Source organism: Acinetobacter sp. S-1, from assembly GCF_059579785.1.
In genome coordinates this window covers 1,036,407-1,267,092 of record NZ_CM184207.1, presented here as the reverse complement: position 1 = coordinate 1,267,092, position 230,686 = coordinate 1,036,407, and the positions used below count along the sequence as shown (strand labels likewise).

Genomic DNA, 230,686 nt, shown 5'->3' with positions numbered 1-230,686 from the left:
TTGAGTACACCCGTATTACAGCACCAGTTAGTGGTCGAATTTCCCGTGCCGAAGTAACAGTCGGCAATGTAGTCTCAGCAGGTAACGGTGCACAAGTCTTAACAAGTTTAGTATCTGTCTCTCGCCTCTATGCATCTTTCGATGTTGATGAACGAACTTATCTGAAATATATCAGTAATCAGCGCAACTCAGCACAAGTTCCTGTTTATATGGGACTTGCCAATGAAACTGGTTTCTCTCGCGAAGGGACCATCAACTCAATTGACAATAACCTAGATGCAACCTCGGGTACGATTCGGGTTCGCGCGACTTTTGATAATCCAAACGGTGTTTTATTACCAGGCTTATATGCACGAATCCGTTTAGGCGGAGGTCAGCCTCGTTCAGCAATTCTGATTAGCCCAACCGCAGTTGGGGTCGATCAAGATAAACGCTTTGTCGTAGTAGTTGATGCTAAAAATCAGACGGCCTACCGTGAAGTAAAACTCGGTGCACAACAAGATGGCTTGCAAATCGTGAATAGCGGATTACAAGCGGGTGATCGTATTGTGGTGAACGGTTTACAGCGAATTCGTCCGGGTGACCCTGTGACCCCGCACCTCGTTCCGATGCCAAATGCACAAATCACTGCTAACGCTACTACTCCTCAACCTCAGCCAACAGATAAAACATCAACTCCGGCAAAAGGTTAATCACATATGAATATTTCTAAATTTTTTATTGATCGGCCGATCTTTGCTGGTGTGTTATCAGTACTGATTTTACTCGCCGGTCTGCTTTCGGTATTCCAGTTACCGATTTCTGAATATCCAGAAGTTGTTCCGCCATCTGTGGTGGTACGTGCTCAATATCCGGGTGCAAACCCGAAAGTAATTGCTGAAACTGTTGCCTCTCCGCTTGAAGAATCAATCAACGGTGTAGAAGACATGCTGTATATGCAATCTCAAGCAAACAGCGACGGTAATTTAACCATTACAGTGAACTTTAAGCTCGGTATTGATCCAGACAAAGCGCAACAACTGGTTCAAAACCGTGTGTCTCAGGCTATGCCTCGTTTACCTGAAGACGTACAGCGTTTAGGTGTTACTACCTTAAAAAGCTCACCGACTTTAACCATGGTAGTGCATCTGACCTCACCAGATAGTCGCTATGACATGACCTACTTACGTAACTACGCGGTACTCAACGTGAAAGACCGTTTGGCACGTTTACAAGGAGTTGGTGAAGTCGGATTATTTGGTTCTGGTGACTACGCGATGCGCGTATGGCTCGACCCGCAAAAAGTAGCACAGCGTAACCTCACCGCGACTGAAATTGTGAATGCAATTCGTGAACAAAATATTCAGGTTGCAGCGGGTACAATCGGTGCATCACCAAGTAATTCCCCTTTACAGCTTTCAGTCAATGCTCAAGGCCGTTTAACGACTGAGCAAGAATTCGCAGATATCATTTTAAAAACTGCACCAGATGGTGCGGTTACCCGATTGGGTGATGTTGCACGTGTTGAACTTGCAGCTTCACAATATGGCTTGCGTTCATTACTCGATAATAAACAAGCAGTCGCAATTCCAATTTTCCAAGCACCAGGTGCTAATGCTTTACAAGTTTCCGATCAAGTGCGCAGCACGATGAAGGAGCTTTCAAAAGATTTCCCATCTTCAATTAAATACGACATTGTTTATGACCCGACTCAATTCGTACGTGCCAGTATTAAAGCGGTAGTTCACACCTTACTTGAAGCAATTGCACTGGTTGTTGTGGTTGTTATTTTATTCTTACAAACATGGCGTGCCTCAATCATTCCATTGCTTGCTGTACCAGTTTCAATTATTGGTACATTTGCGCTCATGCTCGCTTTTGGTTACTCAATCAATGCGCTATCACTGTTCGGGATGGTACTTGCCATCGGGATTGTGGTCGATGACGCCATTGTCGTCGTCGAAAATGTCGAGAGGAATATTGAAGCTGGTTTAAGCCCAAGAGATGCAACTTATCGCGCCATGCGAGAAGTGAGTGGACCAATTATTGCGATTGCTTTAACGCTCGTTGCCGTGTTCGTACCACTTGCATTTATGACAGGCTTAACAGGGCAGTTTTATAAACAATTTGCCATGACGATTGCCATTTCAACGGTTATTTCGGCATTTAACTCACTGACGCTCTCGCCTGCTTTAGCAGCCATGCTACTGAAAGGACATGACGCTAAACCTGATGCATTAACACGCCTTATGAACCGTGTATTCGGACGTTTCTTTGCGCTGTTTAACCGTGTATTTACACGTGCGTCAGACAACTATGGTAAAGGCGTAAGTCGTGTTATCTCCCATAAAGCATCGGCAATGGGTGTATATGCTGCTCTTCTGGGCTTAACTGTTGGTATTTCTTATATTGTTCCGGGTGGCTTCGTACCCGCTCAAGACAAACAATATTTGATTAGCTTTGCTCAATTACCAAACGGCGCTTCATTAGATCGTACCGAAGCAGTCATTCGTAAAATGAGTGACACTGCTCTTAAACAGCCTGGTGTAGAAAGTGCAGTTGCCTTCCCTGGCCTATCAATTAACGGTTTTACTAATAGCTCAAGTGCCGGTATTGTCTTTGTAACCTTAAAACCATTCGATGAACGTAAGGCTAAAGACTTATCTGCAAATGCAATTGCTGGTGCACTCAACCAGAAATATTCAGCCATTCAAGATGCCTATATTGCAGTTTTCCCACCACCACCTGTGATGGGTTTAGGAACCATGGGTGGCTTTAAACTCCAACTCGAAGACCGAGGTGCCTTAGGCTATTCAGCCTTAAATGATGCTGCCCAAAACTTTATGAAAGCAGCACAATCAGCCCCTGAACTGGGTCCAATGTTCTCAAGTTATCAAATTAACGTACCTCAACTCAATGTAGATTTGGACCGCGTGAAAGCTAAACAGCAAGGTGTTGCCGTGACAGATGTTTTCAACACCATGCAGATTTATTTAGGTTCTCAATACGTTAACGACTTTAACCGCTTTGGACGTGTTTATCAGGTTCGTGCACAAGCCGATGCTCCTTTCCGTGCAAATCCTGAAGATATTTTGCAGCTTAAAACCCGAAACAGTGCGGGACAAATGGTGCCGTTATCTTCATTGGTAAATGTAACTCAAACCTATGGTCCTGAAATGGTCGTTCGTTATAACGGCTATACCTCAGCAGATATTAACGGTGGCCCTGCCCCAGGTTATTCATCTAGCCAGGCTGAAGCTGCGGTTGAACGTATTGCTGCACAAACTCTACCTCGTGGTATCAAGTTTGAATGGACAGATTTAACTTACCAAAAAATCTTGGCTGGTAATGCAGGACTCTGGGTATTCCCAATTAGCGTATTACTGGTGTTCTTGGTTTTAGCTGCTCAATATGAAAGTCTGACTTTGCCTTTAGCTGTAATTTTAATTGTACCGATGGGAATCTTGGCGGCTCTGACAGGTGTTTGGCTGACAGGTGGAGATAACAACATCTTTACCCAAATCGGTTTGATGGTACTGGTCGGGCTGGCTTGTAAAAATGCCATCTTAATTGTTGAGTTTGCACGAGAACTTGAAATGCAAGGTGCAACTGCCTTTAAAGCAGCTGTTGAAGCAAGTCGTCTACGTTTACGCCCAATTTTAATGACTTCTATTGCATTCATTATGGGTGTCGTACCACTGGTTACCTCAACAGGTGCAGGTTCTGAAATGCGTCATGCCATGGGTATAGCGGTGTTCTTCGGCATGATCGGTGTAACGTTGTTTGGTTTGTTCCTGACCCCTGCCTTTTATGTCCTGATTCGCACATTGAATAGCAAACATAAATTGCATTCGGCAGCAGTTCATGAAGCACCTTTATCTACCCCACATGATCATTAAGGAGGACATTTAATGGCTACAGCAAAACAAAGCTTATTATTGTCCTCACTCATGGGAAGCCTGCTGCTTGCAGGCTGCTCTTTGGCACCGGAATATCAACCTGCAAAGGTGATAGTTCCCGTCAAATTTAAAGAGTCTGACCCAAAACTTGAGGATAATAACTGGAAAATTGCCCAACCTGCTGATCAGCAAATTCGAGGTGAATGGTGGCGTGTTTTTAATGATGCTCAATTGAATGAGCTCGAACAACAAGCTATTTCTGGAAACCAGAGCCTTAAAGCGGCAGCGGCTAATATTCAGGCTTCACGTGCGTTACGTTCCGCAGCACAAGCTGAACGCTTGCCAAGTATTGGTGCTGGCTTTGGACCAACTCGTCAAAAACCCTCTCCTGCTTCATTGGGTTTAGATGACAATGCCCATACGTCTGCACAGACCTTATGGCGTGCTCAAGCCAATGTTTCATATGAGCTCGATTTATTTGGCCGTATTGCCAGTAGTGTCAATGCAGCAACAGCTGATGTACAGCAACAAGAAGCTCTATATCAATCGGCGCTTTTAGCTTTACAAGCAGATGTTGCCCAAGGCTACTTTCTCATTCGTCAGCTTGATGCTGAACAAGTAATTTATAATCGTACTATTAAATTGCTTGGCGAGACACGCGACTTAGTTCAAACACGTTTTCAAAATGGTTTAGTCAGTGAATTAGATGTTTCTCGCGCACAGACTGAACTGGCTACCGCCCAGACCAATGCATTAAATATTGCTCGTAACAGAGCCAATGCAGAACATGCACTTGCAGTATTGTTAGGCAAAACACCAGATGAGTTCAGCTTGGCAGTTCAACCTTTAACTGCAAACAGCATTCGTCTTCCAGCAGGTTTACCTTCGGCTTTACTGGAAAGACGACCTGACATTGCGGCTGCCGAGCGTGCTATGGCAGCAGATAATGCGCGTATTGGAATTGCACGTGCTGCTTTCTTCCCAAAACTGGACCTAACAGGTGCACTCGGTTATGAATCATCAAGTTTAGGTGAGTTGGGTAAATGGTCGAGCCGTACATTCTTACTTGGTCCAGTGGCAGGTACTATTTTATCTTTGCCATTATTTGACGGCGGGCAACGTAAGGCTGGAGTTGCTCAAGCACGAGCTGCCTATGAAGAAAGCATTGCGAATTATCGCCAAACTGTGTTGAATGCATTTCGCGAAGTTGAAAATGGTTTATCAGATCAAAGAATACTTGATCAGCAAATTCAAGCTCAAAATCAAGCACTCTCCTCTTCTCGTCATGCAAATCAATTGTCTCATTTACGTTATCGAGAAGGTGTGATTAGTTATCTTGATGTGATTGACTCAGATCGGACTATTTTGCAACAAGAGCAACTTTCTGCACAGCTTAACGGCACTAGAATGATGGCTAGTGTAAATTTAATCCGTGCATTAGGTGGTGGCTGGCATAATGCCGAGTCATCGGTAAAATCTAAAAGTTAATTCTTATCTAATTAACTTGATAAAAAAAGCGCCATACGGCGCTTTTTTTATATTTACAACTTATTGTGCGTATACAGGGAATTTTGCACAAACAGTTTCAACTTTCGCTTTTACGTCAGCAATAACTTTTTCGTCACCTTTGCTGTCAATCACGTCAGCGATCCAACCAGCAAGTTCACGAACTTCAGCTTCACCGAAACCACGAGTTGTTACCGCTGGAGTACCGATACGGATACCAGAAGTCACAAATGGAGAACGTGGGTCATTTGGAACTGAGTTTTTGTTCACAGTAATGTGAGCAGCACCTAACCAAGCATCTGCATCTTTACCAGTTACATCTTGCTTGATTAAAGATAACAAGAACAAGTGGTTGTCTGTACCGCCAGAAACAACATCATAACCACGAGCGATGAATACTTCAGCCATAGCTTGAGCATTTTTCACAACTTGTTGTTGGTAAGCTTTGAAGTCATCAGACATAGCTTCTTTGAAGCAGATTGCTTTAGCAGCAATCGCATGCATTAATGGACCACCTTGGTTACCAGGGAATACAGCTGATTGAAGTTTTTTCTCAATTTCTTCATTCGCTTTCGCAAGGATTAAACCAGAACGTGGACCACGAAGTGTTTTATGAGTCGTCGTTGTTGTTACGTCAGCAATTTGAACTGGGTTTGGATATACGCCAGCAGCAACAAGACCTGCAACGTGAGCCATATCAACAAAAAGGTAAGCGCCAACTTTGTCCGCGATGTCACGGAAACGTTGCCAATCTACAACACGGCTATAAGCAGAGAAACCAGCAACGATCATACGTGGCTTGTGCTCTAACGCTAAACGTTCAACTTCTTCGTAATCAATCTCGCCAGTTTCAGCGTTTAGACCGTATTGAACTGCATTATAAGTTTTACCAGAGAAGCTTACTTTTGCACCGTGAGTCAAGTGACCACCGTGAGCCAAGCTCATACCCAAAACTGTATCGCCCGGGTTAAGAAGCGCTAAATAAACAGCAGAGTTAGCTTGTGAACCAGCGTGTGGTTGAACGTTTGCGTAATCTGCACCAAAAAGTTCTTTAGCACGATCAATCGCCATTTGCTCGATGATATCCACATACTCGCAACCGCCATAATAGCGTTTGCCTGGATAACCTTCTGCATATTTGTTCGTAAGTTTTGATCCTTGTGCTTCCATCACAGCAGGAGAGCAATAGTTTTCAGATGCAATTAACTCGATATGTGCTTCTTGACGCTCACCTTCAGAAGCAATTGCTTGAGCTAATTCTGGATCAAATTCAGAAATGGAAATATTGGCAAACATTAGCGGGGGTCCTATAAATTAGGGCTTTTAAGCCGTGCTAAGATTGCGGCATATTGTAGCATGAACTTTATAATTAAACAGAATGAAGTTAGCTCAGTTTTAAATAAAAATGGCTCAAGTTTTATAAAAAATGAGCCATTGTTTATAAATCAAATAAAAAGCTCGTTTAAAGCTTATATTTTAAATGTCTTCATCGTTAATTTTAGCTTACAACAATATTAAAAAGTTTTTAAATATCAATAACTCTATTGAGCTGAGAGTAAAGTCTGAACATTTCCAACAATGTTGTCTACATTATTACTCATCACCGTGCCATGGTCCCAGTTACCCGTCACATAACTATTAATTTTAGTGCCTAAGGTAGTGGCATTAAATATCAATAGATCAGTTGCTAATTTAGGTACTGTAGGATCAGCTATCCCTTGATAAATGATGATTGGAGTAGTGACTTTTACTTGTAACGGCTGTGAATCTTTTTCCAAAAATGTCTTAACTAGCGGCACTGCCATAAAATTAGGTTGTGTACGTGTAAAGCCATCTAGTGTGCCATTATGGTCTTTAGCATAATTACTCATACCCTCATAAAAGGCTCCATACAATGGTCCTGAACAAAGGTTTTCTGCTTGTGCGGCAATACTTGAAATTTGTGAAGTAAATACTTGTGAATAATTAAAGGCAGGTTGTGTGTTGCGAATGCCAGCTGTAACCAAAGCTGTATATGTATCAAGCTGTGCATAGGTTGCAATTTTAATATCTATCGGTGCATTCGCAACTTGCGCCTCTCCATCTACTAAAATACCCCCTAGATTAGAAGCAGGTGCTACCGCTACTGTACCTTTATAGTCTAGTTGTGCACGACTCGCATATTGTGCAGCACCTAATGCAGCATGCCCACCCTGAGAATGTCCTACTGTTAACCATTTTTTTGAAGTTAATAAGTTACGCTGTAATAAATAATTGCGTGTTGCAACCACCGCATCTGTAATTGAAAAAGCCTCACTTTTAACATTTAAAAAAGGATGTATGCCTGGTGTACCTAAACCCTCATAGTCAGGTGCGACCACAACATAACCTGCGGCTAGTAATTTACTAATTAAATCTTTTGTACTTTCTGCTAAAGCTGCTTTACTTGGTGCGCAAGCATCTGCCACACCCGTAGTGCCATGGGCCCAAACCACAATTGGCCAACCGCCTACTGGCGGTGGAGTATTTGGTGTAAATACCAAACTGGTTGCCTGTACCTCTTGGCCACTTTGACCTAACATTTTATAAGTCAAAATACTACTTTCTGCGGCAACTGATCCTAAGTTGGTACTTGTGTAAGCCTCAACTTTAACAACTGGATTCTGAATATTATTGATTGGTGTCCCTGATGGATTAGTAGGAGCTGAGCCATCATCACTACTCCCTCCTCCACAAGCGACTAAAAATAAACTCGTGCTAAGAACGCTCGTCATTAATAGGTTCATTTTCATTGGTATATCTTCCCTTAAATTCCATTTTTGTTTTGCTTTAGTTTTTTAATCAACATTTCCTAATGTCTTAAAATATTTACGCCTAATCTTTATTTTCCGCAAGTTCTATTGGATGAAATTAATCTCTGAAAACTCTATTTTTAATATAAATTAACGTTCTCGCTACTCTCAGGCCTCACTTCATGTTTTAAAGTGGGTAGCCAACTGTTAACATTCTTGATTATTCGTGATTGATTAAAGGGCCAGTTATGCAAACCATTATTTTAGATACAGAAACACATACACTAAATGGTTTGCCAATTGAAATTGCGTATGCCCCTATTGAGATTAATGCAGGCAAGCTCACCTTAGATAAAAGCAAATTATTTGATCAACTTTATCAGGTTGGTACACCTATCTCTTACGCGGCTATGGCAGTACACCATATATTAGAGTCAGATTTAGAAAACCAGCCCCACTATAAAACTTTTAAATTGCCAGAGACTACAACTTATATTATTGGTCACAATATTGATTACGATATTGCCGCGATTGCTCGTTGTGGCGTGGATGTCTCTCATATCAAACCGATTTGTACTCTAGCTTTAGCGCGTAAAACTTGGCCTGAAGCAGAAGCGCATAATATTTCTGCACTCATCTATATGATTTCTCAAGGCAGCGGTAAAGCGCGAGAATTGCTCAAAGGCGCGCACCGAGCCGATGCGGATATTATTTTGACTGCTAATATTTTGATGCATATTGTCTATCATTTAAATATTCAAGACATTGAAGAGCTTTACCGAGTTTCTGAAGAAGCACGTATCCCTACGACTATTAATTTTGGTAAGCATAAAGGCACAGCTATTGCTGAACTCCCTAAAGACTATATTCAATGGTTATTACGCCAAGATGAACTTGACGTCTATTTACGTAAAGCGTTAGAAGGCGCATTTTAAAGTCTTAAATAGATGATATTCATCAATTCTTCATCATATTGTCATTTTTGAGTTTTATGGTTAACCCCATTTATATTTTATTAAAAACAGTACTGTTCAACCGAGAAAATTGGACAGTCTGATTTATTTTTTATTTGGGGAAAAATGATGGCTGGTTTTTATCGAACCAATTTAGGAAGAGTCGCGCTTCAACAACGCAACATTACTTTAAATGCAAAACAAAGACGTTTATTACTATTAATAGATCACGAAGATTTTCAAAATTTAAATAGCGAATTTAAAAAACGTATTGCATCTCCAGAGCTTATTCAACAGCTTATCGACTTAAAACTCATTGCTCCTTCTGGCGAAAATTATTCAGAATTAAATGAACAAATATCTTTCCCACAATTATCCGTAACTACAATAGAAGCTCATCAAAAAAATAATATAGATGATAGTAAAAGTAACGATATAGTTAGTGAAATTCAGGTTACTCAATCATCATCTTTTCAACTTTCACCTACTGAAATTACTCAGCCACCAATTCAAGTTCAACAGCTCTCTTTTGAAGAAATACAACAGTTGATGAAGCAAACCTTGAGTCAATATTGTGGGCTTATGGCAAAACCACTTATTCAGAAAATAGAGCAAATAAAAACGCTGCAAGAGCTTAAAATGTGCCAAATGCAATGGATTACCAGCTTACAGGAGTCGCGTATTCCGCCTAATGAGCTAGCACATACGCTCCATTCTATTAATTATTCAATTCAACTTATTCAACAACGCATCTAAAAAAGCAACAAGCTGCTGTTTAATTAAGCATTAAACTCACTTGTTACCTATTTCGTGCTTTACCTATTGGTGTTTTTTTCCTATGATGTGGCCCACACATGTGCGCTCGTAGCTCAGTTGGATAGAGTACAGGTTTCCGAAGCCTGGGGTCGTGGGTTCGATCCCCGCCGAGCGCACCAGTTTATATATAATAACTTCATAAATTTATCTCAATTTCATAAAATTCCGACTATTTTACTTGGTTTATTAATCATTATCGCTCAAAATACACCCCTCTTTCATAATGTGAGAATTTCATGACTGATGCTTTGGTTTTAAGAGATTTGTCCAAAACATATCGTAATGGTTTTCAGGCGTTAAAAGGTATTAACCTCACTGTGCCTGAAGGTGAATTTTATGCGTTGTTAGGCCCAAATGGTGCCGGCAAATCAACAACCATTGGTATTATCAGTTCCCTCACGAAAAAAACCGAAGGAACAGTTGAGATTTTTGGACACAATCTCGACACTCATCCATCCTTGGCAAAACAACAACTTGGCGTTGTCCCTCAAGAATTTAACTTTGGACAGTTTGAAAAAGCGTTCGATATTTTAGTCACCCAAGCTGGCTATTACGGCATTCATAAAAAGATTGCAGAAAAACGTGCCGAACATTATTTAGAAAAGCTAGGCCTCTGGGAAAAACGCAATATACAAGCACGTATGCTATCAGGTGGTATGAAGCGCCGACTCATGATTGCACGTGCCATGATGCATGAACCTAAACTTCTTATTTTAGATGAGCCTACTGCGGGTGTTGATATTGAATTACGCCGCTCTATGTGGGATTTTCTAACCGAAATGAACGAAAGCGGTACTTCTATTATTTTGACTACACATTATCTCGAAGAAGCAGAAATGTTGTGTCGTCAAATTGCTATCATTGACCGCGGTGTCATTAAAGAAGACACCAGCATGAAAAGTTTCTTAAACCAGCTGAGTGAAGAGTCTTTTATTTTTGATTTGGCAGAACCCATTGCCCCACTCCAGTTAAATATTATTGGTGTGAAGTTCAACTTAATTGATAGCAGCACTTTAGAAGTGACAATGGATAAAGCACATACATTAAATGACTTATTCCAACTTTTAGAATCACAAGGTATTCGTGTTCGTAGTATGCGTAACAAATCGAACCGTCTAGAAGAGCTATTCGTCAAAATGGTCGAGAAAAATCTTGAAGGAGAGGCAAAATGAATTTTAGCCAACTGCAAATTGCCCTCTGGACTCTAGTTCGTAAAGAAGTACGCCGATTTCTACGTATTTGGCCGCAAACCTTGTTACCACCTGCGATCACGATGAGTTTGTACTTTGTCATTTTTGGTAATTTGGTTGGTTCGCGCATTGGACAAATGGGCGGCGTGAGCTACATGCAGTTTATCGTACCCGGCCTCATCATGATGGCGGTTATTACCAACAGTTATGCTAACGTATCTTCAAGTTTCTTTAGTGTGAAATTCCAAAAGAGCATTGAAGAACTGATTATGAGTCCCGTACCACTACATATTATTTTGTGGGGCTATGTCATTGGTGGTATTTGCCGTGGTGTATTGGTCGGAGCAATTGTGACGACAATGAGTATGTTCTTTACAGACCTCTTTATACATAACTGGTTCGTAACTATATATACAGTCTTAATTACCTCGGTTCTTTTCTCATTAGGTGGTTTTATTAATGCAGTTTATGCAAAATCATTTGATGATATTTCTATTATTCCAACATTTGTCCTTACACCTTTAACCTATTTAGGTGGTGTATTCTATGCTATTAGTGCACTTGGCCCTTTTTGGCAAAAACTTTCTTTAATTAATCCTATTGTGTATATGGTTAACGCTTTCCGTTTCGGCATTTTAGGTCATAGTGACGTGAACGTTACGTTCTCTTTAATCATTGTGACATTATGCTGTGCTGTACTTTACGGAATTGCCTACTATTTACTTGCTCGTGGTTCAGGAATGCGTGAATGAGTGTCGAACAGTCTTTATTGGGTAAAGAAACTCAATATCCAACTAACTATCAACCTGATGTTTTATTTCCAATTGCTCGTGCTCAGTCTCGTGAAGCCTATTCGCATATTGAAGGTATTACACAAGGTAGAGATTGGTGGCATGTTTTTGAAATTTCATGGTTAAACGCTCATGCTATCCCGCAAGTTGCTATTGGCAGAATTACACTGCCAGCTTCTTCACCAAATTTGATTGAATCAAAGTCATTAAAGCTTTACTTCAATAGCCTTAACTTCACACAGTTTGACTCTAAACAATCATTTATTGAAACAGTTGAAAAAGACTTATCGGCTGCGGCCGGTGCAAAAGTTGAGTTAACCTTATTTCAAGTAGATGATTTAGAGATTTCTAAACCTCAAGGCATTTGTATTGATGACTTAGATCCAGAGCGTTTAGAGCAACATCCAGATGCGACTCTTTTAAAACGAGATGCGTCTGATGAAGAAGTCGAAATTGAACTATATTCTCATCTTTTAAGAAGTAACTGCCCAGTCACGGGACAACCAGATTGGGGTACAGTTTTTATCCGTTTTAAGGGCAAAAAACCTTGTTATCGTAGTGTTTTAGCTTATATTATCTCGTACCGTCAGCATAACGGCTTTCACGAACAATGTGTCGAGCAGATTTTTGCGGATATTTGGCAAAATTTGCAGCCTGAAAAGCTGATGGTTTATGCAACTTATACTCGTCGCGGCGGACTTGATATTAACCCTTGCCGAGTATCGGATCTTTCATGGATGCCAAAACCGATTCGATTGGCACGACAATAAAACGAATAATTTGAGGATACACCATGCCGTTTTTTGGTTTTACCCCTTCTGAAGGCTTATTGAACGATATACAAACTGGAATTGCGAACAAAAATTCTAGTGAGCCTTTATACCCACTTCGCGATAAGATTGCTTTACAACTTAATGAAGAGATTATTGATAATGTCTTAATTCAGTTAGTTCAGCACTTCCCTGCAAGTGAAAAGCGCGATACTGCCGAAAAACTAGCAGGCTATGTCAAATCAACAGTCGCTGTTCTTTTAAAACAATTGTTAAGCAAAGCGCCAAACGATGTTGTTAAACAGTCAGTAGAGTTCTCTGAAAAAAGCTTATTTAAAGATCCACAAGGTCAATATAAAGTAGGTGTAACTCTAGATCCTAGCTTAGTCACTAATCTTCAGCATAACTTCACTGAGCTTAAGGCGGGTAACGATATCAATAAAGCTGCATTGGCTGAACTGTATAAACAGTTTGGAGATGCTATGGTTAAACATTTTATGTCTGATTTTAATAAGACATTAGACCTTGGCATGATTAAGCGTAAAGCAGCTGATATTGGTGCGGCAGCTGTAACAAAAGCAGTTCATATTGCGATCGACAAACTCATCCCTAGCTTAAATCGCACTGAACTAAAAGCGATGGCTGAATATCACGAAAGTCTATTCTTTAACTAATAAAAAATAGCCTATCGGAAACCTAGCGAGAGCTAGGTTTTTTTATTGCAAAATATTGATATACATTGCCATTAATCAGGTTTATGTTAGCATGCGCCAAGCACTGATTGACCTAGTTAACGCCGCATGTCTCCTAGCCCACAATATAAGTTTTTACGCCAAGCTCCTCGAGATGGTCTTAGCACCGCTATGCAACCATCAAGGTGGCAACAACTCCACATTGACCCGTGGTTATGTCTATTTTTGCTGTTAAATGCGCTATTAGGTTTAACCGTACTATATAGTGCTTCAGCACAGGATGTAGGATTGGTCAGTAAACAAGCCATGAGTTTTGGTATTGGCTTTTTAGTGATGTTTGGTCTAGCCCAAATTCCGCCCAAGGTCTATCAAGCGTTTTCTCCCTACTTTTATTTGTTCGGCCTATTTTCGCTTGTGGCAGTTATGGTATTCGGTGAAGTCCGAATGGGTGCTCAGCGCTGGATTGATATTCCGGGTTTCGGAAGTGTCCAACCCAGTGAGTTCATGAAAATCGGCATGCCGATGATGATTGCATGGTTTCTAGCACGAAAACCTCTTCCTCCTAGTTTTTCACAAGTTGTTTTATCATTAATGTTAATTGGTATTCCCTTTTTACTGATTGCAGAACAACCTGATTTAGGGACATCACTTTTAGTATTAGCAAGCGGTATATTTGTCTTATTTTTAAGTGGACTATCGTGGCGAATGATTGGTGCAGCTGCCGCATGTGCAGCAATCGTAATTCCAATTGCGTGGGAATTTCTTTTACACGACTATCAACGCCAAAGGGTTTTAACTTTACTTGACCCAGAAGCAGATGCACTCGGTACGGGGTGGAATATTATTCAATCTAAAACTGCAATTGGTTCTGGTGGTTTTTCAGGTAAAGGCTTCCTTGAAGGCACCCAATCACATTTACACTTTTTACCCGAAGGACATACTGACTTTATTATTGCTGCATATTCCGAAGAATTTGGACTCATCGGTGTACTTATTTTAGTAGTCCTTTATTTTGCCATTATTTTTAGAACATTCCAGATCGGTTTACAAAGCTTCCATAACTATGGACGTTTAGTTGCTGGCGCCTTTGGTTTGTCTTTTTTTGTTTATGTATTTGTAAATGCGGGAATGGTCAGTGGTATTTTACCTGTAGTAGGTGTTCCTTTACCTTTTATGAGTTATGGCGGAACAGCTATTATTACTTTAATGGCCACCTTTGGTTTAGTCATGTCCATTCATACACATCGATAATCTGGAATTTTAAAACGATATGTTGTCTCAACACTTAAATAAAACTTTAAAAATGCTCGCTTTGTGTACTGGCTTAATCAGTACAAGTCATTTCGCTCAGGCCAACGATTTTGCAACACATCCTGATTATTTGAATTTTAAACAAAAAACGATGAATGCTTATGGCTTAAGTAGCGATCAAGTCGATGCAGCCATGAGTGGCGCAAAAAATTTACCAAACATTCTAAATATTATGACTCGTCCGGGTGAAAGTAAGCCTTGGTATGATTATCGCTCTATGTTCTTGGTTGAAGGCACAATTCAACGTGGTGTCCGTTTTAAAAATCAATATGCAGATGCGTTAAATCGCGCAGAACAACAATATGGCGTATCTCAAGCTGTCATTTTAGGTATTTTGGGCGTTGAAACAGGCTATGGCGCAAATAAAGGTTCTTTTATTACACGTGATGCTTTAGCTACCCTTGCTTTTGGCTACCCTCGCCGTGCTGAATATTTTGGTGATGAGCTAGCTGCTCTTATTGCATGGACTTATAAAGAAGGCTACCCAACAAATAGTATTGTAGGTTCCTATGCAGGTGCGATTGGCTATCCACAATTTATGCCAAGCAATATTAGTAAATATGGGGTGGATTATGACGGTAATGGACATATCGACTTAAGAAACTCAGCAGAAGATGCTATTGGATCAATTGCAAACTACTTAGCAAAACAAGGTTGGCAACGCGATCAACCGATCGGATTTATGGCACGTTACACTGGGTCAAATCCGGAAAGTATTATTGCTAAAGATTTAACACAACCTTTCCCATATGGTGCATTAAAGACACTCGGTATTTCTCCATTGAATCCTGTAGTTAAAATTGATGATCTCGATATGGTGAATGTTATTCAATTACAAGACTATAATGGTCCAATTTATTATTTAACTTACCCGAATTTTCAAGTGATTACGACTTATAATAAGAGCCGCATGTACGCTACAGCTGTATGGTTATTAGGCACCGAAGTAGCTAGCCGATAGGCTAGCTTTTTTATTCTTTATGTAAAAGTCAATAAATATTTTTGTTAAACAGATCACAATACATACATTTTTAATAAGTTGTTACATTATTGATTATTTTTTAACCTAAAACTGTAAGTTTTTGCCCTTTTTGTAAAGATTTCTCGTTAAAGACTAGACACTCTCCGTAACCGGTGAATATTATCCACCCCAATATAGCAATTGCAAAAGTGAATAATAAGGCATGTTCACTTTAAATTTCAGTCAATGGCTGAAAGAAAAAAGTACATGTTCTCAGGAGTTTATACAAATGCAGTTATCGCTGAAATACGTTCTTGCACTGACGGCTAGTTTAAGTATGGCCCCACTGCACGCTGAAATGGTGCAGTCATCATCATTAAACAGTGATGTAGATGGTCCTAATCTAGCAGCACGTGTATTGAGTAAAGATACTCAAAACTTTAATTCTCGTTTTTCTAACATTAACAGTCTTTCAATCACTGAACGTTCTGGCGATCAAATCCGTCGTCAAGCTATCGCAGCAAAAATTGAAATCCCTGAAGATGAGCCTTCAGTGATTGAAAAACTTAACACAGTAGCTTCAAACACTGTTCGTAAGTTTAGCCAAACTGGTATGGCGTCTTGGTATGGCCGCCAATTCCATGGTCGTAAAACTGCAAGTGGTGAAACATTCGACATGAATGCTTTAACTGCTGCTCACCGTAGCCTACCGTTGAACTGTTACATTCGAGTAACGAATAAAGACAATGGTAAAAGTGTGGTTGTAAAAGTAAATGACCGTGGTCCTTTCCATGGCAACCGTGTACTTGACCTATCATACGGTGCAGCTAAACGTCTTGGTATTACTAATGCTGGAACAGCTAAAGTAAATATTGAGCGTGTTGATGGCCCAACTTCATAAGTTATAGCCTCTCGAGTTCATGTAAAAAGCCGCAGTTTTTTCTGCGGCTTTTTTATATTTTAAGTTATCAAAATAATTCCTAACTTAAAGTTAAAAAATCCTCTTTTTTTGACCCTTATCCAGCTCTAAATTTGAATATTTTTTAAACAAAAAACTATGTTTATTTAATACCAGTTAATTTTACGTCTAATTTGCGTTTAGAGCGTCTTTTTTAAATTTGCGCTACCCTAGTACCATTTCTCCAAAATAAAGGCTATTTATGGCGTTTTTAGAGTAGATGAGTAGAGCTTTTTCATACAATTTTCCCATCAATCTCAAAATCACGCTTTTTTAGATGATTTCATCATCTAGCAACACAGAAAAAATATTATGAAAAATCGCCCCATTCTTGAGGTCGAATTGACCACCTTTTCAACCACAGTCACATTATTTTTTCGTTTGCCCTTTCTTAGGTATTTTTAATACAACGCTCCCTATAGTTGAATAGTGTTAGTTTCTTGTCGAGATCCTCAAGAACAGGCTAAAATATACTCACAAAAATAAATCGAAGTTAAAACAAGGAGTGTACTACTAATGAAATCCATTTCTGAATGGTTTGATGAATATAGCGAAAGTCATCAAAATCCAACCAATAAACAAATTCACTGGCTTTGCGTTCCCGCCATTTTATTTTCTATTATTGGAATCATTGCACATTTCAGTACATTGCTTACTGCTTTATTACTTGTGTTGACCTTAGTATTTTATGCACGTTTAGATCTTGTACTTGCTGTGGCAATGGCTGCTTTACTTGTTGTTATGGCATGGCTCATTTATACCCTACCTGTAGGAGTCGGGTTTTATATCGCTATTTTTGTGATTGCTTGGGTTGGACAATTTTATGGACATAAAGTGGAAGGCAAAAAGCCCTCGTTCTTTAAAGATTTACAATTCCTACTAATTGGACCAGTTTGGTGTATGGATGCTTATCTCTCAAAAATCTTACCAAAATGGAAAAGCAGACAAAAACAAGCTCTTGCTTAAAGATGAATTTAAAGCTGAATCCTTTCGATTCAGCTTTTGCATGTTAGTAATTTATTAGAAAATTTATAAAATAAAAAAATCCTAAACTTGCTATCACACTTAAAAGAACTTTTTTTAGGTACATAGCAATCACAATACAAAAAATTGCTGCATAAATATAAGGATTATTTATCACGCCTCTTAAATGATTACCATCGAAAAAAATAACTGGAATACAAATTGCAGTTAACAAACAAGGTGCAGAATAGTTAAGCATTTTATTCAGAATAAGCGGCAGTTTAATTTTTACGTGAGGTTCTAAAAAATAATAGCGATTAAAAAAGACGATTGCTGCCAAGCCTAAAATCATAAACCAAGACATATTATTGCTCCTTACCTATTTCTTCAGTTAAAACAGCAATCAACATTCCCATCAATCCTGAAAGTAAAATCGCACCCTCAATTTGATAAAATTTAAATAAAAACCCACTTAAACAAGTTGTTAGCACCCCAGCTATGACCGGAAATCCTTTACATAACGGCACAATCATAGCAATAAAAATAGCAACGATCGAAAAATCCAAATGGTAATTTAAAAGATCAGGTATCACTGTCGCCAGCAGTATTCCCACCAAACTAAAAGCAACCCAAAATAAATAAAAACATAGTCCAGCTCCCAACAGATATTCCGAACTTCTTTTTTCAAATGGAGCACTCACCGCAAACAATTCATCTGTTAATAAAAAGCCTAAACTCAATCGTTTAGGTAGAGACAAGATAGAAATGTCATTTCTTAAAGTTAATGCATAAATAAAATGCTGAGCCGTTAAAAAGAAAATAGTCAAATAAATTGTAAAAACAGAAGCACCTTCCATAGCCATGCTTAAACTAACCAACTGAGCAGCTCCAGCAAAGATGAGCCCAGACATTGCTAGTGCTTTATAGAAAGATAATCCTGCATGAATTGCCATAGATCCCGCTAAGATTGCCCACGGAATAACAGAAATTGACAAGGGCAAAATATCCATTGCACCACGTAAAAATAAATAGGATGGCTTATTGTTTGAAAACCCAACTGGCTGATTAAGCTGAATATTCATATATAAAATCCAATATAAGAAACATCTCTATACCATGCTTGATGAGTGCCGACTTATATTGGATAAAATTGCTTTAAAACTAATTTATTTATATGTTCAAACTCGCTACATATTGAGTGGGTGTGACGCCCATTGCTTTTTTAAAGTGACGGTTAAAATGGCTTTGGTCAGAAAAACCACATTGTTGTGCCACCATGGCAATTTGGTCCCCCTGTTTTAATAACTGTCTTGCTTTTTGTAAACGTGCTTGTACAAGCCAAGCGTGAGGTGGCAGACCTACATATTTTTTAAATTGCCTTAAGAAATGCCAAGCGCTCAAGCCGACCATGTCAGCCAAATCTTGTAAAGAAAAGTTTGTTTCAGGCATTTCTACGAGTAATTCTTTAACTCTTAATATTTTTGAATATGCTTCTGGTAACTCACAAAAAGTATGATTTGATTTACCATGTCTCTTCATAAGACAAGCTAAAGTTGTTAAATACATCGTTTCTTTGAGCAGGAAATTATCTTTTTGTTCTAATAAATCAAAAAGTAAGCAAAGCTGTTGAGCCAAACCTAGGTCGCGAATCACGGCTTGAGGAAACCATGGTGCTCCATGTGGATTTTCAAAAAAATCTTGGCTAACTTCTGCTAACATTTCAGGTGTTGGATAGATCGCTCGATAACGCCACCCTGACTCAACAGCCGATGAACCAGTATGAATCTCGTCAGCATTGACTAAAATAATATCGCCTTTAGGAGCTACATGTAGCTGTCCTGTCCTAAAAAAAGACTGTGCTCCCTCTTCAATCACACCAATACAGTACCCTTCATGAGTATGCTTTGAAAATTGTGTTTGGTGATAATGTGCTTTTAATAACTCTAAACCGCCCAACTCTCGCACATGCAGATAATCGGCTTGCTCCCGCTGCATAAATACGTCTCATCTATTCAATAAAAAAAACCATAGCATGTTTTAATAAACTGAATAGAACAAAATTGCTCTATGAAAATAATCTGATTAAACGTTCACGTGAGCTTTATTGATAGATCTGTCCGTCATGTTTAAGCCATCCACTTTCATGACGCCCTTGTGGATCGTGATGAGTCCAATGTAGTACACCACCTTTTGGGTTGTACTCATATTCGCCATAAAACTCAACGATGTCACCTTTATTTAGATTAGAAATTTTAGGTGCCAAATCGATATTATGTGCAACCAAAATTGAAAGACCATTTTTTAATACTAGAATGAATTTCTGGTGTCTTGACCCATCATTATCATCTCTTAAAATTGTTTTGACTCGACCTCTTCCCTGCACTTGAACATTACTTTGTCTCTGCTCATAAGCAGCTTTTACAGTGTCCACCCCATTATTTAAAAATGTAGTTTCATTACGCTGAGCTGCGGGTATAGTTGATGAGGGTGATTGACTTTGCTTATGCCCAGATAAATCTAGACCAAAATACGCAGCAATCAATAAAATAATCACACCAGCAATACTGAGATTTTTTTTATTTGTCATTGTATACCCTTATTTTAACTGAGATAAAAAAAGCCCCAATGGGGCTTTTTTTATTGTGATACGAATTACTTCGCAGCAGCTTGAGCAGCAGCAACTTCTTCAGCGAAGCTAAGTTCTGCTTTCTTCTCAATACCTTCACCAACTTCGAAACGTACGAATTCAGCAACAGTAGTACCAGTTGCTTTTAATACATCAGCAACTTTCTTGTCGTTGTCGATTACATACATTTGACGATCAAGAGCAACTTCGTTCAAGTATTTATCAACTGAACCAGTTACCATTTTCTCAACGATGTTAGCTGGCTTACCAGATTCTAACGCTTTCGCTTCAGCAATTTCTTTTTCTTTAGCGATAAGGTCAGCAGGAACAGCTTCAGCATTTACAGCTACTGGGTTGAATGCAGCAACGTGCATTGCAATACCTTTACCAGTATCAGCATCACCAGTATAAGAAACTACAACACCGATTTTTAAACCGTGTTTGTAGATAGCCAAGTTTTCGCCTTCAACGATTTTCGCGCGACGAACTTGGATGTTTTCACCGATTTTTTGAACAAGTGCAATACGAGCTTCTTCAACTGATTGACCGTCTGCTAATTTTAATTCAGCGATTTTAGCAGCATCAGTTTCACCAGCAGCTAAAGCAGCAGTAGCAACAGCTTTTGAGAAGTTAGAGAAGTTTTCGTCTTTAGCAACGAAGTCAGTTTGACAGTTAACTTCAACTAAAATTGCCTTGTTGCCTTCTTGAACGATTGTGATTGCACCGTCAGCAGCAATGTTACCAGCTTTTTTAGCAGCTTTAGCTTGACCAGATTTACGAAGGTTATCAATAGCAAGCTCGATGTCACCGTTCGCTTCTGTTAATGCTTTTTTGCATTCCATCATTGCAAGACCAGTACGGTCACGTAATTCTTTTACCATGCTTGCAGTAATTGCAGTCATGTTGATCTCCTAAAATCGGTAGAAAATAAATCTTTTCAACAAAAACGGCCCAAAGAAACTCTGGGCCGTTTGCACTCTCGACGCTTAATTTGCCACCATTACATGTCGCAAAAATGACAAGCCTGCGTCAAAACGCATTAAGCCTCAGAAGCGTCTTTCGCAGCGTCATCGCCTTTTGCTTGAGCGTTCGCTTGAGATTGAGCGTATTCTTTACCAGCAAGAATTGCGTCAGCCATAGCTGAAGCATATAGAGTTACTGCACGGATCGCATCATCGTTACCAGGAATAACGTAATCAACGTTGTCTGGGTTAGAGTTTGTATCAACGATACCGATAACAGGAATACCTAAGTTCTTAGCTTCTTTGATTGCAATCGCTTCGTGATCAACGTCGATTACAAATAATGCGTCAGGTAAACCACCCATGTTTTTAACGCCGCCTAAAGAGCGCTCAAGTTTTTCCATCTCACGAGCACGTTCTAAAGCTTCACGTTTAGTAAGCTTAGCAAAAGTACCATCTTGAGATTGAGTTTGAAGATCTTTTAAACGGTTGATAGATTGGCGAAGTGTTTTCCAGTTCGTCAACATACCACCTAACCAACGGTGATCTACATATGGTTGACCAGCGCGTTGAGCTTGTTCACGGATGATGTTAGAAGCAGCACGTTTTGTACCAACGAACAAAACTTTGTTCTTTTTGCTTGCTAATTGGTTAGCGAAGTTCAAAGCATCATTTAACGCAGGAACAGTGTGCTCAAGGTTGATGATGTGAATTTTGTTGCGCGCGCCAAAAATGTATTGACGCATTTTTGGGTTCCAGAAACGAGTTTGGTGACCAAAGTGCGCACCTGCTTGAAGAAGGTCGCGCATGCTTACGTTGTAATCTGCCATTTTCTTTACCTTAAAAGTTGGGTTAGGCCTCCATATATCCGCATTCTCCACCTTTTTACGGGCACCCAGAGTAATGTGACGATATATGTGCGGATTTTTTACTCCATCTATCAAAATTGTTCGTAAAAGATATTCACGAAAAGCATTTGATAAAATGGGCGGCTATTTATACCATAGACACTTGTAAATTACCAAAAGTTTTTAGAGATCATGAACAGTACTTATACAGCTCCACGTCGATTAATCAAAACTCCAGATGAAATTGAAAAAATGCGCATTGCAGGACGACTGGCGGCTGAAGTTCTAGAGATGATCAAGCCCCATATTAAGGCAGGTGTAAGTACACTTGAACTTGATACCATTTGTCGTAATCACATTGAAAATGTGCAACATGCTATTCCTGCATGTGTAGGCTATGGTGGAGCTCCTGGGCGCCCTGCTTTTCAACACTCTATTTGTACTTCGGTTAACCATGTTGTCTGTCATGGTATTCCCTCTGAAAATAAAATTTTAAAAAATGGTGACATCCTTAATATTGACGTTACTGTCATTAAAGATGGTTATCACGGCGATACCAACATGATGTATGTCGTTGGTGGTGAAACTTCTATTTTAGCCAACCGTCTATGCAAAGTTGCTCAAGAAGCGATGTATCGTGGGATGGCAACTGTTAGAGATGGTTCATATTTAGGTGATATCGGCCACGCAATCCAAAAGTATGTCGAATCAGAACGTTTTAGTGTAGTACGCGAATATTGTGGTCACGGTATTGGAACTGTTTTCCATGATGAACCTCAAGTACTCCATTATGGTCAAGCTGGTACAGGTATGCGTCTGGAAGCAGGTATGACTTTTACGATTGAACCTATGGTAAATGCTGGCGTATGGCAAACTAAATTGTTAGGTGATAAATGGACTGTCGTAACCAAAGACCATAAACTTTCAGCTCAGTATGAACATACTATTTTAGTTACCCAAACAGGCATTGAAGTCTTAACTGCTCGTCCTGAAGAAGACTTATCTCGCTTCAACCAATAATTTAAAAAACTTAAATAAAAGGCTACTCTGTGTAGCCTTTTATTATTTATTATGTATTTTTTATTAATAAATCTTTCTAAATATAAACAAATATTTCAAAAAAATTACAATTATTAATTTTTAATACACAATCTATTCAATAAAACAAGGTATGGTGGGCTCAATAAAAATCAGTAAACAAATGTCGGACATGGAGTCCTTTTATGATGAAAAAGTCATTATTTTGTATGACAGCTGCCTTTTTTGCTCTGCCAACATTCACTTATGCCGCTTCACCATATTTTAGTTTTAAAGATGGCGATGGCTTCAAACGTTTTTCTGTCTCTGCTGGTCCTTTATATGTCAAACCAACAGGAAAAGCTCAGCCTTTACATGTAAATACTGCAATCGCAGAAGGAACAAAAACAAGAGTAGGAGATGTAAAAGGTGATTCAGTATTAAATTCCATTGATGAATCACAACCAAATGCAACAGCTAAAAAGGCATTACTCAAAGGTGTATTAGATTTCGAGAGAAATACACTTCTTAACCTAGGGTTGCCTGGTATCGTATCTTATAAAGGTGATGACGGAGCTCAGTATCTAAGAGCAGATACCGCAGGCTCTGCAGTAATTAATGGCCTCTCCTCTTGGGATAATCCTGGTACTGGTCTTGAAGCTGATGATGTAACAACACTAGGTTTAATGACAAGTTATTTCTTTACAGATAATGTTTCATTAGAAGTGAAAGCCGGCATTCCACCTAAAGTCGATCTACAAGGTAAAGGTAAAATCTATGCCCCTCTTACGGGTACAGCCACTCCAGAAGATTTAGGTGTAATTGTCGGAGACCTACCGCTTAAAAATAATATTTTTATTACCGATCTTGAAGCCCATGGAAGTGCTGCATCAGCTCGTGCCTGGACACCAGCTTTTGAACTTCAGTACCATTTTGGCAAGACTGGCGTAAATAAATTTAGACCGTATGTTGGACTAGGTGTGATGTATGCCTATTTCAGTGAACTGGAAATGAATCCTGAAATTGAAAATGATTTAATCAATGCAGGTCATATGATTGTGAATATTAAAGAAGGTAAAGCTGGAGCTGCTCTTGATCGTAAAAAAAGTTCTGGTGATCCTAAAGTAGACCTTGAGGCATCTGATGCAATTGCACCCGTAGCAACTTTGGGTTTCACCTATGACTTCAATGACAAATGGTATGCGGTTGGTTCTGTCTCTTACGCTCACTTAAAAACAGATACGACTATTACAGTCAATGATGCCAAATATGGTGAATTAATTAATGCAAAAGCAGATATCGAAATTAATCCAATTTTAGGTTATGCCGGTATTGGTTATCGCTTCTAATTTTTGTGTCACCCAAAGCTATAAAGACTTATGCACGTTTTTATAGCTTTCTTTTTTCCAAATTTTGCTTCTTTTTAAATCAAAATGCTAAAAAAATGAGCACTTTTATAAAGCCGATAGAAAAAATTTACCGCCTTCCTCTCTTATGAGCATTTATTGATTTATTTGTGTTTTTTAATTAATTTTATTTTTAATAAACTAACTCAATAGAATTAGAAAGTAATTTTTCCTTTTTAGTAAAATTAATTTTTTGGCACAAGCTTTGCTTTATTCATAGCAAGATGAGTCAACGATGATTCAATGAATAAACCAAGACGGCCAACGATGTCCGCTCTGATCGGTCTGCAGATAGGCAATAAATTGCCATGCAAATTAAAATTTCGTTCAGTTCAGAGGGACGGCGTATGTCTTCAAATATCAATCTAGATGCAAAAAAAGCAACTGAAATAAAATTATTTAGCTTTTCTACTCCTGCAATGCGCGCTTTCCACATGACATGGCTCGCATTCTTTGTGTGCTTCTTCGCATGGTTTGCTTGCGCACCATTAATGCCAGTGATTAAAGGTGAGTTCGGCTTAACCAAAGATCAAATTGCCAATATCAATATTGCCGCCGTTGCAATTACGATTTTAGTACGACTCGCTGTCGGTCCACTTTGTGATAAATATGGCCCGAGGATTACCTATACAGCCCTTCTTTTACTTGGCAGTATTCCTGTATTTGGAGTTGCTGCTGCTAACAGTTATGAGTCTTTTTTATTCTTCCGCTTACTGATTGGTGCAATTGGCGCAAGCTTTGTTATTACGCAATATCATACAAGCGTTATGTTTGCACCTAACGTTGTAGGTACAGCAAATGCGGCAGCGGCTGGTTGGGGTAATGCTGGTGGCGGTGCAACCCAAGCTCTAATGCCTTTATTACTCGGTGCAATTGTCATGTTCGGTGTCGAGCAAACTATGGGTTGGCGCGTTGCATTAATCGTACCAGGCGTAATGATGGTCATTGTTGGTATTCTTTACTGGAAACTCACCCAAGACTGCCCTCAAGGAAACTTCAAAGAAGTCCGCGCACAAGGGATTGAAGTTGGCAGTGGTAAAAAAGGTGGCATGGCAATTTTGATGCAAGCTGCCCGTAACTACCGTGTCTGGATTTTATTTGTGGCTTACGGTGCATGTTTCGGGATTGAAATTTTTATCCATAACGTTGCAGCAATGTACTATGTTGATCATTTCAAAATGGATTTAAAAACTGCTGGTTTAACCGCGGGGATATTTGGTCTTCTTGCACTCTTTGCTCGTGCACTTGGCGGTATTATTTCCGATAAAGTCGCACTCAAAAAAGGTTTAGATGGCCGCACTAAAGTACTAGTGCTCATGATTTTAGGTGAAGGCTTATTCTTAATTCTTTTCTCTCAAATGAATGTGGTTGCTCTTGCAATTATTTCCATGACCATTTTTGCCTTGTTTACTCACATGGCTTGCGGCGCGACATATGCTCTCGTACCATTTATTGATCGTAATGCTTTAGGTGGTGTTGCAGGCATTATTGGCGCAGGTGGCAATGTGGGTGCTGTTGCAGCTGGTTTCTTATTAAAAGGTTTGCTAGATGTTCAAACTTGTCTATTTATTTTAGGTGGTTTGGTTATGGTCGCAGGCTGTAGCGTAATTCTAATTCGCTTCACGACTGAACATAAAGAAAAAGAACAAGTCCTTTTTGAACAAGCATTACTTGAACGTAATTCCGCAGCTTAATTTTTACAAGAAGCAGAGATCAAAATGATGTCTGCTTCTTTAATTTTCTTCTCATAAAATACGATTCTTCAGAACTTTTTAATTCTTCTTAAATATTCCCTCCAACTATATCGATATTTTTCGATATATCTTCTACAATAAATCATCATTATTATAATTTTCCATTAATCATGACTAAAACTGGCAACCAATTTTCTCAGTCCCTCATCTATATGCTGATTGGCAGTGCAATTATTCTGGCCCTTTCATTAGGTGTCCGTCATGGTTTCGGTCTCTACCTTGTACCCATGAGCCATGAATTTGGCTGGGGACAGCATGTTTTTAGTCTTGCGATAGCCATGCAGAACCTGATCTGGGGAGCTGTTCAGCCTTTTACTGGTGCAATTGCAGATAAATATGGCAGTAAAGTTGTGGTTGCTGTTGGTGGCTTACTTTATACCCTAGGCCTACTTTTAATGGCTTTTAGTTCGAGTGTACTCATTTTGAATTTAAGCTTAGGTCTTATTATTGGTTTAGCTTTGTCGGCCACCTCTTTTACTGTTTTACTGAGTGCAGTAGGCCGAGCTGCCCCTCTAGAAAAAAGAAGTATGGCAATGGGTATTGCCAGTGCAGCAGGCTCTTTTGGTCAGTTTATTATGTTACCTTCCACCCTTCTCTTGCTTAAAACGATAGGATGGTCGTCAGCTTTAATGGTGAGTGCACTATTAATTGCTCTTATTATTCCTCTTGCATGGATGTTAAAAGGGCCAAGTAATCAAACACCAAAAGCAATTGCTCAACCACAGCTCACATTTAAACAAGTACTGAATATTGCTAGAAAACATAAGCCATTCTGGTGGTTAGCTTTAGGCTTTTTAGTGTGTGGATTTCAGGTGGTCTTCTTAGGTGTTCATCTACCGGGCTATTTAATCGATCACGGCTTTGATGCAGCTACAGGTACTGTGTTTCTAGCACTAATAGGACTATTTAATATTGTGGGAACTTATGGGGCGGGTTGGCTGGGAGATCGATTCTCAAAACCTAAATTATTAATGGCACTTTACGGTAGCCGTGGCATCGCAATCATCGCCTTTTTATTATTACCTCTAAGCACTTATACGGTATATGCTTTTGGCATCATTATGGGACTTTTATGGCTCTCTACAGTTCCACTCACAAACGGCATTGTCGCGAATATGTTCGGTGTTAAATACCTTTCAATGTTAAGTGGTATTGTGTTTTTCACCCATCAAGTCGGTTCTTTCTTTGGCGGTTGGCTTGGCGGTGTTAACCATGACTTAACAGGTAATTACAATGCGATTTGGCTATGTTCAATAGCTTTGAGTATATTAGGGGTAATCGTACATTTCTTTGTAAATGAGGAGGCTGTCATTCATGACGCATAATGCCTTACTTTTGAAAACAATTATGACTTTGCTCGTGATTACCCTGCTAGCCTGTTCAATCATTTTATGGAAACAAACTCCTGATTTGTTTATATATTTCAATCAAGCATTTTGTGCCCACTAGAGATATAGACAGCCAGACGCATACTGCAAATTGTCATAAAAATATAAAAAACCTATGGTCTAATGAAAATAAAAAAGCCCGCACGTTTGCGGGCTTTTTTATGAAAAACTTATTTAAAATCAAAACAAACGATTCATACCATTAAGCGCAGCTACACGATATGCTTCTGCCATTGTTGGATAGTTAAACGTTGTTTCAACAAAATATTTCAGAGTATTGTTTGGGCTGTGCATAACTGCTTGCCCAATGTGGATAATTTCGGCAGCGTTATTACCAAAACAATGAATACCTAAAATTTCCATAGTGTCGCGGTGGAAAAGAATTTTTAACTCACCCACTGTATCACCGGTAATTTGCGCACGAGCCAAATGACGGAAAGAAGCTTGACCTACTTCATACGGAATTTTCTCTTCCGTTAGTTCCTGTTCATTTTTACCAATTGATGAGATTTCCGGAATAGTATAAATACCAGTCGGGATATCACGTACTGGCTTCGCATCTTCACCACTCATGTTTGCGCCAGCACAGCGCCCTTGGTCATAAGCAGCAGAAGCAAGTGATGGCCAACCAATCACGTCACCAGCAGCATAAATATTTTCAACTTCAGTTTGATATTGATCATTTACTGAAAGTTGACCACGGTTATTTGGTACTAACCCAACATTCTCAAGACCTAAGCCTTCTGTGTTACCTGAACGGCCGTTACACCAAAGAATCGCATCAGCTTTAATCTTTTTACCACTTTGTAAATGTAGTACAACATGGTCATCAAACGTTTCAAGATGATCCATTTGCTCATTGTGACGAATCAATACACCTTGTTCACGTAAGTGATAAGACAAAGCATCAGCAATTTCATCATCTAGATAACTTAATAGTTTTTGCTGAGTATTAATCAAGTCAACTTTATGATCTAAACCAATAAAGATTGAGGCATATTCACAGCCAATAACACCCGCGCCGTAAATAATGATTTTTTGAATTGAATAATCAAGATCAAGGATTTTGTCCGAATCGAATACGCGAGGATGATCAAAGTCTAAACCTTGCGGATGATAAGGACGACTACCTGTAGCAATCACGATTTGCTTACAGATAATTGTTTCTTTAATGCCTTCATGGCTAAAAACTAAAACTGTATTTTTATCTTGAATATATGCACGGCCGTGGAATACACCGATTTTATTGCGATCGTAAAAACGTGTATGCGTATCAACCTGTTGTTGAATTACTTTGTGTGCATTACGCAAAACCTGTTTCATGGTGAACTGTTTCCATTCACCTACTTTTTGAAACATTGGATCGCGCTGATAGCGGATAATACTAGAAACTGTTTGACGTAATGCTTTACTTGGAATGGTACCTACGTGTGCACAGTTACCACCCAGTTGATCACGCACATCTACAATTGCAACACGCTTACCCGCTTTTGCAAGCTTCATTGCCGCGCCTTCACCTGCAGGTCCAGAACCGAGAACTACCGCATCGTATTTAACGAAATTCCCACTAACGACCTCTTTTTTACGTGGCATTGAAAGCTCCTTCCTCACTTGAATGACCATATTTTATAATAAATTATGGCTAATATGCGGTGAATTTATGTATTTCTCAACCCTATATTTCTGAATAACCACATTTATTATATGAATAGTTATTTTCCGCTATTAACCGTAGAAGTTCGCTATAATACAATGTCAATGTCTCTATAAACGAGTGGAAAAGTTAAATATGTCAGAACACCGTAAACCTGAACAGGGTGTAAAACTTCGTGGCGCAGAAAAAGTCGCAAGAATTCCTGTAAAAGTTGTACCTACGGTTGAAGTGCCGCGTAAACCTGACTGGATTCGTGTCAAGATGACGGCACCAGAAGAAGTTCAGCGTATTAAAACCACTTTACGTGCTCAAAAACTCCATACCGTTTGTGAAGAAGCTGCTTGTCCAAACCTACCAGAATGTTTTGGTGGTGGTACAGCAACATTCATGATCATGGGTGATATTTGTACACGTCGTTGCCCTTTCTGTGATGTAGCACATGGCCGTCCAAATGCACTCGATGCAGATGAACCTCGTCATATGGCAGAGACAATTGCTAATCTTAAGCTCAAATATGCGGTAATTACTTCGGTTGACCGTGATGACTTACTTGACGGCGGTGCACAACACTTTGTGGACTGTATCAAAGAAGCTCGTGCACTAAGCCCAAATACATTGCTTGAGATTTTAGTACCAGATTTCCGCGGACGTATGGACATTGCTTTACGCATTATGACGGAATGTCCGCCAGACGTATTTAACCACAACATCGAGACTGTGCCACGTCTATATAAAGCAATGCGCCCAGGTTCAGACTATCAACATTCTTTAAACTTATTAAAAATGTTTAAAGAATATTGCCCTGATATCCCAACAAAATGCGGTTTGATGGTGGGTATCGGTGAAACTGAAGAAGAAGTTATTGCATTGCTTGATGACTTGCGTGCTCACGATGTTGACTATGTGACTATTGGTCAATACTTACAGCCTTCTAAGCAACACGCACCAATTGACCGCTTTGTTACACCAGAAGAGTTCGAACGTTATGCAGAGCATGGCCGTAAACTTGGCTTTAGAAATATTTGGTCTGCACCAATGGTTCGTTCAAGTTACTTTGCTGATCGTCAATACCACGGTGAACCAGTTCCAGAAGTTCGTCGCAAAGTAGATCCAGCTAAAAAAATCGCGGTTCAAGTTGTCGAAGCTTAAAAATTAAATATCTGTAAAAGCCCTCTACTTCAGAGGGCTTTTTATTTTAAGAAAATCAATAACATTTCTTGACAAATCAATAAAACAACCCATTACACTTTCACTTAAAAATATCTTATACCTAAAAGTACGATATATCCCTGCTCTAGCATATACATCAATTGCGACATAAAAAATTAAATTTAAACAGCATTAAAAATTAGCTAGTTAAGCCTTAAATCTCTCCTCGCTTTTTTGTAATTTCTAACTTGAGGGCTTATCTAGCAAGGAGCAAGTATGATTTTCCTACTCTTTGTTTTAAGCGTTGTCATTCAGCTTTTTGCAATATGGGCAATTTTCTTTTTTAATCTAAACAGAACCATTGGTAGTGTTATTACGATTGCTGTAGCCATACTTACTGCACTCCTATTAACGCCATGGGCTCTTCTTTTAGGTATTCCCCTTATTGCCCTTAGTATCATTATTTTATTTGCACCATTACGCTTTAATCTGATTACTCAACCTGCATATAAAACTTTAGCAAACTCAATGCCGAGTATCAGTACGACTGAACAAGAAGCTTTAGAGGCAGGTACCAGTTGGTGGGAAAAAGAATTATTTATGGGGGCACCCGATTGGTCACAATTTGAAAAGTACCCCTACCCAACCTTGTCAGCAGAAGAACAAAGTTTTATCGACAATGAAGTTGAGCTCCTTTGTAACATGCTAGATGAATGGGAAATTCATCATCACTTAAAAGATCTACCACCAGAAGTTTGGCAATTTATTAAAGATAAGGGTTTTTTAGGACTCATTATTCCAAAATCCTTTGGCGGCAAAGAATTTAGCTCATTTGCCCAAAGTCGTATTATGAGCAAAATTGCTTCCCGCTCACTCACCACAGCTGTGAGTTGTATGGTTCCAAACTCGTTAGGACCGGGTGAGCTACTCATGCACTACGGTACAGATGCACAAAAACAGCAGTATTTACCGGGCCTTGCTAAAGGTGAAGAAATCCCATGCTTTGGTTTAACCAGTCCAGAAGCAGGTTCAGATGCAGGCGCGATTCCAGATTCGGGTGTTGTTTGCTACGGTGAATATGAAGGTACTCAAGTTCTTGGGCTGCGCATGAATTTCTCTAAACGCTGGATTACGCTTGCGCCAATTGCCACCGTTGTTGGTCTAGCCTTTAAACTTTATGACCCAGAAGGCCTATTGGGAGATAAAAACAAAACAGAATACGGTATTACTTGTGCCTTAATTCCTGCAAGTCATGCGGGTGTAAAAATAGGAGCACGCCATTATCCTGGTTCACCATTTATGAATGGAACAGTAGAAGGAGAAGATGTTTTTATTCCTATTGACTGGATTATTGGTGGTCAAGAAAATGCCGGTAAAGGTTGGCGAATGCTCATGGAATGTTTAGGCGTGGGCCGTGGTATTTCCCTTCCAGCTCTAGCAACAGCCGCAGGTGAAATGAGCTATTTAACCGTTGGTGCTTTTGCGAAAATTCGCCAGCAATTTAATATTTCTGTCGGTAAATTTGAAGGCGTACAAGAAGCAACCAGCGAAATCGCCAGCGATGCCTATATGCTTGAAGCATTCCGTTATTTAGTGACATGTGGCCTAAACCAAGGTGGAACACCTGCCGTGATGACTGCTATGGCAAAATATTATGCAACTGAAACGATGCGTAAAGTTATCAATCACGGAATGGATATTGCTGGCGGACGTGCAATTCAACTTGGGCCACGTAATTTCCTTGCCCTTACCTATCAGGCAATTCCAATTGCTATTACGGTAGAAGGCGCAAATATTTTGACCCGTTCATTGATGATTTTTGGCCAAGGTTCAATGCGTTGTCATCCTTATCTATTTGAAGAGTTACAACTCCTTCAATCTGAAGATAAGAATAATTCAGTCAAAAAATTTGATGATTTGTTATTTAAACATTTAGCCTATACCTTTAACCGTGGTGCAAGATCATTTGCTTATGGTTGGGCAGGTGGCTCAAGCGATACGCCTCAGTCAGCAGATCAATTCACTGCAAGTTACTATAAAACGATTAATCGTTTTAGTGCCAACTTTGCACTTGTTTCGGATATGTCACTTGGTTTACTTGCAGGAGATCTAAAACGCAAAGAAATGTTATCAGGCCGCTTGGCAGATATTCACGCGCACCTGTTTATTTCTACTGCGATTTTAAAATTTTATGAAGCTGGACAAAAAACTGAAGCTGAACAACTTCACGCTAAATTAGCGCTACAAAAAGCTTTCTTGAATATTCAGGAAGCATTTTGGGGATTATTTGAAAACTTCCCAGCTAAACTTCCAGCAGCATTTGTAAAATGGATCTGTTTCCCTTTTGGTCGTGTCATTTCAAAACCAGATGATGAGTTAAAACAACAAGTCGCTGAACTTATGATGCAAGAGCACCCTTTCAGAGAACAGCTTAAGCATCACGTATTTTATTCAACCAAAGCCGATGATGTAACTGGTCGTTTAGAGCATGCTTTCCAAATTCTGCGAACGCTTGAACCGCTTTGGGATAAGTTTAAAAAAGCTGAATCTAAAGGCAAGTTTACGGGTCTTACTTTTGAAGAAAATATTGCACAAGCGATAAAAGAAGGCTTTATTTCTGAAAGCGAAGCTCAACAATTATTGCAATACAACGCAATTCGATTCGACAGCATGCTTACCGATGTTTTTGATGAAGATTTAAATAAAGATCTTCCTTTGTCGAACCCTCATCAAATTTAGTGACCGATGCCTCCACTAATTCACTATTGCAATCACACTTGATTCGCATTAATTAATAAACAGCCATAAAAGCGTCAATCGACGCTTTTATTTTTAGGAGAAATTAATGTCTAAGCAAGATTACGAAAATGGATTAAAAGTTCGCACAGAAGTGATGGGAGAAGCTTTTGTAAAGCGTGCCCAAGAAAATACCGTACCCTTTACCCAGCCTTTACAAGACTGGATTAATGAGCATGCATGGGGATCGACTTGGCAACGTGAAGGTGTGCTACCTCGTAAATATCGTTCATTAATTACTTTGGCAATGCTCACGGCACTTAAATCACCAACCGAACTCAAAGGCCATGTTCGTGGTGCACTAAACAATGGTTGTACAGTTGAAGAGATTCAAGAAACTTTATTGCACAGCCTGCCATATTGCGGCGCCCCTGCTACACAAGAAGCTTTTCGTGCTGCTTTAGAAGTAATTCAAGAATATCAACAAAAATAACTTCAATATGAGCCAGCACACTACTGGCTCTTTTTATCTAATTCAATTTGGATGAATGCATCTGAAACTTACAATCATCAATCACAATAGCCTGACGGCAAATCCCCTCTACTTGACGCTGCTTTTCAAAAACTGCCGCTGACATCGGTTCAAAACTATCAAAAAAGCAGATTTCATTTTGATCTATAGAATAAATGAGCGACTGATTTCCAACACCTGCTAAAGTATCGTAATAGACAATCACCATTTTTCCATTTTCAATTGCAGCTCGAATATCTTGATAGCTTAGTGCTGGTCCAGTTGGAATTTTTAATACCTTTGCTTCTTTATAGCTCATTCGTTCGCTTTGGCTAATGCTAGGATCCTCATCTGAATGAAATGACACCTCAAATCCTAGTTTCTTTAAAGCGACAGCTAAGGCAATAGTATAGGTGCCTCCTTCATCGTGTCGGCAAACATTAATCAGCTCAACCACATCAATTTGTACTCCATGATGCTGAAGCAACATCCAAACTGCAAAAACGCCACAGTTTGACTCTAGGCTTGCCAACGACTCGGGAATATTTAATGCCATAATTAGAATCTAAAGTGATAATTACGCAGATAATAAACAAAACTGGATTGGCACTAAAAGCTTTTCCAAGTACAATGTTTCGCTAGTCGAGGGATGCTGCGACAATTGATCGGCACTAAAGATCAATTTGCCAGGCTCGACGATCGGTTAAACACTCGTTTTAACCAACAACGGCATCCGCGAACAGAATGATCAATACTATTTTTTCCTAGGAGATCCTGATGAACGCGGTTAATGCTTCATTTACAGATTACAAAGTTGCTGATATTTCTCTTGCTGACTACGGCCGTAAAGAAATCAAACTTGCTGAAGCAGAAATGCCAGCTTTGATCGGCTTACGTAAACGCTATGCAGCTTCTAAACCACTTGCTGGCGCAAAAATTCTTGGTTGTATTCACATGACCATTCAAACAGCTGTTCTTATTGAAACGCTTGTTGAATTAGGTGCTGAAGTACGCTGGACATCATGTAACATTTTCTCTACTCAAGACCATGCTGCTGCTGCAATTGCTGCTCGCGGTATTCCAGTTTTTGCTTGGAAAGGTGAAACTGAAGAAGAATATGTATGGTGTTTAGAGCAACAGATTAATGTAAATGGCCAACCTTGGGATGCCAACATGATCTTGGACGATGGCGGTGATTTAACTGCTCTTGTTCATGAAAAATACCCTGCGCTTTTAGAACGTATTCACGGTATTACCGAAGAAACCACAACAGGTGTTCAACGTCTTATCGAAATGTGGAAAGACGGTTCTTTGAAAGTTCCTGCAATTAACGTAAATGACTCAGTTACTAAATCTAAAAACGACAACAAATATGGTTGCCGCCACTCATTAAACGACGCAATCAAACGTGCAACTGACATGCTTTTATCTGGCCGTCGCGCACTTGTAGTTGGTTATGGTGACGTAGGTAAAGGTTCTGCTCAATCTTTACGTCAAGAAGGCATGATCGTTCGTGTAACAGAAGTTGACCCAATTTGTGCAATGCAAGCATGTATGGACGGCTACGAAGTTGTATCTCCATACAAAAACGGCGTACAAACAGGCAAAAAAGAAGATATTAACCAAGATCTTCTTGGCAACACTGACCTCGTTGTAACCACTACTGGTAACTACCACGTGTGCGATGCAGCAATGTTAGACAGCTTAAAAGCTGGTGCAGTTGTATGTAACATCGGTCACTTCGACACAGAAATTGATACAGCTTATTTACGTGGTTACAAGTGGGTTGAAGTTAAGCCACAAGTTCACCAAGTTTATCGTTCAGAAGATGAAAATAACTACCTCATTCTTCTTTCTGAAGGTCGCCTTGTAAACCTAGGTAATGCAACTGGTCACCCATCACGTGTAATGGACGGTTCTTTTGCTAACCAAGTTTTAGGTCAAATTCACTTATTCCAAGAAAAATTTGCTGATCTTCCTGCAAATGAGAAAGCTGCAAAAATTCGTGTAGAAGTTCTTCCTAAGAAACTTGACGAAGAAGTTGCCGCTGCAATGGTTGCAGGTTTCGGTGGTGTACTTACCCAGTTAACTCAAGAGCAAGCTGATTATTTAGGCGTAGCTGTTGAGGGGCCATTCAAGTCTGACGCTTACAAATACTAAGAACTTAAGGGCAGACGGTGAACCGACTGCCCTTTTTTCTAAAATGTTTCGCTGTTTACAAGGATTTGACATGACTAAACGTACACCTATTTCTTTTGAGTTTTTCCCGCCAAAAACTGATGCTGGTGCTGAAAAACTTCGTATTGTTCACCAAGAATTACAACTTCTGAACCCTGAGTTTTTCTCAATTACTTATGGGGCTGGTGGTTCTACTCGCGAACGCACTCTGGCTGCTATTGATGATTTCAATGGTAAAGGTACACCAGTTGCACCTCACCTTTCTTGTATTGGTGATGATAAAGCTCGTATTGCTGAGTTACTGGATTTATATAAAGCTCAAGGCATTAACCGTATTGTTGCTTTACGCGGTGATTTACCTTCTGGTCAGGTTGGACTTGGGGAACTTCCTTACGCACAGGATTTAGTACGTTTTATTCGTGAGCACTCAGGTGACCATTTTCATATTGAAGTTGCAGCTTATCCAGAAATGCATCCTCAAGCTGAAAACCTTGATTCAGATATTCAACGTTTTATTGAAAAAGTACAAGCTGGTGCTAATGCAGGAATTACTCAATTCTTCTTTAATCCAGATTCCTACTTTTATTTTATAGAGCGTTTAGAGCAAGCTGGAATTAACATTCCGGTGGCTCCAGGAATCATGCCAATTACCAACGCAAGTAACTTAATTCGCTTTGCAGACGGTACGGGTGCTGAAATTCCTCGCTGGATCCGTAAGCAATTACAAGCCTATGGTGATGACAGTGAAAGTATTAAAGCTTTCGGTCATGAAGTTGTTGTTAAGTTGTGTGAACGCCTTATTGCAGGTGGTGCGCCAAGCTTACACTTCTATTCAATGAATCAAATCGAACCAACTCGTCAACTTGTTGTTGATCTTGGGTTAAATTAATTTTGTAAGGCGTACCCAATGAACCGTTTTTTTATCGAAACTGAACTTACAGTTGGCTCAACAATTCAACTGACAGAATCAGTATTCCATCATTGGGTGCGTGTTTTACGTGCACAACTACAAGAACAAGCGACTCTATTTAATGGACAAGGTGGGGAATATCTCGCGACTTTGACAGAAATTAATAAAAAAAATGCGTTTGTCACAATTGAGAATTTTAACCCTGCAAACCGTGATGCCCCTTTTAAAGCTGTTTTAGGTCAAGTCATGAGTAAAGGCGATCGAATGGATTATGCCATTCAGAAAGCCACTGAATTAGGTGTAAGCCAGATTCAATTGCTAACTAGTGAGCGTTGTGAAATGCGCTTAAAATACGATCGAGATCAAAAAAAATTAGATCACTGGCAAGCTGTTGCAATTGCAGCATGTGAACAATGTGGCCTCAATTTGGTTCCAGAAGTATTAGCGCCTATTTCTCTTCATGAATGGTTAAGTTCTTCTGAGCTTCCTCAATCTAAATTTGTTTTAGCACCAGAAAAAGAACAAAAAGATGTATTGGCGGGAATACAACCTGAACTTGCCTTATTGATTGGCCCAGAAGGTGGACTAAGTGAAAATGAAATTACCCAAGCCAATCAAGCTGGATTTATGAACTGGTGCATTGGTGACCGAGTTTTGCGTACAGAAACTGCCCCTGTTGTTGCCTTGTCTATTTTAAATTATCGATTTTTATCCACCTAAGTTCTCTGCACATTGATTAAATCATTATTTAAAGTTAACTTACTTTTATTGTATGAATAAAATTTCAAATTCTTTTTCACTGATAAATCAGATTCTTTCTGTATATATGTAAAAAAAATAGGATAGAAAAATCTTATGTCTGGGCTTCAGGAAGAATATCTACAGCATCAAACAAAAATTGAACAGCTGAAACTTTCAACTCAATATATCCGCTGGTATTTAATTAGCCTGATATTACTGTGCCTCATTTCATATGGTATTTTTTCTTACTATTTTTCATCTACAATAACAATATTTAGCTGGTCTATTGGTCTTACCGTCGTTGCTCTTGTCAGCTTATTATTTATTCCAAATATTTTGACTCACTATCGTACGATTGATTTTACAAAAAAAGCTGATCGTGTCTTACAAAGTATTTGTTTATTCTCAGGAATTTTAATTGGAATAAATGTCACAATTATTCATTTTTATCTACCTCCTGAATTAATTGCACTACCAGATGCTCATATTTTAATTGCTTTATTTATTACTTCGGCTCATATCATTGGCCTTACTTTTTTAACCCAACAACCCCGATATTTTTATCTCTTATTTATTCCTAGCACCTTCCCTCTACTAATTGCTCAATTCACACATAATCCAATTACTCAGCTACCTTTTTATTTCGCCTATAACCTCACCTTTGTCGCAACTGTGCTTTGTGCATATGCAACTCAACGCAATTACCAAAAGATCTCTCAATTATTATTAAAAAATAAACAGCTTGTTCAAATTTCAGACCAGCATACCCAATGGGCTGAAGAATTATGTGTACAACTCCAACAAGAAGTGAATAAGTCCAAAGATATTGAAGCCCAGCTTCAATTTAATAATCATTTACTTGAGCAAAAAGTACGTGAACGTACCTATGACCTCACCAAAATGAATGAGCAACTCGAAAGCCATCACTATAATTTAGCTTTTGCACATGAAACTGCGGGTATTCGACCTTGGGATTGGGATATTGAAAGTCAAAGATTGGAAATTACATTTTTCGATCAACAAAAACAAACTCAAACCGCCGTTATTCATCTCAATACTATATTAGATCGTATACACCCAAGCGATAAAAAACTTTTTGACGAACGTTTAAAACAACATTTGGAAGGCGTTACAGATCATTTTAATATCACCTTTCGAATTTTACGTCGAGATGGTTCTTGGAGATGGATTCATGATGTAGGCCGTGTCATCACCAGAGATCCAAAAACACAAAAAGCGCTTCGTATGGTGGGAATGACCCGCGATATACATCAAGAGAAAAAGGATCAAGAACATCTAAGACTATCTGCAATTGTGCTCGAGCAAGCTGCGGAAGGAATATTTATTTTAGATGAGCACCTAAACTATATTGATGTAAATCCCTACTATGAAAAATTAACCGGATTTTCCAAGTCAGAGCTTCTGAGTAAAGAACTATTTAGCATTACAATTAATCAAAAAGAATTACAACAACAGTTTCATACATCAATAACCCAACAGCTCTTGGAGACAGGAGAATATATGGGTCAGTTTGACGAAAAGTTTAGTTCTGGTAAAAGCGTATATTTATGGTTGCATATCAATGTGGTCAAAGATGAATTCAATCAAATTACCAATTATATTGGATTTGCACGTGACCTCACTGAGCAAAAGCGCCAAGAGCAACATCTATCTTACTTAAAAAACTACGATAGCCTCACCCACCTGCCTAATCGTCTTTACTACTACAATCAATTACATCAATATCTTGTAAACCCTTCATATAACATTAAAAATTTAGCATTAATACGGGTAAATATTGACCGCTTCCGAGCTTTCAATGAATTTTTAAATAATGATAGTGGTGATGAATTACTTAAACAGTTCGCACAAAGATTACGCTTAATCAATATCAATGCGATTTTAGTCGCCTATTTAAATAGTGATGATTTCGCAATCATTTATGAGATTTCGCCAATTCATCCAAATGTTGAGCAATATTGCCAAAATATTTTACAAGCACTCAATGCACCTTTTTACATTGATAATCACGAATATTTTATTACCGCATCTATCGGTGTTGCATGTTTTCCTGAACATGGCAGACAAATTGATCATCTCAACAATCATGCAGAGCAAGCTCTTTCCGAGGCAAAACGTTTAGGTGGTAATACAATTTGCTATTACTGCAATAAAACAAATCACTCATATAAAACTGCCGATTTAGAGCAAGAGCTACGTAAAGCCATTCAAAATGATGAATTTGTCATTTATTACCAGCCCAAAATTAATCTACACGATCAATCTATTATCGGTTTTGAAGCACTCATTCGTTGGCAGCATCCTGAAAAAGGATTAATCCTGCCAAATATGTTTATACCTTTTGCTGAGCGTAGTAGCCTGATCTCAGATATTGGGAAAGTTGTTTTAGATAAAGTTGGAAAGCAACTCCAAGAGTGGAAAAATGCTGGTTATATCAATATTCAAGTCTCTGTAAATATTGTCGCTCAACAAATACATCGAGGCTTATTACTCAACGACTTAGATGAGGTTTTGCAAAAATATAATATTCAAGGTTCAGATCTCGAACTTGAAATTACAGAGTCAGCCCTTCTAGACAATACTGCCAATGTAAAAACGCTATTACATGCGATAAAACAACGAGATATCTCCATTGCCTTAGATGACTTTGGTACGGGTTATTCATCTTTAGCCTATCTGACAGAGTACCCAATTGACGTATTAAAAATTGATCGTGCTTTTATTTCTAAAATTGGTGATCACAAACAAGAAGCAATAGTAAATGCAATGATCGCGATGGGTAAAAGTATGGGACTTAAACTGGTTGCTGAAGGTGTAGAAACAAAAGAACAAGTCACCTATCTACAAAAACAGCAATGTGATTTTTTACAAGGCTATTTCTTTAGTCGCCCTATTCCTGCCGAGCAGATTATTCCTTATCTACAAACAAATCCGCATATTTCTTAATTGTTCCAATCATCTATTTTACCTATGCTGCTTTTTCCAAAAATGAGCGTTTTTGACTGTGAGAAATAAAGAAGTAGTGTTATATTCTTTAGCATTTAGCTCACCACGGGGCTATTGGCAATTCGTCTACTATTCTCTTAATTGGTAAAAATTAAAGCATAGTTAAAGAAGCGAGTTGCCTCTCCCTAAATGAGCAATTTGACTAGTTTGCTTTTTTGTATCAAATAGAGACTCAGATGGACGATCAATCTTTAAAACAGGCCGCTTTAAATTACCATGAATATCCAAACCCAGGGAAAATCAGCGTCACCCCAAGTAAGCAACTTGTCAACCAACGAGATTTGGCTCTAGCCTACTCACCAGGAGTTGCTGCGCCATGTTTAGAGATTGAACGTGATCCATCTGCTGCTGCTAAATATACAGCTCGCGGAAACTTGGTTGCCGTAGTCAGTAACGGTACAGCTGTTCTTGGTTTAGGTAATATTGGACCATTAGCGTCTAAACCTGTAATGGAAGGTAAAGGCGTACTCTTCAAAAAGTTTGCTGGTGTTGACGTATTTGACATCGAAATTGCAGAAAACGATCCAGATAAAATTGTAGATATTGTTGCCTCTCTTGAGCCAACTTTCGGTGGTATCAACCTCGAAGATATTAAAGCGCCAGAATGTTTCTATATCGAAAAGAAACTTCGCGAACGCATGAAAATTCCTGTATTCCATGACGATCAACACGGTACAAGTATCATTGTAGGTTCAGCTTTGCTTAATGCATTGCAACTTGTAAATAAGAAAATTGATGAAATCAAAATTGTAGCTTCAGGCGCAGGCGCTGCTGCCCTTTCTTGTTTAGATTTACTTTGTGCTTTAGGCGTAAATAAAGAAAATATCATTGTTGCCGATTCTCGCGGTCTACTCACTACTTCACGTGAAGGCTTGGATGAATCAAAAAAACGTTATGTTCAAGACATTAAAGCAACTCAGTTACATGAAGTAATGACTGGTGCTGATATGTTCTTGGGTCTTTCTGCTGCTGGTATTCTCACCAAAGAAATGGTGAAACAGATGGCTGAGAACCCTATTATTTTTGCTTTGGCAAACCCAGATCCAGAAATTTTACCTGAACATGCACATGAAGTACGTCCTGATGTAATCATGGCAACTGGTCGTTCTGACTATCCAAACCAAGTAAACAACGCATTATGTTTCCCTTACATTTTCCGTGGTGCGCTTGACGTTGGTGCAACAACAATTAATGAAGACATGAAAATTGCATGTGTACATGCAATTGCACGTATGGCACACGTAGAAGCAGATGCAGCGACTTATGGCGAAAAATCTGCTTCATTTGGCCGTGACTATTTAATTCCACGCCCACTTGACCAACGCTTAATTTTAGAAATTGCTCCTGCTGTTGCTAAAGCTGCAATGGATTCAGGTGTTGCAACTCGTCCAATCGAAGATTTCTCTGCATACCGTCAAAAATTATCTGAGTTTGTTTATAACTCTGCATTCTTGATGAAACCGATTTTTGCTCAAGCAAAAACTGATCCTAAACGCATCGCATATGCTGAAGGTGAAGATGAGCGCGTATTACGTGCAGTGCAAATCGCAGTTGATGAAGATTTAGCTAAACCAATTTTAGTAGGTCGTACTGCTGTTATTGAAGCTAATATCAAAAAATTAGGCCTACGTTTACAACATGGCGTAAACATTGAAATTGTAGATCAAGAACAAAACCCAATGTATGAAGAGTTTTGGAAAGACTACTATCAAACAATGCAACGCAAAGGCATTACTGTTGAATATGCTCAACGTGAAGCTCGTCGCCGTTCAACATTAATTGCATCTCTACTGGTTAAATTCGGTAAAGCAGACGGTATGTTATGTGGTACTTACAGTAGCTATAACATTCACCTTGACTTTGTACGCAATGTCATCGGTCTAAAAGAAGGTATGAACAACTTCTTCACGCTAAATGCATTAATGCTTGAAGATCGTAACTTGTTTATTGCTGATACGTACGTAAATACAAACCCGACTGCTGAACAACTTGCTGAAATGACTATTTTAGCAGCTGAAGAAGTACGTCGTTTTGGTATTACTCCGCGTGTAGCTCTACTTTCTCATTCAAGTTTTGGTAGTGACCAGACTGACTCTAGTGCTCAAAAAATGCGTGAAGTTTATCGTATTTTATCTGAGCAAGCTCCTGAGCTTGAAGTTGAAGGTGAAATGCATGGTGATGCAGCATTAGACGAAAACATTCGTCAATTTGCATTCCCTGGCTCACGTTTCAAAGGTTCGGCAAACTTGCTCATTATGCCAAACCTAGATGCAGCAAATATTTCGTTTAACTTGTTGAAAGCGACTTCTGGTAACAACGTTACTATTGGTCCAATTTTACTTGGGGCAGCAAAACCTGTTCATATTTTAACGCCGACAGCAACGACTCGTCGTCTTATCAATATGACTGCTTTAACTGTTGCTGAAATCCAACAACAAGAAAAGTAATTTAGAAACTGCTTTTTACGAAAAGCATCTCTAATGACTTGAGAAAACCTCTATTCTGTAGCATGATTGCTTGAAGAATAGAGGTTTTTTCATGCAAGTGTATTTAGTAGGCGGTGCCGTCCGTGATTTTTTACTTGGGCATCCCTATCAAGAAAAAGATTATGTTGTTGTCGGTGCAACGCCGGAACACATGCTCGCCCAAGGTTTTCAACCTGTAGGCAAAGATTTTCCTGTGTTTCTTCATCCTGAAACGAAAGAAGAATATGCACTTGCACGTACTGAAAGAAAATCTGGTAAAGGCTACCACGGCTTTCAATTTTTTACCGATACCATAGTAAGCTTAGAAGAAGATTTAATTCGCCGTGATTTGACTATCAATGCCATAGCAATGGATCAAGATGGCAAACTATACGATCCATATGGCGGTCAAACAGATTTAGAAAATAAAACTTTGCGTCATGTTTCAGAAGCTTTTGCTGAAGATCCTTTACGTGTTTTACGTGTTGCACGCTTTGCGGCTCGCTATTCTTCATACGGTTTTCAGATTGCGCCAGAGACCATGCAGCTTATGCAAACCATGGCTGAGTCAGGTGAGCTTGATGCCTTAACACCAGAGCGTGTGTGGAAAGAGACTTCTCGCGCACTTTTAGAAGATCATGCAGATGTTTATTTTCAAACATTGCGTGACTGTGGGGCGTTGAAACATCTTTTCCCTGAAATTGATGCATTATTTGGTGTACCACAGCGCCCTGAATATCACCCGGAAGTGGACTGCGGCATACATACCTTAATGTCGCTACAGCAAGCTTGTAAATCAAACTATTCACTTGATGTTCGATTTGCTGTGTTAGTACATGATTTGGGTAAAGCATTAACTCCAGCCAATGAACTCCCTCGCCACATCATGCATGAAGAACGTGGAGTAAAACCTGTTACGGAGTTATGTGAACGTTTAAAAGTTCCAACTCAAACTCGACAGTTGGCATTATCGGTATGTAAAGAACATCTAAAATGTCATCAGATTATGTCGTTAAAACCAGGAACTGTATGGCGTCTATTACAGCGTCTAGATGTATTACGTCGTCCTGAGAGAGTGGAAGCATTTGTACAAGCATGTGAATGTGATGCTAAAGGAAGACTAGGTTTAGAAGACCGTCCGTATCCTCAAGCTCAGTACATGTTAGATGCGATGCAAATCGTTCGCTCTATTAAAGTTCAGGATTTACCTGAAAACATTAAAGGTGCTGAGATTGGTGAAATGCTCATTCAGTACCGCATTGATGCTTTAACTGAGTTCAAACATCAGCATCAAGCACTATCTCATACTTAATTAACACCAAGAAAAAAGCCTCATTACGAGGCTTTTTTATCTTTACTGTTTAGGCAGCGGTATAAATTGTGATTGAGTATTTTGGTTTTTTCTTTCCCCTACTGTCACCACAAAGTTTTGTTGCTTCCCATCTCGCTCGACCATTACATTAATTTCGCTGTTAGGCGCTTGTAATGCAACATAATTAATCAAATGAGATGCTGAAGTGATTTGTTGATTATTCACCTGAATAATTTTATCACCAATCTTAATACCTGCTGATGCAGCTGGACCATTTTTCAAGACATCTGCAACCACAACACCAATTTGCTGTTTAGGTGCTAATACATCTTCTTGTGTAGGCGGTACTAAACTAATCCCTAACCATCCACGGACTACACGGCCATCTTTCAAAATTGAGTTTAAAACTTGTTGGCAAACTTTAGCGGGAATTGCAAAACCAATTCCTAAAGAACCACCTGACTGAGAGAAAATAGCAGTATTTACCCCGATTAAATTCCCAGCCACATCAATTAATGCTCCCCCAGAGTTACCTGGATTAATTGCGGCATCTGTTTGAATAAAGTCTTCATAGGTATTAATGCCTAAATCAGAGCGTTCAGTCGCAGAAATAATACCTTGAGTTACCGTTTGGCCTACGCCAAATGGGTTACCAATTGCTAAGACCACGTCACCTACTTCATTACCACTCAGTTTAAATGGCAATACAGGTAATTTATCTAAATCGATTTTAATTACGGCTAAATCAGTATCAGGGTCTGTTCCAACAATCGTTGCTTCTGCACGACGGCCGTCATGTAATGCAACTACAATCTGATCAGCTTGAGCAATCACATGATTATTCGTCAAAATATAACCATCAGCTCGCACAATAACCCCAGAGCCTAAGCTATTTTCATTTTGCTGTTGTTGTTCAGGAACCTGATTTCCAAAAAATTCGCGGAATACCGGATCACTTAATAAAGGATGATTTTGTTTAACTTTCTGGGTCGTAAAAATATTAACAACTGCCGGCGCTGCAACTTTTACCGCAGCACTATAAGATACCACCCCGCCCGCTCGCGAAGTATCAACGAGTGGTTCAACTTTCTCAGCAGGCATTTGCACCCCATCAACTGCAACAGTTGGTTTCGGCTGATGGTATTTTTGCCATGCAATAAAACTGGCAATTACAATAATAAGTAACACCCAAGGTAACCATGTAAAGGTGCGGCGCACGTTCATATCCTCTACGCAAAGAAGTTTTTAATTAAATTAATATATTGAACAAAAAGAGTTTTCAGTTAAGCATTTTAAATTAAATATGTCGATATACATAAAAAAGTCAAAAAAGATTTGTCTAGCTTTAGTTACACAACAAAATATGTTTCTATAGCTTTAGCAATTATTTACTACTCAATTCAGGAAATATCATGGCAAATTTGCATGAAATTATTCAGTGGTGCGACCAAACCTTAAAAGTAGCAGAATTTAAAGATTACGCACCAAATGGCCTGCAAATTGAAGGTTCAACTGAAGTAAAACGTATCGTTTGTGCGGTTACTGCTTCCGAAGATGCGATTGATGCAGCAATTGCTCAAAATGCAGATTTATTACTCGTACATCATGGTTATTTTTGGAAGGGTGAACCGTATCCAATTACTGGAATGCGAGGCAACCGCATTAAAAAACTCATTCAAAATAATATTTCATTAGTCGCTTATCATCTACCTTTAGATGCACACCCAACTTTGGGCAACAATGTAGCGATTGCAGAAAAACTAAACTTGAAGAATTTAGAACCACTCGATTTAACCGAGAAACATCCGATTGGTAATATTGGTTATTTAGAGCAAGCAGTTTCTGTAGATGAGTTTAAAGCACAGCTTCAAAACAGTTTTGATTTTAAAGTGATTCATTTGCCAGCAGAAAAGCAAAGCATTCAAAAAGTAGGCTTCTGTACAGGCGGCGCTCAAGATTTTATTGCTAAAGCTGCTTTGCAAAATTGTGATGCTTATATTTCAGGTGAAGTCAGTGAACGAACTTTTTATGAAGCAAAAGAATTAGGGGTTCACTATTTCGCCTGTGGTCACCATGCTACTGAGCGTTATGGAGTTCAGCGTTTGGCACAAGCGATCTCAAAACAGTTTTCAATTGAAGCTGAATATTTTGAATTGAATAATCCGATTTAATTAAGTCTTTTTTTCAATCTGTGTTATGCGTATTAATTAGATCTTTATTGTGTATAGTTCTTTAAAACGATGCCCTATTGTGACCAGAATCATTTACAATAGAGCCACTTAATTGTATAACCCAGCAAATGCAAGGAATAGGAACATGACAACCATTACTTTACCTGCACTTCCATATGGCTATGATGATTTAGCGCCACATATTAGTAAAGAAACTTTAGAATACCATCACGATAAACACCACAATACCTATGTTGTTAACTTAAACAACTTAATCAAAGGAACTGACCTTGAAGGTAAAACTTTAGAAGAAATCATTAAAGCGACTGCTGGTGATGCATCTAAAGCTGGTATTTTCAACAATGCTGCTCAAGTTTGGAATCACACTTTCTACTGGAACAGCATGAAGCCAAATGGTGGTGGTAAGCCTACTGGCGCAATCGCTGCTAAAATTGACGAAGCTTTTGGTAGCTACGAAAAGTTTGCAGAAGAATTTACTGCTGCTGCAACAACTCAATTTGGTTCAGGTTGGGCTTGGTTAGTTGCTGATGAAGTAAATGGTAAATTATCTATTACTAAAACTTCTAATGCAGACACTCCACTTGCACATGGTCAAATTGCTGTTTTAACAATTGACGTATGGGAACATGCTTACTACATCGATTTCCGTAACTTACGTCCTAAATACATCGCAACTTTCTTAGAAAGCCTTGTGAACTGGGACTATGCAAATGCAAAACTTGCAGGTCAACCAGCTGGCGTAGAGAAATAATTTTATTTCTTTATAAAAAACCACCCTATTTTGGGTGGTTTTTTTATTTTTAATACAACAAAAGCATATTAATCAAGCAAACGATTCATTTTCTTTAATATTCTTATTGACGCTTTTAGATTTCATCCATAAAATGCGCATCAGATTCTCCAATAGCTCAGTCGGTAGAGCGACGGACTGTTAATCCGCAGGTCCCTGGTTCGAGCCCAGGTTGGAGAGCCATCTACTAATCTCCCATAGCTCAGTCGGTAGAGCGACGGACTGTTAATCCGCAGGTCCCTGGTTCGAGCCCAGGTGGGAGAGCCAAGATTCTAAAAGCCCGCATTTATTGCGGGTTTTTTCTTTTCTAATGATTTAATAATTTTTCATTATTTTGAATAAAATCAATGTTTCGAGTATTTTTAAACCAAACGACAAGATATTCTCTCTAATTCTGCTATTAAAGCTTGACCCAGCACCCTTTCCTGCCTAAAATCCTTTTCCAGATTCTCCCATAGCTCAGTCGGTAGAGCGACGGACTGTTAATCCGCAGGTCCCTGGTTCGAGCCCAGGTGGGAGAGCCAAGATTCTTAAAAACCCACTCATCATGAGTGGGTTTTTATTTGTATGATGCCTTCACATGTTCGAATCGAGTCACTTATTTTTTATTGTTTTAGGTTGCGTAAGCACCTGTATATTTCTTCTTGTTTGTTTACGCCCTTATTTATTTCCAAAACAAAAATTCTTTGCTCGCCCTGTCATTACAAACTTTGAAACTCAAATGTTTATACGCTTAAAACAAAGTTTTCCAAATTCTCATGTGTTAGCACAAGTGGCTTTTAGCGCTTTAATTACCAGTAATGACTATAAAATTCGTAGTCAGTTCAATCGTAAAGTTACTGACTTTGTCGTGCTCAACAACAAGATGGAAGTCATGGCCATTATTGAGCTAGATGACCCTACCCATCTTGAAAAAGTAGAAGAAGACCGTATTCGTGATCAAATGCTCACTGAAGCAGGCTACCTTGTAAAGCGTTACACAAATATTCCTACTGTACGCCAATTACAAAAGGATATTCATTAACAAGCTATTTTGTTTCAGAGTTTGCAGCTTCTTTCTCTGCTATTCTTTTTGCCATCTCTAAACGCTGCTGTTCATATTGTTTTTTATTCTTAGCATCACTTTTTGCAGCCAAGAAAAGTATTCCAATAATTAGTAAAGGAATAAGTAAACCTAACCCCATTAATAACCAAGGAACAGATTTTTTTTCAACAGGTTGCTGGCTCATAAGTTCTTCAAACTCAAGTAGTATCGATTTCAGAATACGTAACAATATAACAAAAAGAGCCACTATAAAGTGGCTCTTTTTTAAGCTAATTTCTAATTAAACAAATAAATCTTAGAATTTACCTGTGCAGTGTGGACTTTGGCTGGCATCTTTCTGTGCATCAGTCAGCACAATACCCGTACCCGCTGACATATTAGCTTGAATGAAATCTACAGCATTGGCATTTTGACATACGATTGCTTGTGTATGAGTTGCATTCGGTACAATTGTTAAGTTATAGCCCTTATCGTAAGCTGCTTGTGGGAAAAACTTCAAAGCATTCACTTTCATATTCGTGAATAAGCTTTGCGTTACCACAGGCAACACCGCTTGATCTTTTTCGCCTTGAATAATAAATACCGGTGTTTTAATAACTTTCTCGGCTGTAGCATTTGTCGCAGGCTGGGTCGCTGTCAAAAAGTTTTGAACAACTTGGTCTGCTTTGAATTTATTCAGATCAATACCATACTGTGCAATTTGATGCGTAGGGTCTGCCAAGTAAGCTAAAATACCCGCCTTAAACTTCGCTTGTAAACCATTTGCACTATCAGGTGTAGGGTAACTTAAACAAGCACCATCATCCCCTGTACGACCATAAGCCAATTCCGCAATGTCAGCTGCTCCCGATGTAAAAATTGCCTTCAAATCATAGTTTGGTTGTTGTGCTTTAATGCCCGCACTTGCTAAGGCTGCATATGCTAACAATTCAGCATAACCATCAGCAATTTGGTCAATCATCGCCTGACCTTCAGCTTCTGTAATCAATTTATTAGCTAGCGCATAACGAACTTGTAATAAGTTCTCATCCAATTTATTTACTTGCTTAGGTTTTCCAGTTGCATCAAGATTAAATTGTGGGTCAATATAAATTTGAATGATTGTTCCCAAACTTGATGCAGGTGCTCCGGCTACAGCACCTTTATAACTTACATCCGTATTAGCAAACTCAGCAGTACCCAATGATGCATGGCCACCTTGTGACTGACCAATCGACATCCAATCACCTTTTAACTGAGCACCGTAATGCTCTTTTACTGCTTTAACTGCAGCTAATGCTGATTTTGCTTCACTAGATAAGTTTAAGTATGGATGCACTCCTGGTGTACCTAGCCCCTCATAATCTGGTGCCACAATCACATAACCTGCTGCTAATAAGGACTCAGCAAGGATTTTAAATCGCGGATTAATAGCATTTTTGCTTGGCGCACAACCATCACCCACCCCAACAGTTCCATGTTCCCATACCACTACACGATAACCATCTTTCGGTTGTGTTGCTTTTGGAAACAATACCATTGCTGTAGCAGTTGCTGTTTTTCCTTGAACATTTGCCATGTTATAAGTCATTACTTTGATCGTTGAAGCATTATCAACTTTATCAATCGCGTAATTACTTTCTGAGACATAAGCTTTATTTGTGTCTATCCCTGTGTAGTCATCATCATCGTCATTACACGCTGTAAGAAATAGTGCTGAAATTGATAATGTTATAGCTAAAGCAATTTTTGACCGTTTCATAGAATATCCTTTTTATGTGTTATTTATTCCGCATATTTTTATGCACAAATATTAAGACATAAAAAAAGTGCTCTGCATAGAACACTTTTCAACCTCACGGTCATTTTTACTATATGAAATTTAAAAATATTCCTAGAAAAATGATTAATCCAACCCAGCGATTGTGACGAAATGCCCAAAAACATACTTGAGGGTTGCGGTCTTTGGTTTTAATTGTTTGATATACAAAATCGAATGCCACTACAATTAAAGCAATAATTGCCCATGGGAATAAAATATTTTCTAAATATAGTGCAGTACCAATCAAAACAAGGCTTGTTGCCTGTAAGAGTGCAATAATCTGGATGTCATATCGGCCAAAAAGAATAGCTGTAGATTTCACACCAATCTTTAAATCATATTCACGATCTGTAATTGCATATTGAGTGTCATAAGCCACAGTCCAAGCCAAATTACCAAAATAGAGCAACCAGCAAGTCAAATCTGGAGTTTTACCTACCGCGGTAAAAGCCATAGGAATTGACCATGAAAATGCTGCGCCTAAAAATACTTGGGGTAAATTGGTATAGCGTTTCATAAATGGATAAATAAACGCTAAAAATAATGCGCCAAATGACCAATAAAAAGTTTCTATAGGTAAAAAGAACAAAAGACATGCGCTTGCTAAAACAAGGCCCAAGAATACGTATACGGCTTCCCTTGCGCGAATCACTCCTGTTGCTAAAGGGCGCGTTTTTGTTCGCTCTACATGACCATCTACTTTACGATCAGCAAAGTCATTAATCGCACATCCAGCAGCGCGCATAAAAATGACGCCTAAAATCATGACAAATAAAATACCTAAATCAGGTATTCCTTTTGATGCAACCCAAAGTGCCCACATGGTTGGCCAAAACACCAGTTCAGTACCAATTGGCTTATCAAATCGACATAGATAATAATAAGCTTCTAAACGCTGACGCCATGTTGTGCCTGTTGCAGTCGTCATAGTAATTCCTTGTCGTGCTGCTGATTTAAAAAAGCTTCAAAAGCCGGTAAGAATGTTTCTTGGACAATAAATTTACATCCATGCCAAGTATAGCAACTTTGTCGCGTCCAACCTTCTGGCAAACGAATGACACGACGGTCACAAAGCGGAATTGTTCTTTGAAATAGAAAAAAGCCAATTGGTTTAGATCCAATGTGCTGAAATATACGCGCTCTTTTTTGTAAACTTTGAATTGGAAAAATACTTTTTGCTTTTACCCATGGCTCAACTTCACAGCCATATAAATAGGTTTCCCTCACCCATGAAGTGTGGGTATGAGGCATGTTCATCCATTGACTGTCTGCAAACGTTAAACGTTGAAAATGTTCTTTAAAAGGCTTTACGCTGAACTGTCCACCGCCAAGTTCAGTCAATTGTTGGGTCAGAGAACCAGACGCATACAACCATGTTTTCAATGCAGGATTTAAAACTTGTTCCTGTTTAAGTACTGGTTGTCGTTTACGCATAATCTGCTCACATGAAAACTCGCACCTAGTTTACCCCAATTTTTTGATAAAAAACGTAGAGAATTCAATCAACATTCCAAGCAATAAAAAAGCCTGCATAAGCAGGCTTTTTTAAGAAATACGTATTACAAGCTGTAGTACATATCAAATTCAACTGGGTGAGTAGTCGTGTTAAGACGACGTACATCTTCAGTTTTAAGTTCGATGTATGCATCAAGCATTTCTTTAGTGAACACGCCGCCTTTTAACAAGAATTCGTGATCTGCTTGAAGTGCTTCAAGAGCCATATCTAAGCTATGAGCAACTGTTGGGATTTTTGCTTCTTCTTCTGGAGGAAGATCATACAAGTTCTTATCAGCAGCTTCGCCCGGATGGATCTTGTTTTGAATACCGTCGATACCAGCCATTAACAATGCAGCGAAACCTAAGTACGGGTTCATCATTGGGTCTGGGAAACGAGCTTCGATACGCTTACCTTTAGGGCTAGAAACGTATGGAATACGGATAGAAGCAGAACGGTTACGTGCTGAGTAAGCAAGCATAATTGGTGCTTCGAAGTGAGGAACCAAACGCTTGTATGAGTTTGTAGATGGGTTTGTGATTGCATTCAATGCACGAGCGTGCTTGATGATACCACCGATGAAGTACAATGCCATTTCTGAAAGGCCTGCATATTCATCACCAGCAAACAAGTTCTTGCCATCTTTAGAGATAGACATGTGAACATGCATACCAGAACCGTTATCGCCTACCATTGGTTTAGGCATAAAGGTTGCTGTTTTTGCATATTGATGTGCAACGTTCCAAACAGCATATTTGAACTGTTGAACTTCATCAGCTTTACGTACAAGTGTATTGAAGCTCACACCAATTTCTAACTGGCAAGAAGCAACTTCGTGGTGATGTACTTCTACACGACCTGGGCCCATGATGTCTTCGATTTTTGCACACATTTCTGCACGCATATCTTGTGAAGAATCAACTGGAGGAACTGGGAAGTAACCGCCTTTAACACGTGGACGGTGACCAGAGTTACCAGACTCGTAGTCTTTACCAGTAGACCAAGCAGCTTCTTCAGCGATTAATGTATGACGAGCGCCAGACATATCGATGTCCCACTTCACTTCGTCAAATACAAAGAATTCTGGTTCTGGACCAAAGAATGCAGTATCACCGATACCTGTAGATTTTAAGTATTCTTCTGCACGGCGAGCAATCGAACGTGGGTCACGCTCATAACCTTGACCAGTTGAAGGTTCAATAACGTCACAAGTCACAACTACAGTTGGTTCAGCAAAGAACGGGTCGATAAAACCAGTTTCCGCATCTGGACGTAAAATCATGTCAGATGCTTCAATGCCTTTCCAACCAGCGATTGAAGAACCATCAAACATTTTACCGTCTTCAAAAGTATCTTCATCAATAGAATCAGCTGGGTAAGTTACGTGCTGCTCTTTACCCTTAGTATCAGTAAAGCGAAAATCGACCCATTTTGCGCCACTTTCTTGTATGAGTTGAAGGACCTTGTTCGCCATGCTCATTTTGCTCCAATGAAATTTTGTTGCACTTGTTAAGTGCGTGTTAGTTGCTGGTATTTATATAGCAATTCTCATACCAACTTTATAAGACTTACCTAAAACATTGAATTGCTTATAACTATCCATGATTTAGGCCCCTTGTCTTGAACCCATTATACTGTTTGCATAGTTAAATGCACCATATTCAGACATTTTCAAATTATGGCATACAAGAATAGCTCGCAATCGCCCTAATTTAGTGCAAAATTGTTGCGCTAATATGAATCACCGCATCAATATCTAACAGTAATTTGTGATCATAATACTTTCTTATATAGAAATCTGACTTTCTTACTGTAATGCTTAAAAATAATAATCTATTCCCGATAGAACTATTAATCTCTAAATTAGACGATGGTATCTACAGTATGCCCTTGCCAAAAAAGTTTGAACATAAATACGATTTCTAAGTAACTCTACACAATTTTTTTAAATAATATCAATTACCACTCTTCACTGCCCATCCATAGAAAGGTTGAGGTTTTAAAGTGTTAATTTAATTTTTCTTATCGTAGTTTTACGCTAGGGCTGGCCTGATCAGCTTTGGTGCGCCAAAAGGAATCTTTTCGACTGATAATTTCAACTTTATAATTTTTTACCATTTGTTATATACCTTTTTTATACATGACCAACTTGCTTTTCAATTTAAAAAAATCTAAAAAATAAAACATAACTTTTTTTTATAACTAAACAAACTAAAAGTTTGGCTTATTAAACTACAAATATGTTCAAAGGATTTGAAATGAAGCATGAACTCGAACAATGTGACACAGCTTTTTTCGGCCATCCAAAACCCTTAAAAACTTTATTTTTTACAGAGCTATGGGAACGCTTTTCTTACTATGGAATTCGTCCCTTACTCGTTCTTTATATGGTTGCGATGGTCAATGATGGCGGGTTAGGTCTTGATCGTCCTACTGCCGCCGCAATTGTTGGGTTATTTGCAGGCTCTATGTATTTAATGACCGTTTTAGGTGGTTGGATTGCCGACAACTGGTTAGGTCAAGCACGATCCGTCTGGTATGGCTCCCTCATTATTGCTTTAGGTCACTTATCAATTGCGCTTACCCCCATCTTTGATCAATTCTTTTTTTATTTCGGCTTAGTCCTTATTGTTCTTGGCTCAGGTTTATTTAAAACCTGTATTTCAGTGATTGTCGGAACATTATATAACGCTCAGGATAGTAGACGAGATGCTGGCTTCTCCATTTTTTATATGGGGATTAATATGGGGTCGTTTATTGCCCCGCTTATTACAGGTATATTGGCTCGCGATCATGGCTGGCATCTAGGTTTTGGGATTGGCGGCCTTGGAATGTTGATTGCATTACTCATCTTCCGTGCATTAGCCATTCCTCAACTACAATCATTCAACCAATTGCGTCAGCAAACTGACAATTGGAATAAACCTGTCGTAGAAAATAGAAATGCGCCAAAAATTGCTTTCTCATTTTTACTATCTGTTGCAGTCGTTATTGCTCTTACTTTCTTTGGCGTTATTCGTATCAATCCAGTCGCGGTAGCAACTTATTTAACAGTCGGAATCGGCGTTGGAATTATCGCTTATTTTATCTATTTATTATTTTTCATTGGTTTAGAAAAACATGAAAAATTTAAAATTATTATCTGCTTTGTCTTATTAGCAACATCAGCTCTTTTTTGGTCTGCCTTTGAGCAAAAACCAACTTCTTTTAACCTATTTGCGCAAGATTACACAGACCGTAATGTTTTCGGATTCGAGATTCCAGCAGTGTGGTTTCAATCAATTAACGCACTCTTTATTATTATTTTTGCCCCAATTGCAGCATGGCTTTGGGCTAAACTTGGTAAGTCAAATAAAGACCCAAGTTATATCAGTAAATTTATTATTGCACTTTTACTGGCAGCAGGTGGTTTCCTGTTGATGTCATTTGCAAGCCGTTTTGCTATTGCAGGTGGATTAGTTTCACCATTTTGGTTAGTCGGAACTTTATTTCTTCTTACCATAGGTGAACTTTGCTTAAGCCCGATTGGTCTATCTACCATGACTAAACTTGCACCTGATGTTATACGTGGTCAAATTATGGGTCTATGGTTTACAGGTTCAGCTTTGGGTAATCTTATCGCTGGTTTAATTGGCGGGCATGTATCGGCAGATGGCATTAATCATTTACCTACCTTATTTATGCGATGTGTTTTAGCGTTAGTGATTGGCGCAATCGTGTTATTTTTATTAAAGAAACCTATCAATAGATTAATGAACAAAAGTACCAGTAAAGTTCAACCTGAGTTGGAAACTATATGAGCGTTTTAACTGTTCCAGAAAAACTTGAGAAACTTCGTGAACTCATGCGCAATCAGCATGTTGATGCTTTGATTGTGATGAGTGCCGATCCGCATATGTCAGAATATTTGCCAGACTACTGGAAAGCAAGGCAGTGGTTAAGTGGTTTTAGTGGTTCGGTTGGTACGCTCGTCGTGACCCAAAACTTTGCAGGACTCTGGGCTGATGGCCGCTATTGGGTACAAGCCGAGCAACAACTTATTGGAACTGGCTTTGATCTTCAAAAATTAACAAGTGATGAATCTTCAACACATCTCGCTTGGATTGAAAAAAATCTACAACCAGAATCAGTCATTGTGGTAAATGGGCATACTTTATCAATTCAGCAATTTAAGGCACTTGAACATACTGCACGAGTTAATAATTATAAACTCGAAACCCAGCAAGATTTTGTCGGAGAGATTTGGTTAAACCGCCCAGAACTTCCATCAAAGAAAATTCATTTCATGCCTGAAAGGCTAAATGCCCTATCTCGTAAAGAAAAAATTCAGGCTATTCGTGAAACTTTACATAGCAAGAATATTGCGGCTCATTTCATTTCATCTTTAGACGATATTGCATGGATCTTAAATGCACGTGGGCAAGATGTAGAATACAATCCTGTTTTTCTTTCTCATTTATATATTAATGCAGAGCAAGCTATTCTTTTTATTGATGCTGAAAAAGTTAATGTAAGCATTCAACAAGCTTTAGCAGCCGATGGTATTGAAATTCGTAACTACGAAGATACCGCTAAGTTTTTATCGAATATCTCTGATACCTCTGTACTTTTAGATCCAGCCAAAGTCTCGATTTTTCATGAACAGGCTATCGCAAAAGATATTCAGGTTGTCTACGACATCACCCCAAGTACACTTTTTAAATCGCGTAAGCATGAAAGCGAAATTGCGCATATCCGTCACGCAATGGTTAAAGATGGAGTCGCGCTTTGCCACTTTTTTCACTGGTTAGAGAGAGCCCTTCATCATGGTGAAAGCATTTCAGAACTCACTATTGATGAGAAGATTACAGCTTTCCGTGCTGAGCAAAACGGATTTATAGGCCCAAGTTTTTCAACGATTGCTGGCTTTAATGCTAATGGTGCTTTACCTCATTATCGAGCAACTGAAGAACACTACTCATTCATTGAAGGCGATGGCCTATTACTCATTGACTCTGGCGGGCAGTATGTTGATGGAACAACGGATATTACTCGTGTTGTTCCTGTAGGCACGCCAACAGGGCAACAAAAACGTGACTATACTCTGGTTTTAAAATGTCACATTGCTTTGGCAAAAACGATTTATCCAGAAGGTTTAGCTGCACCGCTACTCGATTCAATTTGTCGCCATACTTTATGGCAATATGGTTTAGATTATCGCCATGGCACAGGTCACGGTGTAGGCTTTGCACTTAACGTCCATGAAGGTCCGCAAGTTCTTTCTTATTACGCGCCTATTCATGCCTATAGTAAGTTGCGTGAAGGAATGATTCTCTCTAATGAACCGGGCTTATACCATGAAGGACAATACGGCATTCGTATTGAAAATCTGGTTGCAAACAGACTTCACTCAGGGTTTGAGAAAACCTACGGCGATTTCTTAGAGTTTGAAACGCTAACCCTTTGCCCGATTCATTTAGATTGTATCATCGTTGACATGCTAACGAATGAAGAGAAAGACTGGTTAAATGGTTACCATCAAACTGTTCAAGAAAGACTGGCCGAACATTTATCTGGCGATGTTTTAGATTGGCTGATCTATAACACACGTAAGATTTAATCTTCTTGTATGACCAAGGCAGAATAGTTTTTTTATTTTTAAGAAAAGCTTATTCTGCCTTAATTGTACTTATATATCATTTCAAAAGACTCACTTCTTAAAGCCGTTTTTCTGCAAATTTCTAACGAATGAAATAGTTAAACTGGTTACTTCTTTTTTTGCTATATTAGCCCATTAGAAAGCGGCTTCTTATTTTAAAACCTAAAAAGCCTTTTCTGAAAACGGGTATCAATATGGGTAACTATTTTAGTCACTTATTAAATATATTTTAATTATCATGAGGTTAAGTTCATCATGCTTCTAATGATCGACAATTACGACTCTTTTACCTACAACATCGTCCAGTATTTTGGCGAGTTGAATCAGGAAGTAAAAGTAGTTCGCAATGATCAAGTCACATTAGAGGATATTGAACGATGGCAACCAAAATATCTAGTTATTGGTCCTGGCCCTTGCTCTCCAAGCGAAGCAGGTATTTCAATTCCTGCAATTAACAACTTTGCCGGAAAAATTCCTCTACTTGGCGTGTGTTTAGGGCATCAAAGTATTGGGCAGGCTTTTGGCGGGAAAATTGTAAGAGCCAAAACGGTGATGCACGGACGTTTATCTGATATGTACCATAGCAATAAAGGTATTTTCAGTAATCTTCCTAGCCCATTCTCGGCAACTCGTTATCACTCATTGGTGATTGATCAGCAAACACTGCCTGATTGCCTTGAAGTAACGTGCTGGACCAATGAAGCAGATGGCTCAATGGAAGAAATCATGGGTGTTAAACATAAGACACTTCCTGTTGAAGGCGTGCAATTCCATCCTGAATCAATCTTGAGTCAACATGGCCATCAAATCTTTAAAAACTTTTTAGATATTTATGCATAAGTGATCCCTATGAATATTCAACAAGCACTTAACCATATAACAAAAAATATTCACCTGACTCAGCCGCAAATGGAAGACATTATGCGTAGTATCATGCAAGGTGAGGCAACCGAAGCACAAATTGGTGCTTTGATGATGGGCCTTCGCATGAAAGGTGAAAGTATTGACGAAATTACTGCTGCTGCGCGTGTCATGCGTGAATTTGCCATCAAAATTGATGTCAGTGATATCAAATATTTAGTTGATATTGTCGGCACGGGTGGTGATGGGCAAAACTTATTTAACGTCTCTACAGCTTCAAGCTTTGTAATTGCGGCGGCAGGTGCAACCATTGCAAAACATGGCAACCGAGGCGTTTCAAGCAAATCAGGTTCATCTGACTTGCTTGAGCAAGCAGGTATTCATCTTGATTTAGACATGCAACAAACCGAACGCTGCATCCGTGAGATGGGTGTAGGGTTTTTATTTGCTCCAAACCACCATAAAGCAATGAAATATGCTGTTGGACCACGTCGAGAGCTTGGTATTCGCAGCATCTTTAATTTACTTGGCCCGCTTACGAATCCGGCTGGTGTAAAACGCTTTGTGATTGGCGTATTTTCAGATGAACTTTGTCGTCCAATTGCCGAAGTGATGAAGCAGCTTGGTGCTGAACACGTGATGGTTGTTCATTCAAAAGATGGTCTTGATGAAATCAGTCTTGCCGCTCCCACTGCTATTGCCGAACTCAAAGATGGCGAAATTACTGAGTGGACGCTTAATCCTGAAGATGTCGGAATTGAGTCGCAAACTTTAAGTGGTTTGGTTGTCGCTGATGCAACAGCAAGTCTAAAGTTAATTAAAGATGCTTTAAGCAAAAATAAATCTGATATTGGTGAAAAAGCAGCAAACATGATTGCGCTTAATGCAGGTGCAGGCATCTATGTGGCGGGCATTACCAAAACTTATGCTCAGGCTGTTACATTCGCTCAAGATATTATCTATGGCGGACAGGCTTTAGAAAAAATGAGTGTTTTGGCTGAATTTACCAAAACATTAAAGCAATCTCAGGCAGATTAAGGATTTCTCATGATTAATATTCAAAATACCATTTTAGGTAAAATTGTTGACCGTAAACATGAGGAACTTGCTGCGCGTTTAAAACAACGTAATTTGCAAGATGTTGAAGAACTAGCAAAAGCTGCGACTCCAGTTCGAGGCTTTGCAAATGCTTTAAAACATAAACGCCCGGGTGTAATTGCTGAAATTAAAAAAGCGTCTCCATCAAAAGGAATCATTCGCGCAGACTTTAATCCTGCCGAAATTGCCCAGCAATATGAACAAGCTGGAGCAGCATGTCTATCGGTACTGACCGATGTTGATTTCTTTCAGGGAGCAGATGAAAATATTGCGATTGCTCGCAATCATTGTGCCCTCCCTGCTTTACGTAAAGACTTTTTGGTAGCCCCATACAATGTAGTTGAAGCACGTGCTTTGCATGCTGACTGTATTTTATTAATTGTTGCATGTTTGTCTGACCAGCAACTCGAAGAAATGTCTAAAACTGCGTTTGAACATCAACTCGATGTATTAGTTGAAGTTCATGACGAAGAAGAAATGGAACGCGCTTTAAAGCTTTCTGAGCAATGTTTATTAGGTGTGAATAACCGTAATTTAAAAACGTTTGATGTGGATTTAAATACATCCATTCGATTGAAAAAATTACTTCCGGCCTCACGTTTATTAATTACTGAAAGCGGTATTGCGACACCAGATGATGTGCATATGATGCAAGAGCATGATATTCACAGCTTCTTGGTCGGCGAAAGTTTTATGAAACAACCACGTCCAGATCAAGCTTTTACTGCCCTTTTTGGACAACCTCAAACGGTTTAATGAAGATATATGAGTAATAAAGATTCATCGCTTTCTAAAGAGCAACAAAAGTTATTGAAGCAATTTAAAAAGCAAATCTCCAATCCTCATTCAAGCAAAATCGCAAGTCAGCCTGAGACCAAACAACCTCAGGCTGAGTCTGAAGAATTGGAAAATGCAAATCTGTTTCAAAGCGCTGTAGCAGGTGTTAAACCCATCAATAATAGTAATATTGCTGATGTAAGAGTTCCTCGTGCCAGAAAAGTTGATGCTCAAACATTAGCTAAACGTGCGGCTGCCGAAGGTGGTCGTGACACTGAGCATGCCGAACTATCTGATACTCAAGCTGCTTTAAATCCGGTCGCAAGCCAAGCAACGCTAAGCTATCGCATTGCGACTCTGCAACATAAGGTGTTTGAAGATTTAAAAGCAGGCAAGATGCGTTGGTTTGAAGCTGTAGATTTACACGGCTGTACCATTGAACAAGCACGTGACGCAGTTTTACAGATTATCCAGATGGCAAAAGATGAAAATCAAAATGTCATCAAAATTGTGCATGGTAAAGGCCCAGAAGCGGTCTTAAAAACCTATGTCAATGGATGGTTACGCCAACATCGTGATGTTTTGGCCTTTGTAAGTGCCCCTGAAAACCAAGGTGGCACAGGTGCCGTTCTCGTACTGCTTAAACGTGCAGAAAAAAATCCAAAATTCGAACAAAAAAAATGATCCTTTGGGATCATTTTTTTACATCAAACACCTGCAATAATTGAGCAACTACTGCAATGGCAATCATTGCAGGTTGTTTCGATGAAATCCCTTCTATCCCGATCGGACAAACCAAACGTTGTAATGTTTCCTGAGTATAACCTCGCACCTGCATACGTTTTTCAAAAATGGCCCTTTTACTCTTTGAACCAATCATCCCAACATAAGCAAATGGTTTTGCCGTAGGTTTCAAGGCTGTAAAACACAGTTGCAAATCTAATTGATGGTCATGAGTTAATATTAAAATTGCACCTGAACGGTCAAAATGCTCGATCTCGGCTTCAAGCGTATCAGTCGTTAAACATTGCACCTGTTGCAGTAAATCTGGTGGAAAAATATCATCACGTGGATCAATCCATTTCACCCGAACACCAATAGGCAATAAACAACGGACAATTGCTTCACCCACATGCCCCGCACCACAAATCAGAACTTGCATAGCATATGGTTGAATCTGCTGGCCAAATTGCCATTGCTCACTGCTGCCAGAATCAAACTCGAAACTTGGTTGTTGTTCCATCTCTATAGCCTGCCAAGTGGATGCATATTGATGTGAGACGGTACGCGATATATGCTTTCCAGCTTGCCATGCTTGGAAACTTCCAGACAAATCCGACGCAATTTCAGCAGGTAATATTTTTTCAAACAATAACCACATTACTCCGCCACAACACTGCCCAAGCCGAGCACTGAGGTTAAAACGTTCAATACGCCTCACACAAGTTTGCAGTTCGCTTAACATTGCTTTAGCAATATCAATCGCCTGAAACTCTAAATGCCCACCACCAATCGTATCTGACTGCTGCCATTGCTTTTGCAAATTAAACCGCAACAACATGGTTGCACCAACTTCTCGTGGTGTTGAACCATCAGCGCGGACCACTGTGACCAATACCATAGGTAGAGCATCGACTTGCCACGCTACAAAATCAGTCCACCATTGTAAATGTTGCATAATCTTCTACATTTTAGCCTGTGGGCGAGCAGCCAAAGCTTGTCCCCGTCCAATCGCAATTGCACGTAAAATTTCTTCGGCAGTTGCTGGAGCGTTGAGCACCAGCGGAGCATTTTCTGGAATAGCCGCCTGTACTGCCTGACGAATTGCAGAGAAAACAGATAATGCCAACATAAATGGGGGTTCACCTACCGCTTTGGAGCGATAGATGGTATCTGCCTGATTTTGGTTATCAAACAGTTTGACATTAAAAATATGCGGAATATCCACACTGGTCGGGATTTTATAAGTTGAAGGCGCATGGGTAAACAAACGGCCTGCGTGTGGCCCACGCGGCTGCCAATACAGCTCTTCTGTCGTAAGCCATCCCATCCCTTGAACAAAACCACCTTCAATTTGCCCAATATCAATTGCAGGGTTAATCGACCGTCCTACATCATGCAAAATGTCAGCACGTAATACTTTCATTTCCCCTGTTAAGGTATCTATTGCGACCTCACTGACTGCTGCACCATAGGCATAATAGAAAAATGGACGCCCCAAATGGTTGACCTGATCATAGTGAATTTCTGGCGTTTTATAAAAACCGCTGTCCCATAGCTGTACACGTGCCATATATGCCCGTTGAACCAAATCTGGAAATGTCCATGAGTGACCATTCGCTGTTGAAACCATACTATCTTCAAACTGGACTTGTTCAGCTTCACTTTGACTTATTTCGGCTGCAAGTTTAGCCAGACGCTCACGAATTTTAATACAGGCATTTTGAACAGCTTTACCGTTTAAATCTGCGCCACTCGATGCTGCAGTTGCCGAAGTATTTGGTACACGAGAAGTATCGGTTGCAATTAAACGAACACTATCGATTGGTAAACCCAACTCATGTGCAGCAATCTGCCGTACTTTGGTATATAACCCCTGTCCCATTTCTGTACCACCGTGCGTAATCGCGACAGTGCCATCCATATACACATAGACTAGTGCACCTGCCTGATTGTAATGCACGGCGTTAAACGAAATACCGAACATTAATGGGGTTAACGCAATACCACGCTTAATGATGTCATTGCTCTGATTAAAGGCATGAATGCTGTGTTTGCGTTTCGCGTAATCGCTACTTTGCAATAATTCGACCACCAGTCGAGGAGCAACATTAACACGGACTTCTGCCCCATAGTGCATACGGTCACGTCCAGCACCGGGCTGCTCGGCAAAGAAATTGCGCTGACGAATTTCAACTGGGTCACAACCTAAATAACGAGCAATGTCATCAATAATATTTTCAATGACAAACATGCCTTGCGGTCCACCAAAACCACGATATGCGGTGTTAGAAACAGTGTTGGTTTTACAACGTAAGTTACGTAGCTCAACTGCATTTAAATAATAGGCGTTGCCAATATGGCAAATTGCTCGTTCATTTACTGGCCCAGAAAGATCAGCCGAAAACCCACAGTTTGAAGCCAGTTGTACCTTTAAGCCTTGCAAAAGGCCAGTGTCATCAAAAGCTACAGACCACTCATAAGCAAAACCGTGACGTTTACCTGTAGCACTCATGTCATCATCACGATCTAAGCGTAATTTACATGGACGGCCTGTTTTTTGTGCTGCCAAAGAGGCGATACATGCCCACTGTGCTGACTGCGACTCTTTACCGCCAAAACCACCACCCATACGGCGACTTTCTACACTCACCTGATGCATATTCATGCCTAATGCATGACAAATAAGCAGCTGCATTTCGGTTGGATGTTGCGTTGAGCAATAGACTTTTAAGCTCTGACTTTCTTGTGGAATCGCATAGGAAATTTGCCCTTCAAGATAAAAATGCTCTTGCCCACCCAGCTCAATAGCACCTGAAAGTTGATGTGCTGCGTTTTGAAATGCCTGCTCAACTTCACCATGGCTAAATTCAACAGGCGGTAACACCCACGATTCTTTTTTAATTGCATCTTGAATCGTTAAAATTGGAGTTTCGGGCACATACTCAATTTTTGCCAAGCGAACTGCCTTACGAGCTTGCTGATAACTCTCGGCCACAACCACAAATAAAGCTTGTCCATAAAATTCGACCTGCTCCTCTGCAAAAATTGGGTCATCTCTAACAATTGGCCCCCAATTATTTTCAACCTCAATATCTTTTGCCGAAAAAACTGCATAAACACCTTCAGCCTGACGTACGGCATCCAAATCAAACTTACTGATTTTGCCTTTGGCACAATTTGAAAATCCCACTGCCAAATGCATGGTATTTTCAAGCTCGGGTAAATCATCTATATAAGTTGCTTGCCCAGTCACATGTAAATGTGCACTTTCATGTGGTATCGAGTCGCCTGCTTTAGCGGATTTTTTAGGAACTCTTAAGTCAATGGTTTGGTTCATATTAGATCTCCACCATAGCAATCAGGTCATTCACACGAGTGAGTGTTTGAGACAGAATTTTTTCTACATAAAAGCGCTGTAAACAGTTTTTTGCGACTTGTAAACGATATACCGAGCTAGCACGTCCATCATCTAAGGGTTGATAGTCTTGCGACAATGCCTGCTGCGCCTGAACCATCAATTCTGCTGTAATTTTCTGGCCTTCCAATATGGCTTCTGCATATTTTGCACGTTTGGGAATAGCTGCCATGCCACCAAAAGCAACTCTTACATTGTGAGCGACATAATGATTATCTAACTCACAAGAAATGGCTGCACATACCGCAGAAATATCCTGCTCAAAACGTTTGGCAATTTTATAGCTGGCAAATTTAAAACGTGTCTGCCCTTCACGAAGCGGAATAACAATTGCCTCAACAAACTCACCAAGCTGTAATGCTGTTTTTTGATAGTCTAAATAAAAGTCTTCCAAGGTAATTTCACGGGTCTCTTCACCGACGCGCAAAATCAATCGTGTACCTAGCGTAATTAATGCCGGCATTGAGTCACCAATAGGCGAACCATTGGCAATATTTCCACCTAAAGTTCCTGCATTTTTAATCGGCATGGAAGCAAAACGGCGCTGCAATTCTTGAAAGTCGGGATAAAAATCTGAAATTTTAATGAGTGCATCACTCAAACTTACATTTGCCCCAATCGTTAAAGCATTATCTGTGACTACAATTTTTTTGAGTTCTTCAACCTGGCCAATATAAAGCATATCGCTCAAATCACGGCCCTGCTTTGTTACCCACAAACCGACATCTGTGCTACCCGCAACAATACGCGCTTGCGGCAACTGCAAGCGTAATACGGCAAAATCCTGCAAAGTCTTTGGTGCAAAGAATTGTTGACCATGATCATTTAAATATAATGCAGGCAATGCTTTGATTTCTTTTAATACATCAATTACTTTTTGACGTTCTAATACAACACGTGGATAGTCATAAGCTTTTTGTGCTGCATCTAAAATAGGGCGATAGCCTGTACAGCGACATAAGTTTCCAGAAAGATAATCACTGATTTTATCTTTGCTTGGAGACTGTTGTTCATTTTCATACATTGACCATAACGACATGATAAAACCGGGTGTACAAAAACCGCATTGTGAACCATGCATATCAACCATCGCCTGTTGTACCGGATGAAGTGTGCCATCTTGTACAGGCAATAAGCTATGAAGATCTTCTACTGTAAATAGGGCCTTACCATCTAAAGTCGGTAAAAACTGAATACACGCATTCACACTGCGTAATTGTAGGTTGTCATTGACCAGTTCACCAATCACTACTGTACATGCACCACAATCGCCCTCAGCACATCCCTCTTTTGTACCAGTCTGCCTAGTCTTATCAGTTTGGGTATATTCTCGCAAAAATTGTAAAACCGTCATTGTAGGTACTACATTTTCTACTTGCTGCTGACCACCACGAAAAAAGAAGGTGATTGGACGTTCTAACATGTTTTATCCTTGTGCTTTATAATAATGCTTCTGTGCAAATATGATGCCATTACGCGATCATTTAGAACTTACCAATATTAAGCGCACATTTCATGTCCAAACACTTGACTATTAACGATAAAAAACATGAAATTTATTCATCTTTTATTAAGCTTGCGCAAAACCAAAATAAATATAGTGCGAGGATTTATGAACATCAGGTCATGTTTCTGATACAATGCCGAGCTTGTCTAATAGAGTAAATTTATACGTCTTATGTCAATGCAGCAATCGTACGCAAATATCCTGACTGCCGTCGGTGAAGATCTTGATCGTCCCGGCCTTAAAGATACGCCTGTGCGTGCGGCTAAAGCTTTTTCATATTTAACTTCTGGCTATAGTAAAACTTTAGAAGAAGTCACCAATAATGCTGTTTTCCCATCAGATAACCATGAAATGGTATTGGTGAAGAATATTGAATTCTATTCGCTTTGCGAACATCATCTCCTCCCATTCTACGGTCGTGTTCATGTTGCCTATTTACCGGAAGGCAAAGTTCTTGGCTTATCTAAATTTGCACGAATTACCGAGATGTTTGCTCGCCGTTTGCAAATTCAGGAAAATCTGACTCAACAAATCGCAGAAGCTGTCGCAGAAGTGACTGGTGCTCGCGGTGTTGCTGTAGTCATCGATTCAGCACATATGTGTATGATGATGCGTGGTGTAGGTAAACAAGAGTCTACAACCCGTACAGTTTCATTTGTTGGCGATTTTAAAACCGATAAAGAAGCACGCCGTGAATTTTTAAGTGCAGTACCAGAAAGCTATTAATCCAGTTTTACTGCCAAAATAAAAGCCCGACGAAGTTGGGCTTTTTTTATATCTATTTAAAGCACTTAACCAATAAAACATAACAATTAAATTTGGTGATTTTTGTTATAAAAGTACGCATCTTTATTTTTAAACGATTTAGAGTTAATCATGCGATTTAAAAAAATTTCTTGTCTACTTTTATCTCCGCTTTTTATTTTTAGTACCTCAATTTATGCGGGCAATACACCAAAAGACCGAGAAATTAAAAAACTGGTAGATCAAAACTTTAAACCTTTATTAGATAAATATGATGTGCCAGGTATGGCCGTGGGCGTTATTCAGAATAATAAAAAATATGAAACGTATTATGGTCTTCAATCTGTTCAAGATAAAAAATCCGTAAGTAGCAGTACCATTTTTGAACTAGGTTCTGTCAGTAAATTATTTACCGCGACAGCAGGTGGATATGCAAAAAATAAAGGAAAAATCTCTTTTGACGATACGCCTGGTAAATATTGGAAAGAACTAAAAAACACACCGATTGACCAAGTTAACTTACTTCAACTCGCAACGTATACAAGTGGTAACCTTGCCTTGCAGTTCCCAGATGAAGTACAAACAGACCAACAAGTTTTAACTTTTTTCAAAGAATGGAAACCTAAAAACCCAATCGGTGAATACAGACAATATTCAAATCCAAGTATTGGCCTATTTGGAAAAGTTGTTGCTTTGTCTATGAATAAACCTTTCGACCAAATCTTAGAAAAAACAATTTTTCCGGGCCTTGGCTTAAAACATAGCTATGTAATTGTACCGAAGACCCAGATGCAAAACTATGCTTTTGGCTATAATCAAGAAAATCAGCCAATTCGTGTTAACCCTGGTCCGTTAGATGCACCTGCGTACGGCGTCAAATCGACACTACCCGATATGCTTAAGTTTATTAATGCCAACCTCAACCCACAGAAATATCCGAAAGATATTCAACGTGCAATTAATGAAACACATCAGGGTTTCTATCAAGTCGGCACCATGTATCAGGCACTTGGTTGGGAAGAATTTTCTTATCCAGCGCCTTTACAAACTTTATTAGACAGTAATTCAGAACAAATTGTGATGAAGCCTAATAAAGTGACTGCCATTTCAAAAGAACCTTCAGTTAAGATGTTCCACAAAACTGGTTCAACCAATGGTTTCGGAACTTATGTCGTGTTTATTCCTAAAGAAAATATTGGCTTAGTCATGTTGACCAATAAACGTATTCCAAATGAAGAACGCATTAAGGCAGCGTATGCGGTGTTAAATGCAATAAAAAAATAATCACCTTAGCTAAACACAAAAAAAGAGAAATGAATAATCTCATTTCTCTTTTTTATGCACTTATTCTTTAAAAGAACCAAATATATCCTAGACTTGATTTCATCCAGTCTTGATGGTTTTGTTGTTCATAATCCCAATTTAATCGAACGGCATTATTGTGATTAATCACATATTGCCACTGCGTATTTACTCTCAAGTTCCATTGGTTTTGATCTTCCCAATAGGGCAATTCGATTTGCACGACAGAGTTGAAACGCTCAAACCATTGGTTCATACAACCTAAAGTTGGGCCCACGCCTACACGCCACCCTTTATCTAGATTTGAACCTGTTTGTGCATAGGTTTGTACTTGTCCATAGCAAATATGTTTGCGCTCATAATCTGCAAGACTGTAACCGACCTGAGCATTAAAGCTTGCTACACCGTGTTGTTTGTCTTCACTAAAGCTTCCATCATGAATGGCTTCCTGACGCCAACCTAAATTAAATCCCCAACTCAGCGGTGTTTTAAAAGGTTGAATCGGGTTATAAGAGTTCACTTCTAACAGATCAAGACGTTCTAGTTTTAAATGGTCATCTCGCCACTGTGCATTACCATTTAAAAATAGTAGTTGAGTACCTGCACGATATCCGCCTTGAGGATCTATTAAGTCATGGTAGGCTTGCCGATGACCAAGTTCGATAAACTTATCACCTTGCACCTCACCAGCTTTCACGGAAAAGTTACGCGCGTTATGGCCTTGAGTCGGTTCCTTTGTTGGTCTTTTTGGTTCTTGACGCTGTTTGTCTAAATCAATCTGACTTCTGAGTGCTAAAAGCTGACGTAACTGCGGCTGAGCAACACTTTCTTCTATTTTTCGGCTAATAAATTGGAGGTATAAATCATCGTAAGCCATCTCTAAAATCTTAGCCTGATCTTGCTCACTAAATGATTTTAAAATCTGAGAAGACTGCTGTGTCGGCATCATCGTAATTTGATGAGCCACCTTCGCCAGTGAAGCACCATGCTGATGAGCTTGGGCTAGTAACTGAGTTTCTAATGCAGGTCGATATACAGGAGCTTTGGTAAGTCCCTGCTGCTGCATCGATCTAATGGTTTCCATTGGAATGGATGCATAGGTGAATTTTTCTTGCAAGTTAGACTCAGGTTTTACTAAATCCACTAATCCCAACAATCGATAGGCACAGTTATCACTCACAAAATAATAAGGAAAGCTCACATGTTGCATTTCCCAAATATGGCTTACTAAAAACCGAGTTTCTTCAGGTGATAGATTTAACTCATATTCCCACAAATCGCGGCTTTCAAAATCACCATACTCTTTTACCTTACGATAATAAGGCATCAATGAATATTCGCCTGGATACTGCCCCGTTAAACCTTTCCATGCATATGACCAGTTGTCGTTGCCTGTCACAGTTGCTGCATAGTTTACGGCGTAAGAGACAAGATTTAACTGCTGTTGATCTTTTGGGTCCAAACGCAATAGTGTATGACCAAACATTGAGCTAGGATTGCCCATAAAATCGGTCGCATAAATTAAGGTCGCTTTATGAGGCTTAATCTGCCCAATCCAGTTTTCAAATTCGGTACACTTTACTTGAGGCAATTCATTTTCTTGAATGCCGACTTTTTGCATGAGCCATTGACTACGTGCCGGAAACTTACAACGAATCGACTGATTATCTTGAGCAGGCATAAATAATGCTGAAATGTCAGCTTTCAGTTCTTCTTTTAAGTTATTTTTTCCATTTTCTGATAAGAAATAGCCAGAATAAGTAACCTCACTTTTCTGATTTTTATTGGCATACATCAGCCTTTGCCATGTAATGTCTTGATCTAGATTTTGTTGTTCTGCAATTGACCAATATTTTTGAATAGATGGATTTATATCTGCTGAATAAGCAATATTCACTGCCAATGAGGCAAAAACTAAAACAACTGACTTCATTAAGCTCATCAATTTTTATCATTAAATATAAGAAAAACCCTGCCATACGACAGGGTTTTCAGTTTCAAACTTATACGTAAGCTTTTAAAACGTCGTCTTTAGCCATTACAGTTTGTAATGATGCTAAAACTTGAAGCGTATTTTGATTATTTGCAGAATAGATTTCACCAAAGTTTGCTTTTGAAACTTTAAAGAAACGATCTTTGTCTTGAGGTTTGATTTGCATTAACTCAGCAAGTACGTTCAGGCTTTCACCTTGGCCTACTGCCATATCACGTGCTAAAGCTTCAGCATTTTCATTTGTGAATGTAACCACTTGCGCAGTTACTGTTCCGCCTTGACGGCAGCCTAAAGTACCAAAAGTAATCCCTAGTAATTGGTTAGTAAAAATACCATTTGTTGTTGCAGCAAGAATTTTAGGCACCACTCCTTTTTGGCCAGCCCATACTTGCGTACCCACACCACAACCTACATCGTTATCAGCCATAGCAACACTTGAACCAGCTGCTAACAAAGCAGCTAAAGCTAATTTTTTTAACATAGATGTATATCTCCAAAATCATTATTGATTGTTTCTTATGTATTGTTATGTGTAATTCTTATTACACGATATTAAAGATAGCGAGAAGGCTGTGATTTAGCAATTAAAAAATAAATAATATGATGAAAAGTGCTAACGAAAAAATTTACCTTAGATTCCAGTTACCTTGATTATCTCGATGACCTAATATTTTAAGCACGAGAACCAAACTTAAAAGTAATAATAAATACCATGACCCCAGTTTACCCCAACCTACCATATGCCAAGCATCTACCTGACTTGGGTAGAGCCAGATTTTATAAAAAGTACTAATATTTTCAGCAATCCAGATTAGAAAAGCGAGGGTCAACAATACAGGTAACATCGGGATTTTAAATTTATATTCATTTAGCTGAAAATAAAGTTTGGTCTTCCAAAAAATAAAAATACTGATCGCAAATAAAATATAGCGAATATCAGGTACAAAAAATTTACTCATAAAGTTTATATATGAGAAAAATGCGAGTAAAAACATCGTTCCAAAACTTGGAAGTTTTTCGAAAGAAACCTGAAATAATCGGAGTGATCGCGCAAAAAAACTACCTACAGCCGAATACATAAAGCCTGCAAATAAAGGCACAGTTAAAATTTTAAATATAGCAGGCTGAGGATATTGCCATGATGCGATCGCAGGATGCGTTAAAAATATTTCCATGACCATCGCCATGACATGAAATAAAGCAATAACTTTGGCTTCTGCCCATGATTCAAGTTTTAAATATAAAAGACAGATCTGAATCAGCACTGCATAGATGAGTAAATAATCATAACGATAAAAACCCATATATTCATGGCTTCCCATCGGTGCTGTTAAAGCAAAAGCAATTAAAAGTAGAATACCAAACAAGGCTGCCGAAACAGCCTTGCTGATAAAATGAATTGGTAAAGTGAGATGGCGCACAAAAAACTATCCTAGATATTTAGCACTATACTCATGTACTGTATCTACAAAGATTTTTGGTTGCGCAGGGTCTACCCACTGGGTAATACCGTGGCCTAAGTTAGCAACGTAACCTGTTTTTTCACCGTTTGCATAAGCATCGTCTAACATTGCTTTTACAGCTTTTTCAATTGAAGCAGCCGAGCCATATAAAACAGCAGGGTCAAGATTACCTTGTAGCGCTACACGTCCCGACACAATATTACGAGCTGTATTAAGTGGAGTAGTCCAATCTAAACCTAATGCATCTGCACCAGTCGTAATCATTGGCTCTAACCATTGACCGCCACCTTTAGTGAAAATAATAACAGGAATACGGCGACCATCTTTCTCACGTTGCAAACCAGCAATGATTTTATTCATGTAGTTTAAAGAGAATTCGACGTATTCACGGTGTGCCAATGCCCCGCCCCAGCTATCAAAAATCTGGATCGCCTGAGCACCTGCATCAATTTGAGCATTTAAATAATCAATAACTGAATCTGCTAAATGATCAAGTAAGGCATGCAAAACTTCTGGCTGCGCATACATCATTTGCTTGGTGAAACGGAACTCTTTACTTGAACCACCTTCAACCATATAAGTTGCAAGCGTCCAAGGACTACCAGAAAAACCAATCAGTGGAACTTGTCCACCTAAAGCTGAGCGAATTGTACTTACCGCATTCATTACATAATCGAGGTCTGATTTTGCATTTAACTTGGGTAAATTCGCCACATCTTGTTCAGTACGTACCGTTTTTTGAAACTTAGGACCTTCTCCTGTTTCAAAATAAAGCCCTAAACCTAATGCGTCAGGAATTGTTAAAATATCTGAAAATAAAATCGCTGCGTCTAAGTCGTAACGGCGTAAAGGCTGCAAAGTCACTTCACAAGCAAATTCTGTATTTTTACATAGAGATAGAAAGTCGCCTGCTTTTGAACGTGTTTCACGATATTCAGGCAAATAACGTCCCGCTTGACGCATCATCCATACCGGTGTGGTATCTACAGGTTCGCGTAACAAAGCTCGTAGGAAACGATCATTTTTCAAAGTCGTCATTACCAATCTCTATATTCTTTATGTGGCAGCATCATATCAAAAACATAAAGATTTTTATAATTTCAATTTCACACAAAAAACTCGTCAATCTACTAAAAAATGCATATTTACACAAAAGTCTACTGCAAGCAGCAAGGTTTTCTGCAATACTTGCAACATGTTACATCGGGTCTATTGATATTCTTTTAACCACTAAACTGCCAATCTTGGGCTCATAGAGATGAGTTATTGGTAGTTTTATGCACTTTTAGATTAGATCATGCCCCTATTGCTTATATGAAAATTCTTAAGGTTGAATTACATGTTTGTTCGCTCATTACTCGCTATGAGTTTAAGTTGTATTATTGCTAATGTTGCTTTTGCTGCTTCAACAACTGAGCAACCCCTGAACCCTAAAAAGGTATCAGCTCCTGTAGAAGATCCGATTGATCCTTTAGCAGTAGATGCAGCTTCAACTGTAAAAGCTCAAGCTTCGACACAAATTACCGCTCAAGAACAAAGTGACTTAAATCGAGCGTCAACAACATTACAAAATTTGCAAAAAACTGAAGACCAAAATGCTGATTCAGGTATTGCCGCTTCAGCACCGGTAGCCGTAGCTAAAACGACCACAACAACTGCAAAGACTTCAGCTCCAGCAGTTTCTTGGACATTAGATAGCTTAAATTCGGCTGAATGGTATGAAAATATTGGTAAAGGCCAGTTTCCAGTTTACGCTCGTGCTCACGTCATGCTAAATAATGCACATGCATCACCAGGTGCAATTGACGGTATGAGTGGCAAAAACACTTTAAAAGCAATCTCTTCATTCCAGCAAATGAATGGTTTATCACCTACTGGTGAACTGACTAAAGAAACTTGGGATGCACTAGTTGCTAAGCAAACAAAACCTTCATTTATTGAATACACCATTACTGATGCCGATTTAAAAGGCCCATATGCACAATCAATTCCTTCTGATTATGCTTTACAGGCTAAAATGAAAGGTTTGTATTACACTCGTGTTAGCGAAATGTTGGGCGAAAAGTTTCATATCGATGAAGCTTTCTTAAAAACAATCAATCCAACAGCAACATTCAAAAAAGCGGGTGAAAAAATCATTGTTCCAAACGTACGCAATGATTTACCAGAAGACATTCATTTGATTATTGCGCATAAAGGTGCAAAACAATTGTATCTCTTCAATAGCCGTAACCAAATGATTGCGTCATTTCCTGCAACAATTGGCAGTACTGATACGCCTTCTCCGACCGGTACTTACAAGGTAGTTGGTGTGGCTCGTAATCCTTGGTATAGCTACTCACCATCAAACTTTATTCAAGGTAAAAACTTGAAACCTCTTTCTTTACCACCTGGTCCAAATGCACCTGTAGGTAATATCTGGATTGGTTTAAGTAAAAAATCTTTTGGTATTCACGGGACACCAAACCCGTCTTTAATTTCTAAAACAGCTTCTCACGGTTGTATCCGTTTAACGAACTGGGATGCTAACGATTTAGGTAATAAAGTACGTTCAGGCGTAACTGTTAAATTCTTAGAATAATCCTCTTAAATAAAAAAGCCTGCTTTATGCAGGCTTTTTTATTAAATTTTTAATATATCTCAGTGGAATATTTAGTTATTGTTTTGACTATAAACATAACACCAGCCTAGGTTTACTAATTACACAGCAATTTTTGTATTTAGAATATTCAACATGGTTTGCATTTTAGCTTCTGTTTCTAACCATTCAGCTTCAGCATCTGACCCTTCGACAATCCCCGCACCAGCATATAAGCGCATTTTATTTTCACTGAGTAGACCACAGCGAATCGTCACTACCCATTCTCCATTACCCTCGGCATCCATCCAACCTACTAAACCAGTGTAATAATGTCGGTCATAACCTTCATGATCTAAAATAAACTGCTTAGCAACATTGGTTGGTGAGCCACAAACCGCTGGTGTTGGATGTAATTCTAATGCAAGGTTTAATGCATTCGGTGCCTGTTGTTTGAGCATACCTTGGAATTCTGATGATAAATGCAACATTGTTGATGTTTCTAAAATATCTGGAAATTCAGAAACCTTAAGCTCTACACAATGAGTGGCTAAATTTCTAATAATATTTTCAACCACAATTCGATGTTCATGTTGGTCTTTCTCAGAATGATTTAATTCTTGTTGGCTGACGAAATTTTTTTCAGAAATCGGTGATTTGGGTCTAGAACCGGCCAAAGGATTACTGGTTACTATACGACCTTGTTTTGATAAAAGCAGTTCTGGGCTTGCGCCTAGAATATAATTATTATGTTCTACTGGAATCACAAAATTATAAGCATTTGGATTTTGTTTTAATAAAGCAGCCAATAAGTTTTCTGGCTCTTGATGACGGTTGAACTCATATTCAACAGCCTGAGAAAGAACAACTTTTTCTACTTTCTTTTTCTCAAAAGCATCTAATGCTAACTGTACTGTACCTTCAAATTTTTGGCGTTGAATGAGTAATGATTTATTAATTATCTCAATGTTATTACGATTTTTTAATGAGTTAATCGTAGAAGATGCTTGTGTTATTTTTTTATGATCAGCATAAAAATTTAAGCTACTTTTCTTTGTAATATCAAAAGGTATAGCACCAATTAAAACTGGATTTTGATGGCCTTGCTTTTTAATTTCTTCAAAACATTTTGCAATCTCATCATTAAATTGTGCGGTATTTGCTGCAGGTGTATTCAGCGTTTTAACGAATTCGTTCACTTCGAGATAATAATTTTTCGTAGAGAAACATGAAAATTTCTTTTGACCGATATGATCTAAATTTTGCTCTACTGATATTTGAGTCTGCATCATCTGTATATCACCTCTCACATTGATTTTTTTCAAGCAAATTCTGTAGTACTTCTTTTTAAATATAGGAGTATAAAAATACTGAAACACACATTAATGCAAATGATTATTATTATCAATAATAAAATTAGTTTTCAATGCAAGAAATTGTAATTATCTCGTTATTTGTATAAAAAAATTGAACTTTAATCTCTAGATTTATCTCGATTGAACTTTCTTGACTAAGGTAAAAATAAAGAAACTCACCATCTAGTTGTTTAAAATTTATATTTTTAAAATCAATAATTTGCTTATATTTTAAATAAATTACTTTAATGATACTTTCTTTAGCAGAGAATATTACCAAATATAAATATGCTTGTTTTTTTTGCAGCTTTTCAATTTCTGCTTGTTCGTTTTTATTTAGAAAAACATCATAAAATTCATCTTTCTTTTTAAAAAAAATATAATGTTTTTGAGACTCTATATCGATCCCAAATATTTTTTCTTGAACCATGTTATTTCTAGCATATGCGATGGCATGACATGATTTTTTTGATCCAACATGGCTAATCCCACCCAGCACTCCTTCGGGCCATAGGGGTTCCCCATGTCTACCTTGATAGACAATAGAATCTTGTAAATTAAGGTTTTGTAATGCATATTTTGCTGCTAAGCGTCCCGTCAAGAACTCTAATTGACGAATGAAGCGTGAGCTTTTTATCTTCGGTGGAAGAAATATATTCAGCTCCTGATAGATATGATCAAGTTTAGATATTACTTTGATTTGGCTGAGCTGAACTTTATGTATATCTAGCCCAAAAGCTGTTAGCTTTTCATATTGAATATTTATTTCATCCAGACATGAATTAGCCCCTCTATTTACCGGCTTCTCCCTATTCATAGCCTGCACTTTATTCAATATTCACGGTCAATGTTTCAACGATGGCAGCAATGTTTTCAAGCATCTTTATTCGGGTCTCGGGATTGAGAAAGTAGAAATGGCCCCCTTCAAACTCAATACTTCCTAACCAATTTTCTGTGTGTTGTTGCCATGCATCCATCATTCTCTTATTAGGAATATCAGGATCCTGTTTGCCATAAAATGCAACAATCGGAACCTCAGTCTTGTGTATGTTTTCCCTTAGTAATTGATCACTAAGATAGAAGTCGTTACGAATGATTTTGAGAAAGAATGTGAGTGCATCCTGATTATTTAAAATTTCATTAGGAAAATTATTGTATCGTTTTAATTCATCAATAATTTTTTCATCAGTTAGCTCATGCTTGTACCGCATATGTTGAATATAGCGATGCTCAGGTCGGCTACTTATAACGATTAATCTCAACTGATCACTTATGGTTTTTCCATTCAAATAATTGAGTACTTTCCAAATCAAGCCACCTCCTACACTATGTCCAAATAAAATAAACGGTGTGTCTGAATAAGCTTGTATTTCATTGGCAATTTGCATAGCCAATAGATCAGGATCATCGATCAGTGGTTCATTTATTTTTATACCATGCCCCGAATATTCAATGGGAATAATACGAATATTGTCAGAGATCTGCTTTTTCCATGGATGATAAATACTCGCGCTACTCCCCGCAGGCGGTAAACAGAACATATTATATTGAGGTTTATTCATTTAAGAATTCTCCAAATATTAAGCATTTTTCTTTTATAAAAAATGCTTAAATCAGGTTTCTGCGCTATTTTTTAAACAGAAATTGAAGCTAAATTTATAGTTTGAGTCGGTTGCCAAATGGCTGAATCACGATGTGTCACAAAAATAACCGTAGAAGAAAGAGTACGTATCGTTGTAACGATTTCCTGCTCAGTCTCTTCATCCAAAGCAGAGGTAGCTTCATCAAGTATTAAAATCGGCGCATTTTTGAGTAATGCTCGCGCAATTGCGACCCGCTGACGTTCACCACCAGACAATGCGGTGCCTTGCTTACCCACCGATTGATTAATTCCTTCTGAACTACGGTCAATCATTGCGCCTAATGCGGCATCTCTTGCAGCCTTTTCTATTTCATCATCAGTTGCATCAGGTTTTCCTAAACGGATATTTTCAGCCAGTGTTCCTGTGAACAAAATAGGTTCTTGTGTGACATAAGCGATATTCGAAACCAAATCTTCATATTTCATTTGATCAAGAGCTATGCTACCAAGGGTAATTTTTCCTCTTTGTGGATCATCAAACCTTGTAAGCAATTCAAGTAAAGTACTCTTACCACTACCGCTTGGTCCGTTAACCCATACTCTGCTCCCCCATGCGATGTCGAGAGACATATTTTCAAGTGCTGGCGCATAGCTAACGTCTTGTACAGAAATATGATGGCCAGTAGGAATTTGAGGATGTAATGGCTCAGGTAACTCAGGTGGATGTGTGATCTGATTAAAGTTGCGCAGTGCAGCAAACAAATCATTAATATGCAACCCTGCGGTAGCAAGTTCACCTAATGGCGCTGCTGCACGTCCAATTAAGACGAGTAATGCCAATACCAAAACAGCATGATTGACTCCAGCGATCACCAGATATGTTGCCATCCCTGCAATCGGTAAAACACTTGCCAAGGTTGCAACAAAACTTGCAAATGCAGCAGCACGATTAATCCGTACTAATGTCTCTTCTTGCTCTTCCCAATGATGTTCTAGCCTTTGGACCGCACGTTCAGGACCAGCTGCTGTGCGTAATAACTCAACATGATCAACCAATTCCAGCGTTGCTTGTGAAGCCGCTAAATCGGCAGTATTACGCTTTTTATCAATATGCATCAGTGCACGTTGTGCTAGGAATTGGGCAAATAAAGAGAGTAAAACTAAGCTTAAAGCGACAAATACTACCCCAGCTCCGGCAAGCATGCCTATTCCTATTGTTAGAAACAAAGGCATAAATGGGGCATGTAAAAAGGTTTGCAATTGATGAGCAGGAATACTCATAAACCCGGGAATTCCCTGTCCAGCAATTGTCTTAATCTGAGCACGCTGTTCATTGGTAAACCAAGAGAGCTTAGCACGAGCTAAAGATTTGCCTAACTCAGCAAATAGGTCCCCTGCTAAACGCACACCCGTGAGAAAGCCAGCACGAGTGACCACCACTGTCACCAATATTGCTGCAATTGCACTGATGAGAACCCAACTTGGAGACCATTGATTGACAATTGCAAATGCCAATACGGTATATGCGATCGCTTCAATTGCTGCAACAATGATCCATCCGATACCAACAATAATTAATTTTTGTTTGGCTGCACGAGGAAGCATCGAAAAAATCTGATCTTTATTTAATTTAGCAGGAGTATTCATAAAGATTTCCCTGAGTCAGTTGAGCCGTTAAGCACTAACCTGCTGTCGGCATGAGCAGCTAAGACAAGATCATGAGTGACCATGACGATAGTTTTATTCTGGTTTTTAGCTAAGTCGCTTAATTCCAATATTATTTTTGTCGCATTGGTCTGGTCGAGTGCGCTCGTCGGCTCATCTAATAAAATAATAGGAGCTGAAGATAAAAACGCACGCGCTATTCCTAGGCGCTGTTTTTCACCGCCTGAAAGTAAAGTTGCATCTGCATTTAAATCTACTTTTAATTGGGCCTTGAGTAATGCCTGCTCAAGTTGTTCATCATTTGCATTAACGGCAGATAAGGACAAGTTTTCTCTTACTGTGGTCGGTAATACATCTCCACCTTGTGGAATAAAAAAAACCTTTTCATGTCTTAGTTTTTCATGTAATTGCAAAATATCTGTTTTTGCTAATTGAACGACACCTTCTTGCAATACGGCTAACCCAGCAAGTGTTCGAAGCAATGTTGTTTTTCCAATTCCACTTGGCCCTGTAATTGCAGTAATTGAATTTTTTGGAAATGAATAACTTAATCGATCCAATACTTTTTGATTTTCAATTGTAAAGCTCGCATTAACTATTTCGAGTGTTACATCTTGCTCAATCTGTTGTAGATTGCCCGATGAGAGTACTGGCTCTTTTAAGAATGCCGATAAACGACTAGCTGCAGCTCGCCCAGCAGCGACATAATCAAGACCATGTCCTAAACGTAGCGAAGGTGTCACGATGGCCAAACTAAAGAAAAGTGTTGCAGCCAAGGTCATGCTGTCGTATTGATAAGCTACAAAATAGGCTATGGCAAAGGTTGCAACAGCTTGTAGTAATGCAGTGGCAACAGCAGCGAGTGTTGCGACTTTACTCACCCAAGACACCATATTTTGAGTGAAATTTTGTGCTGATTGAGTATAGGCTGTTAAAGCGCCTGATTGTTGCCCATATATTCGATTATCACGAATGCCGCGCGCATAGTCATCAGCAGAACCAATAATATCTAACATGACCTGCATACGTGCAGCGCCATCCCGTTTTGATACATGGGGAACAATAATTAAATAATAAAGTGAAGCAACTGCCCCAGGTAATAATACCCAAAGTGCCATCGGGCCAACCAACACAACTAATAAAGCAATAGAAACTAAAGGGATTACAGCGAAAATCGCAATTTCCGACGGTAAATGCGCTACCATATGGTGTAAGGTTGCGATATCGTCTGAAACCAGTCGTTTTAAGCTTTGGTCACCCTGCTTTGATAGGGTTGTGTTAGGTAACCGAATTAAATGATGAGCAATTTGACGACGTAATCGTGCCGAAAATCCAGCCTCTGCATCATGCACTAGCCATGAAGCCAGTGCTGCCAATGCCGCCCCGATTATCCAAAAAACCGCTGAAAAGATCACCCAATAAGAAGATAAATAACCAATCAACTGAATCATACCCCACAGGGCAGTTAAAATGGCTAAACCCGAAAATACGGCAGCAAACGTTCCTGCAAATAATTTAGGAAATGCTGGCTTGAGTGCAGGTGCCAAGGAAGAGTCTGTCATCAGATGAGATAACTTTAAATCAGACATGCTTATCTCTCTTTATATTCATAGAAAAAGCGGTACTTAAAATAAAATTTCGCTTGAATTGACCAGCAAGAATTGCCATTTCCGGCTTTAAAAAAGCATGAATAAGAAAATCATATAAAAAGTATTTTTTAAAAAACTTTAATTGCATCAAAAACTTCCCAACCGCCCTATCAAAATATTTTTAGATCATTTTCTAGACTGTAAAATTAATATGGATTTGTCTAAATCATTTTGGTTGATATGACTAAAAACCAACTGTACGTTTAGAGGCACCTTGTAAATCAAAAATAACGTCATCAATTAAGCTATCAATCTGACGTGTATCTCGGTGATGTGCCGTAGTAATTAAATGAGCCATATTTCCCGAGGTTGCCAGATAATGCTTTTTCCAGATGTGCTCTGAAGGACACGGAAATACCACAGTGATTGAATTCGGATTCCGCCAAGCAGGAATGCCTACTGCTTGAAAGCGATCAACTGCGTACTGGGCCATTTTTAGACAATGTTGAATTCTCTGCCGTCTTTGTAAATTGGTTTGGCTACGTATTGCCGCCCACATCAACAAGACAGTATGGCCATTGCGAGAACCACTAATGGTTTGATCACGTGTAGAGATATAGTCCACATCTACCGATATATGCTCTACATTTTGGCGTTTGGCCACAACAATGCCACACGGAATCGGTGAGCCAATCATTTTATGACCAGACACACAAATCGAGTCGATGCCATGAGCAAAGGAAAACGCTTGAGGATGATCAACAAAAGGTAAAATCATGCCACTTAAGGCAGCATCGGCATGAATATAATAATCTCGGCGCATGATTCCGATTTGCGCTAAGCGCTCTTGAATCATTTCAATATCATCAATTGCGCCAGTCATGGTCGTACCAATATTTGCAAAAATAATGGGGTGACTTTCTTTATTGGTTTTTATTTTATGGATTAAATCATCATAGTCGATTTCACCATTATCCAATGATTCAACCACGCAAGATTTCATCTGCAATAATTTGGCGATTTTTCCCACCGAATAATGCGTATCTTTTGAGTAATATAATGTGGAATCTGGAAATAGCTCACGCGCCAGATAACAACCAAACATATTACCTTCTGTGCCACCATTGGTTACGTATCCCCAGCTTTCTTCAAAGGGAATTTGAAAAATTTCAGCAAAATACGCCATCACATCTTTTTCAAAATCAAAAGAATTCAATGCGTAATTGCTATAGTCTTTCCAATCACCACAATTATTAATAGAGAATTTGAAAAAACGGAATAAAGCTGAATAATCAAAATCTGCAGATTCAGGATATCCAATATTGAAGTATTGATGTTTTAAACAGTAATTCCAGAATGTCTCTATTTTCTCTTGATCAGCAGGCGATAAAATCATTTTTTGCTCCGTTAATATGACGATTACAAGTCGTCTAAGGAGTCGCTATCAAAGATATAAATTTTATGTAAAATTTAGCGACCAGGATTTGTCGTATGCCTTATGGTGGCAACCCTCTACCCTGCAATCCTTTGCCGTGCATCAACCAATGACCACCAATTTGATAAAGTGGGTGTGCGTCCTAATTCTTCAAAACTAATATTGATTCCCTGTGCTTTGAGTTCCGAAGAAAACTGCATAATTCGTAATGAGTCCAATCCATAAAGAATCAGGTTTTCTTCGGGATCTAATTCATCTTCTTCAATAAGCTGCTGGACCTTTTGCTCTAACCAAGGTCGTGTAATGCCTGTTGCCACCTGCCCCACTACAGATTCGGTATCCACAACTTGACCACAACGTGAAGATACATATTTCAAAGCCAAGCGGTGTTCTTCTTCTGAAAAATCGGCAACTGCATCGCCAACCAAAAAGGGTTGTATGTCACTCATAAAGGCTTCAATTGCCGTAACCATACAACCGATATGAGCATAGACACCGCCAATAATGAGCTGATCACGATTCCAGTTTTGCATTCTTTCAAGCAAATCCGAACGTTTAAACGCGCTATAACGCCATTTCGTTAAGACAATGTCATGTTCAGCAGGAGAAAGTTGATCAATAATTTTTTGCTGATCGATTGTTGAGGCTGGCAAACCCGGTCCCCACATCGCATTCAGTAATGCGCGATCTGCCTCTGGCTGCTCATAAGGCTGTGCTGTATAGACAACAGGAACATTGTTCTGATGTGCCCAAGTTCTTAGTTGAACTAAATGATTAACAACCGTTTTAATTAATTCACTTTCAGCATCGTAAAAATTTAAAAAGTAACGCTGCATATCATGAATTAATAAAACTGCTCGAGAAGGATCTAACTGCCAGTCTGTTTTGTTCTTTGGGTAACTCTCTCGTTTGGGCATGAGATAAGTAGAAATTTTTGCAATAGCCATATGCTGCTCAATATTTATTAAGATGTTGTAGATGTATTTAAAATGCTGCGAAGTTGTTTTTTGTCCACCTTACCGACTGCGGTCAGAGGCAAACTTTCGATTAATTTGATCTGGTCTGGAAGCTTATATTGTGCAATACCTAACTCCATGAGATGGCGTCTGAGCACAACAGCTTTCAGTTCGGGATTCCGAGAAACAATAAAGGCACAACTTTTTTCACCGAATTGTTCATCAACAATTGCGACCAAAGCTGCGTGCATAACTTCTGGATGCAAAAGAATAAGTTTTTCTATTTCTTCCGAAGCAATCTTTTCACCACCACGGTTAATCTGATCTTTAATTCTTCCTACTACACGTAAATTGCCATCCGAAGTACGCTGCACGAGATCGCCCGAATAGTAATAGTTGTCCTCATCAAAGACCTGTGAATTATGTTCAGGGCTTTGGTAATAACCGCAAAAGGTATAAGGTCCCCGAGTCGCAAGCATCCCTATTTCACCTTCCGGGACTTCTTTATACTGTTCATCCACAATTTTGATTTCATCATCAGAACTGATAGGACGCCCTTGGGTCGTAAAGATTTGCTCATCGGAGTCATCTAGTCTGGTGTAATTGACTAAGCCTTCGGCCATTCCAAATACTTGTTGTAATTTACAATTGAGGACTTCAGGAACTTGACGGGCTAAAGATTCAGGGAAACTTGCTCCCCCCACTTGAAGCAACTTTAAAGACTGGATTTGATCTTTATATTGAGCGGCTTTTTCTAGCCACATAATGACAGCACTCGGCACTAAAGATGCCATATTGACTTGATGTCTTTGAATAATAGAAAAACAATTGAGCGGTTCAGGATTTGGTGCCATCACAACACATCCACCTGCATGTAAAACGCCTAATGCACCGGGTGAACTCAACATAAAGTTATGCGGAGCTGGCAGAGCACACAATAACCGAGTATTCGAGTTTAAACCGCAAATCTCGGCACTGGCTCGCACACTATAGTCATAGTCATTATGCGTGCGTGGAATAAGTTTTGGTGTTCCCGTACTTCCACCTGACAACTGAAAGAAAGCAACTTCATCAGCAGGTGTAGATGAAAAATCGACTAAGGTCTCTGCTGGTGTTTCAATCCAGTCTAATAGTCCGAAATCGGTAGCTTGATGATTGAGCATCAAAATAATTTCAGGACTTAAATTTACTTCATGAAGTGAGTCAATAAATTGATTATTGCTAAAAACTTCATGCTGACGCGAACCAATTAAAAGCTTAGGTTGAATCTGTTTAATGAAGGCATTTAGTTCATATTGGCGATGGCTATATAGCGCATTGAGCACAACCACGCCTGCTTTAAGCAAGGCAAAAAAGACAATATAAAACTCCGCAACATTGGGAAGTTGTACTAAAGCAGTATCACCCTTGCCCAAGCCTTTTTCAGCTAGTCGAGAGGCTAAATTTGTTGATAGCTGGTCCAGCTCGATATAACTCAACTGACGCTCACCACAAATAATTGCCGGTGAATGCGGATGCGATTGAACCCCTACCGTTAAAATGCGCGTCAAAGGTTGGTCAATCCAATAACCTTTATTTCGATAGTGTTGCGCTCTCTCGGGAGACCAGCGAACAAACTCAATCAACTGTTTTTTCATGACATTCTAAATATTCAATTTAATTTAATGGTTATCAAGCTATTGATTCTTGGTAAATTTTCTTACATATCGGCATAAATATTTAATTTGAATACCGACAAAAGAAAACTCTTAAGACGGACAAGCTATATATTCACAGCAAAATTGGAAATGATTAACAAATGCAACTGGTAATCATTTTCATTTGTTTGTATGATGCTGAAACAAGATTAATTTGTCAACCGAGTTATCGTTCAATGTGTGAATTAACTTCGATGCAAGCGGCCTGCTGGTTTGGTCGCTCTGGCAACGCAACTTTAGGTGGGGTTGCTGCCCATCTCTATGCAGAATTTGACGGTCAATTTATTGATCTACAAAAATTACATTTAGCACTTCAACGACTTTATAAAGAACACCCTATTTTGAGGTTAAGTTTGAGCGCCGATGGCATCGCAAACATTATGTCTGAGAAGACTCAACAGATATTAGAAGTCGATGATTTTTCAAAGCTTAGCGATCATCAAATTGAGCAAATGCTCATGGAAAAACGCGAGCAATGGACCCATCAAAAACTTGATTTAAGTCAGGGCCAAACTGCAAGATTTTCTGTAAGTATTCTTAAAAATAATATTTTTCGTTTTCATGTAGATACGGACATGATTGCTATAGATCCTTCCAGCTTTTTGAACTTGATGGAAGATCTTTCTTTGTTTTATGAAGACCCAGAAATATCATTCTCCCGTCCGCCTAATTTTTTTGACTGGTATCAAAAAATACGGACAGACCCTGAGCTAAAAAAATTAAACCAACGAGACCGCTTATGGTGGAAACAACGTCTGCCTCATATTAGCCCTGCTCCGTCTCTACCTTTCATTAATCAAGAATTCAAAACAGCAAAAAGTGATCGTTTAAGTATTTGGTTATCGCCAGAAGAACGAAAAGCATTACAACAACTTGCTAGAGAACAACACATTACCGTGACCAACCTAATATTAGGTTTATTTGCCTATACGCTTGGTCATGCAACCAAAGATCACAGCTTCCGATTAAATATTCCTACTTTTTGGCGCGAACCGGTTTTAAAAAATGTCGAAGGCTCTATTGGTGATTTTGCTAATTTAGTCATCCTTGATGTCGATATGAAAGGAATAACTACCTTAGCTGCATTCTGCAAACAAATAGCAAATCAAATGCTTGAGTTATTAGAGCATTCACATTATTCGGGTGTTAACGTTCTACGTGACCTATCCCGTTATCATGGTAGTGCACAGATTGCTCCCGTGGTATTTACAGCAGCACTTGATTTAGAAAATGATAATTTACTTTCCGAACGTGTCCGCCGTATTTTTGGCTCAATGAATTGGGTCATTTCACAAGGACCACAAGTTGCACTTGATGCACAAGTTGCTCATGTAGATGATGGTATTTTAGTTAACTGGGACATCCGTTTAGATGCTCTACCCAAAGAATGGATCACGAATTTATTTGAATCCTTCATTCATTTACTTAAAAATCTTGCAGCACACCCTGAACAACTTAATACACAAATTATAAGCCCAGCCCAAAATACTCCATCAGATCGTACGTCTCAAAAATCATTAAACGCATTACAGCAAGCTTATCTATTAGGCCGAACTCAAGCCCTTCCTTTAGGTGGTGTTGCCATGCAAGAGTTTAGGCAGTATCGCGGCAAAATGGATATTGTTTTATTAAAACAACGATTGACAGAAATGGTACGGCGGCATGACAGCTTACGAACCTATATTGATAAAAATAGGTTAGTACAATATGTAAGCGATCAAGTGAGTGTCAATTTAAAAGAAATAGACCTAACTACATGGGAACCTGAACGTGCTTCTCACCACATCGAGTCCTATAAAAATAGTTATACGCATACGCTATTTGATTTAAATCAGTCGCCTTGGAATATCACTGTATTTTTATTAAAAAATAATCTACTAACGATTTTTGTCCGCTTTGATGCATTAATTTTAGATGGCCGATCTATAGCTTCACTTATGTTAGAGCTATTTGATGGAAAACAACATCATATCCAAACACAAATAGAAGAAAATGAAGCTGAAAATAGCTTATCTGTTCATCAGGCAGATATGGCTTACTGGGAAAGAAAATTTTCTAAATTATCGGCTATTCCTGCGCTTCCGTGGAAAACACCCTTACAGCATTTACCGACTTCACGTTACCAACGTAACAGTCTGGTTATAGAGAAAGCTCAATTTAAACAGTTGTCTAAAATTGGCGCAAAACATTCACTGTTTAAAAACTCAATTATTATGGCGATTATTTTGGAAGTGCTATCTCATTGGAGCACGGACAAATCTCTATGCGTTGCAGTTCCTACACTTCCTCTCTATGCCGGACCATTTTCCAATAGCTCTACGTTTATTGCTGTTGAGTGGAAAGTTTTAGATCAATTTGCTGAACAAGCAAACCGTTTACAAACTGAAGTTTTAGAGGGTTTACAGCATCTTTCATTTTCAGGCGTTGATCTCGCTCGACTATTATTTGAAAAAGTTGGCACTGCTCCAGTATTACCGATTGTAATTACAAATGGTTTGTCATGGCCTGTATTATCTGAATCGCATCCTATTCAGCAACTAGATGGCCTTACTCAAACACCTCAAGTTGCAATTGATATTCGCTTTAGCACAAGAAATGACGGCGCTTTAATTTTCGATATTGATTATGCCCAAGAAGCATTTCCACCTCACATGATTGAGGATTTCTTGAATGCGCTACAATTGGCAATCAAGCAAATTATTGATTCAGAAATATTCAGTTTTGATCTCAGCAATTTTTTCAGTGAGCTTCAAAATAAACGACCATATTTCAAGAATAATGAGTCCGATCATTCATCTATACCACTTGAAAATAATGCTAAACAGCAAAGTCAACTACTCGATATTTATTTAGAAGTGATAGGCCACACACCAAATAAGGAAGTGGACAGTTCAACTCATTTTACTCATCTCGGGCTGCGTCCACATCATTTAAAGGTCGTTTCAAAACGTATTAATGAAACATACGCGATTCAGCTCTCACCTGTTCAACTTATTCAATGTCGCAATATTGCTGATGTAGAGAAATTACTAACACCACATTAATTCGTATTTTTAACTTTCATCATTTTGGAAACAGATAAAGTATAAACATGAAAAAAATAGATATTACCGGAATTGGTATTGGGCCATTCAACTTAGGTTTAGCTGCTCTTTTGTCTCATCATCCCGAAATCAAAAGTGTATTTTTAGAACGCAAACCAGAATTTCGATGGCATGAAGGACTGCTATTGCAAGGCACGACATTACAAGTTCCTTTCTTTGCCGACTTGGTTACAATGGCCAATCCTTGCCATCCCTTAGGCTATATTAATTATTTACATCAACATGATCGCTTACATCAGTTTTATTATTACGACAGTTTTTTAATTCCACGCCGTGAATACGACCATTATTGCCGTTGGGCTTCCAAACAATTGCCGGATTGTCGATTTGGAGAAAACGTAAGTCATGTTGAATATGACGCCAAGCTCGATAAATTTATTATAGAAAGTGAATCAGCTTCGGGCGAAAAACAAAAATATATAAGCCAAAATCTAGCGATTGGTATTGGAACTAAACCTCGAATTCCTACGTGGCTTGAAACATGCAAACACCCTTTAGTAAAACATTCTGCGGAGTTTGCAAAAATTCAGGAACAACTCAAACAATGTAAACAAGTCACGATTATTGGCTCGGGCCAAAGTGCAGCAGAATGTGTGCTTGCTTTATTTAATTCACTTACACCAGAACAAGTAAAAGCAGGTGCATCTATTCGTTGGATCACACGTTCTGCCGGCTTTCACCCAATGGAATATTCTAAACTTGGGCAAGAATGTTTTACCCCTGCATATATGCAATATTTCCAAAGCCTGCCTAGAGATAAACGTCGTGACATTGCTGCTAGTCAGGGCTTGATCTATAAAGGAATTAGCTTCTCAACCATTGGTGATATATATGATGTTCTTTATGAGCGTTCAGTGGCGGGTGAGAAATCCGGTTTAAGCCTATACACAAGCTGTGAAGTTGAATCGGTTGAACAACTTGAATCGGGTTCTCTGCGTTTAACCTGTTTGCATACTCAACTCGATCAACGTTGCGAATTAGAAACTGATGCCCTTGTCGCAGCTACAGGCTATGTTCATGATTGGCCTGAATGGTTCCAAAATATGAAAGGTTCTATTTTAGCTGTTGATGATAAAAATGATTGTATTGTTCAAGAAGACTTTACGGCTTTACGTTGTGATCTGGGACAAGGTCGAATTTTCATTCAAAATGCCGAGATTTTTCAGCAAGGTGTAGGGTCTCCAGACTTAGGGATTGGAGCAACCCGAAACTCAGTCATTATTAATCAATTACTGGGGCGTAATGCTTATCGAATTCCTAAACAGTCTTCTTTCCAGCACTATGGTTTACCAAAATAAAAACGCTTAATAAAAAACTGCCAAATCAAATTTGGCAGTTTTTTTATATGTTCTTTTTAGATCAAATTAAAAATCAATTGTGGCAGATAATAAATAAGTACGTGGTGCACCAAGCATTAAATTTGTAAATTGAGGCATTGACCAATATGACTTATTGGTGAGGTTATCAATATTCCCGCGAATAGTGACAGGAAATTGAGCTATTTTCGTATTATAACGTGCGCCAATTCCGTACACTTCACGTCCAGGTACTGAAGTTGAGTTATCATTATAAATATATTGTTTAGACGCAGCTGTCGCATTGGCAGTCAAAGTTAAGCCAGGGATATACGACACATCACCTTCAATACCAAGCTTAGCTTGCACTTTTGGAACACCGGCAACAACATTTCCTAACTCGCTTTCAATTCTGGTTTTTGTAATTTTAGGATCAATATAAGTTAATCCTCCCATTACACGAATACTGTCAACAGGTGAACCATAAAAGCCCCATTCAATTCCGCGGTTACGTTGTTCTCCATCAGCACCATAAATAGATTTGATTTTTTCATCGGTACTTTTAATTACATACGAATTTCTAGAATTGATCTGAAATACACTAAACGTATTGGTGAAGTTACCGCTGTCAATTTTAATTCCGGTTTCCATCTGTTTAGTTTTAAAAGGAGAAAATATTTGCCCCTCATGTTCGTAGTTTTGTCCTGTAGGTACGGTTCCCCCTGAGCTTAACCCTTCAATATAGTTTGCATATAATGAAACATGATCATTTGCTTTTACCAAAATTGCAGCTGCAGGTGTAATAGCATTTTTATCATAACGACCGTTAATATTTCGGACGCCCTGCCCATTTAAACTTTCGGTGACAATATTTTGATAACGCAGTCCTAAGGTTAATTGGACTTGATCTTGAAGAACCGACATCGTATCGGCTAAGCCAACACTTGTTAAATTTTCTTTATTACTAAAAATAGGTGCAATAGGAACGCGATTCGGTTTACTGCCCCAATTCGGATTATAAATATTAGTTACACGATCTCCCTCAGTAAATCCTTGTCTAATACCAGCTTCGTCATCCGTTTCGCGGTAATGTGTTGCATTTAATGCCAGAGCATGTTTTACAGCACCTGTATCAAATTTACCACGTAACCCCACTTCAGCAGATTTACGTTCATATTTGAAACCTAAATGTGCAATATTGAATTTTATATCTCCCGCTTCGTTTTGTATTTCAGTTTTAGCAGCACCCAACGTGTTATATTCTGTTTTACTCATACCCGCCGTTGCATACGCCATCCACTTATCATTTAAGTCATATTCGCCTCGAATCATACCTCCCGTATCACGCGTGTTATAGACCGTCCACGTTGGATTCAATAAAGTATCGGGGTTTGGCGCTTTGGGTAAATTGACACCTGGTAAAATGGTTAAACCACGATTTATACCGTCAGCATGGTCACGGCTAGTATATAAATCGGCTGAAAGTCGTGCATTGTCGCCTTTCCAATCTAAACCAAGTGAAAATAGATGAGTGGTTTTTTCCTGCTCTTTAATCGGTCCTTCACCATCTCGATATACACTATTGAACCGCACACCAAACTCTTTGTTTTCACCAAAACGGCGTCCAATATCCAGATGGCCTCCGAATTGTGAATCCGACATATACGTCGTTGTAAAACGAGTTAAGGGATCATCTCCTGCACGTTTCGGAACCAAGTTAACTGTTCCCCCTAAAGTTGAACCTGGAGGCATTCCGTTTAACATTGCTGAAGGGCCTTTTAACACGTCAATACGTTCAAACATTTCCGGTGAAGCGCGGTATAAAGGAGCAATACCATATAATCCGCCCATAGAAGTATCGCGGCCAGCAGCCACAGAACTTGATCTAAATCCACGAATAGCATAACTTTCTGCAATTACGCCGTAAGCGCCAGTTGAAAAAATAGATGGATCCGTTTTTGCAATCACATCGGTGATATCTTTCGCTTGCTGATCTGCAATATATTTTTCTGTATACGCAATGGTATTAAACGGGGTTTCCATAGCGGTTTTATTACCTAAAAAGCCAACTGAGCTTTTTGACGAAACTTGCCCACCTGCATAAGTATCATCTTGTTCAGCTTTTACGGTAATTGCGGGTAAAGCTGCTACATTTGTTTGAGCAGTTTGTTGTTCTAAAGTTTTTGTTGAATTATCAATAACAGCAGCATAGGTATTTGATGCACATAGTACAAATACGGTGCCTAATGCATAGCCTAATCGAAGGGCCATTTGTGCAGATGCAATACCATTTAATACAAAAGAACGCTGATTAATTCTTTGATCATTCCCACTTTTAAAATTACGGTTATCGCTAACGTTGTTCATTGAAAGACCTTTAATGTTGTGATTCATTTTTTATTAACTATCTGCTTAAAACACAAAGCAAAATAGTGAAAATTTATGCTGTAAAATTTGATTACGTGATGTGCATAAAAATTTATTGGTAGCCTTTTTTCACATCTTCCATCACTATTTTGAGTGAGGTTGGGCTTGCAGCCGTGGTGTACCACGCATCGGCATCGACAAAAATGACACGACCGTTTTTCCACGCTTTGGTTTGACGTAATAATGGATTTTCAACACTGGCAGCATTAATTTTTGAGCGATGTTCCATCACAGCAGTTCGGTCCACGATATAGAGAATATCCGGGTCCGCTTTTTTGATGAATTCACTCGAAATAGGTTGCCCATGTAGACTTGTATCCACCACACTACTTGCAGGCTTTACCCCAAAGGCATTAAAAATAAAGCCATAGCGTGACTGAATACCAAAATTACTAAATGCCCCATTGTTATGAAGAACGACTAACGCTCTTTCTGGGCGATTGGCCGTTACGGCTTGTACTTGTTTCACTTGTTCATCAAGTTCAGAAACTTTCTGGCGAGCTAAATCTTCTTTATTAAAGATTTTTCCTAAGGTCATCATATGGTCTTTAACCAGACCAATATGATTACTCTCGCTGTTGTTGAAGTTAATATCGTAATGAATAGTCGGGGCAATTTTGGACAGTTCCTGATACTGATTAACGTGTAATGGCGTCATCAAAATCAAGTCTGGTTTTAATGCATATATCCTTTCGATATTGGGTTGTACAATTGCACCCAAATCCTGAATTTGTGCATCTTTTTTATATTTTTCCAAAAAGTGTGGAACATAATCTTTTGGCATTCCCATAATCGGGACATTGAGTTGATCTAGAAAGTCAGCTTCATTCATATCAAGTACGGCAACGCGTTGCGGCAAATGATCTATCACCGTAGTTCCAAGCGCATGTTTCACCGTAATCGGTTCTGCTAGCTTCTGAGAAGCTTGAGTGGTATCTGCAACTTTTTGATCACATGCTTGTAGAGTGACAGCTGCCGCTATGATGAGGGCGACTCCCCCATACTTTTTCTTCCAGTTCATATGTATTCAAGCTCCAGATGAGTTGAAGTAATTACACATACAGCCACGCTCACTGTATGTAATTTCAAAATCAAGCTCGTACAGATCATTTAATTGCGCCTCTGTAATCACTTGTTCGGTTAACCCACTGAAATGAAGCTTGCCGTTCTTCAGCGCGACAATATGGTCCGAGTAATTCGTGGCAAAATTGATGTCATGAATGACTAAAATCACAGTGCGTCCTTGTTCATCACATAAGCGTCTGAGTGCACGCATAATTTGAACGGCATGTTTCATATCAAGGTTATTTAAGGGTTCGTCTAATAAAAGTACGTCTGTTTGCTGTGCGATCGTCATCGCCAAAAAGGCCATTTGCCTTTGACCACCACTAATTTCATCGATGTAAGATTTGCGCAGCGGCTCTAAAGAAAGAAACTCAATAGCCTCATCAACCACCTGACGATCTTGCTCGGTTAAAACACCACGGCTATAGGGAAAGCGTCCAAATGAAACTAGCTCTTCTACGGTTAAGCGCAAATTAAAGCCGGGTGCTTGACGTAAAGTCGCGACATGCTTGGCGTAAACAGCGGTTTTAATATCAGCAATATTTTGATGATTAAGAAAAATCTCGCCTTTATCCGGCTCAATTAAACGTGCCATCATCATGAGCAAAGTCGATTTTCCGGCTCCATTTGGACCAATGAGTGACGTCACCTGACCTGTAGGAAATTCAACATTTACGTCAGTCAGTATTGGCTTATTTCCATATGACTTATTGATATTCTTGACATGAATCATGCAACACCTCGGGTACGAACCGTCAGCGCAAGGAAATAAATGCCACATACCAGATTGACCAAAATGCTGACGGTCGTTTTGTAATTAAAAACGTGCTCAACTAAAATTTGAGCAGCAATAAATATGGCAATCGTGATGGCACAACCCATGGGCAGCGTTAATTTATGCTTATAACTTCTTGCTAGTGCATAAGTAATGTTGGCAATAAATACGCCCATAAATACTGTCGGGCCAATCAGACTGGTAGATACCGCAACCAAAATAGCGATCAGGGCTAAATAGAAACTGACATAACTGTGATGATGAATGCCTAATGAAATGGCTTGCTCACGCCCTAAAACCAGAACATCCAGAACAGGAAGTGCTTTTCTACCGAGGAATAGAACAATGGCTACGGCTAAGCTGGCATATAATAAAGTTTCTGGTTGTGAGCGATTAAACGAAGCATAGCTAAGGCCTTGGAAAACAGAAAATTCACCAGGATTAATTTTGAGTTGAATAAATTGAGTAACCGTCCCGACGACCATCGTAAGGACTAAACCTAAAAGCAACAGGAGAAACACATCATTTCTGCCATATGGCAATAACCACTTATGGATTACCCACGAATAAAACAGCATTAAAACGATAGAAATAAAGAAATTACCATTTACCCCTAACTGGCTTAATCCATGTGTCCCCCAAAAAAACAACAACAAAACTTGCCATAAGAGATAAATCGCTTCATAACCCATAATGGAAGGGGTCAAAATACGATTACCAACCAATGTCTGAAAAACAATCGAGGAAAAAGCAACGCAAATACCGGCTATCACAATCGTGGCAAGACGCAGAAGTCGATTAGGAATGACGTAATCAAAATCTAACCCTGAGTTTAAAAATAAAAAACTTATTGCTAGGCAGATGACAATCAGATAAATCATCCATAGCTTTGTAATACGCATTATCTGAACTCCCTCAAAATGAGGATGAGGAAAATAATTCCCCCCACACCACCTGCGGTAAGTCCGATCGGCACTTCAAATGGATAAATAATCGAGCGGCCAAGAATGTCACAAATCAGTAATAGAGACGCCCCACCTAAAGCCACAATCGGCAAGGTTTTAGCTAAGTTTTCTCCGTATTTCAGTGCGACTAAATTGGGGACCACGAGCCCGACAAAAGGAATAGCACCAACCGTAATTACTGTGGTTGAAACTGTAATGGCAACCAGTATCAAACCAATGGCGGCTATAGCCGCATAACTGAGTCCTAAGCTAGAAGCCATCTCTTCCCCCATACCAATCACAGTAAAGCGGTGTGCAAAAAGATAAGTCAGGACAACAATCGGAAAAATAATGTAAATAACTTCATAGTGGCCTTGGACAATTTTTGAAAAATCTCCTAAAAGCCACCCTTGCATACTTTGTAAAATATTAAAGCGATAGGCATAAAACTCAGCTAAAGCGCTCAGTACACTGCCGTACATCAAACCAATTACCGGTACTAAAACCGTATTTCTAAAACGGATCCGGCGAATAATTGCGATATAAATTAAGCTGGCAATAAAACAAAAAATGATCGCAAATATCATCTTGCTCAGCGTGCTGGTTACCGGAACTAAAGTTAACGACACTAAAATTCCCAGTTTGGCAGCATCTAAACCACCCGAAGTTTCCGGTTCAACAAACTTGTTACGCACAATATGCTGCAAGATGACGCCACATACCGCCAACCCGATACCGGTAAGCACAATAGTAATTAAACGAGGAATACGGCTGGCTGTAAGAGTGAGCCAACTCTCATGAGAAAAAGAAAATAAGGTAGACCACTGTATTTGTTCAGCCCCGAGCAATAATGAGCAAATACATAAAATGATAAAAATACAGAATAAGCCAAATCGCATCAGTGGCGTGCCCCACTTGAGCGTAATAAAGCCGATGCAAATTGCAAATTTAATCCCATCAAACCAAAGCGAGGGAAAATTTGTTCAACATTTGATGGGCTTATTAACCTTTCATGATTGAATATTCTCATGAAAATTCCTCAATTTTATCGAGACAACAGAATCAGTTCCTTTTAAATAGGCAAAATCACAGCCCTATTCCGAGGAGCGTTTTTTTCATCTTTAAATTATTTTTGCCCAACCAATTTCGAATTAAATAAATATTAATCAATCACTTATTATTTATTTTCTATTTTAAAAATTCGTCATTCTCAATTGGCACTATCTACTTGCAAATAATAATCTTGATGTAAATGAGAATCAATTATAGTATGTTTAAAGGTAAAATGTAACCCTACTGTTACATCAGTACAGTTCATGTGGACATCAACTCATTAGAAAAAGGTCAATTTTTGCAAACAAGCAAATCTATAACATTATGAATTATATGAAATTTAATCTAATGTAAAAAATTTGCGAAATAAAAATTGATGAAAATAGCCATTTGATAAACCAGGATTCATTTATGTTGGAACAATTTTCCAAATCGCCCTCTCTCCTTTCGGTTACTGATTACGAAGAACATATCTGGATGTTGCAATTACAGCAGCCTGAACAAGTTAATCGACGTTTTAATCTGTGGAAAGTTAATCAAGGTTTAGATATTCAACTGCTGATTAAAGCAATTCAAGACATTATTAAAACTACGCCTGACTTAAATGTCCGCTATACATTTAGTGACGAAGGCGATTTATACAAATATCCATTTGATGATCATTCAGCTTGCCTAGAATTAAAAAAGAGCAATACAGAACAAGTATTTGAGCAGATAGCTAACTTAAAAGCGCAACCATGGAATGCAGAATTTCATCCCCCTTTTTTTACAAGTCTGGTAGAAACTGAACAAGACTATTTTCTTATTTTAGCGCTCCACCCGATTCTTGATGAAAGCTATCAAAAGTCAGATTTCATTCAGGCCATACAAAATCGCTATCGACAATATTCACCCAATAATATGCCATTGGTACTGACGGAAATTGATATCTCACATCATCTAGATACAAGTTTCACAAAAGCGTCAGAACAACCTAACCAAGCTTATGTTTCGGAAATTATTTTAGAAGAGTTCCGAAATACTCTCGCTGAGCCAGAAATGAGCCAACATGATGACTTTTTTGATTTTGGCGGCCATTCACTATTAGCAACACGAATTATTGGAAATCTACTCAATAAACATGGAATTGAGATTCAATTTAATGATTTCTTTAAATCTCCATCTGCTGCTGACTTAGCCCAATATGCTTTCGTTAAATCTGCAAAAACTGAAAAATCCACCTTACAAAGTGTCGATAAAGCCCCACTTACTTTAGCTCAAGATTTCCTGTGGCAAGCTTATTCTGCGTTCGATTTTAGCCCAATTTATAACTTGCCATTTGCCGTAGAATTCCTTGAAGAAATTAATGAAGATATTTTCTTTCAAGCCTTTACAGATATTGTTGAGCGCCATGCAGGTTTACGCACAATTTTTAATAGCGCCAATGGTCAAACCTATCAACAGGTGGTTCCTACGTCTGAACTTCAACAATTCAAATGGTTTTGGAACAGTGCCGAAAGTAAAGATGCAACGCTTGCCAGTGAAGCTTCATATAAATTTGATTTAACCCGTGAACTTCCCTTAAGAATTCGTTTAATTCGAAATGCCAAAGGTCGCCAAACTCTATCGTTCTTAGTTCACCACATGGTGATTGATGAATGGTCTTTAAATACCATTATGGCTGACCTTGCGCATGCTTATCTTGCTCGCTCAAATGCTCAAGCACCAAACTGGAAGGCACCTGCCCAATCTATTCTTGATTTTTCTTTACTCCAGCAAAAGCAAGGCATCAACCAACACCATCTAAATTATTGGACTAACCTGCTAACAGGAGCAACCAAAGGTCTAAGTCTCCCTGTTTCAGAACATGAATTAAATGCTGAAAAGGAAAAACCTCCAGTCCAATGGCTCGAACTTAAATTTGCACCAGAAATGTATGAAAAGCTCCTCGCATTTTCGAGACAACACAGCTCTTCTATTTTCGCAGTTCTCTATACTGCTATCGCCAATGCGTTACAGCAACAAGGCGATTTAAAAGATATTGTGATTGGTACTTCTGCATCTGGACGAACTGATCCTGAGTTTTTTGATACGGTGGGTTACTTTACGACCATGGTTGCGCATCGCACACAGTTTAGCAATTCAGATTCATTCCAATCGTTGCTCCATAATATCAGCACAATGATTAATACCTCGATGGCCTATGCAGATATTCCAATCAACCATATTCAAAATGCATTAGGGATGAGCGCCGATGAAGGACTGTTATTTGATGTGTTTGTTCATATCCATTCAAATAACGCTTTAAACGGCGCGCTCAAAACACATCAGGGACAAGACCTTCCTTATCGCCAGATCTTGCCGGAACGTGATGAATCGATGTTCGGATTGCATTTTGAAATTATGGAAAATGTGATTGATGGACAACATCAGTTAAGCATGATCATTACTTATCAAGCCCACCGCTTCCCGACTGCAATAGTGGAAAATATCTGTGAAAAAATTAAGGCAACCTTAGCTCAAATCTAGTTGCCCTAAAACCAACCATGTGCTTAAAAGCCAACATCTCGGCTCTGCTTTTAAGCACATTCCAATTTTTCTATTTTATTTGCTGCTCTACTTTATTCACCACATCCTGAATTGTTTTGCAGCTAATAAGTGTATAAAAATCAATTTCTGTATTGAGCTTCTGAGAAAGTTTCTGAGCAATACTCATGAGTTGTTTCGGACGAATTCCTATCGCTAATATTTCACTTCTATAAAAAATATCCATTCTTTCAGCTTGGCTGTCAGCTATGCATTCACGGAAAACCGATAAAACCGAGTCTCCCACCTCAGCGATTGATGACTGTGTTTTAGTGGAATTTGTAGCCAACGTAGAAGATACATAAATTTTCCCCTGAGCGATTTCTTGCACAGCTTTACGATCAATTTTTCCATTTCGGGTCAAAGGTATGGTTTCGATGCTCAAATATTTCGAAGGAATATGTGAACTCGGCAAATGCACTTTTAAAAAGTTCTTTAATTCGGGGCTATTTAAGCGAGTAGTTTTGTATTTATTTTCTAGGTTATAAACGGCGACTAACTCTTGAGTTTCAGTCGTTGGATGTACACAACTTACCACCACACAATTATGAATATACGGGTTCTTGGTTAAAGCATTTTCAACCTCGGCCGCAGAGATTCTCACGCCTTTTATTTTTAAATAACCTTCCTCACGTCCAGCAAAAATAATATTTCCATCTTCCCTAAAATATCCTTGATCACTCATGCGAAAAGCAGTTTGAGTTTCATTTTCGCTCACTTGAATTTCAACGAAATCTTTATAATAAATCTCCCCATCAAGTAAATAACCATTTGATAAATTCAGGCCGGTCATATACATCGTACCGACCTCGCCCATTTGGCAAGGTTTTAGATTTTCATCCAAAATATAATAACGGTTATTTTCTAAAGCTTTTCCATACGGAATAATTTCCTGATCTTGCTCATTTATTTCATGCCATATACTCCAAATCGTGGTCTCAGTAGGCCCACCTAATGAAAATAAACGAGCGTTAGGCAATTGTTCTCTTAACTTCGAAATGAGTGAAGGTTTGATATAGTCGCCGCCTTGGGCAATTAAGCGCAAAGACTCTAGTTGTTCTTTTTGAGCTACAATGAACAGCATATCGACAATGGCAGGCACACTGCTCCAAAGCGTAACCTTGTAACGATCTACTAAATCGGCCCAGACAACAGCATTTTTACTTTGCTCAAAGGATGGAACCACCAAAGTTGCGCCCACTGCCATTGCAGCAAATACATCAAATACCGACATATCATGATGAAACGGTGTTACCGCCATAATCACATCATCAGCAGTAATTCCCCATTCCGAGATCGTCTGTTGTAGCGTGTTTTCTGTGGCTTGATTATTTAAGACCACACATTTCGGAGTCCCTGTACTTCCCGAAGTATATAAATAATATGCCGGAAGTCGGTTAATTTCGGCATTAAAGCTCGGTTCAAACTCAGTTGTAGCCGATAAAATTTCATTAATATTTAGGTTTTGAACACCAGCAATGGATAAGTCACTTACCACAACATCTGCCCGACTATTCGTCAATAAATAGTTCAGTCTCGACGGCGGAGAATCCATATCTACAGGTAGCCAAATGATGCCTGTGAGCGCACATGCCAAAGCTGTATAAATATGCTCAGGACTTTTTCTCAAGCAAATTGCAACCACAGACCCTGTCGCCAAATCTTGCTTTTTTAGCGCATACATAACTTTGGCGATCTGAGTCCCTACCTCAGCATAACTAATGCTACGGTCTTCAAAAATAAGTGCTGTTCGATTGGAATTTTGATCAAAAATATTTTCATAAATTCGCTTTAAGAAATTTTCTACGTTGTTATTTTTATCATTCATTTGCCCTAAATTTTGACTCAAATCTTTTAGCATTTATCTTGGTCCTCACCCTATTCTTTATGCAATACCACCTCACCTAATATTCAAAACAAAGTTATAAAAATGTCGTCTTTATCGCTGTTTGTTCGAATAATAGATATCCCAGCACAATAATACAAATGATAATCATTTACAATTAATATTGTGAGAAATATCAATTTTCCCCCTTTAAAAGCCATTTATGAAAAATGATAAATATCAAAACAATAAGATAATTTTTAACCTTAGGTCTAATCGTTTAGAGGTCTATATTTATGATCTAAAAACCACAATTAATAATGATTATTATTTACATTTGGAGCCAACTTGGTTATCGTAATGAATAGAGAGACTACATCTATATCAATTATTACGCTCTATAGTAATCATGAAGCTTGGGTTATATGTATGACAAAAATTGCAGAAAAATCGAAACAAGAATATGGCGACTTACTAAAAGAAAAAGACCATTTACAAGATATGGAACAGCTTGAGATGACTATCGTCTCAATCCATACGCCATATCCGTCCATTGTAAGAATTCAAGGAAAAATCAACACATTACAGCCAGAGCTTTGGCAAGCTCCTAATTTGGCAATTCGGTTAATTGTGAGCAATCCGCCAGAGGGACAACCCATCTCACGCGTCTATACGGTCCGTTCTTTCAATCCTGTAAACGCTCAAATCGAAATTGATTTTGTTAAACATGAAGATTTAAGTCCAGCAATGGAATGGCTTAATTCGGCTCAAGTGGGTACAAAAATCGGGCTTATTGGCCCCCGCCCTCATTTCATTCCAAATTTCATACATAAAAAACATGTGGTCATGTTTGCCGATGATACGGCTGTACCCGCGTTATATTCGATACTGAATGAATGGGAAAATGGCGTAAGTGCGGATATTTTTATTGAAAGTTTTGAAAAAGATATTGCTAGCCAATTACCCCATCATGACCATGTTAAAATTCATTCTTTCCATAAAGAACATCACACGCCACAAAAAGGTCTTCTTTTAAAAGCAGCATTTGCGCTAAAAACTTATGACAATATTACGATTTGGGCGGCTTGCGAACGCAAAGAAGCCAGAGCTTTACGTCAGTTTTTTCTAGAAGACAAACAGTTTAATAAAAATGACGTGCGTATTGCTGGCTATTGGAGAGATGGCGTATCAAGTTCAGAACTAGACATACTCCGTGCTCAACATTATCAGAAACATATTCAGCAAGGTAAGACGTTGAATGAATATGATGACCTTGATCTAGCAAATTAAGATCAACAATCATTTGAATAAAGCCTGCCTTCAAGGCAGGTTTTTTTATGGGTCAACATACATCTATAAATATAAAGCTATACGACCATATCAATTATGCAACGACATGTTGCAGTTAACCTATTTTTTAGGTCCACATAGAACATTACTATATTTCTCAAGAGATAAATAAAAATTTGGGAGATTAGATCATGAATGCTTATCTACATCGTAGTGAAGATCGAGGTCATGTAAAAGCAGGCTGGTTAGAGTCTTATCACAGCTTTTCATTTGGTAGCTGGTATGACCCTAAATATATGGGTGTAAGCGCTCTACGTGTAATTAATGACGACCAGATTGATGCACATAATGGTTTTGGTACGCACTCCCATGACAACATGGAAATCTTAACTTGTGTGCTAGATGGTGCAATTTCACATCGCGACACAATGGGAAATGAAGGCCAGATTAAAGCAGGTGAATGGCAACTTATGAGTGCCGGCACAGGTGTGGCCCACAGTGAAATCAACAACACTGATACGCCTGTACATTTACTACAAATCTGGATTATTCCTGATGAAAGAGATGCAGAGCCAAATTACCAGCAAATTAATCTTGACCCGCGTAAAGATCCAAACAAATGGCATTTAATTGCAGGGCCTGATGCAAATGCACCAATGCATATTCGCCAAAATGCAGAAGTAAAATCTGCAGTATTGGAAAAAGGACATGAGTTAACTGTTGATACGGTTAAAAAAGTGAACTATGTGCATGTGATTTCAGGTGTAATTCGCATTGGCGATCAAGAAGTTAAAGCAGGCGATGCTTTAGTTTTTGAAGATAAAGCGACAATTCATGCAACTGAAGACAGTCAATTTATCTGGTTCGATTTACCTTAAATTATCAAAAGCCCTTTGCATAAAAGGGCTTTTTTTAATCTCCCCCGCCACCACCGCCATCACATCCGCCTGAATCTGAAGATGATGATGAACAGTCATTTGAATAACTAGAGCTATGATGATGACTCGGACTATTATCGTGAAAATGATGTGTTGAAGCAGATGAATGATCATGCTCACCAGATGGTGAATAATTTTTTAAATTTCTGAGTAGTGCGATTAAACAAATGAGCCCAATACTAGAAAAAATGACTATGAATATAATAATAAATAACTTCAAATAACGACCTCCTAGATCAAGCTACAGAGATGCTTGTTGTGTTCCCATTTATTATATGAGTCATGTTTAATAAACAAGTTGTTTTTTTGATAAATAAAAGTTGCATTAAACCAACCCCGCCAAAAAACAATCCAGCGTCTTTTCTCGCTCAATTGCCACATCCGAGCTTAAAAGTTGAATGATTGTGCCTTCAATCATATATAAAAATAATTTGGCATCCTGAAAAGTCGCATCATTTTTAAGTGTTCTCAGCTGGCTATAGATTTCATTGATGAGCCACGTTCTATATCTCACTGCGGTGATATAGGCTTTTGGATAGATGAGTTTCGTTTCAAAAATTGCTTTAAATAATAAATAGTACGGCCCTTCTACATCGCTATGTAAGAAATAAAGTTTCTTAAGTTTATCCTTAACGTTTGTACTTTGATCGTACTCAACAATTGAGACTACTTTTTCTTTTAAGCGTTCTTTTTGCACGATCAGACAGATTTCTATAAATCGCTCTTTAGAATGAAAGTAGTTATAAAAAGTTGCTTTTGGAGTGTGAGACTCTTTCACGATTCGGTCGATGCCCACTGTGTGAAATCCGTGATGGTGAAACAAATGAATCGATGTATTAATAATTTGGATCGTACGTGTTGAGAGAACTAAATTTGGCATATTTTTACCGTTATAAATTCTTGTTGTTTCTAAACGAGATACTTTTTTTGGGAGAAAAAAAGGCATAGCAAAGCCGTAAGACTGTGCTTGGCACATCTCAAGTTTTATAGTTAATGCAAGTTTTTTGAGCCGTAATGACTTAAAGCCTGAAAACCCTAAAGGTCATCAAGCTGCTTTAAATTTTTAAGTTGTGTCGTTATAGCTTTTGGCAAAGGCTGCCAAGAAATTATGAATGTGCAAAGCCAACTCCTTTTTATTGGGAGTTCTGCCAGACATTTATAGAATTATGGTGGCAGAACGAAAGGGGGTTAGCAGACTGGCCGAAAAAACCCAGCACACCCGAAGGTGTCCCCCTCCCGTTCCACCGTAGAGGGGGCACGAGGGTTCGTCACTAAAAGAATTAACTTTTAATGCTTTTCGGAACGGTCTGCTAAAACCGACTGGCAATGTGGCCAGCAGGCAAAGGATAGTGCTCTACCCTTTACCAGTCAAGCACACAAAATGACATTTGTTTTAAATTAGATCATTAAAAAGTAAGGATAAATAATGAGATAGTTATTGTTAAAAGGGGGTTTTTGGGGTGTGTTGAGTAAAGACAAGCATAGAAAGCAAGTAAATAAAGCTAAGCATGATAAAATTAAGGTTTTAACAAAAATGAATAGCTAACTCTTCTGGTATTGTGTGGCTACTGTGTCGACTATTGAAAGGATAATAAATGGAATACTGCTTTACTACTAATTTTGATTTATTAGAAATATTCAAGGTTGTCACTCCCTATTTAATGGGCTTCATTGTTTTTATAATATGGTTTTTTCAAAAAGGTAAGGAAGTTTTTGCTAATGAATCTAAAGAAGCTATAAAAGATTTATTAGAATTATCTGTAATAAACTTTAGCATTGTATTGGAAGGTTCAAAAAGCAAAACTGAATTAGAAACAAAATTAATAAACTTTAAAGAGACATCTGAAAGAGCTCATAGAGCTATGCTATTTATAAACAGAAAAAAAGATAAAAAATTAGAATTATTATTAAAAAACTATTTTATATACAAGGAAAGTGTATATCACTCTATTAATAATGTAGTTAGAAATTCAGATGAAATGCAAATAGTACAATTTTTGCAATTAGAAGCTACAAAGCAAAATACGTTAAGACTGGACAGATGCACTAATGAATTAATTAGTATTTTATATCCATATTCAATATACAAAAAATTCTTTTAAATACATATGAATTGATCATTTTTACTTTTATAATCTTATAAAAATCCCTCAGCTACTTTTATTATAAGTAAATTAAAAAAAGGATAAATAAGGCAAGAAAGTAAAAATAGCTTGGATTTTTTTACAATGTATTGATATAACTTAAGAAATCAAAAATTAATGAGTAAACTTATGGAATTAGAAACAAGATTAGTATTTATTGATACATGTGCTTATCAAAACAAAAATTTTCAATTTGGTGACCATATACTTCAAAAGCTTCAAAATCTATTGGAAGAAGACAAAATTCAACTTCTAATTACTGATATCACAAAGAAGGAAATTGAGGAACATCTTCTAAAAAAGTCAACACTAGCAATTAAAAAATTAAATGACTATATCCATGCTGATGGAAAGATATTACGAGCAACTCCAGAGCTATCTATCCATTCTATTTTTGATAAAATTACTAAACATGACGTATTTAACAACATCAACTCAAAATTTAATGAATTTCTTGAGTCTCCACATATAGAAAATATTTCAATAAAAGATGTGAATCCTGAAGTAATTTTTAATAAATATTTCGCGAATGAACCACCATTTATAAGTGAAGCAAAAAAACATGAATTTCCAGATGCTTTTGTTCTTGAAGCTGTAAAAGACGTTGCGAAATCAAGACATCTAAAGATCTATATCATAAGTACCGATGGTGATATGAAAGCATATGCTGAAAAAGATGAAAATTGCATTCATCTCAACTCTATTGATGAATTAGTCGATTTAGTGTTACGAAATGACCAAGAGCTTTTAGAACCAATCACTTTTGCAGATAATGTATTCTTAAGTTTAGAAGACAAAATAATACAAAGAGCGAAGCGTACTTTAGAAGAATCTCAATTCGAAGTAGAATTTGAAGGTTATGAATATCTTGATGAGGAAGTCTACGATTTAGAAATTGATAAAATTGTTATCGCCAATAAAACTTTGATTGAGATTACCGAGGAGTCAGCTGAATATGAAGTAGAATTTGAAGTCGAGTTGACCGCAACATATATGCTACCCGATTATGATAGCTCACCATGGGACCCAGAAGATAAGGTTTATGTATTTCTTAGGAAGAATAAAATTACTAAAACCCATAAGCAAAAATATTCTGCAAATATAGATATTATTTATTCAGAAAGAATAAAAGCAAATGCTGAAATATCTGATTTTCACTTTCAGGACTCAGTGTTTATCTTAACTGAAAAGAATTCAGAAATTATTCCAACAAATCCAGCATATGATATGTTTGAATAAATTAAAAAGATTATTTATAATTTTTTAAAATAAAAAATAGGGCTACGTCTAATAGCCCTAAATCCTCTCATTTAATTTTTTATAATGATTTCAACTTTTCTAAATTTGTAAAAGTTTTTAGATCGAATGTAGCAAATGCTCCATTCCATTTCGGAATATATGGATTAGAATAACCATACCCTCCTTCTTGATTAATATTCAGTATATCTTCTATAAATTGTAGATCTTTAACATTTAAAACATTCTTAATTTCTTCAAAATAAGATGCTCGTTCAGATTTTACAAAAACTCTTAAAGGATGATGCCTATGTCCTGAAATATAGAAAGAAGCATGGGGCCACCATACGTATTTATAAAAATCACTTCTACTTGAAAGCTGTGCTAATGATTTAATATATAAAAATGTATCAGCCTCACAAATTTCGTCAAAATTAACAACTCTATTATCAGTATAATCCTTTAAAAGATCACCCAAAGGTGAATAACATCTTTGTTTTAATTTATTTTCGATAAAACTGTATTCTGGGGGATTAAAAATTTTGAATGTTGTATATTTCTTTTCGGATGAATAACGATAATGAAAATTTTCTGGCAACATATATAGCTCATCAAGAATCTCTTTAAGCTCATTAAATTGCTCATTTTTAATTAAAATTGTTACGAGTGAGAGAAAAATTTGATAATTAATAAAACTAAATAACTCTATATCTGCGATTAAACGCCCAGGTTGATTTGGAACTACTGTTAATAAATTTAGAAGGTTTTCAAGAAAACCACGGAAATGCTTAAAAATCTTCGGATCATTAGAATGGATACAAACGGCTTCAACAATTTTTTTAAACTCATATAAATGAGGTTGGAAATGTTCTAATTTTTGCTTAAAAACTTCCTCGATTACACTATCATCTTTAGAAAGAGCAAATTTAGGTAATTCAGAATAAAGCTTATCTAAATATTGCTTTACCAAGCTACTAGCATTACTTTTCCCCTTCTCAACAGCATCTAATGCCATTTTAAATTGAGTATTTGTAAATAAGACAACCTCATCATCCTCTGCCACAATAAAACTTGGGACAGCTCCGAGATTTTTTGGCTTTTCATATTTATATTTATCAAATGCCCATCGTACTAACTTCTCATATTCATCTGCATATTTATCAGAATTCGACAAATCAACATGTAATCTTCCCGCATAAAAAGTGGGCTTAGATGCATCAGGTTCTGCAATTACAGCAACAATTTTATTTTTATCTCGTTTACTATAAAGCTCATGAGATAAAATTGTGGATTCTGTGCCCACCCCGCCATGTCGACCATTTGCACGATCCGTATATTTACTATCAATGATCATAATAATTTTTGTTATAGACGGGTCGTTAACCATGCTTTCCATGAAAGCAATCGGATCATCCCCTTCGCGCAGTTCCCATTTATCTAATGCAATATCAATACCATCCTGCATTAAGTTTTCAGCAAGATCCAATACCCATTGTTCATGTTCAGGACTTGACCAACTATAAGATATAAATATTTTAGGAGTTTGAATTGGCTGCATTTTATTTTCTCTAATCTGTAACTTATTAATAATTAAAGTTGATTTATTATAATATAAAATAATTTATTAAATTTATTTTCTCTTTAATACCTAAGTGTTATTGCTCTTTAAAACTAGCTTTTTAATGCTTTCAAAAATTTAGAGCCTCCACCACGGAAAGGCTAGCTTTCAATTAAATACTTATACTATTCATAAGATACTTAAGGTTATCCATAAATTATATTTAGCAATAAAAAAGCCCTAAACCATTATAATTTAGGGCTTTTTTAGTCATGTAAAGCTATTCGAGTTTATATGACTTTAATATCTTGGTAGGTATATCCAATACCAAACAAATTACTAATTAATTGATAATTCTATATTTAAAAAATTAAAAAATTTCAATGATACAAGCCATGATACAAAAATACTTCTACTGTCTTTGCTGTAGCTTTATATCAACATCTATCTTCTCACTTTAATTTAAGAAACAGCTAAATTTTAGAGGTTACAAAGGTTACTGAGGTTACAGCCTTATGTAGCAAGGCTCTCATGGCGTAACCTTTTGAAAAATTGAAAAGGTTACAGATTTTTGAGGTTACATATCAATTTCATAAAAAACTTAAATCTATATCGAGAAACACTTCACGAAGCTATATCTATCCATGATAAAAAATCATTCGTTCTTGAAAATAAATCCGTTGAAGCGAATCGTACATTTCACCTATCTTGATGCTGGATTAGTCAGGGAGAACTACAAATGAATCAGTGGAATTATTCAAATGCCAGAGCACAACTTACCATGATTATGGATCAAGCTGTCGCTGGGCATCCTGTAGAAATTACTCGAAGAGGCCGAGAATCCGCAGTAGTTATTAGCAAAGCATCTTATGAAGCTTACAGACAAGCTGTCTATGATGTTGCTTACTATAAAATTTCAGCATCAAAAGAAAATTCAGAAGCTTAAAGCCTCTCTAAAAAAACCTCTTTATTCATGCAGCAAGGTTCCATGAAGCTCAATATTTCTTTAATTCAACTTGGTTCCTTGTTTGCATTTATCTCTGCATTTCTATTTAGCAGTAAAGCCATTTTTATTAAACAGGCATATAGCCTTACTTCGTCATTAGATGCCATTACTCTAATGGCTATCCGTATGGGAGTTGCTCTACCCTTCTTTTTAGTAATCTGTTGGTTTTGTCGCCATCAAAATCGCAATATCAAGCTAAAAGATATTCTATATTTACTTTCAGTTGGTTTATTAGGTTATTACATTTCTAGCTGGCTCGATTTCTATGGCCTCATGTTTATTACGGCGTCATTAGAGCGAATAATTTTATTCTTATATCCGACTATGACCGTTTTAGCATCGAGTTTTATCCTCAAGCAAAAACTAAGTTCAAAAACAATATTTGCACTGATCTTAAGTTATGGCGGAACAGTTCTAGTTATGCTCCAAGAGCAAAAAATGCTTCCAGACCAACATAACTTCTGGTTTGGAGCAAGCTTAGTATTTGCCAGTGCTGTTGCTTTTGCTTGCTACCTCTTACTTACCCCGCCATTAATCAAAAAATTTGGTTCATGGAACTTAACAGGACTATCTTTATCTGCAGCTTGTATTGGTACACTTATACATTTTCTAGTTGTAACTAGTCATCCTGTACAGCTACTTACCTCTTTACCTATACAAGTTATTTGGTACGGAATCTGTTTAGGTTTATTTGTTACGGTTTTACCCACCCTCTTATTAATATTAAGTATAGAGTACGTAGGCGCAACGCAATCTGCTATTATTTCATCCATTAGCCCAATTGTTACTATTCTTTTTTCAGTCTTTCTTTTAGGCGAGTATTTAAATACAATCCAGTGGCTAGGCTGTTTTCTTAATATTTTTGGTGTGATGCTTATTGCACTTAAAAGAAAATAAAACTAATATTTAAATTATAAAAAATATATTTTAAGTATTTTCATTATCTATTTTTAATGATGATAAAAAGTCATTAACTCATGATTATTTATCGTGCTCGACTAACTATTAAAGTGCCCATTTAAAAATTATGATTAATTTTTTAATCGGGTCTATCGTATGAGCCGTCAAATCTCAACCTTAATCGGTGTTCCTGCTTTGTTACTTTGGTCCACTTTAGTTGGCTTACTCAGGCTTTCTACAGAAATTTTTGGTCCTATCTATACTGTGACTTACGTATACACCATCAGTGCTATTATTTTATTCTTAACATATGGCCTACCCGATTTAAAAAAGGTTTCAAAGAAGTTTCTTATTCTATCTAGTTTGCTTTTCGTTGTTTTTGAATTATGTTTTGCCTTTTCAATTACTCTAGCAAATTCATCAGAAAAATCGATTGAGATGAATATTATTTTTAATATGTGGCCAACTCTAATTATTATTATGTTGGCAGTATTAAAAGAAGAAAAAGTAAATTTAATGACAATATTAGGAGTGGTTATAAGCTTTTCGGGCATAGTTGTAATTAACTATCATCCAAACCTAAACTTTATTGATAACTTTTTAAAAAATCCGATTAGTTACCTACTCATTTTTTTAGCATCTATACTTTGGGCGGTCTATTGTATCTACACCAAAAAGCAAAGTAATGGAACTAACGCTGTTTCGCTTTATTTTATCTTAACTGCAATAGCTTTATGGATTCTTACTCTCTCTACTCAAGGTTTCAACCTACCTCATACGCATGGAATTAACGGCTACCTGTTTGTCTTTATCAATGCTGTTTTTTTCTCTATGGGGTATCTAGCATGGAATATTGGCATTATCAAAGGCAATATGCCTGTTTTGATTATGCTTTCTTATTTTTCTCCAATTTTCTCATCGGCATTTTCAGCTTTTGTTTTGAACTCCGATTTAACAATCAATTTTTGGTACGGCGCATTAACGGTTACTTTCGGATCATTGATCTGCTGGTTCTCAATTCGAAAAAACCATATTCAACATAACCAAGCGAAATTAGCTTCTTAATTTCTTAGTCACAGCCATCGTATTTTGGCTGTGACTTTTTACTTTTATCAAACTTTATCAATCAAACGTGTAACACCATTCACAATCATATCGACTGCGATTGTTCCAATTAATAAAGCAGCTAACCGTCCTACAATATCAAAATAACGATCAATATATTTGGCATGGCTATAACGTAAGTGATCATGAGAAAATTTCATTGCTATCAAAACACTACAACTCAGAAATAGCACTAAGGCAATCACTATAGCGGCCTCTACAAGAGACATACTCATGCCTGTCACTACAGCTGCACTAATTGTTCCTGGACCAATCATAAAAGGCATAGCGACCGTCCCAGCCAAATGTTCAGGCGCTCCTCGCATTTCACCAATGGTATCGGCACCCTGAAATACATATCGATATCCAATCACTAGAAAAATCAGGCCACCAAAAATCTGAAATGATTCAAATCTTACATTTAAATACCGATTAAAAATTGCTTCTCCACCCCACGCAAATAAGAGAAAAACTGCATATGCAATGAGACCTCCTTGAATCAAAGCTTTATTAAATACTTTAGTATCTGTATGACGAATTAGTCCGATCATATAGATACTCATGAGGAATGGGTTAAGTAGTGAGAAAAACAAAATAAATGTACTAATAAAGGGTGATGACATTTTTATGATCCCTAAATGACTTCAGGAAGCTTTTAAACTTCCTGAAAATTGATAAATGAAAAACCTGTGCAAACTCTTAAAAGCTATAAATCAACATGAGATTTAAGAGTTTGTTCCATTTCCCATCATCGCCTGCTGCAAGAGAACTACCATTGCCGCCAACAAACGGATCATTTTTACTCATCACATATTCGGTATATAAAGAAATATTTTTATAGTCCCAAGCCACGCCAACAATGTTGCGCTGTGAGTCATCAAATCCATTTTCTTTCTTGTTAAAACCACTAAAAACAACATACGGCGTAACATTGAGTGAATCTTTAACATTCTTAAAGACATAGCTAGTATCAACCGTATAGAAATAGCCCTTGTTCGCAATGTCGTATTCGCCGTCAAAAGAACCAAAAGTTGAGCTAGCTGGACTCAATGCATCTTTATTACTAATCGACTGCCGCCCTCCAGTAAGCACGACATTCAGATTTTTATAGTTAATACGGTTAAATAGCACCCATGTATTTCTCGTACCATCAGCAGAAGTTTTTTTATTCTCAATGTCTGAATACCAATAACTTCCCCCAACCGATACCTTGAGATCATCTGTACTTAAAAACTTAAGATCTTGATCTACACGTGCCATCCACATGTTTTTTTCATTAAGGTTGGTTTTGAGTGGATCAGATGAGGTGACAACATTAGCCGTATAACGCGCTGAGTCTTTGCTAGTCCCGTGATAGTTACCGCCATCAGTTGCGAAATAAGCCAAATCCACTTTAGTCGCAGACGGTAATTCAAAGTGATAGTTTGCTCCTAGATTAGAAGCATCCTGCAAACCCATAGTGTTGTTAATACCAGCGTAAAAGCTGCTATCCCAAAAACGACCTGGTCCAAAAGGAATGGGTTGCACACCTACAGTAATATGATCTGTTGCGTTTAAATGGTAGCCAGCATAGCCATAAACTAGAGTCGAGAAATCACAGAATTTATCGTATTGATAACAACGATATTCGACTTTTCCAAACCAGTCGGGTGACTCATAACCTAGTCTTAAAATAGCTGCATCAAATTTTATTTTCTGGTCTGATGCAGACTCGCCGTAATCCTTATCTTGATAATTCCCACGTAAAGCACCTGAAATTGTTAAAGCACCCGTATCACTTTTAGGATCTCCAAAAGTTACTCCGGCAAAAGCAGGTAATGCCATTCCAACCGAAATTAACCCAAATCCAAGTGTTAAATAGACTTTGCTCATTTACAAATCCTTGTTTAAATGAATATTTGCAGAAAACCTTTCCTATCCTCTGCTTATTTTTTTCAGACAACACTTCCCTGTTCAGGAGAAGCTCCTGAAATTTAAAATTTTCGTTAATTCACCTTAGCCCTTATTCAGGGCTAGGTACTCATAAGAATAAAGCGACCCACATCATTCTTTTCCTGAACAATATGGATCGCTTTTGTTATGCAATTCCGTGCAATTCTTTCCAGTTACCTGGATGTACTACGTAACCAAATACTGCATGTCCACCATAAATTAGCTCGGTTCCTTCAGGAATCCACAACATTTGTCCTGGACGAACTTCATATTTGTGACCGTTAGCAGTAAGTTCAAAACAGCCTTCAATTACAAAAATGACTTCGTCATAAAGTAATTTCCAACTTACTTCCGCGCCTTCCCAGCGTGCAAAACCAATACCCATGTTTGGGGAAACATCAGCTCCTAATGCTCTTGCCACATAAGCTGTACCGTCTGGTGTTTCGCCACGTAAATTAAAATCTAGGTGAGCACTATCAACCAACTTTACTTCTTTCATTTATTTCTCCCGCTTACAATTCACTACGACTGCGCCATTTTTCAAATCTAATACGTGTTCTGACACCTAAACCTAAGAACGGTTCTGGTGGATTTAAGCTAGGCATACCAGTGACATACTGAATATCTTTTAAAGCTTGAGAATCTGAACCAACAACGAGATCAGCCAATAACGTTCCTGAAATTGTGCCCCATGCTGCTCCTACACCATTGTCACAAGCACTCGCATAAACGCCATCTTCTAATTCACCAAAGAAATTAGTGAAGTTACGAGAAATAGCGTAAACACCACCCCATGTATGGGTAAATGGAACATTCGCCAAATCTGGATAACGATCTAAAAATGCTTTGCGATGATCTTCTTGTATCCAACGACGATTATCATCATTTATGTTTGCACCGTATTTAGGCACGTGTTTATAAGTGTTACGGATTAAGATACGGCGATCAGCAGTCATTCTTAATGTTGTTCCTGCATGATCGGCTGGAGTAAGCCCCCAATCTAACTCACCACGATAAACTTTCATTTCTTGATCAGTTAATGGACGTGTCCAGCTCGCAAAAGTCATGACTGGTAATAAACGGTTCTTCAAGTAACCAAATTCACGCGTAAAAATACTCGTCGCAAGTAGGACTTTAGGTGTTGTGATTGACCCTTCATCGCCTTGTAAAAGCCATTGGTTATTACTTTTTTGCAAACTACGAATTGGAGATTGCTCTAATAGCTCAACGCTGTCTGGCAAATGGTCACTCATACCGCGTACTAAAGCTGCTGGTTGCATCAAATATGAACCAGGAGTAAAAATCGCACGGCTATAAAAATCTGTACCTAATACTTTTTTGAGTTCTGCTTTTTCAACCCAACGATATGGTTCACCTAAATCTTTCATTAGGTGCTCAAAATGATTGAGATGTGCCTCACCACGTTCGCCCACAGCTCCTTGATATTTACCAGCAGCAGACCATTGGCAATCAATACTATGGCGCTCTACCAAGCCTTGTAATTGGGCAATTGCCGATCGGTTCAGACTCAATAACTTTTGTTTATGTGAAGGGTCTGGATGTGATAAAGCAAATTTATGCGGTAAATCAATTACAAACCCTGAGTTACGCCCTGAAGCACCTTCGGCTACACGTTGTGCATCCACTAAAATAATACGGGCATTCGGTTTGAGTTCAGCTAATCTTCGAGCTGCTGCTAAACCTGCAAAGCCTGCTCCGACAATGGCATAGTCAGCTTTTTGTGGACCTATTAACTTTTTAGCAGGACCTGCTGGAGGTAATGCCGCATACCAACCACAGGTACTATCATCATTTGGTAAAGCAATCATTTTGTTATTCCCTTAACTTAAACTGTGGATGGACACGAATTTAGTTTTTCAAGCCACTCGCTACGATGGTGCTGCAATTGGCGACCAAGTAAGGCAAAGCCTGTTAATTTGCCTTGTTCATTGTAAAAACCAGCAGCTAACTCGCCGTCATGTTGTTCCACTTTCCACTCACCTGTTCCCGTTGCTGGCAAAATAGAAAGCGGCAAAATTGGTGTTTTTACTAAAACTGGTGTTGACTTCAAATCCGCAGCAGTTGACTGACCTAAAAGGTTATTAACCAAAGCTGGTAATGCTTGGGTGATTGGATTGATATAAGGTGCCCACTGGCCATTCACTTCTGCACAATCACCTAAAGCAAAAATCGCAGGATCACTACTACAGTGATCAAGTCCAGTACAAATACCACGTGCTGTTTCTAGACCGGCTGCTTGAGCAAGTGCAATATTTGGTCTCAAACCCACGGCACTTAATACCAAGTCAGTTTCAAATGATTGACCATCTTGGAGTGTTAACTGGTAACGACCATTTGCAGATTGAATAGAACGGATACTATTTTGTAATTTACACTCTACGCCTAACTGGCTTAGAGCATTTTGGAGAGCATGACCTAAAGGTTCTGGAATAAGACGTTCCATTGCCCATTTACCAAGCCCGACAACTGTAACTTTGATACCATGTGCAGCTAAATCATTGGCAAATTCACATCCGATGAGACCATCACCCAGAATTGTGACATGCTCTTTATTAGATAATTGCTGACGGAAACGACGATAATCCGCTAGATCATTTACGCTTAGAGTTGACGTCGAATCACCATCAATTGGAATTACAACTGGTGTTGCCCCAGTAGCGAGTACGAGTCTACCGTAAGGATAATCACCAATAGTGGTTTGAAGCTTCTTATTGGCACGGTTAATATGAGTTACTTTTGTATGTGGATAAACGCGGATATTTAAACGTTGTTCCCAACTTAGAGCAGACTCACGAACTAAACTATCTCCGTCTTTACCTAATGCTAAAGCATTAGATAAAGCTGGTTTACTATATAAAGCACCATCATCAGCAGTAAATACGGTAATAGACAAGTCTGGAGATTGTGCACGTAAAGTCGAAGCAACTTGATAACCAGCATGGCCGCTACCAATAATCACAACTGGTTCAATAACTGCAGCGGCTGCTACTTGAGGGATTTCGTCCTCTTCAATGTCTGTAATATCAAGCATTTCGAAATCAGCTTTACCCACCTGACACTCTGGACACATCCAGTCATCTGGAATATCTTCCCATTTTGTTCCTGGTGCTATCCCGTCATCTGGCCAGCCTTTAGCTTCATCATAGATCCAGCCACAGACAATACATAACCACTTTCTCATCTTGTCTATTTCCCTTATTTCTTACAAATTACACGCTATGTTTCAAACGGATACCGATATTGCGAGTTTGAACATAACTGTAGATGGCTTCCTGCCCTTTTTCGCGACCAAAACCAGATAAGCCCACACCACCAAATGGTGTTTCAATACCACCAGCAAACCATTCGTTAATAAAGACTTGGCCAGCAATAAGACGGTTTGCTACTCGAAGTGTTTGATTCAGATTTTCACCAAATACACCTGCAACAAGTCCAAAGTCTGTACCATTTGCGATTGCAACTGCCTGGTCTTCGTCATCGAATGGCATGATCACCATTACAGGTCCAAAAACTTCTTCTTGAGCAATCGACATGTCATCTTTTGCTTCAATAATAGTTGGCAGGACGAAATAACCTTCTAGATCTGCAGCTTTCCCACCCGTTAAAACATTGGCACCTTCTTCACGTGCCTTATCAATCATGGCAAGAATCTGTTGTTGCTGATTTTTAGATACAACTGGAGTAAGTTCAGCATTACTTTCGCCAATACCTACTGTTAAGCTCTCTGCAAGATTAACAACAGCTGCTTTAACTTCTTCATAGCGACTGCGGTGCACCAATAAGCGAGACATCGCTGAGCAAACTTGACCAGAGTTATAGAAAATTCCGACTTTAACGCTACGTAGTAATTGCTCAAGATCAACATCAGCAAAAGCAATTGCCGCTGACTTACCGCCTAATTCCATGACTGAAGGTGTTGCACGTTCAGCCGCATCTTTCAAAATGCGTTGACCTGTCGGCACTGAACCAGTGAAAACAATCTGGTTCGTATCTTGATGTTTAACTAGATGAGTACCAACTTCTGAACCTTTACCACAAAGTAAGTTCACTGCACCTTGTGGGAAACCAGCTTTCTCAATAGCTTTGATGAGTAAAACCATTCCTAAAGGTGAAACCTCAGGTGACTTAATTACAACCGCATTACCAGCAGCTAAAGCAGGCGCTAATGAGCGTGCACAGATCGAGACGGGAAAGTTCCAAGGTACGATTTGAACCGATACACCCATTGGAATATATGAGGTGAAATCCACATAATCTTTACCTAAAGGTACCGAGATACCTTCAACTTTATCTGCCATACCCGCGTAGTATTCAAAATAGCGAGCTGCTTCATCGAACTCTTCGCGTGCTGTATCAACATTTTTGCCATTTTCACGGCATAGGATTAATGCACCCTCTTCAGCAATTTCACGAATTGCTTCTGCGGCTTTTAACATCCACGCTGTACGTTTTGCAGGACGCACATCAGTCAAAGCACCGCTATTCACACAACGACGTGCTGCTGCCATCGCGGCATCTGCATCTTCAACGCTTGCACGCGCAACTGTTGCAAAAGCTTTATCGGTTGCTGGGTTGATAACTTCCAATTGGCGAGAAGCATCTCGCCATTGGCCATCAACATAGTTAAGGTAATGTTGCATATTATGCCTCCAATGCCGTTTTAGCTTGGGTTGCTAACCATTTTTGGAAGAAGTGAGTTGGTAAATCCATCTCTGGTGAGAAAACCCCTCCGCCAAAACCAGGTGAGTGACGACCCTTTTGCATGGTTTCAACGGCAAATACATCTTCAGCAAATACAACTTTCCATGATTCTAAAGTCGCTTCACGACATGCATCATATTTAGCGTCTAGTGATTCATCACCAACGTAATACAAGCGTAGTTTTTCAATTGTTTGTTCTGGAGCGATTGGATCAATCATCATTGCAAATGCATGATCCGCTTGAATACCTAACAATACGTTCGGGAACACTGCTACATATTCAGCATGGCGAAGTTGATCTTCTGGCCAGCTTGGGAATTTTGGTAAATGCGTACCTGCCGTAGCAGACAAGTTATATTTATAACTGCCCTGACCAGCAAAGCGATCTTCGAACATAATGTTGTAGTGATCTTCAAGTTTTGAATATGTATTTAGCGCTGGATGTACCCAAGGTAAGTGATAAGCTTCGCAATAGTTTTCAACTGTAAGTTTCCAGTTACTATTTACAGGTAACTCAAAAGTTGAACCTACTTTGCTATTACGAATAAGCTCTAGACCATTTTCGCCCAAGAAAGGCTTCCAACGTTCAACTAGTGGTGCAATGTGCTCTTCAAAAGCTGCTGCATCACCAGAGATATTGACGAAAACCATATCCATCCAGATCTCTGAACGAAGAGCTTTTAAACCATGTTTTTCACATTTAAAACGTTCATCTTTATGTTGGTTAATTCCACCAATATGTGGAGTACCCTTTAAGTTACCGTTTAAGTCATAACTCCAAGAGTGATATTGGCAACGAATCACACCTTCAATAGTGCCTTCTTGTTGCACCAAAATCATACCGCGATGGCTACAAACGTTATGGAAAACTTGGATTTCCCCTTCACGGTTGCGCATCATGACCAAAGGCATGCCCATGAAGTTAACAGGCTTTACATAGCTCTTTTTAGGTAAATCAGAAGCAAAGCCAACACACACCCAAGTTTTACTTAAAATATTGTCGCGTTCAAAATTAAAATATTCGCTACTGGTATATGCTAAATTTGGCATACCATTTGATTCAGTAATTGGGTTTAAAACATTATCGACTTGCTGAACCGTAATTAATTGCTGGCTAACTCGACTATTCATCTGAGGATCTCCATATATTTAAAACTAACGCAGAACTCCCTGCGTTGAGATGATTTGCACTCTCTGCGATTTCTTTACAGATTGTGTAAAACCTAATGGCGACAGACAAACGACTTTTTAGAGGGGTATTGATGAGTTTTTATCATGCATCCTAAAACTTGCTTTCCCTTCGATAATTTTTAAATGTATTAGGTACAAGAAATGACCTATGACTAAAACTCACCCATAGATGAGAATAAATCGGTTGAGCAATCTTTATGCTCATCACTACTCTTTTGCTATTCGCATACAACGGTTAACAGGTAGTTAACTGCTACGCATCCAAGGAGGATTTATGCGCAATACATCAGGAGCCCATACTGGACTCAACCCAACAGTGATGATTGTCTCGAAGTTATTACTTTTTATTTTTATTGCGTTTTGTATTTTTAAAGAAAAACAGGCTGGTGAATACTTTCAAATTATCTCAGATGTTTTATTACAAAATGCAAAATGGTATCTCCTATTTTTAGCTACTTTTTTATTAGGTTTTTTGATTTATTTATGCATGAGTCGATATGGGCATATTAGACTCGGAAAAGACGATGAAAAGCCCGAATATAGTAATATTGCATGGATTTGCATGCTTTTTTCATGTGGTATGGGAATTGGATTGATGTTCTGGTCTGTTGCAGAACCAATCACTCACTATGCAAGTAATCCGTTTACGCAAGGTCTTTCAGATGAATCAGCACGAATGGCAATGCAACTCACCTTTTTTCATTGGGGACTTCACCCATGGGGCCTATTTTGCTTATCAGCTGTTGCTCTAGGATATTTTTCTTATCGTAAAGGTTTACCTTTGGCATGCCGATCCGTATTACATCCTTTAATTGGTGACAAAATTTATGGTTCTATCGGTAATTTCGTTGATATTGTCACGATCGTTTTAACAGCATTTGGTGTTTCTCAAGCCATTAGTATGGGAATTCTTGAGCTTAATGTTGGTTTAAATCATACATTTGGTGTCAATATTGACGTTAAAATTCAGTTGGTTCTTGTTCTTGTTCTAGGCGTTTTAGCAACCCTATCTTTATTATCCGCGATTGGTAAAGGCTTTAAAATCATTGCTGAAGGAAACATGGTTTTATCCTATGTTCTTGTGATTGCAGTCATCGTGATTGGTTCAACTCGTTATATTTTTAATACTTTTTTTGAAGGTCTTGGAGATTACTTACAAAACATTGTAGGCATGAGTTTATGGAGTGATGCTCAAAAAGATTCAGGTTGGCAAAGTTGGTGGACTGCTTACTACTGGCCGTGGTGGATGACTTGGGCACCTTTTGTAGGTTTATTTATTGCTCGCATTTCACGCGGACGCACGATTCGTGAAGTTATTTTAGGCTCACTTGCCGCACCTACTTTACTCACCTTTATTTGGATTGCAGCTTTTGGTGGCGCTGCTCTTAAAATTGAAAAAGCGAACCATCAACCGCCAACTCATCAAGTTGTTGTAAGTAATACTGCGATTGTTCAAGTAGATAAAGTCAAACCTCATGAAGTTACAATCGCTGAAGCGACTAAAGAAGACCCTGCCCGTGCTGTGTTTGTTTTCTTTGATCATATTTCAGAAAATCATACTGTTACGATTTTCTTAAGCGCACTCTTATGTTTATTGTTATCTATCCATATCATCACCATTGCGAACTCAGGTGCTTTGGTCCTATGTTTTCTAGATACTAATGGTTCCACTAATCCATCAGTAGGAATTCGTCTGGTTTGGGCAATAATTATTCCGCTTATTAGCGGGGGCTTACTTTTAGCTGGCGGCCTATCTGCTATTAAGACAGCCTGTGTGATTGCAGGTTTTCCAATCTCCATATTGCTTGCGATTATGTGTATTTCTTTAATGAAAAGCCTTCGTCAAGATCCACAAGCATGGGTCATGATGCCTGAACATGTTCGTCCTGATTTCTGTAAAACTAAATCTGAAAAGCCTGTTGATGAGACAAAGGCTCAACTCATTACAGATAACTAAACTTAATTCAAAAAAAGGGCTCTAAATTGAGCCTTTTTTATTATTTTAACAGTGCTAATTTAATCCCTTTTGACCTACTTGCCCTGGCAATTGCTCTAATAACCAGCTACGGAAATGCTTTACACTCGATGGAATAACTCCCCGATCTGAAGGTTCCAACATACTAAAATTTGCTTCGGTACGTAATACAGTTTCGACTGGGCGAACAAGAGAACTATTTTCCAAATAATCATCAATTAAAGACCCCCATGCTAATGCCACTCCCTGACCATTAATTGCAGCTTGGAGCAACATTGGATAGTTATTAATATTGACTCTGTTTTTAGGTTTCACTATAGGATAATCGACCGCTTTAAACCATTCGGCCCAAGTAATCCAATCCTTTTGAGAATCATCTAAATAAAGCAATGCTTTACCAAATATTTCCTCTGGAAGAGTACCCTCCTTAAATTGAGAAAGATAATTTGGACTACAAACAGGAAATACTTCTTCTGGGAATAATGTGGTGACTTTCATTCCCAATGGAGGAGTTCGGCAATAAAAAAGTGCCAAATCAAAGTCCATTTTCTGTAAATCCAAGATATTTTCTGTCGTTAATATTCTTAGATCGACACCTTCATTATTTTGCTGAAAAGTAGCCACTTTAGGTAATAACCAAAGAGCAGCCATTGCATTAGTCGTAGCAACAGTTATTTGATGTTCACCTTGCCATTTCTTAATTTCAGCCGTTGCTTGTGCAACATTTAATAAAGCACTATAAATCGTTTGGTAATATTGCAAGCCCATGGGCGTTAAAGAAATATTGCGATTTGCTCGAATAAATAATTCTTTACCTAGATACTCTTCCAATTGTCGAATTTGGCGACTTATCGCTCCTTGAGTAACATTTAATTCATTTGCTGCTTGTGTAAAACTAAGGTGGCGTGCGGCTGCCTCAAACACAATCAAGCTATTCATTGGGGGTAATGGCTTAATCTTCATGGACACTCCTAATTTGTCCCATTTCTTTAAAAACTCTTTTCCAATTCGAGTTCTTTTATTCCGCTATTTACTACGAAAATTATCTTTTGAACATACTAATAGCGAATAAACCAGATATTCTCGTCATAAATGGTTTGAATTTCTTCAATTATGATCCATTTCTCAGGAAAGCCCTAAAATCTCATAAATATAATCTAATAAAAAGTGAGTAAAAGTATTCAATCTATGAGTTTTTCTCATGCAATATAAATGAATTTCTTAGCTTCCCCAGTAAAGATATAAACGTAAAGCATTTATTTATTCTGTGCATTTATATTTTATATGTTTAAAAATAGATTTCACTTTTCAATACACAAGTTTGTCTAATCCATAACTTTTATACAAATCAATAAAAAGCCCTAAACCATTACAGTTTAGGGCTTTTCCAGTCATGTAAAGCTATTTGAGTTTATATGACTTTAAATCTTGGTAGGTATATCCAGACTCGAACTGGAGACCTCTACGATGTCAACGTAGCGCTCTAACCAACTGAGCTATACACCTAGAATGGAAAGCATAATATTCATTTTTCAAAAGCAAAACAAGTGATTTGCCATCGAAAAAAATACAAATGAGCAGACTTTAAGCAAACTCTTTTTCGTTTTCCAAAAAAGAAAAACGGTACATGGTTTAACCACATACCGTTTCTTTAGCTGACTATTAATCTCAACTTAACAAGGACATTTCTTTAAATTACCACCTGCCGATGGATATCTCGAATCAACACAATGACGGTAGAAAGTCGTCGCATCCATTGGGGTTAAATCAGGATGATGAGCTTTCATATGCTCCAGATAAGTTTGATAGTCTGGAACCCCAACCATCAGTCGAAAGCTTTGCTGCAAACGCTGCCACAAAGTTGCAATACGTGACCAATTCTTTGGAGAAAGTAATAGCTCTTTTTGCGAGAGCACTGTCATTTTGATGATTTTCGCAATAATGACAGTTCCATTTTTTGCAAATTTAAAATTCATCATTACTCTCCTCGTGGGGTGACCACTTTCGGATCAGCATATACAGCTGGTGCTTCATGAGCAGTTGGTGTCGGGCTTGCTAATGCACGGCGCACAATACCAATCGCAGCAATTACCATCACAATCGCAACGATCATGAAGAAGCCACAAAGCGCAGCGTTGATTTGGTTTGACATCACAATCGTCTGCATTTCTTCAAGTGTTTTTGCTGGTTTAAGAATTTCACCACGCGCAATCGCATCTGAAAATCTATTCGCTTGTGCTAAGAAACCAATCTTTGGATTTTCGTGGAAAATCTTTTGCCAGCCCGCAGTCATACAGGTAATGAACAAGAAAATTGTTGGGAAAATCGTTACCCATACATATTTTTCTTTTTTCATTTTAAACAGAATAACTGTACCCAAAATGAGTGCCATTGAAGCCAACATCTGGTTACCCACACCAAATAAAGGCCAGAGTGAATTGACACCACCTAACGGATCAATCACACCTTGATAGACGAAGAAGCCCCATCCACCTACAGCAACAGCAGTACCTAGCAAATTACCAAAGAATGAGCTTGAAGATTTAACCGCAGGAATAACAATACCCACAGTGTCTTGTACCATGAAACGACAAGCACGAGTACCCGCATCGACAGCAGTTAAAATGAATAATGCTTCGAATAAAATCGCAAAGTGGTACCAGAACGCCATCATTGAACGGCTGTTAAAAATTTCCGAAATGATATGTGCCATACCAATCGCAAAGGTAGGCGCACCACCTGTACGTGAAAGAATCGAGCTTTCACCTACTTCTTGAGCCAACACGGTTAGCATTTCAGGCGTAACGACAAATCCTAAATTACGCACAGCTTCTGCCGCAGATTCTACAGTTGTACCGAGTACAGCCGCTGGTGCATTAATTGCAAAGTACACACCCGGGTCTAAGACAGTTGCACAGATCATCGCCATAATACCGACGAAAGACTCCATGAGCATGCCTCCGTAGCCAATCACACGAATGTCAGCTTCGTTATCAACAAGTTTTGGTGTTGTACCACTTGATACAAGCGCATGGAAACCAGAAATGGCACCACAGGCAATGGTAATAAATAGGAATGGAAATAAGCTACCAGAGAATACAGGGCCAGTACCGTCAATAAAATGAGTCACTGCTGGCATTTTCAATTCAGGTAATGCAATCACAATACCAACGGCCAAGCCAAGAATGACGCCAATTTTAAGGAATGTTGATAGATAATCACGTGGTGCTAACAATAACCAGACTGGTAAAACTGATGCGATAAATCCATAAATGATTAAGCACCATGTGAGCTGTGTTCCTGTTAAAGTGAAAAATTCACCCCAGTAAGGATCTGCTGCAACCTGTCCACCATAAACAATGGCAAGCATCATTAAAACGAAGCCGATAATAGAAACTTCGGCAATACGTCCCGGGCGAATAAAACGCATGTAAACGCCCATAAACAATGCAATTGGAATTGTCGCTGCAATACTGAAAACACCCCATGGACTATGGGCAAGTGCTTTCACCACAACTAATGCCAGTACCGCAAGGATAATAATCATTACCCCAAGCGCACCAAGCATGACCACAATACCGGCAAAAGAACCAAGTTCTTGTTTTGCCATTTCACCAAGTGAGCGACCGTCTCGACGTGTTGAAATAAATAAAACTAAAAAGTCTTGTACCGCACCCGCCAGAACCACACCGACCAATAACCAGATCGTTCCTGGTAAAAAGCCCATTTGTGCAGCCAAAATTGGTCCGACTAATGGCCCCGCTCCTGCAATTGCAGCAAAGTGGTGACCGAAAAGCACATATTTATTGGTGGGAACATAATCCAGACCATCGGCCAAGCGATGCGCTGGGGTTAAACGTCTTGGGTTTAATTCAAATACTTTAGTTGCAATAAATAGACTATAAAATCGATATGCGATGCTATATACACATGCTGCAGCAAGTACAAGCCAAACCGCATTGACATGTTCACCGCGACTGAGTGCCAGCATCCCAAAAGAAATTGCACCTATTATTGCCACTAGGCTCCAGACCAGCTTGGAGGGAAGCGTAGATTTCGCTTGCATTGTGTCCATTCTTAACCTCTCAATAAATAACTACAGCATTTTTATATTGTTATGTACTGTTTCTCTTAATCCCTGTGACTCTACTCCTCCTTTTTCTTTTTTCCTCTTATACTTTCGCATAAAAAAAGGGATGATTTACATCATCCCTTCGATAATAGTGTATTTTTTAACTATTATGCACGCTCTAAATAATCGCCAGTACGAGTATCTACACGAACGCTTTCTTCTTGCTGAACAAATAACGGAACACGAACAACCGCACCTGTTTCAAGCTTAGCTGGTTTACCGCCGCCGCCAGATGTATCACCACGTACACCCGGATCAGTTTCAACAATTTTCAATACAACGAAGTTCGGCGGGCTTACTGTTAAAGGTACGCCGTTGAACAACATAATTGTACATTTTTCATTTGAATCGTCTTTTAACCATTTAGCAGCATCGCCCATAGCAATTTTGTCTGCCGCGATTTGCTCAAAAGATACAGGATCCATGAAGTTCCACATTTCACCATCGTTGTATAGGTATTCCATTTCAACTTCAACGATGTCAGCTGCTTCTAAAGAGTCACCTGATTTGAAAGTTTTTTCTAATACTTTACCGGTTTTAAGGTTACGTAATTTTACACGGTTGAACGCTTGACCTTTACCTGGTTTTACATATTCGTTTTCCATGATTGAACATGGGTTACCATCAAGCATAACCTTAAGGCCTGCTTTGAAATCATTTGTAGAATAATAGGCCATGAAAGGCACACTCCAAACTTAACAAGTCAACTATGCGATATAATGCGTTGTTGCATTATCTTAATCGTGTCAAATGATAAACTATTTATACCAAGAGCAAAACTGGCAATCTCAACTGAGTGACCTTATTACTGATCCTTCGGAATTGCTAAGCCTACTCGAGTTATCCTCAGAACAGCTATTATCGGGTGCGATTCTGGCTTCTGAAAAGTTTAAATTGCGTGTTCCTCGTGCGTTCGTCGGAAAAATGAACGCTAAAAACCCGCTTGACCCGCTTTTGCTACAAGTATTACCTCATCATTTAGAACTCGAAGAACATCCTGAGTTTGTGACTGACCCATTAGGCGAAGAAGCAGCAAATCAATTACCGGGTGTATTGCATAAATATAAATCGCGTTTTTTATTAACCTTGACTGGTGCTTGCGCCGTACATTGCCGTTATTGCTTCCGTCGTCATTTCCCCTATCAAGAAAATTTGCCAAAAAATGAAGATTGGCTAAATATTAAAAACTATATTGAAGCAAACCCAAACATTAACGAGATCATTTTAAGTGGTGGTGACCCGCTTACGCTTTCTAACCGTAAATTAGCACTTTGGTTAGAACGCCTATCATCTCTCAAACAAATCCAGATTCTGAGAATTCACTCACGAGTCCCAATTGTTATTCCTAACCGGATCGACGAACAGCTAATTTCTTTATTAAAAAACAGTAGGCTGCGTATAGTTCTGGTGGTACACTCAAACCATGCTTCTGAACTCGATGACTTTACTTGTTCAAAATTGTTGCAGTTATCTGACCATCACATTACTGTACTAAATCAGGCAGTATTGCTGAAAGGTGTCAATGACTCTGCACAGACGTTAATTGATTTAAGTTATCGTTTATTTGAAGCTCGCGTTATGCCTTATTACTTACATGTTTTAGATAAAGTAAAAGGTGCACAACATTTTGATTTAGAATCATCCGAGATAGATGATATCTATCGTGACGTGTTAGCGAACCTACCGGGGTATTTGGTTCCTAAACTCGTCAGGGAAATTGCGGGCGAAAAGAATAAAACACCGCTTTTTGGGGCTACAACTTTTTGAGTTATATAATAAGTGATGATGAATAATGCGCTGTCGGACATTTTTCACAATCAAACCGAACTCACTCGTGAACGGTTAAGCTTTTGTGAAGCCAATATTAAAGATCTTAATGAATGGGTCACTACCCTTTCTATTATGCAACTCGGTGATACGTCAAAAGCATTATTCACAGCCATTTTAGAACTCAATGAATTAAAATGTAGTGAAACCTTACGTTTCGATCTCATACAAACGCTTCATCCGACCATTAACAATGTACTCGCCAGCCTAGAGAAAAACTTCTTTAACCAAGGCGTGATTAGTACAGATCGTAATGAGCACATTATTGAATTAGCGATGTTGCTCCGCTGTTATTTCGCCAGTATTTATCTAAATATTGCACAAAATAGTCATGAGCAACTCCAGCATCAAAAGTTTTCAATCTTTGCCTATAAGCAAAAAAAGAATCTGCAAACGGCGCGTACTTTATCGACGTTTCATGCGCTACAACAATTAACGAGCCTCCTCTATCAGCAGCATATGCTTTATAGCGAGCCTCTTAAAGGTCAATGGTTAATAGCGCATCAGCTCTATGAAACCGCAGTTCAGCACAAATATCATCTCATCAATATCAATCATATTCAGGGCATACAGCACCCTTTAGCGAATATTACACAAGCTTATGCCCAGTTGATTTTGCTGGATATTTTAAATACAAACCAGATTCGTCAGTCAGAAATTCAGGCATTGTTTCAATGTAGTTTTGACTGGGCAAGAATGATTCATATTTTGCCGAAAGATACCGCATTAACGAAATATGTGGTCGATCCAAATAAAGACCACCCACCTGTCTATAATACAAAGCGTAGCTCTAACTTTAACCCTAGCATCTTCATCGGTACGCAAGCTTTACTTGAGCATGTCACTGCAACCATGCATAAAAATGCTCAATATATTTCTAAGAATGAAAAGTTTTATTTAAGCCCTGCTTTAAAGTTTCATGTTCAAACGATTTTAGGAACCACGGCTCAACGTCGTCATGAACGTTATGAATACAATGCAGAGCTTCAAATTTGTTTTGGTTTAAGCACTGCCCATTTCTATCTATCAAAAGCAAAAAACTTTGAAGAAACGCTACAGCTTAACCATAACTATAATTTACAAAGCGAATCTAAAGTTTTATCCAACTTAGAGAAAAAAGAACAACAAACCAGCTCTTATCAACGCTTGAGTCGTGAGAGTAAAACCATTTATCAAACCACCGTTCTCGATATTAGTGTCAATGGATATCGTATTAAATGGTCTGGCGAAGCACCGAAAAACTTAAGAACCGGTGAATACATTTTAGTTAAAGAAACTTTGCATGGACAATGGCGTGGCGGTGTGATTCGCTGGATTAAACAATCGACAGAAAAATCCCTAGAGTTAGGTTTAGAGATTTTGTCGCAAGCCATGTTCCCTTGTTCAGTGCATATTCAAGCTGAGCGTCATACACGCAATTATCATCCCGCACTATTACTACAAACACAAAATCTAGAAGAAATACAAAATACGCTTATTTTACCGGGCTCTCAAATTTTTAGAGAGCAACAAACAATTCATTTACGATTGGGGACAGAAGAAATCAAAGTGTATCTACTCAAAGCACAACTCATTACGCAAAGTTTTATTCAATTTCATTTCGAGCTTTTGAATGAGCAGCAACAAGGTCTGCTTGATCAGTTCATGATGAAAAAGGGTAATAACTCTAGCACTCAAGATTTATGGGAAGCACTAAAGTGAGAAACTCTTTATTATCTAAAAAGTTAAAACGTACTGAAACACGTTTACTCATTATTGATGACAACCAGCTACGTTATAACCAGATTTTAAATTTATTATTGGGGAATGATTATCAAGTTCAGGCATTATTACTTGATGATTTAAAAAGTTTTGAAAAACAGTTAAATACGCCGTGGGATGCTATTATTTTTGGTCGTGCTTACGACCTAAAAATTGAACAAACTCTCTCCCTCATTCAAGCATCTGAGCAGCCAAATTTACCTGTTTTATTATTACAGCCTGAAGATTATCAGCCTCAGCAATATCAGACTTATATTCAGAAAGGCATTTATGATGTAGTTCCATTAGAACCATTAGATTATTTCTATATCACTCTTATTCGGACCTTGTCGTATAGCCACTTATTGCAGACTGAACAACGCCTGACCAATGAGTTAGAAACAATTCACTCCCATACACAAACATTGGTCAACAACAGTCATAAAGCAGTTGCCCTTTTTCAAGAAGGCATGCATGTTAAGGCAAATACAGAATATCTCAACCTTTTTGGTTTTAAACAAGAAGAAGAGATTATTGGTCTACCGATATTAGATGTTTTACAACCTAATGATTTAAATGTTTTTAAACAAAGATTTAAGAAAATTTCAGTAGGCCAATTTGATCAGGCCCGTTTTGAAATTCAGAGTCAACATGCAGCAATCGCAGGTAACAATGCTCTAAAACTAGAGTTTATTCCTAGTCAGGAAGAAGATGCCGTACAGCTAACCATTGACTATCAACTGAATTTAGCAACACCTGCAAATACACTTTTTTCAGAAAAGAATTATGGTGTGCAAGCACCTTGGCAACAAATTAATCGACAACTATCGACCTACCCTGCTCAAGCCAATGCATTAATTTTATTTAAATTAAATCAGTGCCCAGAGCGAGTATTTCAACAAGATTGGCAAACTCCTGCACAATATTTCAATCAGCTGCACAGTTTCTTAAAGGAACACGCGCAAATGCCGATTTTTAATATTGAACTTGGCGCGTATGTTGGCGTTTTACAAGCTGAAAACAGTACAGTCCTTAACTCCCAACTGACTAGTCTACAAAGTTTGCAAAAAGAGCATTTATTAAAGATCAATGAGCTTAACTACTCGATCCAATTTAAGTTGAGCTATGCCCCGATTACTGAACCTTTAAATGAAGATAGCTTTACAAGCTTACTTGATCAAACAAATCAGCAAGAGTTACCTAAGGCGCAGGCAGAAATTGAGTTGGCACCAACCATCGATATTATCGCTCCCGAGACTGTCAAATCTTCTATATCGCTTGATCTTAGCCTTGAGCAAGTCGATACTCCTATGCAATCTTCGTTATTGCAGCAATTAAAGCAGCAGTTAGCTCGAAGTGAAATTCATTTAAAATATCAGCAGATCTACGATAAACACGATCAAGAAACCCATAACTATGAGGTGACTAGCGGTTTTATTAGCGATGAACAATGGTATGACATAAATGACTTGGCTGAATTAAGAGAAGACAGTGAACTTTCTATTCAATTAGATCGCTGGATTTTGGTTGAGGCATGTAAGCAACTACATAACTTTATTACTCAGTACCCTAAAGCTAAACTGATTATTAACCTGAATCTTGATATCTTGCTCAAAGATAAATCCTTCCCCGAGCTAATTTCAAAACTACTCACCATTATTGGCAGTAAGCTTGAAAGCCCACTGGTTTTACAATTTTCAGAACAAGCAATTCAGCCTCATCTTGCAATTGCTCAGCAACACATAGCTCGCCTGCGTCAACACGGCGCAGAAATTTCGATTCGGGATTTCAGCTCTTCTATGTATAGCGAATCAATATTGCAACAACTAGACGTTCAATATTTAAAACTGCAATCGAAGAAAACAGAGCTATTAAACTCAGATGATGGTCTAGTCCGCTTACAAGAAAAGGTTTTGAACTATTTGACTGTAAAACCTGTAGGGATTTTACTGAGTGATCTAGATGACATGAACTTATTTGCTAATGCATGGAATGTGGAAACACGTTTCTTACAAGGTCGATATTTCCAGAAAAAACTTGATCGATTAACAGACGTACAAGACCAATAATGGTCTTGTAGTCAAAAACAAAAAACGGGCATAAAGCCCGTTTTTTGTTTCGTGTTGCAGTATTAACGCTTGATAGAGCGAGACATACCAGCAAAACGTTGTTTGAATTTGTCGATACGACCACCAGTGTCTACATTCTTTTGCTTACCAGTGTAGAATGGGTGGCAAGCTGAACATACGTCAAGGTAGATAGTTTCTTTACCTAAAGCAGAACGAGTTTCGATTACATTACCGCAAGAACAAGTTGCAACTAATTTTTCATATTTTGGGTGAATATCGGCGCGCATCGTCGATTACTCCTAATTGGAAGAAAGGCTTAAGCTGTCATCGCAATTGATCACTCTCAACTTAAGTTGAGGACAGGCTCAAAATGAGCAGATCAACACCACAACAGACCATTCTTTTGGCCCACCGAAACCTCTAGGGTTAGAGCTAAGCACAACAAGTGGGCAACATTATACGTCAAATAATTTTCTTTTGCGAATTAATCTTTCGATTTAGCCCAGTAATTTGCAATCACGCCACACACCATTAATTGGATTTGGTGAAAGATCATAATAGGTAACACGATCATGCCTAATGGTTGCCCAATAAATAAGATTTGCGCCATCGGAACACCACTTGCCAAGGTCTTTTTAGAGCTACAAAAGAAAACCGTGACTTGATCTGCTCGGTTAAAACCTAAAGCGCGTGGTAGGTAAAGTGCTAATAGCATAATAATTGTTAAAAGTACTGAACACGCAATTGTTAGAATGAGTAAAGTTTTCCAACTTACTTGATGCCAAAGGCCTGCAACTACGGCTCCACTAAATGCGCCATACACCACCATCAAAATCGAGCCTTGATCGAATGCTTTAACAATACTCGGAACTTTTGCCATATAAGGGAAAATATAAGGACGTAATAATTGACCTAAAATAAATGGCACTAACAGTAATAATGTAATTTGTATAATTGAAGTCGTCGGGTCAAATCCATGTTGGCTTTGGCCTAAAATAAAAAAGCTCACCAAGACTGGTGTAATAAACATACCAATCAAGTTTGAAAAAGATGCACTGCACACCGCTCCCGCCACGTTCCCTTTTGCCACTGATGTAAATGCAATAGAAGATTGAACTGTAGAGGGTAAAAAGCACATAAATAAAAAACCCCAGTACAGCTGTTGACCTAACAGAGGTAATAAAATTGGCTTAGCCAACAGACCAATCACAGGGAAAATAAAGAAAGTAAATGCGAAGACCAGTAAATGCATTTTCCAATGCAAAATACCTTCAATTACAGCCTCACGTGATAGTTTCGCGCCATGCAAAAAGAATAAGATTGCAATCGCGACTGTGGTCAGTGTATTGAAATATTGAGCTGCTTGACCACTGACTGGAAAAAATGTTGCTAGTAGTACCATTCCAACTAACAAAACTGTAAATCGATCAAGAGCCAATAACTTCAGCATAGCCATATCCTATGATTATTCTAGATAAATAAAAAACCCAGTTGATAAATTGACCATTTGGTCAAGCGTTCATCATACTGGGCTAAAAAAATAAAGCTAGGCTTTTAAGAACTAATTCTTAAAGCATCACAGTCAATTTTTAGTTATTTGTCGCATTAGCATCTTGTTGAATCAATTCGACTTTATAGCCGTCTGGATCTTCAACAAATGCAATCACGGTAACACCACCTTTCATTGGACCCGCTTCGCGAACAACTTTGCCACCACGTGCTTTAATTTCTTCACACGCTTTGTAGGCATCGTCAACACCAATAGCAATGTGACCATAGGCATTGCCTAAATCATAACTTGATGTATCCCAGTTGTGGGTAAGCTCAAGCACGGTATTGGTTTCTTCATCGCCATAGCCAACAAATGCTAGTGTAAAGCGCCCTTCTTCATAATCACGCTTACGAAGTAACTTCATCCCTAATACTTCGATATAGAACTTTAAAGATTGTTCTAAATTGCCTACTCGCAACATTGTATGAAGCATTCGCATGTTTATTCACCTGCCTTTTCTGATTCATGTGTTTGATGATCTCTTAGCAATTTTCCAACCCAAACCACTAAGATCAAGATTGGAATACCAATAAGAGTTGTCATCAAAAAGAACTTTGGGTATCCAATATTACTGACTATGGTACCTGAATATCCACCCAAAAGTTTTGGAGTAAGTGTCATGAGTGAACTAAAGATTGCATATTGAACAGCTGTAAATGAAACACTCGTTAAACTTGAAAGGAATGCAATAAATGCCGCACCAGCCAAACCAGAAGCCAAGTTATCGACAATAATGGCAAAATAAAGCCATAAAGAACTATATGGTTTAATGACCTTACCGCTGACTTCCACTGGCTGACCAGAAAGTGGATCAATATAAGCTACCGGTTCAATATTCACATCAAGTTCACTTGCCGCTTTTTGATTTGAACTAACAGCATATGGATGAGATGCAGAAAGTATTTTTTGTTCGCCATCCATTACAGCTACGTTAAGCTCTTTACTTGTCGATGCCACTAGTTTTTTCGCATCAATAGCAGCACTGAAAACACCTTTTTGATCAGTCATTTTTGCATCAAAATTTTGCCCATCAAGGCTAATGATAATTTTTTGGGTAGGAGTTAATGCTTGTCCAAAGTATTGTCCTCGAACCACAACACTTCCCTCACCATCTTTGAGTGAGACCTGATCATTGCCCATAACAGGTAAAATTTGTAGAGGCGATTTAGCTAACTCAGTTGTAAGTAATGGCTGAGTACGTGTAACAGGCGCTACATCATTTGAAGCATAAGCAGCTTTTACTTCAATTTGTTTTGTTCCGCTAAAAGCAGAACTTGGTACTTCTAATTTCCATAATCCGACTTCATCTGGCTTGACTTGATAGCTATGTTCACCAACTTTTACGTCTACCATATCTAATGGCTGACCAGATTTTACTAGTCCAATAAAAATTAAATTGGTAGAGCTAGCCAAAACAGCACCGACAAACATCAGTTTCATAATGTTGATGCGCTGTGCTAAAAGACCACCTAAGAAACCGCCGACTAAACTAAATAGTACTCCATAGATTTTAACTGCTTCTGCAATTTGCTCTTTACTGAAGTTAAGATCTTGGTAGAACACATTAGAAATAACACCAGCAATAATGTCTGAAATACGGAAAAAACCAATAAGTAGCAACAACACTAATGCAAGTTTGACACCATAGCGTTTAAAGAAATCTAGAATTGGTGCAATCCATGTCTCTTTAGCCATTTGCTGGTTAACCACACCAATTTTAACGAGTAGATAACCTACAAAAATCGCAGCAGCAGTTGCAGTTAAAAATCTTAAAGCCTCTAAACCAAATAACGCAGCACTGTCTTTAATATTGCCAGCTTGTGAAATGGCCTCGGTAACATGCCCCGAATAAATATAAGTGACTACGAATGAAATAACGGCAATAAAAAATACGAGAACCAAACGGTAGTAATCACTACTCTTATAATTTTTATAAACTCGATTTACAACAGGCTCACGCACAAGTAGGGTCGTGACAATACCCACTAACATAACGCCTGCCATGGTTAAATAAGTCGTTTTCCAAGCTTCGTAAATGTAATTACCTTTAGCAGTTCCCAAGTGGGCAGCTAGAAATAATGCACCCGCTCCAGCCACAATCATGCCAATTCGGTAACCAGCATTATAGGTAGAGGCCAATACCGTTTGCATTTCTGTTTCTGCTAATTCAATACGGTAAGCATCAATCACAATATCTTGGGTTGCTGCCGAGAAGCCAAGTAATACAGCACCTACCGCCATTTGAATAAGATAACTTTGACCTAGAGAAGGATCAGAGAAAGCCATAATACAAATAGCAAGAACGATCAAACACTGTGCAATTAACAACCAAGCTCGTCTTCGGCCTAACGTTTTAGTTAAGACAGGCACAGGTAACTCATCAATAAGAGGAGCCCAAACGAACTTAAAAGAGTAACCTAGGGCAGCCCAACTAAAAAAAGTGACTGCACTTTTATCAATGCCCGCTTCCCCAAGCCATAAAGAGAGACTAGAGAAAATTAATAAAATCGGAATTCCGGCAGAAAAACCTAGAAACAGCATAATTAATGCACGGCGATCTAAAAATGCTTTAAAAGCCGAGACCCAACCCGAAGCTTGTGTGGTCATTCGTTTTTTATTTTCCATAAATTATAAATGTGCCTATTCAAACCCTTCTTACAATTCCTTTCAAGATTCTTTATGCAATCAATTTTGTTTTGGCGATAAAAACGGCAAGTTTGCTTGATATTTTATGCTAAACCTGTATACCTTTAAGCTTCAACCTTCGTTTTCTTTTGCTGGATATCAACAGTGACACAAAAACTTGATCAAGTGACCATCTCAACTTTATCACTCGCTAAAACAAACACCACAAACGTCACAATAAATGCATTTCCTTCAGCTTTTGAGCAACCTGATATAAAAATGACTTTGGATAAAACAGCCTTAAAACCCGAACAATTAACACATATTCCCGATTTTGAAAAAATTCCAGCTTCTACAAAACGTATAAAACCGCTTAATAATTTTTTAGGGCAAGACCGTGCCAAAGCATCGGTAGAAGCAGGTATTTCTTTACCCTACTCTGGCTATAACATTTTTGCAGTAGGGACAGCAGGCTTGGGTAAACGCACCATGATTAAGCGTTTACTCCAACAACATGCGAAAACAATGCCTACTCCAGATGACTGGGTATATGTCTATAATTTTAAACAAGCACGCCAACCACTTGCTCTACGCTTCCCTGCTGGACAAGGAACCAAGTTTCAACATGCCCTTCATCAAACTTGGCAAATTATTTTAAAACAGCTTGAACGCCGTTTTAGTGCGGAGACCTATCATAACCGTATTGAACGTATCCGTGAGGAAACTGGAGATGAGCAGCAACAAGCGCTTGTCGAGTTAACCAAAGAAGGTGAAGAACTCGACTTAAAACTCATCTCCCGCAATGAAAAGCATGGCTTTGTACCTGTACAAGTAAAAGATGATCAGGTGCAAGAACTCACCCAAACAGAAATTGATGCTCTAAATACTAAGCAACGTGCTGAAATTGCAGCGAATGTTCGCTACATGGATAAAAAGCTCGAGCGTCTTGGTTTGCATTTAGGTGATTTAGAAGATGACGCACGTGACAAAGTTTCTGTGTTGAATCGAGACATCGCGACTCAAGTGGTTAAGCCACGCATGGATTTGATTTTAAATAAATATGGTCAAGTCAAAGGCCTTGAAGATTATCTAAAACAATATGCTCAAGATGTAATTGATAATGTTGAACTCATTTTAGAGCAAGAAGAAGACGACTTTGCTCCGGCAATGTTCAATCGTGTGCCTGCACGTTATCAGGCCAATGTAATTGTCTCAAACAAACCAAACAGTGGTGCACCGGTTATTTTTGAAGATTTCCCAACCCACTACAACTTGCTTGGTCATGTTGAACAACTTACTCACAACGGCACAATTACCACAGATTTCACTCTCATTCGTCCAGGTGCTCTACATCAAGCGAATGGTGGCTTTTTAATGCTTGAGGCCGAGCAATTACTCGAACAGCCTTATGCATGGCAAGGTTTAAAGCGTGCCTTGAAATCAGGTCAGCTCAAGCTTTCTTCTCTTGAACATATGCTGACGTTAACAGGCTCTATCTCGATTGAACCTGCTGCTGTTCCGCTTGATATTAAAGTGGTTCTTATGGCAGAGCCTGAGATTTATTATGAAATTTTAGAAGTAGAACCAGAGCTTGGTAGCGTATTTAAAATTCGTGCAGATTTTACCGATACTCTGCAACGTAATGACGAAAATGAGCAAGCCTACATGCAGCTAATTGCTGATTATGTACAAGCGGATAAATTACTTCCGTTTGATCGCAGTGCTTTAGCAGCATTACTTACCGACTCAAGTCGTCAGGCAGAAGATCAAAGCTCGCTGTCATTACATGCTTCAACTTTAGGCGACCTCATTCGCGAAGCACATCACCATGCTTTTAAAGCCAATGAAAAGCTTGTAACTGACCAGCACATTAACTTGGCACTACAACACAGACAGTATCGCTTAGGCTATTTAAGAGAACTTTACTGGCAAGATCTGTCACGTGGAACTCAGTTAATCGAAACTTCTGGTCATCGTTTAGGTCAAATCAATGCCCTCTCTGTCATTCACTATGCAGATGTTGAGTTTGGTTTACCTTCACGTTTGACTGCATCAGTCTATCAAGGTGGTGGTGATATACTTGATATTGAACGTAGTGTAGAACTTGGTGGTTCACTGCATGCCAAAGGCGTGTTGCTCATGTCTAGCTTCTTGAAAGCTCACTTTGGTCGTGAACAGATTTTACATTTCTCTGCTGCGCTTGCATTTGAACAAAGTTATGGACAAGTGGACGGCGACAGTGCAACAGTTGCCGAGCTTTCTGCATTAATTTCTGCAATTAGCCAAATACCAATTGATCAATCTTGGGCAATTACGGGTTCTATGAACCAGTTAGGCCAAGTTCAACCAATTGGTGGTGTAAATGCAAAAATTGAAGGCTTCTATGATGCGTGTAAATTACAAGGTTTAACTGGTAAACAAGGTGTCATTATTCCACGTCAAAACATGCAGCATTTGATGTTACGCCAAGATGTGATTGATGCGGTACAAAGTGGTCAATTCCATATCCATGCGATTGATACGATTGATCAAGCGCTTGAGATTTTAATGGCCCGCCCTGTCGGTACACTCGACAAAAAAGGTAAGTACAGTAAACACTCTATTTATGCTGCTGTAATGGAGCAACTCGAATATTGGCAAGCCATTGAAGATGGCGCAGAAATTGAAGAGGAGCCAAAGAAGAAAAAGAAAAATAAGAAAAAAATTAAGAAGCATGAAGAACTTACTGCGGAAGATCTGCCGCAAGAAAATGTAGAAGAAGTCGCAACCTTAAAACAGAAATAATAAAAAAGGGCCTGTCAAATACAGGCCCTTTTTACTTTTAGAGGGGCAAAATTAGCGAACGATTTGGATCGCTCGTCCTCCTGCTAACTGACTAAAATATTGTTTAAGTGCTTCAACACAGCGCTGAATTTTCATTGGCTGTTGGTCATGCTTGGCAACTTCTGCATACAAAGTAAAAGTTGGTAATTTCCAATCTGGCATGAGTTCAATCAAAGAACCATTTTTTAACTCTTTTTGAGCATCTAAATATAAAATTCTTGCAATACCATGTCCTTGCTGACATAACGCTTTTGCAACTTGTAAATTATTGCTCTGCAAACGGCTTTGCATTTCAACATTAAGTGTTTCGCCCGTTTTTACATGTTGAAAATGGAAATGGTGCGCGTCATTCATGACATTAATTGATAATAACTCATGATCTCTTAAATCATTAGGATGCACAATTGGACTAGATTGATTCAGATAACTTGGAGAAGCTACTAAAATCTGATCGACAAAAGCCATTGGAATGACAGAGCTACTTTCTTCTACCGGCGTAGAACTCATGCGCACTGCAATATCAATTCGCTCTTCAATTAAGTCGATATAACGATGCCCAACTTCAAAATGCACAGATAAACCGCGATGAGCTGACATCCAGTGAGATAACGCAGGAATGAGGTGCTGAACTGCTAAATCAGGAGTAGTTGCGATACGCAAATCCCCAATTAAGTCATCCCTCAACTCATTAATTCTGATTTTCCCCCTTTCAGCAGCCGCCAACATTTCTTGACAGCTTGAAAAAAAAGCCTGTCCGGCTTCTGTCAAACTGAGTTTACGCGTGGAGCGATGTAATAGAATTACATCCATTTCATGCTCAAGGGATCGAATCTGCTGGCTCACTGCACTTGTTGTAATTCCTAATTCACGTGCCGCACCACTAAATGAACTTTTTTCAACCACACAAGCAAAAACACCCATCGCACGAAGCTGATCTAACATAGGTTTCCTCAAATCTAATTCTAAATTTATAAAAAAATGCTTATTGTTGTAATGAAAGCAACCAATTATATTATACGAGGAAACCTAAGTTTTATGCATTAGCTATTTTGGTAAAAGATTTATAGGATTAATTGGTTTTCCATCCAAACGGATCTGGAACTCAAGCATGACCTGAGAAGCCCCAGTAGAGCCCATCTCGGCAATTTTTTGTCCAGCAGTTACATTATCACCGCTTTTCACCAACATCTTGCTATTGTGGGCATAGGCACTGATATAGCCGTCAATATGCTTAATTAAAACCAGATTGCCGTATTCTTTTAAGCCATCAGCTGCGTAGACAACTTGACCATCTGCTGCGGCATAAATAGGGTCACCCTGATTTCCACCATAACGGATTCCTTTGACATTATTTGCCAAATTAAACCCTTGAATCACTGGCCCATTATTCGGTTTTATCCAGCGTAAACTAGAATTTGGTGCAACCGAAGTCACTGTCGTATTCGTTGACGGCGCGGTCGTTGTAGGCTGAGTTACTGGCGTAACAGGTTGTGTGGTTGGTAGAGCAATTGTTTGACGTTTGATTTGCTCAGGTTGTGCCATGACTTGCGTAGATACTGTTCTTGGTGAAGAACCTTTCTTCAAACGCAAAGACTGATTAACATAAATACGATATGGCGGAGCAATATCATTCATTTCGGCAATACTGATATAGTCGAGGCCATAACGCATTGCGATACCACTTAAAGTATCACCTGAACGAACTGTGTAATAGTTAGGAGCCATTGCATAGCGAGAACTATTATTAATTTGTGGTTTAGAAGCACACCCTGCCATAGCAACGGTAAAACCTACAGCCACAGACAACAACATAATTTTCATTATTTTGTCTTTTTGGATATGCACTCTGCTTTGTTGCCCAATTAAATGCATTGATCTCCCTCACTAAATGCTACAAATCATTTCGGCTAAGAGTACCAAAAAAGTAAGAGGAAACACGTTCCTCTTTTTCTTTATTCACAAAGTTATAACATTCGAGGCAAATTATTGACTCAAACTGATCTGTAAATCTTCTAAAACAGCGTAATTTGTTGCATCCATTTGAATAGGGGTAACACTTACATAACCGTTTGCAACGGCAAAGAAATCAGATTGAATCTGGCTAGAAACACGTTGCGGATCTGTAACCGCCTCGCCTGCTAATCCAATCCAGTAAACTTGACGGCCTCGTGGATCGACATGACTGGTAATAGGCTTAGATTGAGCACGGCGACCTTGATATGTAATCTGCGCCCCTTTTAACTGCGGTACGTCAGGAATATTAATATTAAAGATATGTCGCGGAGGCAAAGCTGGTAATCCGCTTGCAATAAAATCATGTACCCACTGAGCAGCCTGAGCATAATCTTCTTTATCGTTATAAGCACGTACATCAGGACCCGCTAAAGACACAGCGATTGCAGGTTGTTTCATTAAACGACCTTCAAATGCAGCCCCTACTGTTCCCGAATATAAAACATCATCACCTAAGTTTGCACCACTATTGATTCCGCTCACGACCAAGTCAAACTCAAAATCAAACAAACCATTCATGGATAAATAAACACAATCTGCTGGTGTACCATTCACCGCCCAGACATCTTCGGCAATTTGAATGGGGCGTAATGGTCGATCCAATGTTAATGCACTTGAGAAACCACTTCTTTCACTTTCTGGTGCAACCACAACCACTCGTCCAAGTGGTCTTAATGCTTCAGCTAAAGCCTGTATACCTGGCGCAAAAACACCGTCATCATTCGCAATTAAAATATTCACTAAAATCTTTCTCTACAAATAAACCTAAAGGTTTTCACAATTGAATTATTTGTTGAATTATATATATTTATGCCTCCATAGCATTATAAAATTGTGAAAAAATGAAAACTTTCGCTCCTTTTTTTCAGGTATTGGGGATCAGTATCACATTGTGTACGCAAGCGGTTTTTGCAGATGAGGATATCTCAACACAAGAGGCTGATAGCTTAATTAAAGATGACATTGCCGCAACGCAAGTTTTGCAGGAAATCTGCCCAGCTTTTGTCGGAACAAATAAAAAACTTGAGTCAAACACTCAAAAGATTATTGCGATGTATTTAAGTGGTTATTCAAATAAATCAATGACCTTAGCGACTCTACAAAATGATGCTGAATTTAAAACTTTATTAAATGAAGCACGTCTTGCGGCAAAACAAATGGATCATCATGAGCAACATGAGCTCTGTGAAGAGATCGTTAATTATAAAGAATAGATCTTACTCTTTTGTGATATAGAGACTTATTCATTTTGGGTTTTCTGTTTGCCATTAAGCAGAAAACCAACATAACAATACATTTTTTCCATTTTTTTAAATTCTAAATTGGTTAAGCTAACGGCATATTTAGAAATTTTATTTTGGGTTATCGATGTTTATGAAGAAAAGCTTAGTTCAATCGCTCTCTTTGGTTTTACTTATGAGCATGGCAACAGCTGGTTTTGCTGCTGATAAGAAGAAAACAACTGAAAAGAAAACCGAAAATGAAAATGTTGTTGAAGTCACTCCACAACAAGGCACGACTCCTGAAGAATTAGCTGCAATTCAAGTGCTTTCTGAAATTTGTCCAAGTTTGATTGGTAAAAAAGACGCTGATTTTGCTCAAGGCTATGAACGTTTAGTTAAAGACTACCTACCAAATGAAACTGATGCTGTTTCTGCATTAGAAAAACGTAGTAAAGACAAAGCTTTCAAGAAATACTTAAAAGAAGCACGTAGCGATGCGAAAGCTGCCGGTGATGAACAAAACACATTAGTTTGCCAAGACGTGAAAGCATATCAATCGCAAAACTAAATTAGTAAAAAACTCTTGAGTTACAATACTGTTTGAAAAAGCCGACTTCTCCCGTAGAAGTCGGCTTTGCTTTATCCTAAAATGCTAGGCTCTTCTGCTTCATACAAGATATTGGAATTACCTAGAATGACTCGAAAAAGCGCTATTGCTGCACTACTCCTCTTACCAAGTTTTTCTTATGCAGCAACTGTCTTATCAGCTCCGCCAGAATTAAATAATAAGTCTTATGTATTAATGGATTATGAGACAGGCCAAATTCTCGCTTCTAAAAATGAAAACGAAAAGCTTGCACCTGCGTCTATGACAAAAATGATGACCAGTTACATCATTGAACAAAAATTATTAAAAGGTGAACTGACTGAAAATGAGCAGGTTCGTATGAACGAGTCTGCATGGTGTAAAGGAAGTAGCTCTGAATCATGTATGTATGTTCCTTTAAACGGTACAGCGACAGTTCTAGAAATGCTCCGCGGTATTATTATCCAGTCAGGTAATGATGCATCAAAAGCAATGGCTGAACATATTGCAGGAAATGAAGGCACGTTTGCTCATATGATGAATCAGGAAGCAAAACGTATCGGCATGGTAAACACCCAGTTTATTAACTCGACTGGTATGCCAGCTGAAGGCCACTATTCAACTGCAAAAGATATGGCTGTGTTAGCACAACATATTATTAAAGACAGTTCAAAATACTACCCAATTTACTCTGAAAAAGAATTTACTTTTAATGGTATTAAACAAGGTAACCGTAATGCCTTGCTTTACACCGACCCAAGTGTAGATGGTTTAAAAACAGGTCATACAGATGAAGCTGGTTACTGCTTAACTACTTCAAGTAAACGCGGTCCAATGCGTTTAATTTCAGTGATTTTTGGTACTCCAAGCATGTCTGAACGTGCCGATCAAACGCGTACCTTACTGGCATGGGGCTTTGCAAACTTTGAAACTGCAAATGTTCAACCAGCCAATCAAGTTCTTGCAAAAGCAAAAGTTTGGTTTGGCAAAGAAGATGAAGTTCAAGTTGGTTTAGCTGAAAACTTTAGTGTGACTATGCCTAAAGGTAAAGCTGATGGCATTAAAACTCAGTTAGTGGTTCAACCTAACTTAAATGCACCACTTCAAAAAGGTCAAGTTGTCGGTAAACTTGTTGCTAGCCTAGACGGCAAAGTAATTGCTGAAAAGCCGTTAGTTGCATTAAAGCCAGTTGAAGAAGCAGGTTTCTTTGCTCGTTTAATCGATCATATCAAACAATTCTTCAGCAACTTATTCTAATTTTTGAATAGTTGAATTAAGCACTCATGCTATTTAGCCTGAGTGCTTTTTTATTTTATAATTCGACTAAATTTTATTTTGATACTTCTTATGGCAAACAACATTCGTCCTTATCTTGAACACCACCCTCAAGTAGATACAACCTGTTATATCGATGAAATGGCTGTTGTGGTTGGTGACGTTAGCTTAGCTGAAAATGTTTCTGTCTGGCCTTTTGCAGTCATCCGTGGTGACGTAAATAGTATTCAAATTGGCAAAAACAGTAACGTACAAGACCATTGTATGTTGCATGTAAGCCATAAAAATGATGCCAAACCGAATGGCTCACCTCTGATTATTGGTGAAGATGTAACGGTTGGACACCATGTGACTTTGCATGGCTGTACCATTGGCAACCGTGTTTTAGTCGGAATCAACACCGTTATTCTAGATGACGTAATTATTGAAGATGATGTGATGATTGGTGCAGGAAGTTTAGTTCCACCTCGCAAAGTCTTAAAAAGCGGTTATCTCTATGTAGGAAGCCCTGTACAACAAGTGCGACCACTCACTGAAAAAGAACTGGCGTTCCTTCCTTATTCAGCAAGACATTATGTAAAAGTGCAAAATAATCATAAAGCTGCACAAGCAAATCAGGATTAATTATCTATCTTGATTATGAGTAATAAAAATTCTGCTTTTTAAACGATATGGTTTTGTCGTATTGCTCATATCGTTTAGCAGATCACCGTAGCCAAAAACCCCTAAATTTCGTATTATACGTCTTTTAAATCATGGTGCTTTTTTATGGCCGCGTGGACTCCTCATGTCACTGTTGCTACAGTCGTAGAAAAAGACGGACGCTATCTGTTTGTAGAAGAGCATAGCGAAGGTTTTGTACACACAGTATTTAACCAACCTGCTGGTCATGTGGAATGTGGTGAGTCATTAACAGAAGCTGCCATTCGAGAAACACTTGAAGAAACAGGCCATCATGTTGAAATTGATGCCTTGCTTGGTATTTATACTTATACCCCACCAATGTTTCCCGATCGCACCTATTACCGTTTCTGTTTTCTAGCGCATGTAACTCAGGTTGAAATTGATCCTCAACTCGACACAGGTATTATCGCTGCTGTGTGGATGACATCCGATGAACTTAAAGAATCTGCCCGTGCCCGCAGCCCTCTTGTGCTAAAAGCAGTTGAAGATGCTATGAAAGGCCACCATTATCCTTTATCGCTTATTTATGAGCACCCCTTCTCTCCCTCATTAACTTCTCATTTGGATGCCTAGTCCTATGCAACAACGTGTCATCGTCGGTATGTCTGGTGGTGTAGACTCTTCTGTTTCTGCAGCACTTTTACTTCAACAGGGTTATCAAGTTGAAGGTCTTTTCATGAAGAACTGGGAGGAAGACGACGGCACGGAATACTGTACGGCAATGGAAGACTTAGCCGATGCCCAAGCAGTAGCTGATAAAATCGGTATTAAGCTGCATACAGCAAACTTTGCTATGGAATATTGGGATCGAGTGTTTGAACTTTTCCTAGCTGAATATGCTGCTGGTCGTACACCAAACCCAGATATTTTATGTAATAAAGAAATTAAATTCCGCGCATTTTTAGATCATGCCATGACTTTAGGTGCAGACTTCATCGCAACGGGTCATTATGCACGCCGTGGTGAAACCGCATATAACTCTAAAGGCGAAGCATACGCACCATTATTACGTGGTGTAGATAACAATAAAGACCAAACCTATTTCTTACATGCCGTTCATGGTAGAGAAATTAATAAAACATTATTCCCAGTAGGCGAAATCGAAAAACCTGAAGTTCGCAGAATTGCTGAAGAACTTGATCTTGCTACAGCCAAGAAAAAGGACTCAACAGGAATCTGTTTTATTGGGGAACGTCGTTTTAATGACTTCCTTAAACAATATTTACCCGCTCAGCCTGGGAAAATTGTACTTGATACAGGTAAAGAAGTTGGTGAACATCACGGTCTGATGTACTATACGCTCGGTCAACGTGGTGGAATTGGTCTAGGTGGTTTGAAAGGTGCAGCGGAAGGTGCATGGTTCGTACTACATAAAGATCTTGCCAATAATCGTCTCGTTGTTGGTCAGGGACATGAACACCCACTCATGCAAAGTACTCAACTGTGGAGTGAGTCAATTGACTGGGTAGCTGGTGAACAAAATATTCCAGTTGAAGGATTACGCTGTACAGCTAAAACGCGTTATCGCCAACCTGATCAGGCATGTACAATTTTTATTGATGAAAACACTGAACACGGTGTTCGCGTTGAGTTTGATGAACCACAGCGTGCTGTTACACCGGGTCAAAGCGTTGTATTTTATTCAGATGAAGTTTGCTTAGGCGGGGGTGTCATTCACCATACAAATGCCCCTACACCAAATTTTATTTAAGGGAATGAATGGCATGGTGGAGTTACCATTTCAACAATCACAAGCCTTGAATGTTCGACAAAACCGTGCCCTTGCCTTGGCTGGGGTATTTCAGGCCACCCAGCTCACCCATATGACAGCAATGACGGGTCAGCAAAGTATTGGTGAAAGTGGTAACTTCTATTTTGAACTATTAATCAAAGCAAGTTTAAATATTCGCCCTACAGTCAATAATGGTGTTCAAACTTTAGATTTTTTTAATCAGTTGGCAGATATTTCTTTAGGGCTTAAAACACTCGAAAATTGTATTACTCAACCTTTTACAAACATGCCTAAGTCTCGCCTTCCCAAAATGGGTACGGCTAAATTGCCAATGTCTTATGCGATGTCGCTTTTACAGTTAGAAAAAAAGGTTTATAGCAATCCTGAATATGTCGCAATCATCGAGAAAGCTCAGCAGAAAATTTTAAAACAGCTGTCTTTTTTTGATAATAACTACCTACACCCAAGCATTTTAGCCAATTTGGCTCAAACTTATGTTGATACGGCTGGGCAGATTAACCCACGAATTTTAGTTCGTGGTAATGCAGAAGCATTTAAAGATACCAACCATACTAACCGCATCCGTGCTTGTTTGTTTACTGGCTTACAAATGGCCCATTTATGGCGACAACTCGGCGGTAGTTCGTGGAACATGATTTTTAGCAAACGTAAATTGCTACAGGATATTCAAGCACTTGCTCGTTTACAGTACCAAGTCGTTTAAGACTATAAACGAGATTTTTTTAGTTTTATGTTTATTCCAACATTAAGGAATCGTTATGAACGCTTTAACCGCTCTATCACCATTAGATGGACGTTATGCCAGCAAATGTGATGCGCTACGCCCTTTTCTTTCTGAGTTTGGTTTAATCCATGCTCGTGTCACTGTAGAAGTGCGTTGGTTACAAGCACTTTCTAACCGTCCAGAAATTGTTGAAGTTGCACCTTTTTCAAACGAAACAAATGCAGCTTTAGATGCGATTGTTAGCAACTTCTCTGAAGAAGATGCAAATCGCATTAAAGAGATTGAACGTACGACTAACCATGATGTTAAAGCAGTTGAGTATTTCTTAAAAGAGAAGATTGCTGGTATTGCTGAATTGCAAAATGCGGGTGAATTCATTCATTTTGCATGTACTTCAGAAGACATCAACAACTTGTCTCACGCGCTTATGCTTAAAAATGGTCGTGAAGTTTTAGTATCAAGCATGAAGCAAATCCTTAATGCGATCTCTGCTTTGGCAACGACTCATGCTGAACAACCTATGTTGTCTCGTACACACGGTCAAACTGCCAGCCCAACAACTTTGGGTAAAGAAATGGCGAATGTGGCATACCGTTTAGCTCGTCAAATCAAACAATTTGAAAATGTTGAATTGCTGGGCAAAATCAATGGTGCTGTAGGTAACTACAATGCTCACCTTTCTGCTTATCCAGATGTGAATTGGGCTGCTCACGCACAAGCTTTTGTTGAATCTTTAGGTTTAACATTCAACCCTTATACAACTCAAATCGAACCACATGACTACATGGCAGAGTTGTTTGATGCGTTACGTCGTTTTAATACGATTTTAATCGACTTTAACCGTGACGTATGGGGTTACATCTCTCTAGGTTACTTCAAACAAAAATTGAAAGAAGGCGAAGTTGGTTCATCAACTATGCCACACAAAGTTAACCCAATTGACTTTGAAAACTCTGAAGGTAACTTAGGTATTGCAAATGCAGTATTGGCTCACTTAGGCGAAAAATTACCAATTTCACGCTGGCAGCGTGACTTAACTGACTCAACTGTATTACGTAATATGGGTGTTGGTTTTGCACAAAGCTTAATTGCTTTCGATGCGTGCTTAAAAGGTGTTGGTAAACTTGAGTTAAATGCAAACCGTTTAAATGAAGATTTAGACCAAGCTCAAGAAGTTTTAGCTGAACCAATTCAAACTGTAATGCGTCGCTACAACATTGAAAAACCATACGAAAAATTAAAAGCATTAACTCGTGGTCAAGCAATGACTCGTGACATGATGGTTAATTTCGTAAATGGTGATGAACTCGCTCAAGTGCCAAGCGAAGAACGTGCGCGTTTAGCTGAACTTACGCCTGCAACTTACACAGGTAATGCAGCCGAGCAAGCGAAACAAATTAACGATTTAATTAGCAAAATCTAATTAAAAAGTTTACAAAAAGCGGAGCTTAGGCTTCGCTTTTTTATTACACTGATATAAATCACAATAAAGTCTTTATAAAATGATCGAAAAACAATTCAAACTTAAACACTATATTGCTCTTGGCTTGCTTTTGATTGCGATTGTCATTTCAGCTATTCACCCTCTTGAATTTGAAGCCTATTTACTTCATCAAGCGGGCACAGTGTTTATGTTGATTTTGCTCTTTGTTATTTTTAAGAAGATTGGACTCGATTATTTAAGTTTTATTTTCTATTTACTGTTTTTGCTCATCCATATTGTTGGTGCGCATTATCTTTATTCATATGTTCCATACAATGATTGGATACAACAAGCATTCAATTTTAATTTAGATCAATACATGGGTTGGTCCCGTAATATGTATGATCGTTTGGTTCATCTTACCTATGGTATTTTTCTCTACCCTCTTACTTATCGTGTGTTTCTGGTGTGGTTACCATCAGTAAAGCCATTCAGTCTATTTTTGCTAGTGGTTCAATTTGTAATGGCATCAAGTGTTTTATATGAACTTATTGAATGGGTAATTGCTATTGGATTATCTCCGGAAGAAGCCGAAAATTATAATGGGCAACAAGGCGATATGTGGGATGCCCATAAAGATATGCTGTTAGCGACCATTGGTGCAATTTTCTATGGACTTCTTGCACTCATGATTCCATCTAAAACAAATAACTCATAAATAAAAAAGCGCTCAATGAGCGCTTTTTTTTAAGATCACTTTAGACAACAGGATAGGTTTGTTCTAAAAGGCTTTGTAAAACCGAAGAAGTCGTATCAGGTAAAACATGCTCAAGATTGGGAGTAATATTACTAGCGTTCGTAGTTATATCACTCTGATCATTTACCTGAGTAGGCTTTAATGCCGCTGAAGACAAAAGAGCTTCAATTGGGTCTGGTTCACTAGACGTAGAGCTTTTTAACAAATCATCTAATGGCACAGATTTCTGCTCTTGGCTATCCGTTTCATTTGTTGTGCTTTGTACTAACTTTAATGTATTTAACCCAACACTATCAGCAACAGATACAGTTTCTGTATGAGCAGTATCAACAGCTACCTCACTTAAACTGGCAGCCTTTGGAGCGACCACATAAAACGTAAATGGTGAACTCACTTCACTTGTAAGGCCTGCTGCATCTGTTTGAGTTAAAGTAATAGTATGTTTACCAATTGCTAAGTCTTTATCGAGCGTAAAGCTCCATGATCGACTACTACTTACATTTACAATCCCAATAGCAACACCATTATCATAAATGGTTAAAGTTGCATTTGCCTCACCTGAGCCTGTGAGCTTTGGTCTTGCATCGTCAGTTTCTGAACCAGCAGTAATCGCACCTTTTAGAGCACCAACATCATCATCCACACTGTTTAAAACAGGTTTTGCAGGTGGTGTTGTGTCCTTAGTACCAATAATATCAAGAACCTCAGATTTATTTCCTGCACTATCAATCGCCGAAACTGACGCATGTTTGTTATCAGTTAAAGCAGGCGAAATCGTAATTGTAAATTTTCCATTTGCATCTGCCGTTCCCGTACCAATGACCTTACCTGTCGTATCTTTGATTTCAACTTTTGCATTTGCTTCGGTTGTACCTGTTACGGTTGTACCATCAGCATTAATCTGAGCAACAGGCTTCTCAGGTGCAATAGAGTCATAACTTGGAGAAACTTCTAAAGGTTTAGAGGTATTACCTGCTGCATCTTCAACAACAATTGTTGCCTTTTGGGACTCTTTTAATGCTGGAGAAAGCGTGATTTGAAACTCACCTTGTGCGTTTGCGGTACCAGTTCCAATCACTTTACCATCAGCATCTTTTATCTGAACTTTTGCATTAGGCTCAGTTTGTCCTTCAACCGTGGTGCCTTCTTTATTGACTTCAACTAAAGGAACATCCGGAGCGAAAGTATCCTTTCCTGCAATAATTTTAGTTGGTTCAGATTTATTGCCTGCCGCATCTTCAGCTATAACTTTTCCTCCGGCGTCACTCGTCAATGGAGGAGTAAGCTTTAAAGAAAAAATACCATCCTTATTCGCAGTTACAGTGCCTAATACGTTACCACCAGCATCATAAACAGTAATTTTTGCATTTGCTTCAGTTTTACCAGTTACCAATGAACCATCATCACTCAGCTGAGTTTGGGGAGCATCTGGAGCAATTGTGTCTTTACTACCAGTCACAACACCAGCTTTAGACATATTGCCAGCAGCGTCCTCAGCAAAAACATTTAATTTATTTCCATTTGCTAAAGGCTTATCGAGTTTAATTGTAAAATTACCACTCGCATCTGCCACACCCGTTGCGACTGTATTTCCAGCAGCATCTTTAAGATAAATTTTTGCATTTGCTTCTGCTTTACCATTAACTGTAACAGTATCATCAGCAACAGTAGCAGTCGGTGCAGCAGGAGCTAAGATATCTACTGGTCCTGAAGAGTCATCTTTGTCATCGTTATCAAAAGCCCAAAGATATAAACCTTCAGCAGCTAAAACCGCCAAACCAGCTTTTAGCACGTTACCCATCGAAAAAGTTGGGGAATCATCAACCGCCATTGTCGAGGCTGGTTGGCTCGTACTTGTATAGGCTAAATCTGTGACATGGTTTAAACCTGTATAGTCGATCACCTTACCTTGAGCATCAAATTGTGCCTCAACAAATTTTCCATGCTCAGTCGGAAGAACAAGTGAATGTTCTGTTGTATTCATTACTTCATTAAAGAAATTTTCTAAGACAATGGTCTCTCCATTTTTTAAATGGACGACTAGACTTCCACCTTGTTTTTCCACCGATGCTATATCTTTTTGACTTACGCCAATTTGAATAATAGAAGGTTTACTTAACACGACCTTATTGAGCTGACCATCTTGCAGAACGTCCAAACCCTCTTTGGATGCTACAATTATTCTTGTCATTATTTCCTGTCCTAAATTTCAGTTATATTTTTAAATATCTAACTTTTTAAATGGTTCATCTAAAAGCTATTTTATTGCTGTTTAAAATATCAAAACCATGTGTTTATCACAATTCAAAAAGCATATTTATCAATAATTATTTTTTACTTTCTATTAAAAATCTAAGCATATTTAATAAGACAACTTTGAATATTAACTTTATAAAAAAACCAGCATTTAAGCTGGTCCTTTATAACATTTGAATTAGATAAACTTATAGTTTTGGATCACGTACCTGTACAAGCGTCGTGTTCGCTTTTGCTAGGCTTTCCATTACCTTGTTCATGACAGTAGGGATCAAACTATCTGCCATTTGCGCTGCCTGTAAACCCAGCTTTTCACCTAAGGTGGCTTTCTTACGTGTATTAATGACATACACATCATGTTGTGGCAATAAAGCTAATAAATACTCATCAGATGTTTGCAGTTTATCAACAAGGTTAAGATCTAGGGCATCTTCACCATACCAGTGTTCACCTGTAGCCACTTTATCAACATTAAGCTGTGGGCGATACTTTTCTACAAAGTGCTTAAATAAGACATGAGTTTGTTGCAGCTCTTCTTCGAACTTCGCTTTACCTTCAGGCGTATTTTCACCAAACATAGTTACAGTACGCTTATACTGCCCTGCTGTGTAAAGCTCAAAATCCACATTGTGTTCTTTCAAAAGGCGATTAAAGTTTGGAACTTGAGCAACTACACCTATTGAACCAACAATAGCAAACGGCGCTGCAATAATTTCATTTGCAATACATGCCATCATATAGCCGCCACTCGCAGCGACTTTATCTACGCAGATAGTCACATGAAAACCAGCATCACGCAAACGCACCAACTGAGCTGCTGCCAGACCATAGCCGTGGACCATACCACCAGGGCTTTCGAGACGAACTACAATACGGTCACGTCCTGCTTTAGCAGTTGCTAAAATCAGAGTAATTTCTTCACGCAAGTTTTCAACTGCCGAAGCTTGAATATCACCCTTGAAATCTAAAACAAAAATTTTCTGATTATTTTTACGGCGAATTTTAGCTTCTTTAGCAAGTTGTTGAGCTAATTGTAAAAGTTCTAAACGGCTTGCCGTAGTTTGTGCAATTTTTTTTCTCTGTTCATTTACACGTGCATTTAAATGACTAACACGTATTTCTGCAGGGAGTTTAGGCAAATGGAATAACATAAAATTCTAAGCTCATAAGTTATCTTTTATAGCCTTAAGATGTGGTCCTTTTGATTAAAATTCAATAGCGTTTTTGCAAAATAGAGTCATTTTCATTTATAAAATAAAAAAAAAGAGCACATGGCTCTTTTTCTTTTATTGATCATTAATCAACCGAAGCGTCCAGTAATATATGCTTCCGTTAACTGATGGTCAGGTTGAGTGAAGACTTTTTCAGTTGAGTTAACTTCAATCAAATCACCTAAATGGAAATAAGCAGTACGATCAGAAACACGTGCAGCTTGTTGCATTGAGTGAGTCACAATCACAATTGTGAATTGATTAGACAACTCAGAAATGAGTTCTTCTACTTTTGCTGTTGCAATTGGATCGAGTGCAGAACACGGTTCGTCCATTAAAATCACTTCAGGACTAACGGCAATGGTACGAGCAATACATAAACGCTGTTGCTGACCACCTGATAAGCCTGTACCAGGCTGGTTCAAACGATCCTTAACCTCGTCCCACAAACCAGCTTTACGTAAGCTGTTTTCAACAATTTCTTCTAGATCGTACTTATCACGTGCTAAACCATGAAGTTTTGGGCCATAAGCCACGTTGTCAAAAATAGATTTAGGGAATGGGTTTGGCTTTTGGAACACCATACCAACCTGAGCACGCAATAATACAACGTCTAGATTTGGGTCATAAATATTGTGGTTATCAAGGGTAATTTTACCTGTTACGCGGCAACCATCAATCGTATCGTTCATACGGTTTAACGTACGAAGAAACGTTGATTTACCACAGCCTGAAGGACCAATAAATGCGATCACTTCATTTTGATAAATATCTAGGTCAATACCTTTGATAGCTTCAAAATCACCATAATAAACATGAGCATCTTGTGCACTAATTTTGATTTCGTTTGAGTTCTGCTTTTTTGAAGTATGTGGTTCAAAATGCGAAACATACGAAGTGCCATGATTCAGCGATTTATCTGTAAATTGAGATTGTTCAGTATTCACTAACTTATCCTTTTCTAAGGAATTCGTAATATCAATAGTATTCATTATTTATCCTCTATTACCAACGCACTTCGAACTTTTTACGTAACCAAATTGCAAGACTGTTTAAACCAATCATTAATGCAAGTAGTACGATAATCGCAGCAGCAGTACGGCCTTCGAAGAAGTTACGCAACTCATTACCCTGCCATAAATAAACCTGTACAGGTAAAGCAGTTGCTTGATCAAATGGAGTTGCTGGAATACTTGCAACGAATGCACTCATTCCAATTAAAAGTAAAGGTGCGGTTTCACCAAGCGCATGTGCAACACCAATAATTGCACCTGTCATAATGCCCGGTAATGCCAACGGTAAAACGTGATGGAAAATCGTTTGGAACTTAGAAGCTCCCAAACCAAGTGCCGCTTGTCGAATAGAAGGTGGCACTGCTTTTAATGAAGCACGCGTGGTAATAATCACTGTTGGTAGTGTCATTAAGCTTAAAACCAAACCACCCACCAGCGGAGCTGATAAAGGCAAATGCATCCAACCAATGAAAATTGCAGCACCAAGTAGACCAAATACAATTGAAGGAACAGCAGCAAGGTTATTGATGTTAACTTCAATAATATCGGTAAGAACATTTTTTGGAGCAAACTCTTCGAGATAGATTGCGCTGGCAACACCAATTGGGATCGCAATGATGATCACGATGAGCATCATGAATAATGAACCCATGAATGCACCTGCAAGACCACTAATTGCTGGAGAACTACGTGAGTCAGGGTTCTTAAATAAGTTCAAGTTAAATGTACTTTCAAGAACACCTTTCGCCTTTAACTCATCTGCAAGCTTACGCACTTCTGGATCGAGTTGTTGCTGATCATCTGGTAATGAACGATCAATATTACCTTTTAACCAAACATCGACGTTCGCATCACCCAAGAAGGTAATATTTTCTTTTTTACCAATAAGTGATGGATCTGCAAAAACCATATCACGAAGGCGATAAGCTTCCGAGCTTGCATATAAGCTACTCAAGTAGTCACGTTGTGATGCAAGTGCAGGATCTTTAGCAATCATTCCATTTACAATGATGCCATCCCAATCGACCATACCCATTTTAGTTTGCCAATCGACATAACGTTCTTGGTAATGCGCAGGTGTTTCACCTTGAGTACGTACAGGTACTGGTCCTGCATCAATCACTTTAGGGTCAAAGTAAATTGGAACATTCATACTGGTTTGCCAAAAAGCAGGTAAACCTTTTGCCAAAATACTACCGAACAAGAGAGCAACGAATGCAAGACCAATAATGACTGCCGAGAAACCCGCAAAACGGAAAGCTTTTTCTTTGCGATGACGTTTAGCCAAAGATTTTTCAATAACCTGTTTACGTCGTTCACGTGTTTCGGCAGCAGTTTTCGGATCAAATACGTTCTGATCCATAGGAGACGATGTATTTGATGTACTCATTCGTATTGCTCACGGTATTTACGCACAATGTACAGTGCTACAATATTTAATCCCAAGGTAATAACAAATAGTGTTAAACCTAGCGCGAATGCAACCAATGCTTGTGGACTTGAGAAGTCTGTATCTCCAGTCAACTGTTTTACAATAGTTACTGTCACTGTCGAAACAGCTTCAAATGGATTTGCGTGTAAAAGTGGACTGTTCCCTGCTGCTAAAACCACAATCATGGTTTCCCCAACAGCACGAGAGACCGCCAATAAGAAAGCGCCTGTAATCCCCGGTAAAGCTGCTGGTAATACGACTTGACGAATTGTCTCAGACTTAGTCGCACCAAGTCCTAAAGAACCGTCACGTAGTGCACGCGGGACTTGAGTAATAATGTCATCAGACAAAGATGAAACAAATGGGATAATCATAATTCCCATTACAAAGCCAGCAGTTAAAGCACTCGTCGCATTAATCTCTAAACCAACATATGCACCCGCTGCTTTAAAGAATGGTCCAATAATCATCATGGCAAATACACCATAAACAATTGTTGGAATACCAGCTAAGACTTCAATTGTTGGTTTTGCCCATGAGCGGAACCATGGTGAAGCATATTCAGCTAAATAAATTGCGATCATTAATCCAACTGGTACAGCAACGAGTAGAGCGATACCACTGACCATGAGCGTACCCCATAGCAGTGGTAATAAACCATAACTGCCTTCAGCATTACCAGAAGTACTAAAGCCCGGATTCCATTCTGTACCAAAGAAAAAGTCCATTGGACTGACAAAACGGAAGAAGTGCATTGCTTCGCCAAACATCGACATTACGATACCGATGGTTGTCAAAATCGCAACACCAGAACATAAAATCAAACCAACATTAATGGCACGTTCAACTTGGTTACGAGCACGATATTGTTGGCTGATTTTTTTCTTTGCCCAAACCAAACCCAATAAAGCAGCACAAATTACAACAGCAAATTTGGCAAAAGAGCCAATGGTTTGAAATTTTGCAAACTGTTGAGCAGCAGCTAATTCGTAGGCTGCTGGTTTATCGCTCACCCCAAAACCTGAAGCAATTGATTGAACACGATCAACCAATACACTTCTACCCGCTTCATCAAGAGAAGCACTTACAGACCCCGGAATATTATTAAAAATAATATGATTTAAAATACTTGGTTCAACCAAGTTCCAAATGATCAAAATTAAAAAAGCAGGGATACCGCACCAAAGACCAACCAGTGCACCATAATAACCAGGACGAGAATGTAACGTCGCCGAGTTGCTTCCCTTACCTGCTATGTTACGGCTCTTTCTCAGCCCAAGTTGATATGCAATTGCCACGAGGGCTAACAACACACCGATAAGTAGCAGATTCATGTACTCTCCACTGTTTTCTCAATTGTCATAATTTGGAAAAACAAGTTAGACAAAAAGGCTGATGAACTCTTAAGATCACCAGCCTTCATTCAAACTAACTTATTTAACAGTTTTACCTGCTTTAAAGTCAGCCAAAACTTTTGCACGTTCAGCATCAGACATCGCGATTAAACCATCACGTTCAGCTTTAGAACCTTTACCAGTTGCTTTCTTGCTTACGAAATATTCTACATATTGCGGTAAGCCTTTAACTGATTTTAAGTGTTCGCCTTTCACGTAGAAGTACAATGGGCGAGATACAGGGTATGTACCATTCAATACTGTCTTCTCAGATGGAACAACGTTGTTTACTGTTGCTACACGTAACTTGTCACGGTTCATGTCATAGAAACTTAAACCAAACACGCCTACAGCACTTGGAGAAGTTTTTAAGCGCGCTAATGTTTCTGTATAGTCGCCAGCGATTTCAATTACACGGCCATCTTTACGGAAAGTAGAACATGCTTTCTTCTGAGCATCTTTATCTAAGCTCTTGAAGTATTCATATGCTTCACAACCAGCTTCAACCATTTTCTCTTGGAAAACTTCACGAGTACCGTGGTTAGATGCAGGGATTACAAGAGTAATCGGTTCATTTGGAAGTGTTTTATCAATTTGATTCCAGTTTGTATATGGGTTTGGAACCAATTTACCTTTTGATGGTAACTGTGCAGCTAGAGCAGCAAACACATGGTAAGGTTTTAATTTATAAGCTGCTTTGTGTGAGTTAGACGCGAATACAATACCGTCATAACCGATTTTGATTTCTTGAATTTGTTTTACACCAGCTTTGTTACAAGCTTCGATTTCAGTGCTTTTAATTTTACGAGAAGCGTTAGCAACGTCGATCGTGTTATCGCCAACACCTTGACAGAATTGTTTCAAACCAGCAGAAGAACCGCCAGAACCAACTACAGGAGTTTTAAATTGAGGGAAAGTATTACCAAACTCTTCAGCTACAACGCTGGCAAATGGTAATACAGTTGAAGAACCAGCAATTTGAATCGTATCACGAGCTGCATTTGCAGTCGTTGTTACAGCTGCCCCAGTTACTGCTAACGCAATTGCGATTTGACGTGGATTTAAGCGCATTCTGTTCTCTCTCATTAATGCAATAGGTTGTACGTCACTTTTTGTTGAGTGCTTGTACGCTCTTCGATAGCTGCATTGTGAATAGAAAATATGACAATTAAGTTACAGTATGATGACGCTTTAATGATTTCGATATTGTTAACTGTCACATTAATATTTTTTATGTACTATCAATTAGTTATTTTAAATATAGAGATTATTTTACCCTCTCTATCAATCTATATTATGACATTAACTAAAAATATTAAATTTTTATTTTTTATAAAATATAAAAACAAAAGGTATTATAAATATATTAAAAAACGGTAATTTAGTGATTTATTAATTTTATTATTTAAATATTTTCTGTCATTAAAATTATTATTAAAAATTTCTAGAAAAAAACAATTTCTTTGTAACATGAAAATAATATGACAAAAGATAAAGGGTTACCGACCCTAAGGCTGATAACCGCAATATCATTGTCAATTTAAAGGATCAATTCGATTGTACTTCTGGCAGAACAACCATTTTTTTACGATATTTTAAGAAGTACATCACAGCTAAAACAACAAGCCAGATTGGCCCTAAAATAACTGCCACTCTCATATCTGGAGTCATCGCCATAATAATAAGAATAAAGCATACAAAGCTAATGGTTAAATAATTACTCCAAGGACTCATAATACTTTGGAATTTAGTTTGGCGTCTTTGCAATTTCATTGCTTTAGTAAACTTCAAATGCGTCACTGAAATCATGAGCCAGTTGATAACAAGTGCAGCTACAACTAGCATCATGAAGAGCTGAAAAGCTTGACCAGGAATCAGATAATTCACGACCACACATATTGCTGTAATAGATGCAGAAACAACTGCTGCTGGAACTGGAATACCGCGACTGTTTACTTTTTTCAAAATTGCAGGAGCATTACCCTGCTCTGCCAAACCATGCAACATACGGCTATTACAATAGATACAGCTGTTATAAACTGAAATAGCAGCAATCAAGACCACAAAGTTCAGAACGTTCGCAACACCGTTACTATTGAGTGACTGGAAAATCATAACAAATGGACTGCCGCCTTCTGCCACCATGTTCCATGGATAAAGACATAAAAGGATACCGATTGCACCGATATAAAAAATTAAAATACGGTACACAATCTGATTTACTGCTTTAGGAATAGTCGTTTCAGGTTTCTTCGTTTCAGCTGCAGCAATACCAATTAATTCCAAGCCGCCAAATGCAAACATAATGACAGCTAAAGCCATGACAAAACCGTGAATCCCGTGCGGGAAGAAACCACCGTGTTGCCATAAATTTGCAACACCCGCTTGCGGACCTGCTGAGCCTGAAAGTAAAAGATAAGCACCGAAACCAATCATGCTTAAAATGGCAACAATTTTAATGCAGGAAAATAAGAACTCGGATTCCCCAAAAAAGCGAACATTTACCAAGTTAATGCCGTTAATTAAAATAAAGAAAAATAAAGCAGTCAGCCATGTCGGAATTTCAGGCCACCAAAACTGTATAAACGTCCCAATCGCACTCAATTCAGCCATGCTGACGAGTACATATAATACCCAATAGTTCCAGCCAGACATAAAACCCGCCATTTTGCCCCAATACTTGTTCGCAAAATAACTAAAAGAACCACTGACCGGCTCTTCAACCACCATTTCACCTAAATGGCGCATAATTAAAAAGGCAATAATTCCTGCAATTGCATATCCTAATAAAATTGAAGGGCCAGCCAATTTAATTGTTTGTGAAAGACCTAAGAATAATCCTGTACCAATCGCCCCTCCGAGTGCGATGAGTTGAATATGCCGATTGGATAAGCCTTGTTTTAACTCGTGCTTATTGTTTGCATCCATAACATTATCTCCAATGTTGGTGTCACTTCCTGTACACCTTTATTCAGCACCACATCCGAAGATCAGGAACCGATCTTCGGACATAAATTTGCTGTAATGTGAGTCTATTTAATTTTTGAGAAGACTTGTCCTGTCTTCTATTTAAAAAGAGATTGCATCCTTACATTTAATCGGTTGGGAACGCTCCTTTAAAATTTCGTAACCGCGATCACCGTAGTCAAAACGAGCAATCACAGAAGCAAATTTTTTCAAACTTACCGGCGCATCCATTGCTGGTAGTTTTAATTCAATGAAAGTTAACTGATCATTTTGCTGAACATTGTCTAAAACGCTCTTGAGCTGGCCAGCGGTTTCAACAACATAAGTTGTATGGCCTTTTTTACCGTTAAATACCGCAGGAATTTCAGTGTATTTCCAGTTTTGCACGTCGTTATAGGCCGCGTTTTCACCCATAATTAAGCGCTCAATGGTGTAGCCACCGTTGTTCAGCAAGAAAATGATTGGTTTTAAACCATGACGAATAATCGTAGAAAGCTCTTGTACCGTAAGCTGGAATGAACCATCACCAATAAATAGAATTTGACGACGCTCAGGAGCAGCCAACAAACTACCAAGCAAAGCCGGTAAGGTGTAACCAATAGAACCCCAAAGCGGCTGAGCAATATATTTAGCTGTGGCAGGAAGTTTGATACCTGACAAAGCAGAGTTTGATGTTCCTACTTCACCAATAATCACATCATCTTCTTTTAAAAACCCTGAAATGTAGTTCCAAAGCACATCTTGGCTTAACTTTTGTTGAGCTGGAGCTTCAATTACTTTCTGAGGTTGTTTTTCAAGAAGAGGTGTTGTTGATTTACGTGGAGCAATTTTTTTATTTAACTCGACAAGTAATTGTCCAATTTCAATACCCGGAAAATCCTGACCAAAAATATTTAGGCCATAAGATTTAATTTCGATGTAGTTCTTGGTCTCAATTTGATGAGTAAATACAGCTGAGCCTACATCGGTAAAGCGTGCACCAACACCAATTAAACAGTCAGATTGTTCAATGATATTTTTCACATGCGGTTGGCTTGCCCCACCCACATAAGTTCCAATGTAACGAGGTGAACCTTCATCCATAATATTTTTTGCAGTATTCATGCCTGCAAATGGAATTGAGCATTTTTGAGACAAATCATTTAAAAGTGAAGTTACACCAAAAACTGAAGCTTCATTATCAATAAGAAGTGCAGGACTTTGAGCATTCTCAATAATGTCACAGAGTTTGCTTACCACACTCTGCAATAATTCAGGTTCAACAGCTGGGTAGCTTAAGTCAAGCGGACGTTCAGATACTTCAATCTTAACGTGAGTAATATCGCCTGGTAGTTGAATGTGCACAGGACGGCGTTCCAGGAAACACTGACGTAATACACGGTCAATTTCAAAAGCTGCATTTGCTGGAGTTAAACGTGTTTGGGCAACTGTGAACTCTTTCATACAGTTCATAATATTGTCGTAGTTACCATCGACAAGCGTGTGGTGTATTAGTGTGCCCTTTTGAACCGCATGTAAAGGCGGAATACCTGAGATATGAATAAGAGGTACATTTTCTGCATAGGCACCTGCGATGCCATTAATCGCACTTAAGTCACCTACACCATAAGTAGTTGCCAAGGCAGAAAAACCGTTAATTCGTGCATAGCCATCTGCTGCATAGGCAGCATTTAATTCATTACAATTTCCAATAAATTCGAGTTGTGGGTCTGCTTCAACTTGTTCTAGATATGAGAGGTTAAAATCACCAGGTACACCAAAGAGATGTTGGATACCCATTTGTTTTAAACGAAGATTTAAAAAGTCACCGATTTCTATGAACATTGCTCTATATCCTTTGAGACCAATTTTTATTCCATAGAAAAATAATATTTCATCTATCTTTTAGATTTCGTGCATAATGAAAACGCATTTTAATAAAAATACATGATTTGTGTATCATAAAAGGATTTTATGCAATGGATAAGTTCGACTGGCAAATCATTCAGGCACTACAAAAGAATGGACGGCTCACTAATCAGGAAATAGGCGATTTAATTGGCTTATCTGCTTCGCAATGTTCAAGAAGAAGGCAGCTACTTGAGCAAAAAGGGATAATTCTAGGCTACACTGCGCGCATCCAGCAGCAGGCGCTAGGACTGGAAGTTACAGCGATGATACATATTAATCTAAGAACACACGAGGCAAAATCACAGCAGGCTTTTCAAGAACTCATTGAAGCTGAAGACAACATTCAGGACGCATTTTCAATTAGTGGTGATGCAGATTTTATTTTAAAAGTTGTTGCAGAAAACTTAGAACAGCTTTCTCAATTTGTGACTGAAAGATTACTTTCTTATAATTTTATTGGGCACATAAAGTCTTACATCGTTCTTAAAAAAATTAAAGAACAGAATCATTTTTTAATCAAACCTAAAAGCATGAGCTATCATCACTCTCAATAAAATAACTCAGCTTTTCACTCTTAAAAGTGAAAATAAAAAGGCGGATACTAGATCCGCCTTAAAATTAATATTTAGACTTTACTGATATGAACCGTTTGCCCAATCGTATTTTCAAGCAAGCCTTCCAGACCAAATTCAGCACCTAGGCCAGACATTTTCCAGCCACCAAAAGGTGCATGAGGCAGAACCTCCGCATGGGTATTAATCCAAACAGTTCCGCATTGAAGCTGACTAGCATAAGTCTGAGCGGCTTTAATATCAGAAGACCAAATTGAGCCACCTAAACCAAACTCACTGTCATTGGCACGAGCAATAGCATCGTTAATATCGGTATATTTTAAAACAGGCAACACTGGACCAAACTGCTCTTCTTGGACCACGCGGCAAGAATCAGAAACTTCAGTCAAAATAGTTGGTGCAATAAAATAGCCCTGCTCCGGTAATTGTTGTTGCCCAGACAGCGCTTTTGCTCCTTGAGAAATGGCATCGGCAATAAGTGCTTTCACTTTGTTATATTGCATTTTGTTTTGTACTGGACCAAATGTTGTAGAAGATGCCATACCATCACCCACAACTTGAGCGTTGGCAATATCAGCTAACTTTTGAGATAAAGCTTCATACTGGCTTTCATGAACGTATAAGCGCTTTAAGGCTGCACATGTTTGACCGGCATTCAAGAACGCCATATTAAAAATCTTAGGTGCAATTTCATCGATATTTGCATCTGGTAATACAATACCAGCATCATTACCACCCAACTCTAAAGTTAAGTGTTTTAGCTGCTGAGCTGCACCGGCCATAATGTGCTGGCCTGTTCGAGTTGAACCCGTAAATACAACTTTTTGTACATCTGGATGAGAAGATAATGCTTCGCCAATCTCACCAGCACCAACCACAATCGAAATTACACCAGCAGGAACTTCTTGCTGAATGATTTCACATAAACGCAAAGTTGATAGTGGTGTGTATTCAGAAGGTTTGCTAATGACCACGTTACCCGCACGCAATGCAGGCATGATGTGCCAAACTGCAATCATCAGTGGCCAGTTCCATGGTGTAATTGAAGCCACTACACCTAATGGTTGGCGATGGCGCTCAATACGCTTGGTTTCACTGTCTTCAATTACTTCTACAGGTAAATCCATCGCAGCCGCATAGCGAGTCCAGCCAATTGCGCCCTGCACTTCCATTTGAGCAAGTGCGAGTGGCTTACCTTGTTCAAGCACAACCAACTCTGCGAGCATTTCAGCGTGCTTTTCAATGCCATCGGCAATCTTGTTCAAGATTAACTTACGCTCTTCGTGTGAAACTTGTTGCCAAGCTTTAGATGCTTGTTTAGCAGCACTCACTGCCTGATTTACTTGCGCAACCGATGCTTTTGCACAACGTGCAGCAGTTAAGCCAGTAGCAGGGTTAAGAATTTCTAGTTCACCTTGTTCACCTGAACAAAGTTGACCGCCAATAATGAGTTTAAATTCATTGAGCATATTCGCTTGTTGCATTTCTTCTTCCTTGTCTTAATTGTAATTACAGCCACTTACTTTTTTCAGTTAAAGCGGGATTATTTAAAGTAAGTACGATATTGATATATCAATGTGACCAAAAATATTGGGGACATACCAATACAATAAGAAATTTGCTCCCCATAAATCATGCATAATTATTTTTGTTTTTTGAAAATATGCATGATTTGTGCATGTATTCTTTTCTTCATACACAATCCAAATAAAAACAATCTGCCATAAAAAAGCCCGGTAATAAACCGAGCTTTTTTTGTTATCAACTCAATTAGTCGATTGGTGGTACATAGTTACCAGAAGCAATTGCATCTTTAATGCGGTCAGCTTCAGCCAATACTTGACCTAAAAGGTTTTTAACGTTTTCGAATGTCACAACAGGGCTTAATGTTGTCATTTTCAATGACTGTACATTACCCACTTTTGTTACACCGATATTTGCTTCACCACGTGCAAACAATTCGTCCGCTACGTTTTGGTTCAAGCTATCGATAAACTCAGCTGGGTAGCCTTGTGGAACAACACGGAATAATACCGAAGCAAACTGAGGCTCAACTAAAAGTTCTAAACCATCAGTTGCCTTGATGTAATCTGCAACTTCACGAGTAAGTTTTACACCATGGTCAATCATTGAACCATAAAGGTCTTCACCTAGTGATTCAATTGTCATCCACAATTTCAATGCATCAAAACGACGAGTCGTTTGTAATGACTTAGACACAAGGTTTGGTACACCGTGCTCTTCGTCATAAGCAGAGTTCAAGTATTCAGCTTCGTAGTGCATGAAACGATAGTTCGCTTCATCTTTCAACAAGAACGCGCCACAGCTAATGCTTTGGAAATAATGCTTATGGAAGTCGAGGGTAATCGAGTCAGACAACTCAATACCATCAAGCATTGCACGATAGTCATTTGACAGAATTAATGCACCGCCCCATGCCGCATCGATATGCATCCATGAACCATATTTATTGGTAATTTCACGGATTTTCTTCAATGGGTCAATTGCACCGGCATCAGTCGTACCTGCTGTCGCAACGACACAAGCAACAACTTTACCTTCAGACTGAAGATGCGCCATCGTTTTTTCGAGAGCATCTACATCCATTTGTGCATTTTCATTCACAGGAACAGTCACAACTGACTGGAAGCCCATGCCCATCATTGCCATGTTCTTTTGCACAGAGAAATGTGCATTTTCAGAACAAATGACTTTGACGTTTTTCATTGCATCGGCAGGAATACCATCACGCTGTACAGACCATGGATTACCATTTTCGTCTTTCCAGTTTTTCGAGATGCACCAGTCACGAGCAAGCAATACACCCATCAAGTTAGATTGAGTACCGCCAGAAGTGAAAACACCAGCCTGACCAGAACCATAACCTACTTTTTGACGCAACCAATCAATGAGCTGAACTTCCATTAATGAACCTGCCGGGCTTTGATCCCATGAGTCCATAGATTGGTTAGTTGCATTGATTAACACTTCCGCAATCTGGCTCATCACCATGGTTGGGCAGTGTAAATGTGCTAATGAATGTGGATGATGTACTTTCAAGCTTTTATTCAAGAAAAGCTCAATCATACGTTGAAGAGATTCTTGTACACCCATACCTTCTTTTGAAGGTTGGAAAGAAATTGCTGAACGCAATTCTTTAATGCTACCACCAGTGTACATCTTTTCATTTTGCAACCATGCTGAAACGGCTTTTACCGCTTCGCCCATTGCTGACTCATAGTCAGCAATGGATTGTGCATCATTGCAGAGTAACGCTTTACGATGTTCTGCAAAATCCACCATACTTATGCGCCTCGTACTGCAACCAATGCTTCTGCAATTGCTTTCTTAAAGCGAGCAACTACTTCAACACACTCGTCTTGAGTGATGATAAGCGGGCAAAGTAAACGAATTACCGTACCGTTACGACCACCTTTTTCAAGCAATAATTTATTGTTGAAACAAGCAGTTTGAATTGCAGCAGCTAATTGTGAGTCAGCAGGATGCGAACCAATACGATCAGCTGGTTTACGCTCGTCAACGATCTCAACACCGATCATTAAACCGCGACCACGTACGTTACCGATACATGGGAATTCTTGAGCTAATTTTTTAAATTCAGCTTGTAAGAAGTCACCACGCTCTTGCGCATTTTGAGCAAGATTTTGTTCGCTAATCGTTTTTAATACGACAAGACCAGTACCCATAGCAAGTTGGTTACCACGGAAAGTACCCGTGTGACCAGCAGGCTGCCAAGCATCAAATTTACGTTTAATACCTAATACTGCAAGTGGTAAACCACCACCTACTGCTTTAGACATTACAACAACATCAGGTTCAATACCTGCATGTTCAAATGCAAACATTTTGCCCGAACGTGCAAAGCCAGCTTGAACTTCGTCTAAAATTAAAACGATGTTGTGCTTTTCAGTCACTTCACGGATTTTTTGCAACCATTTTACTGGAGCTGTAACTACGCCGCCTTCACCTTGAATCGCTTCAAGAATAACAGCAGCCGGTTTTGTTACACCGCTTTCTACATCTTCAATAAAGTTTTCAAAGTAGTAAGTTAAAGCGTCAACACCAGCTTCACCACCTAAACCAAGTGGGCAGCGGTATTCATGCGGATATGGCATGAATTGTACGCCTGGCATTAAACCGTTAACTGCATTTTTTGCACTTAAGTTACCAGTCATAGCAAGTGCACCATGGGTCATACCATGATAACCGCCTGAGAAACTGATCACTGAACTACGGCCAGTGTAAGTCTTAGCAAGTTTGATTGCTGCTTCAGTTGCGTCTGCACCAGCAGGACCACAGAACTGCAAGCAATATTCTTCTTTACCACCAGGTAAATATGCTAACAATGCTTCAGTGAATGCATCTTTTAAAGGTGTGGTTAAGTCTAAAGTATGCAATGGCAAACCACTTGCCAATGTATCTTGAATACTTTGAATCACCGCAGGATGATTATGACCTAAAGCCAATGTACCTGCCCCAGCTAAACAATCAAGGTACTGTGTACCTTCAACATCAGTAACCCAGCATCCTTGTGCTTTCGCTATCGCTAACGGTAATTTACGTGGATAGCTACGAACATTTGATTCCATTTGACTTTGGCGAGTCAAATAATATTCGTTAGTAGCATTAGTGGCAGGGTTAACGGAAGTAACGCTCATATCGGATTACCATCTCTGATAGGGGTAGAAAGAAATAAGTCTGGTGACGATTGGTCCTTTGACTCGGTGCTTTATAGAACTAGTAAAGACACTTATTTTATATCTTGTAACTAGGAGCGCGATGATACCTAATTTTACAAGAAAAAAAACGTCTTTTATGTACTTTACTCATCTAATCTTATTGAAAAAATGTATCATCCCAATAGTTATGATGAATTATCATCATACTATGTGACAACCTAAAGAAAATATTCTTTTTTTATATTACTTTGATTTTTTAAGTTACATTGAAACACTTTAATTTTAAGCTTTTAATTTTTAAAGACTTTATATTTACCAAAATTTAAAAAAACCTGATCTGAATATTACAAATACGCCACAAAATCTGCAAAAGTTATGCATAAGTTATGTTTAACATTTCCTAATGAAAAAAATTAAATTTATATTAATTTTTAAAGGAAAAATTTATGCGTACTTTAGCCGTATCCACCCTTCTTTTAGGTTCTCTCCTTAGCCCTTTAGTTTTTGCTCAGGATGATAATGCTTTGAACTACAATATTGTAAATGTACAAGCCGAAGCTTCTCGCCAAGTTTCTAATGATGAAATGCATGCAACTTTATATATTGAAAAAAGTAACAAACAACCAGCCGAGCTTTCAAACCAAATTAATCAGCTGATGAATCAGGCACTTAATGTTTCTCGTAAATATCCACAAGTAAAAGTGGAAACTGGTGCTCAAAGCACTTATCCAATTTACGATAACGATAGTAATAAGTTAAAAGAATGGCGTGGCCGTGCTGAAATCCGTCTTGAAAGTAAAGACTTTAAAGCTGCTAGCCAGTTAGTAAACGAATTACAGCAAAACTTCCAAACTCAATCGATTAATTTTACGGTTTCTGATGAACAACGTAAAAAAGTTGAAAATGAGTTAATGGTAGAAGCATCTAAAAACTTCCAACAACGTGCTCAAATGTTGACCCAAGCTTGGAATAAAAACCAATATAGTTTGGTTACTCTAAACCTGAACACGAATAACTATTTCCCACAACCTGTAATGCGTGCCAGCATGGCTAAATTTGCTATGGCCGAAGCTGCACCAGCTCAAGACATGGCAGCTGGTGAGTCTAAAATTACTGTGAATGCAAACGGTTCAATTCAGTTTAAATAATTTGTTTTTCTAAAAAAAAGCCCTGAACTCATCAGGGCTTTTTTTGACTTATTTTTTAAAAGGTAAAGCATATTTAAAGATACGGCCTACCACCTGTCCAAACTGTTTAGCCAGACTTGCGTTGTTATAATTTAGACCATATTTTTTACATACAGCTTCCACTTTTGGAGCCATTTGGCGATAACGACGCGCTGGGATATCAGGGAATAAATGGTGCTCAATCTGATGGCTCAAATGTCCGCTTAAAATATGTAATGCTTCTGAACCTTTCAAGTTAGAAGAACCACGAATCTGGCGCATATACCAGTGACCACGGCTTTCTTCTTGTAAAACAGACTTTGGAAATACTTCCGCATCTTTTGTGAAGTGACCACAAAAAATAATCGTAAATGTCCAGATATTACGAAGACCATTTGCAACCAAATTACCAGTGAATACAGGTAAAGCTGCTGGACCTGCAATTAAAGGGAAGAAAACATAGTCTTTAAAAAGTTGTTTTCCAATCTTTTTATTAACAGGTTTTAATTCTTCCAAGAATTTTGCCATGCTCTTACGTTTATAAAGGACACGTCCAATTTCAAGATTCTGAATAGCTACGCCCCATTGGAACAATAAACAGAATGGGATGCTATAAACAGGTTGAAGTAAGAAACCCGGCTTCCAGCGTTGCTCTGGGAATAAACGAAGTAAACCGTAACCGATGTCATCATCAATACCTTTAATGTTGGTATAGGTGTGATGTTTATAGTTATGAGTTTGGCGCCAGTTATCAGAAGTACCGACAGTATCCCACTCGTAAGTTTGACCATTAAATTTAGGATCGTTCATCCAGTCATATTGACCGTGCATCACGTTATGACCGAGTTCCATGTTTTCCATAATTTTAGAGAAGCCTAATAGGCCTGTTCCTAAAATCCACGCTGGTGGGAACCAGCCTGCAAACAAACATGCACGACCTAAAAAGCTACTATAACGAATCGCAGCATAAACACGGCGGATATATTTAGCGTCTTTCTCGCCCAAATCATCCAGTACCTCTTGCTTGATCTGATCGAGCTCTTTTGCAAATGCATCAAGTTCTGCTGGAGTCAAATCTCGATTTTTAGGATTTTTAAAATATTCGACTTTCACTGGCATATTCATAAGAGTTCTCTCTTAAAGATCAATAACTAGATCGGATTGTGCTGAGTTCACACAAATTTTGAGTAATTGGCTTGGTTCAGTGTTTTCGCTACCGTTAAGTAAATTACGTGTTGAACCTTGGGATTTATTACAAACACATTTATTACAAATTCCCATACGGCATCCATGAGTTGGTTTAAGACCTTCATGTTCAAGGCTAACCAGAATTGACTGGCCTTTAGGAATTGCAATCACCTTATTAGACTGGGTTAATGTGACATTCACATAACCAATATCATCGGCAGAGCTTTCATTTGTTAAGCTAAATGCTTCTGTTAAAACGGCTGGAGCGTTTTCAAATAACTGCTCAACAGACGCTACAAAACCAGAAGGACCACACGCATAAATTGTGCTGTTTTCTACATCATCAACTAATGCTAAATGCTCTGCATTTAAACGTTCATCATTTGGGGTTTCTTGTGTATAGAAAACCTGATAATTAAAGTTCGGATATTGCTGCGCAACTTTTTCAAAGTATTCAACAAAAGCTGCATCTGAACGTTGTTTCACCCAATATAAAAGTTGCACCTGAACTTTATCTAACTGCTGGCTTTGTTTAATCGCAGTAATTAGGCTCAACATTGGGGTAATACCACTACCTGCAGCCAACATAATTAAATTCGGTGTTTTGATGTTTTGTTGCATGTCACCATAAGGTTGACCAAGCTCAAAAACATCACCGATTTTGCTTTCAGAAATAAACCAGTTACTCACGATACCATCAGCAACTTTTTTTACGGTTAAACGTAAGTGCTGCGCATCTATTTGCGTCAAACTATAAGTACGTTCATAGCGACGACCAGCAATTTCTACAATTACAGGATGATGCTGGCCTGCAACGCCCATTTTCACTAAGCGGTTACATTTTAGCGTCAGGCTCACCATGTCGTGAGCGACAAATTCTTTTTTTACAATTTGAACAAGGCCATGTTTTACAGACCATAAAGGATTAACTTTTTGTAGCCAGAAATTAGCCATTTCTTTATCAAAGATGGCTTGTGTCAATGAATTGAATAGAGAATTTCTCTTTTCGATTGCTTGCATAACTGAAGGCTCTGTCGCTCTTTTTTAATTATTATACACATGTATATATATTTGTATATACACCCGTACTTTTAATTACAATTTCACAAGTTCAGCTTCTAAGGCTATAATCCTGAGAGTTTACAAATATATTGAACAGCATGACCCAATCTTCACTTTCTCAGAACCTGAATGACACACCTCAACAACAAGATGTCATTGAAATTAAAACAGCTACGCGTTCTGTTGGAAGAAAAGCGACAATTACTAAAGAAGAACTTTTTCAGGCCGCTTTAAACCTCATTGGTCCGCAAAAAAGTATTGCTTCATTGAGTTTACGTGAAGTAGCTCGAGAAGCAGGAATTGCCCCAAATAGTTTCTATCGACATTTTAAAGATATTGATGAATTAGCAATTTCTCTAATTGACCGCGCAGGTATCGTTTTACGTAAAATCATTCGTCAGGCTCGCCTACGTGCTTCCTTACAAGAAAGTATTATTCGCAGTTCTGTCGATATTTTCCTTCAACAGCTCGATGCCGATGAAGGTAATTTAAGTTTATTGCTACGTGAAAGTTTTACAGGTTCTGCTTCTTATAAGGCTGCCGTAGACCGCCAGCTCAACTTTTTTCAGCAAGAGCTACAAGAAGATTTAATTCGTCTTGAACGGTTAAATAACAATCACCTGTATCACCCAGACCTTGTTGCAAAAGCTATTACTCAACTTGTGTTTCACATGGGTGCCAAAGTGATTGATTTACCGATTGATCAACGTGCAGAAGTTGCTGAACAAACCATGATTATGATTCGGATGATTTTAGAAGGCGCACGTCATCTAGATGAAGCAAAAATTCGCTAAAATGATCTAATGAATGGCTTGTTGATGAACAGGCCATTTTTACATCTAACTCCTCTATTTTCCAATAAAAATATAATTCACTGATTGAAGCGAATAACTTGCCAGAGTATAAATAATCATTCCGTTTGCTCTTTCTCCTATATTCCCAACGATCTCAGGGATCAACATGCAAAATTTGAATAATCGTCAAAGTCTGATTGCAAGCTACATTCTTATGGGCATCTTTTTGCTTTCGGTTATCCCATTACATCTATTAGCAAGTTTTTTTGCAGGCTTTCTCATTTATGAAATTATTATTAGTTTAAGTTCGGTTGTAGAACGTTATATTGATGGCCAAAGAGCCCGTATTTTTATTAGTATTTTACTCAGTATCGTCACCATTTCACTTATTGGTTTTTTCATAACGAGTCTAATTAGTTTCGTTGTATACGATTTAAAAGGTGTCGGATTACATAGTATTAATAGCAAGGTTGATCAAACCTTACTTCATTTGCAAGCAGAGATCACAAAATATCTTCCAGGTTATATTCCTGATAGCGTGACAGATCTAAAAGACGAAATCTTTGCATTTATGAAAGATAACGTCACCACCCTAAAAAATACCAGTTCCGATATTTTGCATAACTTCGTGACCATGGTGATGGGATTAATTATTGGTATTTTGGTGGCGATACATGGTTTTCATCGCCGTACGCCTCAGCCTGTTTTTAAGTCACTGCTTATCCAACGTATTCAAAAATTATCAATTTCATTTAAAAATGTTGTTTTTGCCCAAATAAAAATTTCAGCGATTAACACGCTGCTCTTTATTTTATTTGCCTTTATTTTGTTGCCGCTTTGGGGAGTTCACCTTCCTTTTGCCAAAACCTTAACCATTTTGACCTTCATGTTTGGACTGATTCCTATTTTAGGGAATCTACTTTCAAACACTTTAACGTTCATTGCTGCTCTTACAATTTCCCTAGGACTAGCAGGTGCAGCATTACTTTATCTGGTTCTGGTTCATAAGCTTGAATATTTTATTAATGCTAAAATTATTGGGCATAAAATTAATGCCAATGCATGGGAAATTTTACTGGCAATGTTAGTGTTTGAGTCGATTTTTGGTTTAGGCGGTTTAATCGCGGCTCCAATTTTCTATGCTTATTTAAAGCTAGAATTAAAAGACGCTGGTCTTATCTAATTCAAAATCGATGTATAAAAAAAGCGCCCTCTCAGCGCTTTTTTCATTTTGAGTAAGTTACGGTTTAACCACAACTAACACTTGAATTGCTTCTGGTGTAACAGTTAAACCATCAAGCAAGCTCAAGCCTTCTTTTTGCAGCTTTTGTAAACGTTCAATTTCGTCTTGACGAATACTTGGGTTGAACTGTTTGAGATAAGTTAAACGGTCAATTTCATATTGCCATTTATTGCCATAATGCTCTTTTGCTTGTTGCTGAAGCTGCGGTAAATCAACTTTCGCAATCTCTAACGCTTGTTTATAGCGCTGCTCAATGATATCACGGCGAGCTTTAACTACTTGGCGGCAGCTATTGCCATCTAAATGGTGCAAATAAGGTTTTAAAATTGTTGGATCAATCTTTTCAGATAAATCCTGACCATTTTCACTTAACAATACACGGATAAGCTGCTTCGGTAAGCTTGATGGCAAGTTCAGTGACTTCGGTGCAACAACATCTACTTTAAACCAGACTTCAATTAAGACTGAACCCTGCTTTAATGCATTAGATTTGAGTACAGCAACATTGGTACTACCAAATGATTGTGTACGGATCATTTCCATAACACTTTCAATGAACGGATGCTCTAAAGTTAAATATTGAGCATCTTCACGAAGCTGAGCTTGATCGCGATAGAACGTTGCGGTCATACCTTCTTCGTCTAAAGCCAAACCTTGCACTTGCATTTGGTCGGTTGGTTTAATAATCACCGTACCATTACTTTGCTCATCAAAGTCGATATTGGTTGATGACATGAAACGCTTCACAAACATTGGCAGCGTTGTATTGTCGTCATAGTCTTCAAGAGCTTGAACAATTTCTTGTGCCACAATAGGACGACATGAATTATATTCAAGTAAACGATCTCGGCCAGCTTGAAGTTCAGCTTCTAAGGCTTGACGTTGAACATTCACCTCTTCAAGCAAATCTTCAAATGTTTGACCTTGGTCTGCAAGTAAACAATCTTTTAATTCAACAATAAAATTCTCTTGCAGCGTTTGCGCTGTCGGAGAAATATTGCTGAAAATATTCAGTGCTTCGTTATACCAACGGAACATACGCTCTTGAGCTGTTCCCACAAGGTATGGCACATGAATTTGGATACGGTTTTCTTGACCAATACGGTCTAGACGTCCAATACGTTGCTCTAAAACATCTGGGTTAGCTGGTAGATCAAATAAAATTAGATCACTGGCGAATTGGAAATTACGGCCTTCCGAACCAATTTCCGAACACAATAGAATCTGAGCGCCATAGCTTTCTTCAGCAAAGTAAGCAGCTGCTTGGTCACGCTCTAGTAAGCTCATGCCCTCATGGAACATTGCGGTACGAATACCTGCATGCAAACGCAATACATTTTCTAAAGACTCAACCACTGGTCCGCTACGCGCGATTAAAAGCACTTTTTTATGCTTAAGATCTTTGCGTAAAATTTCCATTAACCATGGCACACGCGGATCATTTTGCATCCATGAACCATCAATCTGTGCTTCTTCAGGCCACATCTGTTCACGCAGTTTGCCATCTTTTGACCAATCTTCTGGTGCTGGTAATGGTGCTGGCTGACAATCACGCCCCGGGAAGCCCTGAATCGCTTCACGTGTATTACGGAATAAGATACGTCCAGTACCGTGACGGTCTAATAACTCGTGAATAGCTCTAAAGCGTTGATCAGGCTGGTCTTCAATAGTGTGACCTAACAAACCTTCTAAAGCAGATAAATGTTCTGGCGTTAAAGCTTGATCAGACATGAGCACTTCAGCAATTTTTGCAGTTTGCTGATATTGAGTCTCTTCATCTAAGAAGCGCTCTAAACTACTAAAACGCTGTGGATCAAGTAAACGTAAACGTGCGAAATGGCTTTCTACGCCTAATTGTTCAGGTGTTGCAGTGAGTAATAACACCCCTGCTGTATTTTCAGCGAGCTCTTCAATTAAATCGTAACGATCATTCCCGCCTTCTTCTTCGCTCCACATCAAATGATGTGCTTCGTCGACTACGAGCAAATCAAAACCAGCTTCTATGGCTTGCTCACGCAAATCATCATGGTCAACCATTAAGTCAACGCTGGCAATAATGCATTGCTCAGTCAAGAATGGGTTAAGCTCTGGATCATGTTCTTTAATAGATGCTGTACGCGTTAAATCAAACAGAGAGAATTGCAAGTTAAAACGGCGACGCATTTCAATCATCCACTGATACTGAAGAGAATCAGGGACTAAAATCAGAATTCGTTCTGAACGACCAGTTTTAAGCTGTTGGTGGATAATTAAACCAGCTTCAATTGTTTTACCTAAACCAACTTCATCGGCAAGTAAAACACGAGGAGCAAAACGTTTACCAACTTCATGTGCGATATAAAGCTGATGAGGAATCAGGCCAACACGTGCACCGACCATCCCACGGAGAGGACTGGTCTGCATTTGTGCTTGCATCAACATCGCTTCAATACGCAGATCATACCATTCTTTATAGTCAACTTGACTTGCAAGCAAACGATCTAAAGGTTTCGATAACTGAATTTGCGCGCCAATACGTGTTTCATTGAGTGCTTTACGCTCTTGCTCGCCATTTTCTAAAGTACGAACAACGTTGTAACGCAAAACGCCATGACGATCTTCAACAGACTCAACAATCCACTTCTGGCCTTCTTGATCTTGAACTTCATCATTCGTATTGAAGATGATACGAGATAGTGGAGCATTGTTACGTGCATATACACGTGTCTCATCACTTTTGGGGAATAAAATGCTGACAGATCTTTCATCTACATCAATAAGAACACCTAAACCGAGCTCAGTTTCTGTGTCTGATAGCCAACGTTGACCAATAGCATACTGCTGCAATTTTTCCACCTTTCTCTCAAGTTCGCACTACATATTGTACGATGCAAATTAGCTTATTTTTGCATCTTTTTATGTAGTCTTTAAAGCAAAATTTTGAAGCAAAAACCAATTAAATTGCTTTACTACAAAAAATCACGCATTAAAATTTTTACATTAAAACGGTACAGGACAGTCAAAAGTTAATGTTTCTGCTGTGACAGGATGATTAAAACTTAACTGTTTGGCATGCAAACATAAACGCGGAACAAGTTGCTGCTCCGGTGTTGCATACAGCGTGTCACCTACAATTGGATGCCCAAGATATTGCATGTGTACACGGAGTTGATGAGATCGGCCCGTAATTGGTGTTAATTTCACACGAGTTACAGGCTGTCCCTGAATCTGAAAATGTTCTATGGCCTGCCAATGTGTTAAAGCAGGCTTGTTGTGAGAAGCGTCGACAATATGTAAAGGCGGTCGGCTTGGGTCATAGATGACAGGAATATCTACAGTCCCCTCACCCTCTAAATGACCTGCGACAAGCGCTTCATATATTTTTGAAGTCTGACGATCTTGAAATTGACGTGCAATCGCACTTTGACCGCGCTTCGATAAACCAAATACTAAAATACCTGAAGTATCTCGGTCTAGACGATGAATGAGCAAAGTTTTAGGTTCAATTGCAACCAACCTTGTCAAAACGCTATCATGTAAATCACCCTTACCAGGAACACTCAAGATGTCCGAAGGTTTATGAATCACCATAAAATCATCATCACGATAGATCAGATGTTCACTTAGAAAATCACTCAAAGTTGTATTCCCAAGGTAAGATGAAAAACAAGCGGGCAATAATAAAAAGCTTACGTCCGAATTACAATGCCGTTAGGGTAAATTAACAGCAGAATTTGCAAATATTATGGATCACTTGAGGTCTATAGTCAGTCAAGGCTTCAATAACTGCATAATATGTTGCAATGTCGGTGCTTGCATTATCTCTTCAGCACTTAAGCTCGCACCATTTGCACGCCATAGATCGACCAGATAATTAACAGCAGACTGATCTAGTCCGTAGTTTCTTAAATCAATTTCAGGATGGATCTCCATAGGATGTCGCCCCAACTGTTCAGCAATTGCCAATAAGATTCCTTTATCTGACAAGATATAAGAGGACGGCGTACTTAAAGACCATAACCGCATTAAGCTCTGCGTATTTAAATGTTTTATATGGTCAAAACTGATCTTTTCAACCCATTGGATATGCTGCTCTAGATTAGCCGCCAAGATCGCATCATTTACAACACTGACCTGATCTGTAATCGATAAAACAAGCTGCATGACTTGTTTAAACAGAGGCGACAAATCACCTGCCATCATAACTTGGGCTTTAGTATTTGATGACAAACGCTGACCAAGCTCCAACATGGTTTGTTGAAGCTGAGATGTCTCAATAAAAATAATTGGAATTTCGAGTAATTGAGCGCGCTTAATCAACAATTCCAAATGATTCGCCAATGGTTGCTCAGACCAATCTGGTCGTAGTTTAAGCTCATTGAGCCCAACCATGAGCAAAATACTTTGCGCTGACTCAATTGACCAATTTGAAGTACTTGCAGCTAATTGGATTTTTCGAGGTAAGGGATAAAACATTGTTCTCTACAAATATAAAAATAGCTCAAATTAAAAAGCCCGTTTAACACGGGCTTTTTTGCTTACTTCATTTCAGCGAATGTTTCTTTTGCAGCCTGAATCGTAAATTGAATATCTTCATCAGAATGTGCAGATGAAATAAAGCCTGCTTCAAATGCTGAAGGTGCCAAGTTTACCCCACGCTTTAACATGCCATGGAAGAACTTTTTGAAAGCTTCAATATCACATGCCAACATTGAGTCAAAGCTTGTAATATCTTCTTGGTCAGTAAAGTAAAGACCGAACATTGCGCCAGCTTGCTGAGTCTTAAATGGAATACCCGCTTCATCAGCTGCAGCTTGTAAGCCTGCAAGTAACTTTTCAAGTTGAGCAGATAATTTGCTGTAAAAGTCTGGTTGACGTAAATGTTTAAACATCTCGATACCAGCACGCATAGCAAGTGGGTTACCAGATAATGTACCTGCTTGGTATACACCGCCTAAAGGTGCGATACATTCCATGATTTCACGCTTACCACCAAATGCACCAACTGGTAGACCTGCACCAATAATTTTACCTAAAGTCGTTAAATCAGGTTTAACGTTATAAACCGATTGCGCACCACCTAAAGCAACACGGAAACCTGTCATCACTTCATCAATAATGAATACAGATTTATATTCATCACAAATATCACGAATGGCTTGTAAGAAACCGTCAATTGGTTTCACCATATTCATGTTACCCGCTACTGGTTCAATAATAACGCCCGCAATTTCATGGCCGAACTTAGCAAAGCATTCTTTTAATGCAGTAATATCATTATACGGCAGCGTTAAAGTGTGTTTAGCAAAATCAACAGGAACACCTTTCGAAGTCGGTTCACCCTCACCTAAAGTAAGTAAGCCCGAACCTGCTTTTACTAAAAGTGAGTCAGAGTGGCCATGGTAACAACCTTCAAACTTCACAATTTTGTCACGGCCAGTATAACCACGCGCTAAACGAATAGCCGTCATGGTTGCTTCTGTACCCGAGTTAGTCATACGCACCAATTCAATGGATGGCATGATTTCACAGATAATATCTGCCAATGTTGTTTCATGTACGGTTGGTGCACCAAAACTTAAGCCGTCTTCTGCTGCTGTTTGTACAGCCTTAATAATCTCTGGATGAGCATGGCCCAAAATCATTGGTCCCCAAGAACCAACATAGTCAACATAACGCTTACCATCGACATCCCATAAATAAGCACCTTTTGCTTTCTCGATGAAAACAGGTGTTCCTCCAACGCCATTAAAGGCACGTACTGGAGAGTTCACACCACCTGGAATGTGTTTGCTGGCTTGTTTAAATAACTGTTCTTGCTTTGGAGATAAACTCATGGAAATGCTCGTCTTAAATATCTAAAAAATAATTTTGAAAGCTTAAGAAAATAATTGTGCCCACGCCTGTACACGGGCAGGAATTTCAGCAGTTGATCGGCCTAATATATCACTAATGACTGCACAGAGGTCAGCCCCAGCCTCAATCACAGGTTTTGAGTTTTCAACAGTTAAACCACCAATCGCACAAATTGGTAAATCATATTGGGCTGCTGCTTGCTTAATCACTTCAATACCCACATTACCTGCTTCAGGTTTTGTAGAGGTCGCGTAAACCGCACCAAATGCAATATAAGACGCCCCATCGGCAATTGCTTTTTGCGCAAGTTCTAATGAGTTCAGGCAAGTACGGCCAATAATCACGCCTTCTGGTAATTGCGATTTTGCATCGGTAATTTCGCCGTCACTTTGCCCTAAATGCACACCTAATCCAAACTGAGCGGCCAGTTTTAGGTCATCATTAATGACAAAAGGAACCTGATATTTTTCACACAATAATTTGATTTGTTCGACTTCTGCGGGTTGGTCTGCTTTGTCTATTTTCTTACGGCGGTACTGTAAAATTGCGACCTGACGAGTTGCGAGTGCGGCATCTAGTTTTTCTAATAATAGTTGGATTGGATCATCATTGGTAATGAGGTATAAACCGCGCATACTCTACTCTCGCTTTAAAAAACTTCGCTAGTATAACGGATTTATAGGACATCATAAGTACCGATTGATCTAGGTCTAACAGTACCAATCGGTATATTAAGAATAGATATAAAAATTAGCTTGGAATTTTATCAAACTTACGGTCAACCAAACTCAAACGGCCACGTGCAACATCAGATAGCATTCGCCAATCAGAAATAAAGCTATAGAAAGGTTGTTTAAAACTGGCAGGTTTATTTTTTTCAAACACAAAATGTCCAACCCAAGCATTTGCGTAGCCTGCTACCAAACCATAGAGTACATATTTGGCTTGCTTCTTACGGACTGCTTTTGAAAAAAAGTATAGACCAATGCTACTGCCCACCACGTGTAAGCGTCTGCTCATAATGTTACGGTGTTCAGTTAAATAAAAACGATAAAATTCCTGATAGTTTTTAATCGGCAATTCAAACTCTGGCTGAGCTTCATGGCTAAAGTTTATTGGTGCATTCACGATCATCTTCCTGATTTTTATTTGATCAAAACGTCACCTGATTGTACACCTAAATAAAAGTGTAGCGTCATATGTTTGATTGTAACTTTCTCTATCAAAACCATTATTTTTAGAGCTAAGCTATTATACTTATTCAAGATAGTCTAAATACCTGATTCAGGGAGATATATTATGGTCGAAGTCGAACTAAAGTTTCAGTTACCTGAATCGAAGAAAAAAACTGTCCAGCAATACTTAAAAAAACATAAAGCAAAGAACATTCACTTACAGGCAAAGTATTACGACACTCCTGATCGATTACTTGCAAAAAAAGGTATGGCCTTACGTTTACGTAAAGAAGATGATCAATGGGTACAAACATTTAAAGCCGCAGGTCAAAGCCATCTCCACCGTGTTGAAGAAGAAACTCATTTAGGCGTTTGTGATCAAGAACCTGACTTAAACCTTGAGTTATACCAAGATAATAAAGTGGTAACTGATTTAATTAATGCGGCCTTAGGAACGCAAGCTGAAAAACTAAGTTTGCAGTTTGAGACTGATGTACAGCGCACCTATCATGTGTTTGAAGCAGATAATACAGCGATTGAAGTTTGCTTAGATGATGGTGTCGTAAAAACAGCAGATGCACAAAGTGTAATTTGTGAAGTCGAATTTGAACTCAAGCAAGGGGCTGTGAAAACGCTAATTCAGTTTGCGCAGCAATGGATTAATCGTTATTCACTTTGGCTTGATGTAAGAAGTAAAGCCGAACGTGGCAACTTATTAGCACTAGGGCTAGCTGCCTCACCTGCTGTTCATGCTAAAAGTCTGACATTAAATGAAGATATTACTGCTGAACAGGCTCTAAAAAAGATTGTCGAAAACTGTTTAGGGCAATTCTTACCAAATATGGCTGTCATTGCCGATGGAGTTGCCGAAGCTGAGCATATCCATCAGGCACGGGTAAGCTTACGTCGTTTACGCACTGCGCTTAAACACTTCTCTGGCTGGTCAGGCGAGCTAAATCCTGTTTGGGAAGAACAAATTGCTGAGCTTTTCCGTAAACTTGGAGACACTCGTGATGAAGATGCGATTCGCACCGAAGTGTTACCTATTATTCAACAACACGGTTCACCTGAACTTTTACTACCAGTTTCAGCCCAGCCCTCAAAAGAACTCTCAACAATCTTTAGCTCTGCGGATACGATTAAGCTATTACTCGATTTATTAGCATTTGCTTATTCAGAAGAAGATTCAGACAGCAAAACAGGTGGATTAAAAAAACACATTAAAAAGAGTTTAGATAAGTTACATCATAAAGTGATTAATAATGCTGAACACTTCTCTGAGCTTGAAGTGAATGAACAGCACAAAATAAGAAAGCAAGCTAAACAGTTACGTTATTGTGTTGAGTTTATTTCGAGTCTTTATCCAAATAAAAAAGTACAGCAATATTTAAAACAGCTACAACCTGTGCAAAATACTCTAGGTCAATATAACGATTTGTTTATTGCAGAAGGTATTTTTAACAATGTGGTGGAACAAGATCCGTCTTTCTGGTTTGCTCTAGGCTGGGTCAAAGCCAAACAGCCACAATTACAAAAGCGCTCAGCAAAAGCTTTACAAACTTTTAGTCAGGCTGAAACTTTCTGGTAATTTATAAAAAGTCGCTGTAAACAAGCAGCGACTTTTATCGGTATTTACCAAATACTTTCCATACGCCGTTATCTGCTAAGGGATCACTATAGCTATCGCTGCGTTGCTTTCTTGGCTTATCACGAGCATCGACCAGTTTAAAATGCGGCTCAACCCCTAGCACAATCCCATTGGTATAAAACCGTGAACGTGTATATTCGCTTTGTCCATGTTGAAACACATAGGTTCTTAAATCGATGAATTCACGGTGAGCAACCAGAGCCGCGGTATCATCACTTTGCAACCATTCTTGCATCGTAAATATTTGGTCTGTTTCAAACTGCCCGCATTTTTCAATAAGACTCGCAACACCGCGGAAAGTTTTAGATTCTTTTGCACGTGTTTTATTAATCCGAATTCGGTCTACGTGAAAAAAGAATAGCGGTAAATTTAAATGGCTTGGCAAATGAATCGCGTCTGGTAATTCATCTTCCATAAATGGCTGAAAAAGCTCTTGTGCCCTTTCAATTAGCCCCTGCCATTGTTGGTAATAATTTTCGACTTCTTCTTGCAAGCCATAATAAATCGGCAATCCTTCAACATGCTCTAAATATTGGGGTGGGAAAACATGCTGGCGTAATAAAGCAATATCTGTCTTTAAACTTTGAATAGCAATTGCATCTTGCATATTAGTCTCTCCTACCAATACTTAGGCTATTTACAGACTAAGTCAAAGGTTTTGTTTCCGCAAGCGTTTGCCTATAATAAGCAGCTCTATTTTTGCGGGAATAAGTCATGTCTCAAAAGATTAATGCAACAGATATTACTGAAGAAGAAGCGTTAAATGCGGTTTTCTTTGAGCGTGCGGATGAATTTATTAAACAAGCTAATGATTTTTGTCGCCCGCCAAAAGATAAAAAAGTTGATCCAGCTGAGCTACGTGGTCAAGTGAGTGCTGCAATGTTATTTGCTACTGCCCGCTTCAATACATGGGTAGCAGCAAATAACTTTAAAGATGGTAATGAAATGCGTGATGCGAAAGATCAGGTTATGTCTTACCTTCTTCAGCAATTTCAGATGATGCTTGAAGATAACTTCGATGAATATTGTGAACAGTTTGAAAATTATTTACGTTTCCGTAAAAATGAAGATTTTCACGCACACAAACATGATCATTAATATGATTTAAAGATCCAAATAAAAAGCCACATTTCAGTGGCTTTTTATTTACGAGAAGACTTTATTTCTTTGCGGCCTGACCATATTGATCAGCCATCACTTCGACCAAATGTTCAGGTTTAATATACTTCTTAATTACTCTGTTAACGTCAGCAACAGTCAATTTAGTTAACTCTTGATCATGACGAATTCGGTCTTGCAATGTTTTGTTTGTTTCAAGCTGTAGATTTAACATGCCATGAATATTACGCTCATCTTCTAATGCCGTAACTCGTTTCTTCATGATATCTGCTTTAGCAGCTTCAAGCTCTTGCTCAGTTACTCCATTTTTAACCAAGTCATTTAACACTTTGTGTATTGAAGTAGACACTTGTGCTGAGCGACCTGAAGTATAATTTGCACTAATACTCAAAGCTCCTACATTCGTGTCACGATCAAGTTGCAGCCCACTTCCAAAACCATAGACTAGCGCATTTTTCTCACGAAGCTCTTGAGCCAAACGTGATGAAATTTGAGATTCCCCTAAAATATAGTTCATTAAAATGAGAGCAGATGCATCTGGATGGTTTTTACCAACTGGAATTGAAAGCACACTTTGGTAGCTACCAAATTCACGCTGTTCAGACAGAACATGAACTTGCTGTGCTGGAAAATCAACGTGATCAATCAAGATTTTTTGATATGGTTGCTTACCGTTCCAACGACCAAATTCCTGATTCAGTAATTTTTGCATTTTTTTCGCATCAAATTCGCCTGTAATAGCAATTTGAGCATGGTTCATTGCAAAGAAACGCTCATATAACTCTTTCACTTGCTCTTGAGTTGCGTTTTTCAACTGTTGTTTTGCCAATTCAGGTTCGAAGTGATAACGCAAATCACCCGGTTGATATTCTTCAAGTAAACGTGAAAGTGTTAAACCTGCCACTACATCTGGCTCGGTATAAGGACGATCTAGGCTTGATAAACTTTGCGATTTAATTAAATCAAATTGAGATTGTTCAAATTTTGGATTTTTCATCACATCAAGAACAAACTTGAAAAACTCATCAAATTTTTCTGATTTAGACTGAATATTAATGGTCATGCCATTGCCGTCAGCGCTTGCATAAGCCGCACCGCCTGCATCAATTGATTTATCGGCAATATCTTGCAAACTATATTTATCAGAACCACGAAGCAATAAGTATGAGGTTAGATCAACTACTGTGCCTTTATTAAATAAAGATTTTTCTGTTCCGAAGTCCATCGTAATCGTTGCATAAGTACGATCATCGCGTGTTTCAACTGGGAATAAAGCATACTTCATTCCATTTTTTAGTTTTCCACGGATAATTTTTTTCTCATTGCTTTCAACATATTGCTTAGAAGTTTTTAAAAACTCAGCAACTTCTTGTTGATATACCTTCGGATCTTTTAAAGGCTCGGCCTTTGCTTCGACCTGATCTAGAGTTTTAGGTGTCTCTTTTGAATTTTGCTGTTGCGCTTTTTTCTGGTCTTCAGGTGTTGGCAAAATATCGCCATCAATACGATGATCAGCCACAAGGAACTGTTTTAAAGTTTGATTCACATCATCTAGCTTAACTTTTTCTACAGAATCTAAATCTTTAAAATATTGATCCCATTGCCCGCCAGCGACGGTGTAATCACTTAACCGTGACCCAAGTGCTACCGCATCTTTCGTGATTAGATCACCTTGAGTTTTCATTAAACTTTTAACACGATTTAATTCAACTTCAGTAAACGGCTTCCCTTTTTCAATGCCTGCTAACAAAGAACTTTCAACTTTTTTAGGGTCATTACTTGGTGAATAAATGGCACCTAGAAACACCACGTTAAAATCTTGGTCTAACCAAGTACTAGCTTCAACATTTGTGGTAATACCTGTTTCCACCATATTTTGGTATAGGTGGCCACTTGGTTGCATGGTATATAACAAAGGAGCTAAAGCGAGTGTCGGCTGAATTTTAGTATTTTTACCATTCATATAGATATGGAATTTAGCCAGATCACTGCCCTTTTTCACCATGAATTGACGATTTCTTATTTTTGTAGAGTCAAGCACAGGAATCTGTACAGTTTTAGGAACCGCTCTTGCCGCAATTGGACTAAAATATTGATCTATTGTTTTTAAGACATCAGTCTTATCAAATTTACCTGAAATGACCATAACAGCATTATTAGGTGCATACCAGCTACGATAAAACTGGTTCAATTCAGGCATTTTAATAGATTTAAGTTCAGGCAAATCACCAATCGGTAAACGACCTAAATATTGGTTACCATAAGCTGACTTCCACATTTGATCCATCAGCACAGCAAATGGCTGATCCATGCGAACTTCGCGTTCACGCTTTACGATTTCAATTTCGGAAGGAACAAACTTTTCTTGAAGAACTAATTTATCCATACGCTCAGATTCAAGATACAGTACCTGATCAAGCGCAGTTTTTTCTGGACGAACGATATTAGTATATTTTGTTGAATAATAATCGGTGCTGGCGTTTGTCATCAATGTATATTGATCTAAACGACGCTGGAATTCTTCCCCTTTAACATTTTGTGTCCCCTTAAAAGCCAAATGCTCAAGCAAATGAGCTAAGCCGCTTTTACCTTGCGGGTCATTTAATGAGCCAGTTAAATAAATGGTATTAATAAAGATTTTATTTTCTTTGTCATTCGGTGCAAGCACAATCCGAAAACCATTATCTAATTTATATTCCTCAATATTTTGCTTACTTTTTACTAGTGTAGTTTGTGCCCAAGACGCAGCACTTAAACCAAGAATACATAGGGAGAGTGTCAGTTGTTTAAACTGCATAAACATATAAATACCAATTAATTTGAATAATAAAAAATCAATAGTTGTGGGACTATAGTAGGAAATTTGAACTAACTTTCATAGTAAAGTTTTGAAAAAAAAGCCGTTTATTTAAACGGCCTTATATTTTAAGGAAAAATTTCAGCTTGCATATAAAGCTTCCCATACCCTGAAACTTCAATACGTTCCTGATTCAGAACATTGCAATATAAAACGCCTCCACGGCTAGAAGCCTGATAAGCAATAATATTATTTTTAGCAAGTTTCTTTGCCCATAATGGCGCTATTGCCGTATGAATTGAACCCGTAACTGGATCTTCTTCAATGCCCGCGACAGGTGCAAAATAACGCGATACACAATCATATTGTTGATCGGCTTTTGAGGTGATGGCAACATCCATCCCTGCAGTAGTAATCGCAGTCCGTTTACCCAAGGCTTTAAGTAAGTTCATGTCAGGCTGCTCATCTAACACGTCTTGCACTGATTCATATTCAACAATGTAGGCTTGAACATTTTGATAAACCGCTTTAAAAGGCTTTGTTAATGCTTGACGTAAAATAGCTGGATAATCTTCAACTTGATGAGCTTTGCGAATTGGAAAATCCATTCTGATTTTGCCATCTTCATCTTGGTGAACTACAAAAAGACCTAAGTTTCGTACATGGAAATTAATGGTCTTTTTCTCGGTAAAATCTTTAAATAATACGAAAGCGCTGGCAAGCGTAGCATGCCCACAGAAATCAACTTCAACCGTTGGCGTGAACCAACGGATTTCATAGTTTTCAGAGTCTATAATTTTTACAAAAGCAGTTTCAGACAAATTATTCTCAAGTGCTATCTTCTGCATTAAATCTACATCTAACCACTCTTTTTCAACAACGACAGCGGCTGGATTTCCACGAAATAACTCTTTTGTAAAAGCATCGACTTGATACATTTTCATGATAGTGCTCTCTTTTGTAATAGGCCTATTTTCGAAAATTATTTAAAAGAAAAACAGATACAGTTTTTTTAAAATTAACATCACAGTGGCAATTTATGCATATAAAAAAAACGGCTCATCCAGAATAGAGAGCCGTTTTTTTATTGATTTTTAATGATGTTGAGTTAACTCAATTTCATCTTCACTGTTTAATATTTCTTTATCAGTCTGACTCATCAATTGGCTCGTAACAACACCAGCAGTCATCGAACCATTTACGTTTAACGCAGTACGTCCCATATCAATGAGAGGTTCGATTGAAATAAGAAGTGCAACCAACGTTACAGGTAAACCCATTGCAGGAAGCACAATCAACGCAGCAAAAGTCGCACCACCACCTACTCCTGCAACCCCAATTGAACTTAAGGTCACAATACCGACTAACGATGCAATCCACATTGGGTCTAAGGTGTTAATACCCATGGTAGGTGCAACCATCACTGCCAACATTGCAGGGTACAAACCCGCACAGCCATTTTGACCAATGGTGGCACCAAAAGAAGCAGAGAAACTTGCAATAGATTCAGGCACACCCAAACGACGAGTTTGCGTTTCAATGCTCAGTGGAATACTTGCTGCACTTGAACGGCTAGTGAATGCGAACGTTAAAACTGGAGCAACTTTCTTAAAGAATTTAAGAGGAGAAACACCCGTCATAGTCAAAATAATGGCATGTACGACAAACATAATCGCCAAGCCTAAATAAGATGCAACCAAGAAACCGCCTAGATTTAAAATATCTGCGACGTTTGAACTTGCCACGACTTTTGTCATAAGCGCAAATACGCCATATGGTGTAAGAGTCATCACTAAGCGCACAAGCTTCATTACCCATGACTGCAACGTCTGAATTGCAGTCAGAATACGTTGACCTTTTTCTGCGTCGTCCTTCATTAGGTTAAGCGCTGCTATACCTAAAAAGACGGCGAAAATAACTACACTAATAATTGATGTTGGGTTTGCACCAGTCAATTCAGCAAATGGGTTACTTGGAATAAAGGAAAGAATAAACTGCGGCACACTTAAATCGGTAACTTTGCCTACATAGTCCGTATTAATGGCAGTTAAGCGTGCAGTTTCAGCAGCACCTTGCACCAAACCTTTTGCAGTTAAGCCAAACAGGTTGGTAACAAATACTCCTACCAGTGCAGCAATCAGCGTTGTAAAGAGTAAAGTACCGATCGTATAAAAACTGATTTTGCCTAAAGAAGATGCTTGGTGTAATTTTGCCACCGCTCCCAAAATAGACACAAATACCAAAGGCATCACGACCATTTGTAAAAGTTTTACATAGCCGTTTCCAACGATATTAAACCAGCTAATAAATTCAGCAAGAATCGGATGGCCACCGCCATAAATCAAATGTAGTCCTAAACCAAACACTACACCTAGAACTAAGCCAGCCAGAACTTTTTTCGATAAGCTCCAGTCCGTTTTACGTGTTTGGGCGAGTAAAAATATTAACCCGACAAAAACCACAATATTGATGATTAAGGGTATATTCATTCCCAAACTCCAAATTATTGCTTGTGTCATCTTTCAAGGGGGCATATTTGACCATAGCCAGCCTATATAAACTACCCTTTTCCACAATTTTATAGCATCAAGATGATTACAAACCTCTGTGAGAATATAAAATGACTTTTTCATACATATATATCACTTTTAATTTATAAATTAAGTTGGATATTTACGTATGAAAATCAATCACAACCTAAGCAACCTTTAATTCAAATTGTTGCTCAATAAAATGAATAAACTGCTTTAAATTGGTTCCCCATGTTTCGGGCGACTGGGCAACCAAGTAGGTAGTAAAATGAGCGGATTCAGTATTAAGTTCAAAACAACTTAATGACACTTTCTCGACTACTTTGTTTAGATATGACTTTGGCAATAAAGCAAAACCAACACCTAATTCCACACAGCTTACAATTCCGTCCAGACTGCCCATTTCCATAATTTGTGAAGGCGGGACACTGTGATCATTTAAAAATAACTCGATTGCATGACGATAAGAACAACCTTGTCGAAACGCAATAAATCGGGTCTTTGCAAGCTTGGCAACATCTGGAAAGTGAGTTTGCTGTTTCGGACAAACCAAAACCAATTGTTCTTGCCAAACAGGTAAACTATACAACTCTGGAATTAAATATTTAGAAGCAACAAAAGCACAATCAACCTCTCCTTGCTGCACAGCGCTTAACAAATATCGTGTCGGGTGAGTTTGCAACTCGATCGGCAAATTCGGATATTGCTGCATACATTGATTGAGTAATTGAGGTAACCGTATTGCTGCTGTCGTTTCCATACTACCCAAACGAATGGTTTCGTTCGGGTCAATATCACCCTCTTGAAAGATTTTTTTCGCTTTATTATGTAGCGCAATCATTTGAACAGCATAACTATGCAGCTGTTGTCCGGCATTCGTTAAGGTCACTGGGTTATTACGATTGAATAAAATAACCCCTAACTCTTCTTCAAGCTTTTTCACATGGCTCGTGATATTCGATTGAACCGTATACATTTTTTGTGCAGCCAAGGAAAAACTTCCACTCTCTGCAACAGCTAAAAAAAACTCTAGAGACTTAAGCAACATACCACTATCTCAAAATAAGATAATCACCATCATATTAAATCATTTTTAAAGATTTAAAAACTCGCTTTTAATAATAAAAAAATTGAGCGTCCTCTCATGTCTACGTTTTATCGAATGAGCTTAATTGTCTTTTTGGCAACTTGTTTGGGAATTGGTGTTTTTAGATTTTCCTATACTGCGCTTATGCCCATCATGATCGAGCAATACCAATGGACTCACGATTTTGCCAGTTACTTAGGGAGCGCAAATTTATTGGGATATCTCATTGGTGCCTTATTAACGCTCTTAAGTATTAAAGAAAAGTACATCTCACCCTTCATCGTACTTTCAGCTATAGCGGGCAGCCTTAGCCTACTCTGCTGTTCATTCATGGATATGCCTTTGGTGTGGTTCATTTTTTGGCGTACGATTTCAGGTATTGCTGGCGGCTTACTTATGATTTTGGCGCCTAGCTTTGCAATGAAATACACTCCCAACACGCAAAGATTAAAAGTTAATTTCTTAGGATTTAGCGGGATTGGTGTCGGCGTTTTATCCGCCACTATTATTATTCCTCTACTTAAAAATATGCCCGTACATTATGTTTGGAATATTTTCGCGGGTCTTTCTCTATTAGGAAGCTTAACTCTTTATCGATTATTAAGTCGTAATACTGCCCAGATTATTAAGCCGCAATCGACCACTATACAAGCCTTACAAAAATCACGTTTAGGCCTTGTCATTATTATTGCCTATATGTGTAGTGCCTTTGCATATATTCCACACTCTTTGTTTTGGATGGATTATTTATCTGGAACTCTGCATTTTCCGTTACAGCAAAGAAATTTATTTTGGGTTCTCTATGGAGTGGGAAGCTGCATTGGTGCACTTGTCGCTTATTGCTTAAGCAGACTAATCGGATATCTACAGGCCATTAAATGGTTATATGCCATTTACAGCTTAGCCGTTGTTTTGCCGTTCCTTTCACATACCGCATCTTTACTGGCCTTATCTTCGCTTCTGACAGGCTTACTGACTCCCGCAACCGTATTTATTAGTTCTTATAGTCTGCTACAGATTTATGAGCACCGTTATCAAAAGCTTTGGAGCCTTGCCACCATTGGCTTTGCCAGTACTCAACTTTTGGGTGGTGTTGTCATTAGTACTTTGCATCATTTGCATTGGTCTTATGCACATCTCTTTCTTTTGGGTGGAACCGTTCTTCTCTTTGCGGTTTGCCTTTTAATTCCCCTACGCCCTGCTTTCACCTCAACTTTCGGAGAAACCAAATCGTGAAAACTCTGCTCTTTCCTTTATTTCTAGTTGCTTTCGTTCTTATTATTCAAGCCCTAGACCAGAGTTATCAAAAGAAAACTGGCTTTATTAAAACTCCGAAACATCCCGAATTTATGCAATAAAAAAAGCCCTCAACCGAGGGCTTTTTAATAGAAGATTACTCTCCCATATGTTTGATAATTGCATCACCAAATTCAGAACAACGTAACAAGGTTGCACCCGGCATTAGGCGCTCAAAATCGTAAGTTACGGTTTTGGCAGCAATCGCTCCAGAAATTCCTTTAATGATCAAATCAGCTGCCTCTGTCCACCCCATATCACGCAGCATCATTTCCGCAGAAAGAATAATAGAACCAGGGTTTACTTTATCCTGACCTGCATATTTAGGTGCTGTGCCATGAGTTGCTTCATACACAGCAATAGCACCACCAATATTTGCACCTGGTGCAATACCAATACCTCCAACCTCTGCTGCCAAAGCATCAGAAATATAATCACCGTTTAAATTTAGCGTAGCAATCACAGAGTAATCGGCTGGACGCATGAGAATCTGCTGTAAAAACGCGTCTGCAATGACATCTTTAATAATGATGTCTTTACCCGTTCTAGGGTTTTTAATTTTAACCCATGGGCCACCATCAATTAGCTCTCCACCGAAACGATCTAGAGCCAATTCATAACCCCACTCTTTAAATGCGCCTTCGGTGTATTTCATAATATTACCCTTGTGAACGAGCGTCACAGAAGGCTTATCATTTTCAATTGCGAACTGAATGGCTTTACGGACTAAACGCTGTGTTCCTTCTTTTGAAACAGGTTTAATTCCAATACCACATCCTTCAGGAAAGCGAATTTTTGTGACACCCATTTCTTCTTGAAGGAACTTAATGACTTTTTTTGCCTCTTCAGAATCGGCTTTCCACTCAATACCTGCATAGATATCTTCCGAGTTCTCACGGAAAATCACCATATCAGTTAATTCGGGGTGTTGAACCGGTGAAGGAACGCCTTCAAACCAACGTACTGGTCGTACGCAAACATATAGATCTAATTCTTGGCGCAAAGCAACGTTGAGTGAACGAATGCCTCCACCTACTGGTGTGGTTAAAGGACCTTTGATGGATACAACAAACTCGCGGAGTGCTTCGAAAGTTTCTTCGGGCATATAGTTGCCATAAATTTTATTGGCTTTTTCGCCGCAATACACTTCCATCCATTCGATTGAGCGTTTGCCACCGTAAGCTTTTAAAATAGCAGCGTCTACGACTGCTTTCATTGTTGGTGTAATATCCACACCGATACCGTCGCCTTCAATGAAAGGAATAATTGGATGATTTGGTACGTTCAGTGACAGGTCTGCATTTACTTTGATTTTGTCGCCGTCGGCAGGAACCACGATCTTCTGATAACCCATTGTGTAGATTCTCCCTTTTATAATACTTAATTAACTAAAAATAATTATCGATAAACAATACTTTCAACTTTTATTAACGCATAATAGCTTAATCGAATTTAATTCTTTTTGAGATTTATGTGGGAAATAAGCAAATTTCGCACTTAAATATAGCTCAATGTTTTCTCTAGTTATTTGAAAGAAGAAGCCATTTTTTATGAAAATTGTGATTCTCAACAAGCCTTATGACGTTCTCTCCCAGTTTCGTAAAGACGAAGCGCACATGACCGTCTCTGACTTTGTTGATGACCCGACTTTGCGCTTGGCAGGCCGTCTCGATATGGACTCTGAGGGTTTAGTTTTTTTAACCGATCATGGTGGTCTGAATCAGTTCATTACCAACCCTGCAAATAAAAAATACAAAACGTATTTAGTTCAAGTTGATGGCGATGTAACCGAAGAAGCGCTTGAGCAACTTCGTAAAGGTGTGGAACTGAATGATGGTATGACGCTTCCTGCCAAAGCCATTAAAGTCAGTGAACCTGAATGGTTATGGGAACGTAATCCACCCGTACGTTACCGTGCAAATATTCCAACATCTTGGATTGAGATTTCAATTTGTGAAGGCCGTAACCGCCAAGTTCGTCGTATGACTTCTGCGGTAGGTTTTCCAACTTTACGTTTAATTCGTACTAAAATTGGCTCAATTGACTTAGTTCAACTTGGCTTAAGACCGGGTGATGTAAAAGAAATTGAACCATTACTCTACCCTGACTTTAAAGATGTACCAGCTGAACAGCCTTATCGCTCGCGTTCATACGTGAAAAAGCCAGGCGGTGCTGGTGGCAAACCAATGGTTCGCAAGAACAAAGATGGTTCTGCGAAAAAGTCTGGTACAAAACGTATTTGGCAAATGGATGAAAGCGAGAAACCACGCCGTAAGACCAATGGTACAACTCGTCCAAATACTAAAGCACCACGTGGTCGTGGCCGCAATGGTCGATAAGATTTAATCTTTTAAAAGCTCACATCAGTGGGCTTTTTTAATGTCTTTTATTTTTAGGCAATAAAAAAACCGGTGCATATGCACCGGCTCTTAAGCTATTTACTAACGAGTTAGTAATTAAGCCTCAACTGTTGCAAGAGCTGCATTAAATGTAGCACTTGGACGCATTACAGCATTTACTTTAGTTGGGTCAATTGCGTAGTAACCACCGATGTCCGCTGGTTTACCTTGTACTTGAGCAAGTTCAGCAACAATCTTCTCTTCATTTTCAGCTAAAGCTTTAGCAAGAGGAGCAAATTTAGCTTTCAACTCAGCATCTTCGTTCTGAGCAGCAAGTGCTTCAGCCCAGTAAAGTGACAAGTAGAAGTGGCTGCCACGGTTGTCGATTTCACCAGTACGACGTGATGGAGACTTGTCATTGTCAAGCAATTTACCAGTCGCTTCATCAAGTGTCTTCGCAAGTAACTTAGCACGAGCATTATTTTCTTTAATGCCCATTTCTTCTAAAGATACTGCAAGCGCAAGGAACTCACCAAGTGAATCCCAACGTAAGTGGTTTTCTTCAACAAGTTGTTGTACGTGTTTTGGCGCTGAACCACCTGCACCAGTTTCGTACATACCACCACCCGCCATTAACGGAACGATAGACAACATTTTTGCAGAAGTACCAAGTTCCATAATTGGGAACAAGTCAGTTAAGTAGTCACGTAAGATGTTACCAGTCACAGAAATCGTGTCTAGGCCACGTACTACGCGCTCAAGTGTGTAACGCATTGCACGTACTTGAGACATGATTTGGATATCAAGACCAGTCGTATCATGATCTTTTAAGTACTTTTGTACTTTCTTGATCAATTCGTTTTCGTGTGGACGGTACGGGTCAAGCCAGAAGATTGCAGGCATGCCTGAGTTACGTGCACGAGTTACTGCAAGTTTAACCCAGTCACGAATCGGAGCATCTTTAACCTGACACATACGCCAGATATCGCCTTCTTCCACATTTTGAGTCAATAACACTTCACCAGTGTCAAGATCGGTAATGTTTGCAATACCAGCTTCTGAAATCTCAAAAGTCTTATCGTGAGAACCGTATTCTTCAGCTTTTTGAGCCATCAAACCAACGTTTGGTACTGTACCCATAGTCTTTGGATCGAAGTTACCATGCCACTTACAGAAGTTGATCATTTCTTGGTAAATACGGGCAAATGTTGATTCTGGCATAACAGCTTTAGCATCATACTGCTTACCATCAGCACCCCACATTTTACCACCGGCACGGATCATTGCTGGCATAGAAGCATCAACGATGATGTCGTTTGGTGAATGGAAGTTTGTGATGCCTTTTGCTGAGTCAACCATTGCAAGTGCAGGACGGTGTTCTTGACAAGCATGCAAGTCTTCAATGATTTCTTCACGCAACGAAGTTGGAAGAGTTTCGATTTTCTCGTACAACCCAGCCATACCGTTATTAACGTTAATGCCTAATTCGTCAAATAACTTACCGTGTTTTTCGAAAGCTTCTTTGTAATAGATTTTCACACAGTGACCGAAAACGATCGGGTGTGAAACTTTCATCATTGTCGCTTTTACGTGTAAAGAGAATAAAATTCCCGCTTCTTTACAATCATCAAGTTCTTTTTCATAGAAATCACAAAGTGCTTTCTTGCTCATGAACATTGAATCAATGATTTCACCTTCTTGAAGCGCAACTTTTGGCTTAAGAACAATGCTCTTACCACTATTTGTGATAAGTTCCATTTTCACATTACGCGCGCGATCAAGTGTCATTGATTTTTCACCATGGTAGAAGTCACCTTCTTCCATATGTGAAACGTGGGTTTGTGACCACTGTTTCCACTCGCTCATTGAATGAGGGTGTTTTTTCGCATAGTTTTTAACTGCTGCTGGAGCACGGCGGTCAGAGTTACCTTCACGAAGGACAGGGTTTACTGCTGAACCAAGGCACTTACCATAACGAGCTTTGATTGATTTTTCTTCTTCAGTCGTTGGATTTTCCGGATAATCTGGAATTGCATAACCTTTTGATTGAAGCTCTTTAATACATGCAGTTAATTGCGCAACAGACGCACTAATGTTCGGGAGTTTGATAATGTTTGTATCTGGATCTTGTGTAAGACGACCTAGCTCTGCAAGGTTGTCGGATACCTTTTGCTCTTCACTTAGGTAATCAGCGAATTCTGCGAGCACACGTGCAGCTACAGAGATGTCACTTTTAATAATCTCGATGCCAGCTGGCTTGGTAAAGGTCTCAATGATCGGCAGTAGCGAATAGGTCGCCAATAATGGCGCCTCATCAGTCAGTGTGTAAATAATAGTTGACTTTTCACCAGCCATATATAGCCCCTTCCGTTTGATTGAGTGTTGAGGACCGAGCTTGTGGCCCAGTGCCTACGAACCGATATGCTTAAATAAAACCCTGAGAGTATCGGCTCTCATTGTCTTCCAGTCAACGAAATATCCAGTGATAACGACATTTCGCAGCGAAATAATACATAATTTAAATCTATTGATAATATTCCTATACCCAACTTTAAGTAATACATAATTCATCATTACTTTTTTAGGGACTGAATACGATTAAATTACATGAGATATCTTTCAGAGTTCTGACAATTATTATACTTTTCATTCAAAACAAACTCAAAGATAAAACGAATCTCATCGTTTAGTAGCACTTAAAAATAAAAAACCGATGTACAAAACATCGGTTTTTTATAAACTATTTAACTGTTATTTAAGCTTTTAACCACTTTTCAGTTTTAGCCTGATCTTCAATAATAAGTTCAACTTCAGTTAAATCAGATGTAGCACACTCAACTTCAAAAGATAGTAACTCATCGCGACGGAAAGCAAACACGGTATAAATACCGCCCTGCTTTGCATATTTCTCAACAAGTTTAGTGGTCGCTTTTAAACCATCAATTGCAATAATTACATCATTGGCAGAAATACCTGCTTTAGCTGCCGCGCTATCACGGCGAGCACTTTGCACGAGTACGCCTTCTGGCTTATCAACAAGTTTTAAACCAAGTGGCAAAGATTTGTCAGTTTTAACTCTATAACTTAAGCCAAACTCAGGGAACAGTTGATCAAGTGGCAATTCATCAGTGGTATTAATCAAATGATTAATTTGTTCAATCCAGCTATCACCCGTCAGTTCTTTACATAAATCAAAAATGGTTCTTTCGTTTACTTGCATACCATTTTGAGTGTTTTCATATAACCGACGCATTAAAGCATCAAGACTAGAACCACGTAGACGTAAACCTAAATCTAGACATAATGCAACTAACGAACCTTTATTGTAGTAACTAGTGCCCGCATTATTCGAGTTTTCATCTTGGCGATAAAATTTAATCCACGCGTCAAAACTTGATTCTGCAACCGTTTGAACAAAACGACCCGGGTTTTGCAAATAACGGTCAATTTGTGCTTTGAGTAAATCAAGATAAGACTTCTGAGAAATTACGCCACTACGTAATAAAATCAGGTCATCGTAATATGAAGTAAAGCCTTCAAATATCCAAAGTAAAGAAGTATAGCCTTCTTGATGCAAATTATAGTTTGCAAAGTTTTCTGGGCGGATAAACTTGACTAACCATGAATGAAAATATTCATGACTACATAAGCCTAAAAAGCGTTGATAATCTTTAGAAGGTTCAGTTGGTTCATTCGATTTTGGCAAATCATCACGCGGTGTAATCAAACTTGTACTATTACAATGTTCTAACCCACCATAACTATTCCCTGTTGCCATCGTCATAAAGGTATAGTTTTTAAATGGTGCCGAACCGAACATATTTATTTCAGCTGCACAAATCTTTTCAATATCGGCTTTTAGGCGATCAATATTGGTATTGTGCGAGCCAGAAATTACGAACTCATGTTCAATGCCGTTCGTCTCAAAACTAAAGCGTGTTTGATCAGCCAATTCAAATGGACTATCAATCAGTTGATCGTAATGATCTGCTTTTAAAGTAAATCGACCTTTAACTAAGCTTTTTGAAGCTAAGCCTGTTGCTAACTGAAAATGCTTTAATTCATCCGGCAAGAAAACTTCGACTTCACAAGCGGACTGCTCCTGCCCCTCTAAAGCCAAACATACACACGCAGGATTAATATATAGACGAGTCTGGTCTACATATGCACCACGGACAGACAAATCATATGCATATACATCATATTCAATCGTCATTAATTCGTGGTCTGTATTAAATAAACGCCAGCGATTCTTGCTCGTTTTTTTAATGTCCAGCAGACGACCAGCTTCATCATAAGCTTTAACGGATTCAATATGTTTTGAGAACTCTCGAATTAGATAACTACCCGGAATCCACGTTGGTAACCAAAGTTCCTGATTCGGGTTGGCTAAAAAACGAATTGTCACGTGAACAAGGTGCTGTTTGTAATCATCGAACTCAATTTGATAATGCAACATAAATTCTTCAATTTAAAAATAAGAACGGCTTCACATTAGATTATCACTTTTTTGTATCGTCTTGCGTAGATGTATTTTTTGGCAACAATTCCCACTAGCCTTCCACGAAAAAAAGGCATAGCATGCTGTGCATCTGTGTCCCGTATTTGCCAGTGAAAGTTAAGGTCATCCGTGAAATTTTTTCTATCTCTTTTTACCCTCTTTAGTATTTTTTGTACTACTCTAACCAACGCTGCATTACTCAACATTGCACCTGAAAGTGTTGAAGCTGCTGCATGGACTATTGTAGATACTCAATCGGGTCAAATCATTGCTGAGCATAATAGCCATGTTCAACGTGCGCCAGCATCTTTAACCAAAATGATGGTTGCATACATTGCCCTAAAAGAGATTAAAGCTGGAAAACTGAAAAAAGAAGAAATCATTACTGCAACTCCAGTGGTTAGTGTTGTGCAGTGGGATGAATCACAAATGTATCTTAAAGCTGGTGAACAAATTTCAGTTGATCAGTTATTGGCAGGTCTAATCGTGATGTCTGCTAATGATGCAGCCGTGACTTTAGCTGAAAAAATCTCTGGTGATGTTCCGCGCTTCGTACAACGCATGAATCAGGAAGCTCAAGCTTTGGGTATGAAAGATACTCATTTTAGTAATCCTGCCGGAATTACGATGCCTGACCATTTCACTACAGCACACGACCTTAGCTTATTGAGTCAGGCATTAATTAAACAAACCCCTGAATATTTACATTATTCAAAAATGCCAAGCTTTAGCTATAACCAACGCTTCCATCATGCGACAAACCTTGCGCTCAAATATGACCCATCTGTTGACGGTCTAAAAACTGGATATACCAAAGCAGCGGGTTATAACTTGGCACTTACAGCTTCACGTCCTTCTTTTTCATCTGACTTAACTCAAAGACGTTTATTAGTCATTGTTTTAGGTACGCCGAGTGCTGTAAAACGCGCTGAGATTGCAGATAAATTAATGAATCTTGCGTATGCCTATACACGTGATGAAGTAATTATTCCTGAGCAGAAATTAATTGCTGAACTACCTGTTGTAAAGTCGACTTTAAAAATGTTTAAGGTTGAAACAAAACAACCAACAATTGTAACGACATCTTTATATGCAGACCCAGCACCAATTGACCTAAATACTTTTGATAATATGACTCAACGCGTTCAAGTACTCGATAGTAATCAACAACTTAAGGTGATTGCTCCACTTGAAACGACTCAAACCCATGTAAACATTGAGCTCAATGAAAAACAATTAACTGCGCCATTAATGAAAGTCGTAAGTTTGGCAACAGTATCGATTTATCAAAATAATCAACTGATCCGTAGTCTTCAAATCGAAGATAACGTACATATTGAAGAAGCCAATATTTTCCAAAAAATCGCAATGTGGTTTTCTAGCCTCTTCTCTATTTTTTCATCAAGTGAACATAGTGCTGCAAAACTTTACCCAGTAGATTCGCACTAAAAACATCAAATTGTGCACAGACGCACAATAATTTTTATAAATAAAAGATGGCATAATTTAGCCATCTTTTTTTATAGAAAAATAATTAGGTGAAAAAAATGACCCAAAATTTACATCATATTGTAATTGTTGGTGGTGGTGCTGGCGGCTTAGAACTAGCAACACAACTCGGTGAAACTTTTGGGAAAAATCGTAAAGCAAAGATTACATTGGTTGACCAAAATCTTACCCATATTTGGAAACCATTGCTTCATGAAATTGCTGCTGGCTCTTTAAATCCACACGAAGAACAAACTAACTATTTTGCGCACTCAGAAAAACATCATTACGAATTTGTACTCGGAACATTAGTTGGGGTTAATAAAGATAAAAAATTAATTGAACTAATGCCCCCTCAAGTGTCTAAGGATCAACAGAATCATTCGCAAGAGCTAAGTTATGACACACTTATTTTAGCGCTTGGTTCAGTATCAAATGACTTTAATACCACGGGAGTGCGTGAAAACTGCCATTTCCTTGATAGCAGAAAGCAAGCCGATATTTTCCAGCAAGATTTATTACATCTTTATATTGAAGCTCAGAATCAACCTAATCAGCGAACTTTAAATATTGGAATTGTTGGTGCGGGAGCAACAGGTGTAGAGCTTGCAGCTGAGTTAATTGAGACAACTAAAAACTTTTATCGATATGGTTTAAAGAAGATTCATCCAAACCAAGTCAAAATTACACTAATTGAAGCTTCTGAGCGTATTTTACCTGCTCTAAGCGATAAAACTGCTGAACACAGTGCTGGGCAACTCAAAAAAATGGGTGTTGAAATTTTAACTCAACACCGCGTTGAAAAAATTGATGAGCATTGCATCTACTTTAGCAATGGCAACCAACTTAAAAGTGATATTACCGTTTGGGCCGCAGGCGTAAAAGCACCAAAGGTATTAGAAAGTTTTACCGATTTTAAACGTGACAATATTAACCGCCTGATGGTCTATGCAACGTTGCAAACCTATTCTGATCCAAATGTATTTGCGTTTGGTGACTGTGCTCATTGCCAACTTGATGCAAGACATCCTCCACTTGGCCCACGTGCTCAAGTTGCAAGCCAACAGGCCAGCTTTTTAGTCGATGCTATGGCTGCTCGACTAAATGGCCGATCACAGCCGATGTTTACATTTAACGACAAAGGTTCTCTCGTGTCTTTAAGTCGTCATAAAGCCGTTGGAGAATTACTTGGAGATGTCAGCGTACAAGGCTATATTGCGAAAACAATGTATGTGTCTTTATATCGTTTACATCAAGCAACGATTCACGGATATACTCAGGCTGGACTACTCACAATGAAAGATTTACTTACAAGACGTGTACGTCCAAAAATTAAGCTGTATTAAGTTGAATTTTTTAAGTTCGTCCCTATTTATATAAAAACGCATCAGAAAAAGTGCCAAAGATTAAGATTTTGTAGTCTACAAAATTTATTTTTCACTTTATGATGTACGCTTCAATTGATTGAATGGATCAAAAACATGACTGCTATTGCAAATAACCACGTGGTTTCATTCCACTACAAATTAACAAACGCTGAGGGTGAAACACTTGATCAATCTCAAGGTGAACCACTTGCCTATTTGCACGGTGCAGGCAATATCATTCCTGGTTTAGAAAATGCGTTAACAGGTAAAACTGTTGGTGAAAAATTCACTGTTAACGTTCCAGCTGCTGAAGGTTATGGCGAATACAACCCAGATCTAGTACAAGAAGTTCCAGCTCAAATGTTCCAAGGTGTTGAGAACATTCAACCTGGCATGCAATTCCAAGCTCAAACAGATGACGGCGTACAGATCGTTACTGTTAAAGCGGTTGAAGGCGACAACGTTGTTGTTGATGCTAACTTCCCACTTGCTGGTCAAGATTTAACTTTTGAAGTTGAAATCGTAGAAATCCGTGATGCTTCTCAAGAAGAATTAGATCACGGTCACGTACACGGTGCTGGTGGTCATCACCACTAATTCATCTTTAAAGATGATAAGAGCAAAGCTTCGGCTTTGCTTTTTTTATGTATTTATTTTTATATAATATTTTGATAATAATTCTTTAACTCACCTCACTCTATAAGGACCAATTTTCATGTCAAACGTAAATCAGCTAATTTGGTTTCGTCAAGATTTGAGAGTTCGAGACCATGCTGCTTTATGGCATGCCTCTCAACAAGGGCCTTGTATTGGGTTAATTATTTTATCGCCTGAACAATGGCAAACACACCACGACGCACCTATAAAAATTAATTTCTATTTACGTCAGCTTCAACAGCTTAAAAAAGAATTAGAACAGCTTAACATTCCACTTATTATCCAAGTCATTCCTTACTGGAAAGATATCGCTGATTATATTGGTGAACTTAGCACTCAACTTAATATTGAAAATGTCTATTCAAATATAGAGTTCGGCGTTAATGAATTAAAAAGAGATAAAACTGTACAAGATTTTTTAAATCAACAAGGTAAAGAGCTCTTTTTATTCCATGACCGTACGATTTTTCCTTTATGCTCTATTCGCAATCAGTCACAGCAGCCCTATCAGGTTTTCGGTGCATTCAAAAAAGCATGTTATTCAAAATTGGATATCAGTGGTTTACCTCAATGCTATCCAATTCCTGAAAAGCAAAGTAGCTATCCAGCGTCTTTTTCAAAAATAAACAGCTTAACTCTAGAAGATATTGAAGCTTTTTTTGATCCTTCTGTTTCTAAAGAGCAACAAGACTTATGGCCAGCTGGAGAAAATTTTGCTCTAGAGCAGCTCGACATATTTATTAAAGATCATTTATCTGATTATAAATTAGAACGTGACTTTCCCAATGTAAGAGGAACTAGCCAACTTTCTCCCTACTTAAACATTGGGATTTTGTCTATCCGCCAGTGCCTGCAAGCTCTTTTTAGGGCTGAACATGGCAACTTTCATTTGACAAATGAAGGCCAGCAGACTTGGTTAGATGAACTGCTTTGGCGAGAATTTTATCAGCATATTTTATTTGATTTCCCCCATGTTTCTAAACATATTCCATTTAAAAAAAACACTCAGAAAATTAAGTGGAGTCACAATCCAGAGCACCTAACCGCATGGCAAACGGGCCAGACAGGTATACCAATTATTGATGCTGGAATGCGTCAACTTTTAAAAACTGGCTGGATGCATAATCGTGTACGCATGATCACAGCCATGTTTTTATGTAAAAACATGCTCATTGATTGGCGAGTAGGTGAACAATGGTTTATGGAGCATTTAATCGATGGGGATTTAGCAGCAAATAATGGTGGCTGGCAATGGTGCGCTTCTACCGGAACTGATGCTGTACCTTACTTTAGAATTTTTAACCCTATTGCTCAATCAAAGAAATTTGATCCAAATGGAGATTATATTCGTCAATGGGTTCAAGAATTAGCTCATCTAGACAATAAAGCCATTCATGAGCCCTACTCGACTAAAACGAATATTCAGTTAAATTATCCAAAACCAATAGTTGATTTAAAGGTAACCCGCCTTAAAGCAATTGAAACTTTCAAGAGTATTTAGATAAGAGTTACGTCTTATCTGTTTATTTTTAATTAAAAAATAAGAACAATATTTGACTAAATAGTGACTTTGATCTACAAATAAACATAATAATTACTTAAAAAGGCCATAAACAACAATAACTTCGCAATGTCTCACGTTTAGTAATAAAAGTATAAAAAAATTAACATTACAAGAAGGTAGCCATAGCTCGCATGCAACAGCAACAAAAAAACCCTGGAAGAACACTCGTCTTATGGATTATCGCAGCTCATCTATTTATGGGCATAGTGGCGTATGAGTGGTTGCCTGTAAGTTTTAGAGGAAGCTGGATCTTTATTCTCATTCTTTTAATTTCTGGAGCTTTTTTACAAGTTGGCGCATCTTTAATTGTGGGCTTAGTCGCTTTTATCGGTGTTGCAGTATATTTTCTACTCGACTTAGGGGCTCAGACCCATATTGAACGTCAGCTTCTTTTACTTTTTATTATTCCCCTCATTCCTCTTTTTCTGAGTGCTGTACGCCACAATATTGAAATTAACGTTCAAAAATACCGCGATATTCAAAGTTATGACCGTAATTATCGTCGTGATATTTTCCCACTTAGTGCACTCAAGTATTTCCAACGTAGTTTCTTTAAGCTTCTTGATCATCATAACATACAAGACTATGAAGTCTTTGAAATTAGAATTCTCAACCGAAGCTTAATTAAAGAAATGTTAGGCGACGATGTGTGGAAAACCACTCAAAATGAGATGATCAAAATTTTGAGTCAGCATCATCCACAAGAAATCGTTTTCCAGTTTGCTGATGATGATCTTGAAACTATATACAGTATTGTAATTCGCAAGCAAAAAACGGATGAAGAGCCTGATTTCATTAAAAAGATTAGAGAAATTATGACTTTGCGGCTTGACGTGGAATATAAAATTATTCAGATTCCACCTGAAGAGGAGATTACTTAATGTCTAATCTTCTTAATATTTGTGGAATTATTATTGCATCTAGTCAGTATCCGGATGCCACTTTACAGCAGTTCTATCGACAATATTATCATTGTGAGATTAAAACTGAACACACCAAAACAGAAGTTCAAAGCACAGACGATCTTTCCATGTTTTTTCCATATCAGGATACATGGTGGCCTATTTTTACAATTGACCAGATCAGCTCCGATAGCTTTCAACGACTTATTCATAAAGGAATAAAACCCGGCATTATATTGCCAGATGAAGTTTTCAGTTTTTCTCATTATTTCTTGCTCAAAGAGGCAGTCAGCCAAGGTGCGATTCCAATTGCACTTTATAAATCAGAGCAGCCTCAATATTTTGCGGCTAAAGCCACATTTTCGACCGCAATTGGTTTACGGCCTATGGCTGCATTTGTCTCAACAGGTTGGGATGAAAACTTAATTTCACAGACCCCTGGTAGCTATATTATTCAATTTAATCCGTCACAGCTTCCTCTCCCCTCTAGAGAGATTAAGCAAAAACAGCATTTATTTTATTCGGCTAAACCTTTTAATAGTCATATTTCTGGCTATGAAATTATTATTAATCCTCCTGCCGATCTACCCACAACAAATATTCGGTATCCTCAACTGGGAATATCATGGAAATTTAATAGGATTAATTACATAAGTACGCCTGAAGAAGTAGAGACAAGTCTTATTGGCTATATTTTCATTGGGTTAAGTACCGTTGTAGTTCCACTCGATCTAATTCTCACGAGTACCTACCCAGACCTCCTTGGTACGTTTGGTAGCTATATTTCATGGATCTCCTTAGTAGTTGGGTTGATTTTATTGGTATTGCTCATCTCGTCTATTATTAGGAGGGTTAAATCAAATGGCTCCCATTGATATTCTCTTCTTATTTGGCTTTTTAGGGATTTGGATTCCACAAGCATTTTGGGCGTGGTTAAGTTATCAAGCTTGGAAATATTCAAAAACAGCTGAAAAAGAGCTACAAAACCTTCCTATACCAGAAAGATGGCCTGTTTTGAGTGTCTTGATCCCTGCCTATAATGAAGGGGTTGTGATTGAAGATACTTTGCATGCAATTGCTCAACAAGATTACCCAGCCGAAGCATATGAAGTTTTACTTATTAATGATGGTTCAAAGGATAACACCTTAGAAATCGCCGAAAATTTGGCAAAAATTTATCCTTGCATAAAGATTGTTAATGTTCCTAAAGGAATGGGTGGTAAAGGTAAATCTAGAACGCTTAATAATGGCCTCCCCCATGCTAGAGGCGAATTGATTGTTGTTTATGATGCAGATAGTACGCCTGAACCCGACTGTGTCCGCTTGCTAGCTCAAACCCTGCTTGCCGATAAAAAATTAGTAGCCGTTAATGGAAAAGTAAGAACACGTAATTGGCAAGATAGTATTTTGACCCGATTTATCGCAATTGAGTTCATCTTTTTCCAATGGATTTTCCAAGGCGGTCGTTGGCAACGTTTTGAATTATCAACATTGATGGGTACTAACTATGTGATTTGGCGTGATGCTTTAGAAACCTTAGGTGGTTTCGATGAAAAGTCATTGGTCGATGACACTGAAATGAGTTTTAGGATTTTTATCGGCCAAAAACGAATTAAATGGGTGCCCTATGCGATTGGTTGGCAGCAAGACCCCCCATCTCTGAGTGTATTTGTGAAACAGCGCTCACGTTGGACACAAGGTAATTTTTATGTAACTCGTAAATATTTGCCCGTAGCATTAAGAACGCCTTTTCCTATAGGAATTGAAATTCTTAACAACATTATGTGCTACATACTTTTTGTACCCGCTTTATTCTGGAGTCATATCACCTTAACCCTTGGCATACTTGATATTGCGGGTATTTCAGTTCCAGGCCCATTCACAACTCTATGGGGACTGTCATTTTGCCTATATGTGGCACAAATGTGGTTTACGCTTTCACTCGAAAAAGTTAAACCAGAACTCTACTTTTATTCAGTTCTATCTTACGTAAGTTACTCACAAATATTTCTATTTATTGTTTTTAAAGCCGCATATGACATGCTTAAAAATAAAATACAGGGCAACTCCCTTCAATGGTACAAAACGGAACGTAGCAAGGAGAAAAAATAAATGAAAAAGACTTTTGATCTTTACAAAACAGCTCAAGTGCTCCTTGCCAGCACCAGTCTTATGCTCGCCATGTCTGCTCATGCGTATACATGAGAACTGGACGATATTAGTACTTCTACTAAATACACAGTCGAGCCTCATTTTTTCTATATTGGCAAAGGTGCCCAGTGGCAAAACATTCAATTTTCAAGTGATTATTCCACTGAAAGCGATACAACTTTACTTGTAAAATATGATGATAAACTCATTTATAACACTACCCTAAGTGGGGATGGTCAAGTCAAATTTGATATTCCAGCAAGTCAGAGTGGTTTTCACCGTTTAGATTTTATTATTCAACAATATGCGAAACCGACTACGCTGAATCAAACCAAAGAAACATTCTGTACAGAAGATATTGATCACCTAACTTATTTAAGTAATTCCCAGCTCGACTTTACACCTATTCGTAATGAATATCGCTTAAAAGATTTGCCAGATGCTTTATATAACCCACAAGCGAGACGGCCTACTCCATTTGTTGGTATTTTAAAATACAACCGTAAAGAGATTATAGAAGCCTCCATGCTCGCCAGATTAGCAAGTTCATGGACCTCCATAACACCTGTTGAATGGGTTGATTCAGGACAAACCAATTTAAATCCTGAAACAAACTTTATTATTGAAGTTATTCGCTCAGCAGCACCACTAAAAGACGGAGCACTAGTACAAATTGCAAAACCTGTAGAAGGTGTGCCTACCTTATCAATTACTTATCATACTCAACAAGATTTAACGAGCGCAGTAAATGGACTAATTAATTCTTCTTATGTACAACAATTGAGTACAGGAAACGCAGTTTTTCCAAATACAATATCTAATCCAACATGGGCTCAATTTAAAAAAATCGATACACTCGCCGATTTAGGTATTCAAGATTTCAGATTAAATCACGCTGAAAAAAACTTATTTCTTGATTTCCCTGCGGTATGGCAACCAACCGATATCTTGCAAGGACAAATCGCACTTCGTATTCAAAGTGGTTTATTACAAGGTTCCAATATTACAGCTTGGATTGATGGAGGACTTGCTGGAAGCATGAAAACAGCCGACCTTGCTTCAGACCCAGTAAACCGTCAGTTCAATATTTTTGCAAAAGCTATTTCTAATACGACAAATTTTAGTCTAAAGCTGGAAAATTCAGTGATAGCCAATTCCCAATGTTTACCTAACGCACATGGTTCACTTTGGATTGATACAGCCAAATCTACTGTAAAGCTACCTCATAAACTTAAAAATGGTGTAGCCGCAATTTCAATGACTTTAGCAACAACCCCCACAATTGCGGTTGATGGTCAATCTGGTGCATTAAATATCGCGATTGTGTTAGGTCAAACTGCGAAAAAAATGCTTTTAACCCAAGCACCAATGCCTCTCAACCTAGTCCGTTATTCACCGAGCGCGCCACAATCTGTAAATGTCCGTGTTAACAAAGATATTTATCAACAACAAGTACTAATGCATCAGGATATTATTTATGCACCTGCTGCCCAAAATGGTTTTATTGTCAGTTATAACAATAACGGCTTTGATGTGATTACCGACTCACAAGGTGGCGCACAAACGTTTATGCACCTTTGGGAAAAAATACAACATAAAATTCCAAACAACGTGACGAAAATGCTGGTTTCAGAAAATGGAAATATCTATGTTTTACAAAAACTCATTGTCGGAAATCAAAAGGCGCCTCTAGTCCAACAGTCTTCTTTCTTCTTATTAGTTGTGATTATCTCTGCAATTATGATAATAATTATCTTCTTGTGGTACTGGTTAAGACGAAATAATGAGAAAACAGATACCAATTAAAATAGCTGCTTTTATTATTTTAATTATATGTAGTGTCATCGTATATGCGGGGCTTTTCAAACATCAAGGTCAAGCCCCTCATATTGAAGGTATTTTCTGGCAGCCTGATAATAAAACGACTCCTCCAGAAGGAAATTGGCACTACTTAGGTGTCGATACCTTTGTTCCCCAATGGTCTGTGGTTGAATCTAAATCATGGTGGAAAGAATCCAATTTTCCACAGTGGGAAAAAGCAATTAATTTAGAAAAAATTAAACAAGAGCCATGGGCTAAAAATCTTATATTAGGGTTAGCTGGCGAATATAATGAACCTAAAGCGCGAGCAAATGTCATTGAGTTAGGCGAAAAATCTGCCCAAATTATAAAAGAGCAAAAAACGGCATTTAAAGGCTATTACTTTCCGGTAGAAGCCGATCCAACTTGGCTACGAGTCAGTGCTTTAGGCCATGTATTGTCAAAGCTCCCCTCACCAGTTTGGGTAAGTATTTATAGTGGCGAAAGTGAACCTGAAAATTATGATTTGTGGGTTAAAAGCTGGCTACCGGACCATACTGGAGTTTTTTTCCAAGATGGCGTTGGCGTAGGGATTCGATCACCTAAACAGGCCAAACATATTTTAGATCAGCTTGAACATAAACTTGGAAAAGACAAAGTAATTATAGTATTAGAAGCTTTTAGAGTGAAAAAGAATGGGCAATTTAGAGCCGCATACCCTTGGGAAATTATTTCTCAGCTAAAAGCATATGAAGGTAAAACTGTTTATATTTTTGATGGTCCTCATTACATGAGCCGCTGGTGCGTTAATATTGTGAGCTTATGGTACCGCCTCACTTATGGTCATGCGAATAAAACCATAAATGAGACGAGATCCTTAAATCATAATTATGCCGATTCATAAGATTTAGCAATTTGATTGAGAATACGTTGAGCAGCTTGCCCATCGCCAAATGGGTTTTCCACATGTGCCATTTTTTCATAATGCTGTTGGTCGGTGAGTAACTTTTCAGCTTCTTCAATAATTTTTTGTTGATTTGTACCCACCAAAACGCCTGCTCCCACCTCAACAACTTCTGGTCGCTCGGTAGTGTCTCGCAAGATTAAAACTGGCTTATTAAATGATGGACTTTCTTCTTGTAAGCCTCCTGAATCCGTCAAAATAAAAGTAGATCGGTCTATCACTGCCAATAGAGTTGGGTAGTCTAATGGTTTAACAAGATGAATTTGGGAATGGTCTTTAAACTTATCATGGACTACGTCATGGACGGCTGGGTTTAAATGTACAGGCCAAATGAAATGTAAATCAGGATGTGCTTGAGCTAAGTGCTCAACCGCATTGCAAATATTTTGAATTCCACCGCCAAAGTTTTCACGACGATGGGCAGTAATGAGTACTACTTTGTCATCTTGCTTTAATTGAATTCCATAAGGTTCAAGCTGGTTCTTCAAATCAGATTTTTCAGCAATTAATTTACGCCCTAAATACACAGCGTCAACAACTGTATTGCCTGTAACCGTAATGAGCTCTGGCGGAATTTGTTCATTGAGTAAATTTCTTTTTGATTGTTCAGTCGGGGCAAAATGCCATTTAGTAATACGTGAAACCAACTGACGATTTCCCTCTTCTGGAAAAGGATGATCCAAATCATAAGAACGTAAACCAGCTTCAACATGCGCAACAGGAACTTTCATTGAAAACGCGACTAAGCCAGCTGCTAAAACAGTTGTTGTATCTCCCTGAATAACAATTGCATCTCTTTTTTGCCCATCAGTGTATACATTCTCGATTTGGCTCAGACCATGAATTAAGAGCTGATTTAAACTTTGTCCAGCATTCATAATTTTAAGACGGTGGTCAATTTCAACCCCAAAGAAATCTATCGCATCTCTTACTAGTTCGTCATGCTGTCCAGTAAAAATCACTTCAACTTGAAAGCGAGAGTCTTGTTTTGCCAATAAAATAACAGGGGCAAGTTTGATTAATTCAGGACGGGTTCCAAATACAATAGATATAAAAATTTTATTCACTTTAGAAATCCTTATAAAAAACGAGTTCTACTCGAGTATTGTTGTAATGATCTTTCGTATTTACTGGCACATCTTTAAAATAATTGCCATATAGTCGTTCAACACGTAATTTTATAGGTTGATAATTAAACGGCTGCCATGAAATGCCGGGGCCATATTCAAATAAATTATTGTAATACTCATCTTTACTGTCAGCTAAGGCATGCAATTTCATATAAGCCTGTACAGTGCCCGTTTCCCCCTTATAGACATTCAAACCCGTACGTAATCGCAAGTCACCAATAACGTTATAATCTTCTCTAGAATAAGTTGCCGCATTACCATATAAATCAGTGAAGTAATCATTAAAGCAAAGTGAATGATTACAATTATTTTGAGAATACCACTCTTGATAACCCGTCACCCCACCGACAACACTTTCACGAAATTTATCTCTATTTCGATCAATCAGATCATAGCTTCCACCTACTTCTAAATACATGCGCACAGGTATAGATGTCCAAGGTTGATAATTAGCGCCTACACCTAGAGTTACTGCATTTTCATCAATAATTTCAGGTCGTACACCACCTTGAGATTGAGTATCGCGGTTTAGATTTAAAAAGCCATACACCTGCGCTCGACCATTATCGAGGTTCTTGCCATAACGAGCTTTAAGTGGGAAAATTACATCGTCGTAACGTGATTCATATGAAGGCGCAAAATACACATCACGGAAATAAGTTTTGACCTCTCCTCCACTCAGATTTTTTACAGCCTGTGTCGCTTTAGTCGCAATATCAGCATCTTTAGATTGGGTAAGTTCCTTAAAAACCACCAAAGCCTCTTTGTTATTTTTTTGAGAATTCAGTAGATAAGCTTCTTGGAGTTTTAAATTATCATCTGCTGGATCTAATGCCTCTGCTTTTCTTAGACTTTGCAAAGCAGCATCTTGTTTCCCTAACCTAATCTGTAAATAAGTTAAACTTTTCCATACTTTAATATCTTGTGGCGTCATCTCTCCAAGTTCTAATAATAACTTCTCGGCATTTTCAGGTTGAGTCTTTTCAATTTTATAAAATTGATCCCATTTATCATAAATCGGATTACCTGGTTTATATTCTTGATTAACAATCTCTTGCGCAAAACTAGTCTCAACACTTAAGAGGCCTAAAGCTGGACAGATCGAACCAACAACGATAAAGGAACGGGTTATAGATTTTATTATTTTGCTATTCATTGGGACCTCTAGAGTAAAATAGGTAGAATGCTTGCGTAGCAATCAAATTAAAATTTAATCAATAAGTATTATAATTAAACCCATAAATGACACTGTTTATATAAGTAGATGAGTTCTTTAAATTGTTCATTTTATCTCCTTTAATATTATGTTTTAAAAAAGTTCTTATCTGTTTGTTTTTCCTATAATGACACATTTTTTAATCGTATTATTGTAAATAATCTTATAGGATAAGATAAAAATTTATAACTACAAATAGGGGAAAACATGTCCTTTTCTCAACATCCAGAACATCATTTTATTCACCGCTCAGGTTGGTTAAGGGCGGCCGTTTTAGGGGCAAATGATGGAATTATTTCTGTTACCAGTCTAATCATGGGAATGGCTGCAAGTGGAGCCTCTGCTCATACACTTCTTATTGCATGTATTGCTGGTTTAATTTCCGGTGCAACCTCTATGGCTGCAGGAGAATATATTTCAGTAAAATCACAAGAAGATATTGAAAAAGCCGACTTAAAATTTGAAGAACAAGAACTCAAAAAGCATCCGCAGCGTGAACTGGACGAACTCACCCAAATTTATATATCCAGAGGCTTAGGACCTGACTTAGCTCTACAAGTTGCTACTGAACTTACAAATCATGATGCTTTAGGGGCTCACGCGCGTGATGAAATTGGTATTCATGAAAATACCGCAGCAAATCCTATTCAAGCCGCATTAGCTTCAGCTGGCTCATTTTCATTTGGGGCATTGTTTCCTATGTTGGCTATTTTACTCAGTCCAGATATATGGATCGAAAAAACAGTCTTAGTATTTGGCATTATTTCATTAGCTTTTTTAGGAGCGCTATCAAGTCATTTTGCAGGTACTTCCAAGCTTAAAGGGAGTCTACGCATTACCTTGTGGGGAATTTTAGCGATGGCTTTTTCAAGCTGGATCGGCTCTTTATTTCATGTTACTCCACTTTAAAAAATCAGAACTTATCAATGTTTAAGAACTAAATATTTAAAAACTAAATGCCCAATATTATTTGCTCTTGGTTCGGTTTTCACGCTATGGTGAATAGAAAGAAATGAGGTGAATAAAATGGACCTATTACAACAACTTGAAATTAAACATCCAATTTTTCTTGCCCCTATGGCAGGTGTATCTACACCTGAACTTGCAGCAGAAGTTTCTAATCAGGGTGGTCTTGGGTCCTTAGGTCTAGGTGCAAATACGGCGCAAAGTGCACGTGAACAGATTTTAAAAACCCAAACACTTACAGAAAAATCATTTCAGGTTAATTTTTTCTGTCATCAACCCGAACAACTTAACCTCCAAACTTCTGCTCAGTGGATTGAATATTTACGTCCACAATTTGAAAAGTTCGGAGAACAGCCTCCTCAAAACTTAAACTGTATTTATCCAAGTTTTCTTGATAACGATGATTTTCTAAATGTCGTATTAGAAACCAAACCTAAAGCGGTCAGTTTTCATTTTGGCATTCCCCATCCCCATCAAATTCAAGCATTAAAAGATGCCGGAATTATTACGATGGTGTCTGCTACCAATTTAGTTGAAGCACAAGTCATTGAAGCGGCTGGTATAGATATTATTATTGCTCAAGGGATTGAAGCAGGCGGACATCGTGGAATCTTTAATAAAACCTTCGATGCAGCAATTAAAACGAGCGATTTAGTACACCTTATTGTCAAGCATTGCAAACCACCTGTGGTAGCCGCAGGCGGAATTATGAATGGAGCACAGGCACGGCATATGTTGAGCTTAGGAGCTGCTGCTGTTCAACTCGGAACAGCATTTGTGCAATGCCATACATCAAGTGCATCTGCCGAGTATCGTAAAGCTTTATTTAATGAACCTGTAACACAAATCAGCGCCAGTCTTTCTGGGCGTCCAGCCCGTGGCCTGCTCAACCATTGGCATACACAAATTGATTTACCTAATCGCCCTCCTCAACCCGAATATCCATATGCATACGATCTAGCCAAGCAATTAAATGCCATTGCAAGCAAGAATAAAGACTATGGCTTCGGTGCTTTTTGGGCGGGTAGTAATGTCTCTCAAATACGAGAGCTAGATGCTGCTGATCTGGTTAACCAGTTAGTTGTAGAAATGCTAGAAGATGAGTAAATCTTAAAAAGCCAGTAATCATATACTGGCTTTTTATTTAATGGGTTTCTAGTAAGTTAACCTGCTCAACCTGAACATCACTCATCAAATTGCCTTCAGCTAATAACTGATTAAAATAGTTTTCGACCACTAATGCTTGTTCAGCAGTGCTTTCAACTTTATACATATTTTGGCGAAATTCGTTACTTGAGCGTAAACCTTTTGTGTACCAAGCAATGTGTTTGCGGGCAATACGGCAGCCAGAGTATTCACCATAAAATTGATAAAGTTCTGATAAATGTCCTAGTAACACCTGCTTCACCTCTTCAATATTAGGTGCAGCCAAATGTTCACCAGTTTTTAAATAATGAGCAATTTCACGAAAAATCCATGGTCGACCTTGAGCAGCGCGACCAATCATAATTGCATCTGCCCCAGTATAGTCGAGTACATATTTTGCTTTTTCAGGACTATCAATATCACCGTTCGCAATAAGTGGAATATTGATTAATTCTTTGACATGTTTGATCAAATCATAACGTGCTGTATTTAAATACATGTCTTCGCGAGTACGGCCATGTAAAGCCAGCGCAGCAATCCCCGCTTCTTCTGCCCTTTTTGCTACTCTTAAAATATTTTCCTGACCATTTAAAAAGCCCAAACGGGTTTTCAAAGTCACAGGAACATCAACAGCAGCAACAACCGCATCAAGAATTCGAGCCACTAAGTCTTCATCTTGTAATAACGCTGAACCGGCGAGCTTATTACATACTTTTTTGGCAGGACATCCCATATTAATATCAACAATTTGTGCGCCATTTGCTACTTGATAACGTGCAGCCTCTGCCAATTGCTCAGGATCAGAACCTGCAATTTGAGCAGAGATTGGAGCGAGTTCACCATCAAAGTTCGCACGGTAGAGGCTCTTTTTGCTCATCCGCAAAGTTTTATCAGCAGTCATCATTTCACTGACTGCATGGCCTGCGCCAAAATACTTGCAGAGTGTTCTAAATGGACGGTCAGTAACTCCGGCCATAGGAGCAACAATTAAATTATTTGACAGTTGATAGGGACCAATATACATATATATTCATACAATTGATGATCAACATAGTATACTTCATCCGCTTAATCGGCTCATCTTTTTATGCAGGTGCTTTCCTCGCCATGAACAAACCGTTGTCTTCCCGTTTTTTATTAAAATCATTCGGCATGGCTGCCGTATGCATGAGTTTAGCTGCTTGTGGTGATAAAGCTTGGTGGTCAAACAATGATGAGCCTGAACTAGAAAGCCAACAGATTAAACGTCTAATTCCATCGCGTGTGCATGACCGTGAGTCATGGGCTAAAGATATTGATGACATTATGAAAGACTTGGATATTCCTAAAACCAAGAAAAATGTCTGTAGTATTGTGGCTGTAGTGGATCAGGAATCCAACTTTGTTGCCAACCCTCAAGTGCCTGGGTTAGGACAAAAAGCAGTTGAAGAAGTTAGCACACGTTTAAATGAAAAATTTGAAGATAAACTTGGCAAAACTGTTGGTGGAACAATTGCTGGTTATTTTGAAGAAGTTCTAAGAACTCAGCCTTCTCCTGATAATAACTATATGAGTCAAATGCGTAAGGTTAAAACCGAGAAAGAACTCGACTTACTTTACCGAGAAATTTTCGACTTCATGGCTAAACACTATCATGTGAGTGCCTTAACTGGTGCAGCCAAATTGGTTGGTCAAGATATTGGCGAGAAAATGAACCCTATTACGACTTTGGGCTCAATGCAAGTTCATATTAATTATGCGAAAGCCAATAAGCGTTCGAGTATGAGTACTGCTGCGCTCCGCGATGACCTATATACTGAATACGGTGGTTTATATTACGGCATACATCGTTTAATGGTTTATCCGGCAGACTACGATAAAGCCATTTATCGTTTTGCGGATTATAACTCTGGTATGTACTCTAGCCGTAATGCAGCTTTTCAAAAAATGCTACGAGAACTTACCGATAAAGATATAAGTCTTGATGGCGATCTACTTCTTTATACAAAAGATGGTGATCCACGCGCAGCTCAAAGCGAGTCAGAAAAAGAACTGATCACGGTATTTGCAAAAAATAATGTATTGGTTACCCCACGACAAATTCGTGATGATCTTAAATTAGAAAAAGAGAAAAAGTTTGAAAGTACTCAAACTTATATTGCGCTGACTAAACTTTATAAATCAAAAACTGGCAAAGAACCACTCTATGCAATTATGCCTCAAGTGGTGATTTCTGGGCCTAAATTAAGTCGTGATTATAATACCAATTGGTATGCAACCCGCGTAAACGGACGATATGAAACATGTATGCAACGAGCGAAACGAATAAGACTATAAAAAGTCTCGCCCTGTTCGATTTTGATGGAACCTTGTGTAGTAAAGATAGTTTTACAGGGTTCATCTTTTATGCTTTATCTAAGCGTCACATTGTTAAGCAAGGCTTGAAAATTCTGCCATGGATTCAAGCCTACTATCTTAACTTTTATCCTGCCCATGCTATGCGTGCCAAGTTATTCCGTAGCATGTTTAAAAATACGCCTGCAATTGAATTACAAAAATTAGGTGAAGAATACGCACAAGAGTTAGTCTCTTCGCTTTCGCCTGAAATTTTTACTCAATTACAACACCATCAATTGCGTGGTGATCAGGTCGTATTAGTTTCAGCTTCAATTGATGTCTATCTTGCTCCACTTTGCAAGTTACTAGATATCGAGTTGATTTGTACCGAAACTCAAATTAAAAACGGCATGATGACGGGTTACTATTCCACTCCAGACTGTAGTAGTGAACAAAAGAAGTTAAGAATACATCAGCAATATACGCTACAGCATTACCACCAGATTTATGCTTATGGTAATAGCTCGGAAGACTTAGACATGCTTAGTCTTGCCACACATCCATATATGGTAGGTGAAGATCGTGTTTTACCTCGTTTGATCCCAGAAAAAAAGCTCGCATAAAGCGAGCTTTTTTATTTGAGCAAAACTTAATAAATTGCCATATGATCACGGTGAATCATTTCAAGTGAACGAGCTTCACCCAGCACTTGATAAACCTTATCTGAGGCTAAGCCTTTAATAATTTCGGCTGATCGTGAGCTAAAGTTCACTCGACCTACCGCAATACGTTTACCTTGTTTATCGACACATTCAACCACATCACCACGATCAAAATGTCCTTCAACATTTTTAACTCCCACAGGGAGCAAACTGCGATGCTTCAATTTAATCGCTTCAACAGCACCATCATCAATCACAAGACGACCTGCTGTTTGTAAATGAGCAGCAAGCCACTGTTGATGAGCAGTCATGCGGTCTTTATCTGTAGTAAACAAAGTACCTAGCATCTCACCTGCCATCGCACGTGATAAGACATTATCACTTTCGCCACTCGCGATGAGGGTTGGGCAGCCCGATTTAGCAGCTAAACGCGCAGCACGAACTTTAGTGACCATCCCACCTCTGCCAAGCACACCGCCACCGCCGGCCATATCGAATAAATCATCATCCATAGCACGAACAGTAGAGAGTAATTTAGCATCAGGATTATGACGCGGATCTGAGTCAAACATACCTTGCTGATCGGTTAAAATGATCAACAATTCTGCATGAACCTGACCTGCAACCATCGCAGCTAAAGTATCGTTATCACCAAAACGGATCTCATCGGTAGACACCGTGTCATTTTCATTAATGACAGGAATCACACGCCAATCAATCAAGTTTTGCAAAGCATCACACGAGTTCAGATAACGACGGCGATCTGCCAAATCATCATGAGTCAATAAAACCTGAGCAGTACGAATACCGTGGTTTTCAAGCACACTAGACCAAGTATGAATTAAGCCCATCTGCCCAATTGCAGCACAGGCTTGTAGACTGGGTAGATCGGTGGGTCGACTCGCAAGCTTCATACGAACCATACCTTCTGCTACAGCTCCTGATGACACTAAAATAATCTCGTGTCCAGCATTGTGCAGATCTGCAATCTGTTTCGCCCAATGCGAAATAGCGTCCAGATCTAAACCTTGCCCATTAGCCGTAAGTAAAGATGATCCGATTTTAACAACGATTCGTTTACACTCACTGAGCTGACGTTGCCCATCGACCACTTCTATCATGTTTCCCTCGGTTTTCTAGTCACGAACGTAGATGACTTCTACATCATTGTCGTCTTCATCATCGTCAAAATCATCATCATCGTCCATCATGCTTTCGAGACGTTGTGCTCGACGCATTGCACGATATGCTTCTTTTGCCGCAATGGTTTGTTCACGTGTTTCAACTTCTAGTTGTTCACGGAAAGCTCTTACTTCTGCTGCGTATTCAGGATCTTCAACTTCGCGTTCACGTTGTTGTTCAATCTGATCCATCAGGTAATACACAACTTCTTTTGTACCTTCGCTTAATAAGCCCGATGTCTTAAAGACAGGTCCAGTCCACTCTAGTTCATCTAGAATGTGCTGACACCACTCTTCGCGGCTTTCTTCAGCAATCTGATCAAGTTTATTGAGTACTAAAACAACTGGTAATTTAGCCAAAGTTGGTGAGAACTTAGCCAACTCATTCATAATTGCTTTTGCATTATGCGCTGGATCAGAACCATCAATTGGTTGTACATCAATAATGTGTAAAAGAATACGCGTACGCGCCAAATGTTTAAGGAAGCGAATTCCTAAACCTGCACCTTCTGCTGCACCCTCGATTAACCCAGGAATATCGGCCATTACAAATGAACGATGGCGGTCAGCATCGACTACACCCAAGTTTGGAACCATGGTTGTAAATGGATAATCTGCCACTTTTGGTTTTGCAGCACTTACAGCACGAATGAAAGTAGATTTACCGGCATTTGGCATACCCAGCAAACCAACATCTGCCAATACTTTTAATTCAAGACGAATTTCGCGGAACTCACCTTTTGTACCAGTCGTACATTTACGCGGTGCACGGTTAGTTGATGATTTAAAGTGAGTGTTACCTAAACCACCTTCACCACCACCAGCAACCAGAATTCTTTGGCCGTCTTCAACCAAATCGCCAATAATATCGCCTGAATCTGTATCAACAATTGTTGTACCAACGGGTACTTTTAAAACCACATCTTCACCACCACGTCCAGTACAGTTAGCACCTGCACCGTTTTTTCCACGCTCAGCACGGAATTTACGTGTGTAACGGTAATCGACTAGCGTACTTGTATCGTCATCAGCTTGAATATAGATACTTCCACCACGTCCGCCATCACCACCATCTGGGCCACCAAATGGTACAAATTTTTCACGGCGAAAACTGGCTACGCCATTGCCACCGTCGCCAGCCTCTACGGTAATGACTGCTTCATCAACAAAGCGCATCTGCCAATCCTCTAAAAACTCTAAAACCGCCTATTCTGCCATATTTTCATAAAATTCTCGAATAGAAAATGGAACAATTCCATTTATAACGATCTGTTTTATCTTTAATCCAGCAGATGCTTTTAGTTTTGCAAATAGGATCCTTATAAAAAATAAAATTTAGCCAATTTATTTAATTATCAAGGATGAACATTGCGCAGAGGTAAGGTCATTTGCATATCAAGATTTGCTTTTGTTTTTGGCACAGAATTATACATGATGGCATTAAATGAAGAGACATTCCCCATTTCCATAGGATCATTTACGTTTAGGCTTGGTTTAAACTGATGTTTCACCGATAAATTTACGGGTTCATCGAATTCAAAATAAACTGGACCATCAAAAACAATTTTAACGGGAACGGTATAATTACGTTTTAAATTAAAAGGCACATCTAATTTAATAGGGATATCTAATTTAAGGGGAAATTTTGGTAAAAACTTACTTTGATAAACCAAGTCTGTGGTGGTTTCTAAAGGCATAACCTGATCAATTTTTAGAGTCGTTGAATAATCGACACTTACCGTAATAGGTGTTTCTACAGCAAAATTTAAATCTGCCAAATATTTCCCTTTTAGGGGTAAAGTTAATTGGCGATCTATATCTAAAGTTGTATCAAGTTTACCAATAGACTGAACCTGCAAAGTATTACCAACTTGAATCTTTGTTTCTAAAGAGTCAGGTAAACTAATATCGGCATTATGAGCCGAAACGACTAAATTTGCTTGAATATTGAGATACACCCAAAACATAATAGCGGCAAGTATCATCATTAAAAAGAAACTGATTAACATACTCTTGAGTGAACGAAACATTAGCATCCACCCTATTGATCAGCTGTCTTTTGTGAAGTTTCTGAATCTAATACTCGATTTAATCGCATAGTGGACAGAGGAATCTTTAACTCACCATTTGCAATCTTAACAGGCAGCGTATTTTTCACATCAACCGAAGCATTTAATGCAGTTTTAACAGGTACACTTAAATTACCCTCAATTGGGATATTCGTGTCTAATCTTGCTTTTAAAGGAATATGTAGATTTTCTTTTAATACCGTGCGTACTGGAGCATCAAATTTTAAATGAACCTTTTGCTCAAGCGGGACATTAATATCAATTGGCACATCAAGTTTTAATGGAATCGTTCCTTTTAATGGCAACGTAATATCACGCCCCAAAACACGCACCTGAACCTTGGTATCAATTGGTAGATTTTGCTCAACTTTTAATGTTTCTTTGACTGGAATGGTTGTACTAATCGGCACCATATTATCGAAGTAAACACGCGGAGTTAATGTTTGTGTTAAAGGAATATTCAGTTTCTCATCAATTGGAATACTGGCATTTACGCGCCCTTTTACATCCACATTTAAAGCATCTTGCACTTTAACCTTAACCTGTAGAGGCTCTTGTAAATCAATAGCAACTGCCTGATTTTTCAGTGGAATATAAATATTAAAGTGCTTAAATACCCATATTGCAATGAGTACACCACATAAATTGGCAATAATGATGAATACAAAAACGACCAACAAACGTTTAAACTGCGACAATTCCTATCCCTTACTATTTTCTTTTTTTCCTTAATTTGTATTCTCATTTATTTACAAAAAATAGTCAGCATATATTTTGTACGGTTGTAAAAAAACCCAGTCTAAACTGGGTCTTTTTGTGAAAATATTTTATAGATCGTTAAATGATCTTAAGCATTCAATTCTGCTGGGATTTTTTTGTAGCTTACGCCGCACATTTGTTCAGCAATACGTAATACCTGACAGCTATAACCAACTTCGTTATCGTACCAAACGTAAGCAGTTAAACGGTTACCAGAAGTAATCGTTGCTTGAGCATCGTATACACCTGCTGTACGAGAACCGATAAAGTCACTCGATACAACTTCAGTCGAGTTGGTATAACCAATTTGACCTTGAAGGTTAGAGTTAATCGAAATTTGACGAATGTATTCGTTCACTTCTTCACGATCAACTTCTTTATCAAGCGTTAAGTTCAAGATTGCAAGAGATACGTTTGGTGTAGGAACACGTACAGAGTTACCAGTTAATTTACCTTTCAATGCAGGTAATGCTTTAGCAACTGCTTTAGCTGCACCAGTCTCTGTAATTACCATGTTCAAAGTAGCAGCACGGCCACGACGATCTGCTTTATGGTAGTTATCGATTAAGTTCTGGTCATTTGTAAATGAGTGAACAGTTTCAACATGACCGTTAAGAACTTTATATTTGTCATCCAATACTTTAAGAATTGGAGTAATTGCATTTGTTGTACAACTTGCAGCAGAGATGATTTTGTCTTCATCTAAGATATCTGTGTTGTTTACACCAAATACAACGTTTTTCATTTCGCCTTTACTTGGTGCAGTCAATACAACACGTGCAACGCCTGGGCATTTCAAGTGTTGGCTTAGACCTTCAGCATCACGCCATTTACCAGTGTTGTCGATTAAAAGTGCGTTTTCAATACCGTATTCAGTATAGTCAACTTCACTTGGGCTAGACGCATAAATCACTTTAATGAAGTTACCGTTAGCAATGATTGCTTCGTTTTCTTCATCAACAGAAATTGTACCAGCGAAAGTACCGTGAATAGAGTCACGGCGAAGTAAAGAAGCACGTTTTGCCAAGTCACCGTCAGAAGACTTACGTACAACAATTGCTTTAAGGCTTAAACCACGACCTAAACCTGATTGGCTAATGATTAAACGAGCCAAGATACGACCAATACGACCAAAACCGTAAAGAACTACATCTTTAGGTTGTTCAGAAGTTGCGCTACCTTTGATTGACTCAACTGATTGAGCAACAAAAGCATCAACATCACCGCCTTTTTCTTTGTATTCGACAGCAAGTTTACCGATATCAACTTCTGCAGAACCAATATTTTCAACTTTTGCTAAAGCTTCTAAAATTGGGAATGTGTTTACAACAGAAAGTTCAACGTCTACAACACGTGTACGACGGTGAGTTTTCAAAATTTGGATAACAGAACGGTTAATTAAAGAGCGACCGTAAACAGATACGACAATATTTTTTTCACGGTATAATTGACCGATTAATGCAATCATACGTTCCGCGATTTCTTCACGGTTTTTCCAACGGCCTTGGTGTTCAGCGTGCAGGGCGATGATAGTGTCTTTGCTCACAGATACGTCCTCTAATTAATTATATCTAGGCGTGATTTTTAAAACCCCGTAATTGTAATGGAATTATTGGCAAGAATGAATCAAAAGCTGACGTTAGTGACTAGATTTTCCTAAAATTCATCATAAATTCATAAAATACCTATAATTATTTTTTATTATCTTATTGTTTAAAGCAGCTAAATTTTTGCTTTTTCTTACTTTTTAGGTTCTGGCGACCTAATTGAACTCATCATTTTTTAATCTTTTTTGATATTTCGTGATATTAAGTTGCAGATTTTGGGCTTTTTGCCGTTGTTGATAAAGATGAATTGCCCCTTCTAAAACGAGTACAAAAACAGCACACCAAATCGGAAGATAAGTGAACCATTCTTCTTGACCAATGCTCTCCCCTAAAACTAAAGAAGCTAAAGCAAGTAATACAGGTTCCAAATATCCTAAGAGTCCAAACACAACTAAAGGTAAAAAGCGGCTTGCCAGAATATAACTTCCCAGACCAATAGCACTTAAAATTCCAAGCCCAATAATGATCAAAGAAAGACTCGGTTGGTCTATAAATTTACTGTATGGCAGCAAACCTGTATGAGTTAAATAAATCGCAACGGGCATAATAATGACCAAATCCCACCAAAAGCCCCCTAAATTATCTGTTTTAATTTTTTTACGTAATAAAAAGTAGGCAGAATATCCAACTGCTACCAATGCAGTTTCCCAAGCAATACTTCCCAAACGCCATATTTCATGACTAACGCCAATAACTGCAAGAATAATTGCTACCCATTGAAATTTTGATATTTTTTCGCCATACAACACACTTCCAGCTAAGACAAGAACCAGCGGTAATAGGAAATATCCCAAAGAGACTTGCAACCCACGCCCATGCATCGGCCCCCACAAAAAAAGCCAAAGTTGTACTGAGGTTAAAATAGAGGTTGTGATTAATAATAATAGTAAAGAAGGCTTAGCCAAAATACGTTGGTAGATATTCTTGATATAGGCTAAATCACCACTCCACCACATAAATAAAGTAAGGAACGGTAGTGTTGCAATAATCCGCCATCCAAAAGTTTGTTCACTATCGAGCTGGCTTAATAATTGAGTATAAAAATAAAGTACACCAAAAGTGAATGATGCCATGACAGACAAGATCACGCCCTTAAACATCATCAACCTCTTAGACTTTAGTAAAAACAACTCACTACAATACTTGATTTATCCACTATAAAAAAGAAAAAACCATGTAAAAACATGGTTTTTTCTTAATCAGACATATACCACTATTCTTTATGTTCTGTACGAATAACATCTCGAATATCAAAACCTAATGTTTTTGCATAATTTAAATATTCATCCACCACTTCTTGCTCTGGATGAGGATTTCTTGATAGCACCCAAAGGTATTTACGTGAAGGCTCCCCGACTAAAACAGTCTGATAGTCTTCATCTAGCTTTAAAATCCAGTAATCCCCACGAATTACCGGAATCCATCTTACAGCTTCCGGTAAAAAACTTACCTTCAATTTGGTGTTATATGGCGGGTTAACCACAAAGGCCTCCCCGATAGATTGCTGTAATTGTTTTCTATTATCGTAGCAGCGATTATCTACTACTACATTTCCATTTTCGTTTAAGGTGTAGGTTGCAGATACATTATAAGCACATTTTTTCTGGAAAAATGCAGGCTTACGCGCGACTTCATACCAAACACCTAAATATCGGTCTAGTTCAACTTTATAGACAGTTTGTAAGGGTTTCGGCTGGGCATAGACATAGGTTCCAACAGCCAAACCAGCCAGAACGACACCGCCCAACGCAATTTTAGCCAAACGCCAGCTGGCTTGCGGAACATTATTTCGAAATGCCATTGTTGCCCTCAACGATTAGTTGTGAATACAAAAGAACTCAAATATCTACAGTAGCTTGTTTTTTAAACACATTATGTAGCGTTATGTATTCGTTTATTGCAACATTTGCGCTTTTAGTCGAATGATTTCATCACGTATCCGTGCTGCTTGCTCAAACTGTAAATCTTTCGAAGCTTTTAACATCTCTTTTTCAAGCTTAGTAATATGCTTACTAAACAATTTTGGATCAGAGAGAATATGTCTTTCGTCAGCACTTAAAGCTTGTGCTTGTTCAAGCACCTTCTCATCAATTTCGTCGTCTGAAAGCACTACGCCTGAATCAATTTCTTTGATGACCTGACGAACAGCACTACGTGGCGTAATACCATGCAACTCGTTGAACTCAATTTGTTTAGCTCTACGGCGTTCAGTCTCATCTATTGCTTTTTGCATAGAATCAGTAATTCGGTCAGCATATAAAATTGCTTTACCTTTCACGTTACGCGCGGCACGACCAATTGTCTGAATGAGTGAGCGTTCTGAACGTAAAAAACCTTCTTTATCTGCATCTAAAATAGCAACTAAAGAAACTTCTGGCATGTCGAGACCTTCACGCAACAAGTTAATACCGACTAAAACGTCGAATACACCTGTACGTAACTCATGAATAATTTTGACACGTTCAACCGTATCAATATCAGAGTGTAAATAAGCGACTTTAACCCCGTATTCTTTTAAATAAGAAGTCAGATCTTCCGCCATACGCTTTGTTAAAGTGGTCACTAACACACGTTCATTTAGGTTCTTACGAATATTAATTTCAGAAAGAACATCATCAACCTGAGTTAATACAGGACGAACTTCAATTTCAGGGTCAATTAATCCTGTTGGACGTACCACCTGTTCAACCACTTGGTCAGACTTTTCTAACTCATATTTAGCAGGTGTTGCACTGACAAAAATGGTCGTCGGCACAATGCGCTCCCACTCTTCAAATTTCATTGGTCGATTATCAAGTGCGCTTGGTAAACGGAAACCATAATTTACTAAATTTTCTTTACGTGATCGGTCACCTTTATACATCGCTCCAATTTGCGGAACTGTAACGTGTGACTCATCAATAATCAGTAATGCATCTTCTGGTACATAATCAAATAAAGTTGGAGGCGCTTCACCAGCTGGACGGCCCGATAAATGACGTGAATAGTTTTCGATACCATTGGTATAGCCCAACTGTTGCATCATTTCTAAATCATAACGGGTACGCTGCTCAATACGCTGGGCTTCCAGCAATTTGTCATGTTCACGGAAGAATTTAAGTTGATCTTGTAACTCATCTTTAATTGTATCAATAGCACGAGTTAGATGATCTTTCGGTGTTACATAATGGCTTTTTGGATAAATTGTAACACGTGGAACTTTACGGACCATTTTACCCGTTAACGGATCAAACCAACGGATCGAATCGACCTCGTCATCAAATAGTTCAATACGAATCGCATGTTGATCAGATTCGGCAGGGAAAATATCAATAATTTCGCCGCGAATTCGATATGTACCACGTAAGAACTCAAGTTCATTACGCGTATATTGCATTTCAACCAAACGGCGGATAATTTCATCACGACTTACACGGTCGCCCTCAACCACATGCAGTAACATTTGCATATAAGCATTTGGATCACCCAAACCATAAATTGCAGAAACCGAGGCCACAATAATTGCATCACGACGCTCTAATAAAGCACGTGTTGCTGATAGTCGCATCTGGTCAATGTGATCGTTAATGGCAGCATCTTTTTCAATAAAAGTATCTGAGGATGGAACGTAAGCCTCGGGTTGATAGTAATCATAGTAACTTACGAAATACTCAACCGCATTATTAGGGAAGAACGCTTTAAACTCTCCATAAAGCTGGGCAGCCAAAGTTTTGTTATGAGCCATTACAATTGTAGGTCGCTGTGTTTGAGCGATCACATTCGCCATGGTATAGGTTTTACCCGAGCCAGTTACACCCAGCAATAACTGATTACGAAAACCATGCTCGATACCATTTACCAGCTTTTCAATGGCCTGTGGCTGATCACCTGCTGGCTGATAATGAGTGACCAAATCAAAAGGTTGATTTTCGTTCAAAGGTATCTCTCTTTATGAAAAATTGAATTTAACGTCTCCCCTTTTAATGGGGATTTTTATCTTAATTTAAAGTCTAAATTGAGCTTGAAATTCAATGTAAAAGATTAAGCATCTTAACACTTGACCAATACCCTAATCGGTTGCAACATGAAGCTATCCATTAAACAAAAAGTATAACCATGACCTATCAATATCATGATGAAAGTATTGTAACCGAACTTCCCGAAGATACAGTTTTTGTATTTGGAAGTAATCTTGCTGGACAACACGGTAGTGGTGCAGCGCGCGTTGCAAGTCAGCACTTCGGAGCAGTTGAAGGTGTAGGTCGTGGCTGGGCTGGTCAAAGCTTTGCAATTCCAACTTTAAATGAACACATTCAACAAATGCCACTTTCACAAATTGAGCACTATGTTGAAGACTTTAAGATATACACAAAAAATCATCCTAAAATGAAATATTTCATTACTGCATTAGGTTGTGGCATCGCAGGCTATAAAGTTTCTGAAATCGCTCCTCTTTTTAAAGGTATTTATCACAACGTTATCTTTCCGGAATCTTTTAAACCCTATGTAGAAGATAATGCAGTATCTCAATTTCCGACTTTAACTCAAAAGATGGTACAAAGTTTCATTAATGATGAAGTTATTTTTTACTTTAATCATGGCAGTGAATCATTTGAAGAAGCTTTAGATAAAACTGATTTATCAGATGCTGAAAAAGCAATAGCTCTTATTGTCTTAAATGAAGAGTTGTATCCACGAGATCGTTATGGACGAGGTCGTGATCATGAGCTTAGTGATATTTTAGGGAAGTTAAACGGTAAAATTTTCAATCTTCATGGAAACTCTGAGGGTGCCATGATTTTTGTAAGTGCAGTTGTTGCACTGATGGAACTTTACGATTTTGATGAGCAAGATTTTATTAAGTTATGGCGTGGTGAAAAAAACATTGATCACCCTATTAATCGTTAATTTTTCTTATGAATTTATGAGTTAAGCAGATAATCTCTGCTTTCTCATTATTTTATTTTTTAATTACATTTAATCCTTTTATTTTTAATTATTCTAATATATTTAAACTCTTTATCCTCCCAAATTTTAATTTTTCTCATTATACTTTAAGGCAAACTGAATACTTAAAGAAACATATGGAAACTTTAGATTCTTCGATTTTTGACCTTAGCCCAATTCCGATGTGGATTGAGGATTTCAGTGAAGTTAAACAACAATTTGATTTATGGAGAAAGCAAGGAATTGAAAACCTTCATGAATTTTTAAATCAAAATAAACACTTAGTTATCGAATGCGCTCATAAAATTAAAATTATTCGTGTTAACCAAAAAACTTTAGAACTTTTTGAAGCAACAACACACGAAGAACTATATTCAAATTTGAATCTCATTTTTAAAAAGGAAATGTTCGAATCACATATTTATGAGCTTGAAGCGTTATGGAATGGTAAAACCCATTTTTCAAGCACTACTGTGAATTACACCTTATCAGGCAAACGTATTGATGTTCAGCTAAGAGGTTCCATTTTACCTGGTTCTGAATCTACTTTTGAGCGGGTATTAATTACTACCGAAGATATTACTCCCTATCAAAATGCACTCCGTCAGGAAGAAAAAAATCGTCGACTGGCTGAATCTATGTTTATCTACTCGCCTACTTCGTTGTGGGTCGAGGATTTCAGCCGTATAAAGAATAGAATTGATCAACTTAGGCTATTGGGAATTGAAGACTTCAGAACTTTTCTAGATGTTCATCCTGAGTTTGTCCGCCAGTGTGTAGAAGATATTTTAATTTTAGATGTTAATCAGGCCACGATAGATTTATTTAAAGCACCAGATAAAACCACTCTGTTAAAAAATACCCATAAAATTTTTGCCGAAGAGATGGTGGAAACTTTTAGAGAACAACTCATCGAGTTATGGCAAGGTAATATCCATCATAAACGTGAAGCCATTAACTACGCTTTAGATGGCCAAATAAGAAATGTGTTGCTTCAATTTACCGTTTTTCCGGGATATGAAGAGAATTGGGGATTAGTACAAGTTGCACTGACAGATATTACTGCCCGGAAAAAAGCGGAAAACTATCTTGAATATTTAGGGCAACACGATGTTCTTACTAAACTATATAACCGTGCTTTTTTTACAGAGGAACTTAATCGCTTAAACCGAAGTATTATTCGACCAGTTTCTTCAATTTTTTTAGATATGAATGGATTAAAAGAAACAAATGACCAGTTTGGGCATGATATTGGAGATGGTTTATTACGCCGTGTTGGAAATATTTTAAGTCAGGCTATTTCAAATACAGCCTATACTGCATCCAGAATCGGTGGTGATGAGTTCGTGATCTTAATGCCAGGTGCAGATGAAGCGAACGTTCAAATTATGCTTCAAACGATTCAAGAGCTTTTTAATATCGACAATCAATATTATTCAAGCCATCCAGTAAGTATTGCAATTGGACATGCAACCACTCAAACAAATGAACAAATTGAGGACATGTTAAAACGAGCAGACCACCACATGTATCAAAAGAAAAAAAGTTATTATCAAGAAATTTTATTCAATCAATAAAAAACAGGCATATTGCCTGTTTTTCAAAATTAGCGTTTTCCCATAGAACGACGCGTACCACGTGGAGGCATCCATGTTCTATCCGCGTATTGCTCTGGTTTTGGACGCACTTGGTTGTGTACCGCATCATCTGCTTGATTGCTTTCATTCGGCATTGGGAATGGCAATTTCACCAAAGCCTTTTTCTGTTTTGGCTGTTGCTCAGTCATGATTCATTCTCGAAATTTCGATTGCGACCTATTATAAATGATTTTTATCATTTCTTTTCAAAAAAGCTTCAATTGAGTAAAACAGCAACAAGAACCTTCTTAAATTAAACTTTTTTACATCTAAAAATACCCGTATCCGCAAATTGCTTAATTTTTGCGATAAGATAGTATGCTTTTTATTTTTTAATCCCATAAGAGGAATATTGCCGTGGACGTACGTCTTTCTGATCGTGTCAATGCTATCAAACCGTCCCCTACACTTGCTGTAACGAACAAAGCTGCTGAACTTAAAGCTGCTGGCAAGAACGTGATTGGTTTAGGTGCTGGCGAGCCAGATTTTGATACCCCTCAACACATCAAAGATGCTGCAATTGAAGCGATTAATAATGGTTTCACCAAATATACGGCTGTAGATGGTACTCCTGGGTTAAAAAAAGCAATTATTGCTAAGTTTAAGCGTGATAATAATCTTGATTATCAAGCGAACCAGATTTTGGTTTCTTGTGGTGGTAAGCAAAGCTTCTTTAACTTAGCACTTGCTCTATTAAACAAAGGCGATGAAGTGATCATTCCAGCACCTTTCTGGGTAAGCTATCCAGATATGGTTATTATTGCTGAAGGTACTCCAGTCATTGTGAAATGTGGCGAAGACCAACGCTTCAAAATCACTCCTGAACAATTAGAAGCTGCGATTACACCTAACACTCGTTTAGTAGTATTAAACAGTCCATCTAACCCGACAGGTATGATTTATAGCAAAGCTGAATTAGAAGCTTTAGCTGAAGTTTTACGTCGTCATCCACAAGTATTTGTTGCATCTGACGATATGTATGAACCAATTCGTTGGGAAGATGAGTTCTACAACATCGCAACTGTTGCACCTGATTTATATGACCGCACGATTGTATTAAATGGTGTGTCTAAAGCATATGCAATGACAGGCTGGCGTATTGGCTATGCAGCCGGTCCAGCAAAAATCATTGGTGCAATGAAAAAAATCCAATCTCAATCAACTTCAAACCCAACTTCTATTTCACAAGTTGCTGCTGAAGCTGCATTGAATGGTCCACAAGATGTTTTACAACCAATGATTGAAGCATTCAAACGCCGTCATGACCTAGTTGTAAATGGCTTGAATGACATTAAAGGGATTTCTTGCTTACCTGCTGATGGTGCTTTCTATGCCTATGCAAACATTCGTCCTCTTATTCGTGCAAAAGGCTTAAAATCTTGCACAGAGTTCTCTGAATGGTTACTAGAGGAAACTGGTGTAGCAGTTGTTCCTGGTGATGCTTTTGGTTTGGGCGGTTTTATGCGTATTTCATATGCAACAGCTGACGAAGTACTTGTTGATGCATTAGCACGTATCAAAAAAGCTGCTGACTCCATTGAAGGTGTAGATGCTGCTATCGCTTCAATTGAAGCTGAAAAAGCTGCGAAATAATCTACATTTTACACAAAAAGGGTTCTCTTGAGAGAACCCTTTTTTAATTCACTTATGCATTTTTGGCTTTTTGCGGTCTTACATAAATAACTAATAAAATTCCAAATAAAACCATAAAACTCGATAAAATCACCCGCCCCGTTACAGCCTCATTTACAAATAGGCTTCCACCTATAATCGCCAAACATGGCACACTTAGCTGTACTGTACTCGCTGTCATCCGATCAATATGCTTCAAAATCGCATACCAGAGTACATAAGCCCCGCTTGAAGTGACACCACCCGACAAAATCGCTAAGATCCATCCTTGCACGTCAATGTAGCGATCTTGGGCAAGTAATACATTTGCCAACAAAACCATTGGCACAGCTAGCGTAAAATTTGCCAACGTACTACCAATAGGCTGCGTCATATTGCGACCCGCGATGCTGTATCCCGCCCATGCCAAACCAGATATCACCATAATTAGAGCATATCCCCAATCAGGCGCATGAGTACCGGGTAATAACAAAACACTGATTCCAGCTAAAGCAATACATAGGCCTATACCACGGTACATGCCAATCTGCTCACCCTGCCAATAGGCATAAAGCACCATAGTCAGCTGTACAACTCCAAACAATAAAAGAGCACCAATACCAGCGTCGATCTGAAGATAAGCATACGAAAATGCCAAAATATAAACCGCTAGAAAAAATGCGTTTTTTAAACTCCATTGGACTTTGGTTTGAAACGATTTTGAATATAAAAACAATCCAAATAAAACAACCGCACCACTTCCCACTCGTATTAGACTAAAAGTCATTGGGTCAATATGTTGGCCTGTCAAAGCCAAACGACACAATACAGAATTTGCTGCAAAAGCCGCCATTATGAGTGCAATTTTAAAAAGCATTGTCCTTATGCTCCTGTTATTTCTTATAGTGTAAAAGAAGTCTTTCTTATCTATCTAATTCATTATGCAACTCATTTAATTCAATTTTTATAATAAAGGAATTTTATATTAAATGGACAAGTTTTTAAGATTCAACTTATCAGTTCAATCTTTAACTCTAGAATTGACTTATCGATGACTTAATAATAGGCTAATATCAAGTTCCATTTTAGAACCTTAATAATTAAAGGACCCAAAAAATGAAAAATCCGATGGAAATGACTGGCCTTGAATTTTTACAAGCAATGATAGAAGGCCATATTCCACCTGCCAGCATTAGTAAAACAATACCTATGCAACCTACTGAAATTTCAGAAGGATCTGTTACCTTTAGAGCCCAAGCAGATCATAACCATTTAAATCCACTCGGTGGCGTACATGGCGGTTTTGCTGCCACCGTCCTAGATTCAGTGACTGGCTGTGCAGTACATACGATGTTACCTGCGGGTGTAGGTTACGGCACAATCGACCTTAACGTAAAAATGTGCCGCCCTATTCCTCAAAATCAGGCTTTAATTGCAACAGGCAAGGTTATTAATTTAAGTAAAAATTTAGGTATTTCTGAAGGAAAGATTATTGATGAGGAAGGTAAACTGTATGCCTATGCAACAGCAACCTGCATGATTATTCGTCCATAATTATTAAAGGCAGCCTTAAACCGCTGCCTTTTTTATTGAGTCACCTGAATTATCTGGACGTTCACAAGTTTGTGCAATCACATACGGCGCCCAAATATTTTTAAGTTGGAGTTCGATAATTTCTTGATGCTCGGTAGACCAAGCTAAAACTTTATTTTTACCCAACAATAACTCCCCTTCTAATTGAAAAATATATAAAGATTCAGAAGAGTTTAATAGTTTCGAGCTTTTTAAAATCTTAAGTGAATTATGCACATTCCATTTAGAGCTAAACCAAAGCTGCAATAAATCGCCTAAATATAAATCCTGCTTTTTGAAAGGATAAGCATTAATCCATGCACCTTCAACAAGTGTGTAATAAGATTCTGATTGATTTAAGATATCGAGATAATTGTGTTGATAGAAATCAAAATTAGAAAAAATAGAAGCGATCGTAAGCGTTTTCATACTTATCTCCGATTTAGCCATTTTAGTGCTGGCAAGTTGGTTTAAATCCACACTGTTTGGATTTCTCCAAACGCTTGTTCTTTTTTGAATCTAGCAATTGATTTTTTAAAGTGCAAGTAATTTCTTAACTCATCACTCAACTGATCAAATAAAAAGCATACAACACAAAAATGAAGTAAACATGACAATTTAGACTTGACCCTTCTCAAAATCTCCTTATAATCTCATGCAGATTCTCCCATAGCTCAGTCGGTAGAGCGACGGACTGTTAATCCGCAGGTCCCTGGTTCGAGCCCAGGTGGGAGAGCCAAATACTAAAAAGCCCGCAGCATTAAAGCGGGCTTTTTTTTGCCATAAATTTATCAATAATTATAAAAAATCCCCTATCAGCAGATAGAGGATTTAATTTTTTTATTAGAGTCTTTATTAGGTTTAACGCTCTAACCTAACTCGAAAGAATATATTTTCTTCTTAAATTATTATTCCACTTCAACCACTTTTAAAGGATTAAAAGATTGAGTGGTCGGCATCATTTCAATACGATTAATATTAATGTGTGGAGGTTGTGAAGCAATCCAAGCTACTGTATTTGCAATATCTTCAGGCAAAAGTGGATTCTTTTTATCATATAGACTGTTTACTTTATCCTCATCACCTTTAAAACGCACAAGAGAAAATTCAGTACCTCCACACAAGCCTGGTTCAATGTTAGTTACGCGCACACCAGTACCAGCCAAATCAGCACGAAGATTTAGACTAAATTGCTCCACGAAAGCTTTGGTTGCCCCATATACATTGCCCCCTGGGTATGGGTATGTACCTGCAATAGAGCCCATATTAATAATCAAACCTGATTTTTTCTTTACCATACTTGGCAAAATTAATCGGGTAATCGTAACAAGCCCCTTAACATTGGTATCAATCATCGTGTACCAATCATCTAATTCTGCTTTATCTGCGGGTTCCAATCCTAATGCCAATCCAGCATTATTCACCAATAAATCAATTTGATTGATTTGAAATTCAGTTGGTAAATCAACCAATGCCTTATTTATATTTTCTGCCGTATCCGTCATGTCAAATACTAATGGGTAGAATTTTTCACCAAGTTCTTGTTTTAGTTCTTCTAGTTTTTCTGCTCGTCTTCCGCAACCAATAACGTTATATCCTAACTCAATCAGCTTTTTTGAAATGCTATAACCAAAACCTGCCGATGCACCTGTAACTAATGCTAACATTCTTATATCCTTAGAAATGATCAACTATTTCAGTTGAACTCATGATGAACATATCAACCTTTATATTTACACAATATTTATTATTAGCCTAAAAAAATAAAAGTTTTTTTAAAAATTTTAAGAGAAATTAAAATCTATAAAAAATATATTTATTAAATAATTATATGTATTAAAAAACTAAAAGCAGAACAAGCTTACCGCCAAAGAGATAATACTCACCTAATAAAAAAGTTTACCGTGAAAGGTAAACTTTTTTTATTTGAGACATCCAAGACTAAGCAGGAATACCACTATGAAAACGGAAAGTATCATCTGGTGTTAAAATCAGATTCTTTTCAACTTCACGGATATGATCAATTCGCTGCTGAATATCCTCTTTAGGATCTTTCATTTTTGCAGTTTTTGCCACATCAATCGCAAGTGCGAGATAGTCTTCAAAATGACGAGACTCTGACTTAAGCAAATATCGATAATAACGTCCTAACTCATCATCTACACGCGGAGCAAGTGCATAAAAACGCTCACATGAACGAGCCTCTACGAATGCACCAATCACCAGCACATCAATTAAAGCTTCAGGCTCATATGTACGAATTTCTTTACGCAACCCACCTGCATAACGTCCGGCACTTAAACCAGTCCACTCTTGACCACGCTTAGCCATAAGCTCAAGCACTTGTTCGTAGTGAAGCATTTCTTCTCGTACAAGTTGAGCAAGTTTTACTTGTAAGTCAGGAAAGAAGCTATAGCGGAACATTAAGTTCATTGCTGTACTAGCAGCTTTCTTTTCACAATTAGCATGATCTTGCATCAAGATATCTAAATTATTGATTGCTTCATCCAACCATGCTTTTGGTGTTTGACAACCTAAAAAGGCCACCACAGGTTGCATTAATTCATCGTAATTGATACTCGACATAACCAACTATCCTGCTGCCTGAATCGCTGTTTTCATATCTTTAACAGCTTGAACCAGACCTACAAAAACACTTTCAGCAATAATTGAATGACCAATGTTTAATTCATGAATTTGTGGAATAGCTGCAATTGGCGCAATATTTTTAAGGTTAAGGCCATGACCTGCATTTACAACCAAACCTTTTGAAGCTGCATACTCAACACCTTTGATAATGCGCTCTAACTCGGCTTGTTGATCTTGCTCCGTTTCCGCATCTGCATATGCACCCGTGTGCAACTCAATCGTAGGTGCGCCACACGCAACTGCTGCATCAATTTGGGCTAAATCAGCATCAATAAATAATGATACGTCGCAACCAATGGCCGCTAAAGTTTGAGTTGCAGCTTTAACTTTTTCAAAGTTACCCACTACATCCAAACCACCTTCAGTTGTTACTTCTTGGCGTCTTTCTGGAACAAAACATACGTGCTGCGGCTGAATTTCTTTCGCAAACTCGACCATTTCATCAGTAACAGCTAACTCTAGGTTCATACGCGTTTTTAATAATGGACGCATGCGACGTACATCGTCATCTTGAATATGGCGACGGTCTTCACGCAAATGCAAAGTAATCCCCTCTGCACCAGCTTGTTCACAAATAAGAGCAGCTTCCACAGGGTCTGGATAAGTAGTACCGCGCGCCTGTCTCAAAGTAGCAACATGGTCTATGTTTACACCAAGCAATGCAGCCATAAATAAATCCTAATTACGATTGAGTTTGAGTATTTTGAATCCACAATTGTCGACTTTTTAGGGGACGATCTCCTAAAAGCGATGTAATCATTTGACGGTATAGTTTACCTAATAATTGCAATTGTTCGTGAGAAAAATCCTGACCTTGCTCATAATCCAACATAGATAAAATCGCTTTACCTGACAATGAAGAACGGCTTGCCTGAATAACGGGTGCAAAACCTTCAGTCACCTGAAATTGATAAAACTGGTGGGCCTGTA

192 protein-coding genes, 6 tRNA genes and 2 pseudogenes (2 of these 200 only partly in view) are annotated in these 230,686 nt (G+C 38.5%); 94 read left to right on the top strand and 106 right to left on the bottom strand.

Translation table 11 applies throughout. The features are described from left to right. The 3 genes in view from adeF to AC52J8_RS06005 are tightly spaced (at most 12 nt apart) and all read left to right on the top strand, a layout consistent with a single transcriptional unit that may run on beyond the window. Positions 1 to 692 carry the 3' portion of a multidrug efflux RND transporter periplasmic adaptor subunit AdeF gene (adeF, locus tag AC52J8_RS06015; RefSeq protein WP_086399182.1) on the top strand. Its footprint begins 529 nt before the window's first position, so only the last 692 of its 1,221 coding nucleotides appear in the window; its start codon lies beyond the left edge, outside the window; it ends in the stop codon at positions 690 to 692. 6 nt (positions 693 to 698) lie between these two features. Then, on the top strand, positions 699 to 3,878 hold the full coding sequence (gene adeG / locus AC52J8_RS06010) for a multidrug efflux RND transporter permease subunit AdeG (RefSeq protein WP_005068239.1): 3,180 nt from the start codon (positions 699 to 701) through the stop codon (positions 3,876 to 3,878). Between the two features lie 12 nt (positions 3,879 to 3,890). Continuing rightward, on the top strand, positions 3,891 to 5,366 hold the full coding sequence (locus tag AC52J8_RS06005; RefSeq protein WP_086399183.1) for an efflux transporter outer membrane subunit: 1,476 nt from the start codon (positions 3,891 to 3,893) through the stop codon (positions 5,364 to 5,366). Positions 5,367 to 5,426: 60 nt separating this feature from the next. On the opposite strand, the gene glyA is transcribed toward AC52J8_RS06005, so the two are convergent. Further along, on the bottom strand, positions 5,427 to 6,680 hold the full coding sequence (gene glyA / locus AC52J8_RS06000) for a serine hydroxymethyltransferase (protein ID WP_002118126.1): 1,254 nt from the start codon (positions 6,678 to 6,680) through the stop codon (positions 5,427 to 5,429). 60 nt (positions 6,681 to 6,740) lie between these two features. Between glyA and AC52J8_RS05995 the strand changes: the two genes are divergently transcribed. Beyond that, positions 6,741 to 6,902, top strand: coding sequence for a hypothetical protein (locus AC52J8_RS05995; protein WP_080632641.1), 162 nt, complete (start codon positions 6,741 to 6,743; stop codon positions 6,900 to 6,902). Positions 6,903 to 6,925: 23 nt separating this feature from the next. Here AC52J8_RS05995 and AC52J8_RS05990 read toward each other — a convergent pair whose 3' ends face one another. Then, entirely contained in the window at positions 6,926 to 8,155 is a 1,230-nt protein-coding gene (locus tag AC52J8_RS05990; RefSeq protein ID WP_086399184.1) for an alpha/beta hydrolase, read from the bottom strand. Between the two features lie 248 nt (positions 8,156 to 8,403). On the opposite strand from AC52J8_RS05990, the gene AC52J8_RS05985 reads away from it, so the two are divergent. The 11 genes from AC52J8_RS05985 to AC52J8_RS05935 all read left to right on the top strand — a co-directional run bounded on the left by AC52J8_RS05985 (position 8,404) and on the right by AC52J8_RS05935 (position 17,563). Continuing rightward, a complete protein-coding gene (locus AC52J8_RS05985; protein ID WP_032035691.1) occupies positions 8,404 to 9,090 on the top strand; it encodes a putative quorum-sensing-regulated virulence factor in 687 nt (228 codons plus the stop codon). Positions 9,091 to 9,234: 144 nt separating this feature from the next. Then, a complete protein-coding gene (locus AC52J8_RS05980; protein WP_086355386.1) occupies positions 9,235 to 9,864 on the top strand; it encodes a hypothetical protein in 630 nt (209 codons plus the stop codon). A 102-nt stretch (positions 9,865 to 9,966) separates the two neighbouring features. After that, a tRNA-Arg gene (locus AC52J8_RS05975) sits at positions 9,967 to 10,043 on the top strand. 117 nt (positions 10,044 to 10,160) lie between these two features. Continuing rightward, positions 10,161 to 11,096 carry an ABC transporter ATP-binding protein gene (locus AC52J8_RS05970; RefSeq protein ID WP_002118101.1) on the top strand — a complete coding sequence of 312 codons (936 nt, stop codon included), beginning with the start codon at positions 10,161 to 10,163 and terminating at the stop codon, positions 11,094 to 11,096. Continuing rightward, positions 11,093 to 11,866 (top strand): ABC transporter permease, encoded by a 774-nt coding sequence (locus AC52J8_RS05965; protein WP_002118099.1) that lies wholly within the window; start codon positions 11,093 to 11,095, stop codon positions 11,864 to 11,866. Before AC52J8_RS05970 ends, AC52J8_RS05965 begins: the two co-directional genes overlap by 4 nt. Beyond that, positions 11,863 to 12,675, top strand: a complete 813-nt coding sequence (gene queF, locus AC52J8_RS05960; protein ID WP_086399239.1) for an NADPH-dependent 7-cyano-7-deazaguanine reductase QueF — start codon at positions 11,863 to 11,865, stop codon at positions 12,673 to 12,675. Before AC52J8_RS05965 ends, queF begins: the two co-directional genes overlap by 4 nt. Before the next feature lie 23 nt (positions 12,676 to 12,698). Then, on the top strand, positions 12,699 to 13,349 hold the full coding sequence (locus AC52J8_RS05955) for a hypothetical protein (RefSeq protein WP_002118229.1): 651 nt from the start codon (positions 12,699 to 12,701) through the stop codon (positions 13,347 to 13,349). A 126-nt stretch (positions 13,350 to 13,475) separates the two neighbouring features. Continuing rightward, a complete protein-coding gene (rodA, locus tag AC52J8_RS05950) occupies positions 13,476 to 14,618 on the top strand; it encodes a rod shape-determining protein RodA (RefSeq protein WP_017398602.1) in 1,143 nt (380 codons plus the stop codon). Positions 14,619 to 14,637: 19 nt separating this feature from the next. Further along, positions 14,638 to 15,639, top strand: coding sequence for a lytic murein transglycosylase B (mltB, locus tag AC52J8_RS05945; protein ID WP_014207240.1), 1,002 nt, complete (start codon positions 14,638 to 14,640; stop codon positions 15,637 to 15,639). Between the two features lie 289 nt (positions 15,640 to 15,928). Continuing rightward, complete coding sequence (locus AC52J8_RS05940; protein ID WP_002118141.1) at positions 15,929 to 16,540, top strand: septal ring lytic transglycosylase RlpA family protein; 612 nt, start codon at positions 15,929 to 15,931, stop codon at positions 16,538 to 16,540. A 573-nt stretch (positions 16,541 to 17,113) separates the two neighbouring features. Continuing rightward, positions 17,114 to 17,563 (top strand): Mpo1 family 2-hydroxy fatty acid dioxygenase, encoded by a 450-nt coding sequence (locus AC52J8_RS05935; RefSeq protein ID WP_078210489.1) that lies wholly within the window; start codon positions 17,114 to 17,116, stop codon positions 17,561 to 17,563. Positions 17,564 to 17,606: 43 nt separating this feature from the next. On the opposite strand, the gene AC52J8_RS05930 is transcribed toward AC52J8_RS05935, so the two are convergent. The 6 genes from AC52J8_RS05930 to rpsB form a co-directional block, all read right to left on the bottom strand. After that, on the bottom strand, positions 17,607 to 17,924 hold the full coding sequence (locus AC52J8_RS05930) for an AzlD domain-containing protein (RefSeq protein WP_017386543.1): 318 nt from the start codon (positions 17,922 to 17,924) through the stop codon (positions 17,607 to 17,609). Between the two features lies 1 nt (position 17,925). Continuing rightward, positions 17,926 to 18,642: an AzlC family ABC transporter permease gene (locus AC52J8_RS05925; RefSeq protein WP_060464751.1), complete on the bottom strand. Its 717-nt coding sequence runs from the start codon at positions 18,640 to 18,642 to the stop codon at positions 17,926 to 17,928. Between the two features lie 88 nt (positions 18,643 to 18,730). Beyond that, entirely contained in the window at positions 18,731 to 19,555 is an 825-nt protein-coding gene (locus AC52J8_RS05920) for a helix-turn-helix transcriptional regulator (protein WP_005068210.1), read from the bottom strand. Between the two features lie 106 nt (positions 19,556 to 19,661). Beyond that, positions 19,662 to 20,147, bottom strand: coding sequence for a DUF3465 domain-containing protein (locus AC52J8_RS05915; protein WP_017480734.1), 486 nt, complete (start codon positions 20,145 to 20,147; stop codon positions 19,662 to 19,664). Between the two features lie 65 nt (positions 20,148 to 20,212). Then, the gene (gene tsf / locus AC52J8_RS05910) at positions 20,213 to 21,088 is read right to left on the bottom strand and encodes a translation elongation factor Ts (protein WP_002118238.1); all 876 of its coding nucleotides are present in this window, start codon (positions 21,086 to 21,088) and stop codon (positions 20,213 to 20,215) included. Between the two features lie 137 nt (positions 21,089 to 21,225). Then, a complete protein-coding gene (gene rpsB, locus AC52J8_RS05905) occupies positions 21,226 to 21,978 on the bottom strand; it encodes a 30S ribosomal protein S2 (protein ID WP_002118204.1) in 753 nt (250 codons plus the stop codon). A 210-nt stretch (positions 21,979 to 22,188) separates the two neighbouring features. Between rpsB and map the strand changes: the two genes are divergently transcribed. The 4 genes from map (at position 22,189) to AC52J8_RS05885 (ending at position 27,498) form a co-directional block, all read left to right on the top strand. Continuing rightward, positions 22,189 to 23,016: a type I methionyl aminopeptidase gene (map, locus tag AC52J8_RS05900; RefSeq protein WP_002118165.1), complete on the top strand. Its 828-nt coding sequence runs from the start codon at positions 22,189 to 22,191 to the stop codon at positions 23,014 to 23,016. 203 nt (positions 23,017 to 23,219) lie between these two features. Beyond that, positions 23,220 to 24,362 (top strand): OmpW/AlkL family protein, encoded by a 1,143-nt coding sequence (locus tag AC52J8_RS05895; RefSeq protein WP_086399240.1) that lies wholly within the window; start codon positions 23,220 to 23,222, stop codon positions 24,360 to 24,362. Between the two features lie 404 nt (positions 24,363 to 24,766). Continuing rightward, positions 24,767 to 26,113: an MFS transporter gene (locus AC52J8_RS05890; RefSeq protein WP_005068199.1), complete on the top strand. Its 1,347-nt coding sequence runs from the start codon at positions 24,767 to 24,769 to the stop codon at positions 26,111 to 26,113. A gap of 170 nt (positions 26,114 to 26,283) precedes the next feature. Continuing rightward, a complete protein-coding gene (locus AC52J8_RS05885) occupies positions 26,284 to 27,498 on the top strand; it encodes an MFS transporter (protein WP_086611374.1) in 1,215 nt (404 codons plus the stop codon). Between the two features lie 243 nt (positions 27,499 to 27,741). Here AC52J8_RS05885 and sthA read toward each other — a convergent pair whose 3' ends face one another. After that, positions 27,742 to 29,154 carry a Si-specific NAD(P)(+) transhydrogenase gene (sthA, locus tag AC52J8_RS05880; protein ID WP_002118117.1) on the bottom strand — a complete coding sequence of 471 codons (1,413 nt, stop codon included), beginning with the start codon at positions 29,152 to 29,154 and terminating at the stop codon, positions 27,742 to 27,744. 196 nt (positions 29,155 to 29,350) lie between these two features. Between sthA and lipA the strand changes: the two genes are divergently transcribed. The 3 genes from lipA (at position 29,351) to AC52J8_RS05865 (ending at position 33,593) form a co-directional block, all read left to right on the top strand. Beyond that, positions 29,351 to 30,364 carry a lipoyl synthase gene (gene lipA, locus AC52J8_RS05875; RefSeq protein WP_002118167.1) on the top strand — a complete coding sequence of 338 codons (1,014 nt, stop codon included), beginning with the start codon at positions 29,351 to 29,353 and terminating at the stop codon, positions 30,362 to 30,364. 276 nt (positions 30,365 to 30,640) lie between these two features. Further along, positions 30,641 to 33,103 (top strand): acyl-CoA dehydrogenase, encoded by a 2,463-nt coding sequence (locus AC52J8_RS05870; protein WP_086611375.1) that lies wholly within the window; start codon positions 30,641 to 30,643, stop codon positions 33,101 to 33,103. 106 nt (positions 33,104 to 33,209) lie between these two features. Continuing rightward, positions 33,210 to 33,593, top strand: a complete 384-nt coding sequence (locus AC52J8_RS05865) for a carboxymuconolactone decarboxylase family protein (RefSeq protein ID WP_000043120.1) — start codon at positions 33,210 to 33,212, stop codon at positions 33,591 to 33,593. Positions 33,594 to 33,630: 37 nt separating this feature from the next. Here the strand turns inward: AC52J8_RS05865 and AC52J8_RS05860 are convergent, their stop codons facing one another. Beyond that, the gene (locus tag AC52J8_RS05860) at positions 33,631 to 34,167 is read right to left on the bottom strand and encodes a cysteine peptidase family C39 domain-containing protein (protein WP_005068190.1); all 537 of its coding nucleotides are present in this window, start codon (positions 34,165 to 34,167) and stop codon (positions 33,631 to 33,633) included. Between the two features lie 221 nt (positions 34,168 to 34,388). Here AC52J8_RS05860 and ahcY point away from each other — a divergent pair, with 221 nt between their 5' ends. From ahcY to AC52J8_RS05830, 6 genes are all read left to right on the top strand, one after another. After that, a complete protein-coding gene (gene ahcY / locus AC52J8_RS05855) occupies positions 34,389 to 35,771 on the top strand; it encodes an adenosylhomocysteinase (protein ID WP_033847673.1) in 1,383 nt (460 codons plus the stop codon). A 70-nt stretch (positions 35,772 to 35,841) separates the two neighbouring features. After that, positions 35,842 to 36,678 (top strand): methylenetetrahydrofolate reductase [NAD(P)H], encoded by an 837-nt coding sequence (gene metF, locus AC52J8_RS05850; RefSeq protein WP_032004580.1) that lies wholly within the window; start codon positions 35,842 to 35,844, stop codon positions 36,676 to 36,678. A gap of 18 nt (positions 36,679 to 36,696) precedes the next feature. Beyond that, a complete protein-coding gene (locus AC52J8_RS05845) occupies positions 36,697 to 37,419 on the top strand; it encodes a 16S rRNA (uracil(1498)-N(3))-methyltransferase (protein ID WP_002118152.1) in 723 nt (240 codons plus the stop codon). Between the two features lie 135 nt (positions 37,420 to 37,554). Further along, the gene (locus AC52J8_RS05840; protein ID WP_086399244.1) at positions 37,555 to 40,407 is read left to right on the top strand and encodes a putative bifunctional diguanylate cyclase/phosphodiesterase; all 2,853 of its coding nucleotides are present in this window, start codon (positions 37,555 to 37,557) and stop codon (positions 40,405 to 40,407) included. Between the two features lie 236 nt (positions 40,408 to 40,643). Beyond that, entirely contained in the window at positions 40,644 to 42,914 is a 2,271-nt protein-coding gene (locus tag AC52J8_RS05835) for an NADP-dependent malic enzyme (protein WP_086399245.1), read from the top strand. A gap of 91 nt (positions 42,915 to 43,005) precedes the next feature. Next, positions 43,006 to 44,244: a multifunctional CCA addition/repair protein gene (locus AC52J8_RS05830; RefSeq protein WP_086399246.1), complete on the top strand. Its 1,239-nt coding sequence runs from the start codon at positions 43,006 to 43,008 to the stop codon at positions 44,242 to 44,244. A 42-nt stretch (positions 44,245 to 44,286) separates the two neighbouring features. On the opposite strand, the gene AC52J8_RS05825 is transcribed toward AC52J8_RS05830, so the two are convergent. After that, positions 44,287 to 45,462 (bottom strand): S1C family serine protease, encoded by a 1,176-nt coding sequence (locus tag AC52J8_RS05825; RefSeq protein WP_005068179.1) that lies wholly within the window; start codon positions 45,460 to 45,462, stop codon positions 44,287 to 44,289. Between the two features lie 194 nt (positions 45,463 to 45,656). Here AC52J8_RS05825 and AC52J8_RS05820 point away from each other — a divergent pair, with 194 nt between their 5' ends. From AC52J8_RS05820 to AC52J8_RS05795, 6 genes are all read left to right on the top strand, one after another. Next, entirely contained in the window at positions 45,657 to 46,415 is a 759-nt protein-coding gene (locus tag AC52J8_RS05820; protein ID WP_086399247.1) for a Nif3-like dinuclear metal center hexameric protein, read from the top strand. A 145-nt stretch (positions 46,416 to 46,560) separates the two neighbouring features. Next, positions 46,561 to 47,187 (top strand): superoxide dismutase SodB, encoded by a 627-nt coding sequence (sodB, locus tag AC52J8_RS05815; RefSeq protein ID WP_000208083.1) that lies wholly within the window; start codon positions 46,561 to 46,563, stop codon positions 47,185 to 47,187. Between the two features lie 146 nt (positions 47,188 to 47,333). Next, positions 47,334 to 47,409: transfer RNA gene (locus AC52J8_RS05810), tRNA-Asn, on the top strand. An 8-nt stretch (positions 47,410 to 47,417) separates the two neighbouring features. Beyond that, a tRNA-Asn gene (locus AC52J8_RS05805) sits at positions 47,418 to 47,493 on the top strand. Positions 47,494 to 47,674: 181 nt separating this feature from the next. Beyond that, positions 47,675 to 47,750, top strand: a tRNA-Asn gene (locus AC52J8_RS05800). Positions 47,751 to 47,806: 56 nt separating this feature from the next. Further along, on the top strand, positions 47,807 to 48,250 hold the full coding sequence (locus AC52J8_RS05795) for a DUF2726 domain-containing protein (RefSeq protein WP_086399858.1): 444 nt from the start codon (positions 47,807 to 47,809) through the stop codon (positions 48,248 to 48,250). A 4-nt stretch (positions 48,251 to 48,254) separates the two neighbouring features. Here the strand turns inward: AC52J8_RS05795 and AC52J8_RS05790 are convergent, their stop codons facing one another. The 5 genes from AC52J8_RS05790 to glnA form a co-directional block, all read right to left on the bottom strand. Next, entirely contained in the window at positions 48,255 to 48,455 is a 201-nt protein-coding gene (locus AC52J8_RS05790) for a hypothetical protein (protein WP_039759004.1), read from the bottom strand. 111 nt (positions 48,456 to 48,566) lie between these two features. Then, a complete protein-coding gene (locus AC52J8_RS05785; RefSeq protein ID WP_086399857.1) occupies positions 48,567 to 50,012 on the bottom strand; it encodes a lipase family protein in 1,446 nt (481 codons plus the stop codon). A 109-nt stretch (positions 50,013 to 50,121) separates the two neighbouring features. Beyond that, the gene (gene ubiA, locus AC52J8_RS05780; RefSeq protein ID WP_086399856.1) at positions 50,122 to 51,000 is read right to left on the bottom strand and encodes a 4-hydroxybenzoate octaprenyltransferase; all 879 of its coding nucleotides are present in this window, start codon (positions 50,998 to 51,000) and stop codon (positions 50,122 to 50,124) included. Next, positions 50,997 to 51,506 carry a chorismate--pyruvate lyase family protein gene (locus tag AC52J8_RS05775; RefSeq protein ID WP_086399855.1) on the bottom strand — a complete coding sequence of 170 codons (510 nt, stop codon included), beginning with the start codon at positions 51,504 to 51,506 and terminating at the stop codon, positions 50,997 to 50,999. The genes ubiA and AC52J8_RS05775 overlap by 4 nt, the downstream gene beginning before the upstream one ends. 125 nt (positions 51,507 to 51,631) lie before the next feature. Beyond that, positions 51,632 to 53,047, bottom strand: coding sequence for a type I glutamate--ammonia ligase (gene glnA / locus AC52J8_RS05770; RefSeq protein ID WP_002052696.1), 1,416 nt, complete (start codon positions 53,045 to 53,047; stop codon positions 51,632 to 51,634). Between the two features lie 760 nt (positions 53,048 to 53,807). Between glnA and AC52J8_RS05765 the strand changes: the two genes are divergently transcribed. The 6 genes from AC52J8_RS05765 (at position 53,808) to AC52J8_RS05740 (ending at position 60,625) form a co-directional block, all read left to right on the top strand. Further along, positions 53,808 to 55,367 (top strand): peptide MFS transporter, encoded by a 1,560-nt coding sequence (locus AC52J8_RS05765; RefSeq protein WP_086399854.1) that lies wholly within the window; start codon positions 53,808 to 53,810, stop codon positions 55,365 to 55,367. After that, positions 55,364 to 57,166, top strand: a complete 1,803-nt coding sequence (locus tag AC52J8_RS05760) for an aminopeptidase P family protein (protein WP_086399853.1) — start codon at positions 55,364 to 55,366, stop codon at positions 57,164 to 57,166. The genes AC52J8_RS05765 and AC52J8_RS05760 overlap by 4 nt, the downstream gene beginning before the upstream one ends. 294 nt (positions 57,167 to 57,460) lie before the next feature. Continuing rightward, positions 57,461 to 58,045: an anthranilate synthase component II gene (locus AC52J8_RS05755; RefSeq protein WP_086399852.1), complete on the top strand. Its 585-nt coding sequence runs from the start codon at positions 57,461 to 57,463 to the stop codon at positions 58,043 to 58,045. 9 nt (positions 58,046 to 58,054) lie between these two features. After that, positions 58,055 to 59,104, top strand: a complete 1,050-nt coding sequence (trpD, locus tag AC52J8_RS05750; RefSeq protein WP_032035718.1) for an anthranilate phosphoribosyltransferase — start codon at positions 58,055 to 58,057, stop codon at positions 59,102 to 59,104. Between the two features lie 9 nt (positions 59,105 to 59,113). Next, positions 59,114 to 59,920, top strand: coding sequence for an indole-3-glycerol phosphate synthase TrpC (gene trpC / locus AC52J8_RS05745; RefSeq protein WP_086399851.1), 807 nt, complete (start codon positions 59,114 to 59,116; stop codon positions 59,918 to 59,920). Positions 59,921 to 59,929: 9 nt separating this feature from the next. Continuing rightward, on the top strand, positions 59,930 to 60,625 hold the full coding sequence (locus tag AC52J8_RS05740; protein ID WP_005307211.1) for a Smr/MutS family protein: 696 nt from the start codon (positions 59,930 to 59,932) through the stop codon (positions 60,623 to 60,625). Positions 60,626 to 60,635: 10 nt separating this feature from the next. Here the strand turns inward: AC52J8_RS05740 and xdhC are convergent, their stop codons facing one another. Genes xdhC through xdhA form a run of 3 tightly spaced genes read right to left on the bottom strand, consistent with a single transcriptional unit; the run spans position 60,636 to position 65,502 of the window. Beyond that, entirely contained in the window at positions 60,636 to 61,619 is a 984-nt protein-coding gene (gene xdhC / locus AC52J8_RS05735) for a xanthine dehydrogenase accessory protein XdhC (RefSeq protein ID WP_086399850.1), read from the bottom strand. Positions 61,620 to 61,625: 6 nt separating this feature from the next. Next, the gene (gene xdhB, locus AC52J8_RS05730; RefSeq protein ID WP_086399849.1) at positions 61,626 to 64,001 is read right to left on the bottom strand and encodes a xanthine dehydrogenase molybdopterin binding subunit; all 2,376 of its coding nucleotides are present in this window, start codon (positions 63,999 to 64,001) and stop codon (positions 61,626 to 61,628) included. 1 nt (position 64,002) lies between these two features. Next, positions 64,003 to 65,502: a xanthine dehydrogenase small subunit gene (gene xdhA, locus AC52J8_RS05725; RefSeq protein ID WP_086399848.1), complete on the bottom strand. Its 1,500-nt coding sequence runs from the start codon at positions 65,500 to 65,502 to the stop codon at positions 64,003 to 64,005. Positions 65,503 to 65,763: 261 nt separating this feature from the next. Between xdhA and folE the strand changes: the two genes are divergently transcribed. Together folE and AC52J8_RS05715 are read left to right on the top strand one after the other, a co-directional pair. Next, positions 65,764 to 66,312, top strand: a complete 549-nt coding sequence (folE, locus tag AC52J8_RS05720; protein ID WP_002118643.1) for a GTP cyclohydrolase I FolE — start codon at positions 65,764 to 65,766, stop codon at positions 66,310 to 66,312. Between the two features lie 150 nt (positions 66,313 to 66,462). Continuing rightward, a complete protein-coding gene (locus AC52J8_RS05715) occupies positions 66,463 to 67,614 on the top strand; it encodes an extended-spectrum class C beta-lactamase ADC-252 (protein WP_086399847.1) in 1,152 nt (383 codons plus the stop codon). A gap of 67 nt (positions 67,615 to 67,681) precedes the next feature. Here AC52J8_RS05715 and AC52J8_RS05710 read toward each other — a convergent pair whose 3' ends face one another. The 4 genes from AC52J8_RS05710 to hemE all read right to left on the bottom strand — a co-directional run bounded on the left by AC52J8_RS05710 (position 67,682) and on the right by hemE (position 72,126). Then, a complete protein-coding gene (locus AC52J8_RS05710) occupies positions 67,682 to 69,565 on the bottom strand; it encodes an Lnb N-terminal periplasmic domain-containing protein (RefSeq protein WP_471675585.1) in 1,884 nt (627 codons plus the stop codon). A 70-nt stretch (positions 69,566 to 69,635) separates the two neighbouring features. Then, positions 69,636 to 70,106 carry a DUF3015 family protein gene (locus tag AC52J8_RS05705; protein WP_002118800.1) on the bottom strand — a complete coding sequence of 157 codons (471 nt, stop codon included), beginning with the start codon at positions 70,104 to 70,106 and terminating at the stop codon, positions 69,636 to 69,638. Positions 70,107 to 70,251: 145 nt separating this feature from the next. Further along, positions 70,252 to 71,046 carry a DUF817 family protein gene (locus AC52J8_RS05700; RefSeq protein WP_086399845.1) on the bottom strand — a complete coding sequence of 265 codons (795 nt, stop codon included), beginning with the start codon at positions 71,044 to 71,046 and terminating at the stop codon, positions 70,252 to 70,254. A gap of 6 nt (positions 71,047 to 71,052) precedes the next feature. Then, the gene (gene hemE, locus AC52J8_RS05695) at positions 71,053 to 72,126 is read right to left on the bottom strand and encodes a uroporphyrinogen decarboxylase (RefSeq protein ID WP_086399844.1); all 1,074 of its coding nucleotides are present in this window, start codon (positions 72,124 to 72,126) and stop codon (positions 71,053 to 71,055) included. A gap of 301 nt (positions 72,127 to 72,427) precedes the next feature. Between hemE and AC52J8_RS05690 the strand changes: the two genes are divergently transcribed. After that, complete coding sequence (locus tag AC52J8_RS05690; RefSeq protein ID WP_017398631.1) at positions 72,428 to 73,669, top strand: L,D-transpeptidase family protein; 1,242 nt, start codon at positions 72,428 to 72,430, stop codon at positions 73,667 to 73,669. 119 nt (positions 73,670 to 73,788) lie between these two features. On the opposite strand, the gene basJ is transcribed toward AC52J8_RS05690, so the two are convergent. The 8 genes from basJ to basE all read right to left on the bottom strand — a co-directional run bounded on the left by basJ (position 73,789) and on the right by basE (position 83,885). After that, entirely contained in the window at positions 73,789 to 74,958 is a 1,170-nt protein-coding gene (gene basJ / locus AC52J8_RS05685; RefSeq protein WP_086399843.1) for an acinetobactin biosynthesis isochorismate synthase BasJ, read from the bottom strand. A 124-nt stretch (positions 74,959 to 75,082) separates the two neighbouring features. Continuing rightward, positions 75,083 to 75,838, bottom strand: a complete 756-nt coding sequence (locus AC52J8_RS05680) for a 4'-phosphopantetheinyl transferase family protein (protein ID WP_068563454.1) — start codon at positions 75,836 to 75,838, stop codon at positions 75,083 to 75,085. A gap of 10 nt (positions 75,839 to 75,848) precedes the next feature. Then, entirely contained in the window at positions 75,849 to 76,583 is a 735-nt protein-coding gene (basH, locus tag AC52J8_RS05675) for an acinetobactin biosynthesis thioesterase BasH (RefSeq protein ID WP_086399842.1), read from the bottom strand. Positions 76,584 to 76,654: 71 nt separating this feature from the next. Then, entirely contained in the window at positions 76,655 to 78,250 is a 1,596-nt protein-coding gene (gene barB / locus AC52J8_RS05670) for an acinetobactin export ABC transporter permease/ATP-binding subunit BarB (protein WP_496538893.1), read from the bottom strand. Further along, entirely contained in the window at positions 78,247 to 79,857 is a 1,611-nt protein-coding gene (barA, locus tag AC52J8_RS05665) for an acinetobactin export ABC transporter permease/ATP-binding subunit BarA (RefSeq protein ID WP_317799887.1), read from the bottom strand. Before barA ends, barB begins: the two co-directional genes overlap by 4 nt. A 244-nt stretch (positions 79,858 to 80,101) precedes the next feature. Next, the gene (gene basG, locus AC52J8_RS05660) at positions 80,102 to 81,253 is read right to left on the bottom strand and encodes an acinetobactin biosynthesis histidine decarboxylase BasG (protein ID WP_496538892.1); all 1,152 of its coding nucleotides are present in this window, start codon (positions 81,251 to 81,253) and stop codon (positions 80,102 to 80,104) included. A 116-nt stretch (positions 81,254 to 81,369) separates the two neighbouring features. After that, a complete protein-coding gene (basF, locus tag AC52J8_RS05655; RefSeq protein ID WP_496538891.1) occupies positions 81,370 to 82,239 on the bottom strand; it encodes an acinetobactin biosynthesis bifunctional isochorismatase/aryl carrier protein BasF in 870 nt (289 codons plus the stop codon). A 17-nt stretch (positions 82,240 to 82,256) separates the two neighbouring features. Next, positions 82,257 to 83,885, bottom strand: coding sequence for a (2,3-dihydroxybenzoyl)adenylate synthase BasE (basE, locus tag AC52J8_RS05650; protein ID WP_496538890.1), 1,629 nt, complete (start codon positions 83,883 to 83,885; stop codon positions 82,257 to 82,259). 161 nt (positions 83,886 to 84,046) lie between these two features. Here basE and basD point away from each other — a divergent pair, with 161 nt between their 5' ends. Further along, positions 84,047 to 86,989: an acinetobactin non-ribosomal peptide synthetase subunit BasD gene (basD, locus tag AC52J8_RS05645; protein WP_198912086.1), complete on the top strand. Its 2,943-nt coding sequence runs from the start codon at positions 84,047 to 84,049 to the stop codon at positions 86,987 to 86,989. A gap of 47 nt (positions 86,990 to 87,036) precedes the next feature. After that, on the top strand, positions 87,037 to 88,347 hold the full coding sequence (gene basC, locus AC52J8_RS05640) for a putative histamine N-monooxygenase (protein ID WP_086399839.1): 1,311 nt from the start codon (positions 87,037 to 87,039) through the stop codon (positions 88,345 to 88,347). A gap of 66 nt (positions 88,348 to 88,413) precedes the next feature. On the opposite strand, the gene AC52J8_RS05635 is transcribed toward basC, so the two are convergent. The 5 genes from AC52J8_RS05635 to bauD form a co-directional block, all read right to left on the bottom strand. Next, positions 88,414 to 90,738 (bottom strand): TonB-dependent receptor, encoded by a 2,325-nt coding sequence (locus AC52J8_RS05635; protein WP_086399838.1) that lies wholly within the window; start codon positions 90,736 to 90,738, stop codon positions 88,414 to 88,416. Between the two features lie 85 nt (positions 90,739 to 90,823). Beyond that, positions 90,824 to 91,792 carry a siderophore-binding periplasmic lipoprotein BauB gene (gene bauB, locus AC52J8_RS05630; protein ID WP_086399837.1) on the bottom strand — a complete coding sequence of 323 codons (969 nt, stop codon included), beginning with the start codon at positions 91,790 to 91,792 and terminating at the stop codon, positions 90,824 to 90,826. A 6-nt stretch (positions 91,793 to 91,798) separates the two neighbouring features. After that, entirely contained in the window at positions 91,799 to 92,569 is a 771-nt protein-coding gene (gene bauE / locus AC52J8_RS05625) for a ferric acinetobactin ABC transporter ATP-binding protein BauE (protein WP_000582117.1), read from the bottom strand. Next, entirely contained in the window at positions 92,566 to 93,513 is a 948-nt protein-coding gene (gene bauC / locus AC52J8_RS05620; RefSeq protein ID WP_086399836.1) for a ferric acinetobactin ABC transporter permease subunit BauC, read from the bottom strand. Before bauC ends, bauE begins: the two co-directional genes overlap by 4 nt. Continuing rightward, positions 93,513 to 94,454, bottom strand: a complete 942-nt coding sequence (gene bauD, locus AC52J8_RS05615) for a ferric acinetobactin ABC transporter permease subunit BauD (protein ID WP_001210791.1) — start codon at positions 94,452 to 94,454, stop codon at positions 93,513 to 93,515. The genes bauC and bauD overlap by 1 nt, the downstream gene beginning before the upstream one ends. 631 nt (positions 94,455 to 95,085) lie before the next feature. On the opposite strand from bauD, the gene basB reads away from it, so the two are divergent. Continuing rightward, positions 95,086 to 97,116: an acinetobactin non-ribosomal peptide synthetase subunit BasB gene (gene basB, locus AC52J8_RS05610; protein WP_086399882.1), complete on the top strand. Its 2,031-nt coding sequence runs from the start codon at positions 95,086 to 95,088 to the stop codon at positions 97,114 to 97,116. Positions 97,117 to 97,186: 70 nt separating this feature from the next. On the opposite strand, the gene AC52J8_RS05605 is transcribed toward basB, so the two are convergent. Next, a complete protein-coding gene (locus AC52J8_RS05605) occupies positions 97,187 to 99,034 on the bottom strand; it encodes an AMP-binding protein (RefSeq protein ID WP_086399835.1) in 1,848 nt (615 codons plus the stop codon). A 393-nt stretch (positions 99,035 to 99,427) separates the two neighbouring features. Here AC52J8_RS05605 and AC52J8_RS05600 point away from each other — a divergent pair, with 393 nt between their 5' ends. Together AC52J8_RS05600 and AC52J8_RS05595 are read left to right on the top strand one after the other, a co-directional pair. Continuing rightward, on the top strand, positions 99,428 to 100,288 hold the full coding sequence (locus tag AC52J8_RS05600; RefSeq protein WP_086399834.1) for a siderophore-interacting protein: 861 nt from the start codon (positions 99,428 to 99,430) through the stop codon (positions 100,286 to 100,288). Positions 100,289 to 100,479: 191 nt separating this feature from the next. Continuing rightward, a complete protein-coding gene (locus AC52J8_RS05595; RefSeq protein ID WP_086399833.1) occupies positions 100,480 to 101,166 on the top strand; it encodes a pirin family protein in 687 nt (228 codons plus the stop codon). Between the two features lie 34 nt (positions 101,167 to 101,200). Here AC52J8_RS05595 and AC52J8_RS05590 read toward each other — a convergent pair whose 3' ends face one another. Further along, positions 101,201 to 101,446, bottom strand: coding sequence for a hypothetical protein (locus AC52J8_RS05590; protein WP_078225176.1), 246 nt, complete (start codon positions 101,444 to 101,446; stop codon positions 101,201 to 101,203). Between the two features lie 105 nt (positions 101,447 to 101,551). After that, complete coding sequence (locus AC52J8_RS05585; protein ID WP_086399881.1) at positions 101,552 to 102,106, bottom strand: TetR/AcrR family transcriptional regulator; 555 nt, start codon at positions 102,104 to 102,106, stop codon at positions 101,552 to 101,554. Positions 102,107 to 102,821: 715 nt separating this feature from the next. On the opposite strand from AC52J8_RS05585, the gene AC52J8_RS05580 reads away from it, so the two are divergent. Next, positions 102,822 to 103,328 carry a hypothetical protein gene (locus tag AC52J8_RS05580; protein WP_069123787.1) on the top strand — a complete coding sequence of 169 codons (507 nt, stop codon included), beginning with the start codon at positions 102,822 to 102,824 and terminating at the stop codon, positions 103,326 to 103,328. 171 nt (positions 103,329 to 103,499) lie between these two features. After that, positions 103,500 to 104,609: a PIN domain-containing protein gene (locus AC52J8_RS05575; protein WP_069123789.1), complete on the top strand. Its 1,110-nt coding sequence runs from the start codon at positions 103,500 to 103,502 to the stop codon at positions 104,607 to 104,609. Positions 104,610 to 104,688: 79 nt separating this feature from the next. Here AC52J8_RS05575 and AC52J8_RS05570 read toward each other — a convergent pair whose 3' ends face one another. Next, positions 104,689 to 106,164 (bottom strand): toll/interleukin-1 receptor domain-containing protein, encoded by a 1,476-nt coding sequence (locus AC52J8_RS05570; RefSeq protein ID WP_069123790.1) that lies wholly within the window; start codon positions 106,162 to 106,164, stop codon positions 104,689 to 104,691. A gap of 739 nt (positions 106,165 to 106,903) precedes the next feature. Between AC52J8_RS05570 and AC52J8_RS05565 the strand changes: the two genes are divergently transcribed. From AC52J8_RS05565 to yddG, 3 genes are all read left to right on the top strand, one after another. Then, entirely contained in the window at positions 106,904 to 107,110 is a 207-nt protein-coding gene (locus tag AC52J8_RS05565) for a type II toxin-antitoxin system Phd/YefM family antitoxin (protein ID WP_086399831.1), read from the top strand. A 42-nt stretch (positions 107,111 to 107,152) separates the two neighbouring features. Beyond that, positions 107,153 to 108,067: a DMT family transporter gene (locus AC52J8_RS05560; protein ID WP_197738978.1), complete on the top strand. Its 915-nt coding sequence runs from the start codon at positions 107,153 to 107,155 to the stop codon at positions 108,065 to 108,067. Positions 108,068 to 108,226: 159 nt separating this feature from the next. After that, a complete protein-coding gene (gene yddG, locus AC52J8_RS05555) occupies positions 108,227 to 109,135 on the top strand; it encodes an aromatic amino acid DMT transporter YddG (protein ID WP_086399829.1) in 909 nt (302 codons plus the stop codon). A gap of 47 nt (positions 109,136 to 109,182) precedes the next feature. Here the strand turns inward: yddG and AC52J8_RS05550 are convergent, their stop codons facing one another. The 8 genes and pseudogenes from AC52J8_RS05550 to AC52J8_RS05515 form a co-directional block, all read right to left on the bottom strand. Beyond that, on the bottom strand, positions 109,183 to 109,797 hold the full coding sequence (locus AC52J8_RS05550) for a MarC family protein (RefSeq protein WP_086399828.1): 615 nt from the start codon (positions 109,795 to 109,797) through the stop codon (positions 109,183 to 109,185). 76 nt (positions 109,798 to 109,873) lie between these two features. Beyond that, a complete protein-coding gene (locus tag AC52J8_RS05545) occupies positions 109,874 to 111,046 on the bottom strand; it encodes a hypothetical protein (protein ID WP_086399827.1) in 1,173 nt (390 codons plus the stop codon). 205 nt (positions 111,047 to 111,251) lie between these two features. Continuing rightward, the gene (locus AC52J8_RS05540) at positions 111,252 to 111,605 is read right to left on the bottom strand and encodes an ethanolamine utilization protein EutQ (RefSeq protein ID WP_086399826.1); all 354 of its coding nucleotides are present in this window, start codon (positions 111,603 to 111,605) and stop codon (positions 111,252 to 111,254) included. A gap of 13 nt (positions 111,606 to 111,618) precedes the next feature. Further along, entirely contained in the window at positions 111,619 to 112,935 is a 1,317-nt protein-coding gene (locus AC52J8_RS05535) for an NAD(P)/FAD-dependent oxidoreductase (RefSeq protein WP_086399825.1), read from the bottom strand. A gap of 17 nt (positions 112,936 to 112,952) precedes the next feature. Further along, a complete protein-coding gene (locus AC52J8_RS05530; protein ID WP_496538913.1) occupies positions 112,953 to 114,158 on the bottom strand; it encodes an NAD(P)/FAD-dependent oxidoreductase in 1,206 nt (401 codons plus the stop codon). Further along, a pseudogene (locus tag AC52J8_RS05525) lies at positions 114,147 to 114,308 on the bottom strand (rubredoxin); the annotation flags it as partial. The pseudogene AC52J8_RS05525 and the gene AC52J8_RS05530, both read right to left, overlap by 12 nt. Before the next feature lie 28 nt (positions 114,309 to 114,336). Then, positions 114,337 to 115,767, bottom strand: coding sequence for an aldehyde dehydrogenase family protein (locus tag AC52J8_RS05520; RefSeq protein WP_086399823.1), 1,431 nt, complete (start codon positions 115,765 to 115,767; stop codon positions 114,337 to 114,339). Between the two features lies 1 nt (position 115,768). Beyond that, positions 115,769 to 116,959: an aromatic ring-hydroxylating oxygenase subunit alpha gene (locus AC52J8_RS05515; protein ID WP_086399822.1), complete on the bottom strand. Its 1,191-nt coding sequence runs from the start codon at positions 116,957 to 116,959 to the stop codon at positions 115,769 to 115,771. Positions 116,960 to 117,293: 334 nt separating this feature from the next. Between AC52J8_RS05515 and AC52J8_RS05510 the strand changes: the two genes are divergently transcribed. Further along, positions 117,294 to 118,976: a BCCT family transporter gene (locus AC52J8_RS05510; RefSeq protein ID WP_086399821.1), complete on the top strand. Its 1,683-nt coding sequence runs from the start codon at positions 117,294 to 117,296 to the stop codon at positions 118,974 to 118,976. A 54-nt stretch (positions 118,977 to 119,030) separates the two neighbouring features. Here the strand turns inward: AC52J8_RS05510 and AC52J8_RS05505 are convergent, their stop codons facing one another. The 5 genes from AC52J8_RS05505 to efp form a co-directional block, all read right to left on the bottom strand. Further along, a complete protein-coding gene (locus tag AC52J8_RS05505; protein ID WP_086399820.1) occupies positions 119,031 to 119,957 on the bottom strand; it encodes a LysR substrate-binding domain-containing protein in 927 nt (308 codons plus the stop codon). Positions 119,958 to 120,423: 466 nt separating this feature from the next. Beyond that, positions 120,424 to 120,500, bottom strand: a tRNA-Val gene (locus tag AC52J8_RS05500). Positions 120,501 to 120,667: 167 nt separating this feature from the next. Further along, a complete protein-coding gene (locus AC52J8_RS05495) occupies positions 120,668 to 120,973 on the bottom strand; it encodes a YbdD/YjiX family protein (protein ID WP_000980869.1) in 306 nt (101 codons plus the stop codon). Continuing rightward, positions 120,973 to 123,069 (bottom strand): carbon starvation CstA family protein, encoded by a 2,097-nt coding sequence (locus AC52J8_RS05490; RefSeq protein WP_017399304.1) that lies wholly within the window; start codon positions 123,067 to 123,069, stop codon positions 120,973 to 120,975. The genes AC52J8_RS05495 and AC52J8_RS05490 overlap by 1 nt, the downstream gene beginning before the upstream one ends. Positions 123,070 to 123,233: 164 nt before the next feature. Next, entirely contained in the window at positions 123,234 to 123,803 is a 570-nt protein-coding gene (gene efp / locus AC52J8_RS05485; RefSeq protein WP_002118666.1) for an elongation factor P, read from the bottom strand. Between the two features lie 73 nt (positions 123,804 to 123,876). On the opposite strand from efp, the gene epmB reads away from it, so the two are divergent. From epmB to AC52J8_RS05470, 3 genes are read left to right on the top strand one after another with little or no spacing between them, the layout of a single operon-like run. Further along, positions 123,877 to 124,893 carry an EF-P beta-lysylation protein EpmB gene (epmB, locus tag AC52J8_RS05480; RefSeq protein WP_017387258.1) on the top strand — a complete coding sequence of 339 codons (1,017 nt, stop codon included), beginning with the start codon at positions 123,877 to 123,879 and terminating at the stop codon, positions 124,891 to 124,893. A 15-nt stretch (positions 124,894 to 124,908) separates the two neighbouring features. Then, positions 124,909 to 126,654, top strand: a complete 1,746-nt coding sequence (locus AC52J8_RS05475) for a cyclic-di-GMP receptor FimW-related protein (RefSeq protein WP_039759254.1) — start codon at positions 124,909 to 124,911, stop codon at positions 126,652 to 126,654. After that, positions 126,651 to 128,762, top strand: coding sequence for an EAL domain-containing protein (locus AC52J8_RS05470; protein ID WP_086399880.1), 2,112 nt, complete (start codon positions 126,651 to 126,653; stop codon positions 128,760 to 128,762). The genes AC52J8_RS05475 and AC52J8_RS05470 overlap by 4 nt, the downstream gene beginning before the upstream one ends. A gap of 62 nt (positions 128,763 to 128,824) precedes the next feature. On the opposite strand, the gene rpmE is transcribed toward AC52J8_RS05470, so the two are convergent. The 4 genes from rpmE to AC52J8_RS05450 form a co-directional block, all read right to left on the bottom strand. After that, a complete protein-coding gene (rpmE, locus tag AC52J8_RS05465) occupies positions 128,825 to 129,049 on the bottom strand; it encodes a 50S ribosomal protein L31 (RefSeq protein ID WP_001200845.1) in 225 nt (74 codons plus the stop codon). 197 nt (positions 129,050 to 129,246) lie between these two features. Then, positions 129,247 to 130,218, bottom strand: a complete 972-nt coding sequence (locus AC52J8_RS05460) for a bile acid:sodium symporter family protein (RefSeq protein ID WP_080973456.1) — start codon at positions 130,216 to 130,218, stop codon at positions 129,247 to 129,249. 133 nt (positions 130,219 to 130,351) lie between these two features. Continuing rightward, positions 130,352 to 130,753, bottom strand: a complete 402-nt coding sequence (gloA, locus tag AC52J8_RS05455; RefSeq protein ID WP_086399819.1) for a lactoylglutathione lyase — start codon at positions 130,751 to 130,753, stop codon at positions 130,352 to 130,354. Positions 130,754 to 130,755: 2 nt separating this feature from the next. Beyond that, a complete protein-coding gene (locus AC52J8_RS05450; protein ID WP_086394223.1) occupies positions 130,756 to 132,939 on the bottom strand; it encodes an AmpG family muropeptide MFS transporter in 2,184 nt (727 codons plus the stop codon). Between the two features lie 165 nt (positions 132,940 to 133,104). Between AC52J8_RS05450 and AC52J8_RS05445 the strand changes: the two genes are divergently transcribed. Further along, entirely contained in the window at positions 133,105 to 135,723 is a 2,619-nt protein-coding gene (locus tag AC52J8_RS05445) for a Lon protease family protein (RefSeq protein WP_086394222.1), read from the top strand. A 51-nt stretch (positions 135,724 to 135,774) separates the two neighbouring features. On the opposite strand, the gene AC52J8_RS05440 is transcribed toward AC52J8_RS05445, so the two are convergent. The 3 genes from AC52J8_RS05440 to surE all read right to left on the bottom strand — a co-directional run bounded on the left by AC52J8_RS05440 (position 135,775) and on the right by surE (position 138,516). Next, positions 135,775 to 136,704 (bottom strand): LysR family transcriptional regulator, encoded by a 930-nt coding sequence (locus AC52J8_RS05440; protein ID WP_002118686.1) that lies wholly within the window; start codon positions 136,702 to 136,704, stop codon positions 135,775 to 135,777. Positions 136,705 to 136,806: 102 nt separating this feature from the next. Beyond that, complete coding sequence (locus AC52J8_RS05435; RefSeq protein ID WP_002119027.1) at positions 136,807 to 137,634, bottom strand: peptidoglycan DD-metalloendopeptidase family protein; 828 nt, start codon at positions 137,632 to 137,634, stop codon at positions 136,807 to 136,809. A gap of 111 nt (positions 137,635 to 137,745) precedes the next feature. Further along, complete coding sequence (surE, locus tag AC52J8_RS05430) at positions 137,746 to 138,516, bottom strand: 5'/3'-nucleotidase SurE (RefSeq protein WP_005073294.1); 771 nt, start codon at positions 138,514 to 138,516, stop codon at positions 137,746 to 137,748. A gap of 101 nt (positions 138,517 to 138,617) precedes the next feature. Here surE and AC52J8_RS05425 point away from each other — a divergent pair, with 101 nt between their 5' ends. From AC52J8_RS05425 to AC52J8_RS05385, 9 genes are all read left to right on the top strand, one after another. Then, positions 138,618 to 138,989 (top strand): MCR_0457 family protein, encoded by a 372-nt coding sequence (locus tag AC52J8_RS05425; protein ID WP_017480619.1) that lies wholly within the window; start codon positions 138,618 to 138,620, stop codon positions 138,987 to 138,989. Positions 138,990 to 139,143: 154 nt separating this feature from the next. Beyond that, positions 139,144 to 139,566 (top strand): MCR_0457 family protein, encoded by a 423-nt coding sequence (locus AC52J8_RS05420; protein WP_002118406.1) that lies wholly within the window; start codon positions 139,144 to 139,146, stop codon positions 139,564 to 139,566. Between the two features lie 126 nt (positions 139,567 to 139,692). Further along, positions 139,693 to 140,841 carry a D-alanyl-D-alanine carboxypeptidase PBP5/6 gene (dacC, locus tag AC52J8_RS05415; protein WP_002118558.1) on the top strand — a complete coding sequence of 383 codons (1,149 nt, stop codon included), beginning with the start codon at positions 139,693 to 139,695 and terminating at the stop codon, positions 140,839 to 140,841. Positions 140,842 to 140,931: 90 nt separating this feature from the next. Continuing rightward, positions 140,932 to 141,483, top strand: coding sequence for a gamma carbonic anhydrase family protein (locus tag AC52J8_RS05410; protein WP_086399818.1), 552 nt, complete (start codon positions 140,932 to 140,934; stop codon positions 141,481 to 141,483). Between the two features lie 144 nt (positions 141,484 to 141,627). Then, complete coding sequence (locus tag AC52J8_RS05405; protein WP_208753361.1) at positions 141,628 to 142,116, top strand: NUDIX hydrolase; 489 nt, start codon at positions 141,628 to 141,630, stop codon at positions 142,114 to 142,116. Between the two features lie 4 nt (positions 142,117 to 142,120). Beyond that, positions 142,121 to 143,254, top strand: a complete 1,134-nt coding sequence (gene mnmA, locus AC52J8_RS05400; RefSeq protein WP_005073282.1) for a tRNA 2-thiouridine(34) synthase MnmA — start codon at positions 142,121 to 142,123, stop codon at positions 143,252 to 143,254. 13 nt (positions 143,255 to 143,267) lie between these two features. Next, positions 143,268 to 143,999 (top strand): high frequency lysogenization protein HflD, encoded by a 732-nt coding sequence (gene hflD / locus AC52J8_RS05395; protein WP_068563452.1) that lies wholly within the window; start codon positions 143,268 to 143,270, stop codon positions 143,997 to 143,999. A gap of 55 nt (positions 144,000 to 144,054) precedes the next feature. After that, the gene (gene purB / locus AC52J8_RS05390; RefSeq protein WP_086399816.1) at positions 144,055 to 145,443 is read left to right on the top strand and encodes an adenylosuccinate lyase; all 1,389 of its coding nucleotides are present in this window, start codon (positions 144,055 to 144,057) and stop codon (positions 145,441 to 145,443) included. 79 nt (positions 145,444 to 145,522) lie between these two features. Continuing rightward, positions 145,523 to 146,161, top strand: coding sequence for a DUF2238 domain-containing protein (locus tag AC52J8_RS05385; protein WP_086399815.1), 639 nt, complete (start codon positions 145,523 to 145,525; stop codon positions 146,159 to 146,161). 40 nt (positions 146,162 to 146,201) lie between these two features. Here the strand turns inward: AC52J8_RS05385 and blp2 are convergent, their stop codons facing one another. The 8 genes from blp2 to AC52J8_RS05345 form a co-directional block, all read right to left on the bottom strand. Beyond that, positions 146,202 to 148,391: an Ig-like repeat protein Blp2 gene (blp2, locus tag AC52J8_RS05380; RefSeq protein WP_140159461.1), complete on the bottom strand. Its 2,190-nt coding sequence runs from the start codon at positions 148,389 to 148,391 to the stop codon at positions 146,202 to 146,204. 253 nt (positions 148,392 to 148,644) lie between these two features. Continuing rightward, positions 148,645 to 149,607 carry a protease SohB gene (gene sohB, locus AC52J8_RS05375; protein WP_086399814.1) on the bottom strand — a complete coding sequence of 321 codons (963 nt, stop codon included), beginning with the start codon at positions 149,605 to 149,607 and terminating at the stop codon, positions 148,645 to 148,647. Positions 149,608 to 149,756: 149 nt separating this feature from the next. Then, positions 149,757 to 150,659: a phosphate ABC transporter ATP-binding protein PstB gene (pstB, locus tag AC52J8_RS05370; protein WP_086399813.1), complete on the bottom strand. Its 903-nt coding sequence runs from the start codon at positions 150,657 to 150,659 to the stop codon at positions 149,757 to 149,759. 13 nt (positions 150,660 to 150,672) lie between these two features. Continuing rightward, a complete protein-coding gene (pstA, locus tag AC52J8_RS05365) occupies positions 150,673 to 152,070 on the bottom strand; it encodes a phosphate ABC transporter permease PstA (RefSeq protein WP_005073268.1) in 1,398 nt (465 codons plus the stop codon). Beyond that, positions 152,067 to 153,446: a phosphate ABC transporter permease subunit PstC gene (gene pstC / locus AC52J8_RS05360; RefSeq protein WP_086399812.1), complete on the bottom strand. Its 1,380-nt coding sequence runs from the start codon at positions 153,444 to 153,446 to the stop codon at positions 152,067 to 152,069. Before pstC ends, pstA begins: the two co-directional genes overlap by 4 nt. A 99-nt stretch (positions 153,447 to 153,545) precedes the next feature. Then, the gene (locus AC52J8_RS05355) at positions 153,546 to 154,577 is read right to left on the bottom strand and encodes a substrate-binding domain-containing protein (RefSeq protein ID WP_002118975.1); all 1,032 of its coding nucleotides are present in this window, start codon (positions 154,575 to 154,577) and stop codon (positions 153,546 to 153,548) included. 477 nt (positions 154,578 to 155,054) lie between these two features. Further along, positions 155,055 to 156,434, bottom strand: a complete 1,380-nt coding sequence (locus tag AC52J8_RS05350; RefSeq protein WP_496538889.1) for an amino acid permease — start codon at positions 156,432 to 156,434, stop codon at positions 155,055 to 155,057. 141 nt (positions 156,435 to 156,575) lie between these two features. Next, entirely contained in the window at positions 156,576 to 158,297 is a 1,722-nt protein-coding gene (locus tag AC52J8_RS05345) for an alpha-keto acid decarboxylase family protein (RefSeq protein ID WP_086399811.1), read from the bottom strand. A gap of 134 nt (positions 158,298 to 158,431) precedes the next feature. Between AC52J8_RS05345 and AC52J8_RS05340 the strand changes: the two genes are divergently transcribed. Further along, on the top strand, positions 158,432 to 158,917 hold the full coding sequence (locus AC52J8_RS05340; RefSeq protein ID WP_004700117.1) for an Lrp/AsnC family transcriptional regulator: 486 nt from the start codon (positions 158,432 to 158,434) through the stop codon (positions 158,915 to 158,917). A gap of 71 nt (positions 158,918 to 158,988) precedes the next feature. Here the strand turns inward: AC52J8_RS05340 and AC52J8_RS05335 are convergent, their stop codons facing one another. The 3 genes from AC52J8_RS05335 to AC52J8_RS05325 form a co-directional block, all read right to left on the bottom strand. Further along, positions 158,989 to 160,419, bottom strand: a complete 1,431-nt coding sequence (locus AC52J8_RS05335; protein WP_078225184.1) for an aldehyde dehydrogenase family protein — start codon at positions 160,417 to 160,419, stop codon at positions 158,989 to 158,991. A gap of 286 nt (positions 160,420 to 160,705) precedes the next feature. Then, positions 160,706 to 162,238: a pyridoxal phosphate-dependent decarboxylase family protein gene (locus AC52J8_RS05330; RefSeq protein WP_017399290.1), complete on the bottom strand. Its 1,533-nt coding sequence runs from the start codon at positions 162,236 to 162,238 to the stop codon at positions 160,706 to 160,708. 2 nt (positions 162,239 to 162,240) lie between these two features. Next, the gene (locus AC52J8_RS05325; protein WP_002118718.1) at positions 162,241 to 163,614 is read right to left on the bottom strand and encodes a diaminobutyrate--2-oxoglutarate transaminase; all 1,374 of its coding nucleotides are present in this window, start codon (positions 163,612 to 163,614) and stop codon (positions 162,241 to 162,243) included. A 467-nt stretch (positions 163,615 to 164,081) separates the two neighbouring features. Here AC52J8_RS05325 and AC52J8_RS05320 point away from each other — a divergent pair, with 467 nt between their 5' ends. Further along, a complete protein-coding gene (locus tag AC52J8_RS05320) occupies positions 164,082 to 164,783 on the top strand; it encodes an SIMPL domain-containing protein (RefSeq protein WP_014207320.1) in 702 nt (233 codons plus the stop codon). 48 nt (positions 164,784 to 164,831) lie between these two features. Here the strand turns inward: AC52J8_RS05320 and AC52J8_RS05315 are convergent, their stop codons facing one another. Next, positions 164,832 to 165,926: a fatty acid desaturase family protein gene (locus AC52J8_RS05315; protein WP_002118415.1), complete on the bottom strand. Its 1,095-nt coding sequence runs from the start codon at positions 165,924 to 165,926 to the stop codon at positions 164,832 to 164,834. Positions 165,927 to 165,938: 12 nt separating this feature from the next. After that, positions 165,939 to 167,009 (bottom strand): ferredoxin reductase, encoded by a 1,071-nt coding sequence (locus tag AC52J8_RS05310; protein WP_069123806.1) that lies wholly within the window; start codon positions 167,007 to 167,009, stop codon positions 165,939 to 165,941. Between the two features lie 140 nt (positions 167,010 to 167,149). Here AC52J8_RS05310 and fabR point away from each other — a divergent pair, with 140 nt between their 5' ends. Next, entirely contained in the window at positions 167,150 to 167,845 is a 696-nt protein-coding gene (gene fabR, locus AC52J8_RS05305; protein WP_057076872.1) for an HTH-type transcriptional repressor FabR, read from the top strand. 166 nt (positions 167,846 to 168,011) lie between these two features. After that, positions 168,012 to 169,028, top strand: coding sequence for an AI-2E family transporter (locus AC52J8_RS05300; protein ID WP_005067939.1), 1,017 nt, complete (start codon positions 168,012 to 168,014; stop codon positions 169,026 to 169,028). A 57-nt stretch (positions 169,029 to 169,085) separates the two neighbouring features. On the opposite strand, the gene rapA is transcribed toward AC52J8_RS05300, so the two are convergent. The 6 genes from rapA to AC52J8_RS05270 form a co-directional block, all read right to left on the bottom strand. After that, positions 169,086 to 171,923, bottom strand: a complete 2,838-nt coding sequence (gene rapA / locus AC52J8_RS05295) for an RNA polymerase-associated protein RapA (RefSeq protein WP_068930168.1) — start codon at positions 171,921 to 171,923, stop codon at positions 169,086 to 169,088. A gap of 144 nt (positions 171,924 to 172,067) precedes the next feature. Continuing rightward, positions 172,068 to 172,706, bottom strand: coding sequence for an RluA family pseudouridine synthase (locus AC52J8_RS05290; RefSeq protein WP_005307342.1), 639 nt, complete (start codon positions 172,704 to 172,706; stop codon positions 172,068 to 172,070). Between the two features lie 132 nt (positions 172,707 to 172,838). Beyond that, positions 172,839 to 173,543 (bottom strand): phosphopantetheine-binding protein, encoded by a 705-nt coding sequence (locus AC52J8_RS05285; RefSeq protein WP_086399810.1) that lies wholly within the window; start codon positions 173,541 to 173,543, stop codon positions 172,839 to 172,841. 62 nt (positions 173,544 to 173,605) lie between these two features. Further along, the gene (gene hemL, locus AC52J8_RS05280) at positions 173,606 to 174,904 is read right to left on the bottom strand and encodes a glutamate-1-semialdehyde 2,1-aminomutase (RefSeq protein ID WP_208753362.1); all 1,299 of its coding nucleotides are present in this window, start codon (positions 174,902 to 174,904) and stop codon (positions 173,606 to 173,608) included. 42 nt (positions 174,905 to 174,946) lie between these two features. Next, positions 174,947 to 175,558 (bottom strand): thiamine phosphate synthase, encoded by a 612-nt coding sequence (gene thiE, locus AC52J8_RS05275; protein WP_032063303.1) that lies wholly within the window; start codon positions 175,556 to 175,558, stop codon positions 174,947 to 174,949. Between the two features lie 115 nt (positions 175,559 to 175,673). Further along, a complete protein-coding gene (locus AC52J8_RS05270; protein WP_016802513.1) occupies positions 175,674 to 176,057 on the bottom strand; it encodes an Mpo1-like protein in 384 nt (127 codons plus the stop codon). Positions 176,058 to 176,222: 165 nt separating this feature from the next. Here AC52J8_RS05270 and AC52J8_RS05265 point away from each other — a divergent pair, with 165 nt between their 5' ends. After that, a complete protein-coding gene (locus AC52J8_RS05265; RefSeq protein WP_086399808.1) occupies positions 176,223 to 177,686 on the top strand; it encodes a CYTH and CHAD domain-containing protein in 1,464 nt (487 codons plus the stop codon). 34 nt (positions 177,687 to 177,720) lie between these two features. Here the strand turns inward: AC52J8_RS05265 and AC52J8_RS05260 are convergent, their stop codons facing one another. Continuing rightward, positions 177,721 to 178,353, bottom strand: coding sequence for a hypothetical protein (locus tag AC52J8_RS05260; protein ID WP_017387283.1), 633 nt, complete (start codon positions 178,351 to 178,353; stop codon positions 177,721 to 177,723). A gap of 107 nt (positions 178,354 to 178,460) precedes the next feature. Between AC52J8_RS05260 and AC52J8_RS05255 the strand changes: the two genes are divergently transcribed. Continuing rightward, on the top strand, positions 178,461 to 178,844 hold the full coding sequence (locus AC52J8_RS05255; RefSeq protein ID WP_002118682.1) for a DUF3144 domain-containing protein: 384 nt from the start codon (positions 178,461 to 178,463) through the stop codon (positions 178,842 to 178,844). A gap of 61 nt (positions 178,845 to 178,905) precedes the next feature. Here the strand turns inward: AC52J8_RS05255 and AC52J8_RS05250 are convergent, their stop codons facing one another. The 4 genes from AC52J8_RS05250 to AC52J8_RS05235 form a co-directional block, all read right to left on the bottom strand. Then, positions 178,906 to 181,668: a M16 family metallopeptidase gene (locus AC52J8_RS05250; RefSeq protein ID WP_086399807.1), complete on the bottom strand. Its 2,763-nt coding sequence runs from the start codon at positions 181,666 to 181,668 to the stop codon at positions 178,906 to 178,908. Between the two features lie 122 nt (positions 181,669 to 181,790). Beyond that, positions 181,791 to 182,606: a PhzF family phenazine biosynthesis protein gene (locus tag AC52J8_RS05245; protein WP_086399806.1), complete on the bottom strand. Its 816-nt coding sequence runs from the start codon at positions 182,604 to 182,606 to the stop codon at positions 181,791 to 181,793. A 150-nt stretch (positions 182,607 to 182,756) separates the two neighbouring features. Further along, on the bottom strand, positions 182,757 to 184,151 hold the full coding sequence (locus AC52J8_RS05240; protein ID WP_140157917.1) for an L-cystine transporter: 1,395 nt from the start codon (positions 184,149 to 184,151) through the stop codon (positions 182,757 to 182,759). Positions 184,152 to 184,359: 208 nt separating this feature from the next. After that, on the bottom strand, positions 184,360 to 185,241 hold the full coding sequence (locus AC52J8_RS05235) for a LysR family transcriptional regulator (protein ID WP_002118709.1): 882 nt from the start codon (positions 185,239 to 185,241) through the stop codon (positions 184,360 to 184,362). 96 nt (positions 185,242 to 185,337) lie between these two features. Between AC52J8_RS05235 and AC52J8_RS05230 the strand changes: the two genes are divergently transcribed. Next, positions 185,338 to 186,516, top strand: coding sequence for a YbfB/YjiJ family MFS transporter (locus AC52J8_RS05230; RefSeq protein WP_198912085.1), 1,179 nt, complete (start codon positions 185,338 to 185,340; stop codon positions 186,514 to 186,516). Next, entirely contained in the window at positions 186,513 to 186,638 is a 126-nt protein-coding gene (locus AC52J8_RS05225; RefSeq protein ID WP_075383506.1) for a hypothetical protein, read from the top strand. Before AC52J8_RS05230 ends, AC52J8_RS05225 begins: the two co-directional genes overlap by 4 nt. 35 nt (positions 186,639 to 186,673) lie before the next feature. On the opposite strand, the gene icd is transcribed toward AC52J8_RS05225, so the two are convergent. Continuing rightward, positions 186,674 to 187,930, bottom strand: a complete 1,257-nt coding sequence (gene icd / locus AC52J8_RS05220) for an NADP-dependent isocitrate dehydrogenase (RefSeq protein ID WP_005067916.1) — start codon at positions 187,928 to 187,930, stop codon at positions 186,674 to 186,676. Between the two features lie 196 nt (positions 187,931 to 188,126). On the opposite strand from icd, the gene AC52J8_RS05215 reads away from it, so the two are divergent. After that, positions 188,127 to 188,915, top strand: a complete 789-nt coding sequence (locus AC52J8_RS05215) for an rRNA large subunit pseudouridine synthase E (RefSeq protein ID WP_032006962.1) — start codon at positions 188,127 to 188,129, stop codon at positions 188,913 to 188,915. 117 nt (positions 188,916 to 189,032) lie between these two features. Here the strand turns inward: AC52J8_RS05215 and AC52J8_RS05210 are convergent, their stop codons facing one another. Then, a complete protein-coding gene (locus tag AC52J8_RS05210) occupies positions 189,033 to 191,270 on the bottom strand; it encodes an NADP-dependent isocitrate dehydrogenase (RefSeq protein ID WP_002118624.1) in 2,238 nt (745 codons plus the stop codon). A gap of 400 nt (positions 191,271 to 191,670) precedes the next feature. Next, positions 191,671 to 193,374 (bottom strand): M61 family metallopeptidase, encoded by a 1,704-nt coding sequence (locus AC52J8_RS05205; RefSeq protein WP_086399803.1) that lies wholly within the window; start codon positions 193,372 to 193,374, stop codon positions 191,671 to 191,673. A 171-nt stretch (positions 193,375 to 193,545) separates the two neighbouring features. Here AC52J8_RS05205 and AC52J8_RS05200 point away from each other — a divergent pair, with 171 nt between their 5' ends. From AC52J8_RS05200 to AC52J8_RS05160, 9 genes and pseudogenes are all read left to right on the top strand, one after another. Beyond that, on the top strand, positions 193,546 to 194,865 hold the full coding sequence (locus tag AC52J8_RS05200; protein WP_086399802.1) for a D-alanyl-D-alanine carboxypeptidase PBP6B: 1,320 nt from the start codon (positions 193,546 to 193,548) through the stop codon (positions 194,863 to 194,865). A 98-nt stretch (positions 194,866 to 194,963) separates the two neighbouring features. Beyond that, a complete protein-coding gene (locus AC52J8_RS05195) occupies positions 194,964 to 196,250 on the top strand; it encodes an NAD(P)/FAD-dependent oxidoreductase (RefSeq protein ID WP_005067905.1) in 1,287 nt (428 codons plus the stop codon). Positions 196,251 to 196,385: 135 nt separating this feature from the next. Further along, a complete protein-coding gene (locus AC52J8_RS05190) occupies positions 196,386 to 196,868 on the top strand; it encodes an FKBP-type peptidyl-prolyl cis-trans isomerase (protein WP_002118581.1) in 483 nt (160 codons plus the stop codon). A gap of 118 nt (positions 196,869 to 196,986) precedes the next feature. Next, positions 196,987 to 198,429: a cryptochrome/photolyase family protein gene (locus AC52J8_RS05185; RefSeq protein WP_086399801.1), complete on the top strand. Its 1,443-nt coding sequence runs from the start codon at positions 196,987 to 196,989 to the stop codon at positions 198,427 to 198,429. Positions 198,430 to 198,623: 194 nt separating this feature from the next. Next, positions 198,624 to 199,373 carry a hypothetical protein gene (locus AC52J8_RS05180; RefSeq protein ID WP_086611384.1) on the top strand — a complete coding sequence of 250 codons (750 nt, stop codon included), beginning with the start codon at positions 198,624 to 198,626 and terminating at the stop codon, positions 199,371 to 199,373. Beyond that, positions 199,373 to 200,269, top strand: coding sequence for a hypothetical protein (locus tag AC52J8_RS05175; protein WP_086399799.1), 897 nt, complete (start codon positions 199,373 to 199,375; stop codon positions 200,267 to 200,269). Before AC52J8_RS05180 ends, AC52J8_RS05175 begins: the two co-directional genes overlap by 1 nt. Beyond that, positions 200,256 to 201,506 (top strand): glycosyltransferase family 2 protein, encoded by a 1,251-nt coding sequence (locus AC52J8_RS05170; protein ID WP_002118919.1) that lies wholly within the window; start codon positions 200,256 to 200,258, stop codon positions 201,504 to 201,506. The genes AC52J8_RS05175 and AC52J8_RS05170 overlap by 14 nt, the downstream gene beginning before the upstream one ends. Then, a pseudogene (locus AC52J8_RS05165) lies at positions 201,507 to 203,351 on the top strand (hypothetical protein). It abuts the gene before it with no gap. Further along, positions 203,329 to 204,249 (top strand): hypothetical protein, encoded by a 921-nt coding sequence (locus AC52J8_RS05160; protein WP_032035907.1) that lies wholly within the window; start codon positions 203,329 to 203,331, stop codon positions 204,247 to 204,249. The pseudogene AC52J8_RS05165 and the gene AC52J8_RS05160 overlap by 23 nt, the downstream one beginning before the upstream one ends. On the opposite strand, the gene wecB is transcribed toward AC52J8_RS05160, so the two are convergent. Both wecB and AC52J8_RS05150 read right to left on the bottom strand, forming a co-directional pair. Then, positions 204,234 to 205,376 carry a non-hydrolyzing UDP-N-acetylglucosamine 2-epimerase gene (gene wecB, locus AC52J8_RS05155; protein WP_496538888.1) on the bottom strand — a complete coding sequence of 381 codons (1,143 nt, stop codon included), beginning with the start codon at positions 205,374 to 205,376 and terminating at the stop codon, positions 204,234 to 204,236. The two genes, AC52J8_RS05160 and wecB, sit on opposite strands and share 16 nt — an antisense overlap. A 1-nt stretch (position 205,377) precedes the next feature. After that, the gene (locus AC52J8_RS05150; protein WP_198912084.1) at positions 205,378 to 206,595 is read right to left on the bottom strand and encodes a tetratricopeptide repeat protein; all 1,218 of its coding nucleotides are present in this window, start codon (positions 206,593 to 206,595) and stop codon (positions 205,378 to 205,380) included. A gap of 267 nt (positions 206,596 to 206,862) precedes the next feature. On the opposite strand from AC52J8_RS05150, the gene AC52J8_RS05145 reads away from it, so the two are divergent. Together AC52J8_RS05145 and AC52J8_RS05140 are read left to right on the top strand one after the other, a co-directional pair. After that, the gene (locus AC52J8_RS05145) at positions 206,863 to 207,564 is read left to right on the top strand and encodes a VIT1/CCC1 transporter family protein (protein WP_086399796.1); all 702 of its coding nucleotides are present in this window, start codon (positions 206,863 to 206,865) and stop codon (positions 207,562 to 207,564) included. 117 nt (positions 207,565 to 207,681) lie between these two features. Continuing rightward, entirely contained in the window at positions 207,682 to 208,728 is a 1,047-nt protein-coding gene (locus AC52J8_RS05140) for an NAD(P)H-dependent flavin oxidoreductase (RefSeq protein ID WP_086399795.1), read from the top strand. Positions 208,729 to 208,765: 37 nt separating this feature from the next. On the opposite strand, the gene dusB is transcribed toward AC52J8_RS05140, so the two are convergent. After that, positions 208,766 to 209,791: a tRNA dihydrouridine synthase DusB gene (dusB, locus tag AC52J8_RS05135; RefSeq protein WP_039759557.1), complete on the bottom strand. Its 1,026-nt coding sequence runs from the start codon at positions 209,789 to 209,791 to the stop codon at positions 208,766 to 208,768. A gap of 83 nt (positions 209,792 to 209,874) precedes the next feature. Here dusB and AC52J8_RS05130 point away from each other — a divergent pair, with 83 nt between their 5' ends. Next, on the top strand, positions 209,875 to 211,083 hold the full coding sequence (locus AC52J8_RS05130; RefSeq protein ID WP_050675757.1) for a DUF1615 domain-containing protein: 1,209 nt from the start codon (positions 209,875 to 209,877) through the stop codon (positions 211,081 to 211,083). Then, positions 211,050 to 211,706: an HAD-IB family hydrolase gene (locus AC52J8_RS05125; protein ID WP_496538887.1), complete on the top strand. Its 657-nt coding sequence runs from the start codon at positions 211,050 to 211,052 to the stop codon at positions 211,704 to 211,706. The genes AC52J8_RS05130 and AC52J8_RS05125 overlap by 34 nt, the downstream gene beginning before the upstream one ends. A gap of 26 nt (positions 211,707 to 211,732) precedes the next feature. Here the strand turns inward: AC52J8_RS05125 and proB are convergent, their stop codons facing one another. From proB to uvrB, 8 genes are all read right to left on the bottom strand, one after another. Then, on the bottom strand, positions 211,733 to 212,866 hold the full coding sequence (gene proB, locus AC52J8_RS05120; RefSeq protein WP_002118789.1) for a glutamate 5-kinase: 1,134 nt from the start codon (positions 212,864 to 212,866) through the stop codon (positions 211,733 to 211,735). Between the two features lie 15 nt (positions 212,867 to 212,881). Then, the gene (gene cgtA / locus AC52J8_RS05115) at positions 212,882 to 214,102 is read right to left on the bottom strand and encodes an Obg family GTPase CgtA (RefSeq protein WP_002118576.1); all 1,221 of its coding nucleotides are present in this window, start codon (positions 214,100 to 214,102) and stop codon (positions 212,882 to 212,884) included. Positions 214,103 to 214,281: 179 nt separating this feature from the next. Continuing rightward, positions 214,282 to 214,956, bottom strand: a complete 675-nt coding sequence (locus AC52J8_RS05110) for a hypothetical protein (protein ID WP_017399268.1) — start codon at positions 214,954 to 214,956, stop codon at positions 214,282 to 214,284. An 11-nt stretch (positions 214,957 to 214,967) separates the two neighbouring features. Then, positions 214,968 to 215,693: an MFS transporter gene (locus AC52J8_RS05105; protein ID WP_197738976.1), complete on the bottom strand. Its 726-nt coding sequence runs from the start codon at positions 215,691 to 215,693 to the stop codon at positions 214,968 to 214,970. A 149-nt stretch (positions 215,694 to 215,842) separates the two neighbouring features. Further along, the gene (locus AC52J8_RS05100) at positions 215,843 to 217,300 is read right to left on the bottom strand and encodes a glyceraldehyde-3-phosphate dehydrogenase (protein WP_002118702.1); all 1,458 of its coding nucleotides are present in this window, start codon (positions 217,298 to 217,300) and stop codon (positions 215,843 to 215,845) included. A 216-nt stretch (positions 217,301 to 217,516) separates the two neighbouring features. Next, entirely contained in the window at positions 217,517 to 218,464 is a 948-nt protein-coding gene (gene rarD, locus AC52J8_RS05095; RefSeq protein WP_081038681.1) for an EamA family transporter RarD, read from the bottom strand. 110 nt (positions 218,465 to 218,574) lie between these two features. Next, the gene (locus AC52J8_RS05090) at positions 218,575 to 219,162 is read right to left on the bottom strand and encodes a lipocalin family protein (protein WP_032055225.1); all 588 of its coding nucleotides are present in this window, start codon (positions 219,160 to 219,162) and stop codon (positions 218,575 to 218,577) included. Between the two features lie 93 nt (positions 219,163 to 219,255). Continuing rightward, the gene (gene uvrB / locus AC52J8_RS05085; protein WP_086399794.1) at positions 219,256 to 221,277 is read right to left on the bottom strand and encodes an excinuclease ABC subunit UvrB; all 2,022 of its coding nucleotides are present in this window, start codon (positions 221,275 to 221,277) and stop codon (positions 219,256 to 219,258) included. A 179-nt stretch (positions 221,278 to 221,456) separates the two neighbouring features. Between uvrB and AC52J8_RS05080 the strand changes: the two genes are divergently transcribed. Beyond that, positions 221,457 to 222,248, top strand: coding sequence for an A1S_2505 family phage non-structural protein (locus AC52J8_RS05080; RefSeq protein WP_086399793.1), 792 nt, complete (start codon positions 221,457 to 221,459; stop codon positions 222,246 to 222,248). Positions 222,249 to 222,424: 176 nt separating this feature from the next. Further along, a complete protein-coding gene (locus tag AC52J8_RS05075) occupies positions 222,425 to 223,864 on the top strand; it encodes a sensor domain-containing diguanylate cyclase (RefSeq protein ID WP_086611385.1) in 1,440 nt (479 codons plus the stop codon). Between the two features lie 29 nt (positions 223,865 to 223,893). On the opposite strand, the gene AC52J8_RS05070 is transcribed toward AC52J8_RS05075, so the two are convergent. Then, entirely contained in the window at positions 223,894 to 224,073 is a 180-nt protein-coding gene (locus AC52J8_RS05070; protein WP_002118942.1) for a hypothetical protein, read from the bottom strand. 208 nt (positions 224,074 to 224,281) lie between these two features. Here AC52J8_RS05070 and AC52J8_RS05065 point away from each other — a divergent pair, with 208 nt between their 5' ends. Continuing rightward, on the top strand, positions 224,282 to 225,517 hold the full coding sequence (locus AC52J8_RS05065; RefSeq protein WP_002118408.1) for a pyridoxal phosphate-dependent aminotransferase: 1,236 nt from the start codon (positions 224,282 to 224,284) through the stop codon (positions 225,515 to 225,517). Positions 225,518 to 225,569: 52 nt separating this feature from the next. Here AC52J8_RS05065 and AC52J8_RS05060 read toward each other — a convergent pair whose 3' ends face one another. Then, the gene (locus tag AC52J8_RS05060; protein ID WP_197738975.1) at positions 225,570 to 226,412 is read right to left on the bottom strand and encodes a DMT family transporter; all 843 of its coding nucleotides are present in this window, start codon (positions 226,410 to 226,412) and stop codon (positions 225,570 to 225,572) included. Positions 226,413 to 226,651: 239 nt separating this feature from the next. Here AC52J8_RS05060 and AC52J8_RS05055 point away from each other — a divergent pair, with 239 nt between their 5' ends. Further along, a complete protein-coding gene (locus tag AC52J8_RS05055) occupies positions 226,652 to 227,089 on the top strand; it encodes a PaaI family thioesterase (protein ID WP_017480580.1) in 438 nt (145 codons plus the stop codon). Positions 227,090 to 227,104: 15 nt separating this feature from the next. Here the strand turns inward: AC52J8_RS05055 and AC52J8_RS05050 are convergent, their stop codons facing one another. Further along, complete coding sequence (locus tag AC52J8_RS05050) at positions 227,105 to 227,536, bottom strand: hypothetical protein (RefSeq protein ID WP_197738974.1); 432 nt, start codon at positions 227,534 to 227,536, stop codon at positions 227,105 to 227,107. Positions 227,537 to 227,577: 41 nt separating this feature from the next. Continuing rightward, positions 227,578 to 227,724, bottom strand: a complete 147-nt coding sequence (locus AC52J8_RS05045; RefSeq protein ID WP_079381033.1) for a hypothetical protein — start codon at positions 227,722 to 227,724, stop codon at positions 227,578 to 227,580. A gap of 46 nt (positions 227,725 to 227,770) precedes the next feature. Between AC52J8_RS05045 and AC52J8_RS05040 the strand changes: the two genes are divergently transcribed. After that, positions 227,771 to 227,846, top strand: a tRNA-Asn gene (locus AC52J8_RS05040). Between the two features lie 169 nt (positions 227,847 to 228,015). On the opposite strand, the gene AC52J8_RS05035 is transcribed toward AC52J8_RS05040, so the two are convergent. The 4 genes from AC52J8_RS05035 to recO all read right to left on the bottom strand — a co-directional run. Then, on the bottom strand, positions 228,016 to 228,774 hold the full coding sequence (locus AC52J8_RS05035) for an SDR family oxidoreductase (protein WP_017386245.1): 759 nt from the start codon (positions 228,772 to 228,774) through the stop codon (positions 228,016 to 228,018). 274 nt (positions 228,775 to 229,048) lie between these two features. Continuing rightward, positions 229,049 to 229,693, bottom strand: coding sequence for a MiaE family protein (locus AC52J8_RS05030; protein ID WP_069030771.1), 645 nt, complete (start codon positions 229,691 to 229,693; stop codon positions 229,049 to 229,051). A gap of 6 nt (positions 229,694 to 229,699) precedes the next feature. Next, positions 229,700 to 230,425 (bottom strand): pyridoxine 5'-phosphate synthase, encoded by a 726-nt coding sequence (gene pdxJ / locus AC52J8_RS05025; RefSeq protein ID WP_017386244.1) that lies wholly within the window; start codon positions 230,423 to 230,425, stop codon positions 229,700 to 229,702. Between the two features lie 13 nt (positions 230,426 to 230,438). Further along, positions 230,439 to 230,686: the 3' end of a DNA repair protein RecO gene (gene recO, locus AC52J8_RS05020; protein ID WP_086399790.1), read on the bottom strand. It continues 466 nt past the right edge of the window; the window shows 248 of its 714 coding nt (coding positions 467–714); its start codon lies beyond the right edge, outside the window — the gene reads right to left on this strand; the stop codon is at positions 230,439 to 230,441.

What these genes read in the sequence shown, in the direction of transcription:
- AC52J8_RS05565 (WP_086399831.1), top strand. Translation starts at nt 106,904, where the DNA reads ATGAATCAGTGGAATTATTCAAATGCCAGAGCACAACTTACCATGATT.
- AC52J8_RS05990 (WP_086399184.1), bottom strand. Translation starts at nt 8,155, where the DNA reads ATGAAAATGAACCTATTAATGACGAGCGTTCTTAGCACGAGTTTATTT.
- AC52J8_RS05840 (WP_086399244.1), top strand. Translation starts at nt 37,555, where the DNA reads ATGTCTGGGCTTCAGGAAGAATATCTACAGCATCAAACAAAAATTGAA.
- AC52J8_RS05570 (WP_069123790.1), bottom strand. Translation starts at nt 106,164, where the DNA reads ATGCAGCCAATTCAAACTCCTAAAATATTTATATCTTATAGTTGGTCA.
- sohB (WP_086399814.1), bottom strand. Translation starts at nt 149,607, where the DNA reads ATGTTATTCCATTTGCCTAAACTCCCTGCAGAAATACGTGTTAGTCAT.
- purB (WP_086399816.1), top strand. Translation starts at nt 144,055, where the DNA reads ATGAACGCTTTAACCGCTCTATCACCATTAGATGGACGTTATGCCAGC.
- AC52J8_RS05690 (WP_017398631.1), top strand. Translation starts at nt 72,428, where the DNA reads ATGTTTGTTCGCTCATTACTCGCTATGAGTTTAAGTTGTATTATTGCT.
- AC52J8_RS05965 (WP_002118099.1), top strand. Translation starts at nt 11,093, where the DNA reads ATGAATTTTAGCCAACTGCAAATTGCCCTCTGGACTCTAGTTCGTAAA.
- basB (WP_086399882.1), top strand. Translation starts at nt 95,086, where the DNA reads ATGTTGCAATTACAGCAGCCTGAACAAGTTAATCGACGTTTTAATCTG.
- AC52J8_RS05125 (WP_496538887.1), top strand. Translation starts at nt 211,050, where the DNA reads ATGTATGCAACGAGCGAAACGAATAAGACTATAAAAAGTCTCGCCCTG.
- AC52J8_RS05885 (WP_086611374.1), top strand. Translation starts at nt 26,284, where the DNA reads ATGACTAAAACTGGCAACCAATTTTCTCAGTCCCTCATCTATATGCTG.
- AC52J8_RS05595 (WP_086399833.1), top strand. Translation starts at nt 100,480, where the DNA reads ATGAATGCTTATCTACATCGTAGTGAAGATCGAGGTCATGTAAAAGCA.
- basG (WP_496538892.1), bottom strand. Translation starts at nt 81,253, where the DNA reads ATGATTTTATCGCCTGCTGATCAAGAGAAAATAGAGACATTCTGGAAT.
- AC52J8_RS05510 (WP_086399821.1), top strand. Translation starts at nt 117,294, where the DNA reads ATGCGCAATACATCAGGAGCCCATACTGGACTCAACCCAACAGTGATG.
- rpsB (WP_002118204.1), bottom strand. Translation starts at nt 21,978, where the DNA reads ATGGCAGATTACAACGTAAGCATGCGCGACCTTCTTCAAGCAGGTGCG.
- AC52J8_RS05845 (WP_002118152.1), top strand. Translation starts at nt 36,697, where the DNA reads ATGAACCGTTTTTTTATCGAAACTGAACTTACAGTTGGCTCAACAATT.
- basC (WP_086399839.1), top strand. Translation starts at nt 87,037, where the DNA reads ATGAAAAAAATAGATATTACCGGAATTGGTATTGGGCCATTCAACTTA.
- AC52J8_RS05355 (WP_002118975.1), bottom strand. Translation starts at nt 154,577, where the DNA reads ATGCGCTTAAATCCACGTCAAATCGCAATTGCGTTAGCAGTAACTGGG.
- epmB (WP_017387258.1), top strand. Translation starts at nt 123,877, where the DNA reads ATGATAAACTATTTATACCAAGAGCAAAACTGGCAATCTCAACTGAGT.
- AC52J8_RS05150 (WP_198912084.1), bottom strand. Translation starts at nt 206,595, where the DNA reads ATGAATAGCAAAATAATAAAATCTATAACCCGTTCCTTTATCGTTGTT.
- AC52J8_RS05970 (WP_002118101.1), top strand. Translation starts at nt 10,161, where the DNA reads ATGACTGATGCTTTGGTTTTAAGAGATTTGTCCAAAACATATCGTAAT.
- basJ (WP_086399843.1), bottom strand. Translation starts at nt 74,958, where the DNA reads ATGATGCAGACTCAAATATCAGTAGAGCAAAATTTAGATCATATCGGT.
- AC52J8_RS05605 (WP_086399835.1), bottom strand. Translation starts at nt 99,034, where the DNA reads ATGCTAAAAGATTTGAGTCAAAATTTAGGGCAAATGAATGATAAAAAT.
- AC52J8_RS05890 (WP_005068199.1), top strand. Translation starts at nt 24,767, where the DNA reads ATGTCTTCAAATATCAATCTAGATGCAAAAAAAGCAACTGAAATAAAA.
- pstA (WP_005073268.1), bottom strand. Translation starts at nt 152,070, where the DNA reads ATGAGTACATCAAATACATCGTCTCCTATGGATCAGAACGTATTTGAT.
- AC52J8_RS05050 (WP_197738974.1), bottom strand. Translation starts at nt 227,536, where the DNA reads ATGAAAACGCTTACGATCGCTTCTATTTTTTCTAATTTTGATTTCTAT.
- AC52J8_RS05985 (WP_032035691.1), top strand. Translation starts at nt 8,404, where the DNA reads ATGCAAACCATTATTTTAGATACAGAAACACATACACTAAATGGTTTG.
- thiE (WP_032063303.1), bottom strand. Translation starts at nt 175,558, where the DNA reads ATGCGCGGTTTATACCTCATTACCAATGATGATCCAATCCAACTATTA.
- AC52J8_RS05175 (WP_086399799.1), top strand. Translation starts at nt 199,373, where the DNA reads ATGTCTAATCTTCTTAATATTTGTGGAATTATTATTGCATCTAGTCAG.
- bauC (WP_086399836.1), bottom strand. Translation starts at nt 93,513, where the DNA reads ATGCGTATTACAAAGCTATGGATGATTTATCTGATTGTCATCTGCCTA.
- AC52J8_RS05230 (WP_198912085.1), top strand. Translation starts at nt 185,338, where the DNA reads ATGTCTACGTTTTATCGAATGAGCTTAATTGTCTTTTTGGCAACTTGT.
- AC52J8_RS05530 (WP_496538913.1), bottom strand. Translation starts at nt 114,158, where the DNA reads ATGCTTGATATTACAGACATTGAAGAGGACGAAATCCCTCAAGTAGCA.
- AC52J8_RS05435 (WP_002119027.1), bottom strand. Translation starts at nt 137,634, where the DNA reads ATGCATTTAATTGGGCAACAAAGCAGAGTGCATATCCAAAAAGACAAA.
- metF (WP_032004580.1), top strand. Translation starts at nt 35,842, where the DNA reads ATGACTAAACGTACACCTATTTCTTTTGAGTTTTTCCCGCCAAAAACT.
- AC52J8_RS05820 (WP_086399247.1), top strand. Translation starts at nt 45,657, where the DNA reads ATGGCAAATTTGCATGAAATTATTCAGTGGTGCGACCAAACCTTAAAA.
- AC52J8_RS05235 (WP_002118709.1), bottom strand. Translation starts at nt 185,241, where the DNA reads ATGTTGCTTAAGTCTCTAGAGTTTTTTTTAGCTGTTGCAGAGAGTGGA.
- AC52J8_RS05250 (WP_086399807.1), bottom strand. Translation starts at nt 181,668, where the DNA reads ATGTTTATGCAGTTTAAACAACTGACACTCTCCCTATGTATTCTTGGT.
- AC52J8_RS05495 (WP_000980869.1), bottom strand. Translation starts at nt 120,973, where the DNA reads ATGATGAATTTTAAATTTGCAAAAAATGGAACTGTCATTATTGCGAAA.
- barA (WP_317799887.1), bottom strand. Translation starts at nt 79,857, where the DNA reads ATGTCTGATTTAAAGTTATCTCATCTGATGACAGACTCTTCCTTGGCA.
- AC52J8_RS05130 (WP_050675757.1), top strand. Translation starts at nt 209,875, where the DNA reads ATGAACAAACCGTTGTCTTCCCGTTTTTTATTAAAATCATTCGGCATG.
- AC52J8_RS05760 (WP_086399853.1), top strand. Translation starts at nt 55,364, where the DNA reads ATGAGCGTTTTAACTGTTCCAGAAAAACTTGAGAAACTTCGTGAACTC.
- AC52J8_RS05955 (WP_002118229.1), top strand. Translation starts at nt 12,699, where the DNA reads ATGCCGTTTTTTGGTTTTACCCCTTCTGAAGGCTTATTGAACGATATA.
- xdhA (WP_086399848.1), bottom strand. Translation starts at nt 65,502, where the DNA reads ATGTTAGAACGTCCAATCACCTTCTTTTTTCGTGGTGGTCAGCAGCAA.
- AC52J8_RS05520 (WP_086399823.1), bottom strand. Translation starts at nt 115,767, where the DNA reads ATGCAACATTACCTTAACTATGTTGATGGCCAATGGCGAGATGCTTCT.
- AC52J8_RS05930 (WP_017386543.1), bottom strand. Translation starts at nt 17,924, where the DNA reads ATGTCTTGGTTTATGATTTTAGGCTTGGCAGCAATCGTCTTTTTTAAT.
- sodB (WP_000208083.1), top strand. Translation starts at nt 46,561, where the DNA reads ATGACAACCATTACTTTACCTGCACTTCCATATGGCTATGATGATTTA.
- AC52J8_RS05180 (WP_086611384.1), top strand. Translation starts at nt 198,624, where the DNA reads ATGCAACAGCAACAAAAAAACCCTGGAAGAACACTCGTCTTATGGATT.
- AC52J8_RS05475 (WP_039759254.1), top strand. Translation starts at nt 124,909, where the DNA reads ATGATGAATAATGCGCTGTCGGACATTTTTCACAATCAAACCGAACTC.
- basH (WP_086399842.1), bottom strand. Translation starts at nt 76,583, where the DNA reads ATGAATAAACCTCAATATAATATGTTCTGTTTACCGCCTGCGGGGAGT.
- dacC (WP_002118558.1), top strand. Translation starts at nt 139,693, where the DNA reads ATGACTCGAAAAAGCGCTATTGCTGCACTACTCCTCTTACCAAGTTTT.
- AC52J8_RS05935 (WP_078210489.1), top strand. Translation starts at nt 17,114, where the DNA reads ATGAAATCCATTTCTGAATGGTTTGATGAATATAGCGAAAGTCATCAA.
- AC52J8_RS05450 (WP_086394223.1), bottom strand. Translation starts at nt 132,939, where the DNA reads ATGGAAAATAAAAAACGAATGACCACACAAGCTTCGGGTTGGGTCTCG.
- AC52J8_RS05540 (WP_086399826.1), bottom strand. Translation starts at nt 111,605, where the DNA reads ATGAAAGAAGTAAAGTTGGTTGATAGTGCTCACCTAGATTTTAATTTA.
- AC52J8_RS05345 (WP_086399811.1), bottom strand. Translation starts at nt 158,297, where the DNA reads ATGTTCATAGAAATCGGTGACTTTTTAAATCTTCGTTTAAAACAAATG.
- rodA (WP_017398602.1), top strand. Translation starts at nt 13,476, where the DNA reads ATGTCTCCTAGCCCACAATATAAGTTTTTACGCCAAGCTCCTCGAGAT.
- basF (WP_496538891.1), bottom strand. Translation starts at nt 82,239, where the DNA reads ATGGCTATTGCAAAAATTTCTACTTATCTCATGCCCAAACGAGAGAGT.
- rarD (WP_081038681.1), bottom strand. Translation starts at nt 218,464, where the DNA reads ATGATGTTTAAGGGCGTGATCTTGTCTGTCATGGCATCATTCACTTTT.
- AC52J8_RS05835 (WP_086399245.1), top strand. Translation starts at nt 40,644, where the DNA reads ATGGACGATCAATCTTTAAAACAGGCCGCTTTAAATTACCATGAATAT.
- AC52J8_RS05170 (WP_002118919.1), top strand. Translation starts at nt 200,256, where the DNA reads ATGGCTCCCATTGATATTCTCTTCTTATTTGGCTTTTTAGGGATTTGG.
- AC52J8_RS05270 (WP_016802513.1), bottom strand. Translation starts at nt 176,057, where the DNA reads ATGATCGTGAATGCACCAATAAACTTTAGCCATGAAGCTCAGCCAGAG.
- AC52J8_RS05285 (WP_086399810.1), bottom strand. Translation starts at nt 173,543, where the DNA reads ATGTTTTATCCCTTACCTCGAAAAATCCAATTAGCTGCAAGTACTTCA.
- AC52J8_RS05545 (WP_086399827.1), bottom strand. Translation starts at nt 111,046, where the DNA reads ATGAGCAAAGTCTATTTAACACTTGGATTTGGGTTAATTTCGGTTGGA.
- AC52J8_RS05195 (WP_005067905.1), top strand. Translation starts at nt 194,964, where the DNA reads ATGACCCAAAATTTACATCATATTGTAATTGTTGGTGGTGGTGCTGGC.
- blp2 (WP_140159461.1), bottom strand. Translation starts at nt 148,391, where the DNA reads ATGACAAGAATAATTGTAGCATCCAAAGAGGGTTTGGACGTTCTGCAA.
- AC52J8_RS05635 (WP_086399838.1), bottom strand. Translation starts at nt 90,738, where the DNA reads ATGAATCACAACATTAAAGGTCTTTCAATGAACAACGTTAGCGATAAC.
- AC52J8_RS05110 (WP_017399268.1), bottom strand. Translation starts at nt 214,956, where the DNA reads ATGTTTCGTTCACTCAAGAGTATGTTAATCAGTTTCTTTTTAATGATG.
- basE (WP_496538890.1), bottom strand. Translation starts at nt 83,885, where the DNA reads ATGAAAAAACAGTTGATTGAGTTTGTTCGCTGGTCTCCCGAGAGAGCG.
- AC52J8_RS05925 (WP_060464751.1), bottom strand. Translation starts at nt 18,642, where the DNA reads ATGAATATTCAGCTTAATCAGCCAGTTGGGTTTTCAAACAATAAGCCA.
- xdhC (WP_086399850.1), bottom strand. Translation starts at nt 61,619, where the DNA reads ATGCAACATTTACAATGGTGGACTGATTTTGTAGCGTGGCAAGTCGAT.
- mnmA (WP_005073282.1), top strand. Translation starts at nt 142,121, where the DNA reads ATGCAACAACGTGTCATCGTCGGTATGTCTGGTGGTGTAGACTCTTCT.
- AC52J8_RS05145 (WP_086399796.1), top strand. Translation starts at nt 206,863, where the DNA reads ATGTCCTTTTCTCAACATCCAGAACATCATTTTATTCACCGCTCAGGT.
- bauB (WP_086399837.1), bottom strand. Translation starts at nt 91,792, where the DNA reads ATGAACTGGAAGAAAAAGTATGGGGGAGTCGCCCTCATCATAGCGGCA.
- gloA (WP_086399819.1), bottom strand. Translation starts at nt 130,753, where the DNA reads ATGCGAATGCTTCATACAATGTTGCGAGTAGGCAATTTAGAACAATCT.
- AC52J8_RS05240 (WP_140157917.1), bottom strand. Translation starts at nt 184,151, where the DNA reads ATGAATATACCCTTAATCATCAATATTGTGGTTTTTGTCGGGTTAATA.
- AC52J8_RS05075 (WP_086611385.1), top strand. Translation starts at nt 222,425, where the DNA reads ATGGAAACTTTAGATTCTTCGATTTTTGACCTTAGCCCAATTCCGATG.
- AC52J8_RS05515 (WP_086399822.1), bottom strand. Translation starts at nt 116,959, where the DNA reads ATGAATAGTCGAGTTAGCCAGCAATTAATTACGGTTCAGCAAGTCGAT.
- AC52J8_RS05265 (WP_086399808.1), top strand. Translation starts at nt 176,223, where the DNA reads ATGGTCGAAGTCGAACTAAAGTTTCAGTTACCTGAATCGAAGAAAAAA.
- AC52J8_RS05070 (WP_002118942.1), bottom strand. Translation starts at nt 224,073, where the DNA reads ATGACTGAGCAACAGCCAAAACAGAAAAAGGCTTTGGTGAAATTGCCA.
- AC52J8_RS05185 (WP_086399801.1), top strand. Translation starts at nt 196,987, where the DNA reads ATGTCAAACGTAAATCAGCTAATTTGGTTTCGTCAAGATTTGAGAGTT.
- AC52J8_RS05680 (WP_068563454.1), bottom strand. Translation starts at nt 75,838, where the DNA reads ATGAATAGGGAGAAGCCGGTAAATAGAGGGGCTAATTCATGTCTGGAT.
- AC52J8_RS05580 (WP_069123787.1), top strand. Translation starts at nt 102,822, where the DNA reads ATGGAATACTGCTTTACTACTAATTTTGATTTATTAGAAATATTCAAG.
- AC52J8_RS05315 (WP_002118415.1), bottom strand. Translation starts at nt 165,926, where the DNA reads ATGAATATGCCAGTGAAAGTCGAATATTTTAAAAATCCTAAAAATCGA.
- bauE (WP_000582117.1), bottom strand. Translation starts at nt 92,569, where the DNA reads ATGATTCATGTCAAGAATATCAATAAGTCATATGGAAATAAGCCAATA.
- cgtA (WP_002118576.1), bottom strand. Translation starts at nt 214,102, where the DNA reads ATGCGCTTTGTTGATGAAGCAGTCATTACCGTAGAGGCTGGCGACGGT.
- AC52J8_RS05245 (WP_086399806.1), bottom strand. Translation starts at nt 182,606, where the DNA reads ATGAAAATGTATCAAGTCGATGCTTTTACAAAAGAGTTATTTCGTGGA.
- AC52J8_RS05335 (WP_078225184.1), bottom strand. Translation starts at nt 160,419, where the DNA reads ATGCAACAAGCGAATATGCTCAATGAATTTAAACTCATTATTGGCGGT.
- AC52J8_RS05830 (WP_086399246.1), top strand. Translation starts at nt 43,006, where the DNA reads ATGCAAGTGTATTTAGTAGGCGGTGCCGTCCGTGATTTTTTACTTGGG.
- yddG (WP_086399829.1), top strand. Translation starts at nt 108,227, where the DNA reads ATGAGCCGTCAAATCTCAACCTTAATCGGTGTTCCTGCTTTGTTACTT.
- fabR (WP_057076872.1), top strand. Translation starts at nt 167,150, where the DNA reads ATGACCCAATCTTCACTTTCTCAGAACCTGAATGACACACCTCAACAA.
- hflD (WP_068563452.1), top strand. Translation starts at nt 143,268, where the DNA reads ATGGTGGAGTTACCATTTCAACAATCACAAGCCTTGAATGTTCGACAA.
- AC52J8_RS05405 (WP_208753361.1), top strand. Translation starts at nt 141,628, where the DNA reads ATGGCCGCGTGGACTCCTCATGTCACTGTTGCTACAGTCGTAGAAAAA.
- efp (WP_002118666.1), bottom strand. Translation starts at nt 123,803, where the DNA reads ATGGCCTATTATTCTACAAATGATTTCAAAGCAGGCCTTAAGGTTATG.
- ubiA (WP_086399856.1), bottom strand. Translation starts at nt 51,000, where the DNA reads ATGACGACTGCAACAGGCACAACATGGCGTCAGCGTTTAGAAGCTTAT.
- map (WP_002118165.1), top strand. Translation starts at nt 22,189, where the DNA reads ATGAACAGTACTTATACAGCTCCACGTCGATTAATCAAAACTCCAGAT.
- AC52J8_RS05260 (WP_017387283.1), bottom strand. Translation starts at nt 178,353, where the DNA reads ATGCAAGATGCAATTGCTATTCAAAGTTTAAAGACAGATATTGCTTTA.
- lipA (WP_002118167.1), top strand. Translation starts at nt 29,351, where the DNA reads ATGTCAGAACACCGTAAACCTGAACAGGGTGTAAAACTTCGTGGCGCA.
- AC52J8_RS05190 (WP_002118581.1), top strand. Translation starts at nt 196,386, where the DNA reads ATGACTGCTATTGCAAATAACCACGTGGTTTCATTCCACTACAAATTA.
- bauD (WP_001210791.1), bottom strand. Translation starts at nt 94,454, where the DNA reads ATGCGATTTGGCTTATTCTGTATTTTTATCATTTTATGTATTTGCTCA.
- AC52J8_RS05600 (WP_086399834.1), top strand. Translation starts at nt 99,428, where the DNA reads ATGACAAAAATTGCAGAAAAATCGAAACAAGAATATGGCGACTTACTA.
- pstC (WP_086399812.1), bottom strand. Translation starts at nt 153,446, where the DNA reads ATGAATCTGCTACTTATCGGTGTGTTGTTAGCCCTCGTGGCAATTGCA.
- AC52J8_RS05550 (WP_086399828.1), bottom strand. Translation starts at nt 109,797, where the DNA reads ATGTCATCACCCTTTATTAGTACATTTATTTTGTTTTTCTCACTACTT.
- pstB (WP_086399813.1), bottom strand. Translation starts at nt 150,659, where the DNA reads ATGAATACTATTGATATTACGAATTCCTTAGAAAAGGATAAGTTAGTG.
- AC52J8_RS05210 (WP_002118624.1), bottom strand. Translation starts at nt 191,270, where the DNA reads ATGGCTGGTGAAAAGTCAACTATTATTTACACACTGACTGATGAGGCG.
- adeG (WP_005068239.1), top strand. Translation starts at nt 699, where the DNA reads ATGAATATTTCTAAATTTTTTATTGATCGGCCGATCTTTGCTGGTGTG.
- hemE (WP_086399844.1), bottom strand. Translation starts at nt 72,126, where the DNA reads ATGACGACTTTGAAAAATGATCGTTTCCTACGAGCTTTGTTACGCGAA.
- folE (WP_002118643.1), top strand. Translation starts at nt 65,764, where the DNA reads ATGCAGCAATCGTACGCAAATATCCTGACTGCCGTCGGTGAAGATCTT.
- AC52J8_RS06005 (WP_086399183.1), top strand. Translation starts at nt 3,891, where the DNA reads ATGGCTACAGCAAAACAAAGCTTATTATTGTCCTCACTCATGGGAAGC.
- AC52J8_RS05330 (WP_017399290.1), bottom strand. Translation starts at nt 162,238, where the DNA reads ATGGTGGATTTTGCAGAACATCGTAAAGCGTTACTCTGCAATGATGCA.
- AC52J8_RS05030 (WP_069030771.1), bottom strand. Translation starts at nt 229,693, where the DNA reads ATGTCGAGTATCAATTACGATGAATTAATGCAACCTGTGGTGGCCTTT.
- ahcY (WP_033847673.1), top strand. Translation starts at nt 34,389, where the DNA reads ATGAACGCGGTTAATGCTTCATTTACAGATTACAAAGTTGCTGATATT.
- AC52J8_RS05215 (WP_032006962.1), top strand. Translation starts at nt 188,127, where the DNA reads ATGAAAATTGTGATTCTCAACAAGCCTTATGACGTTCTCTCCCAGTTT.
- AC52J8_RS05715 (WP_086399847.1), top strand. Translation starts at nt 66,463, where the DNA reads ATGCGATTTAAAAAAATTTCTTGTCTACTTTTATCTCCGCTTTTTATT.
- AC52J8_RS05080 (WP_086399793.1), top strand. Translation starts at nt 221,457, where the DNA reads ATGACCTATCAATATCATGATGAAAGTATTGTAACCGAACTTCCCGAA.
- glnA (WP_002052696.1), bottom strand. Translation starts at nt 53,047, where the DNA reads ATGAGCATGGCGAACAAGGTCCTTCAACTCATACAAGAAAGTGGCGCA.
- AC52J8_RS05140 (WP_086399795.1), top strand. Translation starts at nt 207,682, where the DNA reads ATGGACCTATTACAACAACTTGAAATTAAACATCCAATTTTTCTTGCC.
- AC52J8_RS05755 (WP_086399852.1), top strand. Translation starts at nt 57,461, where the DNA reads ATGCTTCTAATGATCGACAATTACGACTCTTTTACCTACAACATCGTC.
- AC52J8_RS05090 (WP_032055225.1), bottom strand. Translation starts at nt 219,162, where the DNA reads ATGGCATTTCGAAATAATGTTCCGCAAGCCAGCTGGCGTTTGGCTAAA.
- icd (WP_005067916.1), bottom strand. Translation starts at nt 187,930, where the DNA reads ATGGGTTATCAGAAGATCGTGGTTCCTGCCGACGGCGACAAAATCAAA.
- AC52J8_RS05870 (WP_086611375.1), top strand. Translation starts at nt 30,641, where the DNA reads ATGATTTTCCTACTCTTTGTTTTAAGCGTTGTCATTCAGCTTTTTGCA.
- AC52J8_RS05585 (WP_086399881.1), bottom strand. Translation starts at nt 102,106, where the DNA reads ATGCCAAATTTAGTTCTCTCAACACGTACGATCCAAATTATTAATACA.
- AC52J8_RS05410 (WP_086399818.1), top strand. Translation starts at nt 140,932, where the DNA reads ATGGCAAACAACATTCGTCCTTATCTTGAACACCACCCTCAAGTAGAT.
- pdxJ (WP_017386244.1), bottom strand. Translation starts at nt 230,425, where the DNA reads ATGGCTGCATTGCTTGGTGTAAACATAGACCATGTTGCTACTTTGAGA.
- AC52J8_RS05710 (WP_471675585.1), bottom strand. Translation starts at nt 69,565, where the DNA reads ATGAAGTCAGTTGTTTTAGTTTTTGCCTCATTGGCAGTGAATATTGCT.
- xdhB (WP_086399849.1), bottom strand. Translation starts at nt 64,001, where the DNA reads ATGAACCAAACCATTGACTTAAGAGTTCCTAAAAAATCCGCTAAAGCA.
- dusB (WP_039759557.1), bottom strand. Translation starts at nt 209,791, where the DNA reads ATGTATATTGGTCCCTATCAACTGTCAAATAATTTAATTGTTGCTCCT.
- AC52J8_RS05895 (WP_086399240.1), top strand. Translation starts at nt 23,220, where the DNA reads ATGATGAAAAAGTCATTATTTTGTATGACAGCTGCCTTTTTTGCTCTG.
- AC52J8_RS05300 (WP_005067939.1), top strand. Translation starts at nt 168,012, where the DNA reads ATGCAAAATTTGAATAATCGTCAAAGTCTGATTGCAAGCTACATTCTT.
- AC52J8_RS05350 (WP_496538889.1), bottom strand. Translation starts at nt 156,434, where the DNA reads ATGGATGCAAACAATAAGCACGAGTTAAAACAAGGCTTATCCAATCGG.
- proB (WP_002118789.1), bottom strand. Translation starts at nt 212,866, where the DNA reads ATGATAGAAGTGGTCGATGGGCAACGTCAGCTCAGTGAGTGTAAACGA.
- queF (WP_086399239.1), top strand. Translation starts at nt 11,863, where the DNA reads ATGAGTGTCGAACAGTCTTTATTGGGTAAAGAAACTCAATATCCAACT.
- trpD (WP_032035718.1), top strand. Translation starts at nt 58,055, where the DNA reads ATGAATATTCAACAAGCACTTAACCATATAACAAAAAATATTCACCTG.
- AC52J8_RS05940 (WP_002118141.1), top strand. Translation starts at nt 15,929, where the DNA reads ATGCAGTTATCGCTGAAATACGTTCTTGCACTGACGGCTAGTTTAAGT.
- trpC (WP_086399851.1), top strand. Translation starts at nt 59,114, where the DNA reads ATGATTAATATTCAAAATACCATTTTAGGTAAAATTGTTGACCGTAAA.
- basD (WP_198912086.1), top strand. Translation starts at nt 84,047, where the DNA reads ATGCAACTGGTAATCATTTTCATTTGTTTGTATGATGCTGAAACAAGA.
- AC52J8_RS05915 (WP_017480734.1), bottom strand. Translation starts at nt 20,147, where the DNA reads ATGACAAATAAAAAAAATCTCAGTATTGCTGGTGTGATTATTTTATTG.
- sthA (WP_002118117.1), bottom strand. Translation starts at nt 29,154, where the DNA reads ATGCCACGTAAAAAAGAGGTCGTTAGTGGGAATTTCGTTAAATACGAT.
- AC52J8_RS05705 (WP_002118800.1), bottom strand. Translation starts at nt 70,106, where the DNA reads ATGTTAAAAAAATTAGCTTTAGCTGCTTTGTTAGCAGCTGGTTCAAGT.
- AC52J8_RS05785 (WP_086399857.1), bottom strand. Translation starts at nt 50,012, where the DNA reads ATGAAACGGTCAAAAATTGCTTTAGCTATAACATTATCAATTTCAGCA.
- AC52J8_RS05425 (WP_017480619.1), top strand. Translation starts at nt 138,618, where the DNA reads ATGAAAACTTTCGCTCCTTTTTTTCAGGTATTGGGGATCAGTATCACA.
- AC52J8_RS05980 (WP_086355386.1), top strand. Translation starts at nt 9,235, where the DNA reads ATGATGGCTGGTTTTTATCGAACCAATTTAGGAAGAGTCGCGCTTCAA.
- AC52J8_RS05325 (WP_002118718.1), bottom strand. Translation starts at nt 163,614, where the DNA reads ATGAGCGTTACTTCCGTTAACCCTGCCACTAATGCTACTAACGAATAT.
- AC52J8_RS05860 (WP_005068190.1), bottom strand. Translation starts at nt 34,167, where the DNA reads ATGGCATTAAATATTCCCGAGTCGTTGGCAAGCCTAGAGTCAAACTGT.
- hemL (WP_208753362.1), bottom strand. Translation starts at nt 174,904, where the DNA reads ATGAGTTTATCTCCAAAGCAAGAACAGTTATTTAAACAAGCCAGCAAA.
- AC52J8_RS05320 (WP_014207320.1), top strand. Translation starts at nt 164,082, where the DNA reads ATGCGTACTTTAGCCGTATCCACCCTTCTTTTAGGTTCTCTCCTTAGC.
- AC52J8_RS05775 (WP_086399855.1), bottom strand. Translation starts at nt 51,506, where the DNA reads ATGCGTAAACGACAACCAGTACTTAAACAGGAACAAGTTTTAAATCCT.
- AC52J8_RS05560 (WP_197738978.1), top strand. Translation starts at nt 107,153, where the DNA reads ATGAAGCTCAATATTTCTTTAATTCAACTTGGTTCCTTGTTTGCATTT.
- AC52J8_RS05575 (WP_069123789.1), top strand. Translation starts at nt 103,500, where the DNA reads ATGGAATTAGAAACAAGATTAGTATTTATTGATACATGTGCTTATCAA.
- AC52J8_RS05740 (WP_005307211.1), top strand. Translation starts at nt 59,930, where the DNA reads ATGAGTAATAAAGATTCATCGCTTTCTAAAGAGCAACAAAAGTTATTG.
- AC52J8_RS05035 (WP_017386245.1), bottom strand. Translation starts at nt 228,774, where the DNA reads ATGTTAGCATTAGTTACAGGTGCATCGGCAGGTTTTGGTTATAGCATT.
- AC52J8_RS05340 (WP_004700117.1), top strand. Translation starts at nt 158,432, where the DNA reads ATGGATAAGTTCGACTGGCAAATCATTCAGGCACTACAAAAGAATGGA.
- AC52J8_RS05255 (WP_002118682.1), top strand. Translation starts at nt 178,461, where the DNA reads ATGTCTCAAAAGATTAATGCAACAGATATTACTGAAGAAGAAGCGTTA.
- AC52J8_RS05535 (WP_086399825.1), bottom strand. Translation starts at nt 112,935, where the DNA reads ATGATTGCTTTACCAAATGATGATAGTACCTGTGGTTGGTATGCGGCA.
- AC52J8_RS05460 (WP_080973456.1), bottom strand. Translation starts at nt 130,218, where the DNA reads ATGGCTATGCTGAAGTTATTGGCTCTTGATCGATTTACAGTTTTGTTA.
- AC52J8_RS05790 (WP_039759004.1), bottom strand. Translation starts at nt 48,455, where the DNA reads ATGAGCCAGCAACCTGTTGAAAAAAAATCTGTTCCTTGGTTATTAATG.
- AC52J8_RS05795 (WP_086399858.1), top strand. Translation starts at nt 47,807, where the DNA reads ATGTTCGAATCGAGTCACTTATTTTTTATTGTTTTAGGTTGCGTAAGC.
- AC52J8_RS05490 (WP_017399304.1), bottom strand. Translation starts at nt 123,069, where the DNA reads ATGGACACAATGCAAGCGAAATCTACGCTTCCCTCCAAGCTGGTCTGG.
- AC52J8_RS05385 (WP_086399815.1), top strand. Translation starts at nt 145,523, where the DNA reads ATGATCGAAAAACAATTCAAACTTAAACACTATATTGCTCTTGGCTTG.
- AC52J8_RS05865 (WP_000043120.1), top strand. Translation starts at nt 33,210, where the DNA reads ATGTCTAAGCAAGATTACGAAAATGGATTAAAAGTTCGCACAGAAGTG.
- mltB (WP_014207240.1), top strand. Translation starts at nt 14,638, where the DNA reads ATGTTGTCTCAACACTTAAATAAAACTTTAAAAATGCTCGCTTTGTGT.
- AC52J8_RS05055 (WP_017480580.1), top strand. Translation starts at nt 226,652, where the DNA reads ATGAAAAATCCGATGGAAATGACTGGCCTTGAATTTTTACAAGCAATG.
- tsf (WP_002118238.1), bottom strand. Translation starts at nt 21,088, where the DNA reads ATGACTGCAATTACTGCAAGCATGGTAAAAGAATTACGTGACCGTACT.
- glyA (WP_002118126.1), bottom strand. Translation starts at nt 6,680, where the DNA reads ATGTTTGCCAATATTTCCATTTCTGAATTTGATCCAGAATTAGCTCAA.
- AC52J8_RS05060 (WP_197738975.1), bottom strand. Translation starts at nt 226,412, where the DNA reads ATGCTTTTTAAAATTGCACTCATAATGGCGGCTTTTGCAGCAAATTCT.
- AC52J8_RS05310 (WP_069123806.1), bottom strand. Translation starts at nt 167,009, where the DNA reads ATGCAAGCAATCGAAAAGAGAAATTCTCTATTCAATTCATTGACACAA.
- barB (WP_496538893.1), bottom strand. Translation starts at nt 78,250, where the DNA reads ATGAATACTCCTGCTAAATTAAATAAAGATCAGATTTTTTCGATGCTT.
- AC52J8_RS05420 (WP_002118406.1), top strand. Translation starts at nt 139,144, where the DNA reads ATGTTTATGAAGAAAAGCTTAGTTCAATCGCTCTCTTTGGTTTTACTT.
- rpmE (WP_001200845.1), bottom strand. Translation starts at nt 129,049, where the DNA reads ATGCGCGCCGATATTCACCCAAAATATGAAAAATTAGTTGCAACTTGT.
- AC52J8_RS05920 (WP_005068210.1), bottom strand. Translation starts at nt 19,555, where the DNA reads ATGCAGCGGGAGCAAGCCGATTATCTGCATGTGCGAGAGTTGGGCGGT.
- AC52J8_RS05505 (WP_086399820.1), bottom strand. Translation starts at nt 119,957, where the DNA reads ATGAAGATTAAGCCATTACCCCCAATGAATAGCTTGATTGTGTTTGAG.
- AC52J8_RS05205 (WP_086399803.1), bottom strand. Translation starts at nt 193,374, where the DNA reads ATGTTGCATTATCAAATTGAGTTCGATGATTACAAACAGCACCTTGTT.
- AC52J8_RS05995 (WP_080632641.1), top strand. Translation starts at nt 6,741, where the DNA reads ATGAACTTTATAATTAAACAGAATGAAGTTAGCTCAGTTTTAAATAAA.
- AC52J8_RS05765 (WP_086399854.1), top strand. Translation starts at nt 53,808, where the DNA reads ATGTTCAAAGGATTTGAAATGAAGCATGAACTCGAACAATGTGACACA.
- AC52J8_RS05160 (WP_032035907.1), top strand. Translation starts at nt 203,329, where the DNA reads ATGAGAAAACAGATACCAATTAAAATAGCTGCTTTTATTATTTTAATT.
- AC52J8_RS05440 (WP_002118686.1), bottom strand. Translation starts at nt 136,704, where the DNA reads ATGTTAGATCAGCTTCGTGCGATGGGTGTTTTTGCTTGTGTGGTTGAA.